The organism is Streptomyces sp. NPDC001068 (assembly GCF_042897315.1).
GTDB lineage: Bacteria > Actinomycetota > Actinomycetes > Streptomycetales > Streptomycetaceae > Streptomyces.
Map to the genome: position 1 here is coordinate 1 of NZ_JBIAYD010000006.1, position 227,835 is coordinate 227,835.

194 protein-coding genes, 2 tRNA genes, 1 rRNA gene, 1 other RNA gene, 3 pseudogenes and 1 riboswitch (1 of these 202 only partly in view) are annotated in these 227,835 nt (G+C 71.0%); of the genes and pseudogenes, 118 read left to right on the forward strand and 83 right to left on the reverse strand.

What is annotated here, in order from left to right:
• Positions 1–95 (forward strand): 5S ribosomal RNA (gene rrf / locus ACFY3I_RS17660); the annotation flags it as partial.
• Positions 96–237: 142 nt separating this feature from the next.
• Here the strand turns inward: rrf and ACFY3I_RS17665 are convergent.
• Genes ACFY3I_RS17665 through ACFY3I_RS17685 form a run of 5 tightly spaced genes read right to left on the reverse strand, consistent with a single transcriptional unit; the run spans position 238 to position 5,923 of the window.
• Entirely contained in the window at positions 238–1,548 is a 1,311-nt protein-coding gene (locus ACFY3I_RS17665; protein WP_390861372.1) for a DUF58 domain-containing protein, read from the reverse strand.
• Positions 1,548–2,537: an AAA family ATPase gene (locus ACFY3I_RS17670; protein WP_390861373.1), complete on the reverse strand. Its 990-nt coding sequence runs from the start codon at positions 2,535–2,537 to the stop codon at positions 1,548–1,550. The genes ACFY3I_RS17665 and ACFY3I_RS17670 overlap by 1 nt, the downstream gene beginning before the upstream one ends.
• Positions 2,537–3,733, reverse strand: coding sequence for a DUF4350 domain-containing protein (locus ACFY3I_RS17675; protein WP_390861374.1), 1,197 nt, complete (start codon positions 3,731–3,733; stop codon positions 2,537–2,539). Before ACFY3I_RS17675 ends, ACFY3I_RS17670 begins: the two co-directional genes overlap by 1 nt.
• Positions 3,730–4,518, reverse strand: a complete 789-nt coding sequence (locus tag ACFY3I_RS17680; RefSeq protein WP_390861375.1) for a DUF4129 domain-containing protein — start codon at positions 4,516–4,518, stop codon at positions 3,730–3,732. The genes ACFY3I_RS17675 and ACFY3I_RS17680 overlap by 4 nt, the downstream gene beginning before the upstream one ends.
• Positions 4,519–4,522: 4 nt before the next feature.
• Positions 4,523–5,923, reverse strand: a complete 1,401-nt coding sequence (locus ACFY3I_RS17685; RefSeq protein WP_390861376.1) for a glycerophosphoryl diester phosphodiesterase membrane domain-containing protein — start codon at positions 5,921–5,923, stop codon at positions 4,523–4,525.
• Between the two features lie 140 nt (positions 5,924–6,063).
• Between ACFY3I_RS17685 and mtnA the strand changes: the two genes are divergently transcribed.
• The 7 genes from mtnA (at position 6,064) to ACFY3I_RS17720 (ending at position 15,318) form a co-directional block, all read left to right on the forward strand.
• Entirely contained in the window at positions 6,064–7,206 is a 1,143-nt protein-coding gene (gene mtnA / locus ACFY3I_RS17690; RefSeq protein ID WP_390861377.1) for an S-methyl-5-thioribose-1-phosphate isomerase, read from the forward strand.
• Between the two features lie 243 nt (positions 7,207–7,449).
• Positions 7,450–8,139, forward strand: coding sequence for a two-component system response regulator MtrA (gene mtrA, locus ACFY3I_RS17695; RefSeq protein ID WP_015659998.1), 690 nt, complete (start codon positions 7,450–7,452; stop codon positions 8,137–8,139).
• A 1-nt stretch (position 8,140) separates the two neighbouring features.
• Positions 8,141–10,210 (forward strand): MtrAB system histidine kinase MtrB, encoded by a 2,070-nt coding sequence (gene mtrB / locus ACFY3I_RS17700; RefSeq protein WP_390861378.1) that lies wholly within the window; start codon positions 8,141–8,143, stop codon positions 10,208–10,210.
• Positions 10,200–12,038, forward strand: a complete 1,839-nt coding sequence (locus ACFY3I_RS17705) for an LpqB family beta-propeller domain-containing protein (protein ID WP_390861379.1) — start codon at positions 10,200–10,202, stop codon at positions 12,036–12,038. The genes mtrB and ACFY3I_RS17705 overlap by 11 nt, the downstream gene beginning before the upstream one ends.
• A gap of 381 nt (positions 12,039–12,419) precedes the next feature.
• Positions 12,420–13,355, forward strand: a complete 936-nt coding sequence (locus ACFY3I_RS17710; protein WP_390861380.1) for a ComF family protein — start codon at positions 12,420–12,422, stop codon at positions 13,353–13,355.
• 316 nt (positions 13,356–13,671) lie between these two features.
• Positions 13,672–14,364 (forward strand): ribosome hibernation-promoting factor, HPF/YfiA family, encoded by a 693-nt coding sequence (gene hpf, locus ACFY3I_RS17715; protein WP_390861381.1) that lies wholly within the window; start codon positions 13,672–13,674, stop codon positions 14,362–14,364.
• A gap of 207 nt (positions 14,365–14,571) precedes the next feature.
• Positions 14,572–15,318 (forward strand): response regulator transcription factor, encoded by a 747-nt coding sequence (locus ACFY3I_RS17720; protein WP_365293428.1) that lies wholly within the window; start codon positions 14,572–14,574, stop codon positions 15,316–15,318.
• A gap of 27 nt (positions 15,319–15,345) precedes the next feature.
• Here the strand turns inward: ACFY3I_RS17720 and ACFY3I_RS17725 are convergent, their stop codons facing one another.
• Together ACFY3I_RS17725 and ACFY3I_RS17730 are read right to left on the reverse strand one after the other, a co-directional pair.
• Positions 15,346–16,536, reverse strand: coding sequence for a winged helix-turn-helix domain-containing protein (locus ACFY3I_RS17725; protein ID WP_390861382.1), 1,191 nt, complete (start codon positions 16,534–16,536; stop codon positions 15,346–15,348).
• 34 nt (positions 16,537–16,570) lie between these two features.
• Positions 16,571–17,161 carry a GNAT family N-acetyltransferase gene (locus ACFY3I_RS17730; protein WP_390861383.1) on the reverse strand — a complete coding sequence of 197 codons (591 nt, stop codon included), beginning with the start codon at positions 17,159–17,161 and terminating at the stop codon, positions 16,571–16,573.
• A gap of 359 nt (positions 17,162–17,520) precedes the next feature.
• On the opposite strand from ACFY3I_RS17730, the gene secA reads away from it, so the two are divergent.
• Entirely contained in the window at positions 17,521–20,364 is a 2,844-nt protein-coding gene (secA, locus tag ACFY3I_RS17735; RefSeq protein ID WP_390861384.1) for a preprotein translocase subunit SecA, read from the forward strand.
• 184 nt (positions 20,365–20,548) lie between these two features.
• Here secA and ACFY3I_RS17740 read toward each other — a convergent pair whose 3' ends face one another.
• Positions 20,549–21,013 (reverse strand): Rv3235 family protein, encoded by a 465-nt coding sequence (locus tag ACFY3I_RS17740; RefSeq protein WP_365293437.1) that lies wholly within the window; start codon positions 21,011–21,013, stop codon positions 20,549–20,551.
• A 325-nt stretch (positions 21,014–21,338) separates the two neighbouring features.
• Between ACFY3I_RS17740 and ACFY3I_RS17745 the strand changes: the two genes are divergently transcribed.
• From ACFY3I_RS17745 to ACFY3I_RS17755, 3 genes are all read left to right on the forward strand, one after another.
• Positions 21,339–21,854: a DUF6912 family protein gene (locus ACFY3I_RS17745; RefSeq protein WP_390861385.1), complete on the forward strand. Its 516-nt coding sequence runs from the start codon at positions 21,339–21,341 to the stop codon at positions 21,852–21,854.
• Positions 21,855–22,013: 159 nt separating this feature from the next.
• Positions 22,014–22,679, forward strand: a complete 666-nt coding sequence (locus ACFY3I_RS17750; RefSeq protein ID WP_390861386.1) for an HAD family hydrolase — start codon at positions 22,014–22,016, stop codon at positions 22,677–22,679.
• Between the two features lie 515 nt (positions 22,680–23,194).
• Complete coding sequence (locus ACFY3I_RS17755; protein WP_390861387.1) at positions 23,195–28,132, forward strand: NAD-glutamate dehydrogenase; 4,938 nt, start codon at positions 23,195–23,197, stop codon at positions 28,130–28,132.
• A gap of 172 nt (positions 28,133–28,304) precedes the next feature.
• Here ACFY3I_RS17755 and ACFY3I_RS17760 read toward each other — a convergent pair whose 3' ends face one another.
• Positions 28,305–29,168 (reverse strand): ABC transporter ATP-binding protein, encoded by an 864-nt coding sequence (locus ACFY3I_RS17760; RefSeq protein WP_390861388.1) that lies wholly within the window; start codon positions 29,166–29,168, stop codon positions 28,305–28,307.
• Complete coding sequence (locus tag ACFY3I_RS17765; RefSeq protein ID WP_365293447.1) at positions 29,161–30,078, reverse strand: ABC transporter permease; 918 nt, start codon at positions 30,076–30,078, stop codon at positions 29,161–29,163. Before ACFY3I_RS17765 ends, ACFY3I_RS17760 begins: the two co-directional genes overlap by 8 nt.
• Positions 30,079–30,436: 358 nt before the next feature.
• Between ACFY3I_RS17765 and ACFY3I_RS17770 the strand changes: the two genes are divergently transcribed.
• The gene (locus ACFY3I_RS17770) at positions 30,437–31,063 is read left to right on the forward strand and encodes a TetR/AcrR family transcriptional regulator (RefSeq protein WP_365293449.1); all 627 of its coding nucleotides are present in this window, start codon (positions 30,437–30,439) and stop codon (positions 31,061–31,063) included.
• Here the strand turns inward: ACFY3I_RS17770 and ACFY3I_RS17775 are convergent.
• Genes ACFY3I_RS17775 through ACFY3I_RS17785 form a run of 3 tightly spaced genes read right to left on the reverse strand, consistent with a single transcriptional unit; the run spans position 31,050 to position 33,589 of the window.
• Positions 31,050–31,313, reverse strand: coding sequence for a hypothetical protein (locus ACFY3I_RS17775; RefSeq protein WP_390861389.1), 264 nt, complete (start codon positions 31,311–31,313; stop codon positions 31,050–31,052). The two genes, ACFY3I_RS17770 and ACFY3I_RS17775, sit on opposite strands and share 14 nt — an antisense overlap.
• A gap of 37 nt (positions 31,314–31,350) precedes the next feature.
• Entirely contained in the window at positions 31,351–32,331 is a 981-nt protein-coding gene (gene galE / locus ACFY3I_RS17780; RefSeq protein WP_390861390.1) for a UDP-glucose 4-epimerase GalE, read from the reverse strand.
• Between the two features lie 40 nt (positions 32,332–32,371).
• Entirely contained in the window at positions 32,372–33,589 is a 1,218-nt protein-coding gene (locus ACFY3I_RS17785) for a glycosyltransferase 87 family protein (protein WP_390861769.1), read from the reverse strand.
• 397 nt (positions 33,590–33,986) lie between these two features.
• Here ACFY3I_RS17785 and ACFY3I_RS17790 point away from each other — a divergent pair, with 397 nt between their 5' ends.
• Entirely contained in the window at positions 33,987–35,513 is a 1,527-nt protein-coding gene (locus ACFY3I_RS17790; RefSeq protein ID WP_390861391.1) for a hypothetical protein, read from the forward strand.
• A 24-nt stretch (positions 35,514–35,537) separates the two neighbouring features.
• Here the strand turns inward: ACFY3I_RS17790 and ACFY3I_RS17795 are convergent, their stop codons facing one another.
• A complete protein-coding gene (locus ACFY3I_RS17795) occupies positions 35,538–36,074 on the reverse strand; it encodes a MarR family winged helix-turn-helix transcriptional regulator (protein ID WP_390861392.1) in 537 nt (178 codons plus the stop codon).
• 124 nt (positions 36,075–36,198) lie between these two features.
• Between ACFY3I_RS17795 and ACFY3I_RS17800 the strand changes: the two genes are divergently transcribed.
• On the forward strand, positions 36,199–36,615 hold the full coding sequence (locus ACFY3I_RS17800; protein ID WP_390861393.1) for an organic hydroperoxide resistance protein: 417 nt from the start codon (positions 36,199–36,201) through the stop codon (positions 36,613–36,615).
• On the opposite strand, the gene ACFY3I_RS17805 is transcribed toward ACFY3I_RS17800, so the two are convergent.
• The 9 genes from ACFY3I_RS17805 to ACFY3I_RS17845 all read right to left on the reverse strand — a co-directional run bounded on the left by ACFY3I_RS17805 (position 36,602) and on the right by ACFY3I_RS17845 (position 54,228).
• Positions 36,602–38,119 (reverse strand): hypothetical protein, encoded by a 1,518-nt coding sequence (locus tag ACFY3I_RS17805; RefSeq protein ID WP_390861394.1) that lies wholly within the window; start codon positions 38,117–38,119, stop codon positions 36,602–36,604. The genes ACFY3I_RS17800 and ACFY3I_RS17805 overlap by 14 nt on opposite strands.
• Positions 38,120–38,365: 246 nt before the next feature.
• Positions 38,366–39,685, reverse strand: a complete 1,320-nt coding sequence (locus ACFY3I_RS17810) for a hypothetical protein (RefSeq protein WP_390861395.1) — start codon at positions 39,683–39,685, stop codon at positions 38,366–38,368.
• Entirely contained in the window at positions 39,682–41,871 is a 2,190-nt protein-coding gene (locus tag ACFY3I_RS17815; protein ID WP_390861396.1) for a CDP-glycerol glycerophosphotransferase family protein, read from the reverse strand. The genes ACFY3I_RS17810 and ACFY3I_RS17815 overlap by 4 nt, the downstream gene beginning before the upstream one ends.
• Before the next feature lie 2 nt (positions 41,872–41,873).
• Positions 41,874–44,075, reverse strand: a complete 2,202-nt coding sequence (locus tag ACFY3I_RS17820; protein WP_390861397.1) for a CDP-glycerol glycerophosphotransferase family protein — start codon at positions 44,073–44,075, stop codon at positions 41,874–41,876.
• Between the two features lie 124 nt (positions 44,076–44,199).
• Positions 44,200–46,461: a CDP-glycerol glycerophosphotransferase family protein gene (locus ACFY3I_RS17825; RefSeq protein ID WP_390861398.1), complete on the reverse strand. Its 2,262-nt coding sequence runs from the start codon at positions 46,459–46,461 to the stop codon at positions 44,200–44,202.
• A gap of 146 nt (positions 46,462–46,607) precedes the next feature.
• Positions 46,608–47,447, reverse strand: a complete 840-nt coding sequence (locus ACFY3I_RS17830; RefSeq protein ID WP_365293466.1) for a carbohydrate ABC transporter permease — start codon at positions 47,445–47,447, stop codon at positions 46,608–46,610.
• Positions 47,444–48,775 (reverse strand): carbohydrate ABC transporter permease, encoded by a 1,332-nt coding sequence (locus ACFY3I_RS17835; RefSeq protein ID WP_390861399.1) that lies wholly within the window; start codon positions 48,773–48,775, stop codon positions 47,444–47,446. The genes ACFY3I_RS17830 and ACFY3I_RS17835 overlap by 4 nt, the downstream gene beginning before the upstream one ends.
• A gap of 7 nt (positions 48,776–48,782) precedes the next feature.
• Complete coding sequence (locus ACFY3I_RS17840) at positions 48,783–50,165, reverse strand: ABC transporter substrate-binding protein (protein WP_390861400.1); 1,383 nt, start codon at positions 50,163–50,165, stop codon at positions 48,783–48,785.
• A 217-nt stretch (positions 50,166–50,382) separates the two neighbouring features.
• Complete coding sequence (locus tag ACFY3I_RS17845) at positions 50,383–54,228, reverse strand: FHA domain-containing protein (RefSeq protein ID WP_390861401.1); 3,846 nt, start codon at positions 54,226–54,228, stop codon at positions 50,383–50,385.
• A gap of 415 nt (positions 54,229–54,643) precedes the next feature.
• Between ACFY3I_RS17845 and ACFY3I_RS17850 the strand changes: the two genes are divergently transcribed.
• From ACFY3I_RS17850 to ACFY3I_RS17865, 4 genes are all read left to right on the forward strand, one after another.
• Positions 54,644–56,353 carry a serine/threonine-protein kinase gene (locus ACFY3I_RS17850; RefSeq protein WP_365293474.1) on the forward strand — a complete coding sequence of 570 codons (1,710 nt, stop codon included), beginning with the start codon at positions 54,644–54,646 and terminating at the stop codon, positions 56,351–56,353.
• A gap of 123 nt (positions 56,354–56,476) precedes the next feature.
• A complete protein-coding gene (locus ACFY3I_RS17855; protein WP_390861402.1) occupies positions 56,477–57,706 on the forward strand; it encodes a serine/threonine-protein kinase in 1,230 nt (409 codons plus the stop codon).
• Between the two features lie 51 nt (positions 57,707–57,757).
• A complete protein-coding gene (prfB, locus tag ACFY3I_RS17860) occupies positions 57,758–58,864 on the forward strand; it encodes a peptide chain release factor 2 (RefSeq protein WP_390861403.1) in 1,107 nt (368 codons plus the stop codon).
• 325 nt (positions 58,865–59,189) lie between these two features.
• Complete coding sequence (locus ACFY3I_RS17865) at positions 59,190–59,822, forward strand: hypothetical protein (RefSeq protein ID WP_390861404.1); 633 nt, start codon at positions 59,190–59,192, stop codon at positions 59,820–59,822.
• Between the two features lie 137 nt (positions 59,823–59,959).
• On the opposite strand, the gene ACFY3I_RS17870 is transcribed toward ACFY3I_RS17865, so the two are convergent.
• Complete coding sequence (locus ACFY3I_RS17870; protein ID WP_362167893.1) at positions 59,960–60,151, reverse strand: hypothetical protein; 192 nt, start codon at positions 60,149–60,151, stop codon at positions 59,960–59,962.
• Positions 60,152–60,398: 247 nt separating this feature from the next.
• On the opposite strand from ACFY3I_RS17870, the gene ftsE reads away from it, so the two are divergent.
• The 7 genes from ftsE to ACFY3I_RS17905 all read left to right on the forward strand — a co-directional run bounded on the left by ftsE (position 60,399) and on the right by ACFY3I_RS17905 (position 66,600).
• Entirely contained in the window at positions 60,399–61,088 is a 690-nt protein-coding gene (gene ftsE, locus ACFY3I_RS17875; protein ID WP_351322897.1) for a cell division ATP-binding protein FtsE, read from the forward strand.
• A gap of 47 nt (positions 61,089–61,135) precedes the next feature.
• The gene (gene ftsX, locus ACFY3I_RS17880; protein WP_390861405.1) at positions 61,136–62,053 is read left to right on the forward strand and encodes a permease-like cell division protein FtsX; all 918 of its coding nucleotides are present in this window, start codon (positions 61,136–61,138) and stop codon (positions 62,051–62,053) included.
• A 67-nt stretch (positions 62,054–62,120) separates the two neighbouring features.
• Positions 62,121–63,290 (forward strand): S41 family peptidase, encoded by a 1,170-nt coding sequence (locus ACFY3I_RS17885; protein WP_390861406.1) that lies wholly within the window; start codon positions 62,121–62,123, stop codon positions 63,288–63,290.
• Positions 63,291–63,353: 63 nt separating this feature from the next.
• Positions 63,354–63,896 carry an SsrA-binding protein SmpB gene (gene smpB, locus ACFY3I_RS17890; protein WP_365293487.1) on the forward strand — a complete coding sequence of 181 codons (543 nt, stop codon included), beginning with the start codon at positions 63,354–63,356 and terminating at the stop codon, positions 63,894–63,896.
• 111 nt (positions 63,897–64,007) lie between these two features.
• Positions 64,008–64,394, forward strand: a transfer-messenger RNA (tmRNA) gene (ssrA, locus tag ACFY3I_RS17895).
• A 317-nt stretch (positions 64,395–64,711) separates the two neighbouring features.
• Positions 64,712–65,191 carry a hypothetical protein gene (locus ACFY3I_RS17900; protein ID WP_390861407.1) on the forward strand — a complete coding sequence of 160 codons (480 nt, stop codon included), beginning with the start codon at positions 64,712–64,714 and terminating at the stop codon, positions 65,189–65,191.
• A 23-nt stretch (positions 65,192–65,214) separates the two neighbouring features.
• A complete protein-coding gene (locus tag ACFY3I_RS17905; protein ID WP_390861408.1) occupies positions 65,215–66,600 on the forward strand; it encodes a hypothetical protein in 1,386 nt (461 codons plus the stop codon).
• A gap of 72 nt (positions 66,601–66,672) precedes the next feature.
• Here the strand turns inward: ACFY3I_RS17905 and yicI are convergent, their stop codons facing one another.
• From yicI to ACFY3I_RS17930, 5 genes are all read right to left on the reverse strand, one after another.
• Positions 66,673–68,925, reverse strand: coding sequence for an alpha-xylosidase (gene yicI, locus ACFY3I_RS17910; RefSeq protein ID WP_390861409.1), 2,253 nt, complete (start codon positions 68,923–68,925; stop codon positions 66,673–66,675).
• 11 nt (positions 68,926–68,936) lie between these two features.
• The gene (locus tag ACFY3I_RS17915; RefSeq protein ID WP_390861410.1) at positions 68,937–69,758 is read right to left on the reverse strand and encodes a carbohydrate ABC transporter permease; all 822 of its coding nucleotides are present in this window, start codon (positions 69,756–69,758) and stop codon (positions 68,937–68,939) included.
• Positions 69,755–70,651, reverse strand: a complete 897-nt coding sequence (locus ACFY3I_RS17920) for a carbohydrate ABC transporter permease (RefSeq protein ID WP_390861411.1) — start codon at positions 70,649–70,651, stop codon at positions 69,755–69,757. Before ACFY3I_RS17920 ends, ACFY3I_RS17915 begins: the two co-directional genes overlap by 4 nt.
• On the reverse strand, positions 70,648–71,934 hold the full coding sequence (locus ACFY3I_RS17925) for an ABC transporter substrate-binding protein (RefSeq protein ID WP_390861412.1): 1,287 nt from the start codon (positions 71,932–71,934) through the stop codon (positions 70,648–70,650). Before ACFY3I_RS17925 ends, ACFY3I_RS17920 begins: the two co-directional genes overlap by 4 nt.
• Before the next feature lie 110 nt (positions 71,935–72,044).
• Complete coding sequence (locus tag ACFY3I_RS17930) at positions 72,045–73,403, reverse strand: MFS transporter (protein WP_390861413.1); 1,359 nt, start codon at positions 73,401–73,403, stop codon at positions 72,045–72,047.
• 84 nt (positions 73,404–73,487) lie between these two features.
• On the opposite strand from ACFY3I_RS17930, the gene ACFY3I_RS17935 reads away from it, so the two are divergent.
• The 4 genes from ACFY3I_RS17935 (at position 73,488) to ACFY3I_RS17950 (ending at position 79,047) form a co-directional block, all read left to right on the forward strand.
• Positions 73,488–74,459, forward strand: a complete 972-nt coding sequence (locus ACFY3I_RS17935) for a LysR family transcriptional regulator (protein WP_390861414.1) — start codon at positions 73,488–73,490, stop codon at positions 74,457–74,459.
• Between the two features lie 159 nt (positions 74,460–74,618).
• Positions 74,619–75,626 carry a hypothetical protein gene (locus ACFY3I_RS17940; protein ID WP_390861415.1) on the forward strand — a complete coding sequence of 336 codons (1,008 nt, stop codon included), beginning with the start codon at positions 74,619–74,621 and terminating at the stop codon, positions 75,624–75,626.
• A 119-nt stretch (positions 75,627–75,745) separates the two neighbouring features.
• Entirely contained in the window at positions 75,746–77,854 is a 2,109-nt protein-coding gene (locus ACFY3I_RS17945) for a glycosyltransferase (protein ID WP_390861416.1), read from the forward strand.
• Positions 77,851–79,047 carry an acyltransferase gene (locus tag ACFY3I_RS17950; protein ID WP_390861418.1) on the forward strand — a complete coding sequence of 399 codons (1,197 nt, stop codon included), beginning with the start codon at positions 77,851–77,853 and terminating at the stop codon, positions 79,045–79,047. Before ACFY3I_RS17945 ends, ACFY3I_RS17950 begins: the two co-directional genes overlap by 4 nt.
• Positions 79,048–79,097: 50 nt before the next feature.
• Here the strand turns inward: ACFY3I_RS17950 and ACFY3I_RS17955 are convergent, their stop codons facing one another.
• Together ACFY3I_RS17955 and ACFY3I_RS17960 are read right to left on the reverse strand one after the other, a co-directional pair.
• Positions 79,098–79,565, reverse strand: coding sequence for a hypothetical protein (locus ACFY3I_RS17955; RefSeq protein ID WP_390861419.1), 468 nt, complete (start codon positions 79,563–79,565; stop codon positions 79,098–79,100).
• Between the two features lie 45 nt (positions 79,566–79,610).
• Positions 79,611–80,150 (reverse strand): barstar family protein, encoded by a 540-nt coding sequence (locus tag ACFY3I_RS17960; RefSeq protein ID WP_390861420.1) that lies wholly within the window; start codon positions 80,148–80,150, stop codon positions 79,611–79,613.
• Positions 80,151–80,814: 664 nt separating this feature from the next.
• Between ACFY3I_RS17960 and ACFY3I_RS17965 the strand changes: the two genes are divergently transcribed.
• From ACFY3I_RS17965 to ACFY3I_RS17990, 6 genes are read left to right on the forward strand one after another with little or no spacing between them, the layout of a single operon-like run.
• Positions 80,815–81,483: a hypothetical protein gene (locus ACFY3I_RS17965; RefSeq protein ID WP_390861421.1), complete on the forward strand. Its 669-nt coding sequence runs from the start codon at positions 80,815–80,817 to the stop codon at positions 81,481–81,483.
• Positions 81,471–82,508, forward strand: a complete 1,038-nt coding sequence (locus ACFY3I_RS17970) for a hypothetical protein (RefSeq protein WP_390861422.1) — start codon at positions 81,471–81,473, stop codon at positions 82,506–82,508. Before ACFY3I_RS17965 ends, ACFY3I_RS17970 begins: the two co-directional genes overlap by 13 nt.
• Before the next feature lie 40 nt (positions 82,509–82,548).
• A complete protein-coding gene (locus ACFY3I_RS17975; RefSeq protein WP_365293515.1) occupies positions 82,549–82,872 on the forward strand; it encodes a hypothetical protein in 324 nt (107 codons plus the stop codon).
• Positions 82,872–84,302: a putative T7SS-secreted protein gene (locus ACFY3I_RS17980; protein WP_390861423.1), complete on the forward strand. Its 1,431-nt coding sequence runs from the start codon at positions 82,872–82,874 to the stop codon at positions 84,300–84,302. Before ACFY3I_RS17975 ends, ACFY3I_RS17980 begins: the two co-directional genes overlap by 1 nt.
• 22 nt (positions 84,303–84,324) lie before the next feature.
• Complete coding sequence (locus ACFY3I_RS17985) at positions 84,325–84,927, forward strand: hypothetical protein (protein WP_390861424.1); 603 nt, start codon at positions 84,325–84,327, stop codon at positions 84,925–84,927.
• Between the two features lie 4 nt (positions 84,928–84,931).
• Entirely contained in the window at positions 84,932–85,525 is a 594-nt protein-coding gene (locus tag ACFY3I_RS17990) for a hypothetical protein (protein WP_390861425.1), read from the forward strand.
• Positions 85,526–85,549: 24 nt separating this feature from the next.
• Here the strand turns inward: ACFY3I_RS17990 and ACFY3I_RS17995 are convergent, their stop codons facing one another.
• Both ACFY3I_RS17995 and ACFY3I_RS18000 read right to left on the reverse strand, forming a co-directional pair.
• Entirely contained in the window at positions 85,550–86,710 is a 1,161-nt protein-coding gene (locus tag ACFY3I_RS17995; RefSeq protein WP_390861426.1) for a uroporphyrinogen-III synthase, read from the reverse strand.
• A gap of 88 nt (positions 86,711–86,798) precedes the next feature.
• Positions 86,799–88,166 (reverse strand): nitrate/nitrite transporter, encoded by a 1,368-nt coding sequence (locus ACFY3I_RS18000; RefSeq protein ID WP_390861427.1) that lies wholly within the window; start codon positions 88,164–88,166, stop codon positions 86,799–86,801.
• A 484-nt stretch (positions 88,167–88,650) separates the two neighbouring features.
• On the opposite strand from ACFY3I_RS18000, the pseudogene ACFY3I_RS18005 reads away from it, so the two are divergent.
• The 7 genes and pseudogenes from ACFY3I_RS18005 to ACFY3I_RS18035 form a co-directional block, all read left to right on the forward strand.
• A pseudogene (locus ACFY3I_RS18005) lies at positions 88,651–88,743 on the forward strand (helix-turn-helix domain-containing protein); the annotation flags it as partial.
• 442 nt (positions 88,744–89,185) lie between these two features.
• Complete coding sequence (locus ACFY3I_RS18010) at positions 89,186–89,806, forward strand: CGNR zinc finger domain-containing protein (protein WP_390861428.1); 621 nt, start codon at positions 89,186–89,188, stop codon at positions 89,804–89,806.
• A gap of 365 nt (positions 89,807–90,171) precedes the next feature.
• Positions 90,172–90,693 (forward strand): sigma-70 family RNA polymerase sigma factor, encoded by a 522-nt coding sequence (locus ACFY3I_RS18015; protein ID WP_010039908.1) that lies wholly within the window; start codon positions 90,172–90,174, stop codon positions 90,691–90,693.
• A complete protein-coding gene (locus ACFY3I_RS18020; protein ID WP_365293532.1) occupies positions 90,693–91,514 on the forward strand; it encodes a zf-HC2 domain-containing protein in 822 nt (273 codons plus the stop codon). Before ACFY3I_RS18015 ends, ACFY3I_RS18020 begins: the two co-directional genes overlap by 1 nt.
• Before the next feature lie 60 nt (positions 91,515–91,574).
• Positions 91,575–93,890, forward strand: a complete 2,316-nt coding sequence (locus ACFY3I_RS18025) for a HelD family protein (RefSeq protein ID WP_390861429.1) — start codon at positions 91,575–91,577, stop codon at positions 93,888–93,890.
• 340 nt (positions 93,891–94,230) lie between these two features.
• On the forward strand, positions 94,231–95,634 hold the full coding sequence (locus tag ACFY3I_RS18030; RefSeq protein WP_365293536.1) for an NAD-dependent malic enzyme: 1,404 nt from the start codon (positions 94,231–94,233) through the stop codon (positions 95,632–95,634).
• Between the two features lie 261 nt (positions 95,635–95,895).
• Positions 95,896–96,177 (forward strand): HU family DNA-binding protein, encoded by a 282-nt coding sequence (locus ACFY3I_RS18035; RefSeq protein ID WP_121893988.1) that lies wholly within the window; start codon positions 95,896–95,898, stop codon positions 96,175–96,177.
• Between the two features lie 111 nt (positions 96,178–96,288).
• Here the strand turns inward: ACFY3I_RS18035 and murA are convergent, their stop codons facing one another.
• Positions 96,289–97,635: a UDP-N-acetylglucosamine 1-carboxyvinyltransferase gene (gene murA, locus ACFY3I_RS18040; RefSeq protein WP_390861430.1), complete on the reverse strand. Its 1,347-nt coding sequence runs from the start codon at positions 97,633–97,635 to the stop codon at positions 96,289–96,291.
• Between the two features lie 251 nt (positions 97,636–97,886).
• Between murA and ACFY3I_RS18045 the strand changes: the two genes are divergently transcribed.
• The 8 genes and pseudogenes from ACFY3I_RS18045 (at position 97,887) to ACFY3I_RS18080 (ending at position 108,581) form a co-directional block, all read left to right on the forward strand.
• On the forward strand, positions 97,887–98,459 hold the full coding sequence (locus ACFY3I_RS18045) for a YqgE/AlgH family protein (protein ID WP_362721809.1): 573 nt from the start codon (positions 97,887–97,889) through the stop codon (positions 98,457–98,459).
• Positions 98,460–98,511: 52 nt separating this feature from the next.
• On the forward strand, positions 98,512–98,790 hold the full coding sequence (locus ACFY3I_RS18050; protein WP_390861431.1) for a DUF3039 domain-containing protein: 279 nt from the start codon (positions 98,512–98,514) through the stop codon (positions 98,788–98,790).
• Positions 98,791–99,142: 352 nt separating this feature from the next.
• Positions 99,143–99,910: pseudogene (locus ACFY3I_RS18055) on the forward strand (ABC transporter permease subunit).
• A 1-nt stretch (position 99,911) separates the two neighbouring features.
• Positions 99,912–101,540, forward strand: coding sequence for a beta-N-acetylhexosaminidase (locus tag ACFY3I_RS18060; protein WP_390861432.1), 1,629 nt, complete (start codon positions 99,912–99,914; stop codon positions 101,538–101,540).
• 261 nt (positions 101,541–101,801) lie between these two features.
• Entirely contained in the window at positions 101,802–102,695 is an 894-nt protein-coding gene (locus tag ACFY3I_RS18065) for an FAD binding domain-containing protein (RefSeq protein ID WP_365293544.1), read from the forward strand.
• Positions 102,692–104,599 carry a 2Fe-2S iron-sulfur cluster-binding protein gene (locus ACFY3I_RS18070; protein ID WP_390861433.1) on the forward strand — a complete coding sequence of 636 codons (1,908 nt, stop codon included), beginning with the start codon at positions 102,692–102,694 and terminating at the stop codon, positions 104,597–104,599. Before ACFY3I_RS18065 ends, ACFY3I_RS18070 begins: the two co-directional genes overlap by 4 nt.
• The gene (locus ACFY3I_RS18075) at positions 104,596–106,908 is read left to right on the forward strand and encodes a xanthine dehydrogenase family protein molybdopterin-binding subunit (protein ID WP_390861434.1); all 2,313 of its coding nucleotides are present in this window, start codon (positions 104,596–104,598) and stop codon (positions 106,906–106,908) included. Before ACFY3I_RS18070 ends, ACFY3I_RS18075 begins: the two co-directional genes overlap by 4 nt.
• A 503-nt stretch (positions 106,909–107,411) precedes the next feature.
• On the forward strand, positions 107,412–108,581 hold the full coding sequence (locus ACFY3I_RS18080; RefSeq protein ID WP_390861435.1) for an SUKH-4 family immunity protein: 1,170 nt from the start codon (positions 107,412–107,414) through the stop codon (positions 108,579–108,581).
• A 16-nt stretch (positions 108,582–108,597) separates the two neighbouring features.
• Here the strand turns inward: ACFY3I_RS18080 and ACFY3I_RS18085 are convergent, their stop codons facing one another.
• The 3 genes from ACFY3I_RS18085 to ACFY3I_RS18095 are packed head-to-tail and all read right to left on the reverse strand — an operon-like array spanning position 108,598 to position 111,373.
• Entirely contained in the window at positions 108,598–109,299 is a 702-nt protein-coding gene (locus ACFY3I_RS18085) for a response regulator (RefSeq protein ID WP_390861436.1), read from the reverse strand.
• Complete coding sequence (locus tag ACFY3I_RS18090) at positions 109,296–110,540, reverse strand: sensor histidine kinase (protein ID WP_390861437.1); 1,245 nt, start codon at positions 110,538–110,540, stop codon at positions 109,296–109,298. Before ACFY3I_RS18090 ends, ACFY3I_RS18085 begins: the two co-directional genes overlap by 4 nt.
• Entirely contained in the window at positions 110,537–111,373 is an 837-nt protein-coding gene (locus ACFY3I_RS18095) for a CPBP family intramembrane glutamic endopeptidase (protein WP_390861438.1), read from the reverse strand. Before ACFY3I_RS18095 ends, ACFY3I_RS18090 begins: the two co-directional genes overlap by 4 nt.
• A gap of 395 nt (positions 111,374–111,768) precedes the next feature.
• Here ACFY3I_RS18095 and ACFY3I_RS18100 point away from each other — a divergent pair, with 395 nt between their 5' ends.
• Complete coding sequence (locus ACFY3I_RS18100; RefSeq protein ID WP_390861439.1) at positions 111,769–113,124, forward strand: beta-1,3-glucanase family protein; 1,356 nt, start codon at positions 111,769–111,771, stop codon at positions 113,122–113,124.
• A 73-nt stretch (positions 113,125–113,197) separates the two neighbouring features.
• On the opposite strand, the gene ACFY3I_RS18105 is transcribed toward ACFY3I_RS18100, so the two are convergent.
• A complete protein-coding gene (locus ACFY3I_RS18105; RefSeq protein ID WP_390861440.1) occupies positions 113,198–113,434 on the reverse strand; it encodes a hypothetical protein in 237 nt (78 codons plus the stop codon).
• Positions 113,435–113,556: 122 nt separating this feature from the next.
• Positions 113,557–113,628: transfer RNA gene (locus ACFY3I_RS18110), tRNA-Cys, on the reverse strand.
• Positions 113,629–113,844: 216 nt separating this feature from the next.
• On the opposite strand from ACFY3I_RS18110, the gene ACFY3I_RS18115 reads away from it, so the two are divergent.
• The 4 genes from ACFY3I_RS18115 (at position 113,845) to ACFY3I_RS18130 (ending at position 119,212) form a co-directional block, all read left to right on the forward strand.
• On the forward strand, positions 113,845–115,284 hold the full coding sequence (locus tag ACFY3I_RS18115; RefSeq protein ID WP_390861441.1) for an MFS transporter: 1,440 nt from the start codon (positions 113,845–113,847) through the stop codon (positions 115,282–115,284).
• Positions 115,285–115,535: 251 nt separating this feature from the next.
• The gene (locus ACFY3I_RS18120) at positions 115,536–117,338 is read left to right on the forward strand and encodes a DEAD/DEAH box helicase (protein ID WP_390861442.1); all 1,803 of its coding nucleotides are present in this window, start codon (positions 115,536–115,538) and stop codon (positions 117,336–117,338) included.
• A gap of 366 nt (positions 117,339–117,704) precedes the next feature.
• Entirely contained in the window at positions 117,705–118,346 is a 642-nt protein-coding gene (locus tag ACFY3I_RS18125) for a helix-turn-helix domain-containing protein (protein ID WP_365296897.1), read from the forward strand.
• Between the two features lie 77 nt (positions 118,347–118,423).
• Positions 118,424–119,212, forward strand: coding sequence for a S16 family serine protease (locus ACFY3I_RS18130; RefSeq protein ID WP_390861443.1), 789 nt, complete (start codon positions 118,424–118,426; stop codon positions 119,210–119,212).
• Between the two features lie 57 nt (positions 119,213–119,269).
• On the opposite strand, the gene ACFY3I_RS18135 is transcribed toward ACFY3I_RS18130, so the two are convergent.
• The 7 genes from ACFY3I_RS18135 to ACFY3I_RS18165 all read right to left on the reverse strand — a co-directional run bounded on the left by ACFY3I_RS18135 (position 119,270) and on the right by ACFY3I_RS18165 (position 124,314).
• The gene (locus ACFY3I_RS18135; protein ID WP_390861444.1) at positions 119,270–119,443 is read right to left on the reverse strand and encodes a hypothetical protein; all 174 of its coding nucleotides are present in this window, start codon (positions 119,441–119,443) and stop codon (positions 119,270–119,272) included.
• Between the two features lie 10 nt (positions 119,444–119,453).
• Positions 119,454–120,038, reverse strand: a complete 585-nt coding sequence (locus ACFY3I_RS18140; RefSeq protein WP_390861445.1) for an ArsR/SmtB family transcription factor — start codon at positions 120,036–120,038, stop codon at positions 119,454–119,456.
• An 81-nt stretch (positions 120,039–120,119) separates the two neighbouring features.
• The gene (locus tag ACFY3I_RS18145) at positions 120,120–121,001 is read right to left on the reverse strand and encodes a glycine betaine ABC transporter substrate-binding protein (RefSeq protein ID WP_390861770.1); all 882 of its coding nucleotides are present in this window, start codon (positions 120,999–121,001) and stop codon (positions 120,120–120,122) included.
• Positions 121,002–121,078: 77 nt separating this feature from the next.
• A complete protein-coding gene (locus ACFY3I_RS18150) occupies positions 121,079–121,933 on the reverse strand; it encodes an ABC transporter permease (protein ID WP_390861446.1) in 855 nt (284 codons plus the stop codon).
• Positions 121,930–123,174, reverse strand: a complete 1,245-nt coding sequence (locus tag ACFY3I_RS18155) for a betaine/proline/choline family ABC transporter ATP-binding protein (RefSeq protein WP_390861447.1) — start codon at positions 123,172–123,174, stop codon at positions 121,930–121,932. Before ACFY3I_RS18155 ends, ACFY3I_RS18150 begins: the two co-directional genes overlap by 4 nt.
• Positions 123,167–123,814 (reverse strand): ABC transporter permease, encoded by a 648-nt coding sequence (locus ACFY3I_RS18160; RefSeq protein WP_390861448.1) that lies wholly within the window; start codon positions 123,812–123,814, stop codon positions 123,167–123,169. Before ACFY3I_RS18160 ends, ACFY3I_RS18155 begins: the two co-directional genes overlap by 8 nt.
• A 20-nt stretch (positions 123,815–123,834) precedes the next feature.
• Entirely contained in the window at positions 123,835–124,314 is a 480-nt protein-coding gene (locus ACFY3I_RS18165) for an Lrp/AsnC family transcriptional regulator (protein ID WP_365296886.1), read from the reverse strand.
• 121 nt (positions 124,315–124,435) lie between these two features.
• Between ACFY3I_RS18165 and hppD the strand changes: the two genes are divergently transcribed.
• A complete protein-coding gene (hppD, locus tag ACFY3I_RS18170; RefSeq protein ID WP_365296884.1) occupies positions 124,436–125,584 on the forward strand; it encodes a 4-hydroxyphenylpyruvate dioxygenase in 1,149 nt (382 codons plus the stop codon).
• A gap of 54 nt (positions 125,585–125,638) precedes the next feature.
• Here hppD and ACFY3I_RS18175 read toward each other — a convergent pair whose 3' ends face one another.
• Positions 125,639–127,153 (reverse strand): tetratricopeptide repeat protein, encoded by a 1,515-nt coding sequence (locus ACFY3I_RS18175; protein ID WP_390861449.1) that lies wholly within the window; start codon positions 127,151–127,153, stop codon positions 125,639–125,641.
• A gap of 92 nt (positions 127,154–127,245) precedes the next feature.
• Here ACFY3I_RS18175 and ACFY3I_RS18180 point away from each other — a divergent pair, with 92 nt between their 5' ends.
• Positions 127,246–128,652 carry an FAD-binding oxidoreductase gene (locus ACFY3I_RS18180; protein ID WP_390861450.1) on the forward strand — a complete coding sequence of 469 codons (1,407 nt, stop codon included), beginning with the start codon at positions 127,246–127,248 and terminating at the stop codon, positions 128,650–128,652.
• A gap of 28 nt (positions 128,653–128,680) precedes the next feature.
• Here the strand turns inward: ACFY3I_RS18180 and ACFY3I_RS18185 are convergent, their stop codons facing one another.
• Positions 128,681–129,094 (reverse strand): SsgA family sporulation/cell division regulator, encoded by a 414-nt coding sequence (locus ACFY3I_RS18185; RefSeq protein ID WP_365296878.1) that lies wholly within the window; start codon positions 129,092–129,094, stop codon positions 128,681–128,683.
• 238 nt (positions 129,095–129,332) lie between these two features.
• Between ACFY3I_RS18185 and ACFY3I_RS18190 the strand changes: the two genes are divergently transcribed.
• Positions 129,333–130,670 (forward strand): RDD family protein, encoded by a 1,338-nt coding sequence (locus ACFY3I_RS18190; protein ID WP_390861451.1) that lies wholly within the window; start codon positions 129,333–129,335, stop codon positions 130,668–130,670.
• Positions 130,671–130,738: 68 nt separating this feature from the next.
• On the forward strand, positions 130,739–131,452 hold the full coding sequence (locus ACFY3I_RS18195) for an RDD family protein (RefSeq protein ID WP_390861452.1): 714 nt from the start codon (positions 130,739–130,741) through the stop codon (positions 131,450–131,452).
• Positions 131,453–131,598: 146 nt separating this feature from the next.
• Here ACFY3I_RS18195 and ACFY3I_RS18200 read toward each other — a convergent pair whose 3' ends face one another.
• Positions 131,599–131,892, reverse strand: a complete 294-nt coding sequence (locus ACFY3I_RS18200) for a hypothetical protein (RefSeq protein WP_365296873.1) — start codon at positions 131,890–131,892, stop codon at positions 131,599–131,601.
• 421 nt (positions 131,893–132,313) lie between these two features.
• Here ACFY3I_RS18200 and ACFY3I_RS18205 point away from each other — a divergent pair, with 421 nt between their 5' ends.
• Positions 132,314–134,674 carry an immune inhibitor A domain-containing protein gene (locus ACFY3I_RS18205; protein WP_390861453.1) on the forward strand — a complete coding sequence of 787 codons (2,361 nt, stop codon included), beginning with the start codon at positions 132,314–132,316 and terminating at the stop codon, positions 134,672–134,674.
• Positions 134,675–134,795: 121 nt separating this feature from the next.
• Positions 134,796–135,125, forward strand: a complete 330-nt coding sequence (locus tag ACFY3I_RS18210) for a hypothetical protein (RefSeq protein WP_390861454.1) — start codon at positions 134,796–134,798, stop codon at positions 135,123–135,125.
• 487 nt (positions 135,126–135,612) lie between these two features.
• On the opposite strand, the gene ACFY3I_RS18215 is transcribed toward ACFY3I_RS18210, so the two are convergent.
• Both ACFY3I_RS18215 and ACFY3I_RS18220 read right to left on the reverse strand, forming a co-directional pair.
• Positions 135,613–136,197, reverse strand: coding sequence for an isochorismatase family protein (locus ACFY3I_RS18215; protein WP_390861455.1), 585 nt, complete (start codon positions 136,195–136,197; stop codon positions 135,613–135,615).
• 169 nt (positions 136,198–136,366) lie between these two features.
• Positions 136,367–137,713, reverse strand: a complete 1,347-nt coding sequence (locus ACFY3I_RS18220) for a nicotinate phosphoribosyltransferase (RefSeq protein WP_390861456.1) — start codon at positions 137,711–137,713, stop codon at positions 136,367–136,369.
• A 57-nt stretch (positions 137,714–137,770) separates the two neighbouring features.
• Between ACFY3I_RS18220 and clpS the strand changes: the two genes are divergently transcribed.
• The 9 genes from clpS to ACFY3I_RS18265 all read left to right on the forward strand — a co-directional run bounded on the left by clpS (position 137,771) and on the right by ACFY3I_RS18265 (position 145,547).
• A complete protein-coding gene (gene clpS / locus ACFY3I_RS18225; RefSeq protein ID WP_365293202.1) occupies positions 137,771–138,088 on the forward strand; it encodes an ATP-dependent Clp protease adapter ClpS in 318 nt (105 codons plus the stop codon).
• Positions 138,089–138,132: 44 nt separating this feature from the next.
• On the forward strand, positions 138,133–138,738 hold the full coding sequence (locus ACFY3I_RS18230) for a DUF2017 domain-containing protein (RefSeq protein WP_365293200.1): 606 nt from the start codon (positions 138,133–138,135) through the stop codon (positions 138,736–138,738).
• Positions 138,739–139,069: 331 nt separating this feature from the next.
• Positions 139,070–140,509, forward strand: a complete 1,440-nt coding sequence (locus ACFY3I_RS18235; RefSeq protein ID WP_365293198.1) for an amino acid permease — start codon at positions 139,070–139,072, stop codon at positions 140,507–140,509.
• Between the two features lie 171 nt (positions 140,510–140,680).
• Complete coding sequence (locus ACFY3I_RS18240; protein WP_390861457.1) at positions 140,681–141,103, forward strand: Mov34/MPN/PAD-1 family protein; 423 nt, start codon at positions 140,681–140,683, stop codon at positions 141,101–141,103.
• Between the two features lie 105 nt (positions 141,104–141,208).
• Positions 141,209–141,304, forward strand: a complete 96-nt coding sequence (locus ACFY3I_RS18245) for a putative leader peptide (RefSeq protein ID WP_350784557.1) — start codon at positions 141,209–141,211, stop codon at positions 141,302–141,304.
• Positions 141,305–141,388: 84 nt separating this feature from the next.
• Positions 141,389–141,667, forward strand: coding sequence for a MoaD/ThiS family protein (locus tag ACFY3I_RS18250; protein ID WP_365293194.1), 279 nt, complete (start codon positions 141,389–141,391; stop codon positions 141,665–141,667).
• A 7-nt stretch (positions 141,668–141,674) separates the two neighbouring features.
• A complete protein-coding gene (locus ACFY3I_RS18255) occupies positions 141,675–142,625 on the forward strand; it encodes a cysteine synthase (protein ID WP_365293192.1) in 951 nt (316 codons plus the stop codon).
• 249 nt (positions 142,626–142,874) lie between these two features.
• The gene (locus tag ACFY3I_RS18260) at positions 142,875–144,935 is read left to right on the forward strand and encodes a putative Ig domain-containing protein (protein ID WP_390861458.1); all 2,061 of its coding nucleotides are present in this window, start codon (positions 142,875–142,877) and stop codon (positions 144,933–144,935) included.
• A gap of 123 nt (positions 144,936–145,058) precedes the next feature.
• On the forward strand, positions 145,059–145,547 hold the full coding sequence (locus ACFY3I_RS18265) for a hypothetical protein (protein ID WP_390861459.1): 489 nt from the start codon (positions 145,059–145,061) through the stop codon (positions 145,545–145,547).
• Positions 145,548–145,550: 3 nt separating this feature from the next.
• Here ACFY3I_RS18265 and ACFY3I_RS18270 read toward each other — a convergent pair whose 3' ends face one another.
• The gene (locus ACFY3I_RS18270; protein ID WP_365293188.1) at positions 145,551–146,009 is read right to left on the reverse strand and encodes a type II toxin-antitoxin system PemK/MazF family toxin; all 459 of its coding nucleotides are present in this window, start codon (positions 146,007–146,009) and stop codon (positions 145,551–145,553) included.
• Between the two features lie 239 nt (positions 146,010–146,248).
• Here ACFY3I_RS18270 and ACFY3I_RS18275 point away from each other — a divergent pair, with 239 nt between their 5' ends.
• Complete coding sequence (locus tag ACFY3I_RS18275; protein WP_365293186.1) at positions 146,249–147,001, forward strand: MBL fold metallo-hydrolase; 753 nt, start codon at positions 146,249–146,251, stop codon at positions 146,999–147,001.
• A gap of 105 nt (positions 147,002–147,106) precedes the next feature.
• On the opposite strand, the gene ACFY3I_RS18280 is transcribed toward ACFY3I_RS18275, so the two are convergent.
• Together ACFY3I_RS18280 and ACFY3I_RS18285 are read right to left on the reverse strand one after the other, a co-directional pair.
• On the reverse strand, positions 147,107–148,357 hold the full coding sequence (locus ACFY3I_RS18280) for a PTS transporter subunit EIIC (RefSeq protein ID WP_390861460.1): 1,251 nt from the start codon (positions 148,355–148,357) through the stop codon (positions 147,107–147,109).
• Between the two features lie 134 nt (positions 148,358–148,491).
• Entirely contained in the window at positions 148,492–149,790 is a 1,299-nt protein-coding gene (locus tag ACFY3I_RS18285) for a PTS transporter subunit EIIC (RefSeq protein WP_390861461.1), read from the reverse strand.
• A gap of 189 nt (positions 149,791–149,979) precedes the next feature.
• Here ACFY3I_RS18285 and ACFY3I_RS18290 point away from each other — a divergent pair, with 189 nt between their 5' ends.
• From ACFY3I_RS18290 to rdgB, 4 genes are all read left to right on the forward strand, one after another.
• A complete protein-coding gene (locus ACFY3I_RS18290) occupies positions 149,980–150,213 on the forward strand; it encodes a glucose PTS transporter subunit EIIB (RefSeq protein ID WP_071372245.1) in 234 nt (77 codons plus the stop codon).
• Positions 150,214–150,289: 76 nt separating this feature from the next.
• The gene (gene rph / locus ACFY3I_RS18295) at positions 150,290–151,027 is read left to right on the forward strand and encodes a ribonuclease PH (RefSeq protein ID WP_365293180.1); all 738 of its coding nucleotides are present in this window, start codon (positions 150,290–150,292) and stop codon (positions 151,025–151,027) included.
• A gap of 143 nt (positions 151,028–151,170) precedes the next feature.
• The gene (locus ACFY3I_RS18300) at positions 151,171–151,572 is read left to right on the forward strand and encodes a hypothetical protein (protein ID WP_365293178.1); all 402 of its coding nucleotides are present in this window, start codon (positions 151,171–151,173) and stop codon (positions 151,570–151,572) included.
• Between the two features lie 33 nt (positions 151,573–151,605).
• On the forward strand, positions 151,606–152,211 hold the full coding sequence (gene rdgB / locus ACFY3I_RS18305; protein ID WP_390861462.1) for an RdgB/HAM1 family non-canonical purine NTP pyrophosphatase: 606 nt from the start codon (positions 151,606–151,608) through the stop codon (positions 152,209–152,211).
• Between the two features lie 44 nt (positions 152,212–152,255).
• On the opposite strand, the gene ACFY3I_RS18310 is transcribed toward rdgB, so the two are convergent.
• The 3 genes from ACFY3I_RS18310 to bcp form a co-directional block, all read right to left on the reverse strand.
• Positions 152,256–152,340: transfer RNA gene (locus ACFY3I_RS18310), tRNA-Leu, on the reverse strand.
• Positions 152,341–152,393: 53 nt separating this feature from the next.
• Positions 152,394–153,395 carry an HNH endonuclease gene (locus tag ACFY3I_RS18315; protein WP_390861463.1) on the reverse strand — a complete coding sequence of 334 codons (1,002 nt, stop codon included), beginning with the start codon at positions 153,393–153,395 and terminating at the stop codon, positions 152,394–152,396.
• Positions 153,396–153,543: 148 nt separating this feature from the next.
• Positions 153,544–154,011, reverse strand: a complete 468-nt coding sequence (gene bcp / locus ACFY3I_RS18320; protein ID WP_390861464.1) for a thioredoxin-dependent thiol peroxidase — start codon at positions 154,009–154,011, stop codon at positions 153,544–153,546.
• A 96-nt stretch (positions 154,012–154,107) separates the two neighbouring features.
• Here bcp and ACFY3I_RS18325 point away from each other — a divergent pair, with 96 nt between their 5' ends.
• From ACFY3I_RS18325 to sugE, 3 genes are all read left to right on the forward strand, one after another.
• The gene (locus tag ACFY3I_RS18325) at positions 154,108–154,437 is read left to right on the forward strand and encodes a DUF3618 domain-containing protein (RefSeq protein WP_365293171.1); all 330 of its coding nucleotides are present in this window, start codon (positions 154,108–154,110) and stop codon (positions 154,435–154,437) included.
• A gap of 72 nt (positions 154,438–154,509) precedes the next feature.
• Complete coding sequence (locus ACFY3I_RS18330) at positions 154,510–154,812, forward strand: co-chaperone GroES (protein WP_076089203.1); 303 nt, start codon at positions 154,510–154,512, stop codon at positions 154,810–154,812.
• A 53-nt stretch (positions 154,813–154,865) separates the two neighbouring features.
• Positions 154,866–154,939, forward strand: a riboswitch (guanidine-III (ykkC-III) riboswitch).
• 32 nt (positions 154,940–154,971) lie between these two features.
• Positions 154,972–155,292: a quaternary ammonium compound efflux SMR transporter SugE gene (sugE, locus tag ACFY3I_RS18335; protein WP_390861465.1), complete on the forward strand. Its 321-nt coding sequence runs from the start codon at positions 154,972–154,974 to the stop codon at positions 155,290–155,292.
• Positions 155,293–155,319: 27 nt separating this feature from the next.
• Here sugE and ACFY3I_RS18340 read toward each other — a convergent pair whose 3' ends face one another.
• On the reverse strand, positions 155,320–157,746 hold the full coding sequence (locus ACFY3I_RS18340; RefSeq protein ID WP_390861466.1) for a transglycosylase domain-containing protein: 2,427 nt from the start codon (positions 157,744–157,746) through the stop codon (positions 155,320–155,322).
• A gap of 278 nt (positions 157,747–158,024) precedes the next feature.
• Here ACFY3I_RS18340 and ACFY3I_RS18345 point away from each other — a divergent pair, with 278 nt between their 5' ends.
• From ACFY3I_RS18345 to ACFY3I_RS18360, 4 genes are all read left to right on the forward strand, one after another.
• Positions 158,025–158,825: an ABC-2 family transporter protein gene (locus ACFY3I_RS18345; RefSeq protein WP_365293165.1), complete on the forward strand. Its 801-nt coding sequence runs from the start codon at positions 158,025–158,027 to the stop codon at positions 158,823–158,825.
• Between the two features lie 79 nt (positions 158,826–158,904).
• Positions 158,905–159,669 carry an ABC transporter permease gene (locus ACFY3I_RS18350; protein ID WP_390861771.1) on the forward strand — a complete coding sequence of 255 codons (765 nt, stop codon included), beginning with the start codon at positions 158,905–158,907 and terminating at the stop codon, positions 159,667–159,669.
• Positions 159,670–159,702: 33 nt separating this feature from the next.
• The gene (locus ACFY3I_RS18355) at positions 159,703–160,719 is read left to right on the forward strand and encodes an ATP-binding cassette domain-containing protein (RefSeq protein WP_390861467.1); all 1,017 of its coding nucleotides are present in this window, start codon (positions 159,703–159,705) and stop codon (positions 160,717–160,719) included.
• A 9-nt stretch (positions 160,720–160,728) separates the two neighbouring features.
• A complete protein-coding gene (locus tag ACFY3I_RS18360; protein WP_390861468.1) occupies positions 160,729–161,478 on the forward strand; it encodes a DUF1707 domain-containing protein in 750 nt (249 codons plus the stop codon).
• A gap of 85 nt (positions 161,479–161,563) precedes the next feature.
• On the opposite strand, the gene ACFY3I_RS18365 is transcribed toward ACFY3I_RS18360, so the two are convergent.
• A complete protein-coding gene (locus tag ACFY3I_RS18365; protein ID WP_390861469.1) occupies positions 161,564–162,901 on the reverse strand; it encodes an SGNH/GDSL hydrolase family protein in 1,338 nt (445 codons plus the stop codon).
• 286 nt (positions 162,902–163,187) lie between these two features.
• Here ACFY3I_RS18365 and ACFY3I_RS18370 point away from each other — a divergent pair, with 286 nt between their 5' ends.
• Positions 163,188–164,450, forward strand: a complete 1,263-nt coding sequence (locus ACFY3I_RS18370) for a DUF445 domain-containing protein (protein ID WP_365293218.1) — start codon at positions 163,188–163,190, stop codon at positions 164,448–164,450.
• A gap of 70 nt (positions 164,451–164,520) precedes the next feature.
• Entirely contained in the window at positions 164,521–166,038 is a 1,518-nt protein-coding gene (locus tag ACFY3I_RS18375; RefSeq protein WP_390861470.1) for an MFS transporter, read from the forward strand.
• On the opposite strand, the gene ACFY3I_RS18380 is transcribed toward ACFY3I_RS18375, so the two are convergent.
• From ACFY3I_RS18380 to ACFY3I_RS18390, 3 genes are all read right to left on the reverse strand, one after another.
• Entirely contained in the window at positions 166,024–166,392 is a 369-nt protein-coding gene (locus ACFY3I_RS18380) for a cytochrome C oxidase subunit I (protein ID WP_390861471.1), read from the reverse strand. The two genes, ACFY3I_RS18375 and ACFY3I_RS18380, sit on opposite strands and share 15 nt — an antisense overlap.
• Complete coding sequence (gene ctaD / locus ACFY3I_RS18385) at positions 166,389–168,083, reverse strand: cytochrome c oxidase subunit I (RefSeq protein ID WP_390861472.1); 1,695 nt, start codon at positions 168,081–168,083, stop codon at positions 166,389–166,391. Before ctaD ends, ACFY3I_RS18380 begins: the two co-directional genes overlap by 4 nt.
• A gap of 177 nt (positions 168,084–168,260) precedes the next feature.
• Positions 168,261–168,713, reverse strand: coding sequence for a hypothetical protein (locus ACFY3I_RS18390; protein ID WP_390861473.1), 453 nt, complete (start codon positions 168,711–168,713; stop codon positions 168,261–168,263).
• A 144-nt stretch (positions 168,714–168,857) separates the two neighbouring features.
• On the opposite strand from ACFY3I_RS18390, the gene ACFY3I_RS18395 reads away from it, so the two are divergent.
• Positions 168,858–169,817: a GlxA family transcriptional regulator gene (locus tag ACFY3I_RS18395; protein ID WP_390861474.1), complete on the forward strand. Its 960-nt coding sequence runs from the start codon at positions 168,858–168,860 to the stop codon at positions 169,815–169,817.
• Between the two features lie 176 nt (positions 169,818–169,993).
• Here the strand turns inward: ACFY3I_RS18395 and ACFY3I_RS18400 are convergent, their stop codons facing one another.
• The 5 genes from ACFY3I_RS18400 to ACFY3I_RS18420 form a co-directional block, all read right to left on the reverse strand.
• Positions 169,994–170,296 carry a hypothetical protein gene (locus ACFY3I_RS18400; protein WP_390861475.1) on the reverse strand — a complete coding sequence of 101 codons (303 nt, stop codon included), beginning with the start codon at positions 170,294–170,296 and terminating at the stop codon, positions 169,994–169,996.
• Positions 170,297–170,391: 95 nt separating this feature from the next.
• Positions 170,392–171,660 carry a hypothetical protein gene (locus ACFY3I_RS18405; protein ID WP_390861476.1) on the reverse strand — a complete coding sequence of 423 codons (1,269 nt, stop codon included), beginning with the start codon at positions 171,658–171,660 and terminating at the stop codon, positions 170,392–170,394.
• A gap of 38 nt (positions 171,661–171,698) precedes the next feature.
• Entirely contained in the window at positions 171,699–172,205 is a 507-nt protein-coding gene (locus tag ACFY3I_RS18410) for a SigE family RNA polymerase sigma factor (RefSeq protein WP_365293145.1), read from the reverse strand.
• Positions 172,206–172,397: 192 nt separating this feature from the next.
• The gene (locus tag ACFY3I_RS18415; protein WP_390861477.1) at positions 172,398–173,573 is read right to left on the reverse strand and encodes a serine hydrolase domain-containing protein; all 1,176 of its coding nucleotides are present in this window, start codon (positions 173,571–173,573) and stop codon (positions 172,398–172,400) included.
• A 142-nt stretch (positions 173,574–173,715) separates the two neighbouring features.
• Positions 173,716–175,599, reverse strand: a complete 1,884-nt coding sequence (locus ACFY3I_RS18420; RefSeq protein WP_390861478.1) for an N-acetylmuramoyl-L-alanine amidase — start codon at positions 175,597–175,599, stop codon at positions 173,716–173,718.
• A gap of 371 nt (positions 175,600–175,970) precedes the next feature.
• Between ACFY3I_RS18420 and ACFY3I_RS18425 the strand changes: the two genes are divergently transcribed.
• Positions 175,971–176,816, forward strand: a complete 846-nt coding sequence (locus ACFY3I_RS18425) for an alpha/beta fold hydrolase (RefSeq protein WP_390861479.1) — start codon at positions 175,971–175,973, stop codon at positions 176,814–176,816.
• Between the two features lie 22 nt (positions 176,817–176,838).
• Positions 176,839–177,372: a WHG domain-containing protein gene (locus ACFY3I_RS18430; protein WP_390861772.1), complete on the forward strand. Its 534-nt coding sequence runs from the start codon at positions 176,839–176,841 to the stop codon at positions 177,370–177,372.
• A gap of 70 nt (positions 177,373–177,442) precedes the next feature.
• Here the strand turns inward: ACFY3I_RS18430 and ACFY3I_RS18435 are convergent, their stop codons facing one another.
• From ACFY3I_RS18435 to ACFY3I_RS18455, 5 genes are all read right to left on the reverse strand, one after another.
• A complete protein-coding gene (locus ACFY3I_RS18435; protein ID WP_390861480.1) occupies positions 177,443–177,955 on the reverse strand; it encodes a nucleoside deaminase in 513 nt (170 codons plus the stop codon).
• A 40-nt stretch (positions 177,956–177,995) separates the two neighbouring features.
• A complete protein-coding gene (locus ACFY3I_RS18440) occupies positions 177,996–178,541 on the reverse strand; it encodes a hypothetical protein (RefSeq protein ID WP_390861481.1) in 546 nt (181 codons plus the stop codon).
• Entirely contained in the window at positions 178,538–180,256 is a 1,719-nt protein-coding gene (locus ACFY3I_RS18445) for a hypothetical protein (RefSeq protein ID WP_390861482.1), read from the reverse strand. The genes ACFY3I_RS18440 and ACFY3I_RS18445 overlap by 4 nt, the downstream gene beginning before the upstream one ends.
• Before the next feature lie 109 nt (positions 180,257–180,365).
• Positions 180,366–180,563, reverse strand: a complete 198-nt coding sequence (locus ACFY3I_RS18450; protein ID WP_390861483.1) for a DUF397 domain-containing protein — start codon at positions 180,561–180,563, stop codon at positions 180,366–180,368.
• Complete coding sequence (locus ACFY3I_RS18455) at positions 180,564–181,409, reverse strand: helix-turn-helix domain-containing protein (RefSeq protein WP_390861484.1); 846 nt, start codon at positions 181,407–181,409, stop codon at positions 180,564–180,566.
• A gap of 216 nt (positions 181,410–181,625) precedes the next feature.
• On the opposite strand from ACFY3I_RS18455, the gene ACFY3I_RS18460 reads away from it, so the two are divergent.
• From ACFY3I_RS18460 to ACFY3I_RS18470, 3 genes are all read left to right on the forward strand, one after another.
• Positions 181,626–182,249 (forward strand): ATP-binding protein, encoded by a 624-nt coding sequence (locus ACFY3I_RS18460; protein WP_390861485.1) that lies wholly within the window; start codon positions 181,626–181,628, stop codon positions 182,247–182,249.
• Between the two features lie 137 nt (positions 182,250–182,386).
• The gene (locus ACFY3I_RS18465) at positions 182,387–183,808 is read left to right on the forward strand and encodes a PIN-like domain-containing protein (protein ID WP_390861486.1); all 1,422 of its coding nucleotides are present in this window, start codon (positions 182,387–182,389) and stop codon (positions 183,806–183,808) included.
• A gap of 123 nt (positions 183,809–183,931) precedes the next feature.
• Entirely contained in the window at positions 183,932–184,528 is a 597-nt protein-coding gene (locus ACFY3I_RS18470; protein WP_390861487.1) for a hypothetical protein, read from the forward strand.
• Between the two features lie 60 nt (positions 184,529–184,588).
• Here the strand turns inward: ACFY3I_RS18470 and ACFY3I_RS18475 are convergent, their stop codons facing one another.
• Both ACFY3I_RS18475 and ACFY3I_RS18480 read right to left on the reverse strand, forming a co-directional pair.
• Positions 184,589–185,956 (reverse strand): DNA cytosine methyltransferase, encoded by a 1,368-nt coding sequence (locus ACFY3I_RS18475; RefSeq protein ID WP_390861488.1) that lies wholly within the window; start codon positions 185,954–185,956, stop codon positions 184,589–184,591.
• Between the two features lie 238 nt (positions 185,957–186,194).
• Positions 186,195–186,884, reverse strand: coding sequence for a hypothetical protein (locus tag ACFY3I_RS18480; RefSeq protein ID WP_390861489.1), 690 nt, complete (start codon positions 186,882–186,884; stop codon positions 186,195–186,197).
• Between the two features lie 120 nt (positions 186,885–187,004).
• Here ACFY3I_RS18480 and ACFY3I_RS18485 point away from each other — a divergent pair, with 120 nt between their 5' ends.
• The 3 genes from ACFY3I_RS18485 to ACFY3I_RS18495 are packed head-to-tail and all read left to right on the forward strand — an operon-like array spanning position 187,005 to position 191,096.
• Complete coding sequence (locus ACFY3I_RS18485; RefSeq protein ID WP_390861490.1) at positions 187,005–188,414, forward strand: transcriptional regulator; 1,410 nt, start codon at positions 187,005–187,007, stop codon at positions 188,412–188,414.
• Positions 188,414–190,258, forward strand: a complete 1,845-nt coding sequence (locus ACFY3I_RS18490; protein ID WP_390861491.1) for a DEAD/DEAH box helicase — start codon at positions 188,414–188,416, stop codon at positions 190,256–190,258. The genes ACFY3I_RS18485 and ACFY3I_RS18490 overlap by 1 nt, the downstream gene beginning before the upstream one ends.
• Positions 190,242–191,096: a protein NO VEIN domain-containing protein gene (locus ACFY3I_RS18495; protein ID WP_390861492.1), complete on the forward strand. Its 855-nt coding sequence runs from the start codon at positions 190,242–190,244 to the stop codon at positions 191,094–191,096. Before ACFY3I_RS18490 ends, ACFY3I_RS18495 begins: the two co-directional genes overlap by 17 nt.
• Here ACFY3I_RS18495 and ACFY3I_RS18500 read toward each other — a convergent pair.
• The 3 genes from ACFY3I_RS18500 to ACFY3I_RS18510 all read right to left on the reverse strand — a co-directional run bounded on the left by ACFY3I_RS18500 (position 191,093) and on the right by ACFY3I_RS18510 (position 195,092).
• On the reverse strand, positions 191,093–193,102 hold the full coding sequence (locus ACFY3I_RS18500) for a DUF262 domain-containing protein (RefSeq protein ID WP_390861493.1): 2,010 nt from the start codon (positions 193,100–193,102) through the stop codon (positions 191,093–191,095). The genes ACFY3I_RS18495 and ACFY3I_RS18500 overlap by 4 nt on opposite strands.
• A 167-nt stretch (positions 193,103–193,269) precedes the next feature.
• The gene (locus ACFY3I_RS18505) at positions 193,270–193,737 is read right to left on the reverse strand and encodes a very short patch repair endonuclease (protein ID WP_390861494.1); all 468 of its coding nucleotides are present in this window, start codon (positions 193,735–193,737) and stop codon (positions 193,270–193,272) included.
• Positions 193,738–194,081: 344 nt separating this feature from the next.
• Positions 194,082–195,092 (reverse strand): hypothetical protein, encoded by a 1,011-nt coding sequence (locus ACFY3I_RS18510; protein ID WP_390861495.1) that lies wholly within the window; start codon positions 195,090–195,092, stop codon positions 194,082–194,084.
• Positions 195,093–195,169: 77 nt separating this feature from the next.
• On the opposite strand from ACFY3I_RS18510, the pseudogene ACFY3I_RS18515 reads away from it, so the two are divergent.
• Positions 195,170–195,461 (forward strand): annotated as a pseudogene (locus tag ACFY3I_RS18515) (DUF1905 domain-containing protein).
• A 46-nt stretch (positions 195,462–195,507) separates the two neighbouring features.
• Here ACFY3I_RS18515 and ACFY3I_RS18520 read toward each other — a convergent pair.
• The gene (locus ACFY3I_RS18520; protein WP_390861496.1) at positions 195,508–196,980 is read right to left on the reverse strand and encodes a beta-1,6-galactanase; all 1,473 of its coding nucleotides are present in this window, start codon (positions 196,978–196,980) and stop codon (positions 195,508–195,510) included.
• A gap of 249 nt (positions 196,981–197,229) precedes the next feature.
• Between ACFY3I_RS18520 and ACFY3I_RS18525 the strand changes: the two genes are divergently transcribed.
• From ACFY3I_RS18525 to ACFY3I_RS18545, 5 genes are all read left to right on the forward strand, one after another.
• Entirely contained in the window at positions 197,230–198,018 is a 789-nt protein-coding gene (locus ACFY3I_RS18525; protein WP_390861497.1) for a class E sortase, read from the forward strand.
• Between the two features lie 111 nt (positions 198,019–198,129).
• The gene (locus ACFY3I_RS18530) at positions 198,130–198,441 is read left to right on the forward strand and encodes a hypothetical protein (protein WP_390861498.1); all 312 of its coding nucleotides are present in this window, start codon (positions 198,130–198,132) and stop codon (positions 198,439–198,441) included.
• Positions 198,442–198,448: 7 nt separating this feature from the next.
• Entirely contained in the window at positions 198,449–202,819 is a 4,371-nt protein-coding gene (locus tag ACFY3I_RS18535; protein ID WP_390861773.1) for an RHS repeat-associated core domain-containing protein, read from the forward strand.
• Positions 202,819–203,277 carry a hypothetical protein gene (locus tag ACFY3I_RS18540; protein WP_390861499.1) on the forward strand — a complete coding sequence of 153 codons (459 nt, stop codon included), beginning with the start codon at positions 202,819–202,821 and terminating at the stop codon, positions 203,275–203,277. Before ACFY3I_RS18535 ends, ACFY3I_RS18540 begins: the two co-directional genes overlap by 1 nt.
• Before the next feature lies 1 nt (position 203,278).
• Positions 203,279–204,178 (forward strand): hypothetical protein, encoded by a 900-nt coding sequence (locus ACFY3I_RS18545; protein WP_390861500.1) that lies wholly within the window; start codon positions 203,279–203,281, stop codon positions 204,176–204,178.
• Between the two features lie 19 nt (positions 204,179–204,197).
• Here ACFY3I_RS18545 and ACFY3I_RS18550 read toward each other — a convergent pair whose 3' ends face one another.
• On the reverse strand, positions 204,198–205,613 hold the full coding sequence (locus ACFY3I_RS18550; protein ID WP_390861501.1) for an MFS transporter: 1,416 nt from the start codon (positions 205,611–205,613) through the stop codon (positions 204,198–204,200).
• Positions 205,614–205,681: 68 nt separating this feature from the next.
• On the opposite strand from ACFY3I_RS18550, the gene ACFY3I_RS18555 reads away from it, so the two are divergent.
• The 4 genes from ACFY3I_RS18555 (at position 205,682) to ACFY3I_RS18570 (ending at position 208,429) form a co-directional block, all read left to right on the forward strand.
• Positions 205,682–206,209 carry a winged helix-turn-helix transcriptional regulator gene (locus ACFY3I_RS18555; RefSeq protein WP_390861502.1) on the forward strand — a complete coding sequence of 176 codons (528 nt, stop codon included), beginning with the start codon at positions 205,682–205,684 and terminating at the stop codon, positions 206,207–206,209.
• 44 nt (positions 206,210–206,253) lie between these two features.
• Complete coding sequence (locus ACFY3I_RS18560; protein WP_390861503.1) at positions 206,254–206,574, forward strand: DUF6412 domain-containing protein; 321 nt, start codon at positions 206,254–206,256, stop codon at positions 206,572–206,574.
• Positions 206,575–206,709: 135 nt separating this feature from the next.
• On the forward strand, positions 206,710–207,438 hold the full coding sequence (locus ACFY3I_RS18565; protein ID WP_390861504.1) for a YidC/Oxa1 family membrane protein insertase: 729 nt from the start codon (positions 206,710–206,712) through the stop codon (positions 207,436–207,438).
• Positions 207,439–207,571: 133 nt separating this feature from the next.
• Positions 207,572–208,429 (forward strand): fumarylacetoacetate hydrolase family protein, encoded by an 858-nt coding sequence (locus ACFY3I_RS18570; RefSeq protein ID WP_390861505.1) that lies wholly within the window; start codon positions 207,572–207,574, stop codon positions 208,427–208,429.
• 97 nt (positions 208,430–208,526) lie between these two features.
• On the opposite strand, the gene ACFY3I_RS18575 is transcribed toward ACFY3I_RS18570, so the two are convergent.
• Together ACFY3I_RS18575 and ACFY3I_RS18580 are read right to left on the reverse strand one after the other, a co-directional pair.
• Positions 208,527–209,027 carry a heme-degrading domain-containing protein gene (locus ACFY3I_RS18575; protein WP_390861506.1) on the reverse strand — a complete coding sequence of 167 codons (501 nt, stop codon included), beginning with the start codon at positions 209,025–209,027 and terminating at the stop codon, positions 208,527–208,529.
• Positions 209,027–210,097, reverse strand: coding sequence for a Gfo/Idh/MocA family oxidoreductase (locus tag ACFY3I_RS18580; RefSeq protein WP_390861507.1), 1,071 nt, complete (start codon positions 210,095–210,097; stop codon positions 209,027–209,029). Before ACFY3I_RS18580 ends, ACFY3I_RS18575 begins: the two co-directional genes overlap by 1 nt.
• Positions 210,098–210,145: 48 nt before the next feature.
• On the opposite strand from ACFY3I_RS18580, the gene ACFY3I_RS18585 reads away from it, so the two are divergent.
• The 14 genes from ACFY3I_RS18585 (at position 210,146) to ACFY3I_RS18650 (ending at position 224,423) form a co-directional block, all read left to right on the forward strand.
• A complete protein-coding gene (locus tag ACFY3I_RS18585; RefSeq protein WP_390861508.1) occupies positions 210,146–211,267 on the forward strand; it encodes an ROK family protein in 1,122 nt (373 codons plus the stop codon).
• Between the two features lie 389 nt (positions 211,268–211,656).
• Positions 211,657–212,619, forward strand: a complete 963-nt coding sequence (locus tag ACFY3I_RS18590; RefSeq protein WP_390861509.1) for a hypothetical protein — start codon at positions 211,657–211,659, stop codon at positions 212,617–212,619.
• Positions 212,620–212,698: 79 nt separating this feature from the next.
• Positions 212,699–213,454: a GntR family transcriptional regulator gene (locus ACFY3I_RS18595; protein WP_390861510.1), complete on the forward strand. Its 756-nt coding sequence runs from the start codon at positions 212,699–212,701 to the stop codon at positions 213,452–213,454.
• 141 nt (positions 213,455–213,595) lie between these two features.
• Positions 213,596–214,720, forward strand: a complete 1,125-nt coding sequence (locus tag ACFY3I_RS18600) for a TIGR03364 family FAD-dependent oxidoreductase (RefSeq protein WP_390861511.1) — start codon at positions 213,596–213,598, stop codon at positions 214,718–214,720.
• 14 nt (positions 214,721–214,734) lie between these two features.
• Entirely contained in the window at positions 214,735–215,409 is a 675-nt protein-coding gene (locus ACFY3I_RS18605) for a phosphonatase-like hydrolase (RefSeq protein ID WP_390861512.1), read from the forward strand.
• Positions 215,406–216,458 carry an ABC transporter ATP-binding protein gene (locus ACFY3I_RS18610; protein ID WP_390861513.1) on the forward strand — a complete coding sequence of 351 codons (1,053 nt, stop codon included), beginning with the start codon at positions 215,406–215,408 and terminating at the stop codon, positions 216,456–216,458. Before ACFY3I_RS18605 ends, ACFY3I_RS18610 begins: the two co-directional genes overlap by 4 nt.
• Positions 216,421–217,317, forward strand: coding sequence for a 2-aminoethylphosphonate ABC transporter permease subunit (locus ACFY3I_RS18615; protein WP_390861514.1), 897 nt, complete (start codon positions 216,421–216,423; stop codon positions 217,315–217,317). Before ACFY3I_RS18610 ends, ACFY3I_RS18615 begins: the two co-directional genes overlap by 38 nt.
• On the forward strand, positions 217,304–218,101 hold the full coding sequence (locus ACFY3I_RS18620; protein ID WP_365293100.1) for an ABC transporter permease subunit: 798 nt from the start codon (positions 217,304–217,306) through the stop codon (positions 218,099–218,101). Before ACFY3I_RS18615 ends, ACFY3I_RS18620 begins: the two co-directional genes overlap by 14 nt.
• A 51-nt stretch (positions 218,102–218,152) precedes the next feature.
• On the forward strand, positions 218,153–219,208 hold the full coding sequence (locus tag ACFY3I_RS18625) for a 2-aminoethylphosphonate ABC transporter substrate-binding protein (protein ID WP_390861515.1): 1,056 nt from the start codon (positions 218,153–218,155) through the stop codon (positions 219,206–219,208).
• A 99-nt stretch (positions 219,209–219,307) separates the two neighbouring features.
• The gene (locus tag ACFY3I_RS18630; RefSeq protein WP_390861516.1) at positions 219,308–220,801 is read left to right on the forward strand and encodes an alkaline phosphatase family protein; all 1,494 of its coding nucleotides are present in this window, start codon (positions 219,308–219,310) and stop codon (positions 220,799–220,801) included.
• A 100-nt stretch (positions 220,802–220,901) separates the two neighbouring features.
• Positions 220,902–221,681 carry an HAD-IIA family hydrolase gene (locus ACFY3I_RS18635; RefSeq protein WP_390861517.1) on the forward strand — a complete coding sequence of 260 codons (780 nt, stop codon included), beginning with the start codon at positions 220,902–220,904 and terminating at the stop codon, positions 221,679–221,681.
• 118 nt (positions 221,682–221,799) lie between these two features.
• Positions 221,800–222,366, forward strand: a complete 567-nt coding sequence (locus tag ACFY3I_RS18640; protein ID WP_390861518.1) for a hypothetical protein — start codon at positions 221,800–221,802, stop codon at positions 222,364–222,366.
• Between the two features lie 15 nt (positions 222,367–222,381).
• Positions 222,382–223,053: a class F sortase gene (locus ACFY3I_RS18645; RefSeq protein ID WP_390861519.1), complete on the forward strand. Its 672-nt coding sequence runs from the start codon at positions 222,382–222,384 to the stop codon at positions 223,051–223,053.
• A gap of 341 nt (positions 223,054–223,394) precedes the next feature.
• Entirely contained in the window at positions 223,395–224,423 is a 1,029-nt protein-coding gene (locus ACFY3I_RS18650; RefSeq protein ID WP_390861520.1) for a glycoside hydrolase family 6 protein, read from the forward strand.
• 120 nt (positions 224,424–224,543) lie between these two features.
• On the opposite strand, the gene ACFY3I_RS18655 is transcribed toward ACFY3I_RS18650, so the two are convergent.
• Positions 224,544–226,481, reverse strand: a complete 1,938-nt coding sequence (locus tag ACFY3I_RS18655; protein ID WP_390861521.1) for a galactose oxidase-like domain-containing protein — start codon at positions 226,479–226,481, stop codon at positions 224,544–224,546.
• Positions 226,478–227,835, reverse strand: partial view of a glycosyltransferase family 2 protein gene (locus ACFY3I_RS18660; protein ID WP_390861522.1) — the 3' portion only. It continues 532 nt past the right edge of the window; 1,358 of the gene's 1,890 nt are visible here — the last part of the coding sequence; its start codon lies beyond the right edge, outside the window; its stop codon occupies positions 226,478–226,480. Before ACFY3I_RS18660 ends, ACFY3I_RS18655 begins: the two co-directional genes overlap by 4 nt.

Sequence of the window (227,835 nt, forward strand, 5' to 3'; positions counted from 1 at the left end):
AAACGCCCGGTTACATTCCGAACCCGGAAGCTAAGCCTTACAGCGCCGATGGTACTGCAGGGGGGACCCTGTGGGAGAGTAGGACACCGCCGAACAATTTTTGGGAAAGGCCCACACCATACGGTGTGGGCCTTTTCGCATTTCCGGGATCTTTTTCCGGGATCCTTTTTGGATTCCCGGAATTCCGCCACCGTGGCAGGCCCGACCGTGAGTCCCGCATGCGGCCTGCCACGGCTTTCAGAGCCGGCCGGCGGCCTTGAGACTCAGGTACGCATCGGCCAAGGCGGGTGCGAGGTCCTCGGGAGTCGCGTCCACAACAGTCACCCCTCGTCGGCGGAGCTGTTCCGCCGTGCGGTGCCGCTCGGTCTGCGCCTGCGCGGCTGCCGCCGCCTCGTACACGGCTTCGGCGTCTCCTCGTGCCGTCGCCATCCGAGCGACGTGCGGGTCGGCCACCGAAGCGAGCAGAACCGTGTGGCGCTGCGTCAGCTGGGAGAGCACGGGAAGCAGTCCCTGCTCGACGGGGGCCGCGTCGAGCGTCGTCAGAAGGACGATCAGCGACCGGCGGGGAGCCGTGCGGAGTGCCATTGCCGTGAGGCCACGCGCGTCCGTTTCGACGAGCGCGGGCTCCAGCGTGGCCATCGCGTTGACCAGGGACGGCAGGACGTCCGCTGCGGCGCGGCCCTGCATGAGTGCGCGGACTCGGCGGTCGTAGGCGAGCAGGTCGACGCGGTCGCCCGCGCGTGCGGCGAGGGCGCCGAGGAGAAGGGCCGCGTCCATCGACGCGTCCAGGCGAGGGGCGTCGCCGACGCGGCCGGCGGAGGTGCGGCCGGTGTCGAGGACCAGGAGGATGTGCCGGTCGCGTTCGGGACGCCAGGTGCGGACGGCGACCGTGGACTGCCGGGCCGTGGCCCGCCAGTCGATGGAACGGGTGTCGTCACCGGGGATGTACTCCCGCAGGCTGTCGAACTCGGTGCCCTCGCCGCGAGTCAGGACGCTGGTGCGGCCGTCGAGTTCACGCAATCGGGCGAGTTTCGACGGCAGGTGCTTGCGGCTGGTGAAGGGGGGCAGGACCCGCACGGTCCACGGCACCTTGTGGCCGCCTTGGCGGGAGAAGAGACCGAGGGGGCCGTAGGAGCGGATCGTGACACGGTCTGCCTGGCGGTCGCCGCGGCGGGTGGGTCGCAGCCGGGTCGTCACGCGTCGGCGTTCACCCGGCGGCACCGTGAGTCGGTGCCGCGAGGCCTCGGTCTCCGTCCCGGACTGCCAGCTGCTGGGCGGCCAGCCGTCTCGGAGCCGGGCCCGCAGGGTGCGTCCGGAAGGGTTGGTCACGGTCAGCGTGACGTCGGCGGACTCGCCGAGGCGCGCCGAGGTGTCGCCGGTACGGTTCAGCACGAGGCGTCGTACCGGAGCGGCCAGCGCGAAGTCGCAGGCACAGGCCAGCGCGATGGGGCCGTCGACGGCGAGGATGCCCGTCCAGCTCGGTTCCCAGATGCCGATGGGCACGGATCCGATGGCCGCGAGGAGCGCGGCGCGTCCGGTGAGCGGCATCAGCGGGGAACCGGGACGTGGGCGAGGATCGCGGTGATGACGGAATCCGCCGTCACCCCCTCCATCTCGGCCTCGGGACGGAGCTGGACGCGGTGGCGCAGGGTGGGCAGGGCGAGGGCTTTGACGTCGTCGGGGATGACGTAGTCGCGGCCGGTGAGCCAGGCCCAGGCGCGTGAGGTGGCCAGGAGGGCGGTGGCGCCGCGCGGGGAGACGCCGAGAGTGAGGGACGGCGACTCGCGGGTGGCACGGCAGATGTCCACGACGTAGGCGGTGATCTCGGGCGAGACGGTCGTCTTGGCGACAGCTGCCCGGGCGGCCTCGAGGTCGGCGGGTCCGGCGACGGGGCGCAGGCCGGCGGCGCGCAGGTCGCGCGGGTTGAAGCCGTCGGCGTGGCGGGTGAGGACGTCGATCTCGTCCTCGCGTGAGGGGAGAGGAATCGTCAGCTTGAGGAGGAAGCGGTCGAGTTGGGCCTCGGGGAGGGGGTACGTGCCCTCGTACTCGACGGGGTTCTGGGTGGCCGCGACCAGGAAGGGGTCGGGGAGCGGGCGGGGTGTGCCGTCGACCGTGACCTGGCGTTCCTCCATGGCTTCGAGGAGGGACGACTGTGTCTTGGGGGGAGTGCGGTTGATCTCGTCGGCGAGGAGGAGGTTGGTGAAGACGGGGCCGGCCTGGAAGGAGAACTCGGCGGTACGGGTGTCGTAGACGAGGGAGCCCGTGATGTCGCTCGGCATGAGGTCGGGGGTGAACTGGACGCGTTTCGTGTCCAGTTCCAGCGCGGAGGCGAGGGCGCGGACGAGCAACGTTTTCGCGACTCCGGGGACTCCTTCGAGTAGTACGTGTCCGCGGCAGAGGAGAGCGACGACGAGGCCGGTCACGGCGGGGTCCTGGCCGACCACGGCTTTGGCGATCTCGGCGCGCAGGGCCTCCAGGGAGGCTCGGGCGTCGGCCGGGTTCCCGGTGTTCCCGGCGTTGTCAGTGGTCGGGTCCATCATGGACGGCGTACCTCTCTTTCGAGGGCGTCGAGTTGGTCGGTGAGTGCGATGAGGGCCGCGTCGTCGCCGGGCGGCGGTCCGAAGAGGAGGGCGTGCAGGGCCTGGCCGTCGCCGTGGAGGTGGGCGGAGAGGGCGGGGAGCAGGGCCTCGGGCGCATCCGCCTGGGAGACGGGGACGCCCACGAGGGGGGCGAGGCGGGTGCGCGCGGTGGAGCGCAGCGCGGTGGCCGCGCGGTCGCGGGCGTTGGCTTTGCGGTAGAGGCGGGCGCGGCCCTCGACGGTCTCGGAGGCGCGGATCGCCACGGGGAGTTTGTCGGGTACCAGGGGGCCGAGCCGGCGCGCCCGCCAGAAGGCGGTGAGAGCCGCGGCGATGAAGAGCTGCAGCGTGCCCCAGAGCCAGCCAGAGGGGAGCAGGTCGAACAGGGTTTTCTGGTCGGACGTGCCGGCGGCCGAGGCGTCGGAGAGCGAGGGGAGGTACCAGACGAGATGGTGACGGGAGCCGAGGAGCTGGAGCGCGAGCGAGGCGTTGCCCTGTTCGCCGAGCCGGTCGTTGAGCAGGATGTCGGGCGCGCCGAGGACGATGGTGTCGCCGCCACCGGCGGCCGCGGGGACGCGGATCAACGTGGCCAGACGCTGGCTGGGGTAGCAGGAGTCGGCGTCGAGGCGGGTGGTGGTGTACCGGATGCCGCCGGTGTCGGCGCTGCCCGCGCGGCGGGCATCGGCGAGGCTGCAGTGGGGGTCGAGCGTGGACCTCGGACTGGTGGCGGGGTCGGCGGTGACGCCGGGGGCGAGACGTTCGACGGAGGCGCTCCCGGCCGCGACCAGGATCGTGCGGCCGCCCGAGGCGGCCGTCGACATCCGCAGCTGGGACTGCTGGGCGGGCGTGAGCAGGTCGGGGACGGCGACGAGCAGGGTGGTGTCGCGGCCGGCCGCGGCGCGGGCGCCGGTGAGAGTGGTGACCACACGGGTGGACACGCCCCGGTCGGCGAGGAGCTCCGCGACGGCTCGGCTGCCTTGGGGGTCGGCGGAACGCGGGTCGAGGTCGCCGTGCCTGCTGTCGGAGCGGACGACGGCGATGGCGACGGCGCCGGCCAGCAGGAGCACCACGGCGAGGACGATGCCCCGCGTCCGGGTCCACACCTGGCGGGTGGTGGGTGCGGTAGTGGTCGGCGCGAGGGTTTCGCCGGTGGTCATTCGGCGGCCCCCTGGCGGGTGCTGTGGGCGGTGCTGAGGGCGCTGGTGCTCGTGAGTACCGGCTTGGTGCGTTCCAGGTCGCGGTCGAGTTCCGCGATGCGCTCGTACGAGGCCTGGGTGGCCCTGCGACCGCCGTACGTCACGTCGTCGAACTCCCGGGCGGCGGCGCGTAGCCGGTCCGTGTGGGTGGGCAGGGCGCGGCCGGCTTCGTCGGCGGCTTCGTCGGCGGTGCGGCCCGGTCGGACGTCGAGGAGGGCGCGTTCCTCCAGGGCGCGGACGACGGCACGCATGCGTTCCTGGAGGGCCTGGTTCCAGTGGCCCTGGGCGGCGTGTGCCTCGGCGGCCGCTCGGTGTTCGGCGGCGCTGCGGGGGCGGTCGTCGAACAGGACGGCGGCGGAGGAGGGGCCGCGGCGCGGCGTGCCCAGTCGCCACCACAGGGCAGCGAGGACGGCGAGGACGGCCAGGACCACGACGATGAGGCCCAGCGTGCCCCCGGGCGTCGCGGAGGCGGCGGCGGACAGCAGGCGGTCGACCCAGTCCAGGAACGCCTTCAGCGCGCGCTGGAACAGCCCGGGGTCGTTCTCGTGGTACATCCGCTTGGCCAGCTCGTGCCGTGCCGCCTCCCGCGCGGGGTCGCGCGGGATGGTCACGGGCGGTTCGCCGTCCGAGCCGGCCGAAGCTGGCAGGGCGGCCTCCCGGGCTCGCAGCAGGCCGTGTACGGCCTTGTCCGCGGCGCGTGGCAGGGCGGCGGGCACCGCTGTGAGCACTCCCCCCGTGGGATTCACCGCATCAGCTCCCCGGGACGGTGCCGGGGGTGCCGGCGCCGTGGTTCTCGACACCGGCGGCGCGGGCCAGTTCGAGGTCGAGGGCCTCGCGGCGGATGCGCTGGTCGATGTAGAGGAGCACGGTGACGCCCGCGTTGATCGGGAAGGTGAGGGTGGAGCCGATCACCGAGCCGATGCCGCTGATGACGAGGAACGTCCAGCCGACGTTGCCGCTGGTGCCCTCCAGGAAGCCGGAGAAGCCGTCGCCGCCGAAGGCGGCGCCGGCCACGGCGAAGGGGATCACGGCGATCGAGGAGACGATGTTGGCGATGATCGTCGCCAGGAGCTGGATACCGAGGACCCGCCACCAGGAGCCGCGGACCAGCTTGGCGGAGCGTCCCAGGGACTTCGTGATGCTCTGCTTCTCCAGCATCAGCGCGGGGGAGGCCAGGGAGAAGCGGATCATCAGCCAGAGGGCGACGACGCCGCCGGCGAGGAGACCGAGGACGAGCAGGGCGGCGATGGCACCGCCGGGGCCGCCGGCGACCGCGACCAGGATGCCGGGCAGCGCGCCGACGACCAGCACGCCGACCACGATGAGTCCCATCAGGACGATCAGGCCGCACAGCTTGACGACCTGCGGGCGGGCGTCGCGCCAGGCCTCGCCGGTGGTCACGGAGCGGCCGAGCACGGCGCGGCTGGTGACCGTGGTCAGCAGGGCCGTCGCGATGATGGTGCCGACGAGCGAGATCAGCAGGACGGCACCCGAGCTGAGCGTGACCTCACCCGCGGCGCGGAACACCTCGCTGATGGAGGCGCCCGGGTCGCTGAGGGTGTCGGTGGTCTCGGTGTCGTTGAGGACGAGGCCCTGGAGGAGGATCACCGCGACCTGGGTGACCACGGCGACCGTCAGCGAGATGCCGAGGACCGTGCGCCAGTAGGTGCGCATGGTGGAGACGGCGCCGTCGAGGATCTCACCGACGCCGAGCGGGCGCAGCGGGATCACGCCGGGCTTGGCGGCGGGCGGGGGACCGCCCCAACCGCCGCCCCAGGCGCCGTATCCGCCGGGCCGGCCGTATCCGCCGGGCGGACCGTAGCCACCGGGGCCGTATCCGCCGGGCCCACCGGGCCCGCCGTAGCCTCCGTAACCGCCGCCGGGGGGCCGGCCGCCCCAGCCGGAGCCAGGAGGCGGGGGCGGTGGTGCCTGGCCCGGCGCGGGGGCGCCGGTGGGCGCGGACCACTGGCCGGGCGGCGGCTGTTCCTTGGACCACTTCGAGTCGGAGCCCTGTGGGTCCGCGCCCGGGTGGTCGGTGGGCTGCTCGGCAGGGCCTGCGGGAACGGGGCGGTCGGCAGGGGCGGACGCGCCGGGTTCCCGCCCGTCGGACGGGGCGGATCCGGGCGAGGCCCAGCCCGGAGTGTCGTTCATCGGAGCTCCTTCACGGTGCCCGTCCGCGGTCGCGGTGGCAGGTTGGCTGCCATCGTGCCATGGGCAGGTCACCCAGTGACCTGCCGCGGTACAGGCTCCACATCTTCAATGGTCCGCCGGATACGGGGCAGACTGACGGCATGGCTGATCAGTACGCGCAACCCGGCGAGGACAAGCGGCCGACAGGAATGCCCGTGATCCGGTGGGAGGAGCCGCCCGAGGGCCCCGTGGTGGTCCTCCTCGACCAGACCAGACTGCCGGCCGAAGAGGTCGAGCTGGTGTGCACGGACGCCTCGGCGCTGGTGGAGGCGATCCGGACGCTCGCGGTGCGCGGGGCGCCGCTGCTCGGGATAGCGGGGGCGTACGGCGTCGCGCTCGCCGCGGTACGCGGTTTCGACGTGGACGAGGCCGCGGTGGCGCTGGAAGGCGCCCGCCCGACGGCCGTGAACCTCTCGGTCGGGGTGCGCAGGGCCGCTTCGGCGTACCGGTCGGCTCTTACGAGGAGTGGTGACACCGGGGCGGCGGCCGTGGCGGCACTGGTCGCGGCGCGGGCGCTGCACCGGGAGGACGCCGAGGGCAGTGCCCGGATGGCCGGACACGGGCTGGCGCTGCTGGACGAGTTGCTGCCGGGGGGAGGGCACCGGATCCTCACGCACTGCAACACCGGATCACTGGTGTCGGGAGGTGAGGGGACGGCGTTCGCCGTGGCCCTGCAGGCGCACCGGGCGGGGCGGCTGCGGCGGCTCTGGGTGGACGAGACGCGTCCGTTGCTGCAGGGAGCTCGGCTGACGGCGTACGAGGCGGCTCGCAGCGGCATGGCGTACACGCTGCTCACCGACAACGCGGCGGGTTCGCTGTTCGCGGCGGGCGAGGTGGACGCGGTGCTGATCGGGGCGGACCGGATCGCGGCCGACGGTTCGGTGGCCAACAAGGTGGGGAGCTATCCGCTCGCGGTGCTCGCGCGCTATCACCATGTGCCGTTCATCGTGGTGGCGCCGTCGACGACGGTGGACCCGGAGACGCCGGACGGGACGGCCATCGAGATCGAGCAGCGTCCCGGATACGAGGTGACCGAGGTCGCGGCGCCGCAGATGCCGGTGACGGGAGCGGGAGGCGGGATGCCGGTGGCACCCCTGGGCACCCAGGCCTACAACCCGGCGTTCGACGTGACGCCGCCCGAGCTGGTGACGGCGATCGTCACCGAGGAAGGCGCCGTGTCACCCGTGACGGCCGATGCTCTCGCCGGGCTGTGCGCCAGGTCACGGCAGGTGGCGCGGGGCTGAGGGCGGCCCCGGCCCGCGGCGGTTCATGAGGCACGGGCGGGCGTCGCACGGCGCCCGGGCCCCGCGTACAGTGGCGCGTTCCGTCCGTACGTCGTGAACCACGTCCCTTCTCCGGAGGAGCGGCGCACCCGTCACCGACATCGACGACGGCGGACGGGGGCAGACAGTGACGGCTCCCTGCGGCTATCGTCACAGGCCGGTGACCCTGGTCACCTGCGCAACCTTCACCGTTATGAGAATGGGATGATGTCGTTTATGAAGGGACGAGTCCTTGTCGTCGACGACGACACCGCACTGGCCGAGATGCTCGGCATCGTGCTGCGTGGTGAAGGTTTTGAGCCGTCTTTCGTAGCCGACGGCGACAAGGCGCTGGCCGCTTTCCGTGAGACCAAGCCCGATCTGGTGCTGCTGGACCTGATGCTGCCCGGTCGCGACGGTATCGAGGTGTGCCGTCTGATCAGGGCGGAGTCCGGGGTGCCGATCGTGATGCTCACGGCGAAGAGCGACACCGTCGACGTGGTCGTGGGCCTGGAGTCGGGCGCGGACGACTACATCGTGAAGCCGTTCAAGCCGAAGGAGCTGGTCGCCCGGATCCGGGCGAGGCTGCGGAGGTCCGAGGAGCCGGCGCCGGAGCAGCTCGCCATAGGTGACCTGGTCATCGACGTGGCCGGGCACTCGGTGAAGCGGGACGGGCAGTCGATCGCGCTGACCCCGCTGGAGTTCGACCTGCTGGTCGCGCTCGCCCGCAAGCCGTGGCAGGTGTTCACGCGTGAGGTGCTCCTGGAGCAGGTCTGGGGCTACCGGCACGCGGCGGACACCCGTCTCGTCAACGTTCACGTCCAGCGGCTGCGGTCCAAGGTCGAGAAGGACCCGGAGCGGCCGGAGATCGTGGTGACGGTCCGTGGCGTCGGATACAAGGCCGGACCGAGCTGACATGCCGGGAGACAGTGCCGCTTCGGCCCCCGGCCGGTCCGGGGACCGTCCGGAGCGGCCTGTCGGCGGAACGAGGCCCCGGTCGCGCTGGGCGCCGCTCATCGAGGGCGGGCTGCTGCAGGGCGGGGTCCAGGGCAGCCCGGTGCTGCGGCTGTTCATGCGCTGGGTGCGCCGGCCGCTGCTGCCGGTCATGCGGCTGTGGCGGCGCAACATCCAGCTCAAGGTCGTCGTCACGACCCTGCTGATGTCGCTGGGCGTCGTTCTGCTGCTCGGGTTCGTCGTCATCGGGCAGGTCCGCAACGGCCTGCTGGACGCCAAGGTGAAGGCCTCGCAGAGCCAGGCCACCGGCGGGTTCGCGGTGGCCAAGCAGAAGGCCGACGAGGCCGCGACCGGCACCGGTGACACGGCCGTGTCACCGGACGGACGCCAGTCGCAGAACCTCATCCCCTGGATGAGCGACCTCGTGGAGTCCCTCTCCAGCGGCGGCCAGGGCGCCTTCGACGTGGTGACGCTGCCCGCGGGCGACAACAGCGGCGGGGGACGCGGTCCGCGCGCCTCCGGGCAGGTCGACCCGACCTCCAGCGTGCCCGACGACCTGCGTACACGGATCAACGGGACCATGACGGCCGCGCAGAGCTACACGCGGATCGTCTACAAGGACAGCGACAAGGAGTCGCAGCCCGCCCTGGTCATCGGCAAGCAGGTCAACGATCCGAACGGCGACCCGTACGAGCTGTACTACCTGTTCCCGCTCACCCAGGAGGAGAAGTCCCTCAGCCTGGTCAAGGGCACCCTCGCGACCGCCGGGCTGTTCGTCGTCGTGCTGCTCGGGGCCATCGCGTGGCTGGTGGTGCGGCAGGTCGTCACCCCGGTGCGGATGGCGGCCGGGATCGCCGAGCGGCTGTCCGCCGGGCGGCTGCAGGAGCGGATGAAGGTCACCGGCGAGGACGACATCGCGCGGCTCGGCGAGGCCTTCAACAAGATGGCGCAGAATCTCCAGCTGAAGATCCAGCAGCTGGAGGACCTGTCCCGGATGCAGCGTCGGTTCGTGTCCGACGTGTCGCACGAGCTGCGTACGCCGCTGACGACCGTCCGGATGGCGGCCGACGTCATCCACGAGGCGCGGGAGGACTTCGATCCGGTGACCGCGCGGTCCGCGGAGCTCCTCGCCGACCAGCTGGACCGTTTCGAGTCGCTCCTCGCCGACCTGCTGGAGATCAGCCGCTTCGACGCGGGCGCCGCGGCGCTGGAGGCCGAGCCGATAGACCTCAGGGAGGTCGTACGGCGGGTGGTCACCGGGGCCGCGCCGCTCGCGGAGCGCAAGGGCACGCACATACGCGTGCTCGGCGATCTGCAGCCGGTGGTGGCCGAGGCGGACGCCCGGCGCGTGGAGCGGGTGCTGCGCAATCTGGTCGTCAACGCCGTGGAGCACGGCGAGGGCAAGGACGTCGTCGTCAAACTGGCCTCGGCCGGCGGGGCGGTCGCCATCGCGGTGCGCGACTACGGCGTCGGACTCAAGCCCGGCGAGGCGACCCGGGTCTTCAGCCGTTTCTGGCGGGCGGACCCGGCACGCGCGCGTACCACCGGTGGCACGGGTCTCGGTCTGTCGATCGCGCTGGAGGACGCGCGGCTGCACGGCGGCTGGCTGCAGGCGTGGGGGGAGGCGGGCGGCGGTTCGCAGTTCCGGCTGACCCTGCCGAGGACCGCCGACGAACCGCTACGGGGCTCGCCCATACCGCTGGAACCCAAGGACTCCCGGCGCAACCGCGGACTCAGTGACGCCGGTCTGCCCGGTGGCGGCGAGGACAAGCGGGCCACGGTGCCGGTGCAGTCGGGCGGCGGGCAGGGGGCGGCGCTCGCTCCCATGGCGCAGCGGATGGCCGGCGTGGCCCCGACCGCCGACCCGACCGCGTTGCCCGGCAACGGCGCGCGGGTGGTGCCCAGACCCAGCGGGCCCGGCGGGGGCGCACGGCGCCAGGAGAGCACGCCGGGGACCGGCCCGGCGGACGACGGGAGCGTCGGCGGGCCGGACGAGTGGAACAAGCCAGGGGAGGCATTTCGTGGTCGCTGACCGCGAGGGGAGCGCACGGCCCGGACCGGTGCGCGCGGTGGCGTACGCCGCCTGCGGGGCGGTGCTGCTGGCGGGCTGTGCCTCCATGCCGGACAGCGGCGACCTGCGGGACGTCGAGTCCACACCGCGGCAGGACACACAGGTGCGGGTGTTCGCGATGCCGCCGCAGCAGGACGCGTCCTCCACCGAGATCGTCCAGGGCTTCCTGGAGGCTCTGACCAGCGACGATCCGCACTACGACACGGCACGCAAGTATCTGAGCACGGCTGCCGCGAAGACCTGGCGGCCGGAGTCGCAGGCGACGGTCCTGGCGAACGGGCCGAGCATCCAGACGGACCCGCGGCCGGCTAGCCGGGACGACACGTACAGCATCACGTACTCGCTGCAGGGCAGCCGGGTGGCCACCGTCGACAGTCAGCAGGCGTACGCGCCCGCCACCGGGACGTACCAGCGGACGGTGCACCTGACCAAGGACACCAAGAGCAGGCAGTGGCGGATCGACTCGCTGCCGCAGGGCGTCGTGATGGGCAAGTCCGACTTCCAGCGCAACTACACGTCCGTCAACAAGTACTACTTCGCCTCGGGTACGTCGGCCGGGGAGACCGGGCAGCCGGTGGCGGTCGCGGATCCGGTCTTCGTACGCAGCCGGGTCGATCCGACGACCCAGCTGGTGCGTTCGCTGATCAACGGCCCCACCACCTGGCTCGGGCCGGTGGTCCGGTCGAGTTTCCCGACCGGCACGGCGCTGAAGAAGGGCGCGTCGGGGCTGGCTCCGGACGACCAGAACCGGGTCACCGTGCCGTTGAACGTCAAGGCGTCCCGGATCGGTTCGGCCAAGTGCACCGAGATGGCCACCCAGGTGCTCTTCACGCTGCGGAACCTGACGCCCACCGTGGACTCGGTCGCGCTGAAGTCCGTCAACGGCGGCCGGATGTGCGACGTCACCGAGGAGCAGGCCGAGGCCGCCGCCTGGCGCCCGTCCGCCAAACGACCCGACTACCTGTACTTCCTCGACAGCAAGCACCGGCTGGTACGGATGACGGCCGGCGCCACCGGCAGCAGCGCGGTCGCCGTGCCGGGCCCCTTCGGGGAGGGCACCAAGTCGCTGCGTTCGGTGGCGGTCGCCCGCGACGAGCGGACCGCGGCCGGGGTCACCGCCGACAGCAGGTCGATGTACGTCACCTCGCTCGCGTCCGCGGGTTCCCTTGGCGACGCCGTGCTGACCAGCCACGGAGCGACCGAGGACGACCGGCTGACGGCGCCGAGCTGGGACGCCCGGGGCGACCTGTGGGTGGCCGACCGGGATCCCGCCAAACCGCAGCTGTACATGTTGGCGCAGGGCGTCGGCCAGCCGACGGCGGTGCAGGTCCCCGAGCTGGACGGCCGTATCAAGGACGTGCGGGTCGCCGCGGACGGGGTGCGGATGGCGCTCGTCGTCGAGAAGGACGGCAAGCAGTCGCTGTTCGTGGGGCGGATCGAGCACACCAAGTCCGACGACCAGCAGGAGGTCTCGGTCCTGGAACTGCGGTCCGCCACCCCCGGATCCGAAGAGGTCACCGCGATGTCCTGGGCCGGGGACAGCAGGCTCGTGGTGGTCGGACGCGAACAGGGCGGAGTGCAGCAGACGAGGTACGTCCAGGTCGACGGCTCCACACCGGACGGCCCGGCGCCCGCGGCGCTCACGGGTGTCCTGGCGATCGCCGCGTCCGAGGACGACCGCGTGCCGCTGGTGGCCCGCTCGCAGGACGACGGCATCGTCCGGCTGCCGTCCGGGGACCAGTGGCAGAAGGTGCTCAAGGACGGCTCGGCGCCGGTCTATCCGGGCTGAACCCGCGAGTGACGTGAGAGCGGCCGTTCCGGTCCGGCACACAGCCGGCGGGACGGCCGCTCTCGGTTCTCCGGCGGAAGACACCGTCCCGCGCCGGCTCCGCCGTGCCTTCCGCCCTCGGCCTCCGGCCCTCCCGTCCCTGCCTTCGGCCCCTCCGTCCCTGCCTTCGGCCCTCCACGCTGGCCCCCGACCCGTCCCACGCCGTCCCCTGACCCGTTCGGGTGACGTGTTGGACGGGCGGCACCGGTCGCACGGCGTCGTGCACCGGCCGTCGTCGTCCACGGACCGTCGTCCACAGGTCGTCGTCGTCCACAGGACGTTGTCCACAGACGGTTGTCCACAGGGGTGGCAGGTGCGGCCGGGCGTGGGCACAGTGGGCACATGCGGGGGTGGTGGCGGGACCTCACCGACCTGGTGCTCCCGGCCGAGTGCGGAGGCTGTGGGACGCCTCGCACGGTGCTCTGTCCCGAGTGCCGTGCCGCCCTGAGCGGGGCCGTACCGCGCCGGGTGCGACCGGTGCCGGAGCCGCACGGGCTACCGGCGGTGTACGCGGCGGCGCCTTACGCGGACGAGGTGCGGGCGGCCCTCCTCGCCCACAAGGAGCGCGGTGCGCTGGCGCTCGCCGGGCCTCTCGGCGCGGCTCTGGCGGGAGCGGTGCGGGCCGGCCTCCGGGAGAGCCGGAGGGCCCGGACCGTCAGGATCGTGGCGTCCTTGAGCGAGGGCGAGGGCGAGGGCGACGGCGCGGTGGGTGGTGCGGACGGGGTGCCGGGCGCCGGGCCCGTGCTTCTCGTGCCGGTCCCCTCCGCCCCGTGGGCCGTGCGGGCGCGGGGACACGATCCGGTGCGCCGGATGGCCCTCGCGGCGGCAGCGGAGCTGCGGCGCACCGGGTCCCCGGCCCGGGTCGTCCCGGTACTGCGGCACGGGCGGGCCGTGGCCGACCAGTCGGGGCTCAACTCCCGGCAGCGGCTGGCGAACCTCGGCGGCGCGCTGGAGGTGACGGCCGGTGGCTCCGGGTTGCTCGGGGGCGGCCGGGTCGTCCTCGTCGACGATCTGGTCACCACCGGTGCCACTCTCGCCGAGGCGGCGCGTGCGGTACGGGAGGCGACGGGACCCGTAAGGGCGGTAGGAGGGACGACGGCTGTGTATCGGCGCGCGCCCTGGGAAGTAAGGGAGGAACGGACGGCCGGATCGAGGGAAGAACGAGCGAAGTGGACACGGGACGCACCGGGAATGACCGCGGGGAACGTCCTCGCGTGGCCGGTCCGCGCGGCTGTGGTCGCGGCCGCACCGGATTCTTTCGAAAAGAACCGGAACTGACTGTAAACGCTCGTCGTTGCAGGTAGTGACCAGGCCAATTCACTTGAATGGAGGTACGCATCAGTAGAGGGTGACGACATCCGTCCGGGCGAGATATGTTCGGTTGTGAGGGAGAAAGCCGCAGGCCGTGCCTCCCGTATCCGAATGCCGTGCCGCGGGTTTTCCGCAATCATCGCGGTGCTGGGGTGCAGATCTTGCCCATGGGGGAGGAGGAGGTGAAGTCGCCGAGTCCGAGGCTCCGGGGATCACCGGAGTCGGGTGCAAAAAGGGAGATGCTCCGCCAGTGGAGCGGAGCGCTCCGGGAACGGAGTTCTGCGTGGACATCGTCGTCAAGGGCCGCAAGACCGAGGTGCCCGAGCGGTTCCGCAAGCACGTGGCCGAGAAGCTGAAGCTGGAGAAGATCCAGAAGCTCGACGGCAAGGTGATCAGCCTCGACGTCGAGGTGTCCAAGGAGCCCAACCCGCGACAGGCCGAGCGGTGCGACCGAGTGGAGATCACGCTCCGCTCCCGCGGTCCGGTGATCCGGGCGGAGGCAGCGGCCAGCGACCCGTACGCGGCACTCGACCTGGCGGCGGAGAAGCTGGACGCGCGGCTGCGCAAGCAGCACGACAAGCGGTTCTCGCGCCGAGGCGCGCAGCGGATCCCGGCCGCCGAGGTAGCCGACCACGTGCCGGACGCGGCGACGCTCAACGGGAACGGCACCCCCGTCCCGGCGGAAGAGCCCGACGGTGTGCCCACCAAGAAGATGGGCTCCCTGGAGGTGAAGGGCGAAGGCCCCCTCATCGTCCGCGAGAAGACCCACGTCGCCTCCCCGATGAGCCTCGACCAGGCCCTCTACGAGATGGAACTGGTCGGACACGACTTCTACCTGTTCGTCGACTCCGAGACGAAGGAGCCGAGCGTCGTCTACCGGCGCCACGCCTATGACTACGGCGTCATCCACCTCAGCACCGACCCGATGATCGCCCAGGCGCAACCCCCGGCGGCGGGTGGCACGCTGGGCGGCTGACCCGCCCGCCCGGTAGCTGAGCCTGTGCCCCCGGGAAGCCTGCGTGCGCCCCTGGGGGCACCGGTGTGCGACCACTTCGCGCACCGCTCTGTCTCCGCGTTGCCGCCCGGGCATGGAATCATGGCCGCAACGGTCCAACCGGTGGGCCGCTGCCTTGGGTTGGCGATGGCGCAGCACCACAGGCCACAGCCTTCAGGGGGAGGAACGATGGCGGACAGCTTCGGACCGCTGCAGGACACCGCCGACGGCGGCGTCGCCGGCCTGGGCCCGGACGCGGCGGACATCGCGCGCAAGGAACCGATCAGAGTCCTTGTCGTCGACGACCACGCCCTCTTCCGCCGTGGGCTGGAGATCGTGCTCGCCGCCGAGGAGGACATCCAGGTCGTCGGCGAGGCGGGTGACGGCGCCGAGGCCGTCGACAAGGCGGCCGACCTGCTGCCGGACATTGTGCTGATGGACGTCCGGATGCCCAAGCGCGGTGGTATCGAGGCCTGTACCTCCATCAAGGAGGTCGCCCCCAGCGCGAAGATCATCATGTTGACGATCAGCGACGAAGAGGCCGATCTCTACGAGGCGATCAAGGCGGGCGCGACCGGATATCTCCTGAAGGAGATCTCGACGGACGAGGTGGCCACCGCCATTCGCGCGGTGGCGGACGGGCAGTCGCAGATCAGCCCGTCCATGGCGTCGAAACTCCTCACCGAGTTCAAGTCGATGATCCAGCGCACCGACGAGCGGCGGCTGGTACCCGCGCCGCGGCTCACCGACCGTGAACTCGAAGTGCTCAAACTCGTCGCCACGGGCATGAACAACCGCGATATCGCGAAGGAGTTGTTCATCTCCGAGAACACCGTGAAGAACCACGTGCGCAACATCCTGGAGAAGCTGCAGCTGCACTCCAGGATGGAGGCCGTGGTCTACGCGATGCGGGAGAAGATCCTGGAGATCCGCTGAGCCGGCCGGCACCGACGCCGGTGCCGGTCAGCGCAGCGCGGCCGTCAGCGCGCGGGTGACTTCGCGGACGAGCGGTTCGCGGAGGTCCGGGGCGTCCACGCGCTCCACCCGCACCGTCGTGCAGTTCACCCAGCTCGCCGCCTCGACGAGCGCCTCGGCGACTGCCGGAACGGCCTTCGGGCCGTCCAGCGTCACCTGGCGTGCCACCAGGACACCGCCCGCCTCACGCGCCGGATCCACCCGGCCCACCAGGCGGCCGCCGGCCAGCACCGGCATCGCGTAGTAGCCGTACACCCGCTTGGGCTTCGGGACGTAGGCCTCCAGGCGGTGGGTGAAGCCGAAGATCCGTTCGGTGCGTGCCCGGTCCCAGATCAGGGAGTCGAAGGGGGAGAGCAGCGTCGTACGGTGCCGGCCGCGCGGGGGCGTGGCCAGGGCCGCCGGGTCCGCCCACGCGGGCTTGGACCAGCCCTCCACCTCCACCGGGACCAGACCCGAGTCGGCGATCACCGCGTCGACCTGCTCACCCTTGAGCCGGTGGTAGTCCGCGATGTCCGCGCGGGTGCCGACGCCCAGGGACCGCCCGGCCAGCCCGACGAGACGGCGCAGGCACTCGGTGTCGTCCAGGTCGTCGTGGAGCAGGGTGCTCGGGATCGCGCGCTCGGCGAGGTCGTACACCCGCTTCCAGCCGCGCCGCTGGACGCAGACCACCTCGCCGTACATCAGCGCACGCTCCACGGCGACCTTGGTGCCGGACCAGTCCCACCACTCGCTGGTCTTCTTCGCGCCGCCCAACTCGGTGGCGGTCAGCGGGCCTTCGGTGCGCAGCTGCTTGATGACCTGGTCGTAGACGCCCTCGGGGAGTTCGTGGCCCCAGTGCGGACGGTCGCGGTAGGCGCGGCGGCGGAATGCGAAGTGCGGCCACTCCTCGACGGGCAGGATGCAGGCCGCGTGCGACCAGTACTCGAACGCGTGCGTGTCGGTCCAGTAGGCGGTGTCGACCGTCCCCCGGCCGACGGCTCCGAGGCGGGCGTACGGGATGAGCTCGTGGGAGCGGGCGAGGACCGAGATGGTGTCGAGCTGGACCGCGCCGAGGTGGCGGAGCACGCCCCGGACGCCCGAACGGCGGTCGGGGGCGCCGAGGAAGCCCTGTGCCCTCAGGGCGATGCGGCGGGCTTCGTCCGCCGAGAGGACGGCGGTGGGGCGCGGGAGGGTCGTCATGGCTCGGACGATAGAGGGTGGCACTGACAGTCCCCTACGACCTGCGGTCCTCATCCTGCGAGGGGGCCGGCAGATAGGGCGCGGCGGAGGGCAGGCCCAGATCCGACGGCAGCAGGGACCCCACCCAGCAGTCGCGTCGCACCCCCTTGTTGTTGAGGGCGGAGCGCAGGACGCCCTCGATGCTGAAACCGGCGCGTTCCGCGACCGCCCGGGAGCCCTGGTTGCCGACCTCGGCCCGCCACTCGACCCGGTCGATCGCCCGCTGCGTGAACCCCCAGCGGGCGGCGGTGAGGGTGGCCTCGGTGATGTAGCCGCGGCCGCGGTGCTCCTTGGCGGCCCAGAAGCCCACCTCGGCCGTTCCCAGGGAGCGCATCGTCAGACCGAGCATCCCGGCCAGCTCCCCGGTCGGCAGGAAGACGCCGAAGGTGAACATCGAACCCTCGGACCAGCCGTCGGGGACCACCTGCTCCGTGAAGCTCCGGGCGTGTTCCGGGAGGTAGGGCGAGGGGATCGTGGTCCAGCGCTGGATGTCCGGATCCTGCACGGCCGCGTACACGGCTTCGGTGTCCTGCGGGTCCACCGTGCGCAGCAGCAGACGGGGAGTGGAGAGCGTGACGGGTTCCATCGGCCGATTCTGCTCGGCCCGGCGTCCGGTGCGCCATCCGTTTCGCGGTCCGTGGCCGGGCGATCACGGTTCGCGCAATTCCTCGCCGGACCGCGGCACCAACCGGGTGCCCCGGCCGTTGTCCCCTGTGAAGCGGTGAAGAATCGGAGAACAACCCGGCGAAGCCACCCGGCACCGCCGAACGCACACCTGGAGGAGTCACACGAAGGGGGCTCGTAGAGTCCTCGGGAAAGCGACGGACGGCCCTCGGGCCGCCAGGCCTCCCGGCGTGGCCGGGTCCTCGCATACGATGGCCGTTGCTCAGTACGTCCAATCGAAACCGACCGTCCCAGGCCCGATCGGCAAGGAGACAAACCCCCGTGTCCGTCCTCTCGAAGATCATGCGTGCAGGCGAAGGCAAGATCCTGCGCAAGCTGCACCGCATCGCGGACCAGGTCAACTCCATCGAAGAGGACTTCGTCGACCTCTCCGACGCCGAGCTGCGGGCCCTCACCGATGAGTACAAGCAGCGTTACGCCGACGGCGAGAGCCTCGACGACCTGCTCCCCGAGGCGTTCGCGACCGTCCGCGAGGCGGCCAAGCGCGCCCTCGGCCAGCGCCACTACGACGTGCAGATCATGGGCGGTGCCGCCCTTCACCTCGGGTACGTGGCCGAGATGAAGACCGGTGAGGGCAAGACCCTCGTCGGCACGCTGCCCGCCTACCTCAACGCACTGTCGGGCAAGGGCGTCCACCTCATCACGGTCAACGACTACCTGGCCGAGCGCGACTCCGAGATGATGGGCCGCGTCCACAAGTTCCTGGGCCTGGACGTCGGCTGCATCCTCGCCAACATGTCGCCGGCCCAGCGCCGCGAGCAGTACGCCGCGGACATCACGTACGGCACGAACAACGAGTTCGGCTTCGACTACCTGCGCGACAACATGGCGTGGGCCCAGGACGAGCTCGTCCAGCGCGGCCACAACTTCGCCATCGTCGACGAGGTCGACTCCATCCTGGTCGACGAGGCCCGTACGCCGCTGATCATCTCCGGTCCGGCCGACCAGGCCACCAAGTGGTACGGCGACTTCGCCAAGCTGGTCCTGCGCCTCAAGAAGGGCGAGGCCGGCAACCCGCTCAAGGGCATCGAGGAGACCGGCGACTACGAGGTCGACGAGAAGAAGCGCACGGTCGCCATCCACGAGTCCGGTGTCTCCAAGGTCGAGGACTGGCTGGGCATCGACAACCTCTACGAGTCGGTGAACACCCCTCTGGTGGGCTACCTGAACAACGCCATCAAGGCGAAGGAGCTCTTCAAGAAGGACAAGGACTACGTCGTCATGGACGGCGAAGTCATGATCGTCGACGAGCACACCGGCCGTATCCTCGCCGGCCGCCGCTACAACGAGGGCATGCACCAGGCGATCGAGGCGAAGGAAGGGGTGGACATCAAGGACGAGAACCAGACGCTCGCCACGATCACCCTGCAGAACTTCTTCCGCCTCTACAAGCGCCACGACCACAACGGCAAGGAGCAGCCCGGCCTCTCCGGCATGACCGGTACGGCCATGACCGAGGCCGCCGAGTTCCACCAGATCTACAAGCTCGGCGTGGTCCCGATCCCGACGAACCGGCCGATGGTCCGCAAGGACCAGTCCGACCTGATCTACCGCACCGAGGTCGCCAAGTTCGAGGCGGTCGTCGACGACATCGCGGAGAAGCACGAGAAGGGCCAGCCGATCCTGGTCGGCACGACCTCCGTCGAGAAGTCGGAGTACCTCTCGCAGCAGCTCTCCAAGCGCGGCATCCAGCACGAGGTGCTCAACGCCAAGCACCACGAGCGGGAGGCGTCGATCGTCGCCCAGGCCGGCCGCAGGGGTGCCGTGACGGTGGCCACCAACATGGCCGGCCGTGGTACCGACATCAAGCTCGGCGGCAACCCGGACGACCTCGCCGAGGCGGAGCTGCGCCAGCGCGGCCTCGACCCGGAGGAGCACATCGAGGAGTGGGCGCAGGCCCTGCCCGCCGCCATGGAGAAGGCCGAGCGGGCGGTGAAGGCAGAGTTCGAGGAGGTCAAGGACCTCGGCGGCCTCTACGTCCTCGGTACCGAGCGGCACGAGTCGCGCCGGATCGACAACCAGCTGCGCGGCCGTTCCGGACGTCAGGGCGACCCCGGTGAGTCCCGCTTCTACCTGTCCCTCGGCGACGACCTGATGCGCCTGTTCAAGGCCCAGATGGTCGAGCGCGTGATGTCCATGGCCAACGTGCCGGACGACGTGCCGATCGAGAACAAGATGGTCACCCGCGCGATCGCGTCGGCGCAGTCGCAGGTCGAGCAGCAGAACTTCGAGACGCGCAAGAACGTCCTGAAGTACGACGAGGTGCTCAACCGCCAGCGTGAGGTCATCTACGGCGAGCGCCGCCGTGTCCTGGAGGGCGAGGACCTGCAGGAGCAGATCCAGCACTTCACGGACGACACGATCGACGCGTACGTCGGCGCGGAGACCGCCGAGGGCTTCCCGGAGGACTGGGACCTCGAGCGGCTGTGGGGCGCCTTCAAGCAGCTCTACCCGGTCAAGGTGACCATCGACGAGCTGGAGGAGGCGGCCGGCGACCGGGCCGGTCTGACGGCCGAGTACATCTCCGAGTCCATCAAGGACGACATCCACGAGCAGTACGCCTCGCGGGAGGCGCAGCTCGGCTCCGAGATCATGCGAGAGCTGGAGCGCCGGGTCGTCCTGTCGGTCCTGGACCGCAAGTGGCGCGAGCACCTCTACGAGATGGACTACCTCCAGGAGGGCATCGGCCTGCGTGCGATGGCCCAGAAGGACCCGCTGGTCGAGTACCAGCGCGAGGGCTTCGACATGTTCACGGCGATGATGGACGGCATCAAGGAGGAGTCCGTCGGCTACCTGTTCAACCTGGAGGTCCAGGTCGAGCAGCAGGTCGAGGAGGTTCCGGTCGAGGACTCCACGGTGGTCGCGGAGGGCGTCCAGGACGCGGTCCCGGCTCAGGCCGGTTCCCGCCCGGAGATCCGCGCGAAGGGCCTGGAGGCTCCGCAGCGGCGGGGCATGCACTTCTCGGCCGCCACCGTGGACGGCGAGGGCGGCATCGTCGAGGGCGAGTTCGACTACGACGACGAGCCGACCCGCTCCGAGGCCGACGGCCTCACCCGCGCCGAGCGTCGCAAGCAGGCGAAGGGCAGCCGTCGCCGCAGGAAGTGACGGCCCCGACGAAGCGGACAGGGCCGGCCGCCCCACGGGGGAGGCCGGCCCTTCGGCTTGTCCGCACGAGGGTTCCGGGGCCCGTCGGCCCGCGCGTACCGGGGGCGGCCGGGCCCTTCGGCTCACGTGCGCCGGGTTCCCGGCGGGCGTCCAGGCTTCCGGCGTGTCGGCCTGTGGCGCCGTCCTAGGGCCGGTCGCCGCGAGGTGTGCGGGGACCACCCAGTTCGACCGCCGTGCAGCGCCAGCGCAGGTCCTGGCCCTGCTCCAGGCGGAAGGCCATGGCACGCAGCTGGTCGCCCGCGGCGATGCGGGCGAAGACCTCCAGCGCGCCGGTCCGGGGGACGAAATAGCCGATGTCGCGGACCACGGGGTCGGTGCCGCGGGTGCGCAGCGGGCCGCGTTCGGCGAGGCGGGCCAGGTCGTCGTAGGCGGGGCCTGCCGTGTGCCGGAGCATCCAGTGGACGGGGCGGCGGCCGCTGAGGACGGCCAGCAGGCGCTCCGCGAAGAGGTCGGTGGGGCGTGGACCCGGCGGGGCCGACGGAGGCGTCACCGGCCTGCGGGAGGAGACGCCGGGGCGGCGGGAGTCGCGGCGGCCGGGCGGGCGGGTACCCGGGCGGAGCTGGACGGTCCTGGTCATGACCTTGTTCATGGGGAACCCCGGTGGGCGGGCCCGGCGAGTACCGGGCGGTAACTTGCGGTCGGGGATCTTGTACGGGGCCCGGGCCGGCGGCGGCAAGGCGGTGACGGCTCGTGTCCGGGTCCTGCGGGATTCACTTATCCGAGTGATCCGAGAGGCGGGAAACCCGTCGCGTGGGCGGCGGCACCGGGTGAATCGCGAGGCCTCGGGTTGACGGTGTCGACGTCACGGCCCGGGACTCGAAAGGGGACGCTCACACGTATCCTTGAGGCCCTCCGGGAGGCGTCGGCCCCCCGGGAGAAGCGAAGTCGAAGAGCCCGGAAGAGAGCGGCCAGCCATGCGCGTCTACGTCCCCCTGACCCTCCCCGGGCTCGCCGAGGCGCACAGGACGGGAGAGCTGGGGAGCGGCCCGTTCGCCGCCTACGCGGTCACGCCCGCGCTGCGTGAGTGGTACGTCTCCGACGACATCGAGGAGCTGGAGTACGCGGCGCTCAACCGGGCCGCGCTCGCCTCGCTGCGGCTGCTGGCGGCCGACCCGGGCGCGCCGCGCCGCCGGGTCGTGGTCGCGGTGGACGTCCCCGACGGGACCGCGGCGGCCGACCCGGACCGAGGACTCGACCCGGCGGCGCTGGGCGAGGTCCGGGTGACCGGGACGGTGGCCCTGGCCAAGGCGGCCGCGGTGCACGTCGACTCCGACGACGCGGAGGAGGACGTCACCGCGGCGGCGACGGCCCTGGCGGCCGCGGACGGCGGGGACGACGACGCGCAGTTCGTCGTGGACGGGGCCGAGGACAACGAGCTGCTCTGGTACGCCACGCAGGAGATCCCGAACCTGGTGGGGCTCGCCGGCTGAGCGCCGGCCCGCGAGCGCGGGGCCGGTCGGGCGAGGGCCGGCCGAGCGGTGCCGGCCGAGCGGTGCCGGCCGACCCGACACGGCTCAGCAGAGCATCTGTGACCTGCGGTGATGCGCCGCCGGACTTGATTGTCAGCGGTGGCGGGTAGCGTTTTCGGCATGGGGAAGCACGAAAGCGCACACATCGTGTGGGACTGGAACGGGACGCTGTTCCACGACAACGACGCGATCATCGGGGCGACGAACGCGGCATCGGCCGAGCTGGGCCTCGCGCCGATCACGCTGGAGCAGTACCGGGCGTTGTACTGCGTGCCGGTGCCCAAGTTCTACGAGCGGCTCATGGGGCGGCTGCCGACCGGTGCCGAGTGGGAGGTCATGGACGAGATCTTCCACCGGTACTACGCCGAGCACCGGGCCCTGTGCGGGCTGACGGACGGGGCGGCCGAGCTGCTGGCGCAGTGGCGTTCTGCGGGCGGCAGCCAGTCGCTGCTGAGCATGTACGTGCATGACGAGCTCGTCCCGCTCGTGCGCGGGTTCGGGATCGAGCCGCACTTCATACGGGTCGAGGGCCGGGTCGGGCCGTCCGGGGGCAGCAAGGCCGAGCACATGGTGCGGCACCTGCGGTCGCTGGGGGAGGTGCGGCCCGGGCGGACCGTGGTGATCGGGGACGCGGCGGACGACGCGGTGGCGGCGCGGGCCGTCGGCGCGAAGGCGGTGCTGTACACCGGGGGGTCGCACGGCAGGCCGAGCCTGGAGGAGGTCGGGGTCCCGGTCGTGGACTCGCTGGCGGAGGCGGTCGAGGAGGCCCAGCGGCTGGTGGCATGACTCGGTCGGGCGGGGTCGGGCGGGGTCGCGCGGGAGACGGCGGCCGGGAGCGCCCTCCCGGGGCGGCGCGGGCACTGCGCGGCCCCCTCGGCCGCGTGAGCGTCGCGTCGCTGTGCAGAACGTCAAAGTTCGCCCCCCTCTTTTGTACACATACGGCTCATGACGGCTCCCGGGTGAGGAGCGATAGCCTGGTGGCGTGATCAGCGCGATAGTTCGCGAGGGCATCGACGCCCTCGCCCTGCGCCCGGTGAGCACGGAACACCTCCGTGACCGGGCGACGCTCGCTGGTCCTCGCGGGCGGAGGGCACCCGAAGCGGCCCTGGTGGCGGCGGTGCCGAGAGGCACGTCACACCCTCGGGCCATGTCGAGAATGGCCGAATACCCCCCGCTCGTCTCACCCTGCGGCATAGCGTCGGAGCAGACCGGAGACCCCGGCCGTGGCGTCGAGCCGCAGGGGGAAGAGCCCGTACTTCCTTCTACGTCACGCAATGGCGCGCGACAGGAGCCAGAGGACAATGCAGACCAAGCTGGACGAAGCCAAGGCCGAGCTGCTCGAACGGGCCGCCCGGGTAGCTGAGAACAGCCCGGCAGGGGGGCACCTACCGACTGGGACGGCGGGGACGGCGGACCAGGAGTCCGTGCTCACGTTCCTTCAGCGCTACTACCTGCACACCGCGCCGGAGGACCTCGCCGACCGTGACCCGGTCGACGTCTTCGGCGCGGCCGTCTCGCACTTCCGTCTCGCCGAGACCCGTCCGCAGGGCACCGCGAACGTCCGGGTCCACACCCCGAGCGTCGAGGAGAACGGCTGGACCTGCAGCCACACCGTGGTGGAGGTCGTCACCGACGACATGCCCTTCCTCGTCGACTCGGTCACCAACGAGCTGACCCGGCAGGGACGCGGCATCCATGTCGTGATCCACCCGCAGTTCACGGTCCGCCGCGACCTCACCGGCAACCTCATCGAGATGCTGCCGAACCCGGTCGCCGGCGAGGAACTGCCGCACGACGGGCACACCGAGTCCTGGATCCACGTCGAGATCGACCGCGAGACCGACCGGGCCGACCTCAAGCAGATCACCGCCGATCTGCTGCGGGTGCTGTCCGACGTCCGCGAGGCCGTCGAGGACTGGGAGAAGATGCGGGACGCGGCGGTCCGCATCGCCGAGGACCTCGGCGCCGAGCCGGTCCCCGGCGACCTGCCCCGTCCCGAGGTGGAGGAGGCCCGCGAGCTGCTGCGCTGGCTCGCCGACGACCACTTCACCTTCCTCGGCTTCCGCGAGTACCAGCTGCGCAAGGACGACTCGCTGGGCGCGGTGCCCGGTACCGGACTCGGCATCCTGCGTTCCGACCCGCCGCACGCCGGCGAGGAGGGCCACCCGGTGAGCCCCTCCTTCGAGCGGCTCCCGGCGGACGCGCGCGCCAAGGCCCGCGAGCACAAGCTCCTCGTCCTGACCAAGGCGAACAGCCGGGCGACCGTGCACCGCCCGTCGTACCTGGACTACGTCGGCGTCAAGAAGTTCGACGCGGACGGCAACGTGGTCGGCGAGCGCCGCTTCCTCGGCCTGTTCTCGTCCGCCGCGTACACCGAGTCGGTGCGCCGGGTGCCGGTCATCCGCCGCAAGGTCGACGCGGTCCTGGAGCGGGCCGGCTTCTCGCCCAACAGTCACGACGGCCGCGACCTGCTCCAGATCATGGAGACCTTCCCGCGCGACGAGCTGTTCCAGACCCCGGTCCCCGAGCTCGAGTCGATCGTCACGAGCGTCCTGTACCTGCAGGAGCGCCGACGGCTCCGCCTCTACCTGCGCCAGGACGAGTACGGCCGCTACTACTCGGCCATCGTCTACCTCCCCCGCGACCGCTACACCACCGGCGTCCGGCTGCGGATCATCGACATCCTGAAGGAGGAGCTCGGCGGCACCAGTGTCGACTTCACCGCCTGGAACACCGAGTCGATCCTCTCCCGGCTGCACTTCGTGGTCCGGGTGCCGCAGGGCACCGAGCTGTCCGAGCTGTCCGACGCCGACAAGGAGCGCATCGAGGCCCGTCTGGTCGAGGCGGCCCGGTCCTGGGCCGACAGCTTCGCCGAGGCGCTGAACGCCGAGTGCGGCGAGGAGCGCGCGGCCGAACTGCAGCGCCGCTACACCAACTCCTTCCCCGAGGGCTACAAGGCCGACCACACCCCGCGCGCGGCGGTCGCCGACCTGGTCCACCTGGAGCGCCTCACCGAGGAGGCGGGCAACGACTTCGCGCTCAGCCTCTACGAGCCGGTGGGCGCCGCTCCCGACGAGCGCCGCTTCAAGATCTACCGCAAGGGTGCGGCGATCTCCCTGTCGGCGGTGCTGCCGGTCCTGAACCGGCTGGGCGTCGAGGTGATCGACGAGCGGCCGTACGAACTGCGCTGCTCGGACCGGACGACCGCGTGGATCTACGACTTCGGGCTCCGGCTGCCGAAGACCGCGGGCGGCGGCAACGGCGACTACCTGGGCGACGACGGACGTGAGCGGTTCCAGGAGGCCTTCGCGGCGACCTGGACCGGTCTGGCGGAGAACGACGGCTTCAACGCGCTGGTGCTGAGCGCCGGGCTGAGCTGGCGGCAGGCGATGGTGCTGCGGGCGTACGCAAAGTACCTGCGGCAGGCCGGTTCCACGTTCAGCCAGGACTACATGGAGACCACGCTCCGCCACAACGTCCACACCACCCGGCTGCTCGTCTCCCTGTTCGAGGCGCGGATGTCCCCGGACCGGCAGAAGGCCGGCCTGGAGCTCACCGACGCCCTCCACGAGGAGCTGGACGCGGCGCTCGACCAGGTGGCGAGCCTGGACGAGGACCGCATCCTGCGTTCCTTCCTGACCGTCATCAACGCGACGCTGCGCACCAACTTCTTCCAGGAGTCGGCGGAGGGCACCCCGCACGCCTACGTCTCCATGAAGTTCGACCCGCAGGCCATCCCGGACCTGCCGGCGCCGCGTCCCGCGTTCGAGATCTGGGTCTACTCGCCCCGGGTCGAGGGCGTGCACCTGCGCTTCGGCAAGGTCGCGCGCGGCGGTCTGCGCTGGTCCGACCGGCGTGAGGACTTCCGGACCGAGATCCTCGGCCTGGTCAAGGCGCAGATGGTCAAGAACACCGTCATCGTGCCGGTCGGCGCCAAGGGCGGCTTCGTCGCCAAGCAGCTGCCCGACCCGGGCGTGGACCGGGACGCGTGGCTGGCCGAGGGCATCGCCAGCTACAAGACGTTCATCTCGGCGCTGCTCGACATCACCGACAACATGGTTGCCGGCGACGTCGTGCCCCCGCAGGACGTGGTCCGGCACGACGAGGACGACACCTACCTGGTGGTCGCGGCCGACAAGGGCACGGCGACGTTCTCCGACATCGCCAACGAGGTCGCGGGCAGCTACAACTTCTGGCTCGGCGACGCGTTCGCCTCCGGCGGCAGCGCGGGCTACGACCACAAGGGCATGGGCATCACCGCGCGCGGCGCCTGGGAGTCCGTGAAGCGGCACTTCCGTGAGCTGGGCGTCGACACGCAGACCGAGGACTTCACCGTCGTCGGCATCGGTGACATGTCGGGTGACGTGTTCGGCAACGGCATGCTGCTCAGCGAGCACATCCGCCTGGTCGCCGCCTTCGACCACCGGCACATCTTCATCGACCCGGTCCCGGACGCGGCCACCTCCTACGCCGAGCGCCGCCGCCTGTTCGAGCTGCCCCGCTCCAGCTGGGCCGACTACAACACCGAACTGCTCTCCACGGGCGGCGGGATCTTCCCGCGCAGCGCCAAGGCGATCCAGGTCAACGGCCACATCCGCGAGGCCCTCGGCATCGAGGAGAAGGTCACCAAGCTGACCCCGGCCGAGCTGATGAAGGCGATCCTGGAGGCGCCGGTCGACCTGCTCTGGAACGGCGGCATCGGCACCTACGTCAAGGCCTCGACCGAGTCGAACGCGGACGTCGGCGACAAGGCCAACGACGCCATCCGCGTCGACGGCGCCGACCTGCGCGCCAAGGTGGTCGGCGAGGGCGGCAACCTGGGTCTGACCCAGCTCGGCCGGATCGAGTTCGCCCGCCAGGGCGGCAAGATCAACACCGATGCCATCGACAACAGCGCCGGCGTGGACACCTCCGACCACGAGGTGAACATCAAGATCCTGCTCAACGGCGTGGTCGCGGACGGCGACATGACGGTCAAGCAGCGCAACAAGCTGCTCGCCGAGATGACCGACGAGGTCGGTTCCCTGGTGCTGCGCAACAACTACGCGCAGAACGTGGCGATCGCCAACGCGCTGGCCCAGTCCAAGGACATGCTCCACGCCCAGCAGCGGTTCATCCGCCACCTGGTCAGGGCGGGCCACCTGGACCGGGCGCTGGAGTTCCTGCCCACCGACCGGCAGATCCGCGAGCGGCTCGGCTCCGGACAGGGCCTGACCAGCCCGGAGACGGCCGTCCTGCTGGCGTACACGAAGATCACGGTCGCCGACGAACTGCTGGCGACCACGCTGCCGGACGACCCGTACCTGAGCGGTCTGCTGCACGCCTACTTCCCGACGGCCCTGCGCGACCGGTTCGCCGCCGCGCTCGCCACCCACCCGCTGCGCCGTGAGATCACGACCACGGTCCTGGTCAACGACACGGTCAACACCGGTGGCACGACCTACCTGCACCGGCTGCGCGAGGAGACCGGGGCCTCCCTGGAGGAGATCGTCCGGGCGCAGACCGCGGCGCGTGCGATCTTCCGTTCCGCCCCGGTCTGGGACGCGGTCGAGGAGCTGGACAACAAGGTCGACGCGGCCGTCCAGACCCGGATCCGGCTGCACTCCCGCCGTCTGGTGGAGCGCGGCACCCGCTGGCTGCTCAACAACCGGCCGCAGCCGCTCCAGCTGCTGGAGAACGTCGACTTCTTCTCCGAGCGGGTGGAGCAGGTCTGGCAGCAGCTGCCCAAGCTGCTGCGCGGCGCGGACCTGGAGTGGTACCAGCACGTGTACGACGAGCTGTCCGCGGCCGGTGTCCCGGACGAGCTGGCGACCCGGGTGGCGGGCTTCTCGTCGGCCTTCCCGGCGCTGGACATCGTCTCGGTGGCCGACCGCATGGGCAAGGAGCCGCTGGACGTCGCCGAGGTCTACTACGACCTCGCCGACCGTCTCGGGGTGTCCCAGCTGATGGACCGGATCATCGAGCTCCCGCGGGACGACCGCTGGCAGTCGATGGCCCGCGCCTCCATCCGCGAGGACCTGTTCGCTGCCCACGCGATGCTCACCGCCGACGTGCTCGCGGCCGGCGACGGCACGGCCACGCCGGAGCAGCGCTACCAGGCCTGGGAGGAGAAGAACGCCGCCATCCTCGGGCGGGCCCGGGCCACGCTGGAGGAGATCCGCGGTTCGGACTCCTTCGACCTGGCCAACCTGTCGGTGGCCATGCGGACGATGCGGACGCTGCTGCGCACGCACGCGTAGTAGTACGGCAAGTAGTACGACATGAAGGCGCCCCGAGCCGGTGACGGCTCGGGGCGCCTTTCGCTTGTTCCGGAGGGACGTCAGCGGGAGGGACCACAGCGGGACGGGCAGGAGCGGGACAGACGCGAGCCGCGCCGTGTGGTGACGGCGCGGCTCACGGTCGTACGGCTGTTCAGGAGGGCTGGTCGGCCTTCGGCGCGTCGGCCTGCTTCGGCGGCGCGGCCTTGGGCTTGGGCTTCGGCTTCGCCTTGTCGCCGGTGAAGGCCTCGTACTCGGCGAGGACCTCCTCGGTCGGCCCGTCCATGCGCAGCACGCCGCGCTCCAGCCACAGCGCCCGCTCGCAGGTGTCGCGGATGGACTTGTTGTTGTGGCTGACCAGGAACACCGTTCCGGCGTGCTGGCGCAGCTCCCGGATGCGCTCCTCGGAACGCTTGCGGAAGGACGCGTCACCGGTGGCGAGGGCCTCGTCGATGAGCAGCACGTCGTGGTCCTTGGCGGCGGCGATGGAGAACCGCAGGCGGGCGCCCATGCCGGAGGAGTAGGTGCGCATCGGGAGGGTGATGAAGTCGCCCTTCTCGTTGATGCCGGAGAAGTCGACGATCTCCTGGTAGCGCTCCTTGATCTCCTCGCGGGACATGCCCATGGCGAGCCCGCCGAGGTAGACGTTCTTCTCGCCGGTCAGGTCGCCCATCAGGGCCGCGTTGACGCCGAGGAGGGAGGGCTGGCCGTCGGTGTAGATGGCGCCGTTCTCCACCGGGAGCAGACCGGCGACGGCCTTGAGCAGGGTGGACTTGCCGGAGCCGTTGCTGCCGATGAGGCCGATCGCCTCGCCCTTGTAGGCGACGAAGGAGACGTCCTTGACGGCATGCACCTTGCGGACGCCTGACGCCTTCTCGGCCTGCTTGCGACGCAGCATGCGGTTGAGCGCGGCGGTCGCGGAGCCGCGGCCGGCACCGGTGCCGTTGACCCGGTAGACGATGTCGACGTGGTCGGCGACGACGGTGGGGATCGGGGTGTCGTTGATGTTCTCAGCCACGGCCGTACGTCTCCTCAGCCTTCCAGAAGTAGATGAAGCCGCCGACGCCGACGACGAGGGCCCAGCCGGTGGCGATGATCCACACGTGTGCCGGCAGCTGGTTGGAGTGGAAGCTGTCGATCAGCGAGTAGCGCATCAGGTCGATGTAGACGGCGGACGGGTTGGACTTGAGTACGGGGGCGACCCAGCTGGGCAGGCCCTCGTGCTGGCTGGTCAGCCTGTCGATGCTCCACATGACGCCGGAGATGTACATCCAGGTGCGCAGCACGAACGGCATCAGCTGCGAGATGTCCGGGGTCTTGGCGCCCATGCGGGCCATGATCAGCGACATGCCGGTGTTGAAGGTGAACTGCAGGATCAGCGCCGGGACGGCCAGCAGCCAGGAGGCGGCGACCGGCACGCCGAAGCAGAGCAGGATGACGACCAGCGCGCACATCGAGAACAGCAGCTGCTGGAGCTGCTGGAGGCAGAAGGAGATGGGGAGCGCGGCCCGCGGGAAGTGCAGGGCGCGCACCAGGCCGAGGTTGCCGGCGATCGCCCGGGTGCCGGTCATGATCGAGCTGGACGTGAACGTCCAGATGAAGACGCCCGTGACGAGGAACGGGATGTAGTCCGGCACGTTCCTCTTGGTGCCCAGCAGTACGCCGAAGATGAAGTAGTACACCGCGGCGTTCAGCAGCGGGGTCATGATCTGCCAGACCTGGCCGAGCTTCGCCTGGGCGTACTGGGCGGTGAGCTTGGCGGTGGCGAACGCGGTGATGAAGTGCCGTCGTGCCCACAGCTGACCGACGTACTGCGGCAGGGTGGGCCGGGCGCCGCTGACCGAGAGTCCGTACCGGGCGGCGAGCGCCGCGAGGTCGTCCTCGGCCGTGACCGGGGTCGGGGGCGGTGTGTGGAGAACCTGGGTCACATCCGCTGCTTTCACTCAGGGGGTGGGGGTGCGGCGTCCGGCTGGGCACCGGTCCGTCATCCGGCGTTCGCCTGTACTTCTCTTTGCGTTTTCTTACGTCGGAACGGGACCGTATCGTCGCAACGGGAGCGTAGGCCGAGTTGGCGTCGGAACGCAACCGTTTCGTCGTCACGGACTGGTGTGTGCCGTGACACTTTCGAGTTCGGGGCGCGACCGGTTCGTTGCGGGGCGCGGAGTCGGGTCCGTGTTCGGTACGTCGGTGAGCTGGAAGGCGTTCAGCGTGGGGCGGTTGCGGCGATCGGGTGGTGGGCTTCGTCGGGACGCAACCGTTTCGTCGTTACGCCCCTATGCTGGGGGCATGACGACGAACGCCGAGGAGTCCCAGACGCGTCCGCGCCGACGAGCCCCCGCCGGGGCGGCCGTCCTCCGCGAGGACGTGACCGAGGCCATCCGGGCCGCCGTCTTCGAGGAGCTCGCGGCGGTCGGGTATGCCCGGATGTCCATCGAGGGCATCGCGCGCCGCGCGGGCGTCGGCAAGACCGCCGTCTACCGCCGCTGGCGTTCCAAGCTGCACCTCGTCCTCGACGTCGTCTCGGCCCTCGCGGTACTGGGCCTGCCGGTGCCCGACACCGGCTCCCTGGAGGGCGACCTGCGACTCCTGTACGAGGTCACCTCCCGTGCGCTGCGCCATCCGGTCGCCTCGCAGATCATTCCGGACCTCCAGGCCGAGGCGGCCCGGAACCCGGAGATCGCCGAGGCCATGCAGAAGACGCTGCGCGAAGGCCAGGAGGGCGTCGCCAGCAAGATCATCGCGGCCGCCCAGGGGCGCGGTGAACTGGGCCCGGGCATCGACGACGACCTCGCCATGGATCTGATCTCCGGCCCGCTGTACTGGCGCTCGGTGGTGATCCGCACCCCGAAGCTGCCGAAGGGGTATCTGGCGGCGCTGGCCAGGGGGACCACGGAGGCGCTCAAAGCGCTGTGAACCGCCGCGCGGTTCCTGGCGCCTCCGCGTGGCCCGCCTGCTCGTCGCCGTCGTCCTGCTGCTGTTCCGGATCGAGGTGGGGCGGCTGGGCCCTGTCGGAGTAGCTCAGGCGGGCCCGACGGCCGGTGGACCGGCCGCCCGCCCCGCCCCGGTCGGCCGCCCCGCTCCGGCCGCCCGCCCCGCCCCGGTCGGCCGCCCCGCTTCGGCCGACCGCCCTGCCCCGGTCGGCCGCCCAGCCCCGGTCGGTCACTCGTCCCCGGTCGGCCGGTGCCCCGTGAACGGCCGGGTCAGGTGCGGGCCGCTTCCGGGTGGAGGCGGAGCCAGCCCTGCCAGGCCGAAGTGATCATGTCCTGCACGTCGTGCCTGGCCTTCCAGTCCAGCTCCCTGGCGATGCGCTCGGCGGAGGCGACCACGCGGGCCGGGTCGCCGGCGCGGCGCGGGGCGACGGTCGGGGGGCGGTCGTAGCCGGTGACCGTGTTGATGCGGTCGATCATCTCGCGGACCGAGACGCCCTGCCCGCTCCCGATGTTGAGGGTCAGTTCGCGGCCCGGCCCGGCCGCCAGGGCACGGGCCGTCGCCACATGGGCCTCGGCCAGGTCCACCACATGGATGTAGTCGCGGACGCAGGTGCCGTCGGGCGTCGGGTAGTCGTCGCCGAAGACGCGCGGCGGCAGGCCCTCGGTGAGCTTCTCGAAGACCATCGGGACGAGGTTGAAGACGCCCGTGTCGGCGAGTTCGGGGCGGGCCGCGCCGGCCACGTTGAAGTAGCGGAGCGAGGCCGTGGAGAGACCGCCGGCCCGGCCCGCCGCGCGGACCAGCCACTCACCCGCCAGCTTCGTCTCGCCGTACGGCGACATCGGCGCGCACGGCGTCTCCTCCGTCACCAGCTCGACGTCCGGCATGCCGTAGACCGCAGCGGAGGACGAGAAGACGAAGGAGGTGACCCCGGCCTCCGTCACCGCCTGCAGCAGGACGCGCAGGCCTTCCACGTTCTCCCGGTAGTAGAGCAGGGGGCGCTCCACCGACTCGCCCACCTGCTTCTTCGCCGCCAGGTGCACGACCCCGGTGACCTCGTGCTCGGCCAGGACGCGCGCCAGCCTCTCGCCGTCCAGCGTGGAGCCCACCACCAGCGGGACCTCCCGCGGCACGCGCTCGGCGATGCCGGCGGACAGGTCGTCGTACACGACCGTCCGCTCGCCCGCCTCGGTCATCGCGCGTACGACATGCGCCCCGATGTAACCGGCGCCGCCGGTGATGAGCCAGGTCATCTGCTGCCCGTCCCCTCCGTCTGTCGGCCCGCGGTGTTCCTCAGCCGCGGTCACCGTTCAGTGAAGCAGGTGAGGCGGACGCGAGCGGACGTCGGAGGGGGCTCCCGGGGTTCGGGGACACGCGAGTGGCGGTCGCCGGGCGGCGCGTGCTGCGCCACAGGCGCAGGAGGGAGAGGACGGCGGCGGTGGCCAGCAGGCCGTTGCGGGCGAGCATCAGCAGGCAGCCGGTCCAGGTGCCGTGGACGACCTCGGCGTAGAACGTGGGATAGGCGACGGCGCTGAGCGCGGTCGCCGTCACGATCAGCACGGCGACCGGGCGCTGGGTGGTGTGCCGGGAGGTCAGGCAGACGGCCGCCAGGCCGAGCAGCCAGATCAGGTACTGGGGGCTGATGACGCGGCTGGTGACGGTGAACAGGAGCACCGCGCAGAGCGCCGCGTCGTACGGGGTGGCCTCGGTCCAGTGCCTGGCCCGCACCCGCCACAGCAGCAGCAGCGCGAAGGCCGCGGCGGTGAGCGCGAGGGAGGCGGTCGCGACCGCGTGCACGTGCGGGCCGACCAGTTCCATCGCGCCGTACCGGTAGCGGGTCGTGCCCGGCCAGCCGGCGTGCCGGGCGAGGCTGAGCGCGGTGCCGCCGAGGGACTCGACCTGCACACCCCGGCCGCCCTGCTGGCGGAGGAAGGCGAGCGGGTTGCGGAAGGAGAGCAGGAACGCGGTGAGGGCCACGGCCCCGGTCACGGTCGCCCAGGCCCACGTCCTGCGCGTGGTACGGCCGCGCTCGACGCCCAGCAGCACCAGCGCCGGCCAGATCTTCACCAGGGCGCCCAGCGCCGCCAGCGCGCCGCACGCGCGCGTGGCGCGCCCCACCGCCAGCAGGGAGAGCACCGCGAAGGCGGTGACCGCCACGTCGTAGCGGGCGAGGGGGAGGTGCAGCAGGAGGGGGAGCGCGCCGGTCCACACGCCCGCGCCCAGCAGGCTGCGCCCGGGGCGGGTGCCCGCGCGCACGAGTGCCGCCGTGATCAGCGCGTCGGTCGCCAGGGTGAGTGCCACGAACGCCTGGAAGTAGCTCAGCCCGGGCACCAGCCCGGGCGCGAGCAGCACGGCGCCGGCGCCCGGCGGGTACTGCCACAGCGTGTCGTGCGCCGGGAACGCGCCCTGCGTCAGGACGCCGTACCAGTGGAAGTAGAGCCGCCACACTTCGCGCGCGACCGCTCCGTGTCCCAGGAGTCGCTCGTTGTTGTGAGCGAGGAGCCACAGCATCACCGCGCGCGTGGCGAACCAGGCACCGGCGAGGCACAGGGGGCGCACGAGGCTCCGCGAGCGCGGGGGTCGCGCGGTGCGCGCGGTGCGCAGCAGGCGCGCGAGTCGAACAGACGGGGCGAACGGGACGCGGGGGAGCGGAAAGTACGAGCGGTGGTTCATCAACCGTGAGCGTAAGCCGCGCGGATGGTGTATCCATGCCGATACGCCGTCAATACCCGGCAAAGGTTGGCTAATCGCAAAAGATCGGGCCGTGGTGAGTATCGGGCCTCTCGCAAAAGCGCATCCGCGGACACCGCGAACGACGGCGACCGGCGGGCCTGCTCCGTCGAGTCCGCCGAAGCCGTCGGGGGGACCTCCGCACGGTCCGCCGGGCCGTGCGCGCCGCGCCGTCGCCGTGGCCGTCCCGGCCGCGGTGATGCTCGCGGTCGGCCTCTGGGGCCTGCACCGCGGCGGGATGTGGCGCGACGAGGCCGTCACCTTCCAGGTCGCCCGGCGCACGGTGCCGCAGATCTGGCGGCTGCTGCACGGGGTGGACGCGGTGCACGGCCTGTACTACCTGCTGATGCACGTCGTCCTCGCCGTCGCCCCCGGCCGGCCGGGGGAGGTCGACCTCCGGCTGCCCTCGGTGTGCGCGGCGGCCGTCACCGCGGGTCTGGTGGCGGCCCTCGGCACCCGGCTGGCCCGGCCGCGCGTCGGTCTGTGGGCCGGACTGATGTACGCCGTCACCCCGTTGGCCGGGCACTACGCGCAGGAGGGCCGCTCCTACGCCCTGGTCGCCGCGGGTGCCACCGGCGCGACCCTGCTGTTCGTGCGGGCGGCGGCCGAGGGGGAGGCCGGGACGGCGGCCGGGGGACGGACGGCCGTGACCGGGCGGCGGACCTGGTGGTGGTACGCCGCCGTCCTCACGGTCACCTGCTGGCTGCACGAGTTCGCGGTGCTGCTGCTGCTCGCGCACGCCGGGACGCTGGCGCTGGCCCGGTCGTCGGGGCGCGTGTGGCGGCGGTGGGGATGCGCGGCCGGGGGCGTGGCGCTGCTGCTGGCCCCGATGGCCGTCGTCTCGCACGCGCAGTCGGCCCAGCTGGCGTGGTTGTGGGAGCCGGACCTGGAGACCGCGCAGTACCTGCTGCGCGAGTACCTCGGACCGACCGACGGCGTCTACTGGGTGTGCCTGGCGCTCGGTCTGCTGGGCCTGACCCGGCTGGTGGGCCGGCGCGGGGAGGTGACCCTGGCGGCGGTCGCGCTGCCGCTCGCGGTGCTGCCGCCGGTGGCGCTGATGCTGGCGTCCCAGTTCACGCCCCTGTACGTCGACCGGTACGTGCTGTACGCGCTCGCCGGGGCGCCCCTGCTGGTGGCGCTCGGCGCGGACCGGGCGGCCGCGGGACTCGGCCGGCTCTGGTCGCACGCGCCGGCGAGCGCGCCCAGGCCGCCCGCGCTCACCCTGGCCGGGGTCCTGGCCCTCGTCCTCGCCTTCACCCACCAGGTGCCGCTGTTGCGGCAGGACCGGATGCCGGGCACCCGGCCCGACGACCTCGGCGCGGTCGCGGAGGCGGCGGCACGCGTGCTGCGACCGGGCGATCCCGTGCTGTACCTGCCGGCCCACGCCCGGGGGACGGAGCTGGCCTACCCCGCCGACTTCAGGGGCACGCGGGACCTCGCACTGGCCGAACCGGCCCCGGAGTCGGGGACGTTGTACGGGGGCGAGGTCGGGGCGGCGACGCTGCGGCGGCGGCTGGCCGGCGTGGACGAGGTGTGGGCGGTCATGGAGAAGTACGCGCTGGTGAGCGGGTACCGGCCGCGGCTGGCCACGGAGCGCGCCAAACTCACCGTGCTGAACCAGCAGTTCGTGCTGCGCGAGGAGATGGTGATCGACCGGGTCGCGCTGCGGTTGTACGTGCGGCCGATTCGGAACGGGACGGGCTGAGACCGGGATCGGAGCGGGGGCGCCTCAGCGCGCTCCCACCTCCGAAGCCGTGGCTTCCTCCGAAGCCGCCGCTCCCCCCGAAGCCGCCGCTTCCTCCGAAGCCGCCGCGTCCAGCGCCCCCGTCAGCGTGTCCAGGCGGGCCTTGAGGTCCCGGATCCCGTCCACGTCGAAGCCGGTCGCGGACATGATCCTGCGCGGCACCTCGAGGGCCTGCTCCCGCAGCCCGGTGCCCCGCTCCGTCAGCCGTACCTCCACCGAACGTTCGTCGCGGGTGCTGCGCTCCCGGTGGACCAGACCCGCCGCCTCCAGGCGTTTGAGCAGCGGGGACAGTGTGCCGGAGTCCAGGCGCAGGTGTTCGCCGAGCTTCTTGACCGGCAGGTCGCCCCGCTCCCACAGCACCAGCATCACCAGGTACTGGGGATAGGTGAGTCCGAGGTCCTTGAGGATCACCCGGTAGACGCCGTTGAAGGCGCGGGACGCGGCATGCAGGGAGAAGCAGATCTGGCGGTCCAGGCGGAGCCACTCTGCTTCGGGAGCGGGGGTCGGGGTCGTCGCGGTCATGCGTCCAGAGTACCTCTCGCGAGTCATTTAGTTGTGCACAACTGAGTTGTGTGCTCTACTTGTCGTCGTGAGGGCGGCCGGAACGGAGCCGCCCGACACGGAAACTCGAGAGGGATGGTCTTCCATGGACGCGCTCTACACCGCAGCCGCCACCGCCACCGGCCGGGAGGGACGGGCGGTCAGCTCGGACGGGCAGCTGGACCTCACGCTGGCGTTCCCGCCGGCACTCGGCGGCAACGGCCAGGGCACCAACCCCGAGCAGCTCTTCGCCGCCGGTTACGCCGCCTGTTTCGCCAGCGCGCTCGGCGCCGTCGGCCGCCAGGCCAAGGTCGACACCGGCGAGATCTCCGTGACCGCCGAGGTCGGCATCGGCAAGGACGAGTCCGACGGCGGCTTCGCGCTCAAGGTCACCCTGCGTGTCGAGCTTCCCGCGGAGCTCGCCAACGAGACCGGCGAGAAGCTGGTCCACCAGGCCCACGCGTTCTGCCCCTACTCCAAGGCCACCCGCGGCAACATCCCGGTCGAGCTCATCGTCGAGTAGTCGGCGGGGCGGCGGGCCGGGCGGCCACCGGCAGGTCCCCCGTCCGGGTGAGCCGCGCGAGCACCTCCCCGGTCCGCCGGCTCCAGTCCACGACCACCGCGTCCCCGGGCAGCCGCTCCTGCCGCGTCAGCAGCAGCCAGCGCACCGGGGAGCGGTGGTCGTCCGTGTCGGCCGGCTCGATGCCGTATCCCGGGAGCAGGCGTTCGGCGAAGTAGTCGTCCGTGACCACCGGCTCCCCGGGACCGATGTGCCGGGCCGCCCAGTCGTACGACGGCCAGCGCGGCGGCTGGACGAAACCGACCGGGTCCAGCGAGCGCGGTACGACCGCGCCGGCCTGCGCGGTCAGGAACCCCAGGCAGCCCCCGGCGGCCGCGGCCCAGCCGAGCGCCCGGCGGCGGACCGGCCAGGGCCGCTCCGCCGCCAGCTCCACCGCGAGCGCGCACTGCGGCGCGAGGAGGGCGGTGCCCAGCAGCTCGCCGGAGCCGTGGCGGACGCCGGGAGCGGCCACCAGGACCTCCACCGCGAACAGCAGCACCAGCGGATCCCTCCAGCCGGAGCGTGCCCCCGTCCACCGCCGCGCGCCCGGCCCCGCGCCCCGGCCCGCCGGCGGAGCCTGCCCGGGTGGTACCCGTGTGCGCAGCCACAGGGCGGGGAGTGCGAGCAGGGCCAGCCAGCACTGTGCGGCCAGGTCGGCGTGGGTTCCGTAGGCGGCGTCGGTGCCGGGGAGCACGCGCGCGGGCGCTCCGCAGACGATCACGCCCACCGCCACCGCGCCCATCAGCCCCCACCGTCCCCACACCGCGCCCCGCCACCCCCGCTGCCACCCCGCCACGAACGCCACCGCCCCGGCCGCCGCCGCCACGCCGAGCACGGGGTCGACCAGGGCGACCAGCCCGTACAGCACGCCGAGCGCCGCGTATCCGGAGAGGCTGCGCAGGCCGCTCGGGCCGACGTAGCGGACCCGGCGCGGATCGCGGGCCCGGGTGCCGGTCAGGGCCCAGGCCCAGAGGGTGAGGCCGAGGGCGAACGCGGACGGGTAGCCGAGGCTGCCGGTCAGCGGCAGCAGGGCCACCGAGCCGGCGTCCGGGGCCGGCCGGGTGCCCCACAGCACCGACATGAAGAGCAGCGCCAGCACCGGTGCCCAGGGGCGCGGGGTGAGCACGCGGACCAGCCGGCCGAGGCCGGTCAGCACTACCAGCAGGTTCAGCGGGCCGCACACCCGCAGCAGCTGCCACCCGCCGAGCCCGGTCAGCCGCGCCGTCGCGTACTGGGCGAGCACGTACGGGGACGCGGTGGTGTCCGCGTAGCCCGCCCGCAGCAGCCGTTCCACCGCCGCCGCGTGCTGTCCGGCCTCGCAGCACGGTGGCACCCGCCAGTACGCCAGGGTCATCACCAGCCAGAACAGCAGGCCGAAGACCTGGTACGGGGTGAGTCGCCGGGCGCGGCCGCCGCACAGGGCGGTGGAGCCGCGCGTGGCGCGCCGGACCAGGGCGCCGGCGCTCACCGGAGGGAACGGACAGGGCGGACCATTTGCCGAGTGTTCCCGCGCGCCCCCGCGGCGTCCCGGCCGTTTCGCCCTCCGTCACCACATCGAGTGAGACGCCGACGAGATCCGGCAGCTGGTCCGATCGGGTGACGCGGTCTCAGCGGGACCCGCGACCTCAGCTGGACCCGCGACCTCAGCTGGACCCGCGACCTCAGTGGGTGACGCGGTCTCAGCGGTCCCGCGGTCTCGTCGAGTCACGCGGTCTCATCGGCTGACGCCGGCCGTCCGGGGAGCCCCCTGCGTCGGCACCGCCGCCAACCGGGGCACCAGCGGCTCCAGGAGCAGCGGTACCCCCAGCACCGGCAGCAGCCAGGCCAGCACGATGAGCCGGCCGCCGCCGATCGCGATGTCCGGATGCCCGGCCTGGGTCAGGAACCCGGTGCCCGCGGCCGCCAGCAGGAAGACCCCGAAGGCCGGCCGCCGTCGTGCCCCCCACGCGCCCGCCGCCAGCGCCGCCGGGAACAGGGGGGCGGGGGCCTGCCGGCGCAGCCACTCCACCCAGAAGTCCCACTCCAGATGGAGGAACTCCGGCCAGGGCCGGACCCGGTCGGGGCGGGCGTAGTGGTCGGTGAGCAGGTCCTGCATGCTCTCCGCCTCGGAGGGATAGTGCAGCAGCCGGGCCAGCAGCAGCGTCCCGGCGACCGCCGCGCAGCCCGCCGCGGTGATCGCCACCACCCCACGCCCGGCCGCCTGCCCACGCCGTCGCCGCACGACGGCGACCGCCGTGCCGGCCCCGGCCAGGCACGCCCCGAGGAACAGCGCCTGAGCGTGCTTCACGGCGAACAGCGCGAGCAGCGCCCCCGCCACCAGCGCCACCCCGGCCCGCTCCCCGGCCCAGGCCTTCCCCGCCCGCCCCGCGTCCCCACGCCCCGCGTCCGTCCGGCCGGTGAGGGCCAGTGCGCAGCCCCACACCGCCGTCAGGGTGAGCGCCAGCAACAGGCCCTCGGTCATCGGCCGCATCGCCGTCGTGCCCACCGGGAGGACGTAGTACAGGGCCTGGCCGGTCAGCGCGAGCGGCACCGGTACCGACAGCGTCCGCAGCACCAGGAAGGCCAGCACCCCGCCCGCGACCGTGACAAGCACGCTCGCCAGCCACACTCCCCAGGTCACCCCGAACACGGTGACGAACGGCAGCAGGAACACCGGATAGCCGGGCCGCACCTCGAAGATCGCCCGCAGCCGGGGCCCCACGAACGGCACGACGTGCCCGTCCGTCCGCTCCGCCGACCGGCGTGCCACGTGCCGCAGTTCGTCCGCCCGGCACTGCGCGAAGACCCGCCGGGCCGGGCTCGGCGCGTGGAAGCGCACCACGTTCACGCTCTGCGCGCGAGCCGCCCCCGACGCCCTGCCCGCGCAGACCCAGTCGACCGTCCGGGCCGCCGCGGCCCGCCGGTCCGCCCCGCCCAGCGCCAGCGCGTAGGAGACGTAGTTCTTGGAGTCGGGGCTGTCCCGGCCGGTGACCTGGGCCAGTTGCAGCACCGCGAACAGGGCGGCCAGGACCAGCACCCAGGTGCGCGGCCTCATGTGGAGGCCAGGAGGTCGGGGCCCGGGGCCGGTTCCGGTACCCGCCCGGCGGCGGCCGGCATCGGCTCCCCGAGCAGCAGCGTGCGTACGACCCGTTCGGCGGCCCGTCCGTCGTCGAACTCGCAGAACCGCGCCCGGAAGCCGGCCCGCAACCGCGCCGACTCCTCGTCGCACCAGCCGCCCGAGGCGAACAGCCCTGCCAACTCCTCTTGGGAGCGGGTCACATGGCCCGGCGCGTCGGCGGCGATGTCCAGGTAGGCACCCCGGCTCGCGGTGTACGTGGCCCAGTCGTCGGCGTGCACGACGATCGGCCGGTCCAGGTTGGCGTAGTCGAACATGACGGAGGAGTAGTCGGTGACCAGTACGTCCGCCGCCAGCAGTACCTGTTCCGTGTGTGGTTCGCCGGTCGCGTCGACCACGATCCGGCGCCGGTGCAGCTCGGCCAGGCCCGCCCCGCGCGCCGGACCGGCCGCCAGCGCCGGATGCAGCCGCACCACCAGGGTGTGGCCCGCACCGAGGCCGGCGGCGAACCGGGCCAGGTCGATCTGCTCGACGTGACCGCCGCGCACGTAGTCCCGGCGGGTCGGCGCGTAGAGCACGACCGTGTGGTCGGCGGGAATGCCGTACCGGGCACGGAAGCCGGAGTCGCCGCCCGCGACCAGGACGTCGTTGCGCGGGCTGCCCGTGCGGGCCGAGGCGAAGTGGCAGGGATAGGCCCGTTCCCACACCAGCTCGGAGTGGCGGTTGGCGACCAGGCTGTGGTCCCAGCGGTCGGCCCGGCGCAGCATCTGCGGCACGTCCAGGCCGAGCCGTGCGCCCGGCTTGTCCAGCAGGTCGGCGCCCAGGTACTTCAGCGGGGTGCCCCGGTGGGTGTGGACGTGCACGCTGCCGGGCCGTTTGACCAGTGCGCCGGGCCAGTTGACGTCGTTCACGAAGAACTTCGCGCGGGCCGTGAGCCGCCGGTACTCCGGGGAATCCAGCAGCACGTGCTCCACGTCGGCCGGCAGCGCCGCCGCCACCTCCGCGTCCCTCACCACCCAGACGCCCCGCAGCTCCGGCGCGATCTGCCGGGCCTTGCGGTAGACGGCCGCCGGGTCGCCCAGCAGGCCCTGGTGGGAGGAGGCCGAGTACAGGACCAGCCGTTCGTCCAGCGCACGGTGGCCGTCCGCCCAGGTCAGCGGGCGGCGGGCGCGCGCACCCGCGGCCCGCCCGGCCCGCAGCGCCAGCCGGCCGCCCTCCCGGCCGATCCGCCCGGCCTGCCGCCGCAGCAGGTACGACGCGTACGAGCCGCCGAGCACTCCGAGGCCGGCGCCCGGCGGCCGGTACTCGCGGTACAGCTCCGCCGTACGCCGGAAGAACTCGCCCCGGGCGGCGGGCGGCAGCCGGTCCGGCTTGGCCAGGATGTCCAGGCAGTGTTCGCCCATCTTCCGGTGCAGGTACGGCCGCCAGCCGGCCAGCTCGGGGCGGGAGTCGACGTATCCGAAGACCCTGCGGTACTGGTCGTGGACGTCGAAGTGCTTGCGGCTGGTGGTGGAGAGGATGTTGCCCTGGCGGCGCTGCCGGTAGTTCAGGCAGATCCGGTCGAGGGTGGCGATCGTCCCGGCGGTCATCAGGACCGGGAAGGTCCACGGGGTGTCCTCGTAGTAGCCGGGCGGGAAGAGGAAGCCGTGTTCCGCCACGAACTCCCGCCGGTACGCCTTGTTCCACACCACCATCAACAGGTCGAGGATCTCCGGGCGTTCGGCCGCCGTGAAGACACCGTCGGTCGCGCTCAGCAGTTCGGCGCGGGCGTTGCGCCGGGTGCCGCCCCACCAGTAGGTGCGGGCGTAGTCGAAGACCAGCACGTCCGGGTCGCCGGACTCCGCGAGCCGGTCGGCGATCGCGCGCAGCGCACCCGGGGCGAGGGTGTCGTCGCTGTCCAGGAAGAGCAGGAAGTCGCCGGTCGCGTGCGGGAGTCCGGCGTTGCGGGCCCGGCCGAGGCCGGCGTTCTCGGGCAGGTGCAGGACCCGTACCCGCGGGTCGCGGACCGCGTACTCGTCGAGGATCGCGCCGCTGCCGTCCGGGGAGCGGTCGTCGACGGCGATCACCTCGATGTCGTCGAAGGACTGCTCCAGGACCGAGTCGAGGCACTCGCGCAGAAAGCCCTGCACCCGGTAGCAGGGCACGATCAGACTGAATCGGGGCACGGTCAGCTCCTCACGAAGGCGGTGGCGGCCGGGGCGGGCAGGCGTTCCGCGAGGGGGATCAGCGGCGGGAGCGACTGCGGCGGCTGGCCGAGGAACACCCGGCGCACCACCCGTTCGGCGGCCAGGCCGTCGTCGAACTCGCAGAACCGGGACCGGAATCGGGCTCGCAGCCGTTTGGCCTCCGGGCTCCGGTGGGCGCCCTCGCGAAAGATCCGGGCCAGTTCCTCCGGGGTGCGGGCGACCGGGCCGGGCGGCTCGGCCGGCAGGTCGAAGTAGACGCCCCGGGTCTCCCGGTAGACCTCCCAGTCGTCGGCGTAGACGACGATCGGGCGGTCCAGGTTGGCGTAGTCGAACATGATGGAGGAGTAGTCGGTGACCAGCGCGTCCGCCGCGAGGCACACGTCCTCGACGGAGCGGTGCGCGGTGACGTCGATGACCCGGCCGCTGCCCGCGAGGACTCCCCGGTCGTAGAAGTAGTGGGCGCGCAGCAGGACGACGACGTTCTCGCCGGCCGCCTCGCAGAACGCCTCCAGATCGAGGCCGGGTTCGAAGCCGGTGTGGTGGTCGCGGTGGGTGGGGGCGTACAGCACGGCCGTACTGCCGTCCGGGACGCCCAGGCCGCGGCGGGCGCGGACCACGTCGTGCGCGGACGCCGTGTAGTAGACGTCGTTGCGCGGATAGCCGTACTCCAGCGCCTCGTACGAGCCGGGGAAGGCACGCTCCCAGGTCTGGGTGGAGTGACGGTTGGCCGAGAGGTTGAAGTCCCAGCGGTCGACGCGGCCGAGCAGTTTGGTGAAGCTGCCGGTCCGCGCGGCGACCACCGGGTACGTCGACTGGTCGACGCCCATCTTCTTCAGCGGGGTGCCGTGCTGGGTCTGCAGGTGCACACTGCCGCGCCGCTTGACGACCCCCTCGGCGAAGTTGGCGTTGTTGACGAGGTACTTGGCGCGGGCCAGCACCTGCCAGTAGCGGCGGCTGCCGATCACCGCGTGCTCCACGTCCCCGGGCACGGTGTGTTCCTGGCCGGGCGCGACCAGGAACACCGAGCGCAGCCAGGGGGCGAGTTGACGGGCGGTGGCGTGGATCGCGGCCGGGTTGCAGCTGTAACCGCGCCCCCAGTAGGCGCAGTACACGGCGAGGTTCTCGTCGAGCGGGCGGCGCAGGTCGAGGGCGTACCGCAGCCGGGTGAGCGCGGGCCGGGGTCGGGGCAGCCGCCCGGCCGCCCGGGCCGCCGTCCGGTTGGCCCCGCGCAGCGCCCGGAACGCGGTGTACGCGCCCGCCGCGAGGAGCCGGTGCTGCACCCCGAGGCTCCCGCCCGGCATCCGGAACCCGGCCGGCCGGTAGGTCCGGTGCAGCCACCCCGCCCGCCGGAAGAAGGCCCGGTGCCCGGACGGCAGCCGCCGTGGCCGGGCGGCCGTCCTCAGTACCGCCTCGAAGACCTGCTCGAACAGCGGCCGCGCCCGTTCGGCCGGGAGCCCGGCCGCCAGTGCCCGAACCAGCACCAGCTCGGCCTGGTCGAGGAGTTCGTGGTGGTGCGCGCCAGGCAGGTTGAGCCGGCCGCCCTGCCGGCGCAGCCGGTGCCGTACGACGACCGACCGCAGGACCGCGATCCGTTCGGCGGCGATGCCGGCCAGCCCGCTCCAGCCGAGGTCCGTGAAGTGGCCGTCGGGGAACCTCAGCCGGGCCTCCGTGACGAAGGCGCGGCGCCAGGCCGCACTCCACGCCGGCAGGGCCACCCCGGTCAGCGCGGGTGCCTCGGTCGGGGCGAACGCACCGCGCGGGGTACCCCTGAGCCGCGCCGCAGCCGGGTTGGCCGCCCGGCCCTCCCACCAGGGCACCCGCTCGTGCTCGAAGTACAGCACGTCCACGTCGCCGGTCCCGGCCAGCCGTGCCGCCAGCCGTGCCAGCGCGCCCGGCACCAGGACGTCGTCGCCGTCGAGGAAGAGCAGGTAGGCGCCCGTCGCCGCCCGCATCCCGCTGTTGCGGGCCCCGCTCAGCCCGCCGGCCGGCGGCGAGTGCACCGGGGTCACCCGGGAGTCCCGTTCGGCGTAGCCGGCGGCGACGGCCGCGGCCGGGGTGTCGGGCGCGTCGCAGACCGGGATCAGCTCCAGGTCGCCGAAGGACTGGGCGAGGACCGAGTCCAGCGCCTGGGACAGCCGGCCGGCGACTCCGTGCGAGGGGACGATGATGGTGAAGCGGGGCATGGTGCTCTTCCTCAGGTGTCCATGCGGCCCGGCCTCCCCGCGGGTCGCCAGGTGGACGGCCGCGACGGGGTGGGCCGCGAGGTGTTGGGGGGCATGAGGGAACTCCCTGTGAGGCAAACGGCGGTCAGTGGGTTTCGGTGACGGGCGGGTGGCCGGAAGGTTGCGGAACGGTGGCCAACGGGGGGTGTGCGCGTGCCGAGGCCGCCGAGGGAACGGGGTGCCGCTCGGCGAGCGGGACGACCTCAGGCAGCCCGGGCGTCTCGCCCAGCACCACGTGCCGTACCACCCGCTCGGCGGCGTGCCCGTCGTCGTACCGGCAGAACCGCTCGCGGAACGCGGCGCGCAGCTGCGCGGAACGGGAGCCCTGCCAGTGGCCGTCGGCGAAGATGCCGATCAGTTCGTCCTCGCTGCGGGCGACCGCGCCCGGCGGGGCCGAGCGCAGGTCGAAGTAGGTGCCGCGGGCCGCGTGGTAGGCGTCCCAGTCCTCGGTGTGCACGACGATCGGGCGGTCCAGGTTGGCGTAGTCGAACATGATGGACGAGTAGTCGGTGATCAGCGCGTCCGAGGCGAGACAGAGGGACTCCACGTTCGGGTGGCCGCTGACGTCGATCACCCGTGCCCCGGCCGCGAGCGGACCGCCGTGCCAGTAGTGGGCGCGGGCCAGGACCACGAATCGAGGGCCGAGCCGGCGCACGATCCGCTCCAGGTCGAGCACCGGGCGCTGGGTGCGCCGGTAGTCGCGGTGGGTGGGCGCGTACAGCAGCGCCACCGAGCCCTCGGGGACGCCGAGCGACTCGCGGATCCGCGTCACGTCGGCCGAAGTGGCGTGCTGGAACACGTCGTTGCGGGGATATCCGTACTCGAGGGTGGTGTAGCCGCCCGGGTAGACGCGCTCCCAGACCGACGTGGTGTGCCGGTTGGCGGACAGGAGGTAGTCCCACTTGTCGACGCCCCGCAGGAGTTCCTCGAAGTCCATGCCGGCACCGGCCGCCGGGTGCTCCTGGAGATCGAGACCCATGTGCTTGAGCGGGGTGCCGTGCTGGGTCTGCACGAACACCTGGCCGGGTCGCTTGCGCAGCCGCCGGTCGAAGTTGACGTTGTTGACCAGGTACTTGGAACGGGCCAGCGCGGTCCAGTAGCCGAAGGTGCCCGGACGGATCCGGCGCGGGCCCGGCGGGACGGTGTCCTGGTGCTCGGGGCGGGCGATCCAGGCGGTGCGGATGTGCGGGGCGTGGCTGCGGAACGCCTCCTCCAGCGCGCCCGGGTTGCAGCCGTGGCCGCGGTTCCAGTAGGCGGCGAAGACCGCCCGGTCGGCGCGCAGCGGCAGCCGCAGCTGCACCCGGTAGTGCAGTTGGAGGAGGGCCGAACGCAGAGCCCGCGCGGACTTGACGGCGGCCTTGACCGTGCGGCGGCCCGCGGACCGGGTCAGCTGGAGCGCGCCGTAGGTGCGGTGCAGACCGTGGTGGACGAGACCGTGGCGCAGCCGGGTGCGCCACCGGACCGGAGCGCCCTCGGCCCGGTACCTGCGGGAGTGGGCGCGCGCCCTGCGCAGGAAGTCGGCGCGGCTGCCCCGGGGCAGCCGTCCCCGCCGGGTGAACACCGTCGACAGGTGGTCGGTCATCCGCCGGAACAGCACCGGCCGCCAGCGGTCCAGTTCGGGCCGCTCGGCCAGGAACGCGAAGACCCGGTCGTACTGGTCGAAGATGTCGAAGTGCGCGCGGCCGGTGGTGGTGAGGATGCTGCCCTGCCGCCGCTGCCGGTAGTGCACGCAGACCCGGTCGAGGGTGGCGATCGTCCCGGCGGTCATCAGGACCGGGTAGGTCCACGGGGTGTCCTCGTAGTAGCCGGGCGGGAAGGCGAAACCGTGCTCCGCGACGAACTCCCGCCGGTACGCCTTGTTCCAGGCCACCATGAGGACCCGGAGGAGGTCCGGCCGGTCCGCCAGGCGGAAGGGCGCCGGGCCGTCCTCGGCGAGGTACCGCGCGACCTTGTTGCGTTCCGCGCGGCCCGTCCAGAAGGTCCGCGCGTAGTCGTACACCAGCACGTCCGGTTCGCCGGTCGCCTTGATCCGGTCGGCGACCGCCCGCAGCGCGTCCGGGGTGAGCGTGTCGTCGCTGTCCAGGAAGACCAGGTAGTCGCCGCGCGCCAGCTCCATCCCCGCGTTGCGGGCGCCGCCCAGCCCCTGGTTCTCCGGCAGGTGCACCGGCCGCACCCGTGCGTCGCGGGCCGCGTACTCGTCGAGGATCGCGCCGCAGGCGTCCGGGGAGCGGTCGTCCACCGCGATCAGTTCCAGGTCGGTGTACGACTGCGAGAGCACCGAGTCCAGGCATTCGGCCAGGTACGCCTGGACCCTGTACACGGGGACGATGACACTGAACCTGGGCAAGGGGCATCCATGGGTCGGTCGGCGCGGGCGTTATGCCCGGGAACGGCCAATGGAGTGATGTGGTTACGGTTCTCTACGGCAAGTGGGGGATGCCCCGTGTCCTGTTCACCGGGGACACCCCCCCAACACACACGCACCATGTGCGTTTATTTGACCGCGCCCGCCATCACCCCCGTGACGAACTGCCGCTGGAACGCGAAGAACACCGCCAGCGGGATCACCATCGAGATGAAGGCACCGGGCGCGAGGACGTCCACGTTGTTGCCGAACTGGCGGACCTGGGTCTGGAGCGCCACCGTGATCGGCTGGGTGCCGGACTTGGTGAACACCAGCGCGACCAGCATGTCGTTCCACACCCACAGGAACTGGAAGATGCCCAGGCTCGCGATGGCCGGCCCGCCCAGCGGCATCACCACGCGTGTGAACAGGCGCAGTTCACCGGCGCCGTCGAGCCGGGCCGCCTCCAGCAGTTCCCGCGGGATCTCCGCGAAGAAGTTCCGCAGCAGGAACACCGCGAACGGCAGACCGAAGCCGACATGGAACAGGACCACCCCGAGGATCGTCCCGAACAGGCCTATCTTGCCGAAGAGTTCGGCGATCGGGATCAGCGCGACCTGGACCGGCACGACCAGCAGGCTGACCACGATCAGGAACCACCAGTCCCGGCCGGGGAACTCCATCCACGCGAACGCGTACCCGGCCAGCGACCCGATGACCACGACCAGGACCGTCGCCGGGACCGTGATCAGAACCGTGTTCCACAGCGAGTTGGTGATGTCGCCGTTCTCGAGGAGGTTCCGGTAGCTGTCGAACGTCAACTGGGACGGCTTGGCGAACACCTGCCACCAGCCGCTCGCGCTCATGTCCTCCGGGGACCGCAGCGAGGAGGCGAGCAGCCCGATCGTCGGCACCAGCCAGAACAGGCCGACGACGATCAGGAAGACCCGGACCAGACCGCCGTTGATCTTCTCCAGCAGCCAGCTCATCGCCGCTCCTCCCGCCGCAGCCGACGCACGTTGAACCACATCACCGGGATGACGAGCAGCAGCAGGAACACCGCGATCGCGCTCGCGATGCCCGGCTGGCCCTCCGAGAAGCCCTTGCGGTACAGCTCCAGGGCGAGCACGTTCGCGTCGTCCTGCGAGGAGCCCGGCGCGATGATGTACACCAGGTCGAAGACCTTCAGCACGTTGATCATCAGGGTGACGGTGACCACCGCGAGGACCGGTGCCAGGAGCGGCACGGTGACCTTGCGGAACACCTGCCACTCGGTCGCCCCGTCGACGCGCGCCGCCTCCAGCAGTTCCCGGGGGACGCCCGCGAGCCCCGCCGCGATCAGCACCATCGCGAAGCCCGCCCACATCCAGATGTACGACCCGATGATGGCGGGCGTGACCAGGGACGGGCCGAGCCAGTCGACCCCGTCGTAGGGCTGCCTGAAGTTGCTCGCGGGCAGCCGCAGCACGGCCCCGTCGGCGGCGGCGGGCAGGGTGAAGGTGCCGTCGGCCGCCGCCTCGGCGGACGCCACCACCGTGCCGTCCTTCACCGCCTCGACGCGCATCCCGTCGTAACCGAGCTCGGACGGGTCGGGGGCGCCGAGCCGCCCGACGCCCTTGCCGCGGGTGAAGTCCTGCCAGGTGCTGCCCGTGATCTTCCCGGGCTCGGCCTTCGCGGCCAGGGCCTTCCTCGCACCGTCCGGCAGCTGGTCGGGGGCGACGCCCACCAGGGGGAGGGCGACGGTCTGTCCGGTGTGGACGGCCTCCCTGGTGACGAAGCCGCCCCGGTCCGGCTTCAGGGGAGACTCCCGGCCCGGGTGGGCGTTCGGGAACGCCGAGGACCGGGCGAAGGTGTCGTGGACGCCGACCCAGACGGCGTTGGCGACGCCCTTGTCCGGGTCCTGGTCGTAGACGAGCCGGAAGATGATCCCGGCGGCCAGCATCGAGATGGCCATCGGCATGAAGACGACCAGCTTGAACGCCGTTCCCCAGCGCACCCGTTCGGTCAGGACGGCGAAGACCAGACCGAGGGCGGTGGAGATCGTCGGCGCGAACACCACCCAGATGATGTTGTTCTTCAGGGCGGTCCTGATGCCGTCGTCCGTGAAGATCGCCTTGTAGTTGTCGAAGCCGGCGAAGCCGTCACCGGAGGCGTTGTAGAAGCTGCGGATCAGCGAGTACCCGATCGGGTAGACCACGAGCGCGCCGAGCAGCACCAGGGCGGGCAGCAGGAAGAGGAACGCCACCGTCCGGCGGGTGCCGGTCACGCTCTTGCGGCGGCCCGGTGGAGCGGGGGCCGTCGTCGCGGGTGCGGCCATCGCCGGGTCAGCTTCCGCTGCCGTAGGCGGCCGCCGCGTCCTTCTCCAGCCTGGCCTGGGTGCCCGCGACGTCCGCCGGGTTCTGCAGGAAGTCCTGGAGGTCCTTCCACTCACCCTTGCCGGGGGTGCCGCCGAACGCCTGCGGGGCCTGGTCGGACATGTCGAAGCGGAAGTCGTCGCCGGAGGCGATCAGGGACTTGGCGATGGTGCGCTGCACCTCGTTCGGGTAGGCCGAGTTCGGCACGCTCTTGTTCGGCGAGAGGTAGCCGCCGAGCTTCGCCTGGATCGTCGCCGCGTCCGGCGAGGCCAGGAACTTCGCCAGCGCCTGGGCGCCCTTGGAGTCCTTGAAGACGACCGCCGCGTCACCGCCGGAGACCACGGGGGCGGCGGAGCCGACCGCCGGGAACGGGAACACCTTGGCGTCCGTCCCCACCTTCGCCTTGGTCTCGCCGATGTTGACCTGCACGAAGTCGCCCTCGTAGACCATCCCCGCCTTCGGCTGGTCGCCGCCGGTGAAGGTCTGGGTGACCGAGGCCGGGAACTCCGTCTGCAGCGCCCCCTTCGCGCCGCCCGCCACATACCCCTTCTTGCCCCAGACCTGGGCGAGCGTGGTCAGCGCCTGCTTCACCGACGGGTCGGTCCACTTGATCTTGTGCTGGGCGAGCTGGTCGTACTTCTCCGGGCCCGCCTGGGACAGGTAGACGTTCTCGAACCAGTCGGTCAGCGTCCAGCCGTCGGCACCGCCGACCGAGAACGGGGTGACGCCCGAGTCGTACACCGTCTGCGCGGCCGTCTGCAGGTCCTGCCAGGTCTTGGGTTCCTTGGCGCCCGCGTTCTCGAAGACCGTGGCGTTGTACCAGATCAGCGACTTGTTGGCGGCCTTGTAGTAGACGCCGTACTGCTTCCCGCCGACCTTGCCGATGTCCTGCCAGCCCGGCGAGTAGTTCTTCTGCACCTCGCTGAGCGTGTCCGCGTCCAGCGGCTTCGCCCAGCCCTTCTGCACGGCCTGCTTGATCGCACCGGGCTGCGGCAGCAGCGCGATGTCCGGCGGCTGGCCGCCCGCGATCTTCGAGCCGAGGAAGTTGATGATCGGGTCCTGGGCGGGCACGAAGGTGACCTTCGCGCCGGTGCGCTTCTCGAACTCCGCGAGCACCTGCTTGAAGTTCTTCTGCTCCTGCCCGGTCCAGACGGCGGCCACCTCCAGCGTGGTGCCGTCCAGTTTCGGGAGGGCGAGGGTGGAACTGGACGGACTGGCGCTGTCCTGTGCGCCGTTGTCGTCCTTCTTGTCGTCGCCACCACCGCACGCGGTGAGCACGAGGGCTCCCGCGGCAAGTGCGGTGAGCGTGGTGAGGGCCCTGCGGCTCCGGATGGTGTTGCTCATGGCGCGCATCACTTCCCCGTTCGTCGTTCCTCGTTGAACGTCAGAACTCTGTCCCGTGCGCTCCGGTGTACGCGGGGGCCGCCGGTGCGGCAAGAGTGCCTACAGGTGACGGCCGGGGATCGTGATCGCCTCGTGATCAGCCGCCCCCGCGGACGACGGGGATACCCGCCGGCGGAGGGGGGATGCCCACCGCCGAAGGAAGATGCCTGCCGACGACGGGGGATGCCTAAAGAAGCGAGGGCACTTCCGCCGCCGAGACCTCGCGGGCCGCCCGCTCCACGGCGCTGGCGAGCAGGGCCAGGTCCGTCGGGCCGTTGCCCAGCTCCCGGACCGGGCGGCGGGTCGGCGGGTCGCCCATGCGGGGCCAGTCGAGCGGGACGACCGTGGGGCGCTGGGTCGCGGTACGGGGGATGCGGCCGGTGACCCGGCCCGCCTGGAACGCGGTGACCCGGCCGTCCGGTGTGGTCAGACGGCCGCGCCCCGGGGCCGGTTCGTCGGGTCCCGCGGCGGGCGGTTCCAGGGTGACGCGCAGAGTGGCCCGCCGGGCCGGCTCCGTCTCCGCCGTACGGCCGCCCGCCCCGGCCGCCGCGATCAGGTGCACGCCCAGCCGGTCGCCCTCCTTGGCCACCGCCTCCAGCGCCCGCATCACGGAACCGGCGGCCGGCCGGCCCGGTGAGCCGAGGGCGGGGGAGACCAGGGCGTCCAGGTCGTCCACCACGACGACCAGGCGCGGCAACGGCGGCGGCGCCTCGGCGCGGCGGCGGGCGGCGGCCGCCCCGGCCGACGGGCGCAGCCTGAGGGTGGAACTCGGCGGCGCCTCGATGTCGGCGGCGCCCGGGGTGGCGGTGCGGCCGCGCTGGGCGACGATACGGCCCGAGGTCTCCCGCTGGCCGTGCCAGTCGGCGAAGTCGCCGCGGCCCAGCAGCTCCGCCCGCCGCTTCAGCTCGGCGCTGAGCGACTGCGCCAACTCCCGCATCCGGACCGGGTCGTTGACCGAGAGATGGGTCGTCACGTGCGGTATGTCGGTGCACACCCGCAGGCCTTCGCCGAGGCCCGAGCCGGCGCCGGTGCCCACGCCGTCGCGGCCGTCGATCAGGATGATCCCGAGCCGGTCGGGACGCTCCGCGGCGGCCAGCGAGGCGACCATCGCCCGCAGCAGTTCCGTACGGCCGCTGCCGGGCGGGCCCTCGACCAGCAGATGCGGCCCCTCGACCACCAGGTCGGCGCCGAGCGGACCGCGCGGACCCGCGCCGAGCACAGCCCGGGCCCGGCCGCCCAGGGACTCCGTGTCGTCGGCCGCGTCTGCCCAACGGGCCATCAGCGAGGACGGGGTGGCCCGCGCCAGCCCCAGCTCGTCCAGCAGCCGCGCGGACTGGGGGAGCGGGGCGGTCACGTGCGCGTGCCGGTCACCGGCCGGGCCGTCCGGGCGGAGCGGGGCCAGCGCCCTGGCGAACCGCTCGGCCCAGGCGGGGGAGACCGCGTCCACCGCCGCCAGGGTGCCGGGGCCGAGCGGGGCAGCCGCGTCGGTGCGGGCCACCCGCAGCAGATGCAGTGCCGTCGCCACGTCCCCGCTGAGCAGGGCCACGGCCCCGCACTCCCGGAACGTCGGTGTCACCGCGCACGCCGCCTCGTAGGTCCGGGCGACCGGGGAGGCGGCCGAGGTGGGTGCCGTCTCCGCCAGGCAGATCACGTGCACTCCGGCGCGCGGCCCGGCGACGGTCAGCCGTGCCACCGCGTCCCGCAGCGCGGAGCCGCCGGGATCGCCGTCCACGACGACGACCGTGTACGGCCCCGGGAAGCCGCCGTCGCCCGTGCCGGAGCCGAGGCCGGCACGGGCCCAGGAGGGGCGGTGCGCGGTCTCGGCGGGCGCGGTGTCCGCGGTCCCGCCGGTCAGGTCCGGGCGGTCGGACGGGGTGGCCGGGCGGCGCGGCGCGGAGAGGTCCTCGACCCGGCGCAGCAGTTCCTCCACGCGGGCGGCGGCCTGCTCCCGGTCGTAGGCGAGCAGCAGGCGGCAGTCCTGGCCGTGCCCGGGCCGCACGTGCGGGAGCCAGCCGAGCCAGGCCCACTCGGCGGTGCGCTCCTCCAGGGGGCGGGCCCGGTCCGCGCTCAGCAGCACGATCTCCAGCAGGTCGGGGGAGTGCAGCGCGGCGAGCTGGGCCAGTACCGCGCGGGCGAGACCGGCCAGGCGGGCGCGCGGTCCCGCGAGACCGAGGGCGCCGGCCTCCCGGAGGTCGGCGGTGACCGGCACGGCGGGGAGCAGCCCCGCGCCCTCGGGTGCGGTGCGGTCCGCGGTGCCGAGCCGGACCGTGAGCGTCTCGGGATGGCCGGGGTCGCGCTCCCAGAGCCGGGCGCCGGGGCCCAGCGCGGTCAGCAGCAGCGCGGCGGGATCCGGCCAGGTGTCCGGTTGGGCGGGGCCGTGGGCCGCCGGTGTGCCGTCCGCCTCGGTCGCGGGCTCGCCGTCGGCGTCCGGCAGGTTCTCACCGCGCCCGCCGGCCAGCCGCCGGGCCCAGGCCCCGAGCCCGCCGCGCCTGCGGCCGCCGGGCAGGGCGGGGGCGTCGGTGCCCCGCAGAGGGGTGCCTTTGCGTCCCTCGGCGGGATCGCCCGCCGGGGCGGGGCGGCGATCCGCCGTCGGACGGCCGAGGCCGGCGGGCCCGGCCTGGCCGTCGCCCCGGGCGGGCCCGGGGCCGGACGCCGCTCCGGCGGGGTCGCCGCTCCGGTCGCGGGGCCCGCCGAGGGCTCCGGAGTGGCCGGCGTGGGTGTCCGCGGAGCGCTGCACGGGGGCCCGGCGGCCGATGCCCGCCGGGCGGTCCGTGTCGGACAGCAGGCCGTCCGTGGTGGTGGCCCGCGGGTCGGTGGCGGCCCGCGCGGTGGCGGAACCGCCGCGTGGACCGGGCAGCCCGCCGTGGCCTCCGGCCGCGGGGGGCTCGTACCCGCGTCCGGCTGCCGGGGTCCTGAACCCGGGTCCGGCCGAGGGAGTCCCGTACCCGCGTCCGGCGGACGAGGAGGGGTCGTGCCCGGATCCGGCCGGTGCGGCCGGCTCGTGCCGGCTCGTGGCCGCCCGGGAGGCGTCGTCGCGCCCGGCCGGGGACCCGGCGCCCGGTGCGGTCCCGGCCGCCCGGAGTCCACCGCCCCGCTCGGCCCGCGCTGAGCCGTCGTCGCGGCCGGTCGCCATCGGCCGGCCCCGGCTCTCGATCCCCGGCGCCTCGCCCTGCGCGGGTACCACCGGTGACTCCACCGGCCCGTGCTCCTGACCTCCGGTCGCCCCGCCCGCGGCGCCCCAGCCCGCCGTGCCGTAGGTGTGGTGGGTGCGGCCGGCCGGGCCGGGCGTGGAGCCCGTCGTCCCGCCCGCCGCCGGGAAGCCGCTGCCGCTGCCGCCGTCGTCCACGGGCGCGCCCGTGCGCAGCACCCGCACGCAGCCCTCCCCGTCGGGTGCCGTGACCACCCGGGCTCCAGGTCCCCCCGACGGCGTAAGCCGCAGTGCCGATTCGCCGATGCGCAGGAGCGCTCCCGGAGCGAGCCGCACCGGGCGCTCGGTGACGCGGACGCCGTCCAGGGCGGTGCCGTTCGTGGAGTGCAGGTCGGCGACGGAGACGTGGCCGTCGGCGGCGACCGTGACCGCGCAGTGCAACCGGGAGACGTCCGGGTCGTCGAGCGGGACGTCGGCGTCGGCGGAGCGGCCGACGGTGATCTGGCCGCCGTGCAGGAGGTGCACCCCGCCCGCGTCCGGGCCGGCGATCACGTGCAGCTGGGCCGGGGCGTCGTCCAGCTCGGGATGCGGTTCGGGGGCGGCGGGCGCGCCCAGGGACAGCACGGCGCCGTCGACCAGCGGGGGCTCGCCCAGGATCCGGCGGCGGGCGTCGAGCCGCTCCGTGCCCGCGTACAGCACGACCGGGGCGCCGCTCGTCTCGCGGCCGCCCGGGCCGCCGTCACCGGTGACCGCCGAGGCCAGTGCGGAGGCCACCGCCGCCAGATCCGTGCCCGCCGGCGCCGTCACCAGCACGTCCCGGCTCACGGTCCGGCCCCGCAGCGCGGCAGGGCCCAGCGGGTCTACGACGGTCAGCCGGATCTGCATCGCCGTCAGCGGTCCCTTCTGCGCGGGCGCGGAATTCCCCCCACCGCCACGAGCACGTCGGCCAGTTCTGCTGTCGCACGCATCCTCGCACCTGCCACTGACAACACGCCCACGCCCCGGTGGTAAGTGATCTTGATTGGTCAGCTCTGCCCCCAAAAGTGCCTGACCGATACCGCGCGGACGATCACTTGAGATCGGTCACGTCCGGACCCGGCAACCGTGGGACCGAAGCGAGCGTCTTTCCATCGAACAACTGCGGGAACGCCTACGTATGGGGATACGTCCGGAACACTCGCCGGCCGCCCGCCGAGTAGGGGAAAGCACAGCCGGACGGCAGCCCGGTACCAGGGGCCACGGCACTACAGTGGGTCGGACACAAGAATCCGGACACACCAGCAAGCAGGGAGCGGATGACGTGCGGCCGGTAGGCAGCAAGTACCTCCTGGAGGAGCCGCTCGGACGCGGCGCCACCGGTACCGTCTGGCGTGCCCGCCAGCGGGAGACCGCCGGTGCCGAGGCCGCCGTGCCCGGCCAGCCCGGTGAGACCGTCGCGATCAAGGTCCTCAAGGAAGAGCTCGCGAGCGACCCCGACATCGTGATGCGCTTCCTGCGGGAGCGCTCCGTCCTGCTCCGGCTGACGCACCCGAACATCGTCCGGGTCCGCGACCTGGTCGTCGAGGGCGATCTGCTGGCCCTGGTCATGGACCTCGTCGAGGGCCCCGACCTGCACCGTTACCTCCGGGAGAACGGCCCCTTCTCGCCGGTGGCCGCCGCGCTGCTGACCGCCCAGATCGCCGACGCGCTCGCCGCCAGCCACGCCGACGGCGTCGTGCACCGCGACCTCAAGCCCGCCAACGTGCTGCTCCGGCAGTACAACGGCCAGATGCACCCGCTGCTGACCGACTTCGGCATCGCCCGGCTCGCGGACTCTCCCGGCCTGACCCGCACCCACGAGTTCGTCGGCACGCCCGCGTACGTGGCGCCGGAGTCGGCCGAGGGCCGCCCGCAGACCTCCGCCGTGGACATCTACGGCGCCGGCATCCTGCTGTACGAGCTGGTCACCGGCCACCCGCCGTTCTCCGGCGGCAGCGCCCTCGAGGTCCTCCACCAGCACCTCAGCGCCGAGCCGCGCCGTCCGTCCACGGTGCCCGACCCGCTGTGGACGGTCATAGAGCGCTGCCTGCGCAAGAACCCCGACGACCGGCCCAGTGCCGAGAACCTCGCCCGCGGCCTGCGGGTCGTCGCCGAGGGCGTCGGCGTGCACGCGAACTCCGCGCAGATCGCCGCCGCCGAGGGAGTGGGCGCGCTCCTGGCCCCCGACCCCGCGCCGGCCGCCGTTCCGGGGTCGGCCGACCCCACGCAGGTGCTGCCGAACACCGGCGGGCCCGCCGGGTCGTACGACCCGAACGCGGTGACCAGCTTCCTTCCGCACACCGGCGGCCCGGCGGGCGCCGCCGACCCGACCTCCGTACTGCCCAGCACCGGCGCCGCCGACCCCACGGCCGTCATGCCCCCGATGCCCCAGGGGCAGCCGGGCCAGCAGCAGCCGGAGCAGCCGCACCCCTGGCAGACCCAGCTCCGCGCGGCCCGCGACCGCAACGAGCAGACGCAGGTCCAGTACCTCGACCCGAACGAGGACCCGCTGCGCCGCCGCCCGCAGCGCCAGGTGGCCCGGCCGCAGCAGCAGCCCCGCCAGGCCCCGCAGCAGCAGCCGGTGCGCCGCCCGCAGCCGCGCGGCCAGCAGGGCGGCGGCTACGGCCAGCAGCAGGGCGGGTACGGCCAGCAGCAGCCCGCCGGATACGGCCACCAGCCGCAGCAGTACGCGCCGCAGCAGCAGCCCCAGCGGCCGCAGCAGCCCCAGCAGCGCTACGCGCCCCCGGCCGAGCCGCAGCGGGCCTCGCGCGAGCCGCGCCAGCGCAGCGCCAACCCGATGAAGATCCCCGGCCTCGGCTGCCTCAAGGGCTGCCTGTTCATGGTGGTCATCCTGTTCGTCGCGGGCTGGCTGGTCTGGGACCTGACGCCGCTGCACACCTGGGTCGGCGAGGGCAAGGGCTACTGGCACCAGCTCAAGGACTGGACGAAGGCGGTCGGCGACCTCTTCGACAGCGTGGGCGGCGGCAACTGACGCGGTGACCGACCGCGAGTTTGGGTACTTGTCGACATCTGGCGGGTGATTTCCGCCTCCTGGGTGAAGGTTGGCTCTTCGGACGCGTACTTTTGTCGGCAACACGCGTCTGTAGGAGCAGTCTTGGCACGGAAGATCGGCAGCCGGTACACCGCCAACCAGATCCTGGGGCGGGGCAGCGCCGGCACGGTGTGGCTGGGCGAGGGGCCGGAGGGCCCCGTCGCCATCAAGCTGCTGCGCGAGGACCTCGCGTCCGACGAGGAGCTGGTCGGCCGCTTCGTCCAGGAGCGCACGGCCCTGCTGGGCCTCGACCACCCGCACGTGGTGTCCGTCCGCGACCTCGTGGTCGACGGCAACGACCTCGCCCTCGTCATGGACCTGGTCCGCGGCACCGACCTGCGCACCCGCCTGGAGCGGGAGCGGCGCCTGGCGCCCGAGGCGGCGGTGGCGATCGTCGCGGACGTCGCCGACGGGCTGGCGGCGGCGCACGCTGCGGGCGTGGTCCACCGGGACGTGAAGCCGGAGAACGTCCTGCTCGACATGCAGGGCCCGCTCGGCCCCGGCGGCGCCCACCCCGCCCTGCTGACCGACTTCGGCGTGGCCAAGCTGATCGACTCCCCGAAGCGGACCCGGGCCACGAAGATCATCGGCACCCCGGACTACCTGGCGCCGGAGATCGTCGAGGGCCTGCCGCCGCGGGCCTCGGTGGACATCTACGCCCTGGCCACGGTCCTGTACGAGCTGCTCGCGGGCTTCACCCCGTTCGGTGGCGGCCACCCCGGGGCGGTCCTGCGCCGGCACGTGACCGAGACCGTCGTACCCCTGCCCGGCATCCCCGAGGAGCTCTGGCAGCTGCTCGTGCAGTGCCTGGCGAAGGCGCCGGCCTCGCGGCTGCGGGCGTCGGAGCTGGCCGCGCGGCTGCGGGAGCAGCTGCCGACGCTGGCCGGGATGCCGCCGCTGGACGTCGACGAGCCGGAGAGCGAGGCGTCGGAGGAGGCCCCAGAGGAGACGGCCGCCACCCCGGCCGCCGAGGAGCAGCGGGTACGGCGGCGGGGCGCGGTCTCGCTGGTGCCCGGCGCCAAGCCGGACTCCAACCGGGACACCCACACGTCGATGCGGGTGCCCGGCCCCGACGAGCTGGCCGGCGGGGCGCGGGGCACCGCCAGGGTCCCCAGGGCCTCCGGGGCGCCCCGGCCGGGCTCGGCCAGGCACCGGGCGGCGCAGCGGCGGCGCAGGGTGACGCTGGGCGTGGCCGGGGTCGTCCTGGCTGCCGCGGTGGGCGTCGGCACCTGGCTCGCCACCTCCGGCGACGACGCCCCGCCCCAGGAGACCCACAGCACGTCGGCGCCCTGACGCCGGGCGGCCGGGCGCTGCCCGCCTGGCGGAGCCGTTACGCTGGGAGGCGTGGCAGTCGTCGATGTATCCGAAGAGCTCAAGTCCCTCTCCTCGACCATGGAGTCGATCGAGGCCGTTCTGGACCTCGACAAGCTGAGGGCAGACATCGCCGTGCTCGAGGAGCAGGCGGCCGCGCCGTCCCTGTGGGACAACCCGGACGAGGCGCAGAAGATCACCAGCAAGCTCTCCCACCTCCAGGCCGAGGTCAGGAAGGCGGAGGCGCTGCGCGGGCGGATCGACGATCTCTCGGTGCTGTTCGAGATGGCCGAGGAGGAGGACGACCCGGACACCCGTGCCGAGGCCGACTCCGAGCTCGCCGCCGTCAAGAAGGCGCTGGACGAGATGGAGGTGCGGACGCTGCTCAGCGGTGAGTACGACTCCCGTGAGGCGCTCGTCAACATCAGGGCCGAGGCGGGCGGTGTCGACGCCGCCGACTTCGCCGAGAAGCTGCAGCGGATGTACCTGCGCTGGGCGGAGCAGAAGGGCTACAAGACCGAGGTCTACGAGACGTCGTACGCGGAAGAGGCCGGCATCAAGTCGACCACCTTCGCCGTGCAGGTCCCGTACGCCTACGGCACGCTCTCGGTCGAGCAGGGCACCCACCGCCTGGTGCGGATCTCGCCCTACGACAACCAGGGGCGCCGCCAGACCTCCTTCGCGGGCGTCGAGGTCCTGCCCGTGGTGGAGACGACCGACCACATCGAGATCGACGAGTCCGAGCTGCGGGTGGACGTGTACCGGTCCTCCGGGCCCGGCGGGCAGGGCGTCAACACCACCGACTCGGCGGTGCGCCTCACCCACATCCCCACCGGCATCGTCGTCTCCTGCCAGAACGAGCGGTCGCAGATCCAGAACAAGGCGACCGCGATGAACGTCCTGCAGGCCAAGCTCCTGGAGCGGCGCCGGCAGGAGGAGCAGGCCAAGATGGACGCCCTCAAGGGCGACGGCGGCAACTCCTGGGGCAACCAGATGCGTTCGTACGTCCTGCACCCGTACCAGATGGTCAAGGACCTGCGTACGGAGTTCGAGGTCGGTAACCCCGAGGCCGTCTTCAACGGCGAGATCGACGGCTTCCTGGAGGCCGGAATTCGCTGGCGCAAGCAGCGCGAGAAGTAACTTTGTCGACTTGCCCATGGCGAGTCGGCCGATACGCGAACTGCCGCCCCTGTGGCGGCAGTTCGCCTATATCCGGGCCGTGCCAAGGGTTCCGCCCAGGATTTACATCACACTCACAGGCTTCAACTCCCGGCATTCCGCGCGCAACTGGACATCGCGCCCGCAACGGCCTTGACGTTGCTTTGAAAAATGGGAAGGGTGAAGCGTGGCATGCGTATCTCTGGGGCGCATGAGAACCGGGGGGCTCGCACATCCGTAGCTACCTCCGTAGAGCACAGCCCCAGCGCCGCCAACCTGACATTCAGCTACTGGGGGTAGCAACCAGATGACCAAGAAGACACGGATCCGGGTCGCGCGGATAGCCGCCTGCGCCGTGATCGCCGCCGGTGCGTCCCTGACCGCCGCCGGTGCGGCCTCCGCCCTCTCCATCGGCGTCGAGGCCAACGAGGACGGCCTGACCGCCACCGTCAACACCGCCGACGACGACCCGACCGACGGACCCACCGAGATCCCGACCGGCCCGGCCACCAGCGAGCCGCCCACGAGCGAGCCGCCCTCCAGCGAGCCGCCCACGAGCGAGCCGCCGGCCTCCTCCACGCCCTCGGACGAGCCGACCCAGCCCACCGACGAGCCCACCGAGCCGACTGAGGAGCCGAGCGACAACCCGACCGACGGCGGCGGCACGGGCGGTAACGGTGGCAACGGCGGTGGCAACGGTGGCGGCAACAACACCGGCACCGACGGCAACTCCGGCACCTCCGCGCAGGAGGAGGGCTCCTCCGCCCTCACCGACACCGGTTCCAACACCCAGACCCAGGGTGGCGGCGACGAGCTCGCCGAGACCGGTGCCGCGCAGACCGGCTTCCTGATCGTCGGTGCCGCCACGATGATCGCCGGTGGTATCGGCTTCCGCGTCCTGCCGCGCCTGATGAGCGGTCGCGGCGGCGCCGCGGCCTGACGGTAGCCGCCCGCTCGCCGAGCGTGCGCGTCACCTACGTCGAAGGGCCCGGAGCATCGGCTCCGGGCCCTTCGGTCGTCCTGTGTGCGCCGCGGCGCGCTGCGGGCGCGTTCTCGCCCGCCCGTCTGTGACGTTCGTTACGCGGTCTGGTGGGCCAGCAGGGCCACCGCGGCGATCAGAACCGCGAGCAGCCCGATCAGCGCCATCGGGTTCAGCCCGCCCAGGAAGCTCTCCTGCTGCAGACGCTCGCGGTTGGCGCGGCACACGGGGCACCGGCCCTCGCTCACGGGCGCCGCGCAGTTCGCGCACACCAACCGGTCGTACGTCATGCGCTCGCCCTCCTTGCACCGGCCATTACCTACACAACGCTCAGCGGAACGAGAACGTTCCCCCTCCACTGTGCCAGGTTCCCCCGGAAAGGGCGCGGCCGTCCGCGGACCCCGTACCGGCGTTCCGGAAAGACTGCCCCGGAACAAAACCGCACAAGCATCACCCAACCGTGACCGGCGCCTGCGCTTCCTCACCCGACTCGCGTATGGTCACGCTCATCTACCCCCGGCGACCCGTGGTGCATCCGTGATCCGATTCGACAATGTCTCCAAGGTCTACCCCAAGCAGACCCGCCCCGCACTCAGGGAAGTGTCCCTGGAAGTGGAGAAGGGCGAGTTCGTGTTCCTCGTGGGATCCTCCGGCTCCGGAAAGTCCACCTTCCTCCGGCTGATCCTCCGCGAGGAGCGGTGCAGCCACGGTCAGGTGCACGTCCTGGGCAAGGACCTCGCCCGTCTCTCCAACTGGAAGGTGCCGCAGATGCGCCGCCAGCTCGGGACGGTCTTCCAGGACTTCCGACTGCTGCCCAACAAGACGGTCGCCGAGAACGTGGCCTTCGCCCAGGAGGTCATCGGCAAGTCCAAGGGCGAGATCCGCAAGTCCGTGCCGCAGGTGCTCGACCTCGTCGGGCTCGGCGGCAAGGAGGACCGGATGCCCGGCGAGCTGTCCGGCGGTGAGCAGCAGCGCGTGGCCATCGCGCGCGCCTTCGTGAACCGTCCCAAACTGCTGATCGCCGACGAGCCCACGGGTAACCTCGACCCGCAGACCTCGGTCGGCATCATGAAGCTGCTCGACCGCATCAACCGCACCGGCACCACCGTGGTGATGGCCACCCACGACCAGAACATCGTGGACCAGATGCGCAAGCGCGTCATCGAGCTGGAGAAGGGCCTCCTCGTCCGCGACCAGGCCCGCGGCGTCTACGGCTACCAGCACTGACCGCCCACGACCCCGCAGACGTCCACGGAAAGGCATAACCCGACGCCATGCGCGCCCAGTTCGTACTGTCGGAGATCGGAGTCGGTCTCCGCCGCAATCTGACGATGACCTTCGCGGTCGTCGTCTCGGTCGCCCTGTCCCTGGCGCTCTTCGGTGGCTCACTCCTCATGAGCGACCAGGTCACCACCATGAAGGGCTACTGGTACGACAAGGTCAACGTCTCGATCTTCCTCTGCAACAAGAGCGACGCCGAGTCGGACCCGCACTGCGCCAAGGGCGCGGTCACCGAGGACCAGAAGAAGCAGATCCAGTCGGACCTCGGCAAGATGACGGTGGTCGAGAAGGTCACGTACGAGTCGCAGGACGACGCGTACAAGCACTACAAGGAGCAGTTCGGCGACTCGCCGCTGGCCGACTCCCTCACCCCGGACCAGATGCAGGAGTCGTACCGGATCAAGCTGAAGGACCCGCAGAAGTACCAGGTGGTCGCGACGGCCTTCGACGGCCGTGGCGGCGTCCAGTCCGTGCAGGACCAGAAGGGCATCCTGGACAACCTCTTCGGGCTGCTGAACGGCATGAACTGGGCGGCCCGCGCGGTCATGGCGATGATGCTGGTGGTCGCCCTGATGCTGATCGTCAACACGGTGCGCGTCTCCGCGTTCAGCCGTCGGCGCGAGACCGGCATCATGCGCCTGGTCGGCGCCTCCGGCTTCTACATCCAGGCCCCGTTCATCGCGGAGGCCGCCGTCGCCGGCCTGATCGGCGGCACGGTCGCCTGCGGATTCCTGGTGATCGCCCGGTACTTCATCATCGATCACGGCCTGGACCTGTCCCACAAGCTGAACCTGATCAACTTCATCGGCTGGGACGCGGTGCTGACCAAGCTCCCGCTCATCCTCGCGACGAGCCTGCTGATGCCCGCGCTGGCAGCGTTCTTCGCGCTGCGCAAGTACCTCAAGGTGTGACACATGCCAAGAGGGCCGTACGGGCAACCGCCCGTGCGGCCCTTTTCGTTGTCCTAGACTCACCGGCATGTCAGGCCGTGAGCTGTTCTGTCAGCCCCGCCGGGTTCGCCGGGCGGCGGCTCTGACGTTGGTGTTCGCAGGGCTGTTGGTGACCGGCGCGGCCACCGGGGCGTTTCCCGACCCCGGCCGGCCCGACCGGAAGACGCCCACCGGAGCCGCCCGTACGGCCGAGGGACACGACGGTGTCGCCAGGGCGGCCGCCGACGCGCTCGCCGACGGCAAGTCCCCCATGGAGGCCGCCGAACGGGCCGTGAGCCGCAGCGGGGACCGGTGGGCGGCGGTCTACTCCGAGGGCGAGTACCAGGAGTTCGAGGAAGCGCTCGACGGGCAGTACACCGGCGTCGGGCTGTGGGCCCGGCGGGAGCGGGACGGGCGGATCGAGGTCACCAGGGTGCAGGCCGGGTCGCCCGCGGCCACCGCCGGCATCCGCAAGGGCGACCGCCTGCGCAGGATCGACGGAGCGGACGTCGACGGGCGGCCGGTCACCGACGTCGTCTCCTTACTGCGCGGCGACGCCACCGACGCCCGGGCCGGCACGACCGTCACCCTCGGTCTGGAACGCGGCACGCGCGCGTGGAACGAGACCCTGCGCCGGGCGCGGCTGTCCACCGACTCGGTGACCGTGCGCAAACTGGCGGCCGGTATCACCGTCATCAAGATCTCCGCCTTCACCAGGGGCTCCGGGGAACTGGTCCGCGCCGCCGTCCGGCAGGCCCCCGCCGACGCCGGGATCGTCCTCGACCTGCGGGGCAACTCCGGCGGTCTGGTAAGCGAGGCCGTCACCGCCGCCTCCGCCTTCCTCGACGGCGGCCTGGTCGCCACCTACGACGTGGACGGCGCCCAGCGCGCCCTGCACGCGGACGCCGGCGGCGACACCGCCAGACCCCTGGTCGCGCTCGTCGACGGCGGCACCATGAGCGCGGCCGAGATGCTCACCGGCGCACTCCAGGACCGCGGCCGTGCGGTGGTGCTCGGCTCCCGCACCTTCGGCAAGGGCTCCGTCCAGATGCCCACCCGGCTCCCCGACGGCTCGGTCGCCGAACTCACCGTCGGCCACTACCGGACCCCCTCGGGCCACACCGTCGACGGGCGGGGCATCACCCCCGACCTGGAGGCGGGCACCGGGGTGCTGGAGCGGGCCGAGACGGTACTCAGCGGCCTCGGCGACCCGTCGTAGCCAAATCCGCTTCCCTCGCACCCCCTCCGTAGTGCGAAAATGGAGAGCACTATGGCCAAGGGAATGTACGTACCGAAAGAGTCCCAGCAGAAGCAGCAGGGGACGGCCGCCAAAGCCAGGGACGGCGAGAAGGGCGGCAAGCGCAAGATCGTCGCGCAGAACAAGAAGGCGCGGCACGACTACGCGATCATCGACACCTACGAGGCCGGCATCGTGCTGTCCGGCACCGAGGTGAAGTCGCTGCGTCAGGGCCGCACCTCGCTGACCGACGGCTTCGTGCAGATCGACGGGAACGAGGCGTGGCTGCACAACGCCCACATCCCCGAGTACAGCCAGGGCACCTGGACCAACCACTCGGTGCGCCGCAAGCGCAAGCTGCTGCTGCACCGGGAGGAGATCGACAAGCTGGAGAGCAAGTCGCAGGAGACGGGGCACACGATCGTGCCGCTCGCCATCTACTTCAAGGACGGCCGGGCCAAGGCGGAGATCGCCCTCGCGCGCGGCAAGAAGGAGTACGACAAGCGGCAGACGCTGCGCGAGCAGCAGGACCGGCGGGAGTCGGACCGGGCGATCGCGGCGGCGAAGCGGAAGCAGCGGGGCGCGTAGGGCGGGACACCGCCGGAATACGGTGGCCACGTCGCTCGTTGTTCACGTACGATGGCACTGCACCTCACGGCAGGTGCGCACCCTCCTCGGAGGGGTTTGAAAACACAACATGGGGATGATCGGTTTCGACAGCGGCTGTCGAAGCAGGGGAAGCGTGTCGAGGAAGCGACAATGATCTCGTTAACCATATGTCGCAACCAATAATCGCCAATTCCAAGAGCGATTCCCGCGCCTTCGCCCTCGCTGCCTAATAAGCAGTGAGTGAAGGCCCTAACGGGTGTCAGACCGGGGATGTTCCCGACCCGGACCCTGGCATAATCTAGGGGACTAAACCATTCGGCCCGGTCACGGGGTCGAATGGGAAATCAAACAGTGACTGGGCCCGTCGGCGACTTGTTCGCGTGATTGCCGGGGCCGAGAAAATCACAGCGAACTGCACACGGAGAAGCCCTGATTCTGCACCGTTGGACGCGGGTTCGATTCCCGCCATCTCCACGGTCAGGAGGTCCCCGGACCTCCACATCCCATGTGGGCGAAGGCCCCGACGCTTCCGAGCGGCGGGGCCTTCGTCATGCCGTCACCGGGTAGCCCGCGAGACCGGTCCGCCCGGAAGGTCACCTACCGGGGACTGGCCAACGGCGGCCTGTCCACGATGACCTGCCGGACCTGGCAGGGCGAAGCGGAGTCGTAGACGCGGAAATGGGCGGCGCGCACCCGGTCGCAGGCCTTACCTTGTCCCAGCACCGGCACGGACCCGTGGTCCGGTGGCGATCCCCCTGCCCCGATGACCGACTCCTCGAAGGACCCGCCGGCCCATGTTCCTGCTCCGCTTCCTGCCCCCGCTGCCCCGCGAGATATCCCTCGGGCTCGTCGGGCTCGTCTTCGGACTGTTCCTGACCGTGCACGGTGTCCAGCAGGCCTATGCCGAGTCGACCGGAGTCCCCGGCACGGTCGCCGTCACCGACTGCACGCCCGCGACCGGCGGCCTGAGTGACCTGTGGCAGGACGGCTGGGCCTGCGAGGGCTCGTTTGCGGCCACCGACCGCAGCGTCAGCGTCAGCGACGTCACCGTCGACGGGGTCGTCGACACCCGCCCCGCCGACATGACGCTGCCCGCCCTCGTCGACGGCCCCGGCGACCACACCGCCACCCGTGACGGGTCCGGCAGTTGGAAGATCCCGACCCTCACCGGAGTCGTCATCCTCGGCTTCACCGCGTGGCGGGTACGCACCGTCAGGAACCTGCTGCGCGAGCGCCGGGCGCGCGCCGTGCCGGCCCCGGCGCCGGCGGTCTGACCGGAGCGGGGGCGCGACCTCACATGACGGGACGTCAGGAGCCCTACTACGTGGACTACGAAGGGGACTTCGGGCTCAGCGGGCTGACCGAGGCGTTCGCCCTCGCGTCCGCCCCGCGGGACACCGGCGCGGCACTCGGTCTCGTCACGGCGACGCTCGACGCCTACGACCTCGCCCGTCCGCTGTACGACATCGGCGACCTCGGCGCGGAACAGCGCACCAGGTTCGGCTACGACACCTGCCATGACGAATGGGGGTACGCCGACGATCTGCGCGAGGACGTGCGTGCTCTCGTCGCCTCGCCGCTGGCGGACGAGACGATCCGGACGGTGTGGCGAGCGGCGTCCGGGGACCGCTGGGATCCGGCGGCGCACGGCCTGAGCGCACGTGACTGGCTGCGGCACGTCGAGGAGACCTGTGCCGCCCGTCCGCACCGGAAGATCCCCGGGCCGCGCCCGGAGTTCTGTCCGATCTTCGGCGCCCGGCCGCCGAGGCCCGACGAGGTGCGAGACGACGTCCTCGCGGAGATACGGTTCTGCCGCGAGCGGACGGCCGCCGCCCCGCCGTCCGCCGACACCCTCACGGCCCTCGAAGAGGTGGCCGCCACCGCCAGTCCCGCAGTCGCGTTCCGGCTCCTCCTGCGGGCCCTGAAGGTCCACTCCGTACGGATCGACAAGCCCTGGTACGACCGGCTCGAGGCGCTCTCCAGCAGGTTCGAGCACTGCACCGGGCTCGTCGAACACGGCCTGGACATCGCGTGGCCGCCGATCGACACCGCCCGGCGCGACTCCACCTGGGACTTCGGCTTCTCCGGCCTCGCCAGGTCGGCCCACCAGGACTGGTCCGGAAGCCGGGAGGAGATCCACGACGTCGCCGCCGGCGACTCCGTCGGACAGACCCGGGGCTCCGCGGCGGCCGTCCTCCTGGAGGACACGCTCCGCCTGCTGGGGTCCGCCCTGTCCGACACCGCGCTCGCCACGCTGTGGGACGGGGCCTCGGGCGAACCGCGGCGCGTCGGCGGACGGGACTGGCTGCGGCTGGTCGCGGACGTGTGCCGGGAGCGGCTGGCGGAGGCCGCCCCCGCGTACACCCCTGTCGTGGCACCCGCGCGGACCGAACTCGCCGACGTGGTGCTGCGGGAGATCAGGGAGACAGTGCCCGCCGTGGCCGACAGGGTCGTCTGCCCCTACCGGTGCCCCGTGCCTGCCGGCGACGTCATGGACCTGCTGGAACAGGTGGTCACCCGCATCGATCCCGACCTCGGGTTCCGGCTGTTCCTGCGCGTCCTGAGCACGCTGGCCGTACCGCTCACCCGGGAGCGGTACGACCGTTACCGGGCGATCGGCGAGCGCATCGGGTACGGCGAGTTCCACGTGTCCGACGTGGAGTACCTGGTCGACGCCGGCTGACCGCCCCGGCGTCTGGCACTCGCCGCCGACCGCGTACGGGGCCGTGCCGGGCCCCGTCGGTGACCTTCGCCGTCAGTCCAGTTGCAGGGAGAGGAACCCGGTGCCGGCCGCGGCCCGCGCCGTCCGTTCCCCGGCCGCCAGGCCCCACTCCGCCGTCGGGGTGTCGCACGAGGCCCGCAGCGTGTCCCCCTCGCGTTCGACGGTGAAGGTGACGTCCCCGATCGGGACCGTGACCCGGGCGCCGTGCCGCAGTCCGTACGCCCGCAGCGTGACCCCGTCCGCGTGGTCGTAGTCCGGACGGTCGGTCACCGCGCCGACCGGGACGACCGCACCCGGCCGCACCAGCAGCGGCACGCTCAGGAAGCCGTGCCGCTCGCGGACCCAGCGCGGTCCGGTGACGGTCGCCCCGGTCGGGAAGCACGTCCAGTCCCCCTCGGGGACGTAGTAGGAGACCTCGCCCTCGTCGCTGAACACCGGCGCCACCAGCAGATCGGGGCCGAGCATGTACTGCCGTTCCAGGTGCGCGCAGCCGGGGTCGTCCGGGAACTCCAGGACCATCGCCCGCATCATCGGCACCCCCTCGGCGGCGGCGGTGCGCGCGACCCCGTACAGGTACGGCATCAGGCTCAGCTTCAGCCGGGTGAAGTGCCGCAGCACGTCCACCGACTCCTCGTCGAAGAGCCAGGGCACGCGGTAGGAGGAGCTGCCGTGCAGCCGGCTGTGCGAGGAGAGCAGTCCGAAGGCCAGCCAGCGCTTGAACAGCGCCGGGGTGGGCGTGCCCTCGAAGCCGCCGATGTCATGGCTCCAGTAGCCGAAGCCGGACAGGCCGAGCGAGAGCCCGCCGCGCAGCGACTCGGCCATCGACTCGTAGGTGGCCTCGCAGTCGCCGCCCCAGTGCACCGGGAACTGCTGGCTCCCGGCCGTGGCCGACCGGGCGAAGACCACCGCCTCGCCCTCGCCCCGGTGTTTGCGCAGCACCTCGAAGACGGTGCGGTTGTAGAGGTGGGTGTAGTAGTTGTGCATCCGCTCCGGGTCCGAACCGTCGGACCAGGCCACGTCCACCGGGACCCGCTCCCCGAAGTCGGTCTTGAAGCAGTCGACGCCCTGGTCGAGCACCGCCTCCAGCTTGGCCGCGTACCAGTCGCGGGCCGCCGCCGAGGTGAAGTCGACCAGCGCCATCCCCGGCTGCCACAGGTCCCACTGCCACACGCCCCCGTCCGGCCGCCGCAGCAGGTGCCCCAGCTCCCGGCCCTCGGCGAACAGCGGCGACCGCTGCGCGATGTACGGGTTGATCCACACGCTCACCCGCAGCCCCCGCTCGTGCAGCCGGGTCAGCATCCCCTCCGGGTCCGGGAAGACCCGGGGATCCCACCGGAAGTCGCACCAGTTGAACTCCCGCATCCAGAAGCAGTCGAAGTGGAAGACGGAGAGCGGGAGTTCACGCTCCCGCATGCCCTCGATGAAGGACGTGACCGTCTTCTCGTCGTACGACGTCGTGAAGGAGGTGGAGAGCCACAGGCCGAAGGACCAGGCGGGCGGCAGCGCCGGGCGGCCGGTGAGGGCGGTGTACTTGCGCAGGATGTCCCTCGGGCTGGGGCCGTGGATGACGTAGTACGTCAACTGCTGCGACTCCACGCTGAACTGGACCCGGGACACGGCCTCCGAACCGACCTCGAAGGACACCTTTCCCGGGTGGTCGACGAAGACCCCGTAGCCCGCGTCCGTCAGGTAGAAGGGCGTGTTCTTGTAGGCCTGTTCGGTGGCGGTGCCGCCGTCGGCGTTCCAGACGTCGACGACCTGGCCGTTCTTGACCAGCGGGCCGAAGCGTTCGCCGAGGCCGTAGACGGAGGTCCCGACACCGAGGCGGAGCTGCTCGCGCAGGTAGTGGGCGCCGGTCGCGGTGTCCCGCATGATGCCCATGCCCTTGGGGCCGCTGGAGGTGAGCACGCGGCCGCCGGAGAGGAAGTCGAGCCGCCAGGGCGAGGTGCGGCTCAGCCGCAGTGTCAGCGACCCGGACGTCAGGGTCGCGTACTCGTCGTCGTACGACACCTGGGACGCGGTGTCGCTCCGGTGGAGCTCGAACCGGGGGCCGCGGGGCCGCTCGCCCTCGAAGTGGGTGAAGGTGACGCCGATGACGTCGGGCATCGGGGTGTGCGCGCCGATGGTGACGACCGGTCCCTTCAGCAGGTCGCCGCGGTGCCGGATGGGCTGGGTCGGCGCGTGGATCTCCAGGGCGTCGTCCGTGGCCGTGACGTCGAGGACCTCGACCGGGTGGGCCGCGGTGACGCCCTCCCGGAGCAGCCAGTAGCCGTCGGTGAACTTCACTCACGTACCTCCTACTTGACGGCGCCCACGGCGATGCCCCGGGTGAGCGTGCGCTGGAAGACGAGGAAGAAGACGATGGCCGGCAGCACGCCGAGCAGGGCGGCCGCGTTGGTCATCGTGGCGTCCATCAGGCGCTGGCCCTGGAGGACCCCGAGGGCGACGGACACCGTCTGGTTGTCGTTGGAGATCAGCATGACCAGCGGGAGCAGGAACTCGTTCCAGGTCCAGATGAAGAAGAAGACCAGGAGCACGCCGAGGGTCGGGCGGCTGACCGGGACGACGATCCGGACCAGGATCTGCCACTTGTCCGCGCCGTCGATCCGGGCCGCCTCCACGATCTCGCGCGGGAACCGGCCGAGGACCGAGGAGAGCAGATACGTCCCGAACGCCGACTGGATCACCGTGAACACGATGATCACGCTGAGCCGGGTGTCGTACAGGCCCGCCTGCTTGCTCAGGTAGTAGAGCGGGTAGACCAGCGCCTCCTGCGGCAGCATGTTGGCGAGGACGAAGAAGGCCAGCACCCAGGTGCGGCCCCGGATCCGGCCGATGCCGATCGCGTACGCGTTCAGGACGGAGAGCGCGGTGGCGAGCACGGCCACCGAACCGCTGATGACGACCGAGTTGAGCAGCTTCCGGCTGTAGTCGACGCGCTGCCAGAAGTCCTCGAGTCCGTCCAGGTAGAGGCCGTGGGGGAGGCTCAGGGGGCCGTTCTGCGAGTACTCCGCCGGGGACTTGACCGCGTTGACCGCCACGATCAGGAACGGGACGACCATGAAGAGGGCGGCGAGGCAGAGGGCGAGGAGCACGGGGTAGCGGCGCAGGGCGGTCATGCGTCCTCCGTACGGCTCTGCAGCCTCAGGCCGATCAGGGACAGGGCGAGGATGACGGCCGTGAGGACCGTGGAGATCGCCGAGCCGTATCCGACCTGGGTCTTCTCGAAGAACGTGGTGAAGGAGAAGTAGGAGGGCACGTCGGTGGCGCCGCCCGGTCCGCCCTTGGTCAGGACGTACACCGCGCCGAAGACCTTGAGCGCGGCGATCGTGCACCAGGTCAGGACGACGTACACCTCGGGGCGCAGCTGTGGCAGCGTGACGTGCCGGAAGCGGCGCCACCAGCCGGCGCCGTCCAGCTCGGCCGCCTCGTACAGCTGCGGGTCGACGCGGCCGAGCCCGGCCATGAAGACGACCAGCGGGAAGCCGATTTGGACCCAGACCAGGACGCCCATGACCGTGTAGAGGGCGAGGCCGGGGTCGCCGAGCCAGTCCTGCTGCCACCCGCTCAGCCCGACCGCCTTCAGCAGGGCGTTGAGGGAGCCGTCGTCCGGGGCCAGGATCCAGCTCCAGACGATGCCGGCGACCGCGACCGGCAGCACCTGGGGGAGGTAGAAGCAGGCGCGCAGCACGGCGGCGATCCGGGTGCCGAAGTGCTTGCCGACGAAGTCGAACAGGGCGGCCGCCAGGACGAGGCCGAGGGCCGTGGGGATCGCGGCCATCGCGAGCACCATGAAGAGGCTGTGCCGGAAGGACGCCCAGAACTCGGAATCGTGCAGCAGCTCACGGTAGTTGGCCAGCCCCGACCAGCGCGGGCCGCCCACGCCCTGCCAGTCGGTGAAGCTCACGCCGGTGTTCATCAGGAACGGGACGACCACCACGGCGAGGAAGGCCAGGGCGCCCGGGAGGAGGAAGAGGGTGTAGGAGTCGCGGGGGCGGACCGGCACGCTCACTTCGTGCCCTTGTCGTACGCCGTCTGGAGGTTGCTCAGGTAGGCGTCCGGTTTCTCGCTCCCGGTGATCAGTTTCTGGGTCTCGGAGACGAGGGTGTCGTAGAAGCCGGCGACCGGCCAGTCGGGGTAGAAGGCGAGGCCGTCCCGTGACGACAGGGTGTTGAAGTCGGTGATGAGCTGCTTCGACTTGGGGTCGGTGACGGCGTCCGGGTCGGCGGCCACCGGGACTCCGCCCTTGTTGCCGAGCAGGTTCTGGATCTTCTTCGACATGGTGATGTCGATGAAGTCGTAGGCGAGGTCCTTGTTCCCGGAGTTCTTCGGTACCACCCAGAGGTTTCCGCCGGAGCCGAGGGTGAGGTCCGAGCCGGGCCACAGGAAGCTGCCCCAGTCGAACTCGGCCTCGGACTGGAAGCGGCCGTACCACCAGCTGCCGGAGAACAGGATCGGCGCCTTGCCCTGGATGAAGGAGACCCCGGCCTGTTCGGCGGTCGTCCCGGAGGACGTCTTGGCGATGTACCCCTTCCTCACCCAGTCGGCGAAGGTGTCGGCCGCGTAGGTCCAGGCGCTGTCGTGGAAGTCGGTCTTTCCCTTGTACAGCTCGTAGCTGTCGACCCACGAGCGGTCGGCCTTCGACAGCGCCAGCTGGTAGAGGTACTGCTGGGCCATGTACTCGGAGCCCGCGTTCGCCAGCGGTGTGACCTTGTGCCGCGTGAACTCGTCCATCGCGGCCGTCAGGTCGTCGAACGTCTTCGGTTCGGCGATCCCGTACTTCTTGAACAGCTCCTTGTTGTAGTAAACCATCGTGTACTCGGCATAGTTGGGCACTCCGTACCACTTGCCGGAGCCCATCACGCCCTCGGCGTCGTACTGGCTGGTGGTGCGCACGCCCGCGCTCAGCTTCTTGTCCCAGCCGCGCGCGGTCGCCTCGGCGGTCAGGTCGGTGAGGAGCCCCTGCCTGGAGAGGAGTCCCGCCGTCGCGTTGCCCTTGTTGTACTCCATGATGTCGGGCGCGTCGGAGGAGTTGAGGACCATCGGCGCGGTCTTCTGGATCTGCTCGAAGCTCTTCTCCTCGTACTTCACCTTGACGCCCGGGTGGGAGGCCTCGAACTCCTTGATGGCCTCGTTCCAGGCGACGCCCATCGCGCTGGTCGGGCCCTCGTAGTGCCACAGCCGCAGGGTCTTGCCGTCGGACGCGCCGCCGCCCGAGCCGCCGCAGGAGGTCAGCAGCAGCGATCCGGCGAGGATCGCCGCCGCGGTCGTCGTCCGCCGTCGTGTCGTCAGCATCCAATGCCTCCGGGGAGTCGGATGGATGGAGCTCGTCCCGCGCCGAATCGGTTCGATGCGAAACGTCGAAGCGCTTCGACGCAGGAAGGTAGGTGCGGGCCGGGTGGCCGTCAATGGGTGCGGCGGGAATTGTGGGAAGCGATTCGACTCATCGCCCTACCGGCCGCCCGGCCGGCCGTGTTGACCAGGAGGGCCGTGACGGCCGCGGCGGCCGGAACGGCGAACGCATCCGCCGGCCGGACGTGCTCCGCCGCCCAGCCGCCCGCCGCGGAGCCGGCCGCGACACCGGTCAGCAGGGCGGTCACCACCAGGCTCATCCCCTCGTTGAGACGGCCCTCGGGGGTGCGCTCCTGCACCAGGGTCATCGCCGTCACCATGGTCGGCGCGGTCGCCATGCCCGCCACGAGCAGAGCGGCGGCCAGCGCCCAGAGGCCGCCGGCGGCGCGGGCCGCGAGCAGGGGCAGGAACATCAGGACCGCCATCGACAGCAGGCAGACCGGCAGCCGCCGTTCGGCGGGCGCCGTCGGCCTGAGCGCCCCGAACACGAGCCCCGCGGCGCAGGAGCCGGCCGCCTGGAGGGCGAGGACCGCACCGGCCGCCGCACGGTGGCCCTGGGCGTCGGCGTAGGCGATGGTGACCACCTCCATCGACCCGAACACCGCACCGGTCGCGACGAAGCAGGCGAGGAGGACGACGAGGGAGGGGGCGAAGAGGGTGCCCTCCGCGGTACGGCCGGGCCGGGGCGGTGGCTCGGTGGCCCGCTGGGCGGCGAACAGCAGCATGCCGGCCAGCAGCAGGACCGCGCCGGCCAGCGTGCCGGCCTCCGGGAAGAACGTGCCGGTCAGGAAGGCCGCCAGTACCGGGCCGAGCATGAAGCACACCTCGTCCGCGGCCTGCTCGAAGGAGTTCGCGGTGTGCAGGGCGTCCGGGTCCGCGCGCAGCAGGTGGGCCCAGCGGGCGCGGGACATGCCGCCGAGGTTGGGGGTGGTGGCGGTGGCCGCGTAGGCGGCGAACAGGGTCCAGTCCGGGGTGCCGAAGCGGACGCAGAGCACCAGGGCGAGGCTGCCGAGCACCGCGGTGACGGTGGCGGGCACGGCGACCCGTGCCTGGCCGTACCGGTCGACCAGCCGTGCCACCCAGGGACCGGCCACCCCGGTCGCGGCGAGGCCGGTCGCGGTGACGGTACCGGCCAGGGCGTACGAGCCGCGGGCGCCGGCGATCATCACGACCGCGCTGACGCTGAACATGCCCATGGGCAGCCGCGCCAGCAGGTTCCCGGCGGTGAAGGCACGGGTGCCGGGCCGGGCGAAGAGGCGGCGGTAGGGGCCGGGCGGGCGGGAGTCGGGGCGGTGGCCGGTACGGGGTGCGAAGTCGACGGCGACGAGGGTGTCGGCGGTGACGGTGTACAGGGGGCGCGGGTGTGCCGGGGGGCGGGGCCCCGGCGGGGTCGGTGCGGTCGGGTGTGGCATGTGCATCACCGTCGCCCGGGGGCGGTCGAGGGGTCCAACACCTGCTCGGCGCCGATTCACGCACCCGTGTTGTAAGTTCGCCCGATGCCAGCGCCCGCCCACATCGATCCCCGGCTGCTGCGGGTCTTCGTGACCGTCGCCGAGGAACTGCACTTCACCCGCGCCGCCGCCCGGCTGTACGTCGCCCAGCAGGCCCTCAGTCGTGACGTGCGGCGGCTGGAACGGGAGCTGGGTGCCGAACTGTTCCTGCGCACCACCCGGCAGGTGACGCTGACCGTCGACGGTGTCCGGCTGCTGCCGTACGCCCGCCGGCTGCTGGCCGCCCAGGACGCGCTGCTCGCCGCCTTCGGGCAGGCCCGGCCGCTGCTGGTGGACCTCAACTCGCCCGGCCTGGAGACCGGCCGCCGGGTGCTGCGCCGGGCGCGCGAACTCGCCCCCGACGGCGAGCTGATGGCCCGCTACGAGAGCGGGCTCACCGGAGCGGCGGCCGAACTCCTCGCCGGGCGGCTCGACGCGTCCTTCGGCCGGTTCGCGGGACTGGATCCGGCGCTGCGCTCCGGTCTCGAACAACAGCCCGTACGGTTCGAACGGATGGCCGTAATTCTTCCCTCCGATCACCGGCTGGCGGAGCTGGCGGAGGTCCCGTTGGCCGCGCTGGCGGGCGAGACGGTGTACGCCGGCGCGGGCAACGAGCGCACTCTGGAATGGACTGACCTGGCGTTCTGCCTCTTCGAGGGGCGCGATGTCGCGGTCGCGCCGCCGCTGCCGCTGGCCGTCGGGGAGGAGGAGTTCGAGCGCATCATGGCCAAGAACCGGAACCCGATCCTCGCGGTAGTGGGATTTCCGGCCATACCTGGGACGGTCGCGCGGCCCCTCGTCGATCCCGTGCCCCTGTCGCCGGTGTCGCTCGTATGGCGAAAGGGGCTGGTCCATCCCGGAGTGGACGCCCTGCGGCGGGCGGCGGCCGAACTCGCGCGGGCGGAGGGATGGCTTCGGCGACCGTCCGACGGGTGGATTCCAGCCATTGATCAAGATGTGATGGACGACCACAAATGACACATCGGAAACACGGCATCCCCCCGTGCGCTAGCTTCGTGGCCCCGAGCGCGGAGAGCTAGAAGGGGGCGTTCGGAGACGGGTGGGGGCCCGGATCCGATGACGTGTGCTCGGGTTCGTCAGCGCGCCCGGAACAGTCCCGTGGGGGGATGCGTGCGCGTGAAGAACTGGCGAGAAGAAACCCAGCCCGAATTGCCGCAACTGGCACTGGACGCCCGTGATGTGCCACTGGCCGGAGGAGACCGACCGGAGTCGGCCTCGCAGGGCGCCGACGGCCTGGGTCCGTCCGGAACGGTCGCCATGAGCGCGGTCGCCGAGGCGGGCGAGGCGGCCGGGGCCAGTGGTCCGGCGGGGGCGAGTGCTCCGGGCGGGGCGAGTGGTCCGGGTGGGGCCGCCGAGGTGACCGGGGCGACCGAGGTGCTGCCGGTCGGCGCGGTGCGGGATCCGTGGGGCGCGGTCCTCGTCGATCCGATCCGCGGGGTCCCGGCCGGCGCGCGGCGCCCCCACCCGTTCCCCGCCCGGAACCCGGACCGGGCGCCGCACCCGGACGACGTCGGACAGGTCCGGATACGGCCGACCGGCGCGCCGGAGGTCTCCGACGCGCCGGTCTTCGTCGACGAGTCGGGACGCCGCAGCCGCCGGTTCCGCCGGATCGGGACGGCCGTCGGCCTCGCCTGCGCGGTCTACGCGGTGGTCATCGTCGTCACCCTGCTGTCGGGCAGTTCGGACGCGCCCTGGCTGCCGGTGCCCGGGCAGAACCACGACCGGCCGGCCGGCCGGGTCGACGGCCCGCCGCGGCCCGCGCGGTCATCGGACTCCTCCGGGGACGACGGCCCGGTGGCCGGTCCGGCCGTGAGCGGCGACGGCGCGACCCCGTCGGCCCGCTCCTCCTCCGGGACACCCGGGGCGAGGACGGCGGACGGCGGGCCGAGCGCCTCGGCGTCCGCGCGGCCGACGTCCTCCGTCCGGGCCACGGGCGCCCCGCCCGAGCCCGGTTCGTCGTCGGGGGCGCCCTCGCCGTCCGTGTCGGCCCCCGTGTCGGAGAGCCCGCCGCCGCCCGCCTCGTCGCCGCCGGCCTCGCCCAGCGAGTCGGCCGCACCGACCGGCTCAGGCCCGGTGGCGGAGCACGCGGCCCGCCGTGGCGGCACCCGCGCCCCCGTCCTGTAATGGGGTCCCGCACCCGTCCCGGCCCCGCCCCGCGAACCCGGACGCGGCCGCGGACCGGGACCCGTCGTCGCCGGGCCGCCCCCGCACCGCCCACCACCGGTCTCCGCCGCCGGCTGCCCATGCGCCTGACACTGCCCGTGCTCGTCCTCGTCGCCGTGATGGCGATGCTGATGCTGCGCGGCTACGTCCACAGCGAGATCCTCGCCGACCACCGGATCCGCCCCGAGGCCGCCTCCGACAGGGTCCCGGAGAAGATCCTGGACGGCGGCCCGGTCATCGACACCCGCGGCGGCCGTACGACGTCCCTGCGCATCCCCGACCACCGCCTGGTCCTCACCTTCGACGACGGCCCCGACCCGACCTGGACCCCGAAGGTCCTGGACGTGCTGAAGAAGCACCACGCGCACGCCGTCTTCTTCGTCACCGGCACCATGACCTCCCGCTCCCCGCGGCTGGTCCGGCGCATGGTGGCCGAGGGCCACGAGGTGGGCGTGCACACCTTCAGCCACCCCGACCTGTCGTACCAGTCGAAGAAGCGCATCGACTGGGAACTGTCCCAGACCCAGCTGGCGATCACCGGCGCCGCCGGTATCCGGACCTCCCTGTTCCGGCCGCCGTACTCCTCGTTCGCCGACGCCATGGACAACCGGTCCTGGCCGGTGACCCGGTACATCGGCAGCCGCGGCTACATCACGGTCGTCAACAACACCGACAGCGAGGACTGGCGCAAGCCGGGCGTCGACGCCATCGTCCGCAACGCGACCCCGCACGACGGCAGGGGCGCCATCGTGCTCATGCACGACTCGGGCGGCGACCGCCACCAGACGGTCCAGGCCCTGGACCGCCTCATCCCGCAACTCCAGCGCCGCGGCTACACGTTCGGCAACCTCACCGAGGTCCTGAACGCGCCCAGCGCCCACACCCCGGTCACCGGCCCCGACCTCTGGCAGGGCCGGGCCTGGATCTCCCTGGTCCAGGCCGCGGACGGGGCCACCGACGTACTGGTCGCCGGCCTCGCGGTGGTCGGCGCGGCGGTACTGGCCCGGTTCGCCCTGATGCTCTGGCTCTCCTTCGTGCACGCCCGCAGGGTCCGCCGCGGCAGCTTCAGCTGGGGCCCGCCGGTGACGGAACCGGTCTCCGTCCTGGTCCCCGCCTACAACGAGGCCAAGTGCATCGAGAACACGGTCCGTTCACTGACCGCGAGCGAGCACCCGGTCGAGATCCTCGTCGTCGACGACGGTTCCTCGGACGGCACCGCGCGGATCGTGGAGGACCTGGCGCTGCCGGACGTCCGGGTGATCCGCCAGACGAACGCGGGCAAGCCCGCCGCCCTCAACCGAGGCCTGGCCCACGCCCGGCACGACATCGTCGTGATGATGGACGGCGACACGGTCTTCGAACCCGCCACGGTAGGGGAACTGGTCCAGCCCTTCGGCGATCCACGGGTCGGCGCCGTCGCCGGCAACGCGAAGGTCGGCAACCGGGACTCGCTGATCGGCGCCTGGCAGCACATCGAGTACGTGATGGGCTTCAACCTGGACCGCCGGATGTACGACGTCCTGCGCTGCATGCCGACGATCCCCGGCGCGGTCGGCGCCTTCCGCCGTACCGCCCTGGAACGGGTCGGCGGCATGAGCGACGACACCCTCGCCGAGGACACCGACATCACGATGGCCATCCACCGGGACGGCTGGCGGGTGGTCTACGCCGAGCGGGCACGGGCCTGGACCGAGGCCCCGGAGTCCGTCTCCCAGCTCTGGTCCCAGCGCTACCGCTGGTCGTACGGCACCATGCAGGCGATCTGGAAGCACCGCGGGGCGCTCCTCGACCGGGGCCCGTCGGGCCGCTTCGGCCGCGTCGGCCTGCCCCTGGTGTCCCTCTTCATGGTCGTGGCCCCGCTCCTCGCCCCGCTGATCGACGCGTTCCTCCTCTACGGCATCGTCTTCGGCCCGACGCAGAAGACGATCGGCGCCTGGCTGGGCGTCCTGGCCGTGCAGGCGGTCTGCGCGGCCTACGCCTTCCGCCTGGACCGCGAACGCATGACCCACCTCGTCTCGCTGCCGCTCCAGCAGATCCTCTACCGACAGCTGATGTACGTCGTACTCCTGCAGTCCTGGATCACGGCCCTCACCGGCGGCCGGCTGCGCTGGCAGAAGCTGCGGCGCACGGGCGTGGTGGAGGCGCCGGGCGGCGGCGTCGACCAGGCGAAGGGGAGGCAGCCGGCATGACACAGTCCGAGACCGTCCCGGTCGAGACGCGGACGCCCGGACACGCCCGGGACCGCTACCTGGACCTGCTCCGCTCCCTCGCCCTGTTCCGCGTGGTGGTCTACCACCTGTTCGGCTGGCCCTGGCTGACCATCCTGTTCCCCTCCATGGGCGTGATGTTCGCGCTGGCGGGCTCGCTGATGGCCCGCAGCCTGAGCCGTCCGGCGGCGAACGTGATCCGCGGCAGGCTCCGCCGCCTCCTCCCGCCGCTGTGGCTGTTCAGCGCGGTCCTGCTGACGCTGCTGCTGACGGCCGGCTGGCACCCGCTGAAGGACCCCGACGTCGGCGGCGGCTGGGCCGGCCTGGCCCGACTGACCTCCTACGTCCTGCCGATCGGCGCCCCGCCCTACCCCGAACACCTGGGCTCGGCATCGGGGCTGCTGGACGACACCTGGGCGGAACAGGCGGCGGGCCCGCTGTGGTACCTGCGCGCGTACCTGTGGTTCGTGCTGCTGTCGCCCCTGCTGTTGCGGGCGTTCCGCAGGTGGCCCCTGCCGACGGTCCTGGCCCCCCTGGCGCTGACCGCGGTGGTCGGCACGGGCCTGGTCGCGATCCCCGGCGAGACGGGCAACGCGGTCACGGACTTCGCGGTGTACGGCGGCTGCTGGATCCTGGGCTTCGCGCACCAGGTGGGCGTACTGGCACGCGTCCCGCGCTACGCGGCGGTCTCCCTGTCCTGCCTGGTGATGGCGGTGGGCCTGTGGTGGGCGTCGGGCCACCCGGGCCCCGAGGGCTGGGACCTCAACGACATTCCCCTCGCACAGGCCTGCTGGTCGTTCGGCGCCGTGGTGCTGCTGCTGCAGTACTCCCCGTCCTGGCGGGAGCTGCCGGGCCGCCTGCGCCGCTGGGACAGGCCGATCACCCTCGCCAACAACCGCGCGGTGACGATCTACCTCTGGCACAACGCCCTGATCATGGCGACGTTCCCGCTCCTCGACGCGGCGTACGACCTGCCCTTCATGTCCTCCGACCGGGCGGCCTCCCTGCTGGACTCGACGTACGGCCTCTGGACGTTCGTGATGGTGTGGCCCCTGCTCGCGCTGGCGGTGCTTGCCTTCGGGTGGGTGGAGGACGTGGCGGCCGGCCGGAGTCCGCGGCTGTGGCCGGACGGTCCGGGAAGGCGGCACGGAACGTCGCGCCGGAGGCGGCCCTGAGGCGCCGCCTGTCGCCTGTCGCTTCCGGGCCCGGGCTCGGGCCCGGGCCCTCAGCGGCGCCGGTAGCGCAGACTGCGCCGGCCGTCTTCGAACGCGTCCACGGCGAGCGCCCACCAGTACTCCAGCTTGTCGCCGACCGTCACGTACACCCACCGGCGCTTGAACCACGGCGGCAGATCCCGGAACGGCACGAAGGCCAACGTGTCCCGGACGGGATGCTCCGCGGCACCGCCGGGGCCCTCGGCACGCAGGGCCGCGAACAGCTCCGGGGTCAGAGCCCCGTTCAGCCGCGCCGCGTGTCCCACCGCGGTGAAGGCGTAGCCACGCTGCTCGCGGTCCGGCAGCCGAGTCGCCCGGAGGATCCGGGGAGACGCCTCCTCCAACGGGCAGTTGAATGCCAGCCCGATCGCCGCGGTACCGATACGGCGTTCCCCGCGCTCGAACGCCGCGTCCCACTCGGCGGGATCGTCAAGACCCAGCAGACCCTCGCCGCTCGCCCAGTTCCCCTCGGACACCATGCCCGGTCCTCGCCCTCCGTCCGTCCCTTGGACCTGTACTCCGGCTCAGTGCCATACCCCGGGATGAAGCGCCGCCCCTACGCACCCGTCCCTCGTGGTGACGATCAGGTCGGACTGCCGGACGCGGCCCGCGATCTTCGCGTGGTCGAAATCACGGAACCCGAGGATGAAGCTCAGGGAGACGGCGGGCCGGTCCAGGGGATCGCCGTCGAGGTCCACGGCCGAGTTCGCACGGTCGGCGCCTTGGCAGAGGACCGATACGAACGTGGGGAAGTGTTCCGTCCGCAGCAGGAGATCGGCGTCGTGCACCACACACACGATCCCCGCGCCTCCTCCCGTGACCTCGCCGCAGAGGTCGTCCAGGCAGTCGACCAGGGCGTCCCAGTTCCGGCCGAAGTAGCCGGGGAAGCGCAGGGTTTCCGCGAAGGCGCGGAACACGCCCTGTTCGGTGGACAGTTCGCGGGCGTCGAAGTGATGGATCCGCCCACCCCTCGCCGTGATCCCGGCCGACCGCCGCCGGACTTCGGCGGACTCCTCCGGCACAAGGATCACCCACGGTTCGGCGGGGCCCACGTGCTGCGTCATGACGGTCTCTCCTTCCCCTGGCGGTCCTGTGCAGGGAATCCCATGTCAATGATCCAGTACTCGGATCCCTCGGTGCCGGCCGCACAGACCCGGTGACCGCTCGAGGAACGGGAGATGAGAAGGAGATCTCCTTCCCGGTCCGCCAACGCCGGAATATCGGTCGCCGGAGTCAGCCCGACCTGAACCCACCCGTGGCTCATACTGCCGATCGCGAGAGATGCTCCGTCGTCGACGACCACTCATCCCGCCCGTGCGCAGGCCTTCCAGACGTCGTTGATCAGGCGCTTCCGTATCCTCGATCTCCGCATCCACGGCAACTCCCGAGCTCCGTCGCGCACGTCCCCTCAATAAACCTGTGCACGCGTGAAGTTACAGGTCAGATCTGTTCGCGGAGAAGGCGATTCCGTGGCCGACGCGTGGAGCCGCCATTGCCTCCGGGAAGCCCGACCCGTCCGGCAGTCCTTCGTGCGGGCCGACCGGGCGTCGTGGCGATGTCACGAGACGGCACCAAAGCGGAGGCGGGGGTGCTGATTTGGGTGACTATGATGAGCGATACGCGTTTCGTGCGGCCCGGTCGCAGCAAATCGCTCTGGTGCGTTCCGGATGGACCTCGATACCGTATTCGCTGCTTCGCAGACCCCAATCGCCCCACCAGGAGCCCACCGTGACCCGCCGTTCCCGCCGCCTGTTCACGACAGCCACCGCCGGTGTGACGGCCGCGCTCCTGCTCGCCGGCTGCGGCGGAGGCGGCGGAGACAAGTCCGACGCGAACGACAAGATCGCGGGCGCGGACACGGGGGCGTCGGGTTCGGCTACGCCGAGTGCGTCGGCTTCGGCGGCCGACGACGGGGGGCGGCCGAAGATCACGTTTCCTTCCTCCGCCTCGAATGTTTTCGAGGACCAGAAATCCGGCGATGCCACCAAGGACGCGGTCCTCGCGGACAGTGCCCTGAGTGTGAATTCCATGGATGACGCGATCTTCCAGGGAAGCACGAGTGCGAAGGCCCTCGGTTTCTACAACGCGGACAAGGCACTGGGTGCGGCGATCACCTACGTGCAGGGCTACATCGACAAGGGCGACACGTGGATCGGCAGGACCCGGTATTTCGACCGCCAGGTGACACTGTCCGGGGCTAAGAGCGCATACGTCACCTACTGTTCCGACGAGAGCAAGTCGTTCCTGAAGAACAGGAAGACCGGCAAGGTCAAGAACACGCCGACGACCGCGGACAGTTACGTCTTGTACCACACCAAGCTTGCGAAGAACGCCAAGGGTATTTGGCAGACTACGGACATTGTGTCGAATCGGGGGGACAAGGCATGCCAGCCGTAGGGAAGTTGGCAAAGGGGGCAGCGGTCCTCTCGCTCGCGTGGGTTACGGTCTGTGTCTCACAGACCGCTTACGCGGGTGGACGCGGAGACGACGGGACAGCGACCACCGAGACGCAGGAGCACGGGAATTCCTCCGATGATGGCAAGCTCTCCTCGACCGTCGGAGTGATCCGGTACGACCGTTCCAAGAACGGTTCGGGCGGCTCCGTCGGCCCTGTCAGTTCCGTCACGTCCTGGACCCCACCGGCCTGCTGGTATGCCCCGAAGTACTCCCCGGCGGACTTCCAGGCGTACGTGGAGCCGATCTGGGAGGCCGGTTCGACAGGTGACGCGTGGGACGCGAGTCAGCGTGACCGCTATGTCGACGGTCACCCCTACAAGGACTTCAACAAGGACAAGGCCGGCAAGGGCTACTGGTGGGACTCGTACGTCAACAAGTCCTTCCCGCCCGGCTGGGACAAGTGCGACCAGCCCTATTTCTGGGTGGACACCGGCGACGCACCGCCCGCTGACATCCCTAACACCGTGACACCCGAGATCCTCGCCAAACTCGCGTACAACGAGATCCGCGTGCCCTCCAAGGACGTGAGTCTGGCTCCCGCGAACACGACCAAGGTCAACCTGCCCACCTGGGCATGGCTGGACGGGGCAACGTTCAAGCCGGTGTCGGTCACCGCACGCATCGACGTCCTCGGCATGTGGGCGACGACGACTGCTGAACCCGTCGCTCTCAAGATCGACCCGGGTACGTCCGACGCGGTCACCTACCCGGCGTCGGGTGTCTGCCAGATCCACAACCACACGGTGGGGGAGAAGTACGGCGCCGGCGACGCGGACAGGACGCCCCCCTGCGGAGTGAGGTACCTGCACTCGTCCGGCGACGGCACCTACCAGCTGAAGGCCACGGTCACCTGGCACATCAGCTGGACCGGCAGCGACGGCGGCGCCCCCCACGACCTGCCCGACGGCACCTTCGGCCGGTCCCAGGACGTCACCGTGCAGGAGATCCAGTCCGTCAACAGGTGAACGAAGAGCCGGTCTGAGCTCTCCGGTGGGGGAAGGTGTCGTGGGCGACAGGACCAGGATCGACGATCTCGACGTGCTCAAGAGCGTCTCCACGGGCATCGAGAAGATCGTCGGGGAGCTGCAGGGACTGGACGACAAGGGCGAGTACGGCTGGAGCCGGGAGGTCGTCGGTCATGAGGAACTCACCGACCGGCTCGACGACTTCGCCGACAACTGGGACTACAAGCGGGGCAAGCTCGAAGGGGAGCTGGCCAAGCTCGCGGGAATCACGAAGGCGGCCGCCCAGGCGTACGAGCAGATCGACACCGACCTAGCCGACGCGGTCCGTGACCAGGAGAAGAAGCCCCGACGGCAGGGGGGATGATGTCCCGTCCGAAGGACTGGTCACCGGTCGAGCTGGACTCCGACCCGGTGCCCGGGGACCCGGAGGCAGTGGCGAAGCTGGGCCGGCGATTCCGCTCGGTGGCCGACGCCATCAGGAGACAGACGGGCAACATCGAGGCCCTGTGCGGAGTGGACGGCTGGCAGAGCGACGCCGCCGACGAGTTCCGCAAGACGGCCGAGGGGACCGTCGGTCGGCTGAAGAAGGTCCTGGACCGTTTCGAGACGGCTGCCGACCTCCTGGGCGAGCAGACGGACCGGCCCGACGAGAAGTACGCCTCCGTCCTGGCGTCCTCCCAGCAGGCCGCGGACAGGGCCCGTGGCGACGCCGAACGCGACCGCGACGAGCGGGACCGCCTCGGCAGGTCACTCGATGCCCTCGACAAGTCCGCGAGTGACTACGCGCAGAAGAAGCACGACCTGGTCACCAGGCGGGACGAGGCCGACAGCCGCGTGAAGGACGCCGTCACCCGGGTGCACGCGGCCAGGAACGCCCGCGACCGGGCCGGGGAGAAGGCGGCCCGGGCCCTTGAGGCGCTCGTCGACCACGACGGCCTGAAGGACTCCACCTGGGAGAACGTCAAGGGCGCGCTCAAGAGCGTCGCGGACATCGCCGGCTGGGTGGCGACGGCCTGCGCCCTCGCCTCGCTGCTGGTGGGCTGGATCCCGGTGATCGGCTGGGCCCTGGCGGGCGTGCTGGACGCGATCGCCCTGCTCGCGACCGTGGTGTCCCTCGCCTGCCACCTGGTGCTGGTCTTCTCGGGAGACGCGAGCATCGCCGACCTGGTCCTGGACGGCGTGGCCTTGCTCACGCTCGGTCTGGGCCGTGCCGCACTGAGCGCGGGCAGGGCCGCCGCGACGGGCGTACGCGGGGTGCAGACGGCGAGCCGCTCCGCCCGGGCGGACTTCCTCGCGGCCAACTCGCTGTCCGGCAGATCGGCGAAGGCGGCCAACACCCTGAAGGGGAAGGCTGCGAAGGCCGCGAACCAAGCTGCCCAAGCGGCGTCACGGAGACTGGCGGGCGATCTGCCGGGGGTCTTCGGGAAGCTGGGGGAGTTCAAGCATGTCCTGAACCCCAAGGTGCTCTACCGGGACACGGCGGACGCCGTGAAGGGCCTCAAGGACTTCAAAGACGTGGGGAGGCTCTTCGGAAAGGATGCCTGGCGGGGAGCCCGGCCCTTCGGAAATCCGGAGTGGGTCGAGTCCAGCAAGGCGCTCCAGGAGGTCCCGATTCTCGGCAAGTTCGAGAGCATGGGTGGTGTGAAGTTCACCGACTACGTGCGGTCCGCCGGGCAGAGATGGCTCGGTTACACCGCCGCGGCGACCGCCGTCGACGGGAACGACAAGCTCCACGGCCTGACGGAATGGGATGATCCGTACAACAAGTGGAAGTCCGCTTGGACAGCGGGTTAGTGGCGTTCAGGAGGAATTCCGAGTGGGTGACGACGTGACGTGGCAGTGTCTGATCTCCGAACCCGACGGCAGTATCAGGCTTCCCGTGGGAGAGGGCGCGGAGTTCGGGGAGTGGGCCAGGCGGGCCGCCCGAAAGCACCTGGGAGCAGATGCTCCCCGAGGCGAGATCCGTGAACTCGCGGCGGTGCTGGCCCGAGTGGCGGCCACGGCCGATCTGGGCGATCCCACGTTCGCCTACGCCTATGTGATCGACGCGGCGAAGGCGTTGACCGCGGTCTACGAGGTACACGACTACGACGGCGAGGGGTACCGGTCCACGGACCGTCTTCCCGGACTCCTGGACATGGTCCTTCCCTCCTCGCCCGAGCGGCGGAGCATGACCGAGGTGAACCTTCCGGCGGGGCCCGGTGTACGGGTCCAGGAACTCCTCTCGGTCGAGACCGGTTCGCTCTTCAAAAAGAAGACGATGATGGAGACGGTCACCTATGCGGTGCTGCCACCGCAGGTCGACAACGTCCTCGCCTTCCGGATGTCGTGGACCAATCTGGTCTTCAGCGAGCCGCTCCTGGAGTTGGCGCAGACGCTGGCCGAGTCGCTGGAACTGGCCGAGGCGAAGGAAGGCTGACGGAATGCCGGACCTCGTCGCCGACGGTCCAAGGGACGGAGGGACGCTCCCTCCGAGCGACTACGGACTGCTCGTTCCGGACGGCTGGTTCAGGATTCCGCTCGAACCCGGCAGCTGGAAATCGCCCATCCGCGCACTGGCCGACCGGGTCTTCGACGGCCAGGACGACGCGGTGCTCCTCAAGCGGGAATTCGCCAAGGCCGTGGGTGCGCGCGCGGAGGAGGGCTACGAGAACGGCGGCGTCGAGCTCTACATCTCGACGGCTTCCATCGGCCCGGTACCTCTCTCCTGCTCGCTCCTGGTGACAGTGGCTCCGGCCGGGGAGGACCTCCGCCTCGAAGCCAGGGGCCGGTTGCAGGAGATCACCGACGTCGTCCTTCCCTTCGCGGGACCCGCGACGACACGGCGTACCCGGAAGGTCCCGGACGCCGAGGACCCGACCGGCAACCGACTGCCCGTCACCGTCGTGGACTACGCGGTCAGGGTGCCCAACACCGGGGCGGTCCTGCTGCTCACGTTCTCGACTTCCTTGGACATGTTCGCCGACGCCATGACCGACTTGTTCGACGCGGTCGCCAAGTCGTTGCACTGGAAGTGACCACCACCGGTCGCACCCCCGGGCTCACGCGTCCGCGTACTTCGTGTCCGCCGCCGGGTCCAGTGCCAGCCGGTAGCCCCGTTTGACCACGGTCTGGATCAGCTTCGGCGCGCCCAGGGCCGTACGGAGGCGGGCCATCGCCGTCTCCACCGCGTGCTCGTCGCGGCCCGCGCCCGGCAGGGCCCGCAGGAGTTCGGCGCGGGCCACCACCCAGCCCGGCCGGCGGGAGAGCGCCCGCAGCAGGGAGATCCCGGTCGGCGGCACCGGCCGCAGCACGCCGTCGACGAGGACCGCGTGCCCGCGGATCTCCACGCGGTGCCCGGCGACGGGCAACGTCCGCGCCCGGGAGGGGAGTTCCCGGCAGAGAAGCTGTACGAGGGGACCGAGCCGGAAGCGTTCCGGCTGGACCGTGTCGACGCCGAGGGCCTGGAGCGGCAGCGCGGTGACCGGGCCGACGCACGCGGGGACGACGTCGTGGCCGAGGGCGGCGAGCAGTTCGGCGAGCAGCCCGCGGTGCTCGGCGCGGGAGAGGAGCGAGGCGGCGGCCGGCGCGCTGGTGAAGGTGAGCGCGTCGACCGAACGGGAGACGACCGCGTCCAGCAGCCGGTCCACCGGCCCGAGGTCCTCCGGCGGCATCCACCGGTACACCGGCACCGGAAGCACCTCCGCGCCCGCCGCCCGCAGCGACTCCACGAACCCCGGCAGCGGCTCCCCGTGCAGCTGGACGGCGATCCGGCGGCCGTCGACGCCCTCCTCCAGGAGCCGGTCCAGCACCTCGGCCATGGACTCGGATGACGGCGACCACTTCTCGGTCAGCCCGGCGGCCCGGATCGCCCCCTTGACCTTGGGTCCCCGGGCCAGCAGCTCCACGTCCCGCAGCCGGCCGAGCAGTTGGTCGCCGAAGCCCCACCCGTCGGCGGCCTCGACCCATCCCCGGAACCCGATCGCGGTGGTCGCCACGACCACGTCCGGCGCCCGGTCGATGATCTCCTCGGTGGCGGTGAGCAGTTCGCCGTCGTCGGCCAGCGGCACGATGCGCAGGGCGGGGGCGTGCAGCACGGCGGCACCGCGCCTTTGCAGCAGCGCCCCGAGTTCGTCGGCGCGGCGCGCGGCCGTGACCCCCACGGTGAATCCCGCGAGAGGCCCGGGCGGACCGGGTTCCGGCCGCTGCTGTTCCTCGTCCATGGCTGTTCTCCTAGCTGACCCGCATGCCGGACGAGCCTGTCAACGACGCGTGACGGGTTCGGTTCGGCCCCATGTCACCAGTGTTACGTCACACCTCGGCGTAGCCGAGCCGGGTCTTCGGCTCCGTGGCGGTCGCGGTCCGCCTTTGCCCGTCCGGCCGGCGAAGGTATACGGCCCAGGTCACGGCGAAGCACAGGCCGTAGAAGACCAGGAAGGCGACGAAGGCGCCGGTGCCGCTGCCGTAGGAGAGGTACGACTGCCGGAAGGCGAGGTTGATGCCGACGCCGCCGAGCGCGCCGACCGCGCCGATCAGGCCCATGGAGGCCCCGGACAGCCGTCGCCCGTAGGACGCGGCCTCCTCCCCGGTGAGCCCCCTGGCGAGGGCCTTGGCCCGGAAGATGCCGGGGATCATCTTGTACGTCGATCCGTTGCCGAGCCCGCTGAGCGCGAACAGCACGACGAACACGGTCACGAACAGGGGCAGGGACTTCTGCGGGGCGGATATGACGAGGAGGCCGGTGGCGGCGGCCATGCCGACGTAGTTCCAGAGCGTGATCCGCGCCCCGCCGTACCGGTCGGCGAGCCGTCCGCCGACGGGCCGGAGCAGGGAGCCGAGCAGCGGGCCGATGAAGGTGAGACCGGCGGCCTGCAGGGGCGTACGGCCGAACTGGACCTGGAGGACCTGCCCGAACGCGAAGGCGTACCCGATGAACGACCCGAACGTCCCGACGTAGAGGAAGGACATGACCCAGGTGTGTCCGTCCTTCGCCGCGTCGATCGCCGCGCCGGTGTCGTTCCTCACGGTCGCGAGGTTGTCCATGAAGAGCGCGGCGAGGACGGCGGCGACGACGATCAGCGGGATGTAGATCCCGAGCAGCACCCGGGGCCCGCCGCCGGCCCCGATGATCACGAGGGCGGCCAGCTGGATGACGGGGACACCGATGTTCCCGCCTCCCGCGTTGAGTCCGAGCGCCCAGCCCTTCTTCTCCATCGGGAAGAAGGCGTTGATGTTGGTCATGCTGCTGGCGAAGTTCCCGCCGCCGACACCGGCCAGCAGGCCGACGAGCAGGAAGGTGCCGAAGGAGGTGCCCGGCTTCGTCACGGCGAACGCGGCGACTGTGGGGACGAGGAGGAGGGCCGCGGAGACGACCGTCCAGTTCCGGCCGCCGAACAGCGCGACGGCGAAGGTGTACGGCACCCGGACGACCGCGCCGACCAGCGTGACCATCGAGGTCAGCAGGAACTTGTCGGCGGGGCTCAGGCCGTACTCCGGGCCCATGAACAGCACCAGCACGGACCACATGGTCCAGACCGAGAACCCGATGTGCTCGGAGAGGACCGAGAAGGCCAGGTTCCGCCGGGCGACCTTCTCACCGGTCGCGTTCCAGAACGTCTCGTCCTCCGGATCCCATTCCTTGATCCAGCGACTGCGTGGGTCGGGGGCTGGGGCTGTCATGACGCCTCCACGGTGCTCCGCGTGCTCGGCCTGCTACGACTGACTGGGCCACGAAGGTAGGGAGGCGGCGTTTCCGCCCTGTGGCTGTGGGTGACCGGAAGGGAACGTTGCTCTCACCCCGGGGCGAGGGCGCGTGAGAGGTGCGGGACGGTCCGGATCCGGCGCGGCGGGCGACCGGCGGGGCGGCCGGGCGTCGTACGACGTTGTGGGGACCGGTCCGCGGCGACCCGCCGTAACCGGCGGCTCGCGGGCCGCCACTCGGGTCCGTTCCCTCCCCGCCCGGCCGGGCCGTCCCGCGCGGGGACGTGCGCGCGACCGTGCGTGCCCCGGATCGGCGGGCGTGCGCTCTGCCGGACCGGGCCGGCCGGGCGGCACCCTGTCGCCGGGCCGAGGCACACGGGGGGATCGGGAGATGACACGCTGGCGGCCGCTGCCGCCCACGCTGCCGGGAGCGGCCCGGCAACTGGTCGAGCACCTGCGGGTCATGAAGGGCCGTACCGGACTCAGTCTCGCCGGTCTGGCCCGGCGCACCGCGTACAGCAAGTCGTCCTGGCAGCGCTATCTGAGCGGGGACCGGCTGCCGCCGAGGAGCGCCGCCCAGGTGCTGTGCCGGCTCGGCGGCGGCGACCAGACGCGGCTGCTGGCGCTGTGGGAACTGGCCGAACAGGCCTGGCCGCAGGGCGCGGTGGAGCCACCGGTACCGGCGCCACCAGCGTCGGCGCCACCGGCGTGGCGACCGCCGTCCGCACGGACACCGGCGCTGGAAACGGAGCCGGCCACCGAGCCGGCTGTCGAATCGGCGTTCGCAGGACACAGCGTCCCGGCGGCGGGCGGCCGGGGCGAGGGCCGCCGGGGGATCCGGACCGAACGGGGACGGCCCGCGCCGCACGCACCGGTGTCCCCGCCGGGCGCGGGTCGGACGGGAACCTCGCGGAAGACGGGTACGAGGGGTTCCGGCCGCCCGCCGGGCCGGGCACTGTGTGAGGACACGGTTCCCTGTCCTAGGCGGTGGCGGGCACATGGCACTGGGTACGGAGACGGCCCCGTACGAGCTGCGCTTCGACGCCGGGCGGATCTGCCTGGATCTGCTGGCGACCACGCATCCCGGCGAACGGCTGGACGCGCTCGAACCGTTGCGGGCCTGGATAAGGGGCTCCGGCCTCGTCCCGCCGGGCACCCCGCTGGCGCACGCGGACCCCGGCTGGCTGGGAGCGTTCCGCGAACTGAGAGGCTATGTCGGGCAATTGGTGCGCGAGCGGAGCAACGGCCGCGGCGGTGTCCGGAACGTCCCGCGTCCCGGCTCCTACGACCTCGCGCTCGCCGGCGTCAACGACTTCGCCCGCGCCGCCGCGCCCCCGGCCCCGCGTGCCGTGCCCGGCGCGGACGGTTTCCTGGTGCGGGAGTTGACGGGTCCGCCCGAGTGCGCCGCGCTGCTCGCGGCCGTCGCCCGGGACGCCGTGGAGCTGCTCACCGACCCCGTGGCGCGGGCCGCGGTCAGGGAGTGCGAGGGTGACAACTGCCCGATCGTGTACCTCGACACCTCCCGGGGACGCAGACGCCGCTGGTGCTCCAGCGAGGTGTGCGGCAACCGTGAGCGGGTGGCGCGCCACCGCCGCCGCGCGGCCCTCGCCCGCGCCTGACGGCGGCCTCCCGGGCATTCCGCTTCTCCTCAACGGACGTCCCATTTACGGCATCTGCCGGATCTTCGGCCAAGTTCGGCGAACGTGATTTCGACAACATTCAGTTTGTCGGCGGTAACCTCCGGGCACCGCCGGGGCGTTCGGTGATGTGTCGGAAATGTAAAGATCAAGCGGTGGGAATGTGTGGTCATGTCCCGCTCGTCATGTCACTTCGCGGAAAATTGTGGGCTCTTGTTGAACACACCGCGAGCCACTTCCGTACCGGTGGGGGAGCGACCGACTGGGGGAACCCCCGGACACCGGAGGTGGGCGTGCGCAAGGATGCGGCCGTGGCCAATGAACGTGGATCGAGGGCCCGACATCGCATGTCCCAGCCCTCGGAGCCTGATGAGGAGCTGATGCGTGCCCTCTACCGAGAGCACGCCGGACCTCTCCTTGCGTATGTCCTTCGGCTGGTCGCCGGTGACCGGCAACGCGCCGAGGACGTCGTGCAAGAGACACTCATCCGTGCCTGGAAGAACGCCGGTCAGCTCAATCGGGCGACCGGATCGGTACGCCCCTGGCTGGTGACGGTCGCTCGCCGCATCGTCATCGACGGTCACCGCAGCCGGCAGGCCCGGCCGCAGGAGGTCGACCCGTCGCCGCTGGAGGTCATCCCCGCGGAGGACGAGATCGACAAGGCGCTGTGGCTGATGACGCTGTCCGACGCGCTCGACGACCTGACCCCGGCCCACCGGGAGGTGCTCGTCGAGACGTACTTCAAGGGGCGTACCGTCAACGAGGCGGCCGAAACGCTGGGTATACCCAGCGGCACCGTGCGCTCACGGGTTTTCTATGCCCTGCGGTCGATGAAGCTGGCACTGGAGGAGCGGGGGGTGACGGCGTGATGAGTGTGTACGGGGGACACGGCGGGTTCGGCACAGGTGGTTCGGGTATGTCTGGTGCTATGCAGGAATCTCCGGTGCCCAATGAGCACGAGACGGTCGGGGCGTACGCGCTGGGGATTCTCGACGATGCCGAGGCGACCGCTTTCGAGGCCCATCTGGCCGGGTGCGAATGGTGCGCCCAGCAGCTCGACGAGCTGGCCGGAATGGAACCCATGCTGGCGGCCCTGGCGGATCTTCCGGGTTCCGGTTCCACACCGTCCATCGGCGAGTCGCTGTCCGCGAGGCCCAGCCCGCGGATGGTCGAGAAGCTGGTCGTGGAGGTCGCCGACAAGCGCAAGGTCCGTACCCGGCGCAGCCTCTTCGGTCTGGCGGCCTCGGTCGTGCTGATCGCGGGCGGCACGGCGGCCGGCGTGGCGCTGAGCGGCACGGACAGCGGCGCCGGCACGGACATGGCGATGGGTCCCGCCCAGACGGCCTTCCAGACGATGTCCGACAAGACGACGGCCACGGACCCGACGACCCACGTCACCGCGACCGTCGCCGTCGAGAAGAAGGACTGGGGCACCCACGCGGTCCTCCAGCTCAAGAACGTCACCGGCCCGAAGAAGTGCTCGCTGATCGCCGTCGGCAAGAACGGCGAGCGCGAGACGGTGACCTCCTGGTCCGTCCCGACCTGGGGATACGGCATCACGGACGCCAAGTCGGAGAAGGCCAAGACGCCTCTCTACGTGCACGGCGGCGCCGCCTTCACCCCCACGCAGATCGACCACTTCGAAGTCATGACGTTCGACGGGAAGAAGCTGGTCTCGGTGAGCGCGTAGCTTCAGCGGGCCCCCTTCGCGTACGGTTGACGGCTGCCCAGCACGTCAGAAGGGGGCCCGGTGGCCGCTCAGGCTCAACAATCCGCGGTCGGCCCTCACGGCCCGGAACAGGACTCCGCCCAGGATTCCGTCCGGGACCGTGAGATCAGCGTCGAACAGGAACACCTCGACCGGGTGTACCAGCGCCTCGAGGAGAAGATCCACGAGGCGGAATTCCTCATGAACGACGCGGCCAAGCGCGGCCAGGTGGGCACGCCCGGCGCGCTCGCCGAGCGGGACGCCCAGGTGTTCCGCGCGGGCGTCCACCTCAACCGGCTCAACAACGAGTTCGAGGACTTCCTCTTCGGCCGCATCGACCTGCTCCTCGGCAAGGACGGCAAGAAGGGCCCGGACGGCGCCTACACGGCCGTCGAGCCCGCCGAGGGCGCGGTCCGCGCCGACAACACCGCCGACATCGCCGAGACCCTGCACATCGGCCGGATCGGCGTCCTCGACCAGGACTACGCGCCCCTGGTCATCGACTGGCGGGCTCCGGCCGCCGCGCCGTTCTACAGGTCCACTCCGGTGGATCCCGGGCGTGTCGTACGCCGCCGGGTGATCCGCTCCAAGGGCCGCCGGGTCCTCGGCGTCGAGGACGACCTGATGCGCCCGGAGCTGACCGCCCGCCTGGACGGCGACACCCTGCCCGTCATCGGCGACGGCGCCCTGATGGCCGCCCTCGGCCAGGCCCGCACCCACTCCATGCGGGACATCGTCGCCTCCATCCAGGCCGAGCAGGACATGGTCATCCGGGCCCCCGCCGCCTCCGTCACCTACGTCGAGGGCGGCCCCGGCACGGGCAAGACGGCCGTGGCCCTGCACCGCGCCGCCTACCTGCTCTACCAGGACCGGCGCCGGTACGCGGGCGGCATCCTGATCGTCTCCCCGACCCCGCTGCTGGTCGCGTACACCGAGGGCGTCCTGCCGTCCCTCGGCGAGGAGGGCCAGGTGGCCATCCGCGCCATCGGCTCGCTCGTCGACGGCGCCGAGGCCACCCTCTACGACACGCCCGCCACCGCCCGGGCCAAGGGCTCCTCCCGGATGCTCCGGGTGCTGCGCAAGGCGGCCCGCGGCGCCCTGGAGGGGAACGACGCGCCGGCCCGGCTCCGAGTCGTCGCCTTCGGCCGCCGCCTGGAGCTGGAGGCCGAGGAACTCGACCGCGTCAGACACAACGCGCTCGGCGGCACGGCCCCCGTCAACCTGCTGCGGCCGCGCGCCCGCAAGCTGCTGCTGGACGCCCTGTGGGCCCGCTCCGGCGCGGCCGGCCGGCACAGCGACCCCGAGCTCGCCGCCGAACTGCGCTCCTCCTTCGACGAGGACATCGTCACGGAGGACTCCTTCATCGAGTTCCTCGACGCCTGGTGGCCCGAGCTGACCCCGCAGGCCGTCCTCGCCGCGATGGCCGACGAGCGCCGCCTCGGCCGCTGGGCCCGGCGGATCCTCAACCCCGGCGAGATCCGCAGGGTCGCCCGCTCGCTGCGCCGGGACGGCCGCACCGTGCACGACATCGCCATGCTCGACGAACTCCAGGCCGTCCTCGGTGCCCCGGTCCGCCCCCGCAAGAAGCGCGAACTGGACCCGCTGGACCAGCTCACCGGCCTGGAGGAGCTGATGCCGACGCGCGAGGAGTCCCAGCGCGAGCGCGCCGAACGGCTCGCCCAGGAACGCGTCGAGTACGCGCACGTCATCGTCGACGAGGCGCAGGACCTCACCCCCATGCAGTGGCGGATGGTCGGCCGCCGCGGCCGGCACGCCACCTGGACGGTGGTCGGCGACCCCGCCCAGTCCTCCTGGTCCGACCCGGACGAGGCCGCAGAGGCGCGGGACGAGGCGCTCGGCAGCCGCCCGCGCCGCCGCTTCGAGCTGACCGTGAACTACCGGAACCCGGCGGAGATCGCCGAGCTCGCCGCGAAGGTGCTGGCCCTGGCCATGCCCGGCTCGAAGTCGCCCTCAGCGGTCCGCTCCACCGGCGTCGAGCCGCGTTTCGTGGTCGTCCGGGACTCCCTGGAGAAGACCGTGCGCGCGGCGGCCGAACAGCTCCTCGACCTGGTCGACGGCACGGTCGGCGTGGTCGTCGCCATGGACCGGCGCGCCGAGGCCGCCCGCTGGCTCGCCGGGCTCGGCGACCGGGTGGTGGCGCTCGGCAGCCTGGAGGCCAAGGGCCTGGAGTACGACGCGACGGTCGTCGTGTCGCCCGCGGAGATCGCCGACGAGTCCCCGGCCGGGCTGCGCGTGCTGTACGTGGCCCTCACCCGGGCGACGCAACAGCTGACGGTGGTCTCCGGGGAGCGTGACGAACCCGACGCGGCGGGGGTTCCCGACCTGCTCAGGGAGTGATCGGGGCGATGGGCACAGGGCCGTTCGGCCGAAGGTTTCCTGTGAAGTACGCCGACGGGAATGGCCGTACGGGATCTGTTTGTTAGCCTTGTCGTGACACCGGCTCGATCCAAGCCCCCGGGCCCAACCTTCGTCGCCACGAGCGACCACTTGCCGCGAGGCGAGCATGGCGGGTCGGTGTCATGAACGTAGGAGAGGCCCACGTCACCGTGTGACGTGGGCCTCTTTTTTGCGCGAACAATACGTACGCAACCAGGCCCGGCTAACGCCTACCCGGCGGTAGGTGCGACGATCGGACGGCAAAACCAGCGACACGGTGAAACAACGAAGGAAGTCGGCCATGGCAACGGCGCCCAGCGTCTCCTACTCGATGACCATCCGGCTGGAGGTGCCCGCGAGCGGAACCGCCGTCTCGCAGCTCACCACCGCCGTGGAGTCCTCCGGAGGCTCGGTGACCGGCCTCGACGTCACCGCGTCGGGCCACGAGAAGCTCCGTATCGACGTCACCATCGCCGCCAGCTCCACCGCCCACGCCGACCAGATCGTCGAGCAGCTGCGCGGCATCGACGGCGTCGTCCTCGGCAAGGTCTCCGACCGTACGTTCCTCATGCACCTCGGCGGCAAGATCGAGATGCAGTCCAAGCACCCCATCCGCAACCGTGACGACCTCTCCATGATCTACACCCCGGGCGTGGCCCGCGTGTGCATGGCGATCGCGGAGAACCCCGAGGACGCGCGCCGCCTCACCATCAAGCGCAACTCCGTTGCGGTCGTGACGGACGGCTCCGCGGTGCTGGGCCTCGGCAACATCGGCCCGAAGGCCGCGCTGCCCGTCATGGAGGGCAAGGCGGCCCTCTTCAAGCGGTTCGCGGGCATCGACGCCTGGCCGCTGTGCCTGGACACCCAGGACACCGACGCGATCGTCGAGATCGTCAAGGCGATCGCCCCCGGCTTCGCCGGCATCAACCTCGAGGACATCTCCGCCCCCCGCTGCTTCGAGATCGAGGCGCGGCTGCGTGAGGCCCTGGACATCCCCGTCTTCCACGACGACCAGCACGGCACCGCGATCGTCGTCCTCGCCGCCCTCACCAACGCGCTCCGCTGCACCGGCAAGGCGATCGAGAACATCCGGGTGGTCATGTCCGGCGCCGGCGCGGCCGGTACGGCCATCCTCAAGCTGCTGCTCGCGGCCGGCGTGAAGAACGCCGTCGTCGCCGACATCCGCGGTGTCGTGCACTCCGCCCGCGAGGACCTGGTGGACGCGCCCGCCGACTCGCCGCTGCGGTGGATCGCCGACAACACCAACCCCGAGGACCTCACGGGAACGCTGAAGGAGGCCGTGCGCGGCGCGGACGTCTTCATCGGCGTCTCGGCCCCGAACGTCCTCGACGGCGACGACGTGGCCGCCATGGCCGACGACGCGATCGTGTTCGCACTCGCGAACCCCGACCCCGAGGTCGACCCGGCGATCGCCCGCCAGACGGCCGCCGTGGTCGCCACCGGCCGCTCCGACTTCCCCAACCAGATCAACAACGTGCTGGTCTTCCCGGGTGTCTTCCGCGGCCTCCTGGACGCCCAGTCCCGTACCGTCAACACGGACATGATGCTCGCGGCCGCGAAGGCCCTCGCCGACGTGGTCGGCCAGGACGAGCTGAACCCGAACTACATCATTCCGAGCGTCTTCAACGAGCGGGTCGCCGGAGCGGTGGCGGGCGCGGTCCGCGAGGCCGCCAAGGGCGCGTAGGCGGCCCCTTCACGCGGCCGGGAGTGCGACGCGCCCGGCCCGGCGGCGGCCTGGGGACGGCGGTCCCCAGTAAACGTCTGTGAAACTTGCCACGCCATCCAATCGGCGCGTCGTGAAACCCGCCCTTCGGGCCCCCCGTAGGGTATGGGCGGCAACGGATTGGCGTTCCCGCCGCAGGTGGGGGCAGGATGCGTCCCGGCCCAACATGCGGCTCCGCCGCGTGGCACGCCTCAATGGCAAGAAGAACACGGGAGTAACAACATGAACCGCAGTGAGCTGGTGGCCGCGCTGGCCGACCGTGCCGAGGTGACTCGCAAGGACGCCGACGCCGTGCTGGCCGCGTTCGCCGAGGTCGTCGGCGACATCGTCTCCAAGGGCGACGAGAAGGTCACGATCCCCGGCTTCCTGACCTTCGAGCGCACCCACCGTGCCGCTCGCACCGCGCGCAACCCGCAGACCGGCGAGCCGATCAACATCCCCGCCGGCTACAGCGTGAAGGTCTCCGCGGGCTCGAAGCTGAAGGAATCCGCGAAGGGCAAGTGACCTTGCCTTCCGTAGGCCGCGGGACGACGGCGTACGGCGTGTAACACCACGACGGGGCGGCCCCTCCACCAGGGGCCGCCCCGTCGTCGTACGGTGATCCGGGCGCGGGACCTACCCGAGCGCCTTGCCCGGCAGTTCCACCTTCGCGCCGAGCTCCACGAGCTTCTCCATGAAGTTCTCGTAGCCGCGGTTGATGAGGTCGATGCCGTGCACCCGGGAGGTGCCCTGGGCCGCGAGGGCGGCGATCAGGTAGGAGAAGCCGCCGCGCAGGTCGGGGATGACCAGGTCGGCGCCCTGCAGCCGGGTCGGGCCGGAGACGACCGCCGAGTGCAGGAAGTTGCGCTGGCCGAAGCGGCAGGCCGAGCCGCCCAGGCACTCGCGGTAGAGCTGGATGTGCGCACCCATCTGGTTGAGCGCGGAGGTGAAACCGAGCCGCGACTCGTACACCGTCTCGTGCACGATCGACAGGCCCGTCGCCTGGGTCAGCGCCACCACCAGCGGCTGCTGCCAGTCGGTCTGGAAGCCGGGGTGCACGTCCGTCTCCAGCGCGATCGACTTCAGCTGGCCGCCCGGGTGCCAGAAGCGGATGCCCTCGTCGTCGATCTCGAAGGCGCCGCCCACCTTGCGGTAGGTGTTCAGGAACGTCATCATCGAGCGCTGCTGGGCGCCCCGGACGTAGATGTTGCCCTCGGTCGCCAGCGCCGCCGACGCCCAGGAGGCGGCCTCCAGCCGGTCCGACAGGGCGCGGTGGGTGTAGCCGCCGAGCTTGTCCACACCGGTGATGCTGATGGTCCGGTCGGTGTCCATCGCGATGATCGCGCCCATCTTCTGCAGCACGCAGATGAGGTCCTCGATCTCCGGCTCGACGGCCGCGTTGGACAACTCCGTGACGCCCTCGGCGAGTACGGCCGTCAGCAGTACCTGCTCGGTCGCGCCGACGGACGGGTACGGCAGCCGGATCTTGGTGCCGCGCAGCCCCTTCGGCGCCTCCAGGTACTGGCCGTCCGCGCGCTTCTCGATGGTCGCGCCGAACTGCCGCAGCACGTCGAAGTGGAAGTCGATGGGCCGGCCGCCGATGTCGCAGCCGCCCAGGCCCGGGATGAAGGCGTGGCCGAGCCGGTGCAGCAGCGGGCCGCAGAACAGGATCGGGATGCGGCTGGAGCCCGCGTGGGCATCGATGTCAGCGACGTTCGCGCTCTCCACGTACGTCGGATCCAGCACCAGCTCGCCGGGCTCCTCACCCGGACGGACCGTCACCCCGTGCAGTTGCAGCAGGCCGCGTACGACACGCACGTCGCGGATGTCCGGAACGTTGCGCAGCCGGCTCGGCGCACTGCCCAGCAGCGCGGCGACCATGGCCTTGGGTACGAGGTTCTTCGCACCGCGGACACGGATCTCGCCCTCCAGCGGGGTGCCGCCGTGGACAAGCAGTACGTCGTCAGAGCCGTTGACGGTCATGAATCTCGCGTTCCGTGGAGTGGGGCAGGGCCGGAGTGACAGAGTAATCGCCCATCGGCCCCCTGCCGTAAGCCCAAGGAGCACCCAGCTACGTCATAGCTGTGTCACAACACGAACGGTTCCCCGCCGGGCACATGGGGTCACCGCCCGTCACCGTGCGCCGGGCCCGCTTCCTTCCGCCCTGAGCTGCATTCACTCGCACACCCCCATTGGCTCCCCATGCGGACGGAAGATGCGGGATCATGTCAGGCATGACCGAGGTGTCCTCGCTCACAGGGCGGCTGCTCGTGGCCACGCCCGCCCTGGCGGACCCGAACTTCGACCGCGCGGTGGTGCTCCTTCTCGACCACGACGAGGAGGGCTCCCTCGGTGTCGTCCTCAACCGGCCCACCCCGGTGGACGTCCGGGACATCCTGGAGGGCTGGGCCGCGCTGGCCGGCGAGCCCGGGGTGGTCTTCCAGGGCGGCCCGGTCTCGCTGGACTCCGCGCTCGGTGTCGCGGTCATCCCGGGCGGCGGCAACGGCGACCGGACCCCGCTCGGCTGGCGCCGGGTGCACGGTGCGATCGGCCTGGTCGACCTGGAGGCCCCGCCGGAGCTGCTCGCCTCCGCCCTCGGTTCCCTGCGGATCTTCGCCGGTTACGCCGGCTGGGGCCCGGGCCAGCTGGAGGACGAACTGGTCGAGGGCGCCTGGTACGTCGTCGAGTCGGAACCCGGCGACGTGTCCTCGCCGTCCCCCGAACGGCTCTGGCGCGAGGTGCTGCGCCGCCAGCGCAACGAACTGGCGATGGTCGCCACGTACCCGGACGACGCCTCGCTCAACTGACGGAGGAACGTCTCTCAACCGTTGCCCGGGCGCGCCAGTACCCTTGGCAGTCATGAGCACTCTTGAGCCCGAGCGCGGGACTGGTACGGGGACCCTCGTAGAGCCGACGCCGCAGGTGTCCCACGGTGACGGCGACCACGAGCGCTTCGCCCACTACGTCCAGAAGGACAAGATCACGGCGAGCGCCCTCGACGGCACCCCCGTCGTGGCGCTGTGCGGCAAGGTGTGGGTGCCGGGCCGTGACCCGAAGAAGTACCCCGTGTGCCCCATGTGCAAGGAGATCTACGACTCCATGGGCAGCGGCGACGACGAGGGCGGCAAGGACAAGTAGCTCTCCCTCCGGATTCCTTCGGGCCCCGGGCGCGCTTCGGCGTGCTCCGGGGCCTTTTGGCGTGCCCGTGCGTCGCACCGGGTGCGCCGGCCGGGCACAGAGTGGTCGAGACCTCTTGTCTGCGTGTTCATGTTGTCCCTACCCTTCATGGTGTTGTGCAGAGCGAAATCGTCGTTGCGCATGTTGCAACGAAAGCGGTGTTCGCGGTCGCCTCGAACACCTACGCCTCAGCGCGCCCCGGGGGTCACCCGATGAACTTCCCGGCGCGGTGCCGTCACGTTGTCGGTCCTGCTCGCCGTGAGCCTCGGCCCCCGCGGGTGCCGCGCCGGCAGGGGGAGGAGCTGTGACCGTCGTGAATCTTGTGCGCGGGTCGGTCCGGCGTCCGGGGCGGTCGGCCGCCGGGGCGGCGGCGCCGGCGGTCGCCGCCGCCGTCGCGTCCCCCCTGCACCGGATGGTCCCGGGAGCCTTCGAAACGGCCGGTGAGACCGAGTCCGACCGGCCCCGGCCGCGGACTCCCGCGCCCTCCCCGGACTTCTTCCGGCGGCTCCTCGGGCAGCGGGAATTCGGCCGCCACTTCGTCAACGGACTTGTCGTCGCGGGCGGTGTGGTCGTCGTTCCCGCGCTGATCGCCTTTCTCGCCGCGGCCGCCGCGACACGATTCCGGTTCCGCTTCCGGACCACCCCGCCGATCATGTTTCCGGCGGCCCGGACGGTGCCCGTGGAGGCCCTCGCCATCCCCCTGTTCTTCCAGGCGCGGGACTTCGGTCCGCTGAACACGCCGGGGTCGCCGATCCCGCCCCGACGCCTTCTCGCCGCCCTCCGTGATCCGGATGCCGCGGGGGTTCGTGAAAGGGGTGCCGCACCCGCCGGAGGAGGCCGCATCGCCGACGGCGCGAGCCGGTCGCGCATTCTCCGGCGGATCCTTTTCCCGCCCGTGCCGCCGGGCCTGATCGCCACGAGCGTGCTTTCCCCCATCCGCGCCCTCGACGACTTCCTCTTCGCCAAGTCCCTCGTCATCAAGAACACTTCGCAGTCGACGATGACGATGGCGCTGCCGGTGTTCTTCGTACTCGTACAGCGACGGCCGGTCTGCGGGCCGGGCGGAGCGGTTAAGGACTGACATGGCGGACGTGATCCCCGAGCCCCGGAGCATGGCCTCCCACGGGGACGGATTCTTCGAACTGGGCCCGGACACCGCGCTGGTGGCGCGGGCGGGCGCGGAGCCCGCCGAACGCTGGCTGCGCGCCACCCTGGGGACGGCCTGCGGCCTGCCGCTGCCGCCTCGGGCGAGTGCGGACGACAACGCCGTACGGCTGTCCGTCGACCGGACGGTCACCGGGGACCTCGGTGCGGAGGGCTACCGCCTCGCGGTCACGCCCGCCGGCGTGCACCTCGCGGGCGGCGGCCCCGCCGGACTCTTCTGGGGCGCCCAGACGCTGCGCCAGCTGCTCGGGCCCGACGCCTTCCGGCGCGCCCCGCTGCCCGGCCGTTCCTGGCGTCTGCCGCTGTGCCACATCCAGGACTCACCGCGATTCCGCTGGCGCGGCCTCATGCTGGACGTCGCCCGGCACTTCATGCCCAAGGAAGGCGTTCTGCGCTACCTGGATCTCATGGCCGCGCACAAACTCAACGTCTTCCACTTCCATCTGACGGACGACCAGGGCTGGCGTATCCAGATCGAGCGTCACCCCCGGCTCACCGAGGTCGGCTCCTGGCGGGCCCGCACCAAATTCGGCCACCGGGCCTCACCGCTGTGGGAGGAGAAGCCGCACGGCGGCTACTACACCCGGGACGACATCCGGGAGATCGTCGCCTACGCGGCCGAGCGGCATATCACGGTCGTCCCCGAAATCGACGTGCCCGGCCACTCGCAGGCCGCCATCGCCGCGTATCCGGAACTCGGCAACACCGACGTCATCGACACCGCCTCCCTGACCGTCTGGGACTCCTGGGGGATCTCTCCGAACGTACTCGCCCCCACTGACAACACCCTTCGTTTCTACGAGGGGGTGTTCGAGGAAGTGCTCGAACTCTTCCCCTCGGAGTTCATCCACGTCGGCGGCGACGAATGCCTCAAGGACCAGTGGCGGGCGTCACCGGCCGCGCAGGCCCGCATCAAGGAACTCGGGCTCGCCGACGAGGACGGGTTGCAGGCGTGGTTCGTCGGCCACTTCGCGAAATGGCTTTCCGCGCGGGGCCGCAGGCTGATCGGCTGGGACGAGATCCTGGAGGGCGGCATCGCCGAGGGCGCGGCCGTGGCCTCCTGGCGCGGCTACGGCGGCGGGATCGCGGCCGCGCGGGCCGGCCACGACGTCGTCATGTGCCCCGAGCAGCACGTGTACCTGGACCACCGGCAGGCGGACGGCGCGGACGAGCCCGTACCGATCGGACATGTGCGCACCCTGGAGGACGTGTACCGGTTCGAGCCCGTTCCGCCGGGGCTCGACGAATCCCGTGCGGACCGGGTCCTGGGCACCCAGGCCAACCTGTGGACCGAGGTGATGGAGGACAGCGCGCGCGTGGACTACCAGGCCTTTCCCCGGCTCGCCGCGTTCGCCGAGGTCGCCTGGAGCGATCTTCCGGCCCCGGCGGAACGGGACTTCGCCGACTTCGAACGCCGTATGGCGGCCCACTACCGCCGGCTCGACGCCCTGGGGGTCGCCTACCGGCCACCGGCCGGTCCGCTGCCCTGGCAACGCCGCCCCGGGGTGCTGGGCCGCCCCCTCGGCGGGCCGCCGCCGAACCGTTAGCCGCCTCCGCGTCACCCTCCCGTCCCGAACGCGTAATGGAAAAAGACCTCAAGGGTCACCGAAGAGTGTCAATCGGCATGCACTGGCGATGGTGTACGAAAACGGACCAAGTCGCCGTTGAGGTGGGCGAATGCCTCCTAGCGGACCCGTGCGTTCGAGGCTTGCGAAGATGTGCCAGAGTTGCCACGTCCGCCCTGTGAGCACGTACCGTACGGCCACACAGGTGGGACCAGGTGGGGCAGCGGGAAGGGGCAGCCGGTTTTGACCACGCACGCACCGCAGGCGGGGCAGTCCGTCACGCTGCCCACGACGCTGAACGAAGCCGTGGCGGCCCTCGCCGCCATGCCCGCCGCGGTTCCCGTGGCGGGCGGCACCGACCTGATGGCCGCCGTCAACTCCGGACAGCTCCGGCCCGCCGCCCTGGTCGGGCTCGGCCGGATCAGCGAGATCCGCGGCTGGCAGTACCAGGACGGCAACGCACTGCTCGGCGCCGGACTCACGCACGCGCGCATGGGCCGTCCCGACTTCGCGGCCCTGATCCCGGCGCTCGCCGCCGCCGCGCGGTCCGCCGGTCCGCCGCACATCCGCAACGCGGGCACCCTGGGCGGCAACATCGCCACCGCCGCGCCCACCGGCGACGCGCTGCCGGTGCTGGCCGCCCTGGAGGCGACACTGATCATCGCGGGCCCGGGCGGGTCCCGCCGCGAGATCCCGGTGTCGCACCTGCTGGCCGGGGTGGAGATGCTGCGCGGGGGCGAGTTGATCGCCTTCGTCCGGGTGCCGCTGCTGCACGCCCCGCAGGTCTTCCTGAAGGCCACGGGCCGCACCGGCCCCGGCCGCTCGGTGGCCTCCGTGGCGCTCGTCCTCGATCCCGCGCGGCGCGGCGTCAGGTGTGCCGTCGGAGCCATAGCGCCGATGCCGCTGCGGCCGCTGGAGGCCGAGCAGTGGGTGGCCCGGCTGATCGACTGGGACAACGACCGCGCGCTCGTCCCGGAGGCGCTGCACGCCTTCGGCGAGTACGTCGCCGCCGCCTGCATCCCCGACCCGGCACCCGAGCCGGACGGCTCGGTGCCCCCGCTTCCGCCTGCCGTACTGCACCTGCGGCGCACCGTCGCCGCGCTGGCCCGACGAGCACTGGGGAGGGCGCTGTCATGACCGACGAGCAGCACGGAGAGGGCGCCCCCTCGGGTGGCGGCCGCTGGGACCCGCTGCCCCAGGGCGACTACGACGACGGCGCGACCGCCTTCGTCAAACTCCCCGAGGGCGGCATCGAGGCCCTGCTGGCCGGTGACAGCCCCCTGGCGGCCCCCGGTCACGGCTACGTGCCGCCGCAGATAGCGGTCGCCCCCGGCACCGAGGCCTGGGGGGCGCCGGCCGACGGCGCGCGATGGCCCGACCCGAACGCGGTGCCCCAGGAGCGGCCCGCCGACGACCGGTTCACCTACCAGCCCGCCGCGACCCAGCAGTGGACGTACGAGGAGCCGCCGCGAGCGCCCGGTCACGACGTGACCGGGCAGTGGTCCATCCCGGTCGCGAGCGGTGATGTTCCCGACGAATCGGGCGAGTTCACCACATCCGCACTCGTGGAGCAGTGGGGTGGCACGCCACCGGCGACCCTGCCGGGCGGCGCGGCGGCACCCTGGGCCACCGAGGCCCGGGCCTGGGAGCATCCCGCGGAGGCCCCTGAGGGCCCCTCAGGCGCCCCGGCGGGCCCTGGTGGCACTCCGGTCCCGACCTCGCCGTCCGGGGCCGCCGGTGCGGCGCCTGCGGCGGGCCCGATCATGCCGGACGAAGCGGGCGAACGGGAAGATACGGGCGAACTGTACGCGCTCGGCGAGTCCACCGCCCCGCCCGCCCACCCCAGGTCCGGCGAGTCGCGGGACGGCGGCGCCCCGCACGTCCCCGGCGGCTCCCGTGCCGGCGCCTCTCACGACACCGGCGCCGGACGGCCGGTTCCGGTCCCGGGCGAGTCCGCGCTCGACCGTGCGGTCGCGGGCGCCGCTGCTTCCGTCGCCGAGCCGGCCGCGGCCCCCGCCGGTCCGGCCGGGACCGGTGGCGCAGAGGGGCCGCACGCCCCCCACGACACGCCCTCCGGGGACTTCGGCCCACGGCTCGCCGACGGCGCCGCGTCCCCACCGGGAGCGCCCGTTCCCGACGCCGAAGGCCGCGCGCCCGACGCGGACGGCACGGAGAACGCCGACGGCGAGACCGAGACGGTCGACGACCACCCCCTCGCCTCCTACGTGCTGCGGGTCAACAGCACCGACCGCCCCGTCACCGACGCCTGGATCGGCGAGTCGCTGCTCTACGTCCTGCGGGAGCGTCTCGGCCTGGCGGGTGCCAAGGACGGCTGCTCCCAGGGCGAGTGCGGCGCCTGCAACGTCCAGGTCGACGGCCGCCTGGTCGCCTCCTGCCTGGTCCCCGCGGTCACCGCCGCCGGGAGCGAGGTCCGCACGGTCGAGGGCCTGGCCCAGGACGGCCGGCCCTCCGACGTCCAGCGCGCGCTCGCCCTCCGCGGAGCCGTCCAGTGCGGCTTCTGCGTCCCGGGCATGGCCATGACCGTCCACGACCTGCTGGAGGGCAACCCGGCCCCGACCGAGATGGAGGCCCGCCAGGCACTGTGCGGCAACCTCTGCCGCTGCTCGGGCTACCGGGGCGTGCTGGACGCCGTCCAGGAGGTCGTCGCCGAACGCGAGGCGCACGCCGACGCCGAGACGGACGGCGACGAGGCCCGTATCCCGCACCAGGCGGGACCCGGCGCCGGCGGTGTCAACGCCTCCGCCTTCGACTCCCCGGGCACGTTCGCGACGCCGGCCCAGCGCGACCAGTCGTCGTACGACGCGCGGCGCGAGCAGGCGTACGACCGGACGTTCGGCGGTGACCAGTCGTTCGGTGGCGATCAGTCGTTCGGCGGTGACCAGTCGTTCGGTGGCGATCAGTCGTTCGGTGGCGATCAGACCTTCGGCGGTGACCGGACGTTCGGCGGCGATCAGACGTTCGGCGACCAGAGTCAGAGCTACGGCGACCAGCCCTTCGGGTCGGACGGAGGCCAGGCGTGACCAACGAGACCGTCACCACGACCGCCGCCGCGGAGAGCATCGACCCCGCCCCCGAGCCGCTGCCGCACGGCCTCGGCGTGTCGCTGCCGGCCGCCGACGCGCGAGCCAAGACCGAGGGCACCTTCCCCTACGCGGCCGACCTGTGGGCCGAGGGCCTGCTGTGGGCGGCCGTCCTGCGCTCCCCGCACCCGCACGCGCGCATCGTGTCGATCGACACCACCCACGCGCGCGAGATGCCAGGCGTACGGGCCGTCGTCACCCACGAGGACGTGCCGGGCACCCCCCTGCACGGCCGGGGCACGGCCGACCGCCCGGTGTTCGCCGCCGACGTCGTCCGCCACCACGGCGAGCCCATCGCCGCCGTCGCCGCCGACCACCCCGACACGGCCCGGATGGCCGCCGCCGCCGTCATCGTCGAGTACGAGGTCCTCGACCCGGTCATCGACCCCGAGCAGTCCTTCGAGGCCGAGCCGCTGCACCCCGACGGCAACCTGATCCGGCACATCCCGCTCCACCACGGCGACCCCGACGCGGTCGGCGAGATCGTCGTCGAGGGCCAGTACCGCATCGGCCGCGCCGACCCGGCGCCCATCGGAGCCGAGGCCGGGCTCGCCGTGCCCCGCCCCGACGGCGGGGTCGAGCTGTACCTGGCCTCCACCGACCCGCACACCGACCGCAACACGGCCGCCGCCTGCTTCGGCCTGTCGCTGGAACAGGTCAAGATCGTCGTCACCGGTGTGCCGGGCGCCACCGCCGACCGCGAGGACCAGGGCTTCCAACTGCCGCTCGGCCTGCTCGCCCTGAAGACCGGCTGCCCGGTCAAACTCACCGCCACGCGCGAGGAGTCCTTCCTCGGCCACGCCCACCGCCACCCCACCCTGCTCCGCTACCGGCACCACGCCGACGCCGAGGGCAAGCTGGTCAAGGTCGAGGCGCAGATCCTGCTCGACGCGGGCGCCTACGCCGACACCTCCGCCGAATCCCTCGCCGCCGCCGTCTCCTTCGCCTGCGGCCCCTACGTCGTCCCGAACGCCTTCATCGAGGGCTGGGCGGTGCGCACCAACAACCCGACCTCCGGCCACGTCCGCGGCGAGGGAGCCATGCAGGTCTGCGCCGCCTACGAGGCACAGATGGACAAGCTGGCGAAGAAGCTCGGCATCGACCCGGCCGAGATCCGCCTGCGCAACGCCCTCGCCACCGGTGACGTGCTGCCCATCGGCCAGACGGTGACCTGTCCCGCGCCCGTCGCCGAGCTGCTCCAGGCGGTACGGGACTTCCCGCTTCCCGCGCTCCCCAAGGACACCCCCGAGGACGAGTGGCTGCTGCCCGGCGGCCCCGAGGGCGCGGGCGAGCCGGGCGCGGTACGCCGGGGCGTCGGCTACGGCCTCGGCATGGTCCACATGCTGGGCATCGAGGGCGCCGACGAGGTCTCGACGGCCACCGTCAAGGTTCACGACGGCATCGCGACCGTGCTCTGCGCGGCCGTGGAGACCGGCCAGGGCTTCACCACCCTCGCCCGCCAGATCGTCCAGGAGACCCTCGGTATCGACGAGGTCCACGTGGCCCCCGTCGACACCGACCAGCCGCCGGCCGGCGCGGGCTGCCGCGGCCGACACACCTGGGTCTCCGGCGGCGCCGTCGAACGCGCCGCCAAGATGGTCCGCACCCAGCTCCTCCAGCCCCTCGCCCACAAGTTCGGCATGTCCACCGAACTGCTCCAGATCACCGACGGCAAGATCACGTCGTACGACGGCGTCCTGTCGACCACGGTCACCGAGGCGATGGACGGCAAGGAACTGTGGGCAACGGCACAGTGCCGCCCCCACCCGACCGAGCCGCTGGACGCACAGGGCCAGGGCGACGCCTTCGTCGGCCTCGCCTTCTGCGCGATCCGCGCGGTCGTCGACGTGGACATCGAGCTCGGTTCGGTACGGGTCGTGGAGCTGGCCGTCGCCCAGGACGTGGGCCGGGTCCTCAACCCGGCGCAGCTCAACGCGCGGATCGAGGCCGGTGTCACCCAGGGCGTCGGCATCGCGCTCACCGAGAACCTGCGCACCCCGCGCGGGCTGATCCGCCACCCCGACCTCACCGGCTACGCCCTCCCGACCGCCCTGGACGCGCCGGACATCCGGATCGTCAAGCTCGTCGAGGAACGGGACGTGGTCGCCCCCTTCGGCGCCAAGTCGGTCAGCGCGGTGCCGGTCGTGACGTCCCCGGCGGCCATCGCCTCCGCCGTCCGCGCGGCCACCGGCCGCCCGGTCAACCGCCTCCCGATCCGCCCGCAGGCGGCGGTGGTCACCGGGCAGTGAGCCGCCCGTCCGTGGCCACCGTGGCGGCCTGAGCGGCGGCGGAGGGCGGCGGACAGGCCTTCGGGCGTCCGGGTCCCGGGCGAGCCGCAGGCCCTGCGACGGCCGCACCGGCGGGCCGCGCGACTGGCTGTCCGGCAGGCCGAGCGGCAGGCTGTTCGGTGGGCAGGGCGGCAGGGACCGGGTGCGGACCCACGTGGACCATCACCGGCCCGGACGCGGAACCACCGCCCCGTACCCCGCCGTTGCACCTGTGGCCGGACACCTCGAAGTCGGCCGTGGGACGGGCGGGAAGGCTGATTCCCGCCGGGACGGAACGGACGAGGGGCGTCTGACGTCTCTTATCCACGGGGCGTTGTCAGTGGTGCGGCGTAGTGTTCTGGGCAGTGGGGACGGCCGTTTCGGAGGGGAAGCCCGGACGGCACACCATGCCCTGCTCAGGACGGCCTACGGCACACACTCCGACCCACCTGCATTACCTGAACTCTTTGATCGCGGGGGCAGCGATGAGCACGACCAGCACGACCGGCAGCGGTGCGGCGGCCATCACGCTGACCGAGGCAGAACTGGACCGATACATCACGCACGAACCGACCCGCATGTGGCTCACCGGCCCCGGACTCCCCGACACCGGTGGCCTGTTGACGTTCGAACCGCTCCGCACGGCCGGTCTGCGCACGCTCGCCGACCTTGCGGCCGGCCCGTCCCGGCTCGCCGAGGAGCTCCGGGACCGGCTGGTGATAGGCGAGTTGCTGGCCCCGGCGGGGCTGGACACCGAGTCGATCCTCCTCGACGGCGGCACCGGCGAGATCAGCACGGCATACCTGCTCGACCCGGCCGACCAGCGCCCGCTGGCGCCCTCGCTGGAGACCCTGCTCCGCTTCGCCGCGGTCACCGAGGAACTGACGGGCCTGCGCGGCCGCTTCGCCTCCCTCGCCGGCACCTACGGCACCAAGGCGGCCACCGAGGCCTCCCGCAAACTGCTGCAGCTCTTCGAGGAGGGCACGGCGGGCCGGATCCCCGCGTACTGGAAGGCGACGGCGCTGATCCGCCCCCTCGGTCTGGTCGCGGGCCCGGGCACGAACTCCGGGCTCGCCGTCGACCTGCCGGCCCGGCTCCTTGACCAGGAGTTCGGGCAGGGCCGCGTGGCCCGCTTCGAGGAGGTCGACTTCCCGCCCACGCTCACCCACGAGCCGACCCGCCGCTTCCTGCGCGAGACCGGCCTCCCGGAGGACGCGGTCCTCTTCCACCTCGACCCGGACGCCCCGCTCCCCACCCTCCGGGAGTACTTCACCGACGTCCGCCCCGGTGACTTCCCGCTGGACGCCCTGCCTCCCCACGCCGACCAGCTCATACGTCTCGGCTACCTGGTCGAGGAGAACAGCCTGGTCGTGGACGGCGTCACGGGCGCCATCCTCAACTTCTCCGAGCCCGAGGCGAGCCTGCACCCTCTCAACACGGACATCTCCACGCTCGCCTTCACCCTGTGGCTCCTCCACCACGAGCGCACCATCGACGAGCACCTGGGCCACGAACTCACCACGGAGGCCTACGACCAGCTCGCCGCGACCATGCTCCACACCCTCGCGACGATCGACCCCACCGGCATGACCACGGACGCCGACTGGCACTACTGGACGGAGCTGTTCCAGGACGAGGCGGGCGGGGTGCTCTGAGCGCGCGCGGCCGGGGTCAGAGCACCAGGCCCCGGCGGTAGGCGTAGACGACCGCCTGGACCCGGTCGCGCAGGCCCAGTTTGGCGAGGATGCGGGAGACGAAGGTCTTCACGGTCTCCGGGCTGATCACCAGGGCCCCGGCGATCTCGCTGTTGGAGAGGCCGTCCGCGATCAGCCGCAGGACCTCCAGTTCGCGAGGCGTCAGCGGGATGTCGTCGGCGGCAGCGCCGTCGGCGGGCCGGATCCGGGCGGCGTACCGGCCGACCAGGCGACGGGTCACGTCCGGGTCCAGCAGGGCCGCGCCGGTGGCCACGGTCCGGATGCCGTGCAGCAGGCGGTCCGGCGGCGCGTCCTTGAGCAGAAAGCCGCTCGCGCCCGCGCGCAGGGCCTTGTAGACGTACTCGTCCAGGTTGAACGTGGTCACCACGAGGACCTTCACGGGATGCGGCACCCCCGCGCCGGCCAGCCGCCGGGTGGCCTCGATCCCGTCGAGCACCGGCATACGGACGTCCATGACGACGACGTCCGGGCACAGCCGGCCGGCGAGGTCGACCGCGGCCTGCCCGTCCCCGCACTCACCGGCCACCGCCAGGTCGGGCTGGGCGTCGATGATCGTCGCCAGCCCGGTGCGGATCAGCACCTGGTCGTCGCAGACCAGGACCCGGACCGGTGCTCCGCCCGGGGCGGCGGCCACGGGCTCCCCCTCGGCCGCGGTCACGACGGGTTCCCGGCGGGTATCCGGGCCCGCACGACGAACCCGCCGTCGGCCGTGTGCCCGGCGCTGAACTCGCCGCCCAGGACGGCCACCCGCTCCCGGAGACCGGCCAGCCCCCGTCCGCTCCCGCCCAGGGACGCGCCGTCCGTGCCGGTGCCGTCCGTGGCAGAGCCGTCCGTACCGGCGTCGTCCGTGCCGGTGCCGTTCGTGGCAAAGCCGTCCGCGCCGGAGCCGTCCGTGCCGACCTCCACGGTGATCTCCTTCTCACCATGGCGCACCCGCACCGAGGTGCGGCTGCCATGGGCGTACTTGAGGGTGTTCGTCAGGGCCTCCTGCACCACCCGGTAGGCCACCAGGTCGGCGCTGCCCGCCGACTGCGACGGTGTGCCCTCCTCGGTGAACTCCACCGGCTGCCCGGCCCGCCGCGTCTGCTCCACGAGGGTCAGCAGCCGCCCCGCGGGCGGTGTCCGGTCCTCCGTGCCGCGGCCGTCGCCATGCCCGGGGTCGAGCAGGTCGAGCAGATGGCGCAGGTCGGAGATGGCCCGCCGGCCGGTGTCGCTGACGGCGGTCAGGGTCCCGTCGAGCCGGTCGGGTGCGGCGGTCAGATACCGGGCCGCTTCGGCCTGCACGACCATCGCGGTCACATGGTGGGTCACCACGTCGTGCAACTCCCAAGCGATCCGCGTGCGTTCGGCCGCGCGGGTGTCCTCGGCGACCCGCCGCCGGTGCTCCGCCTCCGCGATCCGGTTGGTGCGCAGCCAGGCACCGGCACCCCAGGCGAGGACCAGCACCAGGTAGAACGTCACGAACCCGCCGACCGTCTCGCCCCCCGACCCGAGCCGGTACAGCCCGGCCGCCACCGGCACGTAGGCCGCGGAGAACACGAGTGCGGCGGCCCGCCGACGCCGTTCCAGATGGGCGCCGGTGCTGATCAGCGCAAGGGGGAGCGCGGTGCCCGCGACCGAGTGGTAGCCGCGCAGCTGGTCGACGGCGAAGCCGGCCGACACCAGGGCGAGGCAGACGGCCGGCCACCGCCGGCGCACGGCCAGGGGCAGGCACTCCAGACCCAGCGCCAGCAGCGCGAGCGCGTCGAACGGACGGGTCGGTAAATCCCCGACCTGCGTTCCCTTGCCGTGCAGGACCGGCAGGAACGACCCGGCCAGGACCAGCAGCCCGAGCGGCAGGTCCCTGACCGTGACGTCCAGCCGCTGCCACCGTCCGGACAGCTGCCGAGGACTGATCACCGGGGCAGTGTAGCGACGGTGCCGGACGCGGCGCCCGGGCGGCGACGGGGCATCAGACGGCCGCGCCGCCGGGCCAGTCGCAGGAACGCCACCGTCACCAGCAGCCCGAGCAGTACCGCGTAGATGCTCGCCTCCGGCCCGAACTCGCCGCCGGTGATCAGCTGCGCCCCCGAGGTCGAGGCGTCCAGCAGGCCCTTCTGCGACCCGCTGCCCGAGACCTCGGTGCCGAAGATGCCGGACTCGGCGAAGTTCCAGCCGAAGTGCAGGCCGATGGGCAGCCACAGGGTGCGGGTGGCGACGTAGGCGGCGCCCAGCATGCCGCCGGCCTCGATCGCGATGGCGAGGGCGCCCCAGACGGTGGCGTCCTTGTTGAGCAGATGCATCATCCCGAACAGCGCACCGGTCGAGATGAGCGCGACCCACGTCCCGAAGCGCCCCTCGACGATCCGCAACAGCACTCCGCGGAAGAGCAGTTCCTCCGTGACCGCGGCGGCGGCCATGAACCCGACCAGTCCCACCGCGCTCGAGACCGACCCGAGGCCGTGCGCCGAGTAGTCGCCGAGGAGGGCGATGTTCCCGATGACCCCGGTGAACGCCGCCACGCCGGTCAGCGTCCCGCGCCCGAACGCCGCCCGGGCGCCGTCGCGCCCCACCTCGGTGACCGGCCGGTGCTCGGTCCGCCGTACCACCCACCGGTAGACCGGTACCGCGACCACGGCCGTCAGCAGGCCGACGGCCAGCGTGAGGAACCAGTTCCCGTCCACCGCCGCGAGCGCCTGTCCGCCGGCGAAGGAGACGGCCGCGACGGCCAGGAGCTGCCAGACCACCCTCATGATGACTTCCTCCCAGGGATGTGCGGCCGAAGCGCCGCGACTGGTCCGAACGCTATGGACCGGCCGCCCCTAAATCGTCACCTCCCGGAGGACACCTGCGCGTAGCTCGCGCGGGGGACAAGGACCGCCGGGAACGGGCCACGGCCGGTCGGCGGCTTCCGCAGCAGGTCCGTACCGGACGCGTCAAGGCTTGTAGAAGCGGCCGGACTTCGGGCCGCCCGCGTGGTCGAGAGCTGAAGGCGACGCCTGTCCTGTCACCCCCTGGTTCTCAACTGCAGTCATTTCAGCTTCAGTTGTTGACGGCAGGCACCGGTGGGTCTACAACCCGAGGGAGCGCTCTCACGTCTGCTGTTGCTCCATCCCCACACACGCCGAACCGGCTTGAGGAGACCCGCATGCAGAGTTCCGTCAGCGTGCCCACCCGCAGACCACCGTCCGGTGCCCTCCGTCCACGTACGGCTCTCGGTCTGGTCGTCGTCCTGATCGCCGCCTTCTTCGCGGCCCTCGCACCCTCGCCCGCGCACGCCGCCGACCAGCTGCTGTCCCAGGGCCGGCCGGCCACCGCCTCCTCGACCGAGAACGTGTCCTTCCCCGCGAGCGCGGCGGTCGACGGCAACACCGGCACCCGCTGGTCCTCGGCCTTCTCCGACCCGCAGTGGCTCCAGGTCGACCTGGGCTCGGTCCAGCAGCTCACCCGCGTGAGCCTGAACTGGGAGGCCGCCTACGCGAAGGCCTTCCAGATCCAGACCTCCACCGATGCCGCCAACTGGACCACCGTCTACTCCACCACCACCGCCACCGGCGGAACCCAGAACCTGACGGTCACCGGCAGCGGCCGCTACGTCCGCCTGTCCGGCACCGTCCGGGCCACCCCCTACGGCTACTCGCTCTGGGAGTTCCAGGTCTACGGCCCCGGGTCCACCACCCCGCCGGACGACTTCTGGGGGAGCACGAGCGACATCCCCGCCGCGCACAACGCCGTCGAGGTGAAGATCCTCAACCGGACCAACGGCAAGTACCCGGACAGCCAGGTGTACTGGAGCTTCAACGGCCAGACGCACTCCATCGCCGAACAGCCCTACCTCGACATGCCGGCCAACTCCGCGGGCCGCATGTACTTCTACCTGGGCTCACCCACCAGCCCGTACTTCGACTTCATCGAGTTCACGGTCGGCAACAACGTCTTCAACGGCAACACCACCCGGGTCGACGCCTTCGGGCTGAAGCTGGCGATGCGCCTGCACAGCAAGGACGGCTACGACACCGAGGTCGGCGAGAACCGGCAGACCTTCGCCGAGGACCGCGCGACCACCTTCCAGCGGTTCACCGACGCCGTTCCGAGCCAGTTCAAGGTGCTGGCGCAGACCCAGGCCCCGTACCGGATCATCGCGCCCGGCAGTGACCCGAGCTTCCGCTCGGGCGGTGCCAACGCGAACTACTTCACCTCCTACGCCCAGTCGGTCGGCGTGAACGCGGCAACCTCCGACATCTTCGGCTGCGCGGCCTCCCTGGCGGGCGACCCCAACATGTGCGCCGCCCTCAACCGCCACGTCGCCACCCTGCCGGCCGCCCAGCAGTCCGACCCGACCCGCTTCTACACGGCGGCCCCGGCGAACTACTACGCCAGGTTCTGGCACGACAACGCCATCAACCACCTCGCGTACGGCTTCCCCTACGACGACGTGGCAGGCCAGTCCTCCTTCATCTCCCACGCCGACCCCCAATGGCTCCTGGTGGCGGTCGGCTGGTAGCCCCCGGCCCGACCGCAGCGAGGGCGGCACCCCTCGGGGGGCGCCGCCCTCACAACCGCAGGTACGTACGTACTCAGCCCAGAAGTCCCGCCCAGTTCAACGCCTGCACCACGAACTGCACCGCGTCCACGACGAACCCGAAGTGATGCAGCCCGAACCGGCCGACGGCCACGGCACCCACGGCCACCACCCCGGCCGCCTGCACCGCACGCCGCCGCCAGGCAGCCCCGTCCCGCGGCGGCTCGTCCCCCTTCGACAACGAGACCCGCTGACCTTCGACGAGGCCATGAGCCTCCAACTCCCCACCCATGCGCGGACCTTATCGCCCCCGCGAACACGACGACACCACCCGCCTCACACCGACCCCGCCTCACACCGACCCGGCGCGCACCGAGCCCCTGATCCACTCGAGCGCGTCTGATGCGCATTCGGAGGCCATGGCGGGATTCGAACCCACGTAACTCGCTTTGCAGGCGAGCCCCTGAACCACTCGGGCACACGGCCGGGAACAACTGTCCGTCACGGGCTCGGGCGGGTGGCCCGAACCGTGTCGGTGGTTCGAAGGTAGGGCGGGGCGGGGGAGGGGCTCAAGGGGATCGGGGCCCGTGCAATGGGACTGCCATACCGCGTTCATGAACGGGGGGCGTACGACCAAGGTCCGATGCCGGGTACGGCTCGCGACAGGGGCCAAGGGGGCGCTTGGGCCTTACCGTGGTCAGCATGACCGCCCTTGAGCCCAGCGACGCCGTCGTCGCAGATGAGACCGCAGACAGAGTCGACGAGGACGGGGTGCTGGGGCGGTCGTATCGGGCGCTGAGCGTCGGCATCGTGTCCGTGGTGCTGCTGATCGCCTTCGAGGCGACCGCCGTCGGCACGGCGATGCCCGTGGCCGCCCGGGAGCTGGACGGTGTGTCGCTGTACGCTTTCGCCTTCTCCGGGTACTTCACGACCAGTCTGCTCGGGATGGTGCTCGCCGGGCAGTGGTCGGACCGCAAGGGGCCGCTCGCGGCGCTGACGACCGGGATCGGGGCGTTCGCCGCGGGGCTCGTCGTCGCCGGGACCGCGCAGGTCATGTGGGTGTTCATCGTGGGCCGGGCCGTGCAGGGGTTCGGTGGCGGCCTGGTCATCGTCGCGCTGTACGTCGTGGTGGGCCGGGCCTACCCGGAACGGCTGCGCCCCGCGATCATGGCCGCCTTCGCCGCCGGCTGGGTGGTGCCGTCCATCGTCGGGCCGCTGGCCGCCGGCACCGTCACCGAGCGGCTCGGATGGCGGTGGGTGTTCCTCGGCATACCGGTGCTCGTGCTCCTCCCGGTGGCACTCGCCCTCCCGCAGATACGGCGCCGGGCGGGCGGACCGGTCGCGGAGCAGGCGCGGGAGCCCGTCGAGCGGCGGCGGATCCGGCTGGCCTTCGGCATCTCGGCCGGTGCCGGGCTGCTCCAGTACGCGGCCCAGGACCTGCGGTGGGTCTCCCTGCTGCCCGGAGCCGCCGGGGCCGCGCTGCTCGTTCCGTCCGTCCTCGGGCTGCTGCCGCGCGGGACCTACCGTGCGGCCCGCGGGCTGCCGTCGGTGGTCCTGCTGCGCGGGGTCGCGGCCGGCGCCTTCGTGTCCGCCGAGTCCTTCGTGCCGCTGATGCTGGTCACCCAGCGCGGGCTCACGCCCACCCTCGCCGGGCTCTCGCTGGCCGCGGGCGGGGTGACCTGGGCGCTGGGTTCGTGGGTGCAGGCCCGGCCGCGCGTGGCGCCGTACCGGGAGCGGCTGATGACGCTCGGGATGGTGCTGGTCGCCGCGGCGATCGCGGCCGCGCCCAGTGTGCTGGTGCCCGCCGTGCCGGTGTGGACCGTCGCCGTCGCCTGGAGCTTCGGCTGCTTCGGGATGGGCCTGGTGATCGCCTCCTCCAGCGTGCTGATGCTCCGGCTCTCCGCCCCGCGGGAGGCCGGCGCGAACTCGGCCGCCCTGCAGATCTCCGACGGCCTCTCGAACGTCGTCCTGCTCGCCGCGGCCGGCGCCGCCTTCGCCGCGCTGGGCGGCGGCAGCATGACGGGGACGGCCGGTTCCGGTTCGCACCCGGCCGCGTTCGCCTTCGTGTTCCTGCCGATGGCCGCAGTGGCGCTCGCCGGGGTCTGGGTGACGACCCGCCTTCGTGACGACCAGGCTTCCTGACACCCCGGCCAGGTGACGACCCGGCTAGGTGACGACCCGCTTCGTGACCACCCGGCTCGTGACGACCAGGCTTCGTAACGCCCCGCTTCGTGACGCCCCGCTTCGTGACCACCCGCCTTCGTGATCTGTGACGTGGGTCCCACCCGGGGCCGGGGCGGCCTCGTCCACGCGTTGGCGGCCATGGGGCGCCGGTAGGGTGGCCCGGTTGTCATACGCATACGTAGCCGCTCGAACCCCTTACTACGGAGACCGTGACTACCACCGCCGCTTCTGCCTCCTCGTCCTCCCACCACCTCTCGCCGGCCTTCCCCGGCCGGGCGCCCTGGGGTACCGCCAGCAAGCTGCGGGCCTGGCAGCAGGGGGCCATGGAGAAGTACGTCCAGGAGCAGCCGCGTGACTTCCTCGCCGTGGCCACGCCCGGCGCCGGCAAGACGACGTTCGCGCTGACCCTCGCGTCCTGGCTGCTGCACCACCATGTGGTGCAGCAGATCACCGTCGTCGCCCCGACGGAGCATCTGAAGAAGCAGTGGGCGGAGGCCGCGGCGCGGATAGGGATCAAGCTCGACCCCGAGTACAGCGCCGGACCGCTGAGCCGGGAGTACGACGGGGTCGCTGTCACCTACGCGGGTGTCGGGGTGCGGCCGATGCTGCACCGCAACCGGTCCGAGCAGCGCAAGACGCTCGTCATCCTCGACGAGATCCATCACGCGGGCGACTCGAAGTCCTGGGGCGAGGCCTGCCTGGAGGCGTTCGAGCCGGCGACCCGGCGGCTGGCGCTGACCGGTACGCCGTTCCGGTCCGACACCAACCCCATCCCCTTCGTGACGTACGAGGAGGGGCAGGACGGGATCCGGCGGTCCGCCGCCGACTACACCTACGGGTACGGCAACGCGCTCGCCGACCACGTCGTGCGGCCGGTCATCTTCCTCTCCTACAGCGGCAACATGCGCTGGCGCACCAAGGCCGGTGACGAGATCGCGGCCCGGCTCGGCGAGCCCATGACCAAGGACGCCGTGAGCCAGGCCTGGCGTACCGCGCTCGATGCGCGCGGTGAGTGGATGCCGGCCGTGCTGCGCGCCGCCGACCAGCGGCTGACGGAGGTGCGGAAGGGGATCCCGGACGCCGGTGCCCTGGTCATCGCCTCGGACCAGGAGTCCGCGCGCGCCTACGCCAAGCTGATCCGTGAGATCACGGGGACCAGGGCGACCGTGGTGCTCTCCGACGACACCGGCGCGTCCAAGCGGATCGACGACTTCAGCGGCAGTGACGACCGGTGGATGGTCGCGGTGCGGATGGTGTCCGAGGGCGTCGACGTGCCCCGGCTGGCGGTGGGGGTCTACGCCACCACCATCTCGACCCCCCTCTTCTTCGCCCAGGCCGTCGGGCGTTTCGTGCGGTCCCGGCGGCGCGGCGAGACCGCCTCCGTGTTCCTGCCGACCGTTCCCGACCTGCTGACCTTCGCCAACGAGATGGAGGTCGAGCGCGACCACGCCCTCGACAAGCCGAAGAAGGACGGCGAGGAGGACCCGTACGCCGAGTCCGAGAAGGAGATGGAGGAGGCGAACAATGAGCAGGACGAGGACACCGGGGAGCAGGAGCAGTTCTCCTTCGAGGCCCTGGAGTCCGAGGCCGTCTTCGACCGGGTGCTCTACGACGGCGCCGAGTTCGGCATGCAGGCGCACCCGGGGAGCGAGGAGGAGCAGGACTACCTCGGTATCCCGGGACTGCTGGAGCCCGACCAGGTGCAGCTGCTGCTGCAGAAGCGGCAGGCCCGGCAGATCGCGCACAGCCGCAGGAAGCCGGACGACGAGGCCGACCTGCTGGAACTGCCCGCGGAACGACGGCCCGTCGTCTCCCACAAGGAGATGATGGAGCTGCGGAAGCAGCTGAACACGATGGTCAGCGCCTATGTGCACCAGAGCGGCAAGCCGCACGGGGTGATCCACACCGAGCTGCGCCGGGTGTGCGGGGGGCCGCCGAGCGCGGAGGCCACGGCGGGACAGCTCCGGCAGCGGATCGCCAAGGTCCAGGAGTGGGCCACGCGCATGAGGTAGCGGCCGGCCGTGAGGCCGTGCCGATGCGCGGCTCCGCCGCCGGTCGGCGTGCCCGACCGCCCGCCGGACCGCCCCTGGTGGGTGGGGGTACCGAAACGCATACCATCACATAACGAAGCAGTCCGTACCGCAGCGTGACCGGATTCTGGACGGAGCCTTCCGCTCAGCGAACCCCCTTCGCTACTGTCCGCCTACGCACACGCCCCGTGGCAGCGCCGCCGCGGAGCGCAGCCGTGAAGCGACTGGGTCCGGAGCCGCCGGGCCCTCCTGCCGATCGGCGGCCTCTGAAGCGCGTCGCTGACGGGACTCGGTGACGCATCCGCCGCGTCGGAGGCCGCCGACCTCACCACTTAAGGAGTGGGCGTCGTGACCGCGGAGACTTCTCAGACGCTCGACCGGGGCCTCAGGGTGCTGAAGCTGCTGGCCGACACGGACCACGGGCTGACCGTCACCGAGCTTTCCACGAAACTGGGCGTGAACCGGACCGTCGTGTACCGGTTGCTCGCCACGCTTGAGCAGCATGCACTGGTACGGCGTGACCTGGGCGGGCGAGCCCGGGTCGGCCTCGGGGTACTGCGGCTGGGACGGCAGGTGCATCCGCTCGTACGGGAGGCGGCCCTGCCGGCCCTGCGGTCGCTCGCCGAGGACATCGGGGCGACCGCGCACCTGACACTGGTCGACGGGACCGAGGCGCTCGCCGTCGCGGTCGTGGAGCCGACCTGGACCGACTACCACGTGGCCTACCGGGCCGGGTTCCGGCACCCGCTGGACCGCGGGGCCGCAGGGAAGGCGATCCTGTCCGCCCGGCTCTCGCCGAAGGGCGATCCCGGGTACACGCTGACCCACGGTGAACTGGAGGCCGGCGCGAGCGGCGCGGCCGCCCCCCTGCTCGGGGTCACCGGGGTCGAGGGGAGCGTCGGGGTCGTGATGCTGGCGGACGCCGTGCCCGAGCGGGTGGGGACGCGGGTCATGGACGCGGCGCGGGAGGTCGCCGAGGCGCTGCGCTGAGGGGCCGGCGGGATCGGGCGGGGCGGGCGAGGGGCCGGGGCGGTGGTCCGAAGTGGTTGCCGCGTTAGATTGACTCCGTGCTCTCACGTCTCACGCGTCTCCAGGCCGCCGCCGTCTGCGCGGTTCCCGTCGTGGCTCTGATCGGTACGGCCGTCCTCGCGCCGCTGCCGTTCTCGGTGGCCCAGCCCGGGTTGACGGCGAACGTGCTCGGCGACAACCAGGGCACCCCGGTGATCACCATCGCCGGGGCGCCCACCCGGACGACCGGCGGTCAGCTGCGGATGACGACGATCGAGGCGACCGGGCCGGACGCCCGGGTGTCGCTGGGCGACGTCATCGGCAACTGGTTCCGCACGGACCGGGCGGTGCTGCCGCGCGACTCGGTGTATCCGAGCGGCGACAACGTCAAGGAGATCGAGCAGCACAACACCGAGCAGATGGAGCAGTCGCAGGACGCGGCGACGCAGGCCGCGCTGAAGTACCTGAACCTCGGCGCCGACAAGGTCAAGGTGACCCTGAAGCTGGCGGACGTGGGCGGGCCCAGCGCCGGTCTGCTGTTCTCGCTCGGGATCGTCGACAAGCTGGACGGGAACGGGAGCGGGGGCGACCTCACCGGCGGGAAGAACATCGCCGGTACGGGAACGATCGGTGTCGACGGCACCGTCGGGGCGGTCGGCGGGGTCGCGCTGAAGACGCAGGCCGCCCGGCGGGACGGGGCGACGGTCTTCCTGGTGCCGAGGGACGAGTGCGCCGACGCGAAGGCCGAGCTGCCCAAGGGGCTGCGGCTGGTGCCGGTGACCAGTCTCAAGGGGGCCGTCGCGGCGCTGGTCGCGCTGGAGAAGGGGAAGAACGTTCCCGCTTGTTGAGTCTCGGCCGACAGGCCGGTGGGGGGTGAGGGGTGCTCGCGCGGTTCCCCTCGCCGCTCAGGGAGTCGCCGGCACCGGAGTCGCGATGCGCAGGCCGACCTCGACCAACGCCCAGCCCAGACGGGTACGCAGCTCCCGCTCCGGCCTGCTCTCCTTCGCCAGGCGGTGTGCCTCCGCCTGATGGTGCAGTTCCGTCATCCGGTACCGGGCGAGCTGTGTCTGCGTGTGCATGTCGTGCCTCTCAGTCCGTCTCGATGGGGAAGAGGTGCGTGTGGATGCGTACCTGCTCGGCGTCAGGGGTGTCCTTGTCGGGGACCAGGTCCCGGTAGCCGTCGATCAGGGCGTGCATCTCGCGGACCAGTGCGACGGCGAGCTCCGGTGTGAGCCGCAGGCTCATGTCGCTCATCTCGCTGGAGCGGGCCCAGGCCTGCGGCCACCGGTCACGGGTGCCCAGCCAGGCGGACAGCTCGCGGGCGTGACGTGCGGCGCCCTCCTGGAGGAACACCTCCGTCAGCCCCCGTACCTCGGGGCTCGCGTCCTCGAAGTCCGCGCTGTCGAAGCGGATGCCCTGGTCGATCGCCTGCCACCAGCGCTCCCGGCCCTTGCCGCGCTCCGGGGCGTCCTCGACGAAGCCGTGTTCGGCCAGCTGGCGCAGGTGGTAGCTGGTCGCACCGCTGGACTCGCCCAGCCGCTCGGCCAGTTGGGACGCGGTGGCGGCACCGTGCTGCCGCAGTGCGTCCAGCAGCTGCATCCGCAGCGGGTGGGCGAGCCCGCGCAGCGAACGTGCGTCCAGGCGGCGCTGTTTCCGGTTCTCGTGCTCCGTCATGCGTACGAAGGTAGCCGTGCAACCACTCCTTTGCAACCACTCCTTTGCATCGACTTCTTTGGAACTCCGGTCCATACGCGCCTACTTGACGAACCCCTCCGCCTTCATCCAGTCCAGCGCCACCTGGTGCGGGTCCTCCCCGGCCACGTCCACCTTCGCGTTCAGCGTCTGGGCCACCGTGTTGTCCAGCTTCGCCGTCACCGGCGCGAGGAGCGTGGCGATCGCCGGCCACCTCTTCAGGGCCTTGGTGTTGATGACCGGCGCCGCGTTGTAGTTGGGGAAGAAGTGCCGGTCGTCCTGCATCACCACCAGGTTCATGGACCTGATCCGGCCGTCGGTGGTGAAGACCTCGCCGTAGGTGCAACTGCCCTTCGCCACCTGGGTGTAGATGATCCCGGTGTCCATCTGTGTGATGTTCCCGGCCGGCACGCTCATGCCGTACGCCTTCTCCATGCCGGGCAGGCCGTCCGCACGGTTGGCGAACTCGCTCTCCACGCACAGGGTCACCGCGCCCGGGTCCGACCTGGACAGCGCGGCCACCTCCGACAGCGTCCTGGTGCCGTACTTCTTGAATCCGTTCTGGTTCATGGCCAGCGCGTAGGTGTTGTCGAGCCTGGAGGGCGGCAGCCAGGTCAGGCCGTTGCGGAGGTCCGCGTCGTGCACCGCCTGCCACTGCCGCTGCGGGTCGGGGATGGGGTGGCCGTTGCCCAGATAGGTGATCCACGCGGTGCCCGTGTACTCGTACATCCCGTCGGCCTGACCGGACTTGACCGCCTCGCGGGCGCCGATCGACCCCTGGATGCCGGTGCGGTCCAGGACCTCCGCGCCCGCCGCCTCGAAGGCGATGCCCATGATCGCGCCGAGGATCAGCTGCTCCGTGAACTCCTTGGAGGAGACGGTGAGACGGGCGCCCTTCAGTGGCTCACCCGCCCCGATCGAGCCCGGTGCCACGTCGTCGACCATGGGGGAGCCGCTGGTCAGACCGCAGCCGGCGGCCGGCAGCAGGGCCAGCAGCAGCGCCAGCGGCACACGGAGCCCTCTCACCGGCCCACCTCCAGACCGCGCGGCCGCAGCAGGACCTCCGCCAGCGAGGCCAGCCAGTCCACCAGCAGGGCCAGGGACACCGTGAGGACCGAGCCGAGGACCAGGACCGGCATCCGCTGGTTGGTGATGCCGGTGGTGATCAGGACGCCCAGGCCGCCGCCTCCGCCGAAGGTGGCCAGCGTCGCCGTACCCACGTTGAGGACCAGGGCCGTACGGACGCCCGCGAGGATCAGCGGGACGGCCAGCGGCAGCTCCACCTTGCGCAGCACGCCCAGCGGGGACATGCCGATGCCGCGCGCCGCCTCCAGGAGCGTCGGGTCGTTCGCCTTCAGGCCCGCGACGGTGTTGGACAGGACCGGCAGGATCGCGTACGCGATGATGCCGATCAGGGCCGCCCTCTCGCCGACGCCCAGCCAGATGACCAGCAGGGCCAGCAGGCCGATCGCCGGGGTCGCCTGGCCCGTGTTGGCGAGGGCCATCACCACCGGGGTGGCCCGGCGGAAGGCCCCGCGGGTCAGCAGGATGCCCAGCGGGATCGCGATGACCAGCACGAAGAACGTCGAGATCGCGGTCAGCTGCACGTGCTGCCACAGACACTTGGGGACCTCTCCGTGGGAGAGGGCGTTCGCCGAGATCGTGTCCAGCCGGGCCTGCTGGAACCACAGCCAGGTGGCCAGCAGCAGCGCCGCCAGGAACGCCGGCAGGAAGGTCAGCTTCCGCCAGGTGACCCGGCGGGCCGGCGGCCCCTGCCGCGGCGGCGGGGCCTCCAGTTCCGCCTCGCCCTCGTCACGGAAGGCCAGGCCCCTGACCTCGTGCTCGCCGTCGGGGCGGGTGTCGGGGGAGGTACTCACGCCTTCTGCTCCCCTCCCTCGCCCTCCTGCTCGGCATGGGTCCGGTCGGCCCGCGCCTCCAGGAGCTCGTGCTGGTGCTCCATCGCCTCCAGCCGGTCGGCCTCCAGCAGCTCGTGCACCGAGTTCATCAGGGTCTCCATGTCGACCACCCCGATGAACTCACCGCGCCGCCCGGTCACCGCGACCCGGCCCGCGTTGTCGGTGAGCACCGCCTCCAGCGCGTCCCGCAGCGTCGCGTCCCGGGTGACCGTGTCGTGCACCAGGGTGCCGGCGCGGGCCAGCGAGCCCCTGGCCCGCATCAGGTCCCCGCGCCGCAGCCACTTGTAGGGGCGGCCGCGCTTGTCGAGCAGCAGGATCTCGTTCGTCCCGCTGCCCCGGAGCTTGTTGAAGATCTCCTGGAGCGGGGTGTCCAGCGTGACCGTCGGATAGTCGCCCATCTCGACGTCCCGGACCCGGGTCAGGTTCAGCCGCTTCAGGGCCGCGCCCGCGCCGACGAACCCGGAGACGAAGTCGTCCGCCGGGTTGGTGAGGATCGCCTCCGGGGTGTCGAACTGGGCGATGTGCGAGCGTTCCCGCAGCACGGCGATCCGGTCGCCGAGCTTGATCGCCTCGTCGAAGTCGTGGGTGACGAAGACGATCGTCTTGTGCAGCTCGCGCTGGAGCCGGATCAGCTCGTCCTGGAGGTGGTCGCGGGTGATCGGGTCCACGGCGCCGAACGGCTCGTCCATCAGCAGCACCGGCGGGTCGGCGGCCAGCGCCCGGGCCACGCCCACCCGCTGCTGCTGACCGCCGGACAGGGCGCGCGGATAGCGGCCGTGGAACTCGCCGGGGTCCAGGCCGACCAGGTCGAGCAGTTCCTCCACCCGGGCGCGGATCCGGGCCTTGGGCCAGCCGAGCATCTTCGGGACCAGGGCGATGTTCTGGGCGACCGTCATGTGCGGGAACAGCCCGGCGGACTGGATGGCGTACCCGACCTTGCGGCGCAGCTTCACCGGGTCGATGCCGGTGACGTCCTCGCCGCCGATCCGGATCCGGCCGCCGGTCGGCTCGATCAGCCGGTTGATCATCTTCAGGGTGGTGGACTTCCCGCACCCGGACGGCCCGACGAAGATCACCGTCTCGCCCGCCCTGATCTCCATGTTCACGTCGTCGACGGCCGGCTGGGCGGTCCCCGGGTAGCGCTTGGAGAGGTTCTCCAGCTCGATGGCGGCCCCATGGGACCCGGACTCGGAGTCAGACACGGATCCCCCTCGGAATGGTCAGCCACCCGATCAGGACGTAGGCGGCGTCGAACAGCAGGGCGAGGATGACGATCCCGACGGTGCCCGCGAGCACCTGGTTCAGCGCGTTCCTGCTGCCCAGGGAGGCCAGTCCGCGGAAGATCTCGTTGCCGAGGCCGGGACCGGAGGCGTACGCGGCGATCGCGGCGATGCCCATCAGCATCTGCGTGGAGACCCGGATCCCGGTCAGGATCGGCGGCCAGGCCAGCGGCAGCTCCACCCGGACCAGCCGCATCAGCCGGGACATGCCGATCCCGCGGGCCGCGTCCACCAGCATCGGGTCGACCCCGCGCAGGCCCACGATCGAGTTCCGCACGATCGGCAGCAGCCCGTACAGCGTCAGGGAGATCACCGTCGGCGGGACGCCGAGGCCCACCACCGGGATCAGCAGACCGATCATGGCCAGGGAGGGGACGGTGAGAACGGTGGCGGTCGCGGTGGTGGCGAGGTTGCCGGCCCACTCGCTGCGGTAGGTGACGACCCCGATCAGCACCCCGGCGGCGGTCGCCACGACCATGCACTGGAAGACCACGCTGGCGTGCTGGTAGGCGTCCATGAGCAGCGTCTGGTGCCGGTTGCCCAGGTACTCCCAGAAGCTCACACGCGCTCACCCCGAACTGGCTAGGACCCTTCCTCGTCCGCCGCTGCCTGCTCCACCAGCGGGATGATCCGCAGCGGAACGGGGTTCTCCATGACGATCGCCGTGGAGGCCCGGACAATGCCATCAAAACCGACGACGCGGTCGATCACCCGCTGGAGATCGGCGTTGGAGCGGGCCACCAGCCGGCACAGCATGTCCCCGGTGCCGGTGGTGGTGAGCAGTTCCAGCACCTCCGGCACACCCGCCAAGTGCGCCCGCACGTCAGGGCCTTGGCCCTGCCGGATCTGGAGGGTGGCGAACGCGGTGACCGGGTAGCCGAGGGCCGCCGGGTCCACCTGCGGGCCGAACCCCTGGATCACTCCATTCGACTGAAGCCGGTCCAGCCGCGCCTGCACGGTCCCGCGCGCCACCCCCAGCCGGCGGGACATCTCCAGCACGCCGATCCGCGGCTCCCGGGCCAGCAGCACCAGGATCCGCCCGTCCAGATGATCGATCGCCACGCCCGCCTCCGGATGGTCATCCTGTACAGAAAGTCCGGCGATACGGCCGTACCGCTGAACATATTGCCCACTCGAAACCGGAACTATTGCGCACCTTGTGTGCCGGGGCCACCCTTCGACCATGACGCAGACCACAGAGCACACTCCCGACGCGACCACCCGGCAGGCCGACCCCTTCCCGGTCAAGGGAATGGACGCGGTCGTCTTCGCCGTCGGCAACGCCAAGCAGGCGGCGCACTACTACTCCAGCGCCTTCGGCATGCGGCTGGTCGCCTACTCCGGACCGGAGAACGGCAGCCGGGAGACCGCGAGCTACGTCCTGGAGAACGGCTCGGCGCGGTTCGTCCTCACCTCCGTCGTCCGGCCGGAGACCGAGTGGGGCACCTTCCTGTCCCGGCACGTCTCCGAGCACGGCGACGGCGTCGTCGACCTGGCCATCGAGGTGCCGGACGCGCGGGCCGCGTTCGCGTACGCCGTCGAGCACGGCGCCCGGCCGCTGGCCGAGCCGTACGAACTCAAGGACGAACACGGCACCGTCGTGCTCGCCGCGATCGCCACGTACGGCGAGACCCGGCACACCCTCGTCGAGCGCACCGGCTACGACGGCCCGTACCTGCCGGGTTACGTCGCCGCGTCCCCGATCGTCGAGCCGCCCGCCCGCCGTACCTTCCAGGCCGTGGACCACTGCGTCGGCAACGTCGAACTCGGCCGCATGAACGAGTGGGTCGGCTTCTACAACAAGGTCATGGGCTTCACGAACATGAAGGAGTTCGTGGGCGACGACATCGCCACCGAGTACAGCGCGCTGATGTCCAAGGTCGTCGCCGACGGCACCCTCAAGGTCAAGTTCCCGATCAACGAACCCGCCGTCGCCAAGAAGAAGTCCCAGATCGACGAGTACCTGGAGTTCTACGGCGGGGCGGGCGTCCAGCACATCGCGCTCAACACCAACGACATCGTCGAGACCGTACGGACCATGAGCGCGGCCGGCGTCGAGTTCCTCGACACCCCCGACTCCTACTACGACACCCTCGGCGAGTGGGTCGGCGACACCCGGGTGCCCCTCGACACCCTGCGCGAGCTGAAGATCCTCGCCGACCGGGACGAGGACGGATACCTGCTGCAGATCTTCACCAAGCCGGTCCAGGACCGCCCGACGGTCTTCTTCGAGATCATCGAACGCCACGGCTCCATGGGCTTCGGCAAGGGCAACTTCAAGGCCCTCTTCGAGGCGATCGAGCGGGAACAGGAGCGCCGCGGCAACCTGTGAACCGACCGCCCGCCGGGCCGGTGGCCGACCACGCGGGTCGCCACCGGCCGCGGATCACTGCGGAGCGTCCTCGTTCGGCGGCTGGTCGCCCAGGGTGCTCAGGGTCGCCCGGGCCACCGGCGCCTGCAACGGCGAGAAGTACGGGTTGATGCGCAGCGCGTCCTGGAGGTGGCGGCGGGCCGAGGCGTCCAGCTCCAGGTCGCGCTCGATCATGCCCCGGTGGAAGGCGTACGACGCGCTGCGGACCCCGCCGCCCTTCGTGGAGTCCGTCGCGATCGAGGCGTAGACCAGCGCCTCCTTGTCGTCGCCGGCCCGGTGCAGCGCCCACCCGAGCGCGTCCGCGACCTCGATGCCCGGCTGCCGCTCCCACTCCGCCGACAGCCGCTGCACCGCCTCCTGGGCGTCCCCGTGGTCCGCCTCGTACCGCCCGACCAGCAGCTCCTCGTCGACGCCGGCGTCCGCCTCCCGACGGGCCCGCGTCTGCACCGACGCGTACTGCGCCTCCGCCTGCTGCCCCATCCCCAGCGACTCGTACAGCTCGGCGAGCTCCAGGGTGACGTCCGGGGACGGCCGGTGTCCGAGGGCGCCCTCGTACGCGGTCAGCGCCTCCTGCGTGCGGCCCAGCGCGGCCAGCGCCCGGCCCTGTCCGGCCAGTGCCGCCGCCTGGCCGGGGTCCAGCCGCGCCGCCGCCGTGAAGTGCCGCAGCGCGTCGTCGCGGTCCCCCCGCTCGAAGGCCAGCTCCCCGGCCTGGGTCAGATACGCGGCCTGCTCGGCGGGGGTCCCGGCGGCCGCCGCCGCGTCCGTGACCTGCGCCGCCGCGTCCTCCCGCCAGCCCCGGTCCCGGTACACGGCCGAGGCCCGCGCCATCACGGCCGGCCGCGCGGCCCCCCCGGCCTTCAGCGCCATCAGCTTGTCCAGCGCCGACCTGGCCGCCTTGTAGTCGCCGAGCCCGTCGTAGGCGTCGATCAGCGCCGGATACGTCGACCACCGCTTCGGCGCCGCCTTGAGCGCCTCCTCGCCGAACCGCCTGGCGGCCGGGAAGTCCCGGCGCGCGTTCGCCAGCGCGGCGAGAGCGGCCGGCGCCTCGGGGCCGCCCTTGTTCCCGGCGGTCCGGACCGAGGTCTGCAACGCCCGCTCGGCCCGCGGATAGTCGGCGGTGTCGGCGGTCCGGCGGCCCCGTTCCACGTACGCCGCCCCGAGCACCGCCCAGGCCCGCGCGTCCTTGGGGTGCGCCCGTACCTGGCTCTCGCGCGCGCCGATCAGTGAGACGAGGTCGGGCAGCGCGGCGGGAAGGCCGTCGAGGACGGCCGCCTGCGTCGCCGCCTGGGCCACGGCCCGCGCCTGCGCCCGCGCCCGTTCCTCCGCGGCCCGGGGCCCGGCCGCCGGGGGCGCGGCGGCGCGGTGCGGCGCCGGCTGCTGCGGCCACAGCATCAGCGCCGCGCCGGCCGCGGCCCCGCCCGCCAGCGCGACGACCAGGAGCCGCCGCAGCACCCGGCGCCGGGGCGGCGGACCCGGCTCCGTGAACAGCGAGGTGGTGGGCCCTGACGGTCGGTTATCGAGCGCGCACATGCCCGACACTGTGCGTCAACACGACGACCGCGCCCCGGCGGCCCAAGGAGGGCGCTGGTGGGGTTCACACCGATGGCCCCGGGTGCGACGCTGTGATCATGAGCCGTATCGAAGCCCCTCGGGACGAGACCACCGGCAACCTCACCGACCGGCTCCTTTCGGGTCTGCCGGCCGACGCGGTCCTCGTCGACCCCGACGTGACCAGCTCCTACGCCAACGACATGGCGAGCTTCTGCCCGGCCGGCGCCCCGGCCGTCGTCGTCCTGCCGCGCACGGTGGAACAGGTGCAGCACGTCCTGCGCACCGCCACCGACCTGCGGGTGCCGGTCGTCCCACAGGGCGCCCGTACCGGTCTGTCCGGCGGCGCCAACGCCACCGACGGCTGCATCGTGCTGTCCCTGACCCGGATGGACCGCATCCTGGAGATCTCGCCGGTAGACCGCATCGCCGTGGTCGAGCCCGGCGTCGTCAACGCCACCCTCTCCCGGGCGGTCGAGGAACACGGCCTGTCCTACCCGCCGGACCCCTCCAGCTGGGAGATGTGCACGATCGGCGGCAACATCGGTACGGCCTCGGGCGGGCTGTGCTGCGTGAAGTACGGGGTGACCGCCGAGTACGTCCTCGGCCTGGACGTCGTCCTCGCCGACGGACGGCTGCTGTCCACCGGCCGGCGGACCGCGAAGGGGGTGGCCGGGTACGACCTGACCCGGCTGTTCGTGGGCTCCGAGGGCTCGCTGGGTGTCGTCGTACGGGCCGTCCTGGCCCTGAAGCCCAAGCCGCCCCGGCAGCTGGTGCTGGCCGCCGAGTTCGGCTCCGCGGCCGCCGCCTGCGACGCGGTCTGCCGGATCATGGCGGGCGGGCACGTACCGTCCCTCCTCGAACTGATGGACCGTACGACCGTGAAAGCGGTCAACGACCTCACGCACATGGGCCTGCCCGAGTCGACCGAGGCGCTGCTGCTGGCCGCCTTCGACACCCCGGACCCGGCCGCCGACCTGGCCGCGGTCGGCGCGCTGTGCGAGCAGGCGGGCGCCACCCAGGTGGTCCCGGCCGACGACGCGGCCGAGTCCGAACTCCTCCTCCAGGCCCGCCGGTCGTCCCTGGTCGCCCTGGAGGCCGTCAGGGGCACCACGATGATCGACGACGTGTGCGTGCCCCGTTCCCGGCTCGGCGACCTCGTCGAAGGCGTCGAGCGCATCGCGGAGAAGCACCGGCTGACCATCGGGGTGGTCGCCCACGCGGGTGACGGCAACACGCATCCCACGGTCTGCTTCGACGCCCGGGACCCCGACGAGTGCCGCCGCGCCCGCGAGTCCTTCGACGAGATCATGGCCCTCGGGCTGGAGCTCGGCGGCACCATCACCGGCGAACACGGCGTCGGCGTCCTGAAGAAGGAGTGGCTGGCCCGGGAGATCGGGCCGGTGGGCGTGGAGATGCAGCGGGCCGTGAAGGACGCCTTCGACCCACTGGGCATCCTCAACCCCGGCAAGCTGTTCTAGGTCCGTCATCCGTCATCCGTCACCGCGTTCACCGGGCGAGCAGTTGGTCGAGCGCGTCGTCGAGCCCGAGCCGTGCGCTCTCGGTCCCCGGGGGCACCACCCGCAGCGTCCGCTCCAGCCAGGCGGACACCTGGGGGACCGGCGCCTCGAGCAGGGCGTCTCCGTCGGGTGAACTCAGCGCCATCAGCACGACGCTGCGGCCCTCCACCTTCGTCGGCCACACCCGTACGTCCCCGTGCCCGCACGGCCGGAACACCCCCTCCACCAACAGGTCCCGGGCGAACGTCCAGTTGACCGGGGTCTCCGAGGTGACGTGGAAGCCGACGTGGACGGCGTACGGGTCGTCGGAGCGGTAACGGAGCCGGGCCGGGACCGGGATGCTCCGCTCGGGGGACAGGACGAGCCGCAGCTCCAGTTCGCGCTCCACCACGGTGTGCTGCATGACGTTCGTTCCTCTCGGTCGGTCGTCCGGGCGCCGGTGAGCGGCCCGTACGGGGGAGAGGGACCGGGGCCGCGGGCATTACGCGGGTTCCGGGAAATCTTTTTCCACCGCGTCCCGGGAACGTGTACGGGGATGCCCGGAAAGGGGCGGGTCCTGCGGGACTGGCGGTGGCGGGCACGCGGGTCTGATAGATGTGGAGCCTCCCACACGACCCCCGAGCAGATACGGGACGACGGACATGACCGCCCCTACCCCGGCACCCGGTGACGAACGGCCCCGCGAGGGCTACTACCCGGACCCGTCCATCCCCGGCTACGTCCGTTACTGGAACGGCTCCGCGTGGGTACCGGGCACCAGCCGCCCGGCTCCGTCGGGCGGTGAACAGCTCGCCCCGCCGCCCGGTTCCCGGCCCGCCACCCCCGTGGTGGAGGAGACCGGACCGCACTTCTTCGACGAGGACCCGCGCCAGGGTGCCGCCGGCTGGACGGCCGAGGGGAGCCCCTGGGGCACCGACCCGCGCGCGGCCGCCGGTTCACCCCCCGGGCCCGACGGCCGGTCGTCCCACACGGACGGCTCGGCGACGATCTCGCCGGTGGACCAGGGGGACGTCGACTCCGGCGGCACGTTCATCTTCCGCAGGCCGACGCTGGGCCCCGCGGGCACCCCGCCGGCCGCGCAGCAGCCCCTGGACGACGGCACGCTGACCTTCCGTACGATCCGCGCCGAGAACCCCCCGACCCCGGGGACCGCGACGGCCGGCACGGGTTCCGGCGGGGCCGGCTCCGGCGGCCGGGACGCGGGACAGGGCGCCGCCGGGCAGGGGGCGGCCGCCGCTCCCGCTGCCGGCCGCCCAGGCTTCGGCGCCGGGAAGGCCGCCGCCGAACGCGCCGCCGCCCCGCAGGCCGTCGCGCCCGCCGTGCCCCCGCAGTCCGCCGGGTCCCCGCCCGGCTCCGGCACCCCCATGTCCGCCGGGCCCGGCGGCGGCCAGTCCTCCTGGGCGCAGCAGGTCCACCGGCTCGCCGGCGATCAGCAGGTCGCGCCCTGGAAGCCGCCGGTGGAGGACGTCTTCCAGGCGGCCGCCCGGCGGCAGGCGGCGGCCCGGCCCGCCGGGCTCGGCAAGCGGTTCGCCGCGCGGCTCGTCGACAGCCTGATCGTCGGCGTGCTGACCGCCTTCGCCGCCGTACCGCTGGGCACCCGGGCGGCCGGACACGTTGAGGACAAGATCGACGCGGCCAAGCTCTCCGGCCGTACCGAGACCGTCTGGCTGCTCGACGGCACCACCGGCCTCTACCTCGGCATCGTGCTCGCCGTCCTGGTCGTCGTGGGCGTCCTCTACGAGGTGCTGCCCACCGCCAGGTGGGGCCGCACCCTCGGCAAGAAGCTGTTCGGCCTGGAGGTGCGGGACATCGAGGGCCACGAGCCCCCGGCCTTCGGCGTCGCGTTGCGCCGCTGGCTGGTGTACACCGTGCCCGGTCTGCTGGGCATCGGCGTCGTCGGTGTCGCCTGGTGCCTGTTCGACCGGCCCTGGCACCAGTGCTGGCACGACAAGGCGGCCCACACCTTCGTGGCCGGCTGACGGGCCGTCGTACTCCGTACGGCCCCGCGCCGGATGCGGCCGGGTCCGGTTCGCGGTCCACTCGGGCCATGAGCACCGAACCGCCCCCGGGCTCCGGACAGCCGCCGGAGGACGACCCGTTCAGGAAACAGCCCCCGTCCGGCCCGCCGGACCAGGGACAGGGTCCGGGGCCGGGCTCGCCGTACGACACCCCGTACGGCGGCGCGCAGCCCCCGCCGCCCTCCTACGGCGGCGGTCCCCACGGAGCGGCAGGGGAGGGCCCCTACGGCTCGGCGGGAGGCGGCCCGTACGGCGGGGAGGCCGGCGGCTATCCCGCCGACCCGCTGGCCGGGATGCCGCCGCTGGCCGACAGCGGCCGGCGCACCCTCGCCCGGATCATCGACATGATCCTGGTGCTCATCGTGGTCTGGCTGCTCACCTGGGCCTTCGGAGTGCGCGAGTACGAGGTGAACGGCGACCGGATGGAGGTCGGCAAGTCCTTCGCCCAGTCGCTGGTCGCGGCCGTCCTGTTCGTCGGGTACGACACCCTGATGACCGTCAAGGGGGGACGGACCCTCGGCAAGAAGTGGCTCGGCATGCGGGTCGCCGACCTGTCCGACGGCGCCACGCCCTCGGTCCAGACCTCGCTGGTGCGGGCCCTGGTGCTGTGGCTGCCGTTCGCGTTCTGCTGCGCCTGCGTGTGGACGGCGATCTGCGGTGGCTGGAGCTTCTTCGACAAGCCGTACAAACAGGGGCTGCACGACAAGGCGGCGAAGACGGTCGTGGTCAGCACGAGGAACTGACACCGGGGGGGCGCACAGGCAGCCGGCGGGTCCGTCAGTCTCACGGACCCGCCGGCTTCGCGGTGCCTGTGGCACTCGTGGTGCCTGTGGCGCTCGTGGTGCCTGTGGCACTTGTGGTGTCTGTGGTGTTCCCGGGCGTACGTGCGTCAGGGGGCGGTGTGCTCCCGGACGGAATCGGACGTGGCGGCGGCCACGGTCTCCCGCTGCCGGGGGACCCGTTCCCGGGGTGTTTCGACGGGGGCGGGTTCGGACCGGGCGACCGTGCGCGGCCGCGGGAGCGGAACCGTCATGGCGACCAGCAGTCCCAGACCGAGCGCCGCGAGCGCGATGACCGCGATCCCGATGCCCGAACTCGTCTGTGACAGCAGCAGCATGGCGAGCGTCGAGCAGATCACGGTGCACGAACCGTAGACGAGCTGTGCCGGGGTCGGACGAGGCATGGCAATCGTGTCCTCGGGAGATGTGGGGGTGAGACGGGGAGCCGGCCTTGCTTTCCACCGGCTTCCGGGCGTTCCACCGTTCGACTCTATTCGCGTGCATGCCCGAGAGGAACGTCCGGTAAGCGTGACCTAACCCACGGTACCGGTGCACAGGGGGCGCACGGTCGCATGGCATACCGCGCTCGGCGGCATATGCGCGCCGGTTGAGCGAGGTCCGTCGGGTCTCTCCCTATCACGGTGTCCGTAAAGCGAACTTCGGCTCCGCATAGTGCAGTTGAACTGTCCAAGTCAAGGTCTGTCTTTTCTCGTAAACCAGTAGTCAAATGACGTCACTTGAATCGACGCGTTGAACGTGCGCGCACGGATCCTTCCATGAATCCGGACCCCCCTTCCGTGTGCGCGGCGCAGGGGAGGACCTCAAGTGACAAGAAGATCTTGGACGTTGAGAGCGGCCGCCATCGGGGTGACCCTCGCGACGGCATCCGCGGGCTTCGCCACCTTCGCGACCGCCCAGGCGGCGACGAAGCCGACGAGTTCCACCGTCGACCGCAAGGACCCGTCGACGAAGCAGGACGAGCACGACCTCGACGGGCCCCTGAGCAAGACCCAGGACGCCCAGCGTCAGGAAGCCCTCGACCAGGTCATATCCGGCAAGGCCCAGGTCAAGGACCGGGACGGCTCCAAGGTCGTCCAGCTCAAGGGCAAGAAGGGCGACAGCAAGTACGTCGAGCTCGGCCGGGAGAAGACCGACAAGATCTTCACCATCCTGGTGGAGTTCGGCGACCAGACCGACCCCCGCTACGGCGGTACCGTCGGCCCGCTGCACAACCAGATAGCCAAGCCGGACCGCACCAAGGACAACTCCACGGCCTGGCAGAAGGACTACAACCAGGCCCACTTCCAGGACCTGTACTTCGGCACCGGCAAGAAGACCGAGTCGCTCAAGAAGTACTACGAGAAGCAGTCCTCGGGCCGCTACTCGGTCCAGGGTGAGGTCACCGACTGGGTCAAGGTCCCCTACAACGAGGCCCGTTACGGCAACAACGCCTGCGGCTCCACCACCTGCTCCAGCGTCTGGAACCTGGTCCGCGACGGCCTGAACTCCTGGGTCGCCGGCCAGAAGGCGGCCGGTGAGTCCGACGCGGCGATCAAGGCCGACCTCGCCCAGTACGACCAGTGGGACCGCTACGACTACGACGGCGACGGCAACTTCAACGAGCCCGACGGCTACGTCGACCACTTCCAGATCGTGCACGCCGGTGAGGACGAGTCCGCGGGCGGCGGCGCCCAGGGCACGGACGCCATCTGGGCGCACCGCTGGTACGCCTTCGGCACCGACGCCGGCGCGACCGGCCCGGCGAACAACAAGCTCGGCGGCACCCAGGTCGGCGACACCGGCGTCTGGGTCGGCGACTACACCATGCAGCCGGAGAACGGCGGACTCGGCGTCTACGCGCACGAGTACGGCCACGACCTCGGCCTGCCGGACGAGTACGACACCGACGGCGGCGAGAACTCCACCGGTTTCTGGACCCTGATGTCCTCCGGTTCCTGGCTCGGCACCGGCAAGGAAGCCATCGGCGACCTGCCCGGCGACATGAACGCCTGGGACAAGCTCCAGCTCGGCTGGCTCAACTACGACGTGGCCAAGGCCGGCAAGAAGTCCAGCCACAAGCTCGGCGTGGCCGAGTACAACACCAAGGACAAGCAGGCCCTGGTGGTCTCGCTGCCCGACAAGGCGGTCACCACGACCGTCGTCACCCCCGCCCAGGGCGCGACCCAGTGGTGGAGCGGCAGCGGCGACAACCTCAAGAACACGCTGACCCGTGACGTCGACCTGACCGGCAAGTCCTCGGCGGCGCTGAGCCTGGACGGCTGGTACGACATCGAGGCCGGCTACGACTACCTCTACGCCGAGGTGTCCACCGACGGCGGCGCCAACTGGACCGCCCTGGACGGCACGGCCGACGGCCAGGCCATCCCGCGCGACGGCAGCGACAAGCCGGCGCTCACCGGTTCGGTCGCCGCGTACACCAAGCTGTCGTACCCGCTGAACGCCTACGCGGGCCAGAAGATCCAGCTGCGCTTCCGCTACCAGACCGACGGCGGGGTCGCCCTCAAGGGCTTCGCGGCCGACGAGATCGCGGTGACCGCGGACGGCTCGGCGCTCTTCTCCGACAACGCGGAGTCGGCGGACCCGGCGTGGACGGCGTCCGGCTTCTCCCGCATCGGCGCGTCCTTCACGAAGGACTACGCGCAGTACTACATCGCGGAGAACCGCCAGTACGTGTCGTACGACACGACCCTGAAGACCGGTCCGTACAACTTCGGCTTCTCGACGACCCGTCCGGACTGGGTGGAGCACTACGCCTACCAGAACGGCCTGTTGATCTGGAAGTGGGACACCTCCCAGGCGGACAACAACACGCACCTGGGCGACGGCGGCCACCCGGGCACCGGTCTGATCCTCCCGATCGACTCCCACCCGACGGCGCTGAAGTGGTCCAACGGCACGCTGATGCGCAACCGCGTGCAGGCCTACGACTCGCCGTTCAGCCTCTACGCGAGCGACGGGATGACCCTGCACAACGCGGACGTGGCGACCAAGATCAGGCAGTCCTCCGGGGTGTCGGTCTTCAACGACCACAAGAGCGACTACTACGACGCCTCGAACCCGACCGGCGGTGTCAAGATCACTGACACCAACACGAAGATCAACATCGTCACGGAGGCCAAGGACGGCTCCACGATGTCCCTCCAGGTCGGCCCCGCGGTGAAGTAACGCACATATCCGCAGGTCAGAGACGTATCGGCGGCGACCCCCTGGCGGGTCGCCGCCGATCGTGTTTAGGTGCGTCCTGTGGCTTTCTTATTGACACCGACTCGTACGGGGGTATGACCGCATGGCCGCAGGAGGGTTCTGCAAGCTGCCGAACGGCAGCGTGGTGGTGGCACTGAACCTGCCCAGCCCCGCCCCCGCCGGGGGTACCTCGGGGGTCCGGGTACTGGTCCTCGCCCAGAACCGCGCCCGCGCCCTGACCAGGCTCAGGAACCTCGGCATGCGAGCGGTCTACCTGCGGGGCAACGCGGCCCCGCCGACCCCGGACGAGATCACGGCCGTCCTGCACCACCCCGACGGCCTCATATGGCGGACCGCCCCTGACAACGGTGTCACCGTCACCGAACTGTGGCACCCGATCAGAGCCCTGCTACGAAGATCGGCAGCGGCCTGACCACTCCGCGCCGGACAGAAGCCGGGACCGCCGATCGCCGGGTGCCGCACCCGACCTCAGGGGCGCGGGGAACTGCGCGACAAGCCCCCACCGGCCCGCAGGCGCGCACCGGCCGGCTGTGGCGCCGAAAAGCTGCCGGGACCGCCGATCGCCGGGTGCCGCACCCGACCTCAGGGGCGCGGGGAACTGCGCGACAAGCCCCCGCCGGCCGGCAGGCGCGCACCGGCCGGCTGTGGCGCCGAAAAGCTGGCGGGACCGCCGATCGCCGGGTGCCGCACCCGACCTCAGGGGCGCGGGGAACTGCGCGACAAGCCCCCACCGGCCCGCAGGCGCGCACCGGCCGGCTGTGGCGCCGAAAAGCTGGCGGGACCGCCGATCGCCGGGGCCGCACCCGACCTCAGGGGCGCGGGGAACTGCGCGACAAGCCCCCGCAGGCGCGCAGGCGCGCACCGGCCGGCCGTGGCACCCCCGGGGGCGTACGCGGCGGTCACACCACCGGCTTGCCCGTCAGCTCCACGCCCGCCTCGCGCATCTCCTCCAGCGCCCGCTCCGTCGTCTCCTCCGAGACACCCGCCGTCAGGTCCAGCAGGACCTGGGTGCGAAAGCCCCTGCGGACGGCGTCCAGCGCGGTGGCCCGCACGCAGTGGTCCGTGGCGATCCCGACGACGTCCACCTCGGTGATCTCCCGGGCGCGCAGCCAGTCGCCCAGCGGCACCCCGTTCTCGTCGGCGCCCTCGAAGCCGCTGTAGGCCCCGGCGTACGCGCCCTTGCTGAAGACCGCGTCCACCGCGCCGGAGGCGACCGCGGGGGCGAAGTTCGGATGGAAGCCGACGCCCTCGGTGCCGGCCACGCAGTGCGCCGGCCAGCTGTGCACGTAGTCGGGGTTGTCCGCGAAGTGGCCGCCCGGCGCGACGTGGTTGTCGCGGGTCGCCACCACGTGGCGGTAGCCGGCGGGAGCCTGCCCGATCAGCTCGGTGACCGCGGCGGCCACGTCGGCACCGCCCGCCACCGCGAGGCTGCCCCCCTCGCAGAAGTCGTTCTGCACATCGACGACGATCAAGGCGCGGCGCATGGTCGGTGTCCTTCGCATTCGGTATGGGGGACTGTCGAGGACGGTTCGGGCACGGTCGAGGGGGAGACGCGGAAAACGGGGGTGCGGGTCCGGCCTGAACCTCCGAGCGTAGAGACTTACGGGGGCGTAGGGGAGGGGGCTTTGCGGGGCGCGTACGCGGGCACCCGCTCTAGCTACCCGAGCGCCCCTGGACGTACTCCGTCGGCAGGACCGCTTCCCCGCGGGAGAGCTGGGTCGCGGACAGCGGGAGATTGGCCCGGGACGCCGCGTGGCGGGCACGGGACGCGTCCAGCGGTTCACGGGCGACCACCTGCCCGGACTTCACCAGTTCGACCAGCAGCTGCTGGTCGACCAGGTCGGCCGGCACCTCCCCGGTCCCGACGACCTCCGCCTCCGCGACCCCCTCCGCGTCCAGCCGCCGTGCCGCCCACTTGCGCCCGCCGACGGACGTCTTGCCGCCGGTCGACTTCTTGGCGACCGGCACCAGCGGAGCCTTCGGATCGGCGGACCCGGCGCGGGCGACCAGCTTGTAGACCATGGAGCAGGTGGGGTGCCCGGAGCCGGTCACCAGCTGGGTGCCGACGCCGTACGCGTCCACGGGCGCCGCGGCCAGCGAGGCGATGGCGTACTCGTCGAGGTCGGAGGTGACGACGATCTTCGTGTCCCGGGCGCCCAGCTCGTCCAGCTGCTGCCGGACCCGGTGGGCGACCAGCAGCAGGTCGCCGGAGTCGATCCGGACGGCGCCCAGCTCGGGCCCGGCCACCTCGACGGCCGTACGGACCGCCTCGGCGACGTCGTAGGTGTCGACCAGCAGGGTGGTGCCCCGGCCGAGCGAGTCGACCTGGGCCCGGAAGGCGTCGCGCTCGTGGTCGTGGAGCAGGGTGAAGGCGTGGGCGGAGGTGCCCACCGTCGGGATGCCGTAGCGGAAGCCGGCGGCCAGGTCGGAGGTGGTCGCGAAGCCGCCCACGTAGGCGGCGCGGGAGGCGGCCACGGCGGCCAGCTCGTGGGTGCGGCGGGCACCCATCTCGATCAGCGGGCGGCCGCCGGCGGCCGAGGCCATCCGGGAGGCGGCGGCCGCGATCGCCGAGTCGTGGTTGAGGATCGAGAGGATCACGGTCTCCAGGAGCACGCACTCGGCGAAGGAGCCCTCCACCCGCATGACCGGCGAGCCCGGGAAGTAGACCTCGCCCTCCGGGTAGCCCCAGACGTCACCGCTGAAGCGGTAGCCGGCGAGCCACTCCAGGGTGGGCTCGTCGACGATCCGGCGTTCGGCCAGGAAGCGGATGACGTCCGGGTCGAACCGGAAGTTCTCCACGGCGTCCAGGACCCGCCCGGTGCCCGCCACGACGCCGTACCGGCGTCCTTCCGGCAGCCGCCGGGTGAAGACCTCGAAGACGCTGTGCCGCTCGGCCGTACCGGCCCTGAGTGCGGCCTGCACCATCGTCAGCTCGTACTGGTCCGTGAAGAGCGCCGTCGACGGAACATCCACCGGCAGCCCAAGGTCCGCTGTGTTCATGGGCAAGCATGCTACCCCCATCTCGTCAGTGTGACGATTTGTGGGGCGCGTGGCAGCATGGGGCCTGTGACGTCACCCGCTCCCGTAGAGATCGAACGCACCGAGTCGGCGGAGGAGACCTTCGCCGTACCCGAGCCCGACGTCCCGTGGATCACGCTCGTCCACAACGACCCCGTCAACCTCATGAGCTACGTGACGTACGTCTTCCAGACGTACTTCGGCTATCCCAAGGACAAGGCCACCAAGCTCATGCTGGACGTCCATCACAAGGGCCGGGCGGTCGTCTCCAGCGGCAGCCGCGAGGAGATGGAGCGCGACGTGCAGGCGATGCACGGCTACGGCCTGTGGGCGACCCTCCAGCAGGACCGGAAGTAGCCACCCCTCCTCCTCGACCAGGACCGGAAGCAGCGACCCTCTCCATGCCAGGAATCTTCGAACCGCTCCCCGGCGGCGGCGCGGCCGTCGCGCTCGACGACGTCGAGATCTCGATCATCCGGACGCTGGCCGTCCAGCTTCTGGAGCTCATCGGTCCCGGTCCCGCCGAGGACGCCCCCGACGACCCGCTCGCCGAACTGTTCGCCGAGGGTCCGAGCGAGGCGCCGACCGATCCGGTGCTGCGCCGGCTCTTCCCGGACGCCTACTGCGACCCGGAGCGGCTGCCCGGCTCCTCGCGGGAGGCCGAGGAGCAGCAGGCCCACTCGGCGGAGTTCCGCCGCTACACCGAGAACGACCTCCGGGCGGGCAAGCGGGAGAGCGCGCTCGCGGTGATCCGGTCCCTGGACGCGCTTTCCCCGGTGGGCGAGGGCGGCGCGGTCCTGAAGCTGGCGCCCGAGGAGTCCCGGCAGTGGCTCGGCGCCCTGAACGACCTGCGCCTGGCCATCGGCTCCCGGCTCGACATCACCGACGAGGACGACACCGACCTGCTGTACCAGCTCCCCGACGAGGACGCGCGCAAGCCGATGGTGATGGCCTATCTGTGGCTCGGCGGCCTCCAGGAGACCCTGGTCGCCACCCTTATGCCGTAATCCGTCCCGCTTTTGCGTTCGCTCAGAGGACGCTCAAATCCGGATAACGATCCAGTCACCGTTGCGGCCTGGTATGGGCGTTCAGATGTGGTTTTGTCCGGTTCTTCCCGTGGTGTGCGCCACACTCCCTCCCGGCGGAACCCTGTGATCGGCATTGCGGTCGTGATAAATCTTCACGACCGCCCGGCGACACCACCCACGTGTCCGTCCGGGTGCGCCACCGAACCGGCAACAGCCGGTCAGGCACCACTCCAGCAATCCGGGGGGATCGAAACCCGATCCGCGGCCGACGAGAGGCCCGGGTCGGCATGGAGAAAGGCGCACACCACACATGACCTCCGCTCAGGTCGACACGTCGGAGCAGTCCTCCGAAGCCTCGGGAGAGGGGTACGAGCGCGGACTCGGCAGCCGTCAGGTCCAGATGATCGCCATCGGCGGCGCCATCGGCGTCGGCCTCTTCCTGGGTGCCGGGGCGAACATCGCCAAGGCCGGTCCCAGCCTCATCCTGATGTACGCCCTCGCCGGCGGCATCATCTTCTTCATCATGAGGGCCCTCGGCGAGCTCCTGCTCTACCGCCCCGTCTCCGGCTCCTTCGCCGAGTACTCCCGGGAGTTCCTCGGCCCGTTCTTCGGCTACTTCACCGGCTGGACGTACTGGCTGATGTGGGTCGTCACCGGCATGGCCGAACTGACAGCCGCCGCGATCTACGTCAACTACTGGTTCCCCGCCGTCCCCCAGTGGGTGACCGCGCTGGTCTTCCTGGTGATCCTCTTCGGGGTCAACCTGATCTCCGTGAAGGTCTTCGGAGAGCTGGAGTTCTGGTTCTCCATGGTCAAGGTCACCGCCCTGATCGGCATGATCGTGATCGGTCTCGGCGTCCTCACCTTCGGCTTCAGCGCCGCCGGTGACACCGCGTCGGTCTCGAACCTCTACCAGTTCGACGGCTTCTTCCCCAAGGGCGTCGGCTCCTCCCTGATGACCCTCCAGGGCGTCATGTTCGCCTACCTCGCGGTCGAGCTGGTCGGCGTCACCGCCGGCGAGTCCGAGAACCCCGAGAAGACCCTCCCCAAGGCGATCAACACCCTTCCCTGGCGGATCGCCCTCTTCTACGTCGGCGCGCTCACCGTCATCCTCTGCGTCGTGAAGTGGACCGAGTTCGCCCCGGGCGTCTCGCCGTTCGTCGCGGCCTTCGCGAAGATCGGCATCCCCGCCGGCGCCGGCATCGTCAACTTCGTCGTCCTGACCGCCGCGCTGTCCTCCTGCAACTCCGGCATGTACTCCACCGGCCGGATGCTGCGGAACCTGGCCGACAGCCGCGAGGCCCCGGCCGTCTTCAGCAGGCTCTCCGCGTCCAAGACCCCGGCGCTCGGCATCACCGTCTCCGTGCTCTTCATGGGCATCGGCGTGATCCTCAACTACGTCGTCCCGGAGAAGGCGTTCGGATACGTCACCTCGGTGGCCACCGCGGCCGGCATCTGGACCTGGCTGATGATCCTGATCAGCCACGTCCTGTACCGCCGCGCGGTCGACGCGGGCCGGCTGCCCGCCTCCGCCTTCCCGGCGCCGGGCGGCGCGGTGTGCAGCTGGATCGCCATCGTCTTCCTGCTCTTCGTGACCGGCCTGATCGCCTACGACGGCGACTCCCGGGTCTGCCTGTACGTCATGGCAGGCTGGGCGGCCGCGCTCGGCGTCGGCTGGCTGGTCCTGAAGTCCCGGAACCCGGAGATCACCGAGCGGCACGACCGGGCGTCGCTGGAGAAGGCGGGCTGACCCCCGCACCCCTCCCGGCCCCTCCCGGCCCCTCCCGGCCACCCCCCTCGGACGTCCCGTCGCAGGGAGCACTCGTGGCGCCCCCTGCGGCAGCCGCTCAGGACGTCCGGCATATGGGCCGTCCCGTACCAGCCTTCGGTACGGGGCGGCCCTCTGCTTATCCTGGCGGACATGCTGACCATCACCCAGGCACTCGTCGACCGGATCGTCGCCCACGCGCGCAAGGACCACCCCGACGAGGCGTGCGGCGTCGTGGCGGGAGCGGCCGGCTCGGACCGCCCCGAGCGGTTCGTCCCGATGCTGAACGCGGCGATGTCCCCGACGTTCTACGAGTTCGACTCCGGCGACCTCCTCAAGCTCTACCGCGAGATGGACGACCGCGACGAGGAGCCGGTGGTCATCTACCACTCCCACACGGCGACCGAGGCGTACCCGTCCCGGACGGACATCAGCTACGCGAACGAGCCCGGCGCCCACTACGTCCTGGTCTCGACGGCCGACACCGACGGCGGCGGCGACTTCCAGTTCCGGTCCTTCCGCATCGTCGACGGCGAGGTCGCGGAGGAGGAGATCACCACGGTGGACGCCTACTGACCACGCGTCCCGCCCCTGACAGGTCATCTCATCCTGTGGTCGAAAAGTGTCCGTACTCCGAGATCACACTCCAGAACCCGCACCGGGAATCGATACGATGACCCCATGGTTCTGAACGACGTGGGCGACAAGGCGCGGGGCACCCTGCTCGTGGCGCGGCTGCACGTCGACCTGTGCAGGCTGAACAGCGCCATCTGTTGACGTCCGCTGCCGCCGCACCGCCGTGAGCCGCGGCGTGCCGCCGTGCGCCCACCCACCCAGACTTTCCGACAGGAGCCCTGAGCCATGGCCATCGAGGTCCGCATCCCGACCATCCTCCGCCAGTACACCGACGGCCAGAAGGCGGTGGAGGGCAGCGGTGAGACCCTCGCCGACCTCCTGAACGACCTGGAGACCCGGCACACCGGCATCCACGCCCGCATCGTGGACGACGGCAAGCTGCGCCGCTTCGTCAACGTGTACCTGAACGACGAGGACGTCCGCTTCGTCGACGGCATCGAGACCAAGCTGACCGACGGCGACACCGTCACCATCCTGCCGGCGGTCGCCGGCGGCATGGCCTGAGATCGGCATGCGCTACGACTCCCCGTCGGCCGCGGTCGGCAACACCCCCCTGGTGCGTCTGCCGCGGCTCTCGCCGTCCGCCGACGTCCGGGTCTGGGCCAAGCTGGAGGACCGCAACCCGACCGGCTCGGTCAAGGACCGTCCCGCCCTGCACATGATCGAGCAGGCGGAGAAGGACGGGAGGCTCACCCCCGGCTGCACCATCCTGGAGCCGACCTCGGGCAACACCGGCATCTCGCTGGCGATGGCGGCGAAGCTCAAGGGCTACCGCATGGTCTGCGTGATGCCCGAGAACACCTCGCGGGAGCGCCGGGACCTGCTGGGCATGTGGGGCGCGGAGATCATCTCTAGCCCGGCGGCCGGCGGTTCCAACACCGCCGTGCGGGTGGCCAAGGAGATCGCCGCCGAGCACCCGGACTGGGTGATGCTCTACCAGTACGGCAACCCGGACAACGCGGGGGCGCACTACGCGACGACCGGTCCGGAGATCCTCGCCGACCTCCCCTCCGTCACGCACTTCGTCGCCGGTCTCGGCACCACGGGCACGCTGATGGGCGTCGGCCGTTACCTGCGCGAGCAGAAGCCGGACGTGCGGATCGTCGCCGCCGAACCCCGGTACGACGACCTCGTGTACGGGCTCAGGAACCTCGACGAGGGGTTCGTGCCCGAGCTCTACGACGCCTCCGTCCTCACCACCCGCTACTCGGTGGGCTCGGCGGACGCCGTCACCCGGACCCGTGAACTCCTGCAGCAGGAGGGCATCTTTGCGGGCATCTCCACCGGCGCCGCGCTGCACGCCGCGATCGGTGTCGGGAAGAAGGCCGTCCAGGCGGGCGAGAGCGCGGACATCGTGTTCGTCGTCGCCGACGGCGGCTGGAAGTACCTGTCGACCGGGGTCTACACGGCCGCCACCACCGAGGAAGCCATCGCGACCCTCCAGGGTCAGCTCTGGGCATAGCAGTCATCATGCACGCGCCAACCCCCTCCTATGAGGGGGCTAAGCGCTGTCCATGCCGGAGCAAAGATCTTCCTCCGGGGGTGACCGGCCCGCGCCGAACCCGGCTAGCTTCTCCTCCGTCCTGTTCATGCCATGCATGTCGGCATCCCAGGGTGTTCGAAGTGTCATGCTCATGACTGCGCGCACTCTGCCGCCGCTACGCGCGTCACGGGCCTGCCTTGTAACCCCACCGATGGAGGCAGTACCCCCATGCGTGAATCACGACGGAGCCTGCGAAGACTCCTGGCCGTAGCCTTCCCCGCCCTCGCCCTCGCCGTCTCCGGATTCGTCGCGGCACCAGGCGCCGGGGCCGCCCAGCCCACGGCCGCGGCACCCCACGCCACCACCAAGGCCACCCAGAACGCCAAGGCCCTCACCGACCCCGCCCGCCAGGCCGTGCACGGCACCGGCAAGGCCGGCCAGAGGGTGCCCACCCAGCACCTGTGCGCCACCGCCACCAAGGCCGGCCAGGCCTCCTGCTTCGCGCAGCGCCGGACCGACATCAAGCAGCAGCTGGCCTCCGCGCTCGCCGCCGCCCCCTCCGGCCTGAGCCCCTCGAACCTGCACAGCGCCTACAACCTGCCCTCGACGGGCGGCTCCGGCCTGACGGTCGCGGTGGTCGACGCCTACAACGACCCCAACGCCGCCTCGGACCTGGCCACTTACCGCTCGCAGTTCGGCCTGTCGGCCTGCACCAAGGCCAACGGCTGCTTCAAGCAGGTCAGTCAGACCGGTTCGACCACCTCGCTGCCCACGAACGACTCCGGCTGGGCCGGCGAGGAAGCGCTCGACATCGACATGGTCAGCGCGGTCTGCCCGAACTGCAACATCATCCTCGTCGAGGCCAACTCGGCCAACGACACCGACCTCGGCACCGCCGAGAACGAGGCCGTCGCCCTCGGCGCCAAGTTCGTCTCCAACAGCTGGGGCGGCTCCGAGTCCTCCTCCCAGACCGGCGAGGACACCTCGTACTTCAAGCACCCCGGCGTGGCGATCACCGTCTCCGCCGGTGACGAGGACTACGGCGCCGAGTACCCGGCGACCTCCCAGTACGTGACCGCGGTCGGCGGCACCGCGCTGTCCACCTCGTCCAACTCCCGCGGCTGGACCGAGTCCGTGTGGAAGACCAGCTCCTCCGAGGGCACCGGCTCCGGCTGCTCCGCCTACGACGCCAAGCCGAGCTGGCAGACCGACACCGGCTGCACCAAGCGCATGGAGTCCGACGTCTCCGCGGTCGCCGACCCGGCCACCGGCGTGGCGGTCTACGACACCTACGGCGGCTCCGGCTGGGCCGTCTACGGCGGCACCAGCGCCTCCTCGCCGATCATCGCCGGCGTCTACGCCCTCGCGGGCACCCCGGGCTCCGCCGACTACCCGGCGAAGTACCCGTACTCCCACACCGGCAACCTGTACGACGTCACCAGCGGCAACAACGGCTCCTGCTCGACGTCGTACTTCTGCACCGCCCGGGCGGGCTACGACGGCCCGACCGGCTGGGGAACCCCCAACGGCACCACGGCCTTCACCGCCGGCACCAGCACCGGCAACACGGTGACCGTCACCAACCCCGGCAGCCAGTCCACCGCCACCGGTGGCTCGGTCAGCCTCCAGATCTCGGCGACCGACAGCGCGGGCGCGGCCCTCACCTACAGCGCGACCGGTCTGCCCACCGGCCTGTCGATCAGCGGCTCCGGCCTGATCTCCGGCACGGCGTCCACCGCGGGCACCTACCAGGTCACCGTGACGGCCCAGGACTCCACCGGCGCCACCGGTTCGGCGTCGTTCGGCTGGACCGTCAGCACCGGCGGGGGCGGCACCTGCACCTCGGCCCAGCTGCTCGGCAACCCGGGCTTCGAGTCGGGCAACACCACCTGGACCGCCTCCAGCGGCGTCATCACCAACGACACCGGCGAGGCGGCGCACGCCGGCTCCTACAAGGCCTGGCTCGACGGCTACGGCTCCACCCACACCGACACGCTCTCCCAGTCGGTGACGATCCCGGCCGGCTGCAAGGCCACCTTCACCTTCTACCTGCACGTCGACACCGCCGAGACCACCACCAGCAGCCAGTACGACAAGCTGACGGTCACCGCCGGTTCGACCACCCTGGCCACCTACTCGAACCTCAACAAGGCCACCGGGTACGCCCAGAAGTCCTTCGACCTCTCCTCGTACGCGGGCTCCACCGTCACCCTGAAGTTCAGCGGCGCGGAGGACTCCTCCCTGCAGACCAGCTTCGTCGTCGACGACACCGCCGTCACGACCGGCTGACCCCGCCTCCCGCGTGACCGGATCCCGCCCCCGGAAGCCGTCCGGGTGCGGGATCCGTATGTCCCGGGGATACGTCACACCGGGGACAAGGGTTCCGTTCCCCGACGGAAAGGCGGACACCCCATGCGCCGTACGACGGTCCACCGCACCTCGCTCGCCGCGGCCACCCTCCTCCTGCTGGCGGGCTGCGGCTCGCAGAGCGGGAACACCGACCGGGGCAGCGGCGCGCTGTCCCCCTCACCGTCCCCCTCCGCACCGGCCGGCAGCCCCGGCCCGAGCGGCCCCTCGGGCAGCTGCACCCCCCTGACCTCGGAACTCACCGCCGCCGACCACGGCACGGTCTGTGTGGCGGTCGGCGGTCAGGTCCGGCTCACCCTCGACGGCACCCGGCAACGCCCCTGGAAGGCGGTCACCGCGAGCGGCGACGCGCTGCGGGCGGGCAACGCCGGGATCGTGCTCCAGCCCGGGGACGCCTCCGCCGCCTACACCGCCGTGGCACCGGGCACCGTCACCCTCACCTCGTCCCGTCCGCTGTGCGCCGAGCCCACGACCCCGGGCGGGGTCTCCTGCAAGGCCGTCCAGGAGTGGCAGGTCACCGTCAGGGTGAAGTGACCCTCAGGGGGCCAGATGCCGGACCTGGTCCCACAGCACCGGGTCGACCACGCCCACCCGGCGCCGGAACTCCCACACCGAGACCTCGCGCAGCTCGTCCGTCTCCAGGAAACTCGGCCGGCCCCGGGCGTCCCCGACCGAGCCCGGCGGCAGCGGGATCACACCGGCCCGCTCGTCGTGGTACTTGCTGGTGATCTTGGCGACGGTCGCCCGGTCGCCGCGCACCGCCAGCACCAGGCAGGGCCGGTCCTTGGCGCCAGGGCCGTCCTCGTAGGGCACGTTGGCCCACCAGATGTCCCCCGGACGGGGCCGGCCGGTCTGCGTCCGGGTGTCCCCGGGATGCCCCGGCGGGCGGGTGCGGTGCCCGCGAGGACGGTGGCCCCGGCCCCATCCGTCCACGAGCGTGGCGACCAGCGCCAGCAGGACGACTGCCGCGAGCGCGAGCCACCATGACGTGTCCATACGACGACGTTACCGGCGCGAGATATTCAATGCGCGCCCTTACGCGATCCTTGTGCGCCCCTAGTCCAGCCGAACCGGTGACAGCACAGGTGAGTTCGCCCACAACGGCCCCTGGCGGAGGAGCGACCCGCCCTTTTGCGCCTTACGCTCGACAAACCGCACGACCCTGCTCACCTCTCTGTTCTCCGACTCCAGTTCCCGGTTGTTCCGGGTGTTCCGCCCACGGAGGTTTCTGCTTCATGAAGCTCACCGTCGTCGGCTGCTCGGGGTCGTTCCCGTCCGCGGAATCGGCCTGCTCGAGCTACCTCGTCGAGGCCGACGGCTACCGGCTGCTCCTCGACATGGGCAACGGCGCCCTTGGCGAGTTGCAGCGCCACTGCGGTCTCTACGACCTCGACGCGATCTTCCTGAGCCATCTGCACGCCGACCACTGCATCGACATGTGCGCCTACTTCGTGGCGCGCTACTACCGCCACGACGGCGGCCCGTGCCCCCCGATCCCGGTCTACGGTCCCGAGGGCACCGAGCACCGTCTCACCACGGCGTACGCCGACACCCCCACCGCCTCCTCGATGAGCGAGGTCTTCGACTTCCACACGGTCAAGCCGTCCACGTTCGAACTCGGCCCGTTCACGGTCCACGTCGAGCGGGTCCGGCATCCGGTGGAGGCGTACGGCGTCCGCGTCGAGCACGAGGGCAAGTCCCTGACGTACTCGGGCGACACGGGTGTCACGGAGGCGCTCGAATCGCTGGCCCGGGACACCGACCTCTTCCTGTGCGAGGCGGCCTTCACGCACGGCAAGGAGAACATCCCGGACCTCCACCTCAACGGCCGCGAGGCCGGCGAGACCGCCGCCCGCGCCGGTGCGCGCCGGCTGGTCCTCACGCACATCCCGCCGTGGACCGATCCCGACGTGAACCTCGCGCACGCCCGCGAGGTGTTCGACGGGCCGGTGGACCTGGCGGCGCCGCGCGTCGTCTACGAGATCTGACCCGCCGTACGACGTCGCACCACGGAGTTCAGGGCCGTTGGTACGACAAAGGCCCCCCGCAGCCGCCGGGCTGCGGGGGGCCTCGTCATGACAAGGCCGGACGACTCACGCCTTCGTGAGGTCCTCGACCTCCTCCTCGGGCTCGCGGCCCGGGGTGGGGAGGTTGAACTTGATGATCGCGAACCGGAAGACGAAGTAGTAGATCGCTCCGAAGACCAGGCCGATCGGAATGATCAGCCAGGGCTTGGTCGCCAGGTTCCAGTTGAGCCCGTAGTCGATCACACCTGCGGAGAAGGTGAAGCCCGCATGTACCCCGAGCGCCCAGGTGATCGCCATGGACAGGGCCGTCAGCACCGCGTGGATCACGTACAGCAGCGGGGCGATGAACATGAAGGTGAACTCGATCGGCTCGGTGACACCGGTCACGAACGAGGTCAGTGCCATCGACATCATCATGCCCATCACGGCCGCGCGGCGCTCCGGGCGGGCGGTGTGCGCGATGGCGAGGGCGGCGGCCGGCAGGCCGAACATCATGATGGGGAAGAAGCCGGACATGAACTGTCCGGCCGTCGGGTCACCGGCGAAGAAGCGGGTGAGGTCACCGTGGACGATCTGGCCCGAGGCGTCCTTGAAGTCACCGATCTGGAACCAGGAGACGGTGTTCACGAACTGGTGCATGCCGACCGGGATCAGCGCGCGGTTGATCAGACCGAACAGACCGGCACCGAAGGCGCCGAGGCCGGTGATCCACTCGCCGAAGTCGGAGATGCCGTCACCGATCGGCTTCCAGATCAGGCCGAAGAAGACACCCATGACGGTGCCGACGAAGGCCATGATGATCGGGACGAGTCGGCGGCCGTTGAAGAAGCCGAGCCAGTCGACCAGCTTGGTCCGATGGAAGCGCTGCCAGACCACCGCACCGAGCAGACCCATGATCAGGCCGCCGAGCACACCGGGGTTGTTGTAGGTAGCCGCTATGTCGGCACCGGCCTGGACCTTCGCCTCGGTGACCGGGAACGCCTTCAGGACGTTGGCGTAGACGAGGAAGCCGACGAGGGCTGCCAGCGCGGTGGAGCCGTCCGACTTCTTGGCGAAGCCGATCGCGACACCGATGCAGAACAGCATCGGGAGATTGTCGAAGATCGCGCCACCCGCCGTTGCGAACACCGCGGTGACCTTGTCGGGCAGGTGCAGCTTGTCGTGGATGTCCTGCTGACCGAAACGGAGCAGCAGGCCAGCCGCCGGGAGCACGGCGATCGGGAGCTGAAGGCTGCGGCCGACTTTCTGCAGGCCTTGGAACAGCCCGGATCCCCGCTTCTTTGCGGGGGCCGCCGCGGGCACGGTGGCGGTGCTCATAGACTTCCTCCATCGGTGGTGGTCTACACCACTGAGTGGTGTAGACCTGTTGTACACGATGGGGGCGTTATAAGGAACCCGTCAATTCCGCAACAGAAGAATCACGCTTTGTACGCCGTCCGGTGACCCCGCGGCTAACCCTTGGTGACGTCCTCCACCTCGTCCTCCGGCTCCCGGCCCGGCGTCTTCAGATCGAACCGCGTGATGGCGAACCGGAAGACCACGTAGTAGACCACCGCGAAGCACAGCCCGATCGGCACGATCGCCCACGGCCTCGTCGCCAGGTTCCAGTTGATGACGTAGTCGATCAGCCCCGCCGAGAAGCTGAACCCGTCGTGCACCCCGAGCCCCCACGTCACCGCCATCGACACCCCCGTCAGCAGCGCGTGCACCGCGTACAGCAGCGGGGCGATGAAAAGGAACGAGTACTCCAGCGGCTCCGTGATCCCCGTGACGAACGACGTCAGCGCCACCGACAGCATCAGACCGCCGATCTCCTTGCGCCGGTGCGGCTTCGCACAGTGCGTGATCGCCAGCGCCGCCGCCGGCAGCGCGAACATCATGATCGGGAAGAACCCCGACGTGAACTGACCCGCGTCCGGATCACCCGCCAGGAACATGTTGATGTCACCGTGCACCGTCAGGCCGTCCGGCGTCGTGTAACTGCCGAACTGGAACCAGATGGGCACGTTCAGGAACTGGTGCAGCCCGATCACCAGCAACGCCCGGTTCGCGACCCCGAACACCCCCGCGCCCCAGGCACCCGCCTCCCGCAGCCAGTGGCTGAAACTCTCCAGCCCGTCACCGACCGGCGGCCACACCCACAGACACACCACCGCGAAGACGATCGCCACGAACGACATGATGATCGGCACCAGCCGCCGCCCGTTGAAGAAACCCAGCCAGTCCACCAGCCTCGTACGGTGGAAACGGGCCCAGAAATACGCGGTCAGCAGCCCCATCGCGATCCCCCCGAACACCCCGGGGTTCTGGAAGGTGAACGTCGACACCGAACCGTCGCGCACCTGGCAGCCGACCCCCGGCAGCAACCTCGAACCGCCCGGACAGTCCTCCGGGAACTGGTGCAGCACCCCGTAATAGACGAGGAACCCCGCCACCGCCGCCAGCGCCGTCGACCCGTCCGCCTTCTTCGCCATCCCGATCGCGACGCCCACGCAGAACAGCAACGGCAGCCCGGTCGACCCGTCGAGCAACGCGCCGCCCGCGCCCTGCATCACCTTGGAGACATCCGTCCAGCCAAGACCCTGGTCCCCGAAGACGTCCGGCTGCCCCAGCCGGTTGAGGATCCCCGCCGCCGGCAGCACCGCGATCGGCAACTGCAGACTCCGGCCCATCTTCTGCAGCCCCTGGAAGAGAGCGTTCCACCGCTCCCGCCCGGGACTGACCGTGCTCTCGGCGCTCTCGGCACTCATGGGCGCGTCCTCCGGGCCGCTCGGCTCCACCGCAGGGGTTTGGCGACCGCCCGTCCGCTGGTGTAGACCAGTTGGCGACGGTTCCGCCGCAGTGCTCGCCATCATTCGGCAGGCGCGGCACGGCCGCTCGAAAAGTTGGGCCAACTGTGGGTTACTGCGACAAAGCGGTTCGGATCAGGGAGAAGGAACATGGCCAGCAAGGCTGAGAAGATCGTCGCCGGCCTCGGCGGAATCGACAACATCGACGAGATCGAAGGCTGCATCACCCGCCTGCGCACCGAGGTCCACGACGCCTCGAAGGTCGACGACGCCGCCCTGAAGGCCGCCGGAGCCCACGGCGTCGTCAAGATGGGCACCGCCATCCAGGTCGTCATCGGCACCGACGCCGACCCGATCGCCGCGGAGATCGAAGACATGATGTGAGCCTCCCGGCTCACCCGAAGGGGCTCCTCCCTCCTGGGGACGAGCCCCTTCTGCCACTCCCGATAGGCTCACGGCCATGTCTCGAATCGACGGCCGCACCCCCGAACAACTCCGCCCGGTCACCATCGAACGCGGCTGGAGCAAGCACGCCGAGGGCTCCGTCCTCGTCTCCTTCGGCGACACCAAGGTCTTCTGCACCGCCTCCGTCACCGAAGGCGTCCCCCGCTGGCGCAAGGGCAGCGGCGAGGGCTGGGTCACCGCCGAGTACGCCATGCTGCCCCGCGCCACCAACACCCGCGGCGACCGCGAGTCCGTCAAGGGCAAGATCGGCGGCCGCACCCACGAGATCTCCCGCCTCATCGGCCGCTCCCTGCGCGCGGTCATCGACTACAAGGCCCTCGGCGAGAACACCGTCGTCCTCGACTGCGACGTCCTCCAGGCCGACGGCGGCACCCGCACCGCCGCGATCACCGGGGCGTACGTCGCCCTCGCCGACGCCGTCACCTGGGCGAAGGAACGCAAACTCGTCAAGGCCGGCCGCCAGCCCCTGACCGGCACCGTCTCCGCCGTCTCCGTCGGCATCGTCGGCAAGGTCCCGCTCCTCGACCTCTGCTACGAGGAGGACGTCCGGGCCGAGACCGATATGAACGTCGTCTGCACCGGCGACGGCCGCTTCGTCGAGGTCCAGGGCACCGCCGAGGCCGAACCCTTCGCCCGCGACGAACTCGACGCCCTCCTCGACCTCGCCGTCGCCGGCTGCAACGACCTCGCCACCATCCAGCGTGCCGCCCTCGAAGCGACCCTCACCCGCTAGAACCGCAAAGTAAAGGGAACCCAAAAAGCCGAGGTACGGCAGGGCAACCAGAGCGGGCGGCCCCGCGTCCCCATAGGTACGGGCGCACGGCGTGAAAAACCGTGCGCCCGGCCAGTCGTATCCAACGGGAGGGGAACACCGTCATGGCCGCCAGCCGACGCCGAGGCCGCAGCACCGCCATCGCCGCCGTGGCCGCGACCACCGCACTCGCCGCCGCCCTGCTCACCGGCTGCGACGCCGTGGACAAGGCACTGGACTGCGTCCAGACCGCCGACTCCATCGCCGACAGCGTCACCGACCTCCAGCAGGCCGTGGAGAACGCGGCGGACGACCCCACCCGCGCCGACACCTCCCTCGACGCCATCCAGAGCAACCTGCGCAAGATCGGCGACAGGACGGACGACACCGACGTCAACAAGGCGGTCGACGACCTCGACAAGGCCGTCGACAACGTCCGCACCGCCATCAGGAACGGCGACTCCACCCCCGACGTCGCCCCGGTCACCGACGCCGCCGGCGAACTGACCAAGGTCTGCACGCCGTAACCGCCGCACCCGGGCCTTGGGATACTTCCTCACATGACGACCCGCCTGATCCTCGCCACCCGCAACGCCGGGAAAATCACCGAACTCCACGCGATCCTCGCCGAGGCGGGCCTGCCCCACGAACTCGTGGGCGCCGACGCCTACCCCGACATCCCCGACGTCAAGGAGACGGGCGTCACCTTCGCCGAGAACGCGCTCCTCAAGGCCCACGCCCTGGCCCAGGCGACGGGCCTCCCGGCCGTCGCCGACGACTCCGGCCTGTGCGTCGACGTCCTCAACGGCGCCCCCGGCATCTTCTCCGCCCGCTGGTCCGGCCGCCACGGCGACGACAAGGCCAACCTCGACCTCCTCCTCGCCCAGCTCTCCGACATCGCCGACGAACACCGCGCCGCCCACTTCGCCTGCGCGGCGGCCCTGGCGCTGCCGGACGGCACGGAACGCGTGGTCGAGGGCCACCTGAAGGGCACCCTCCGCCACACCCCGTCCGGCACGAACGGCTTCGGCTACGACCCGATCCTCCAGCCGGAGGGGGAGACGAGGACATGCGCCGAGCTGAGCCCCGAGGAGAAGAACGCGATCAGCCACCGGGGGAAGGCGTTCCGGGGGTTGGTGCCGGTGGTGCGGGAGTTGTTGGGCTGAGAGGCAGCTGAGGGGCCCCCACATTGGGCGCCCCTCGGTGCACGTACGGCCGGTGGGACTCGAACCCACACGGGCTTTCGCCCACTGCGCCCTAAACGCAGCATGTCTGACCAATTCCATCACGGCCGCCCAAAACGGTCATCGTGCTCGACCGGCGGCACTCAGTGTACGGGGCTGTCGGGTCACCCGGCGAGTGGGACTCTGCTCTTCTGGCGACACCACGTCTCCGTCAACGCATGGCAATTGGGGCACAGATATCGAAGGTTCTCCTGGCGGTTGTCCCGCCAGTTGCCGTTGACATGGTCGATCTGCAAGGTGATCGGACGCCCGCGCCATTCACCGGTGTTGCCGCACTCCACACACGCATACGGCACCCCGATCTCGGTCAGAGCTTGGTGAAGTCGGGATCTGTTGGTCCGTCCGGCCTGCTGGGGCAGGATCACCAGCACTCGATGCGCTGTCGTCGGAGGTGTCGGCCGCTCGGGCCGTCCCCAGGATCGGCGAGTGAAGTGGCCGGTGTCGAGACCGAGGCGGGATGCGGCGCGCCGTACGTGTCGGTGGTTGGTGTCGTTGACGTCCATCCCGAGTCCGCGCATGACCTCGGCGTAGCTGGTACAGGTCCGTACCAGTCTGCATAGTTCACCCTCGGGAATCACCGCACGTCGATGTGAGAAGTGGCTGGTGTCGATGAGTTGGGCCGCCAACATGCGACTTAGTGTCGCCCGGGACCGGCTGTCATCGGGAACGCCCAACACGCGAGCCACACCGCGCACACTGATGGCTGTGGCTGCGGCCGCCCGGAGTTCTTCCGAAGTGAATGGCAGATCCAGTTCGGGGCGATCCATACCGGGGAAGTGGCTGATGTCGATGCCTGCGGCGTCAAGGCGACGCCGGATGTGCGAGAGGGTCCCCGTGGCCGGTGTGGCACCCAGCTTTAGCGCCACTTCCCTCAGGGAGGACGAGGATGTGGCGGCTTCCGCGATGGCGGCGTCGGGGTACTTGCGCCATGGGCTGCGCTTGGCGAAGTGGCTTGTATCGAGTTCGTGACGCGTCACGTGCTCCTGCAGCACCCGCCTTTGACCGCCACTCGGATTGAGGCCCAGTCGCCGCATCAGATCGGTCCAGTTGCGTGCTTCGGCGACTTCCGGCGCCAGCCGCTCCCTGGTGTACGCACTCGCTCCCATCGAGCCTCCTCTGTTCCGGCCGCACGTTCGCGGCTCGTACGGAGTAACGAACCGGTTATCGGACAGTCACGCCCGGAGGCCGGAGAGGGGAAAACGGCTCGCACCAGGGTGGATCCCGGTGCGAGCCGTCAGTAGCGGAATGAGGTGCTCAGATGCCCAGGTCCTTGATGATCTTGGCGACGTGGCCGGTGGCGCGGACGTTGTAGAGGGCGCGTTCCACCTTGCCCTGCTCGTCCACGACGACCGTGGAGCGGATGACGCCCATGTACGTCTTGCCGTAGTTCATCTTCTCGCCGTAGGCGCCGTACGCGTCCAGGACCTTCTTGTCGGGGTCGGCGACGAGGGTGACCTTGAGGTTCTCCTTGTCGCGGAATTTGCCGAGTTTCTCCGGCTGGTCGGGGGAGACCCCGATGACGTCGTAGCCGGCGCCGGTCAGCAGGTCGAGGTTGTCCGTGAAGTCGCAGGCCTGCTTCGTGCAGCCGGGCGTCAGTGCCGCCGGGTAGAAGTAGACGATGACCTTGCGGCCCCGGTGGGCGGAGAGGGACACCTCGTTGCCGTCGGCGTCGGGGAGGGTGAAGTCGGGGGCTACGTCCCCGGGCTGGAGTCGCTCGCTCATCGGTCCAGCGTAACGGGGGGTCCTGACAGTGCGGCGGCGGCGGGAACTGACAGACTGTCCAGAACATGCAGCACGGCAGACTTCGGAGGGCCTACGGTGGCGGAGACGTCGGACACCAGAACCCCGGCGCAGATCGAGGCGGACATCAAGCGACGCCGCGATGTGCTGGCCGAGACGCTGGACGAGATCGGGGTGCGGGTGCACCCCGCGACCATCGTCGGCGATGCGAAGGCCAAGGTCGCGGCCAACGTCGATCACACGCTCGGGCGGGCCTACGTCCAGGTCAACCGGGCCGTGAGCGAGGTGCGGGCGCAGTTCGTGGACGAGGACGGCGCGCCGCGTCTGGAGCGTGTGGTGCCTGTCGCGCTGGTCGCCGTGGGCGTGGTCGGTCTGCTCGTGTTCAGTGGCCGGCGGCGCAGGCGCTGAGCGGAAGCGGGTAGGTTCAGAGGCGTGAGCACGAACAGGAACGACACCCATCACGACAAGCTGCCCATCCGGATGCTGCACGACCGGGTGCTGGTCAAGCAGGACACCGGCGAGGGTGAGCGGCGGTCCGGCGGCGGGATCCTGATCCCGGCCACGGCGGCCGTCGGACGCCGGCTGGCCTGGGCCGAGGTGGTCGCGGTGGGGCAGAACGTGCGCACGGTGGAGCCCGGTGACCGGGTGCTGTACGACCCGGAGGACCGTGCCGAGGTCGAGGTGCGCGGGGTGGCCTACGTGCTGATGCGGGAGCGCGATCTGCACGCGGTGGCGGCCGACCGGTTCGAGGGCTCGGAGGATTCGACCGGCCTGTATCTGTGATTCGGTGATCGAAAGGGGCCTGGTGACTGCGGTCACCAGGCCCCTTTGTCGTTCCTTTGCTATGTTCGAAGGTGCCAGCCCGACGAGACGCGCCGTACCGGGACCGTGAAGGCAAAGACGACGCACCCCGTGCAGTGAAACGTCTCGGAGGTGCCTGTCATGGCCTGGGTTCTGCTTGTCGTCGCCGGTCTTCTCGAGGTCGGGTGGTCCGTCGGCATGAAGTACACCGACGGGTTCACGCGTCTCGTTCCCAGCCTGTTCACCGGCGGCGGGATCGTCGCCAGCATGGTGTTGCTCTCGTACGCCGCCCGGACCCTGCCCATCGGTACCGCCTACGGCGTGTGGGTGGGGATCGGGGCGGCCGGGGCGGCGGTGTTCGGGATGCTGGTGCTGGGGGAGTCGGCGACCGCGGCGCGGATCTTCTTCGTGTGCCTGCTGCTGGTCGCGGTGGTGGGGCTCAAGGCGACCGGCGGCCACTGACCGGCCGCCGGTCCCCCTGCCGGTCCGCTACTGGAATCCGAAGCCGCCGCCGTCGCCGCCCAGGGTCGTCCCGGCCGAGGTGGAGCCGTCGGTGGCGCCGTCCGTCGTACCCGTACTGGTGCCGCCGTCGGTGGTGCCGGTGGACGTGCCGGAGTCGGTGCCCGAGGTGGTCGTACCGGAGTCCGTGCCGGAGGTCGTGTCACCGGAGGTGGTGGAGCCGTCGGTGGTGCCCGCGGTGGTGGAGCCGTCCGTGGTGCCGCCGTTGTCCTGGTCGCCGCCGGTGGTGCCGCCGTTGTCCTGGTCGCCGCCCGTGGTGCCGCCGTTGTCCTCGTCGCCGCCGGTGGTGCCCCCGTTGTCCTGGCCGCCGGTGCCCGGGGTGGCCGGGTTCTGGGTGGCGGGGGCGACGGTCTCGGCGCCGGGCTGGAGGTCGAGGTCGAAGGAGGAGGTCGCGACGCCCTTGAGGGCGGCCTTGGTGTACTGCGCCCAGATCTCGGTGGGGGCCCCGCCGCCGTTGATCCGCTGCAGGCCGAGCGCGCCGTACAGCGGCTTGTGGGCCGCGGTGACGGGGTCCTGGCCCATCACGGAGACGACGGTGGCGAGGTCGGGGGTGTAGCCCGCGAACCAGGCGGCGGTGTCCTCCTCGGCGGTGCCGGTCTTGCCGGCGGCCGGGCGGCCTGCGGCCTGGGCGGCGGTGGCGGTGCCGTTGTCGACCACGCTCCGCAGGACGGAGGTGGTGGTGTCGGCGGCCTGCCGGCTGATGGCCTGCCTGGTCGTGGACTTCGGCAGTTCGATCTCCTGCGTGCTGTCCTTGGTGATCTTCTCGACCATCGTGTAGGCGCCGTGTTTGCCGTGGTTGGCGAGCGTGGCGTAGGCCTCCGCCATGTCCAGGACGCTGGCGGTGGCGGTGCCCAGCGCGATGGACGGGTACGGCTGGAGGTCCTTGGTGTCGGAGGGGATGCCCAGGTCGACGGCGGTCTGCTTGACCTTGGAGGGGCCGACGTCGACGGCCATCTGCGCGTACACCGCGTTCACCGACAGGTCGGTGGCCTTGCGGACGGTGATGTCGCCGTAGGACTTCTCGTCCTCGTTCTCCGGGGCGTAGCTGCCGCCGGGCCAGCCCTGGACGGGCCGCTTGTTGGTGCCGTCGTAGTAGGTGTTCGGGCTGATGGTCTGGCCGGACTGGGTGGTGGAGTCGTTGTCGACGGCGGAGGCGAACACGAAGGGCTTGAAGGTGGAGCCGACCTGGAAGTCACCGCGGGTGGCGCCGTTGGTGTACTGCTTCACGTAGTCGATGCCGCCGTAGAGGGCGACGACCTTGCCGGTCTTCGGGTCGACCGAGGCGCCGCCGGCGCGCACGTAGGTGTCGGCCTTGCGGTTCTTCTTGTCCAGCTGGGAGATCAGCTTGTCGTCGACCGCCTTGACGAAGGCGTTCTGCTTGCTCTTCTCGATGGTGGTGGTGATGCGGTAGCCGCCGGCCTCCAGGGAGTCGGCGTCGACGATCTTGTTCTTGATCAGGTAGCTCTTGACGGCCTCGACGAGGTAGCCGCGCTGTCCGGACATGCCGGTGGAGGCGGTCTGCTCCTTGGGCATCGGGAACTTCATGCCGGCCCGGTCGGAGGCGCTGAGCCAGCCCTTCTTGACCATGCCGTCCAGGACGTAGTTCCAGCGGGCGACGGCCGCCGCCTTGTTCTCGGGGTGGGCGACGACGTCGTACTCGCTGGGCGCGTTGACCAGGGCCGCGAGGTAGGCGGCGCGGGCCGGGTCGAGGTCGGTGGCGTCCTTGCCGTAGTAGGCCTGGGCGGCTGCCTGGATGCCGTAGGCGTTGCGGCCGAAGTAGCTGGTGTTGAGGTAGCCCTCGAGGATCTCGTCCTTGGACTCGGAGCGGTCCAGCTTGATCGAGATGAAGAATTCCTTCACCTTTCGGGTGACGGTCTGTTCCTGCGCGAGGTAGTAGTTCTTCACGTACTGCTGGGTGATCGTGGACCCGGACTGGGTGCCCTTGCCGGTCGCGGTGTTCCAGGCGGCGCGCAGCATCGCCTTGGGGTCGACGGCGGACTCGGTGTAGAAGTCGCGGTCCTCGGCGGCGAGCACGGCGTGCTGGGCGTCCTTGGAGACCTGGGCGAGGGTCACGTTCTCCCGGTTGACCTCGCCGTCCCGGGCCAGCTGGGAGCCGTCGGCGTACAGGTACACGTTGGACTGCTTGGTGGCGAACGCGTTGGCCGTCGGGATCTTCACCATCGAGTAGCCGAGGAAGAACAGGCCGATCAGCAGGAGTATGCCGATCACGAAGGTGCCGAGCAGCATGCGCCAGGTGGGGACGATCCGCCGCCATCCGGTCCGCTTGGGCCGCTTCATCTTCTTCTCGCCCCCCTTCGTCTCCTGGACCGCCGCGGGCGGTGCTGTCGGGCCTTCGCCGCTCTGGTTCGGCTGCTGCGGCTGCGGCTCGTCACTCATGGTGTGCGCGGACTCCTGTGCTGCGGTGCGTCGTACGTCCCTGCGGGCGGTACGTCTTCGGCGCAAACGGCGCCTTCGTTACGGGAGGCTACTCATGCCTCCTTTGATGAAGACTGTCCCATCCGTCGTTCAGTTCCCCGGACACGGCACGCGTCGGGTGACGTCGCGCACTACCCTCCCGGGTTCCGGTGCGGGGGCCGGAAAAGGGAAGGCGCGTCGACCCCGGCTCCGCATAGGCTTCGGCGCTTCGGTGTCGACAGGCCGAGGAGGGCTGTGGCGTGGGTACGGGACGGCTGTACGCCGCCGTCGCGGCGGGGGGTTTCCGGCGGTACGCGACCTACCGGGCGGCCACCGCCGCCGGGGTGTTCACCAACACCGCCTTCGGGATCATCCTCGTCTACACGTATCTGGCGCTGTGGGACGAGAAACCGCATCTCGGAGGCTACGACCAGGCGCAGGCGGTCACCTATGTGTGGCTCGGGCAGTGCCTGTACGCGACGCTCGCCATCCAGGGCGGGGGCGTCGAGAAGGACCTGATGGAGCGGATCCGTACGGGTGAGATCGCGATCGACCTGTACCGTCCGGCCGATCTCCAGCTGTGGTGGCTGGCGACGGACCTCGGGCGGTCGATGTTCCAGCTGCTGGGCCGGGGGGTGATCCCGTTCGCCTTCGGCGCGCTGTTCTTCCCGATGGCCCTGCCAAGGGACGCGGCGACCTGGGCGGCCTTCGCGGTCTCCCTGTTCCTCGCCATGCTCGTCAGCTTCGGCATCCGCTACCTGGCCGCGCTCAGCGCGTTCTGGCTGATGGACGGCATGGGCGTCAACCAGGCGCTGATGGTGCTGGGGATCTTCTGCTCGGGGATGACCCTGCCGCTGAACGTCTTCCCGGGCGCCCTCGGCGACGTCGTACGGACCCTGCCGTGGGCGGCGCAGCTGCAGACGCCGGCGGACGTCCTGCTGGGCGAGACCGCTCCGGCGGGCGCGTACGCCTTCCAGGCGGCGTGGGCGGTGGCGCTGCTGGCGGCGGGGCGGCTGATCCAGACGGCGGCGACCCGCCGGGTGGTGGTGCAGGGTGGCTGAGCGGGTCCTGGAGAGCACCGGCCGGCCGCGGGCGTCCCGGCCGGTGGAGGGGGTGCGGGCGTACCGGCTGATCGCCGCGATGTGGATCCGGTCCTCGCTGGCCTACCGCACGTCCTTCGTGCTGACGCTGCTCGGCAACCTGACGGTGACCGGCCTGGACTTCGCCACGATCCTGCTGATGTTCACGCAGGTCGACCGGCTCGGTGGCTGGACCATGCCCGAGGTGGCCTTCCTGTACGGCCTGTCCACGACCGCGTTCGGTCTCGCCGATCTCGCCTTCGGCTCGATGGACGTGCTCGGCGCGCGGATCCGCGACGGCTCCTTCGACACCCTGCTGGTGCGGCCGGCCCCGGTGCTCGCCCAGCTCGGCGCGGACCGCTTCGCGCTGCGCCGCCTCGGCCGGGTGATCCAGGGCGGCCTGGTGCTGGGGTACGCGCTGACCGCCGTGCACGTGGAGTGGACGGCGGCGAAGGTGCTGCTGGTGCCGGTGACCGTGATCAGCGGCGCGGTGATCTTCTGCGCGCTGTTCCTGTTCGGCGCGACCTTCCAGTTCGTGGCGCAGGACGCGGCCGAGGTGCAGAACGCGTTCACCTACGGCGGTACGACGCTGCTCCAGTACCCGCCGACGGTGTTCGGGCGGGACTTCGTGCGCGGGGTGACCTTCCTGCTGCCGCTCGCCTTCGTCAACTGGGTGCCGGCGGCGTACGTGCTGGGGCGGCCGTTTCCGCTGCGGCTGCCGGAGTGGACGGCGTGGGCACCGCCGCTGGTGGCGGTGGTGTGCTGCGCGCTGGCGGGCCTGGCGTGGCGGGTGGGGCTCAGGTCGTATCGGAGCACCGGAAGTTGAACGGGACGCGCGGAGCGGGACGGAGCACGGGAGTTGACGGTGTTCATTGAGGTGGACCGGGTGGAGAAGGTCTTCGACGTGCGGCGCAGGACCGGGTTCCTGAAGCGGGAGCGCCGTCGGGTACGGGCGGTGGACTCGCTCTCCTTCACGGTGGAGCGCGGTGAGATGGTCGGCTACATCGGTCCGAACGGTGCCGGGAAGTCGACGACGATCAAGATGCTGACGGGGATCCTGACGCCGAGCGGAGGCCGGCTGCGGGTCGCGGGCATCGACCCGTCGCGCGAGCGCACGAGGCTGGCCCACCGCATCGGTGTCGTCTTCGGCCAGCGCACCACGCTGTGGTGGGACCTCCCGCTCGTCGACTCCTACCGTCTGATGCACCGCATGTACCGCATCCCCGACGCGCGGTACCGGGAGAACCTGGACCGGCTGGTGGAACTCCTGTCCCTGGAGGACCTGTTGGACGTGCCGGTGCGGCAGCTCTCGCTCGGGCAGCGGATGCGCGGCGACATCGTGGCGGCGCTGCTGCACGACCCGGAGGTGCTGTACCTGGACGAGCCGACGATCGGCCTCGACGTCATCTCCAAGGCCAAGGTCCGGGAGTTCCTGCGGGAGTTGAACACCGAGCGCGGCACCACGGTCCTGCTGACCACCCATGATCTCCAGGACATCGAGCAGTTGTGCTCGCGCGTGATGGTCATCGACCACGGGCGGCTGGTGTACGACGGTCCGCTCACGGGGCTGCACGAGGCGGGGGAGAGCGAACGGACCCTGGTGGTGGACCTGGAGCGGGAGCTGCCGCCGGTCGAGACGGGCGGGGCGGCGCGGGTGGTGAAGGTGGAGGGGCCGCGGCAGTGGCTGGCGTTCCCGGCGTCGGAGTCGGCGGCGCCGCTGGTGGCCCGGATCGCGGCCGAGTACCCCCTGGCCGACCTCTCCGTGCGGGAACCGGACATCGAGACGGTGATCGCGAAGATGCTGCGCACTCCCGAGGCGTCCCGAACCCCGCTGGGGGCGCCCGACGGCATAGTGCCCGGCGACCGGAACTCGTAGTCTGCACTCATGACCGACGATGCCCCGGAGCTGCGCGCCTCCGACGCCGATCGCGAACGAGTCGCCGAGATCCTCAGGGACGCCCTCGCGGAAGGGCGGCTCGACATGGAGGAGTTCGAGGAGCGGCTGGAGGCGACGTACAAGGCCCGTACGTACGGCGAGCTGACGCCGATCACGAGGGACCTGCCGGCCGCCGCGCCGCCCGCGGTGTCCCTGCGCAAGCCCCCGGTGGACAGCGGCGGTTGGGGTGCCCGGATGGTGGGCGGCGACGGCTCGTCCTCCTGGGCGGTGGCCGTGATGTCCGGCTTCCAGCGCAAGGGCCGCTGGACCGCGCCCAAGCGCTTCAACTGCCTCGCGTTCTGGGGCGGCGGCGACATCGACCTGCGCGAGGCGAACTTCGCGGACCACGAGATCGAGATCAACTGCGTGGCGATCATGGGCGGGGTGAGCGTGACCGTACCGCCGGGCGTCGAGGTCGTGATGCGCGGCATCGGCATCATGGGCGGCTTCGACCACCGCGAGGAGGGCACCCCGCCGGACCCGGCCGCGCCGCGGGTCGTCGTGACGGGCTTCGCCTTCTGGGGCGGCGTCCAGGTGGAACACAAGGTCACCAAGGCGGAACGCGAGCGCCTCAAGGAGGCGCGCCGCCAGGAGAAACTGGACCGGCGCTCCGCCCGCCACGAACTCCACGCGGCCCGCCACGAGTGGCGGGAACAACGCCGCGAGGAACGCGACCGCCGACGGCACGGCCACCACTGAACCCCGGCTGGCACACCCCGCCCGGGGGCGCGGGGAACCGCGCGAGCGGCTCCCGTCGGCCCGCGGAGGACCACAGGGCCGTGGATCACAGTTCCGTCGTGCCGGCGCCCTCGAGGTCGGTCAGGGTGAACGTGTCGGCCATGTGCGCGAAGCCGCTGTCGTTCGGGTGGAGGTGGTCGCCGGAGTCGTAGTAGGGGCGGAGGCGGTCCGGTGCGTACGGGTCCCGCAACGCCCTGTCGAAGTCGGCCACCGCGTCGTACACCCGCCCTGCCCGGATCCGCGCGTTGATCTCCTGGCGAACCGTTTCCTTGGCCGGTGACCAGCCCATGTGGCCCTGGAACGGCATCAGTGTCGCCCCCACCACCCTCAGCCCGCGCGCGTGCGCCGCGCGGACCAGCGTGCGCAGCCCCGCGACGACCGCGTCCGGGTCGGCGAGCCGCCGGTTGCGCAGGATGTCGTTTATCCCGAGGTCGATGACGACGACCCGGACGTTCGGACGGGACAGCACGTCACGGTCGAAGCGCCCGACCCCGCTCTCGTTCTCCGCCGGTCGCCCCAGCCCGTCCGCGAGGACCTGGTTGCCGCTGATCCCCTCGTTGACGACGCTGTAGCGCGGCACCCCGGAGCCCCCCGCCACGGCCCGCCGCAGGCGCCCCGCGAGCACGTCCGGCCAGCGCCGGTTCGCCCCCACCGTCGAGGTGATCCCGTCGGTCAGCGAGTCCCCGAACACCACCACCGTGCCGGCGGAGTCGTCGCTCAGCACGTCCAGCGCGGTCAGATACCGCCAGTACGGGGTCTGCCCGGTGTACGCGTCCGCGCCCGCGTCCTGCGTACGGTCGCCGTCCGCGACGTAGGACACCTGACGGGCCCGCGGGTGGTAGGTCACCGGCCCGGACGGCGTCGGGGAGTACGTCGTGACCAGCACGTCCGTGTCCCGCCGCACCCGGATCGCCACCGCGTCGCTGACCGCCTGCCCGCCCGCCGGGATCACGACCGACCCGGAGCCGCCGAAGGTGAGCGGCCGCAGCGTCCCGGCGTCGGCCGCCGCCGTGCCGTGGCCCGCCGCGAGGGCGATGGACGCGTGGGTGACGGTGAGCGCCGACTGGCCGTACAGGTTGGAGAGCGTGATCCGGGCACCGGTGCCGGACGCGGTGGTGTGCACCACGTTGCGCACCGAGCGGCCCGCCAGCCCCCGCGTCTCGGTGCCCGGTTCACCGCCCACCGGTGACGCCGACCAGGCGCCGACCCAGGTGCCGGCGGAGACGGGTGCCGCCGAGACACCGTGGTGGCGGCCGCCGCCGGTGACGGCGGCGCTCCGGGACGTTCCGCCGGCGGCGACGCCGGCGTAGAGGGCGGCGGACAGGGCCACGATCAGCGCGACGACCGCGCTGAGCAGGGCGTAACCGTGGTGACGCCGGGACATGCGTGTTCAGTTCTCCTCGAATGACGGGCAGTGTCCCGCCGCGCGGGCCTGCCGGACTTTTCCGAAGAGCAAGACGGTGGGAACTCCTGTTCCGTTCCAGGAGTAGGTCGGGCAGGGACAATATGTGCGGGATCACCATGAGGGTGGGACCGGCTGCGAACGGGTGGAGCAGATGGCGGAACGTACGCAAACGCCGGACGGCGGCGGTCGGGCCGACGGCCGGGCGGGCGACCGGGCGGGCGGAGGCGCGGACGACGCGGCGGGTGGCACCCCGTCGTACAAGTCCATGAACGCCTTCACGCCCGCCGACGAGGAGCGTCAGCGCGGGGTGCGGCGCATGAAGACCACGGCGACCGGCCTGCTGCTGCTCGTCGCCCTGGTGTACGCCCTGGCCAAGTGGGCGTCCGGCGCGGGCGCCGGCTCCTGGGCGGACTACGTGGCCGCGGCCGCCGAGGCGGGCATGGTCGGCGCGCTCGCCGACTGGTTCGCGGTGACCGCCCTGTTCCGGCACCCGCTCGGCCTGCCCATCCCGCACACCGCGATCATCCCGACGAAGAAGGACCAGCTGGGCGTCTCGCTGGGCGAGTTCGTCGGCGAGAACTTCCTCTCCCGGGACGTCGTACGGCAGCGGCTGCGCGCCGTCGGTATCGCCGGCCGGCTCGGCGCGTGGCTGGCGGAGCCGAAGAACGCCGACCGGGTGACGGCGGAGCTGGCGACCGCCCTGCGCGGCGCCCTGACCGTGCTGCGCGACTCCGACGTGCAGGCCGTGGTCGGCGAGGCGATCACCCGCCGGGCCGACGCCCAGGAGATCGCCCCCGGCATCGGCAAGATGCTGGACCGGGTCGTCGCCGACGGCGGCCACCGCAGGGTCGTGGACCTGGTCGTCGGCAAGGCGCACGACTGGCTGGAACTGCACGCGGACTCCGTGATGGACGCCGTGCAGGGCGGGGCGCCCGGCTGGACACCCCGGTTCGTGGACCGCAAGGTCGGCGAGCGCGTCTACAAGGAGCTGCTGCGCTTCTGCACCGAGATGCGGGACATGCCCTCGCACCCGGCGCGCGGCGCCCTCGACCGCTTCCTGGCCGACTTCGCGAACGACCTCCAGTCCGACACCGACACCCGGGCCCGGGTCGAGCGGCTCAAGGGCGAGGTGCTCGGCCGGGGCGAGGTGCAGGACCTGATCGCGTCCGCCTGGACGGCCGTACGGTCCATGATCGTGTCGGCGGCCGAGGACGAGCGCAGCGAGCTGCGGCTGCGCGTGCGCGCCTCCCTGATCTCCCTGGGCGCCCGGATGGCGAGCGAGACCAGGATCCAGGACAAGGTCGACAGCTGGGTCGAGGGCGCGGCGGTGCACGTCGTGTCCACCTACCGCAAGGAGATCACCTCCCTGATCACCGACACCGTGGCGGGCTGGGACGCCGAGCACACCACCCGGAAGATCGAGGCGCACATCGGGCGTGATCTGCAGTTCATCCGGATCAATGGCACGGTGGTGGGGTCGCTGGCCGGAGTGCTGATCTTCACGGTGTCGCGGGCGCTGGGCGCGTAGGGCGCTTCGACCGCCCGGGGCGGGGCACTCGGCCGTGGTTTCGGTTCCCTTCCCGGTCGAGGAGGCGCGGATGACTACGGGTGCGGACGTGGGCGTGCACGGGGCGGACGGCGGCGCCGGCGGCGGCCGGACGATCACCACCCGGATCCCGGCCCGCCTGGACCGGCTGCCCTGGTCGCGCTGGCACTGGACGATCGTCATCGGCCTCGGCACGGTCTGGATCCTGGACGGCCTGGAGGTCACGGTCGTCGGCAACATCGCGAGCCGCCTGTCCGAACCGGGCAGCGGCCTGGCGATCTCGTCGTCCCAGGTGACCGGTCTGGCGGCCGCGCTGTACGTGGCCGGTGCCTGTGTCGGAGCGCTCTTCTGGGGCCGCCTGACCGACCGCCACGGCCGCAAGAAGCTCTTCATGATCACTCTGGTGGTCTACCTGGCCGCCACCGCCCTGACGTCGGTCTCCTTCGCCCCCTGGTGGTTCTTCGTCTTCCGCTTCCTGACCGGCTTCGGGATCGGCGGCGAGTACGCGGCGATCAACTCCGCGATCGACGAACTCATCCCGGCCTCCTACCGCGGCCGCGTGGACCTGGCCATCAACGGCAGCTTCTGGGTGGGCGCGGTCGGCGGCTCGCTGCTCTCGATCGTCGCGCTGAACACGGACTTCCTGGCCAAGGACGTGGGCTGGCGCCTGACCTTCGCGCTTGGCGTGGTCCTCGGCCTGGTCATCCTCCTGGTACGGCGCAACGTCCCGGAGAGCCCGCGCTGGCTGCTGATCCACGGCAGGGAGCGGGAGGCGGAGGAGATCCTCTCCTCGATCGAGCGCCGGGTGGAGGCCGAGAAGGGGGAGCCGCTCGCCGACCCGGAGACCGAACTGGTCATCCACCAGCGCTCCGCCGTCACGTTCGCCGAGATCGCCCGTACGGTCTTCCGGGACTACCGGCGCCGGGCCGTCCTCGGGTTCTCCCTCTTCATCGGCCAGGCGTTCCTCTACAACGCGATCACCTTCGGTTTCGGGACGATCCTCACGACCTTCTTCGACGTGCCGACGGGCGACACGGGCTACTACTTCGTGGTCATCGCGGTCGGCAACTTCCTCGGCCCGCTGCTGCTGGGCAAGCTCTTCGACACGGTGGGCCGGAGGGTGATGATCTCCTCGACCTACCTGCTGTCGGGCGTGCTGCTGTTCGCCACGGCGTGGCTGTTCGACCGGGGTGTGCTGTCGGCGGGGACGCTGACCGCGTGCTGGTGCGTGGTGCTGTTCTTCGCGTCGGCGGGAGCGTCCAGCGCCTATCTCACGGTGTCCGAGATCTTCCCGATGGAGACGAGGGCCATGTCGATCGCGTTCTTCTACGCGCTGGGCACGGCGGCCGGCGGCATCAGCGGCCCGCTCCTGTTCGCCGACCTGACCGGGACGGGGAAGGTGGCCGACACGGTGCTGGCCTTCCAGATCGGCGCGGGCCTGATGTGCGCGGCGGGGCTGGTGGCGGCGGTGTGCGCGGTGAACGCGGAGCGGCGGTCCCTGGAGGACATCGCCACCCCGCTGACGGCCGCCCCGCGGGCCGGCGCGAAGGGGCCCTCAGCGGCCCAGTGACACCGCCGCCGCCAGGAAGGCGGCGCCCCCGCACGCGGCCAGCGCCCAGCCCGCGCAGCGGGCCCGCAGCACGCGGTACCGGCGCTCGTACTCGCCCCGCAGGGACACCGACCGGGCGGCGATCCGCTCCAGGTCCTGCCGGGCGCGCCGCAGGCTGTCGCCGACGTAGTGGCGTTCGATCTCGTCCCGTTGGGACGTGGTCAGCCAGTCCATGGGGCGGGTGAACTCCCGCGCCCGCTGCTCGGCCTCCGCGATCCGGGCCCGCCACAGCAGGTATCCCTCCACCTCGTTGCCGAGGTCCTGGCCGGATCCCCGCCGCGGCATGCCGCCCACTCGGTGTCCCGAGTCCGTCATGAGTGGGCGCCGTGGGCCTCGGCCTCGGCGAGGGCGACGTCGGGGTGGTGCAGGTCGAACGCCGGGGACTCGCTGCGGATCCGCGGCAGGGTGACGAAGTTGTGCCGCGGCGGCGGGCAGGAGGTCGCCCACTCCAGTGAACGGCCGTACCCCCACGGGTCGTCGACGCCGACCGGCTTGCCGTACCTGGCCGTCTTCCACACGTTGTACAGGAACGGCAGGATCGACAGGCCGAGCAGGAACGAACCGATGGACGAGACCGTGTTCAGCATGGTGAAGCCGTCGGCCGCCAGGTAGTCGGCGTAACGGCGAGGCATGCCCTCGGCGCCCAGCCAGTGCTGCACCAGGAACGTGCCGTGGAAGCCGATGAACAGCGTCCAGAAGGTGAGCTTGCCGAGCCGCTCGTCGAGCATCTTGCCCGTCATCTTCGGCCACCAGAAGTGGAAACCGGAGAACATCGCGAAGACGACCGTGCCGAAGACCACGTAGTGGAAGTGGGCCACCACGAAGTACGAGTCGGAGACGTGGAAGTCCATCGGCGGCGAGGCCAGGATGACACCGGTCAGACCACCGAACAGGAACGTCACGAGGAAGCCGGTCGCCCACAGCATGGGCGTCTCGAACGACACCGAGCCCTTCCACATGGTGCCGATCCAGTTGAAGAACTTCACGCCGGTCGGGACCGCGATGAGGAACGTCATGAAGGAGAAGAACGGCAGCAGGACGCCTCCCGTGACGTACATGTGGTGCGCCCACACCGTCACCGACAGGCCCGCGATCGCGATGGTCGCGGCGACCAGACCCATGTAGCCGAAGACCGGCTTGCGGGAGAAGACCGGCAGGACCTCCGTCACGATGCCGAAGAACGGCAGTGCGATGATGTACACCTCCGGGTGGCCGAAGAACCAGAAGAGGTGCTGCCACAGCAGTGCTCCGCCGTTGGCCGCGTCGAAGACGTGCGCGCCGAACTTGCGGTCCGCCTCCAGCGCGAACAGCGCGGCCGCGAGGACCGGGAAGGCGAAGAGGACCAGGACCGCGGTCAGCAGCACGTTCCACACGAAGATCGGCATCCGGAACATCGTCATGCCGGGTGCGCGCATGCAGATGATCGTGGTGATGAAGTTGACCGCGCCGAGGATGGTGCCGAAGCCGGAGAAGGCCAGCCCCATGATCCACATGTCGGCGCCGAGACCCGGCGAGCGGACCACGTCGGACAGCGGCGAGTAGGCGAACCAGCCGAAGTCGGCCGCGCCCTGCGGGGTGATGAAGCCGGCCACCGCGATGGACGAGCCGAACAGGTAGAGCCAGTAGGCGAACATGTTCAGCCGCGGGAACGCGACGTCCGGCGCGCCGATCTGGAGCGGCATGATCCAGTTCGTGAAGCCGGCGAACAACGGCGTCGCGAACATCAGCAGCATCACCGTGCCGTGCATCGTGAACGCCTGGTTGAACTGCTCGTTCGAGACGATCTGCAGACCCGGGCGGGCGAGCTCGGCGCGCATGATCAGCGCCATCACGCCGCCGATCAGGAAGAAAGCGAACGACGTGACCAGATAGAGCGTTCCGATGGTCTTGTGGTCGGTGGTCGTCAGCCACTTCACCACGACGTTGCCGGGCTGCCGGCCTCGCAGCGGCACCTCGCTGTCGTAATGGGGGACGGCGGAGGGCTCGGGGTCGTTGAGAACGGTCACCGGTGTGTGTCTCCAGACGCTCGCGGTTCGCCCGCACCATGGCGTGATCCTCCGGCCATCCTGTCGGCTCCGGCCGAGGAGAGAAGCCCCGAGCGGCCCGCATACGGCCGAACGCGTGATCAGGACCCACGAGTGGAGCAAACCCGCCACTCTCCCGGGGGAGGGGGAGACGGCGGATCAGGCGCCGGTCGTCGACCCCGGTCGTACGATCATCAGAATCGTCACGGCGGCCCAGAGCAGGTTGAACATCCCCGTGAACATGGCGAGCCGGACGGTCGCCTCCCGGGTCCCGCCACCGCTCTCCACCAGCGCGCTCTGCCGGGGCAGCACCAGCACGGCGAGGACGACGGCCGCGAGCGCGGTGAGCGCCATCGACGTGATCAGCCAGGCGCTGCCCAGCACGTGCATGCTGCTCGCGGTGGCGACCCCGAACACCGGGACGACGACGCCGACGAGGGCGTACACCTGGCATATCCGGTGCAGCAGCCGGAGGGTCCCGGCGGCCCGGACGTCGTCGGGCGCCTCGACGGCGCGCCGGGCGGCCGGCGGGAACATGCTGGCGGCGACGGTCACGGGGCCGATCGCGACGATCGCCGCGAGGACATGGACGGCGAGGAGGAACTTGGTCACGGCCTCGACCGTAGGCGGCCGGTCGATCTTGCGGAAGCGGCGATACTGCCATGGGTCGACGGATTCTCGCCAGCGTGTGCGTCGCCCGCCCAGGAAGCGGGCCCGCACCTTGGCCGCAACCCGTCGAAGGGTTACGTTCCTGCCATGCACACCGTCGCCGTTCTCGTCCTGGACCAGGTCATCCCGTCCGACTTCACCATCCCGATCGACACCTTCGGCTGGGCCCGGCTGCCCGACGGCCGGGACGCGTACCGGGTCCGGGTGTGCGGGCAGGCGGACGAGGTGACCGCGGCCGGGGGCGCGTTCACGGTGCGGGCGCCGTACGGGCTGGACGCGCTGGCGGAGGCGGACACGATCATCGTGCCGGGCGTCGCGGACACCGCGTACGTCCTGCCGGGCGAGGTCGATGACGCCCTGTGCGCGGCGGCCGCGAACGGCACGCGCATCGCGTCCGTGTGCGTCGGGGCCTTCGTCCTCGCGGCCACCGGCCTCCTGGACGGCCTGCGCGCCACCACGCACTGGGCCGCGGCCGACGGCCTGGCCGCGCGGCACCCGCGCGTCGACGTCGACCCGAACGTCCTGTACGTCGACAACGGCCAGTTCCTGACGTCGGCCGGCGCGGCCGCGGCCATGGACATGTGCCTGCACATGGTCCGCAGGGACTACGGTTCGGCGGTCGCCGCGCACACCGCCCGGATGTCGGTCATGCCGCTGGAACGGGAGGGCGGTCAGGCCCAGTTCATCGTCCACGACCAGCCGCCGGCCCCCGCGGGTGCCGTCCTGGAGCCGCTGCTGGCCTGGCTGGAGGACAACTGCGACCGCGACCTGACCCTGGAGGAGGTGGCGGCCCGGGCCGGGATGAGCACCCGCACCCTCAACCGGCGCTTCCGCGACCAGACCGGCACGACACCGCTGCAGTGGCTGCACCGCGCACGGGTACGCAGGGCGCAGCACCTGCTGGAGACCACCGCGCACCCCGTCGAACGCATCGCGGCCCAGTCCGGCTTCGGCTCCCCTACGGCCTTCCGGGAACGCTTCCGCAGGGTCGTCGGCACCAGCCCCCAGGCCTACCGCCGCGCCTTCCGGGGCGCGGACGCCACCTAGCGGCTCACCGCCACCGCCGGCACCTGCGCCTCCCGGCGATGGCCTGCCGGTTTCTCGGCGGTGTCCGGCGGTCCTGCCGGTCTACCGGCGGTCCCTGGCAGTCCCTGGCGGTCCCTGGCGGTTCCTCGTGGTTCCGGCGGGGGTGCCGGCGGGGGTGCCGGCGGGGGTGGTGCCGGTCAGGCGTGCCGGTCGGCGACCGCCCAGGACGCCAGGGCCACCGCGCCCGCCACGCCGAGGACGGACGGCCAGGCGCCGACCTTCTTGGCCAGCGGATGCGACCCCGCGAACGCGGCGACGTACGCGACGGACAGCGCCCCGGCGGCCTTCCCGCCCGCCCGCCGGTTCCACTGCTGCGCGGCGGCGGCCCCCGCGACGGCCAGGACGGCTCCGCCCAGCGGCCGCTTCCTCGTCCACCGGGCCACGCCGTACCCTCCGACGAGCCCGCCCGCGGCGATCACCGAACTGGGAACCCTGGCCATGCCTGTCTCCTTCTGTCACCTTCTGCCTGGTTTCCCGAGGCTAGCGCGGTGGCGGCAGCACCCATCGAACCTGAGCCGACCCGTGTCAACCCCGGTCACGACCTCCACTTGGGGCTGAGCGCGACGGCGCGCAGCTGCTTGATGGTCAGCGCCGGTGCGGTGCGGGTCGCGGCGGTCTGCTGGGACCCGGAGTTGAAGGCGCTGATCACCACCCGGAACCCGTCGGCGCGCATGGTGTCGACGGTCCACATGACCACACCGTCACCGCCCTTCTCCCCGGGTCCCTTGTGCTCGGCGACCCGGGTCCCGTCGGGGAGCGTCTCGGACCCGGCCCCGAACAGCTCCCCCGCGACATCGGACATGTCCGGCTGCACGTTGATCTGGACGAGGCTCCTGCCCCTGCCGTCGTTCACGACGAGGTAGGTGAACTGGCTGTCGTCGTCGGCTCCGTACGCCACGATCTTCAGCCCCTTCGGCATCAGCGAGACGAGTGTCCGCCGGAGCGCCTTGCCGTCACCCTGGGGGATGGGCGGTTCCTGGGTCTGCCGGGGATCCGCCGGGATCGTGTCCACCACCCCGCGCCACTCCCTCGCCGCCGCCAGCGTCTTCAACTGCGCTGCCGACAGCGGAGGTTGGTCCCGGCTGACGGGTGAGTCCTTCTCCGAGGCGGCGTTCCACTCGCTCAGCGCGACGTGATGGCCGTCCGGCGTGACGAGGTTGGCGGTCCAGAGCTTGGTGTCCACCCGCCGGTCCGGATACTCGTACCCCTTGACGACGGTCACGACGGAGGCGTCCGGCAGGTGGCTGGTGACGCAACTGTCGTACGGGATGTAGACCTTGTCGGGGCACCGGAGGGCCTGCTGGGCGTCGTACCCGCCCGGTGCCACCCGGTTCACCGTGACACTGACGGCGGCGGCACCGTGCCCGTCGTCGTACACGACCTGCGCGTACGGCGCCACGAGCGGCTCCTTCCTGTCCACCCCCCGCCCCACCGCGTTGCTGAACCTGCCCTTCGGCAGCAGCCTTTCGAGGGTGCGGATCATCTGGTCCGCGGTGACGGGCGCGGCGGCGGCGGAGGACGCGACGCCGGACGGCTTCGCCACCCCGGCGGCCGAGGCGGGGTAGCGGCCGGACGAGGCGCCGTCCGGCAGGGCCAGCGCACCCGCCACCCCCACCAGCGCGACGCCGGCCGCGCCCCCCAGTACCGCGGCCCGCCGTCGGCGCCGCAGCCGCCGCCCCCGGACGGTACCGGCGGCGGCCAGGACGCCCCGGTCCGTGTCGAAGGTGCCGCCGGTGTCGTGCAGGGCGTCGGAGAGCCGGCGTTCGAAGTCCGTTTGTTCCGTGTTCTGTCGGTCGATGGGCATGACGAATCACCGCTTCCACGAGGTTGATGCGCTTGGTGTCAGGAACGTGCGTACTCGGCGAGGTCCTCGCCCAGCAGCTCCCGCAACCGGGCGAGCGCGCGTACGCACCGCGTACGGACGGCGGCCGAACTCACGTTGAGCGCGTCCGCGGTCTCGTGCACCGACCGGTCCTCCCAGTACCGCAGCACGACGACGGCCCGGTCCTTGGCGGGCAGCCGCGCGAGCGCGTCGAGGAGGGTCAGCCGCAGCGAGGGGTCCGCACCGGTGTCGGCGAGTTCGGGAAAGGAGTCCCTGGCCCGCTCACTGCTGCTGAACCGCCGCCGGTGCGCGAGGAAGGTCCGGGTGAGGACCGTCTGCGCGTATCCGGCCGGGTTCCCGACGCGGGAGACACGCCCCCAGCGGAGGTAGATCCGCCCGAGGGCCTCCTGCACCAGATCCTCCGCGAGATGGGTGTCCCCGGCGGTGAGCAGACAGGCGGACCGGTACAGGTGTCCGGCCCGCCCCGCGGCGAACTCGGCGAAGTCCTCGCCGCCTCCCTGACCCATCCGCAGACCTCCCCCGTTCCCGGCGCACCGCCGTTCCACCTCACTGATGCGGTGGGCCCGGGAAAATGTTTCAAACAATTCTCAGGCGAGCTCCCGGGGCGGCCCACAGCCTCCCGCGCCGGCGACCGTCACCGGGCCGGCGCCTCCCACGCCCGGACCGCTACCTGGCCCGCGCCCCCCACGCCCGGACCGTCACCGGGCCAGCGCCTCCCGCACCGCGTCGACGAGCGCCGCCGCGCGCGGATCCTCCGCCCCTTCCACGATGCTGTTCATGACGTAGCCGAAGGCGATGCCGTGCTCCGGGTCGGCGAAGGCCAGCGATCCGCCGCGGCCGGGATGACCGAACGCGCGCGGACCGGTCAGCGGGGCCGTCTCCACCGGCAGCATGTACCCGGAGCCGAACCGGACCGGGAACATGATCACCCTGTCCACCCCGGCGGACTGCTCCGCGGTCGCCGAGGCGAGCGTCCCGGGCGTGAACAGCCGTACCCCGTCCACCTCCCCGATCAGCGCGGCGTACATCCGCGCCAGCGCCCGCGCCGTGCCGATCCCGCCCGACGCGGGCAGCTCGGCGGCCTGCACCTCGGCGGAGTTGAAGTCGATGTCGGCCGGATCGGTGACGGCGAACGCCCGGTTGCTCAGCGAGTCCGGATCCTGCAGCGCGGCCACGAACTCCCGAACCTCGGGCGGGACCGCCGCGAGCGGTACGGTGCTCAGGTCGAACGCGGGCTTCGGGTACACCATCCGGCTGACCCGTCCACGCTCGGCGGCCGGCAGCCCGATGTAGAAGTCCAGGCCCAGCGGTCCGGCGACCTCCTCGGCGAAGTACCGTCCGGGCGTGCGCCCGGAGACCCGCCGTACGACCTCCCCGACCAGCCATCCGAAGGTCCGCCCGTGATAGCCGTGCGCGGTCCCCGGCTCCCACCGCGGCCGCTGGACGGCGAGCGCGTCCACCATCGGCCCCCACGCCAGCGCGTCCCGCAACGGCACCGGCGGGTCCACCGTGACCACCCCGGCCCGGTGGGACAGCAGCCACCGCACCGGGATCCCGGCCTTGCCGTTCACCCCGAACTCGGGCCAGTAGTCGGCCACGGGCGCGTCCAGGTCCAACTCCCCGCGCTGCGCGAGCAGATGCGCGACGGTCGCGGTGGCCCCCTTGGTCGCGGAGTACACCAGCTGCAGGGTGTCCCGCTGCCACGCCCGCCCGGTCCCCGGATCCGCGATCCCGCCCCACAGATCCACCACGGGCCGCCCGTCCCGGTACACGCACACGGCCGCGCCGACGTCCCCCCGCCGCTCGAACCCGGCACGGAACGCGTCCCGCACACCCTCGAACCCCGCCGCGACTTCCCCGTCGATCGTCGTCATGAACTCATCCTGGCACCGCGGCCCAGCATGTGCATGCCTCACCGGAAACGGGCGGTGCCCAGGAGCCGTCGGCCCCTGGGCACCACGTGCGGTTCGGGACGCGCTCGGCGCACCGTCCCCCGTCTCGGTCCTTCTGCGCGCCTCAGCCGTCCGTGGCCGTGACGTCCGACGCGTACACGAGGCCGACCCGGTGGTTGTACTGGATGGTGTACATCGCCTTGGCGCCGGTGACGACCGCGCCGCTGGACGGGAAGAAGTCGTCCGTGGGCGACGGCGCCACGGTGGCCACGTAGGCCTGGCCGGCCGGCACCGTGTACATGCTCAGCGGGGCCTGCGTGGACGGCGACAGGCCCGCCGGGTACTCGGCGGCGTCCGGGTAGCTGGAGCCGTACACCGCCACCGGCGAGGTGCCGGCCGCCGTGATCACCTTCACCCCGTGGGCGGGCGCGGTGTTGCAGCCGTGCGGGTTGTGGAACCACACCTTCGAGCCGCCGTACCAGACGGCGGTCCAGTCGCCGTCCTTGTCGGCGACCACGAACTGCTGCCCGGCCGCCGCCATGGCGCCCCAGTCGTTGATCCGGTCGGTGCCGGCCGCACCCGGGTGCAGCGCCTGGTCGCCGAAGAGGGGAGCGGTGTCGCTGGGCGCGGTGCGCAGGTAGAGGAAGTCCGACGGCTGCTGAGTCTCCGTGCACGCGGTGGTCGCGCCGGTCGGGTCGTCGGAGGGGCAGATCTGCACGGTCTGCAGGTTCGTCTCGAACCGCGGGGCGATGGTGACCACCGAGCCGACCGGGCCGACGCCGTGCCGCCGGGTGTGCGCGCCGACCAGGCTCATCAGGCGGTTCCAGTCCCAGGACGGGCCCGGATCCCAGTGCATCCCGCTGACGAGCGACGAGTTCGGCCCGGCGACGTTGTCGTGGCCGACGATGTGCTCGCGGTCCAGGGGTATGCCGAAGCGCGCGGCGAGGTACTTCACCAGGTCGGCCGTGGCCTCGTACTGCGCCTCGGTGTACCAGGTGCCGCCGTGCGCGGCGTAGCCCTCGTGCTCGATGCCGATCGAGTGCATGTTGGTGGAGTAGTTGCCCGCGTGGAAGGCGAGGTCCTTCGTGGGCACCATCTGGGTCACCGCGCCGTCGGAGGACCGCATGACGTAGTGCGCGGCCGAACCGCCCGCCTTCTGGAAGAGGCTGACGGCCGCGTCGTACGAGGTCTCGGTGTCGTGGATGACGATGCTGTCGATCCGGATGCCGTTGGCGGGACGGTCGGAGACCTGCCCGTTGGACGGCGCCGCCGGAACGAAGGTGCAGGCGACGGTGGCCGGGCACTCCGTGTCGGCGGTGACCGCGGCCTTCAGGTGCAGGTCCGCCAACTGGCCGGTGTCCGGGGTGACATCGCTGTCGGCCGCCAGGCGCACGCGTGCGCCGTCGGCCGTGGTGCGGGCGGCGCCCTTGCGGACGGTGGCGAAGACGCGGTCGGCGAAGGCCGAGGCGCCCTGTCGCTGCCCGGCCTGGCTGTAACGGGCCACGGCCGCGTACCAGTCGCCGGGATCGGCGGACACGGATCCGGTGGCGGCCTTCTGGTAGGAGGCGAGCAGCGCCGCGCCGCCGCGGATGTTGGCGGCCGGGTCGGTGCGCAGTCGCGCCACCGGCAGCCCGGTCAGCTTCGCGGCGGCCTGGAGGGTGTGCAGCGCCGGATCGGCGGCCATCCGCTTCAGATCACCGCGGCCGGCCGCGCCCGCGTCGCCGCCGGCCATCATCGCCGGGGTGACGTCCGTCAGGTGCATCGGCCCGTAGCCGCCGTCCGTGCTGTACCGCCCGCCGTGCGTGTCCCAGGCCGACTCCTGGTATCCCACGGCCAGCAGCACCTGACGCGGTACGTGGTAGGCGTCGGCGGCGGTGGTGAAGTCGGCCTGCAGACCGGCCGGGCCGCCGGTGGCGGTGCCGCTGGCGAGGGCCGGCGCCGGCAGCGCCGCCCCGCCCGCGACGGCGAGCGCGGCGACGGCGGTCAGCAGGACCGGACGGCGGCGCATCGGCACGTCGTTCCCACGTCTGGGATCGCTTCGTCTGGGATTGCTTGTGCTCATGGAAAGTCCCCGGACCTCGGAAGATCAAATGGCAATGGCGGAATGGGAGATGCGCGCGACGGGACATCGGTTCATCGACCGGCCGGTATGCGCTCGGCTCCGCGACCTGCGCGGGGTTCACCGTCGCCGCCATGGAGGCCGATGATTGCGCCCCGCACGAAGCCGAGTCAACTCCGGCTCGGTGTAGAGAGTTTGGAGATTCCGGGACAACTGGGGGTGGGCGATGGAACCCGCGTGCGCTCCCGTCGTTGACAAGTTCGGCTAATGACATTAGCTTCTAGCTAACGACATTAGCCAAGCGGGACGGGAGTCAGGACATGACCGAGTACCTCGACGTCGACGGCGGAACGATCGCCTACGAGGTGACGGGGAGCGGCCCGTTGGTCGTGCTCGCCCACGGCATGGGCGACAGCCGGGCCGCCTACCGCGCCGTGATCCCCCGACTGGTCGCCGCGGGCCACCGGGTCGCCGCGGTCGACCTGCGCGGCTGCGGCGAGTCCGGCACCGACTGGTCCGACTGGAGCCGCACCGCCATCGCCGGCGACCTGCTCGCCGTGATCCGCCGGCTGGGCGGCCCGGCCGTGCTCGTCGGTCACTCGATCTCCGGCGGCGCCGCCACCATCGCCGCGGCGCAGGAGCCTTCGCTCGTCACCGCCGTCGTCGAACTGGCCCCGTTCACCCGCAAGCAGTCGATACGCCTCGGCGACCTGCGGGTCAGGCGCTTCCGGCAGGGCATGCTGCGGCTGATCGGCGTCGGCGCGTTCGGCAGCGCGCGGCTGTGGCGCTCCTACCTCGAGGTGGCCTACCCCGGCGTCCGGCCCGCCGACTGGACCGAGCGCCTCGCCCGCGTCGACGCCCTGCTGGACGAACCGGGCCGCATGAAGGCCCTGCGGGCCATGGGCCGCACCACCCCCGCCGACGCCGGCGCACGCCTCGGCGACGTCCGCTGCCCGACCCTGGTCGTGATGGGCACGCTCGACCCGGACTGGACCGACCCGCACGCCGAGGGATCCGCGATCGTCGACGCCCTGCCGTCCGGACTCGGCCGCCTTGAGATGATCGAGGGCGCCGGGCACTACCCGCACGACCAGTTCCCCGACCAGGTGGTATCCCTCATGCTCTCCTTCCTCCGGTCCCTCCCCTCGGACGCCGCCCGTGGCTAGGGCCGGCCTGGACCCGGCGACCGTGGTCGCGGCCGGCGCCGCCCTCGCCGACGAGGTGGGCCTCGCCAACCTGACGATGGGCCTGCTGGCCGAACGGGTCGGCGTGCGCACCCCGTCCCTCTACAAGCACGTCGGCGGCCTGGAAGACCTCACCCGGCGCATCGCGATCCTCGCGCTGAACGAGGCGGCCGACGCGGTCGGCGGCGCGATCCAGGGCTACGCGGGCCGCGACGCGCTGGCGGCCTCGGCGCGCGCCTTCCGTACCTTCGTCCGGCAACACCCCGGCCGCTACGCGGCGACGATCGGCGCGCAACCGTCGGGCCCCGACGACCCGTTGGCCACGGCGGGCGGCCGCCTGCTCGACTCCTTCAAGGCGGTCCTGCGCGGCTACGACATCCCGGAAGCCGACACCGACCACGCCCTGCGCACCCTCCGCAGCCTCGTCCACGGCTTCGCGACGCTCCAGGCGGGCAACGGCTTCCAGTGGCCCGCGGACATCGACGAGAGCTTCGAGTGGCTGATCGGCTTCGGGGATCGGGGGTTGCGGGGGAGGTGAGTGTGTCGGCGGCTGTGCACTGGCTCGGTCCTCGCCGCTCCGGATCCAACAGCCCCGGCCAGCCGGTACTTCAGAGCTTGGGTTCCACGGGGAAGGGCAGCTTGTCGGCCCAACTGGCCAGAGCCGCAGAGGCGATCTCCCGCGTCTCACCGCCGACCGAAGTCTCCTGAAGCAGGGTCCGCTCCGCGTTCGGGACGCTGAGTTCCCGGTAGTACTGGAGGTCCTCGAACCCGCTGACCGCGACGTCATGGCTGGTCGCGGCATAGACGAGGCGCGGGACGCGCGCCCAGTAGCAGGCGACCAGGCACATGGGGCACGGCTCGCTGCTGGAGTACATCACGGCGTCCTCCATGAGGTGCCGGCCGAGCTTGCTGCCGGCGGCACGGAGGGCCATCACCTCGGCGTGCGCCGTCGGGTCACGGAGTTCGACGACCGAACTGGTGCCGGTGGCAACGACCTCGCCGTCGATGACGACGAGGGCACCGAACGGAGTCTTGCCCTCGTCCTCCAGGGCATGGCGGGAGATTTCGATGGCCTGCGAGAGAAAGACGTGGTCCTCGGGGGTCTCGGGGGAGAAGGGCACCTGGTCTCCAAGTTTCTGGCGGGGCGGCTCGCGACCTCGCTCACATGTAGACGGAGGGATCGGCGTCGCCGAAGGGGCCGTCCAGATCCATGTCATAGCCAGTGAGGGGTGTGGTCGCGCCGACGGTACGGATGATGTCCAGCGCCAGCCCGGCCCGCTGGCGGTCGGTCCAGTCGCCGTTGTCCAGCACTTCGACCATATCCGGGATGGGAGCGGACGACTGGCTGCCGTTCAGGATCAGCCGGTGGATCCTGGGTGCCGGACTGCCAGGCGGGCGGACCAGAAGGCTGGCGGCGGCCAGCCGGTGGTGCCACTCATCGAACGCCCGGTCGACGGAGGAGGCCCTGGCGGCGGCCCCGGACACGGCGGGCAGGTTGTGCAGGATCACACGGTCGACAGTGAGGCCGGTGCCTCGACGTAACTGGGCCCCCAGGACTGCCTGATCGACTTCGTTGCGGAGGTCTGTGAGATCCGGCCGGAGCCACGCCAGACCGCACTGCACGACCACGACGGCCGTCACCTCGCGAGACGAGAGCGCGGCGATGCGTTCGCGCCAGACGGCCACGTCTATGACCGGGTCCGTCATGCGCCCTCCCTGGTGTGCGCCCCGACCAGGGTCAGGACCTTCAGCCCCACGACGATGGCTTCGACCGGCTCGCTCTCCCCGGCCGCGCCAGGAAGCACACGCGTGGCCAGACCAGCGGTCGCCTTCAGGCCGGCCGGAGGGAGCGCGGCGAGGAAGTCACGCAACTCCGTGTCGTCCTCACCTGGCGCGAGTGGAGCCAGGCGGCATGCTACGGCGAGGATGACCGCCGCGGGCCGCTGATGCGGCTCGACGTGAGGCGCGGGAACACGGTAGGCGCGGCCGACCCGGCCGTGGTGTACGCGTTCACTCGCCGACCCGGCCGGAGCCGTACGGGAGAGAAGCGTGAGCAGGGCCGTACGCGCCTGCGCGGCTGTGGCGAAGTAGCGGTGAGTGGCGAACGTACGCAGGTAGGCGCCCAGCAGTTGGTGGTCGGGCGTGAATTCGGGACGGACCAGCTCCGGGGGGTGGGGGATGCGGCAGTCCCGCAGGGTGGCGAGCGCGGTCACCGAAGCGAGGGCCCAGAAGTGGTCGTACTCGCCCACGCAGCCGAACACCGCACGAGTCGCGTCCGCCGCCTCGCTGGCCACGGCATCCTCCCCACCGAACAGCGACAGACGCAGTTGGGTGAGGATGGACGCGCCGTCCCAGTAGTTCCCCATGAACTTGGTTCCGGTCAGGATCTCGTACACGCCGTACAGGGCGCCAGCCTGATGTGCACCGTGAAACTCGCAGAACTCGCTGGACCAGTGCAGGGCTTGGAGGGGTTTCGGAAGCAGCGTGCCGAGTTCGTCCGGGCCTGTGGCCGACTTCGGGTCCGGGTCGACGCACCGCAGGATCTTCAGCCGGGCGTCGGTGCTCAGGGCGACCAACTCGCGGGCGGACCGATTGGAGGCGACGCCCCGAACCGACATCAGGAGCGAGGTGTTGGCCAGCCAGGCCAGATAGCGGCTGAGTGATCCGAGTGCCGGAGCGGGCTCTGGCAGGGTCCGGCACAGCCGCACGACGGAGTCGACCAGGTCGTGGGCGCAGGTGGTCGCCTGGATGGGATCGGCTCCGCTGACCAGGGCGGCCCGGGCGAGCCGGTGCAGAACGTCGATATGGAGCGCGATCGCTGTCTCGGCCGCCCCTGCCGCGACCTCGGCGTCGACCAACTGGTCCACGAGGTTTCCGACAGCGGTCGGATCGTTGCTGGTCACGGCCTGACTGATGGCGCTGAGGTAGGCGTCGACGACCGGACCGTTCTGGAATTCATGAGCGGAACGCCCGGTGCCCGCTCCCGCGTGACCGAGCGCTTCACCGAGCGTCCGGCACAGCAACCGGTTACGGCCGCCGACGCTGGCCAGCCCGAAGAGCTGTATGAAGGAGAAGATCCCGAAGATGTTGGCGAGCAGGAACAGCAACGCGCCATAGGTGGCGCTCACCCTGTTGCCGCCCAGTAACCCGCAGGCGGTGAAGAGGGCGGCGACCCAGCCGATGAGCACCCACTCTCGGAAGGCGATATGGCCGTCTATCGCCCGTAACGAAGGCCACGAACTTGCCGCGGAGAAGGTGAGCGCGAAGATCACGGCCTCGCCGGTGAGCAACGTGGCGAAGAAGGCGATGCTGAACTGAGTGGCTGCTATGACGTCGTCGGCGCTGCGTGGATACAGGACTGCTACGACCGCGAGTACGACGGCACACACGCACAGCACGACCTGCCGACGTCTCTGCACCACGCCCGCTCGCTCCCCCCGGCGCCTCAGCTGACGCAGCCAACTCTCGCACCTGGCAGGTCAGTTGCCAACAGAACTGATGAGTGATCACTGGGCTGGAGCTGTAGGGCGGTCATGTCACGACGTCGGTCACAAACCTGCCCCACGTCTGGGCCGAAATCCTCAGGCGGGGGCCGGCGGGCCGCTTGGAATCTCGTATGAGCACCGCGGCCGGACCAAACGCAGCCTCTAGGCACTCGGTTGCGTTTCCCCCGCTGTAGGACGACTTGAACCATCTGGGCTCTTCGGCGACTCCACGGACTGCGGACATCTACAGCTCCTTGCGAATGCGTTCGATCATGGACGAGGAAGCTTCCATGTCCAACGCTTGGGCGCGAAGGTACTCGAACGCAAGTCTGTACCGGTGAAGCTCCTCGTCCTTCTCAAGGAACAGCGAGCCCGTATGGAAGTCGACGTACACCACGTCGAGGGTCGGCTCGGCGCCGCCCACCATGACGAAGCTGCCCAGGGCGGCGGCGTGGGCTCCCTTGGAGAAGGGCAGCACCTGGAGCGTGATGTGGGGCGACTCGTTCGCTTCGAGGAGCCGGCCAAGCTGCTCCTTCATGATCTGCGGTGACCCGACGATGCGGCGGATCACGGACTCGTCCAGGATCGCCCAGAGCCGAGGCGGCCTGGATCGGTTGAGGATGTCCTGCCGCTTCATGCGGATGTCGACCAGCCGCTCGATCTCTCCGGACTCCAGGGGGACCTCGTTGGCGCGCTGCAATGCCGTGCAGTATGCGCGGGTCTGCAGAAGACCGGGAACGTAGACGCAGGAGAAGTGGCTCTCGCTCACCGCTTCGTCCTCAAGGGTGAGCAGCAGGTTCATGCTCTCCGGGATGGAGTCGGCGAAGGAACTCCACCAGCCTTGCTGCTTGGCGTCTTTCGCCAGCGCGACAACGGCTAGTCGCTCGGAATCAGTTGCCCCGTACTCTCGGCAGAGGGCATCGACAACGATCCACTTGACGGGGCCCGCCTGCGTCTCATAGCGGCTGACCGTGGCCTTGGAAACGCCGACCAGCCCGCCTGCCTCCTCAAGCGTCAGCCCCTTGCGTGCCCGCAACTTGCGCATCGTCGACCCCAATTGGCGGCGACGGGTGGTGGTCCGCTCGGCCATACGACTCCTTCATCTGCGCCCAGGCGTTGCCCGATGATCGTCCTCAGGCTAGGTAGTCGGGGAACTGGGTGACCATCAGATTCACTCGATGGGTTCCGGTGAGAAGTTACACAGTGAGAGTTCTCTGTGTCATGCTCGCTCACAGAACCGCTACGCAATGCAGTCGTACGTATACGACAGGCGCAGCAGGTGCGTGGCTGGGAGGGAGGAGCCGACATGTCTGGCTGCGAGTTCACCGAACCCCGACTTCGCTGTGTCCTACCGTTCGAGGCAGCACCAGCTGAGGTGCAACTGCTCAGGAAAGCAGTCGGACAGCAGCTGAGCCGGTGGGGCATGCCAGTCGCTACCGACGATGCCGAGCTGCTGGTTACGGAGTTGGCGACGAACGTCCTCAAGCACGTTGGAGAAGGGGCCTCGGCGACCTTGGTCCTTGAGTGGAGAGACGAACGGCTCCGCGTGGAAGTCCACGACAAGAGCCGCGCGATTCCGGCCCTCAAGTCGGCGCAGTGCGATGAGGAATGTGGCCGAGGCCTGCACCTCCTTGCCACCCTCGCGGTGGACTGGGGCGCGGTCCTGACCGCAGCCGGGAAAGCGGTCTGGTGCGAGATCCCGCTCAACGTGGGGAAAAGCTGCCGACGCATCGAGCGGGCGGTCGAAGCGCTGGAGATCTACCAGGGCGGTGGCGAGCGGCAGGGCAGAAGTCGAGAAGCCGCCCTCGACCAGTCGGCGATCGAACTGATCGCGGACCTGCTCCATTGGACCGTGGCCCGAGGGCATGACCCGGACGACATCCTCGACTTGGCGCAGATGCACTACGAGGCGGAAGCAGAAGCGGCCTAGCCATCCGCATAATGCTTGGCTGCAATGCCGTATAGGGCACCCCGTTGTCGGTCCGTCCTATACGGCTTCCGCCCTCACCGCGATCCTGTGCCAGGATGATCTCATCTGAGACCGCGTGAGTTCAGGGGGATGTACACATGGAGGACCCAGCACTGCTCCGGCGGTTCCACGCCTGGCTCCAGCCCGTGCCGTCGCCGCAGGACACTGCCCGCCTCGCCTTCTTTCAGGACGCTGTGATCGTTCTGGACACCAACGTACTTCTCAGCCTTTACGAGTACACGGCGGAGTCCCGAGAGGAGGTCCTCGCTGCGTTGGGACAAGTCTCCGGCCGTCTGTGGATGCCATACCAGGTGGGGCTCGAATTTGTCCGCGGGCGACGCAGCGTTTTGGAGTCGCGTAAACGAGTCCTCGGTGACGCCTCGAAGTCTGTGAATGCCAAGCTCGCAGCGGCGCGTAACGCGATTATCGAAGCGAAGGACACTGTGCGGGCTCAGCTGCAGAAGTACGCGCGTGTGCCGGCTGACATAGCTGCGCTCGACCAACTAGTCAGCGTAGCTGCAGTCGATGAGCACCTTGGTCTGTACCGCGACGTCTTCAAGGCCCACTTGGACATGCTGAAGAGTGGGCATGACCTGACCCCCGTCAACGTCGACACGGCAGACCCGATTCTCCCTCGTGTAGCAGACCTCTACGAGGACCGTGTCGGTCTTCAGCCAGATGACCAATTGCTCCAACGGCGGCTGGACGAGGCGGTGGCGTTCCGGTTCCCGAACCAGATACCACCGGGCTTCAAGGACTTTGACAAAGGAACTCCGCTAAAGGCGGCCGGCGACTTCCTGATTTGGGAGGAAGTGATTGAGCAGGCCGCCCTGCTCCCGGAAGGGAGCCGTCGGGTTCTCTTCGTGTCCAATGATGTCAAAGAGGACTGGTACGACGTCAGTAATGGTAAGCAACGCCCGTGGCCGGCGCTGCTGGATGAGATTCAACGCCGCGCCGGGGCTGAATTGCGTCTTGAGACTCCGCCGGACTTCTACGCGGGCGTAAGGATGTACCTGAACGCCAATCTTGCAGACGACACTTACGAAGAAATTCGGCGTGTGTCTGAGACGTTCACTCCTCCGACGCTGGACGACGACGGCACAGTAGTCACAACGAGGACGGCCGGGAATCTTGTGCCGCCTGGCGACTTGCCGGTTGTGGCCTATCGATCTGCCGGACTGACGTCGCCGGCCGTACGCGGCACTATGGAGTCGCCGACGCCCGCGGAACGCCTCGTCCAGTGGTGGCTTATCGGGGTCACGGCACAGTTGCATCGCCGGGAAGCCACCGAAAGGGAACCTCGGGTGGATATTGTTGCTGCTGTGCGGGGTGGCGACGCGCCTGCGCCCGATTGGAAACGTGGCACGGCGCTGCCCTCCGGAGAGTGGATTCACCGGGAGTCCTCCTGGATCGCACCATGGTTCCTGGATCTCCTTGGTTCTGCGCCGCCAGTTGACCGCGGGATCCTGAGCGCCCTGGCCTCGCAGCAGGCAGCTGAGAATCAACGCCCCACTAGCTGACAGAGCCTGAGACAGAAGGATGCGCGTGAGGCGTTTCGGCGGATGAGAAATCGCCACGCGATCCCATCTTGCCCCGAGCTACTGTCGCAACCTCCGCTCTCTCTCCGAGAAAGGGATAACGCTGTGCCTGCAGAGAACGAAGAGCAGACCGAGGCATGGGCGAGCCTTAGGCCGACATCCGCCTACGCGGTCCGCGAGCTGAGCTCCGCCTTCGAGCGAGAGAGCACTCCGCCAGACGATCTCATCGACGCTTACCTCTTTGCCAAGCGCAACCTGGCCCAGTCGATGCAGGCGTTGTTGTTGTCCCAGCTTCCCTCTGAATGCCCTGATTTCGCAGAGCTGAGGGCCAGCATCCAGGCGGAGATGGAGAACCGTTACGCCGATCGGATCCCGGAGCGGTTCCTCAAAGTTCCCTATGGCAGTAAGGTGCACGAACTCCTGTTCATGATCCTCTTGCGTAACCTCGGAAATCGGGTCGACAGCGACAGGCTCCGCCTTGCGACCCGAGACAACGTCCACACGGAGCGCCGCACGAGGGAGCTGCGAGAGCTGGGGTTCAACATCGCAACGTCTGAGTCGGATGGCGGCCAGTACTACACCCTGGTCGACCTGGGAATCGACTTCTCGAAAGTGCCCGAGCTCATAGCCAAGACGATCAATAAGTCGGAGTCGCTCACTACGGCTGAGAAAAGCAACCTGATGGACAAACTTGCTGACTAGCATGGCGAATTGCAGGGGCGGCGCCGTTGCCGAACGCCGCCCCGCTGTTCTCTTGCCTTATCAGCTGATCTTAGCCCGGAGCTGGGTGAACAAATCGTGCCGCTGATGGTCGTCCTGGCCAGTGAATGCCTTGAATTCGCCGAGGCTGTAGGCGATGACACCGCTAGATCGATTTGTCATTGTCACCGCGAAGTCGTGGCCAAGGTGGTTCAATCGCCGCTCGACGTCCGGCTGCTCAAGGAGAGTGCCCTTCTTGCCGAGCCTGTCAATGATCTGGTCGACAGTCAGAGGACGGTCGGAACCTCGAAGCAGCTTGTACACCGGATCCAGGACCCGATCGGTGTTCTCCACGAGGACCTGACGCTCACCCTCCTGGTGGATGGCCTTCCGGATGGCTACTCCCAGTGCCTTGGCGACCGGCGGAGGGAAGGCGTTGCCGATCTGCCGGTAGACAGAAGTCTTACGCCCGTGAAACTTCCAGCGGAACTCGCCGTCTACGGCTGAGTCACTGCCCTTAGCTGACTCAAAGTCATGCCAACCCTGGATCCGGGCAACCATGGCGGTAGTGAGCTTGGGGCCGGGGGCGCTTTCCGGAACTCGCCACCCCTTCTTTGGGGCTTCGTTGGCCACGCCCATTGCGTCCACGCCTAGGTCCGCCCATGCCCGCTTGGCCCGTGTAGGACCTAGGTCCGCCCCGCCGTGCTTCTTGGAACCGCCGACGATCGTCGGCGCGATGGCATCAGCCCGCTTCACCCACTCGGTAACTTGCTCTTCCTCCCAGCCATTGCTCGCCATCAGGTCTCTGAGGAGCTCTCCCACCGTGGGTGGTTTTTCCTCGTTGGGCGTCGGCCACTGAAAGTACTCTGCGTACTCTCGCTTGAGGGCGACTAGTACAAAGCGAGGTCTGAGCTGTGAGACACCAAATTCGTTGGCGTGGAGAAGCTTCCAGTCACCGATGTAGCCGTACTCGTGAAGCCGGTCCAGGACATGCTGCCTGTAGGCCGTGAAGCGGTTGGCGCTAAGCCCCCGCACGTTCTCCAGGAGCAACGCCTTCGGCTGGATGTCGCCGCAGAGTTCGACCGCCCAGGCAAAGAGGTCACGTTCGTCGTTGGCGCCCAACTGCTTGCCCGCGATACTGAAGGGCGGACACGGCACACCGCCCGCGAGCAAGTCGATGCCTTTGTGCTCTGCGGGCTGCCAAGTGCTGGGGTCGGCGACGTCTCCGATTGCTACGGAGCCCGCAGCCTCCTCCGCGCTGTACCCGAGAACGTCCTGCAAGTTACAACGCAGTGTGTGCGCAGCGCTTTCGTCGAGTTCTACCGCCACACGGTGGCGAAATCCCGCCCGCTCCAGCCCGAGGGTCTGGCCTCCCGCGCCCGCGCAGATCTCGACGACCTCGAGCTGTCTGTCATGCTCTGGCGTCACCATTCGATCTCCTTTCAGGCGCGCTGGCTGGGCCGGCGCGGGGCCGAGGTTTTGCGCTCGGCTCACTATCACAGCGGGCACCTGTTTGAACACAGATCCCAAAGCAGCACCCTAGTCGTCGATCTTCGACGGCGTCACCCAGTTGTAAGGGCGAGCCGTGCGCGATTTGAGAGTCTACGGTGGCCTGCTAGCGTCCATGAAACGCGCACGGATGAAACGTGGCATAGCGGGCACGTAATGATCACCCCTCAAGGATTGCCCGTACTTCGTCGCGAGCATCGGCCGGAAGCCGACGGTAAGCGTTCCATGCCCGGTCCAGGGCGGTGGAGCCTCGCCGTCCGCGCTCGATCCACCGCAGGAGCCGACGCTGGTCGCTCGGATCGAGCGTCTTGATATCAGCCACCGCTTCATCGGCCCGAGCGAGGCTGCCGTCACTCCCCGCCCTGCAACGCTTGCACTCCGTAACAAGTAGCGTTCGCTCCCGGCCGTCCGGGAGTACCGTCTCGCGGCGGGCGACGGATAGCACGGCGGTCTGGTTTGAGTCGTCTAGATACGGCTCGCCCCCGGAGATGCCGCAAATGGTGCACATGTAGTTATCGCGGGCCATGACTGCCTGCTTCTCCTTGTTGGAGATGGCCTTCTGCGGGGCCGCAGCGCGGCGGGCCGCAGGGTCCCAGACAGGGACACCCTCCGTGATGAACCGCTGGTCTTCAGCCGTCAGCGTGGCATCCTCGGAGTTGGTGAGGAGGACCCACCCGTAGTCGCGGAGATCGCGTATGCGTCGGTCTGCCTGCGAGATCCCCGGAAAGGCGTCGCGAATCTGCTCCTTGGTGAAGGTGTTCCCCTCGCCGATCACCTGGACGAGCCAGAGTGCCCCGCGGACCATGGTTCCTGCCTTGAGCTCGGGGTCGTTCCAGGTGGGCGCTGTCACTGCGTGCTCCGCTCTCCAAGTGATCGAGACGTTGATTGTGGAACATCGGCATACCCTGTGTCAGCGGGGCCTGCAATGATGCTGCTGCACGCTGCGTCTGGCTCGTTGGAGGCTTTGGTTATGGCTGTGAAGTTCGGCGTCCCTCCCGAGGGTGAGAAGATTCGCTCGCTGGTGGACGAGCGGCTGAAGCAGGCCATGGCCGAGGACGGTGCGAAGATCACCGTGGAGTGGCGCGGTGAACAGAAGCACCTGCATGTGATTTCCATGCCAGTCGACATGCTGTACTTCAACCCCGACACCCACCGCATTCGGGCACAGCGGACCCTCAACCCTGAGCGCAACCGGGTCCTGGAGGAAGAACCGTGGAGTGAATCCGCGCAAACGTATCTGCATGACCTGCTGCGTTGTCGGCCCTCGAACCCGAGTCAGACGGACCCGGACTATCTGGCGCTGCAGGACGAGCTGGACGACGTGGGCCAGAGGGAGCCCGGCATCATCAGCCCGGATGGCATCCTCGTTGACGGCAACACCCGTTGTGCTGCGTTGAAGGACCTGGGCATCAAGAACATCCGTGTGGGAGTTCTTCCCGCGGACACCTCGCGCCGGGACATCAACAGTGTCGAGCTGGCTCTGCAGTTGCGCCGTGACAAGCGCCGGGAGTACTCGTACATCAACCGCCTCATCGCGATCGAAGATGAACTCGCTGACGGCCGCCGTGAGGAGGACGTCGCGCGTGACTTCAACATTAAAAGGACCACGCTCCAGCAGGACCGCTGGGTGTACCAGCTGATCAAGGACGCGATTGACCGAAGCCAGACTGCCAACGGTGCTGTTCTGCGGCTGGTCGACTTCGAGGACCACCAGGAGAAGCTTCGCGAGCTTCACCGCGACTACACCAAGCTGGCCAAAACCGATCCGGACGCCGCAGAACAGCTCAAGGAGTCGCGTCTGGCTATGGTGGTGCTGAACTACGCGAAGACCACTGTGCGTCTGGCAGAGGCTGACTTCCACAGCCGGTACCTCGAAGAGCGACTGCCCAGTGAACTGCGGCCTGCCACCCAAGAATCAGCTGCTGTGGCGATTCCTGGTCTGATGGGTGTATCGATCCCGGATGCCACAGCCGCAGTCAAGACCACTCGCGCTCTTACGGATGTCCTGTTGCAGGCGAAGGCCACGGCGCAGGCCGGCGACACTCTGAATGGCGCGACCGTGACCCAGGCTGATGCGTTGATCAAGTCGGCACGCAAGACCTTTGACGCCGCTGTGAAACTGGCCGGAGCAAACGCGGAGCTGCAGAAGCGTCAGGTAGCTGTCCCCGAACGCCTCACGGATGCCGCTGACTACGTCAACCAATGTGCCGCCGAGTTCGCCGAAGCGAAGGCGAAACGGGCACTTGACGAGGACGCCTTCGACGATGCCCTGCTCACCTTGAAGACTAGTCTCGCCAGGCTGGCAAAGCAGGCGGGACGGACCTTCAGCTCTCCCGGTAACGGAGTTGCCTGGTTGCTCGATTCCACTCGGGAGAACTGATGGCGGGGCAGTCCGTTGCGCCTAGCCTGGAGATCGGTTTCGGTGACGGCGTTACCCGAGCGCGGCTTCGGGCCGGGACGGGGCATGAGAGCGACCTGCGCCGCTTGGCCCTTCGGTTCCAGAGTAGCGTGCAGCGCTCACCTGGAACCATGGAAGTCGAGATCGATGACCTCCTGACGAACCTCGTCGCGCTCGCCACGTGGCCTGAGCCAAGCAGTGTCGCCTGGGACCCTCAACTGGCGGCACTGGCTACAGATTCCGCTGTAGACGCCCAGACGGTCGCCAAGCGTCTGGACCCGACAGCTGGCAGAGACGAGGAAGTAAAACCGGACGATCTGGAGACTCTGCTCGGTTCAGAGTGGGTAGCGGATCTCACGGTGTTCCAGCGCCGGGATATCGCGAAACTGCTCTCTCTGCGACACGGGGCTAACTTCTCCGTCCCTGGAGCTGGCAAGACACGCGTGGGTCTCGCGGTATTCCACTCTCTGCGAAGAAGCAAGGGGATTGAGCGTCTGCTGATTGTGGGGCCGAAGTCATGCCACGAGTCCTGGCAGTACGAGAATCAGAAGTGCCTGAGTGAGCCCCTCGGCATGGATGTGTTCTCCAGGACCGCCGATCCGGGTGCAGACGCGCTCATTGTTAACTATGAGCGTCTGCGCCAGGACGGGATCGTGAATGAGCTTGGCCAATGGCTGGCCGCGAGGCCGTCGATGCTCCTGCTTGACGAGGCCCACCGGATGAAGCGCGGGGCCGATGGTACGGATGGGGCTGCCTGCCTCGCTCTCGGGCCGCGAAGCACACACCGGCTCATCCTCACGGGGACGCCGGCCCCTAACGGCGTGAAGGATCTGGAGAATCTGTTCGGCTTCGTATGGCCTGGACACGGACGGCAGAAGGTGATCCAGGCAGTGGCTGGCGGTGATCTTGCCGAGGCGAGCCAGGTTCTGCGTCCGCTGTTTACTCGCACCACCAAGGGTGAGCTTGGTCTGCCACCTGTGTCTACCAGTCTGACGACTGTGCCACTGCCGCCCTTGCACCAGGAGGTGTACGAGGCACTCGTTGGACGGTTCTCTGCCCGTGCAGCTGGTTCGGAAGGTGACTTCCTCGCTCTGGGCAAGGTCATCGTCTACATGCTGATGGCGGCGACCAGCCCCGCGTTGCTCGCGGTCGGCACTACACGATATGAACCGTTGTCTTATCAGGTACCACCTCTCACCGTGCCTGAGGGAACGCCCCTCTTCGAGCTGATGCGGGACCTGCCGAGTTACGAGATGTCGCCTAAATACCGTGAAGTACTTGCGATCATCAGCCGGAACGCTGCTCAGGGGCGGAAGACCCTCGTCTGGTCGACCTTCGTTCGGAGCCTCAACACGCTGGAGCGCATGCTCAGCGAATTTTCGCCTGCTCTGGTCTATGGCGCACTGGGCGACGCTGACCGCGAAGCGGCAATCAAGCGGTTCCGGTTCGATCCCGATTGCATGGTTCTCCTGTCTAATCCCGGCACCCTGGGTGAGGGAATTAGCCTTCACCACCACTGTCATGACGCGGTCTACGTGGACCGAGACTTCGCGGCAGGTCGCTTCCTTCAGAGTCTCGACCGAATTCACCGGCTTGGCCTCGCTCCAGAGACGGAGACACGGATTACGGTGCTCGCCTCCGAGGGGACGATTGACGAAGTCGTTGATCAACGGCTCAGTGACAAGCTTCACTTCATGGGAAGCATCCTTGACGATCCAGCCGTCCAGCAGCTCGCCGACCTTGAGGAAGAGCCGGCTATCGGCGGTGGCCTGGACCACCGAGATCTTCGGGCACTGATGGGCCATTTCCGTGCCTACGCCGCCTGAACCGATTCTGCGTGCGGCGCTCCGCTGGCTGGAGAAACTCCCAGCCAGCGGAGCCGCTCGGGTACGTGCGCTGTTCACTACGCACACTGATTTCAGCGACATCACACCGACCCAGTACGACGCGGCTTACGCCTGGCTCCGGGAAGTAGGGCTGCTGGGCGGGGCAAACAGCGACGCACCTGTGAACTTCAGAGTATTCGAAGCCGCAGTCGCCCAGACCCGAGTGCCATGGTTCAGAGACGCTGACCTGCTCATTCGCGGGCCTGGCGAACTCCCTGAAGACGCTCTACGTGCGGCCGAGGCCCTCGGTATCAGTCCAGATGAGGCCTACGCGCAAGTAAATACCGCTTGGGGGAAGGTGGATACCGAGGAGCGCGCCCGGATCGGGTCGGCAGGCGAACTGGCGCTTCTTGAGATGCTGTCCGAATCGGCGGAAGGCCGGGTGGAGCATGTCGCTGCGTGGTCCGATGGCTATGGCTACGACATCTTTGTGGACGCCCGCCACCACTCCGCGCACCTGGAAGTGAAGACTACGGTGCGTATGGGGCGGCTTACGGTATACATCTCGCGCAACGAATACGAGACCATGTTGCGTGACCCCGCCTGGGAACTGGTAACGGTCCGTCTCACGCCCGAGTTGAAGCTGAGAGCAGTGGCCGCGGTGCCCAAGGATTGGATCGCGGATCATGTCCCCTCGGACCGGACTGCTCGCGGGCGCTGGCAATCGTGTCGGCTTGACATTCCCCCTGAGGTGCCCGTGCCGGGCATTCCGAGTGTCGCGCCGATGCTCGTCGCAGCCGCGCCAGAAGTACTCAGGGGGGTTCCGGTGCGGTGCTAGGTCGCCTTCCGCAGACCAATGTCCGAGAGCAGGAACTCCCATGGCTCCGCAAGCCATTGATCATCGTTCGGCTCTGGACACTCGGCCAGGGGCTGAGCGTCTTCGAACGCATCCTTGGCCGCGGTACGCCATTGGTCGAGTGAGCCCCGGATGATGAAGGGGCCGAGGCCAAAGGTCACGCTGCCTTCGTCGTCGATGCGCAGCGGAGCTGTCTCGTCTCCGACTGGAACATCGCTGGCCAGACCAGTCGCTGCAGCGTCGAGCGCGCCTTCGAGGTCCGAAGGATCAATCCACCCGATCCAGCTCTGACCATCGGCCTCGGCCACTGCGGCCAATACGCTTCGGCCGGCTCCGACGTAGCCCGTGAGCACGAGCGACCGGGGCGCAGGAGCGTCCAGGGCCTCAACGCGTTGAGTCAGGAAACCGGGGCGGAACTGGTCGAGGAGCTTGGTGATCCGTTCAGCCAGAAGAGTCCTGCGGGCAGCCAGGAAATTCCGGTATCCCTCGGAATCAAGCACAGCAGGATCGTTCGGAATCGCATGTGCGGCTCGGTCGCTCGCGCCAACACTTTGGAGGTAGGCGGCGGGAGAACGGTTACCGATAATGTTCTTCGCCGTTTGCTCGGAAACGAACACGATATTAGCGAGTTCGTTGATCTCGGCAGATGAGTACGTACTACCGTAGCTGCGCAGCTTCGTGGCCGGGTGTACAAGGCTGTACTGCGGCTTACCGGATCTGTCGATACCTCCGGAGATAGGCCCTCCGTCCCACCAGTCGGTGGCATTGGCGTGGGCTGCAGCGAGGTAGCAGAACATCAAGTAGGGGCTCTGATGGTTTCGCCCAGCCAGGTCGCTGGCTGTCACGGAGATCCCGCCTTCGTGGATGCCCAGATTGGCGAGCAAGGCTGCCACAGGGTCCTCAGTGTCGAGCATTCTGATGTCTTGGGTCAGTGCCGTGTCCGAGGCGCCGCCGTACCTGTTGCGAGCGGTAGCGGCCAGGAACCAGTACAGAAGGCCGTTTTCTACATCATTAGTGATCGCTCGGTCCTCTGCGTGCTGCCCGTAGTAGAGAATCAGGGGGTAGAGGGCGGCGAGTGATGGAACCAGGGCTGTCGTTGGGATGAGGAGCTTCTCTTCAAGGAGAGGCACGACACGGGCGAGCCCCTGTTGGACCTGCTCCCACCCTGCTTCGACCGTTTCCCTGCTCGCTGCCGTCAGCTTGGCAACGGATGCCAGGCGCTTCCCCGTGGTAGACAGACTCAAGGTCAGTGCCTTGATGAGGAAGTTGACGTCAAGGGCTCCGTAGCCATGGTCGGCCCAGCGAGCTGATTCTGCTTCCAACTGCCCCAGGAAGCCGGGCGTGCGTGCAGAAAGTGTTGCGAGCGCGAGATCGGTGGTCTTAAGGGCGCGTCCACCGCTATTAACGCGGACGAAGATGTCGGCGACTTCCTCGTATTCGAAGTCGTGCAGCACTTCCATGTGGAAGTCTCGTTGAGTGATCTTCTGAAGTGCGCTCAGGCGGCGCCCAATCTCAGGATCTGGGATGGCGAGTCCGGCGCCCTTGAGTTCGCCATGGATCACGAAGACATCGGCATCGGGACCGACGACGTCGTACACCTTGATCCATTTTTTGTTTCGCCGAGTGGCGGCGCTTTGATTCTGGAAGGCCTCTGTCTCGATGTTGAAGACGACCTGGGCCTCTGGGTGATCGGTGAGGACACGGAAGAGTGATGTGAGCCTCTGCTGTCCGTCCAGCAGGTAGAGGGGCATGACGCTCGGCAGGGCTTGAGACATCCCGATTGCCGCACCCCGAGTCTCAGCAGGCTGGCCGGTCTTCCAGAAGAGGAGAGAGCCTGCGGGGTATCCGCGATAGAGAGACTCGATGAGTCTGGCAACCTGCGATGCCTTCCACACGTACCCCCGCTGGATCTCGGGGAGCATGATCTCCCCGGCCGCAATCTGCGTGATGAGCGTCCGGACGTCGCGGTTTGTGCGCTCGACCGCCACCTAGCCCCCAGTGTTCCCCGCGGCCGCGGCTGAATGGCCCGCACCCGCTGCTCTACGCGAGCCCAGCCAGACGGCCTCCCCCACAGAAGCCGCCGATGCCACTGAACTCGTTGGAGACAGATTAGGGGAGGCAGACGAACCTGTGGTGTGGCTGAGGCATCACAGTTTCAACGCGAGGCCTTGCCGGCCTGTGCCTTTCTGTCCGCTACGGCCTTGCAGACCACGAGCGAGCACACCTCCGCCGACTCGTGCTCCCAGAAGCGGAGTACTAGCCACCCTGCATCCCTGAGCCGCCGATCCGTGTCGCGGTCGCGCTCCATGTTGCGCAGGACCTTCCCTGACCAGTAGCCGGAATTCGTCTTCGGCGGAACGTAGTGCTCAGGGCATCCGTGCCAGTAGCAACCGTCGATGAAGACCGCTACCTTCGCTGGACGGAAGACCATGTCCGCAGTCCTGCGGAGGTTTGGCAGAGGGCGGGCCGCTACGCGATACCGAAGGCCCTGGGCGTGCACGAGGCGGCGGATCAGCTTTTCTGGCTTTGTGTCGCGGCTGCGGATCGCCTGCATGTTGCGACGCCGGGCTGCGGACGAAGCCCAGGAACCTGCCGGCGCTTCCCATTGCGGATCATCGGGCACGCGAATGAGCCTAGTCCCAAGTCCGCTGTCGCGAGGCCGCAGGCAAGCATCGAGCAGTGTCCAAAACGGCACCGTTGGGCCGTCCGCTTCCGTGCCAGTGTCGTGCCTCCCCGCCCCGCCTCAAGGGCGCTGCCGCTACACGTGCGCGTCGGCTGCGCCGATGGCACTGCGGGCCACCCTTGACCCGGGCCGCTCATGCACGGGGTGGAAGCGAGCGGGCGGCCCGGGGGAAGTGGGCGGCTTGCCGGAGTATGCCGTGGGGGTCGGCTGCGTTCCGGGGCGGCGTTGGGGCATGTTGCGCGCGTGGGGGCACGCCGGGCCGTCTCAGCGGGTGCGGAGGTGGTCTACGAGCCGTGGCAAACGTCGTACTGCTCGCTCTCGCCGCACCAGCACTCAGACGCCCGCTGCGGCGGCCAGGCCACCGCACGCCCCCGTGCCGCCAGTGTCGTCGCGTACTGGGGGAGGAGGGTCATGTCGGACGGGGACGAGCCCTCCGATGCCGCGAACGCCTCGTACGACGGGACCGTCGCCGTGACGATGCCCAGGTTGGCCGTGCCGGAGGCGGAGAGTTCGCGTAGCGAGGACTCTATGGTCGAGAGGTGCTCCGGGTGGGAGGGGTACTCGGTGGAGAGGTCCGGGTACGCCGTCAGCAACTCGCGCAGTTCCTCCGCCGGCCAGTGCAGGACCGCCACCGGGAAGGGGCGGGACAGGGCCTCGCGGTAGGTGCCCAGCTCCGCGCGGAGGCGGGAGATCTCCGCTGCCAGTTCCGCCGGGTTGTCGGAGCCGAGCGACCACACCCGCTTGGGGTCGTGGAGCTCGTCCAGGGAGACCGAGGACGAGTGGAGGGTGTCGGCGCGGGTGTCCCAGTCGTCGTGGGGCAGGCCCAGCATGCGGCGGACCCGGTGGCGGCCGAACAGCACGGGGTGCGTGGCGCGCGGGGGCTCCGTCACGTTCGCCAGGAGCAGCGTCGCCGCCTCCGTGAACGTGTCGTGCGCCGCCTCCAGCTCGTCGTGGGCCTCCAGGGACTCGGCGACGATCACCCAGGGGGCCGGGTCCCGGGGAGCGGTGACACGGATGCCGTCGATGATCGCGCGCGCCTCGGCCTCGTGGTCGTACTCCCACAGGTTCGAGGCCTTGAGGGCCCGGACCAGCGGCGCGTTCTCCAGGCTGTCCGGCGTGGACAGCAGGCGGTCGTAGAGCGCGGTCGCGGCGGGGCGGTCGTCGGACAGCTCCAGGTGGGCCGCGGCCTGGAGCAGCAGGGCCTCGGCGTCCTCGGGGTAGAGGCCGGCGGTCCGCTCCAGGCGTGCCGCTTCGGCGGTGTGGTCGACGTTCTCGGCAGGCGTGTCGGGGCGCATGAACGACACGGTACTGCCCGGCGGTGACAAAGAAGAGATAGAGATGGGGGGTAGACCGTCGTGAGGGGAGTCGTTCTGTGGAGTTGGCGTTCGGCGGGCGTGTCGTGGAGTGGCGGGGGCCCGCTCCCTACTACTTCGTTCCGGTGCCCGAGGAGGAGTCCGAGGAGATCCGGGAGGTGGCGGCGATGGCCTCGTACGGGTGGGGGGGTGATTCCCGTCGAGGCGGAGATCGGCGGGGTGGTCTTCGAGACCTCTCTGTTTCCGCGGGACGGCGGGTATCTGCTGCCGCTCAAGAACGCGGTGCGCGCACCGCGGGGGCTGGGCGCGGGTGACGAGGTGCGTGTGGAGTTGCGCGTCCGGTTGCCGTAGCGGTGCCGGGGACACGGCGGGGAGGCGGGCCCCGGCACCGCTGCGTTCAGATCGTCACGCCGTCGATCTGCAGCGTCTGCACCGCCTTCGCCGGGACCGACACGGCCACCGATCTGCCGGAGACGTGCGTGTCCGCGTACGCCTTGTACGCGTCCCCGCCCGTCGTCACCGTGTTCCAGCGGGGGACCAGGCCGCCCGTGCCGCCGGTCACCGTGGTGAAGCCGGAGAGGTCGAAGGTGAGGGTCTGGGCGGAGGTGGCGGTGTTCAGCGCCACGATCACCAGGCGCTTCGCTGACGCGTCGTAGGCGGCCATCGCGTTGCTCACGCCCGTGTCCAGGATCTTCATGCCGGGGCGGATGTGCCGGCTGAACTGCGCCATCACGTAGTACTTGGTGGTGACCGCGCCGGCCGCCAGCGTGTCCGCGTCGTACGCGATCATCGCCCAGTTCGTGGACGGGTCCATGACCTGCCAGTAGACCCAGGCGGTGGGGTGCAGCCAGCGGAAGTCGTAGAGGAGGTTGAAGGCGAGGGTGTAGCCGGTGCCGTCGTCGTCGCCGGTCTCGGAGTTCCACAGGGCCTTGCGGGCGGTGGTGACGACGTCCGTGTAGAGCAGGTCGCGGCGGCCGCCGGAGCCCTGGTAGCCGTGCACGTTGACGCGGTCCACGTAGCCCTTGGTGGTGGACGAGAAGGAGTTCCAGGTGGCGCGGGCCAGGTCGTAGTTCGTCTCGTCCGAGGCCGAGATCTTCGTGCCTGTCAGGCCCCGGCTGTTCAACTCGCTGCGCAGGTGGGGGAGTACGGCCGACTGGACCGTCGCGTCGATGTGGCAGCCCTCCTGGGTGCCGGTCGCCGTCCACCAGGAGGACGAGGGCTCGTTGAAGGCCTCCACCGTCGCGAAGTCCACGCCCCAGTGGTTCCTTGCGTACAGGGCGACGGCGGCCAGGTGGGAGGCGTGCTGGCGGTAGTTCCAGGACTGGAGGTTGTTGCCACCGCCGGCGGCGCCGGACGGGTTGTGGTTCAGGCACATCCACCACATGGGGGAGTTGGCGAACAGCTCGGCCGTCGCTCCCCGGTCGACGGCCTTGACGAGCATCGCCCGCTGCGTCGCGTCCGCGGTCCAGTCCCAGGCCGCGGAGGCGGGGTCCTCGTTGTTCCAGTCCTGCCAGTAGCCCTCGATCTGCTTGAACGCGGGGATGTTCGCGGAGGCGACCATCGACTCGCCGTTCACGCTGTTCCAGCTGCACGCGCCCAGGTTGTATCGGGCGATGTTCAGGCCGAGGCCGGGGAGCGAGGTGTTGTCGTACGTCGTCGACCTGGTGGTGAAGAAGATGTCGGCGAAGTCGTCGCGGGCGCCGAAGACGTTCGCCCACCAGGCCAGGGAGGTGCCCCAGCCCTCCCAGGTGCCGTACGAGGTGGACGGGCTGACGGCGATGGTGGCGTCGGCGCGGGCCGTGCCGGTGGCCAGGGCGCTGCCCAGCAGACCGCCGCCCGCCGCGGCCAGGAGTGTTCTGCGTCGGATCATGGCTGTCTCTCGACCTCTCCGTGCGGGTCAAATGCCTTTCCCCGTAAAGGGGTTGACTCGTCCCCCTCGCATGCCAACAGGAAGCATCGGGTGTGGCGTGTGAGGTTGTCGAGGGTTGTGGCGGTGCTTTCTAAAACCCATGGAGAAAGGGGAGGTGGGGAGGTGCTGTGGCCGGGGGCTCACGCCTCTGGCGACTTGGGCGCGGTCGATCTATCGTGCGGGCCCAACCGGTGCGGCGGGAGGTGTGCGGTGCGGCGGGTCGTGGGGCACGTGGACCGGCGGTGGCGGGCTCGGCGACGGCGGGTGCTGTGGAGCGGGGGCGAACTCCTCGTCACGGTGGGCGTGGTGCTCATGCTGCTCGTCGTGCATCAGCTGTGGTGGACCAACCGGGAGGCGAGGCAGGGGGCCGAACGGAAGGTGGAGGCGCTGGAGCGGGAGTGGGGCGACTCCGGGGGTTCGGGGGGTTCTGCGGGTCAGGGGGCCTCGGGAGCTTCGGGTGGCGGGGCGGCGGCCGGGTCCTCGCCGTCCGCCGAGGGCTCCGGCTCCGGTCGGCGGCAGACGTCGTACACCACCCGGGTCGTCGCCTCCCAGGCGTACGCGATCCTCGTCATCCCCCGGCTCGGCCTCCGCGTCCCGGTCGCGGAGGGCGTCAGCAAGCCGAACGTGCTCAACCACGGGTACGTCGGCCACTATCCCGGAACCCAACAACCGGGTCAGGAGGGGAACTTCGCGCTCGCCGGGCACCGGAACACGCACGGTGAGCCGTTCCGGTACCTGCCACGCCTGCGGCGCGGGGACACGGTCGGGGTCGAGACGAAGGCGGCCACCTACACCTACTCGGTGGACCAGATCCTGCCGCAGACCTCGGCGCGGGACTCGGGGGTCATCAAGGCCGTACCGCGGTCGGTCGTGAAGGCGTCGTACGGCTACGAGGAGCCGGGGTACTACATCACTCTCACCACGTGCACGCCCGAGTTCACCTCGCGGTACCGGATGGCGGTGTGGGGGACGTTGGTGTCGGTGCGGCCGCGAAGGTAGCGGGTCCGCGGACTTTGCCGTCCCTTGGCCCCGGCCATACCTTCCGCATAACCGCTCTCCATAGTGTCTTGGCTTGGCATGTGCACAGAGCGAAGTACGGGGGTGGGCGGCATGTCGGACCTGAAGAAGGAAGCCGCGTCCATGCACAAGGCGGCCTCGGGGCTGCGGGGCGTGGGGCAGCACGCGGCGAAGCCGTTGCAGCAGTTCGAGGCGCAGATCCATGACCTGGGCGCGCTCGGGGCGTTGGGGTCGCTGCTCGGGGCGAAGGGCGAGATAGAGCAGGGCATGACCACTCTGGCCAAGCTCACCAGGCAGCTGGGCGAGGAGTGGGACGCGGAGGCGAAGCTGATCGGTGAGGTGTCCGACGCCTTCGACCTGCTGGACGTGCTGATCGCGGCCGCTGCCCAGGGTGAGAAGGGCTGAGGCGGGCGTGGTCGACCTCAACCCCCTGCACTACGTCAGCAAGTTCAACCACATGTTCGGCGACTCGGTCGCCAGCGGCCTCGAGTTCCTGGGTATCTCGGATCCGGCGGTGGACCCGGACGGGGTCCGGGAGATCGCGAAGAAGTGGCGGAGTCTGGCCACGGGGCTGGACGACGAGGCGACCGCGGCTGAGCGGTCGCTGCGGGGCGTGGAGTGGGAGGGCAAGACCGCCAAGGAGTTCGGCAAGCGCTCCAAGGCGGCCCGCAAGCAGGCCACGGAGATGGCGCACGCGCTGCGCGAGGGCGCCAAGGCGCTGGACGACTTCGCCGACAAGGCACACGAGTTGCTGTCCGAGATCGGCGTGATGCTCGCGGAGATCGTCGAGTTCGAGATCGCGGGTCTGGCGCTGTCGGTGCTGACCGCGGGTGCCTCGGACGTGGCCGCCACCCTGATGGCCGGCGAGCGGGCGCTGAAGGTGGTGGCGCTGGTAGGGCGGATCGAGGAGGAGGGCACCGCCCTCGGCACCGCCGTGCGCGGGATCATGGAGGTCATCCGGGGCGTGGAGCGGGCGCTGAAGGCGCTGAAGGAGATCCGCGGGGTCGCGGCGGTGGCCAAGATGGCCAAGGAAGGCGTCACGTTCACCGCGTTCAGCACCCTGCTGGAGGATCCGGGTGCGTTCAAGGACCCGGAGAAACTGGCCGGCATCCTTGCCGAGGGCGCGGCGATGGGCGTCGGGTTCGGGGTGCTGGGGAAGGCGCTGGGGAAGGGGCTGAAGGCGCTGGGACCGGCTGCGCTGGCCAGGCTCAGCAAGTCTATGGGGCTGGACTGCGCCGCTTTCGAGCGGTTGAAGCTGAACCCGGGGTTCGACAGGCTGCCCGCCTCGATCCGCAACATGGTCAAGACGTTCGTGCGGGACCCGATCGACGTGGCCACCGGTGACATGGTGCTTCCGCTCGTCGACGTGCAGCTCCCCGGTGTGCTGCCCCTGGTTCTGGAACGCACTCATGTCTCGTCCTATCGGTGGGGCGGCTGGTTCGGACCGTCCTGGACCTCCACCCTCGACGAGCGGGTGCAGGCGGACGCGGAGGGGTTCGTGTTCGCGGCGGCGGACGGCACCCGTCTGTGTTTCCCGCCGCCCGATCCGGAGAGCGGCGAACCGGTCCTCCCGGACACCCCCGGCTCCCGGCTGACCCTGTCCTGGGACGAGGAGACCGACGGTGCCGTCCGCGTCAGCGACCCGGACAGCGGCCTGGCCCGCGTCTTCCACTCACCTGTGGCCGCAGCCGGGGACACGGCGGTCGACCTGCCCCTCCAGTACATCCAGGACCGCAACGGCAACCGCGTCACCGTCTCCTATTCCCAGGGCGACGTGCCGGCCGCGGTCGTTCACTCCGGCGGCTACCGCATAGCCCTCGACCACGACCCGGCCCGCTCGCGCATCACCGGACTGCGTCTGCTCGACCCCGCTCACCCGGATCGACCGGGCACCGCTCTTGTCGCCTTCGGCTACGACGATCGGGGCCACCTCGTCGAGGAGACCAACTCCTCGGGGCTGCCGATGCGGTACACCTACGACGCCGAGGGCCGCATCACCTCCTGGACCGACCGCAACGCCAACACCTACTGGTACGAGTACGACGGTCAGGGGCGCGTGATCGCCACGGGCGGAGCGGGCGATGCCCTGGCCTCCGTCCTGACCTACGACGATGTCACGAGGACCACCGCTGTGACCGACTCCCTCGGTCACAGGCGCACGTACGAACACAACGAGTCTCTGCGGCTGGTGCGCGAGACGGATCCGCTGGGCAATGTCACGGCACAGACCTGGGACGAGCGTTCGCGGCTCGTCACGGTCACTGATCCCCTCGGCAACGTCACACGCTATGGCTACGACGAGCAGGGCCGGGTGGCGGCGGTCGTACGCCCGGACGGCCGGGCCACCCGAGCCGGGTACAACGAGATCGGACTGCCGACGTCGGTCGTCGAGACGGACGGGACGGAGTGGCGCAGGGAATACGACGGACACGGCAACCTGATCCGGGTCTGTGATCCGTCGGGAGCTGTGACCAGTGCCAGATACAACGCGCTGGGTCATGTCACCGCGTTCGTGGACGCACTCGGTCACACCACGAAGGTGCACTGCAACGCCGCCGGGCTTCCCGAGCGCATCACGGACCCGCTCGGGGCGACGGTCCACTACGAACGGAACGCGCTGGGGCAGCCCGTCGCCTTCGTCGATCCGACAGGACATGTGACGAGGCTGGAGTGGACGGTGGAGGGAAGACCAGCACGCCGTGTCACGCCTGACGGGGCCATCGAATCGTGGACCTATGACGGTGAGGGCAACTGCACACAGCACGCCGATGCCCTGGGTGCCGTGTCGTACTTCGAGTACACGTACTTCGACCTGCTGGCCGCGCGGACCGGGCCGGACGGTGTCCGTCACGAATTCACCCACGACACCGAGCTGCGATTGGTGAAGGTCACCAACCCGCACAATCTGACCTGGACGTATCACTACGACGCGGCCGGCAACCTGGAGCACGAGACCGACTTCGACGGCCGTACGCTGAATTATGACCACGACCGGGGCGGCCGTCTGAGAGGCCGCACCGATGCTCTGGGCCACACGATCCGACTTGAGCGTGACCCGCTGGGCAAGGTGACCCGCAAGGACGTCGAGGGGCGGATCACGACCTATGCCTACGACCCGACGGGCCGACTCCTCGGAGCCGCAGACCCGGACACGACGCTTTCCCTGGACCGGGACGACTCGGGGCGGGTGCGCTCGGAGACCGTCAACGGCCGAACGGTGGCTTACACCTACGACGAGCGAGGCCGTCGCCTCGACCGCACCACGCCCGGGGGCGCCCGGAGCACCTGGACGTACGACTCGGCCGGCAACCGCACCCGGCTCCTGACGTCCGGCAGGATCCTGGACTTCGGCTACGACCTGGCAGGCCGTGAAATCGTCTGCCAGGCAGGCGAATCGGTCTCACTGTCCCGGGCCTACGACTCCTCGGGACGCCTGACAGACCAGTCGGTGACCGCCGGGAACGGTCGCTTCACCCAGCGACGGACCTACACCTACCGGGCCGACGGTGCTCTGGCCGCCGTCGACGACCTGCTCGCCGGTCCGCGTCGCTTCGACCTCGAAACGGCGGGGCGGGTCACCGCGGTCCGCGCGGCCAACTGGACGGAGACGTACGCCTACGACACGGCGGGCAATCAGGTTTCGGCATCCTGGCCCGCGACCCACCCCGGAGGCGAGGCGACCGGTCGGCGTGAGTACGTGGGTACCCGCATCGCACGCGCGGGGAACGTCCGCTACGAACACGATGCCCTCGGCCGCGTCGTACTACGGCAGATACCCCGTCTCTCCCGCAAGCCGGACACCTGGCGTTACGAGTGGGACCCGGAGGACCGTCTGACCTCGGTGGTCACCCCGGACGGTACGCGGTGGCGCTACACCTACGACCCGCTGGGCCGTCGCACGGCGAAACTACGACTGGCCGACGACGGTGAAACGGTCGTCGAACGCGTCGACTTCACCTGGGACGGCACGACGCTGTGCGAACAGACCAGCACGGCGTCGAACCTTCCCAACGCCGTCACGCTCACCTGGGACCACCAAGGCCTGCAGCCGATAACCCAGACCGAGCGCATCTTTTCGTCCGACGCGCCACAGGCCGAGATCGACTCGCGGTTCTTCTCCGTCGTCACCGACCTCGTCGGTACGCCAAGTGAACTCGTCGACGAGCGGGGGGAAATCGCCTGGCGGACACGGAGCACGCTGTGGGGCGCCACGGCCTGGGCCTCGGACAGCACCGCCTACACGCCCCTGCGGTTTCCGGGCCAGTACTACGACCCAGAGACCGGGCTGCACTACAACTACTTCAGGCACTACGATCCCGAGACCGCCCGGTACCTCAGCGTTGACCCGCTCGGACTTGAGCCGGCGCTCAATCCGGTCAGCTATGTCGGCAACCCTCATATCTGGGTCGACCCGCTGGGCCTTGCCCCGGAGTACGATGCGGCGAAACGGATCCCCGAGATCACGGTGGGCAAGGACCCTCAGGGGAAAGTTCCTTTTGATTCCTATGAGCAGGCCAGAAACAAGGCGCTGGAAATTCTCGGTGACATCGATCCGCATACCCGAGAGCCCTACGAGGGGCGAATGGGGAAGTCGGCTGCCTTCGGGCGTGTCGTCGGTTTCGAAACCCGCGTGAACGGCGAATGGAAGCAGTTCAGAATAGACTACGATCCGGTGAAGGGGCCGCACATCAATGTGGCCGTGGGGAGAGGCGGGCAGCGGTACGCGGTCCGCTGGAACGGGAGTGAGGCCGACATGCTGCGCATTCTGAAGGGAAACACCTAGTGGTCACGTCCAAGGCGTATGGGAGCGCCAGGGGCCGCCTGGATGACCTCATAGGGGTTCTGGAACCGGATGAGCGCAGCCAGTTGATGATCCTTGACGCGGCGGAGAACGAGAAATTCGAGGCGGTGAGCCTGAACCGGTTTCCGCACTCCGAATGGACCGGCATCGACTGGGATCACTCCGCTTTTTCCGAACAGGTTTTCACCTCCGGTGAGCCGGAAGCCGCACAGTTGATAAGCGGTTGGCTTTCCCTGGTGCCCGCCGACGGTCTGGCCGTCGTTTTCTGGGGAAATGTCAGAGTGCCCGCCGTGGCGATGCCGGTTGGGTGTGCGGCCAGAAATGCGGAAGAAATCCTCTACACGAGCGACGATGTATGGCTGTTCGTGGTGGATGAGGGATTCCTGATCGAGTACCTGCATGACGGACGCCTGACCGCGGCACACGTGCCGGGTGTGTGAGGTGTTTACTCCTCCCCGCCCCCTGGACATCGAGGCCGAGTTTCCCGAACTGGCCCGTCACCGGAAGACCGCTACACGGCTGCATCCCCGTCCCGGTACTCCCGGGCCCGACCGGAGTTCCGTCGGCGGTCCCCTTCTGTGGCCGGCCGGTGAGGCGTGGCCGGTCTGCCGGGAGCCGCACCGCCGTGACCGGGGCCGACGGACCGGCGAGACGGGTGAGGAACCGGTCCCCCTCCTGCCCGTCGCCCAGCTGTTCGCCCGGGACGTTCCCGGGCTCGTGGTCCCCGACGGGTGCGACCTGCTTCAGGTCCTGTGGTGTCCGTTCGACGCCCACGGAGAGCAGGCGAGCCCCGGTGTTCACCTGCGCTGGCGCACCGCCGCCGCATGCGTGCCGTTCCCCGATCCGCCGCGGCCGACGGTGGTGGGCGACGAGGGATACGTGCCCGGACCCTGTGTGCTCGACCCGGAGCAGGTCACGGAGCACCAATGGGCCGAGCTGCTGCCGGAGGACCTGCGGCGGCGCATCGAGGAGTGGGAGGAGGCGCTGTGGGAGGAGGCGGAGGAGAACGGCGACGACGTGGACGACGCCTTGTCCTACGACGCCGACTTCGCGGTGGCTCCCGGCTGGAAGGTGGGCGGGTTCGCGCGCTGGGGCGTGACGGGCCCCCAGGAGCAGGTCTGTTCCTGCGGCCGCCCCATGGAACTGCTTCTCGCCATCGGCTCGGCGGAGTGGGAAGGGGTGCGTGGCAGCTGGAGGCCGGTCGAGGAGGTCGCCTCGACCGGTGGCGATGGGGCCGCCGCGAGGACTCCCACGCGGGTGGTGGTCGGCAGGGGCGGCCCGCTCCTCGTCTTCGTCTGTTCGGCGGACCCCGCACACGAACACCGCGTCAGTCTTCAATGAGGCGCGTCGGCGGGACCGGTCAGCTCCGTTCCCGCAGCCCCAGCACCACCCCCGCCGCCAGCAGCGCCAGCCCCGCCGACACCGCCAGCGCGATGTTCGCGCCGTGGCCCGGGCCGGTGGTCGACGAGGTGACGATGGCGATGGTCAGGGCGACGCCCGCGCAGGAGCCGATGTAGCGGAAGGTCTGCTGGGCGCCGGAGCCCATGGCGGCGCGGGCGGCCGGGACCGATTCGACCGAGAGCAGGGGCAGGGCGGCGTTGAGCAGGCCGCTGCCGATGCCGCCCAGGATCAGGCCCGGCAGCAGGCGCTGCCAGTTGCCCGAGCCGATGGCGCCGAGCATGGTCAGGACGCCGATCGCGTGGAGGGTGAAGCCGACCGCCAGTTGCCGGCGGGGCGGGACGCGGCCCGCCAGCCGCTTGGCCTGGAGCGCGACCACGAAGGACAGGCCCGACCAGAGCAGGAACAGCCACGCGGTGTCCAGCGGGGTCAGGCCGAGCACCTGCTGGAAGAGGACCGGCAGGAAGCTGAAGAGGCCGATCACCGCGAAGCCGGTGAACAGGCCGCCGGCGGAGGAGGCCAGGAAGCTCGGGCGGCGCAGCAGGCTCAGGTCGATCATGGGGGTCGGGGTCCTGCGCTCCACCAGGACGAAGACGGCCAGGAGGACCACCGCGGCCAGGAACAGCAGGCCGACCTCGGGCCGCAGCCAGCCGTCCCGGCCCAGGGTGAGCGCGGCCACCAGGGAGACCAGCGCCAGGCCGAAGGTGAGGGCGCCCAGCAGGTCGGGACGGCCGCCGCGCGGGGATCGGGACTCGGTGAGCGCCCGCGGTGACAGGGCCGCCACCACCAGCGTCGCCGCGGCGAGGACGGCGTAGGCCACCCGCCAGTCGGGCAGTGCAGCCGCAAGGAGCGGGCCCGCCGCGATACCGCCGCTGACGAAGGCGCCCCACACGCCCGTGGCGTGCAGTCGCCCGCGGGGGCTCGGGAAGGCGTGCACCAGCAGGCCGAGGCTGCTCGCGAGGATGGCCGCGCTGGCCGCGCCCTGGGCTGTCCGGGCCAGCGTGAACAGCCAGGTGGAGTCGGTCAGCGCGCCGAGGGCGGTGGTGACGCCGAGCGTCAGCGTGCCGAGCAGGAAGATCCGGCGGCGGCCGAAGTCGTCGGCCAGGCTGCCGGCCACCAGGAGGAGGGCGGCCAGGCCGAGCGGGGTGCCGTTGATCAGCCAGGCCTGGGCGGAGAGCGGGGTGTGCAGGTCGGCCGCGGTGTCCCGGAGGGTGACCACCGGGGCGGTGTACGTCATCAGGCTCACGGCGGTGGCGGCGCTGGTCAGGGCCAGGGTGGCGCGGGCGCGGGGCGTCGCCTCGGGGCGTGGCGCCGCGGGCTCGTGCGGGGGGCCCGGCGCTTCGGCCTCAGTGAGGGTTCGTTCATTGAACTCAGCCATGGGAGTACCGTAGCACCGTAGGTTCGTTCATTGAACCTACTTCGGACGGGCTGGCTAAGGTGGTCTCCATGGCACTGGGCAAGGACTACGCGACGCAGGAGTGCTCGATCGCCGCCGCGCTTGAGGTCGTCGGCGAGCGCTGGACGCTGCTCGTCATCCGCGACGCCCTCTACGGCGTGCGGCGCTACAACGACTTCCTCGTGCACCTCGGCATCCCCCGCGCGGTCCTGTCGGCCCGCCTGAAGGCGCTCACCGAGCAGGGGATCCTGGAGAAGTGCCGCTACCAGGAGTCGCCGCCCCGCGACGAGTACGTCCTCACGCGGCGCGGCACCGAGCTGTGGCCGGTGCTGCGCGCCCTCGCCGTCTGGGGGCGCGACCACCGCATGGACCGGCGGCTGCGCTACTTCCGGCACGTGGCGTGCGGCACCGAACTCGGTTCCTACGGCGAATGTCCCGCGTGCGGAACTGTCGTACCCGTCTCGGACGTTGTCGTCACACCGGGCCCGGGACTCGACCCGGACCCGGCGGACCCGGTCAGCCGGGCGCTCCTGAAGCCCAAGCGGCTCCTGGAGCCGCTGGAAACCGATAACGTATGAACTGATCATGTGCGACCGGCGGTAGCCGACAGGGGGGAGCGGGAATGCGCGCGCACGACCGCTGGGTGCTGTCGCCCCGGCCCGTCGCCCTCCTGCTGCTCGTCCTGTTCGGCCTGCTGCTGATCGACTCCGGCAGCCTCTTCACCACCGTCGCCCTCGCCGCGACCGCCGCCGTCGGCTCGGCCCTCGCGGTCGCCGCCTTCCGCGCCGCGCGTTCCGCGCCCGCCGTGCCCCCCACCCGGATCCGCACGGCGATACGCGACCGGGCCCGGCGCACGGCCTTCCTGCCGCAGCGGGACCCCGACGCGAAGGGCCGCAGCCGCCCGCGAGCCCCCGGGCACGCCCTCCCGGCGACCGCCGCGTAGACCACCACACCCGAAACCGGCACCGGCACCGGCATCCGACGGACCCGTCGGACCCGTCGGGGTGGGCTCGCGCGCGTCGTCATGCCGTTCCGCCTCCTCAACCACGGCACGACGAGACCCCCGGAGGGCTCACCCATGTCCGTTTTCGCTTCCCTGGTCGAGCAACTCGCCGACCTGCTGCGGCCGTTCTTCCACGCCTCCGCCGCCGCGGCCGCGATCGTCCTGTTCACCGCGCTGGTACGACTGCTCGTGCACCCCCTGTCCCGTGCCGCCGCCCGTGGCCAGCGGGCCCGGGCCGCGCTCCAGCCGAGAATCGCGGAGTTGCGGAAGAAGCACGGCGGGAACCAGGAGGCGCTGCAGAAGGCCGTACTGGAACTGCACGCGGAGGAGAAGGTCTCCCCGCTCTCCGGCTGCCTGCCCGGGCTGCTGCAACTGCCCGCGTTCTTCCTGCTGTACCACCTCTTCTCCAACTCCACGATCGGCGGCCACGACAACGCCCTGCTCGGCCACTCGCTGCTCGGCGCACCGCTCGGCGGGCGCGGCGTCGAGGCCCTCGGCGACGGGTTCGGGAGCGCCGGCCCGGTCTACCTCGTCCTGTTCGTCCTGGTCGCCGCCGTCGCCACCGTCACCTTCCTGCGCACCAGGAGGGCCGCCGCGGAGGCGGGAACGGGAACGGGAGCGGGAGCGACGGCCGGGGGCGGCGCAGGCGAGCAGTTGCCGGGTCTGGGCGCGGTCACCAGGGTCACGCCCTACCTCTCCTACTTCACGCTGGTCACCGTGGCCGTGGTGCCGCTGGCCGCCGCGCTCTACGTGGTGACCAGTACGACCTGGAGCGCGGTGGAGCGGGCGGTGCTGTACCGATGAGACCCCCACTGTTTACGGTCCAGTACGTGAACAAGGTATTGCCCGCTGCATCCGGATCTTGGAGGATCGACCAGTCCTCCGATGGCTGCACCCATCGGCCGGGCGACTGCTGTCAAGGGAGATGGTGACGACCATGAAGCTGCTGCGAGTCGGTACGGCGGGAGCGGAGCGGCCCGCTCTGCTCGACGCCGAGGGCGTCCTGCGGGACCTGTCGGGAATCGTCGACGACATCGACGGAGCCCTGCTCGCCGACGAGGCCGCCCTCGGACGGATCCGGGCCGCGGCCGGGTCCGGCGAACTGCCCGCGCTCGACGCGGAAGGGCTGCGGATCGGCCCCCCGCTCGGACGCATCGGCAAGATCGTGTGCATCGGGCTCAACTACCACGACCACGCCCGCGAGACCGGGGCCGAACCCCCGGCCGAGCCGGTCGTCTTCTTCAAGGCCCCGGACACGGTCGTCGGGCCGGACGACACCGTGCTGATCCCCCGCGGGTCGGTCAAGACCGACTGGGAGGTCGAACTCGCCGTGGTCATCGGGCGCACGGCCCGGTACCTCACGGACGACGAGGACCCGCTGGCGTACGTCGCCGGGTACGCCGTCGCGCACGACGTGTCGGAGCGGGAGTTCCAGATCGAGCGGGGCGGTACCTGGGACAAGGGGAAGAACTGCGAGACGTTCAACCCGCTCGGGCCGTGGCTGGTCACGGCGGACGAGGTCGGGGACCCGCAGGACCTGTCCCTGCGGCTCTGGGTCAACGGCGAGCTGAAGCAGGACGGGAGGACCGCGGAGCAGATCTTCCCGGTCGCCGAGGTCGTGCGCTACGTGAGCCAGTTCATGGTGCTCCGCCCCGGGGACGTCATCAACACCGGGACTCCGGCGGGGGTCGCGCAGGGAGCGCCCGAGCCGAAGCCGTTCCTGCGGGGCGGGGACGTGGTGGAGCTGGAGGTCACGGGGCTCGGTCGGCAGCGGCAGGAGCTCAAAGACGCCTGAGGGGCAGAGGGGTTGCTCTGCGCGGGCGGGTGCGGGTGGTCCGTGCTCGCCCGCGCAGTTCCCCGCGCCCCTTACGGGGCGCTGTCCCTGGCCGGCGTCACAGGTCCAGGAAACGCTCCAGGGCCTCCACCACCATGCGGTGGTCCTGGAGCTGGGGCAGGCCGGAGACCGTCACGGAACCGATCACGCCGACGTTCTCCACGGTGATCGGGAAGGATCCGCCGTGCGCGGCGTAGGTGTCGGGGTCCAGGCGGGAGGACTCCTCGAACGTCGTGCCCTTGGCCCGGAAGCGGGCCCCCACCAGGTAGGACGCGGAGCCGTAGCGTTCCACCACCCGGCGCTTGCGGGCGATCCAGGCGTCGTTGTCGGGGGTGGAGCCGGGCAGGGCAGCGTGGAAGAGCTGCTGGCCGCCGCGGTGGATGTCGATGGCCACCGGAGCCTGGCGCTCCCGTGCCGTCTCCACCAGCAGGGAACCGAGCGCCCACGCGTCGTCGTACGTGAACTGCCGGAAGACCAGCCGACGTTCCTGCTTCTCCAGCTCCTCCACCGACGGGGTGAGTTCCGGAGTGGACCTGGGGGTGATCTGCGGGTGGTGCATCAGAGGGTCACCGTCACCTTGCCTCGCGCCGAGCGGCGGGCTGCTTCCAGTACGTCCAGGGCGGCGGCCGCCTCCAGGGCGGTCACCGGATTGGGGCCCTCGCCCCGCAGTGCCGCGGCGACGGCCGCGTAGTACGCGGGGTAGTCGCCGGGCAGGGTCGCGACGGCGCGTCCGCCACCGGTCACCGGGGACTCCCCGGCGCCGATCGTGCCGTACAGGGACTCGGGTTCGGCGCCCCAGCCGGGGCCCGGGCGCTCGCCCTCGCGCAGCGCCGCCTCCTGCGGGTCCAGGCCGTACTTCACGTAGCCGGCCTTCGAACCCAGCACCCGGAAGCGCGGGCCGAGCTGGGCCGCCGTCGCCGAGGCGTAGAGGTGGGAGCGGACGCCGTTCGCGTGCGTGACGGCGATGAAGGTGTCGTCGTCGGTCTCGGCGCCGGCGCGGCGGATCACCGACTCGGCGTACACCTCGGTGGCGGGGCCGAAGAGGACCAGGGCCTGGTCGACGACGTGGCTGCCCAGGTCGTAGAGGAGACCTCCGATCTCTGCCGGGTCGCCGGACTCGCGCCAGCCGCCCTTGGGCTGCGGCCGCCAGCGCTCGAAGCGGGACTCGAAGCGCCAGGGGTCGCCGAGTTCGCCGTCCGTCAGGAGCTTGCGCAGGGTCAGGAAGTCGTTGTCCCAGCGGCGGTTCTGGAAGACCGAGAGCAGCAGACCGCGGGCCTCGGCCAGGGCGGCCAGCTCGCGGGCCTCGGCCGCGGTGCCGGCGACCGGCTTGTCGACCACCACCGGCAGCCCCGCCTCCAGCGCGGTCGTCGCCAGCGGGACGTGCGTCCTGTTCGGGGAGGCGATGACGACCAGATCGAGATCGCCGGCCCGCGCGAACAGCTCGTCAGGGGCGGCGACGGTGCGGACCTCGGGGAACTCGGCCTTCGCCTGTGCCTGCCGCTCGGGGTTCGAGGTGACCAGCGTGTCCAGGGCGAGGCCCTCGGTGGCGGCGATCAGGGGGGCGTGGAAGACGGATCCGGCGAGGCCGTAGCCGATGAGGCCGACGCGGAGGGGAGAGGCAGCTGTCATGGCTCCCACTTTGGCAACGCTGTTGCCAAAGTGCAAGCGGCAGGGAGAATGAGTGGCGTGAACAGGACGACGAGGAGCGGACGCCCGGGCGCGGCCGGCGCGAATCTGCTCGCCGTGCGCAGTCACAACACCGCACTGGTGCTGGACCTGCTGCGCACGGCGGGGGAGGACGGCATCAGCCGGCTCGAACTGGCCGGGCGCACCGGGCTCACCCCGCAGGCGGTCAGCAAGATCACCGCCCGGCTCCGCGAGGAGGGCCTCGCCGCGGAGGCCGGGCGGCGCGCGTCCACGGGAGGCAAGCCGGCCACCGTGCTGCGGCTGGTGCCGGAGGCCGGGCACGCGATCGGGCTGCAACTTGACCGGGACGAGCTGCGGGCGGTGCTGGTCGACCTCGACGGCACGGTCGTCGGCGAACGGCAGGGGGAACTGGACCTCGGCGCGGGCGCGGCGGCCGTGCTGGGCGCCGCCGCGGAGCTGGTCGGCGAGTTGCGCGAGGAGGTGCCCGACGAGGTCCTCGGGGTCGGGGTCGCGGCTCCCGGGCCGCTCGACCACACCCACGGGGTGCTGCACCGGGTCACCGGGTTCCCCGAGTGGGACGGATTCCCGCTGCGGGACGAGCTCGCCGGGCGGCTCGGTCTGCCGGTCGTCGTCGACAAGGACAGCAACGCGGCCGCCCTCGGGCTCGCCGTCGGCGGCGAGGGCGGCTCCTTCGCCTACCTGCATCTCGGCACGGGCCTGGGCGCCGGACTGGTGATCGGCGACAGCGTGCACCGGGGGGCGCGGACCGGGGCGGGGGAGTTCGGACACCAGGTCGTCCAGCTGGACGGGCCCCCGTGCCACTGCGGCAACCGGGGCTGCATCGAGGCGCTGTGCCTGGCGGCGGTGGTCGGCGACGACCCGGAGGAAGCGGCCCGGGTGCTGGGCACGGGGGCCGCCAACCTGGCCGCCCTGCTCGACATCGACCTCGTGCTGCTCGGCGGCCGGACGATCGCGGCCGCCCCGGAGACCTTCGTCCGCGGGGTCGCGGCGGTCGTCGACGCCCGCGCCCGCCGGGAGGGCGGCCTCGGCACCACCGTCCCCGTCCGGCTGGCCCCCGGCAGCGACCGGCGGGTCGCCGAGGGCGCGGCCCAACTCCTGCTCGCCCCATTGTTCGGCCGCGCGGACGGGTGACGCGGCTGTCCCGCCGTCCGGACGCCTGACGCCACCGTTCGGCCGCGCGGCCGGCTGACCCCGCCGTTCGACCGCGCGGACCGCTGACGCCGGGCTGCGGCCGCCGGTGCCGTGCGGGGACGGAGGGTGGCGGGCGGCGGCGCCCGTGCCGCGCGGGGACGGAGGGTGGCGGGCGGCGGCGCCCGTGTGCGCGGGCGGTGGCTGGTTGGCGGCGGCCGCCCGTGCCGTGCGGGGGCGGTTGGCTGCGGGCGGTGGCGGTTGGCGCGGGGCTCCGGCGTGGGCCGGGGCCCCGCCGGGCGGTGCGGAGGGGGCCGATCGGGCGGTGTCGGTGTGTGCTCGCGGAGTGGCACCGGTGCGGTCCGGCCGGGGCCCGGCATGATCACATGATCATGCGACTGAGCACGTCACTGTCCCCCTGCCTGGCCGCAGCCGCCGTTCTCGCCCTCGTGCCGCCGGCGACGGCCGCGCCTTCGTCGTCGGCGACCGCCGCACCCGTGCCGTCGGAGACCACCGCGCCCGCCGGCACCTCCTGCGCGGGCGCCGACGAGCAGGGCTTCCCCCTGGCCACCCGCATCCACGACGGCCCCTCGACCTACGAGGCCGGCGGCGGTTACGGCACCTGGTACCTGGACCTCACCAACACCACCGGCCTCACCTGCACCGACGTCCACCCGGTCGTCGTCCTCGTCGACGACAAACGGGCCCTCAAGCCGTCCCAGGCCGAGCTCGAGTTCTACGACGGCCCGCGCAACACCCGTCCGGTGGCCCTGAAGGAGACCGACGAGTCCGAACTGGTCGGTGTGTTCGACGGGAACGACTTCCCGGGGTTCACCGTGGCACCCGGGGCGACCGTCTCGGTGAAGGTCAGACTCGCCGTCGCCTCCGACGCCGTGGCGAACGCGGTCACGGTGAACGCGGCCGTCGTGCAGCGGCGGGGGTCGGACGGGGACTGGGTGGGGGAGTCGAACGACTACCGCTTCGGCATCGGCGGCGAGCCGCCGCCCGCGAGTCTCGCCCCCGCCGTGCCCTCCATCGGCGCGGAGCCCGCCCCGCGGACCGACGTCCCGCAGACCGCCCCGGCCTCCTCCGCCGGGAGCAGCCGGGAGAGCGGCCGCGGTGACGGTTCGGGGACCGGCCCGGCGGCGACCCCCGGGACCCCGGACGCCTCCCCGAACGGCGCTTCGCCCTCCGCCACCGAGGCCGCCGAGGCCGCGGAGGCCGCGGAGGCCGCCGAGCGCGCCCGTGAACTGGCCGGCACCGGCTTCGGTACGGTCCACGGCCTGCTCACGGCCGGCGTCGCCCTGATCGCCGTGGGGAGCGCCGTGTTCGTGCTGGCCCGCAGACGGCGGTGAGCCGCGGCGCGGACGTCCGGCGGGCCCCGGCCGACGCCCCGTATCCGCGCAGGCGGGCGCGGTCTGCGAACATCCCTCCGTGGACTACCCGAACGACCAGGCCCCCGGCGCCCCCGTCCGCTCCGGCATCCCGGAGCACGGCCGCATCCCGAAGTACTACGCGGTGAAGGCGCAGATCGACCGTCTGGTCGGTGATCTCGGGGAGGGCAACGTCATCCCCACCGAGCGCGATCTGTCGGAGGAGTACGGCGTCGCCCGCGAGACCGTACGGCAGGCGCTGCGCGAACTGGTGCTGGAGGGCAAGCTGCGCCGGCAGGGGCGCGGCACGGTCGTCGCCGGGCCCAAGCTGGAGCAGCCGCTCTCCCTCGCCAGCTACACCGAGGGCGTTCGGCGCCAGGGGCGCACCCCCGGCCGTGGCCTGGTCACCCTCGACCGCTTCCCCTGCCCGGCCGCCCTCGCCGCCGAGACCGGTCTGGAGCGCGGCGAGCCCGTCTGGCACCTGGAGCGCGTGCTGCTCGCCGACGACGAGCGGGTCGGCCTGGAGAGCACCTACGTCGCCGTGTCCCGGGTGCCGAACCTCGACGCCGACTTCGAGCCCGACTCCTCCTTCTACGCCTACCTGCACGGGCAGGGCATCGCTTTCGGGGACGCCGACGAGCGCATCGAGACCGTGCTGGCCACCCCGCGCGAGGCCCTGCTCATCGGCACCCCGCCGGCGCTGCCGATGCTGCTGATCCACCGGGTGTCGCGGGACACCGGAGGGCGGCCGCTGGAGCGGGTGCGGTCGCTGTACCGGGGGGACCGGTTCTCCTTCACGGCCCACCTGCGCGGCTGAAAAGTACCGATTTGGAACGTTACCAATGAACTCCGAGTATCACGAAGAGATAACGGGTCTAGCCCAAACGTGACGACCAGTTCACGCTCTCGTTGTCAGCCGGTCCATTCCGGTTCCCCCGTCGCGAGGAGCGTTGCGGTCGTGAGAGTGACAGTCGTCGGAGCAGGCGTGGTGGGCACCATGCACGCCTGGCAAGCAGTGGAACGCGGCCACGAGGTCGTGCAGATCGAGCGCGAGGCCGAGGCCCGCGGCGCCTCGCTGCGCAACTTCGGGCAGATCTGGGTGAGCGGGCGCGCGGGCGGTGAGGAACTCGACACCGCCCTGCGGGCCCGCGAGCTGTGGGAGGAGATCGGCGACCGGGTGCCCGCGCTGGGCTTCCGCGCCAACGGGTCGCTGACCCCGGTGCGCGGCGCCCGCGAACTCGCCGTCGCCGAGGCCGCCGTGGCCCGCGCGGACGCGGCCGCCCGCGGCCACAAGCTGCTCACGGCCGCCGAGGCCCGCGTCCTGAACCCCGCCCTGCGCGGGGACTTCGACGCCGCCCTCTACTGCGAGCGGGACGCGGCCGTCGAGCCCCGCACCGCCCAGCTCGCCCTCCGGGCCGAGCTGCTGAAGTCCCCGAACTACACGTTCCTGCCGGGCCGCGAGGTCCGCGAGGTGACGGGCCCGGGGACGGTCCGCGACGACCACGGCGACGTCCACCACGCCGACGCCGTCCTCCTGTGCACCGGCGCCTGGCTGGGCGGCCTGGTCCGCGAACTGGCCGGGCCCGGGCTGCCGGTGCGCCGGGTCCGGCTGCAGATGATGCAGACCGACCCGCTCGGCGAGCCCCTCCCAACCTCGGTCGCCGACGCCGACAGTTTCCGCTACTACCCGGCGTACGCCTCCCCGGCGCTGGACGAGCTCAACGCCGGGCAGCCGCAGCCGGAGACCGCGGCCGAACACCGCATGCAGCTGCTGATGGTGCAGCGCGCCGACGGCGGCCTGACCATCGGCGACACCCACGAGTACGAGCACCCCTTCGCCTTCGACACCGTCGAGGAGCCCTACGAGCACCTCGCCGCCGTCGTCGAGTCCCTCCTCGGCCGGCCGCTGCCGCGCGTGCGCCGCCGCTGGGCCGGGGTGTACGCGCAGTGCACCGACACCACCCGGGTCGTGCACCGGCAGGAGCTGGCCGACGGGGTGTGGCTGGTCACCGGGCCCGGCGGGCGCGGCATGACCTGCTCGCCCGCGATAGCCGAGACAACCGCGAACGAACTGGGCTGGTGAGAGAGATGACCGACATGGCACAGCAGACCGAAGACATCCGACTCGTCGTGCTCGACATGGCCGGGACGACCGTCGCGGACGGCGGTCTGGTCGAGCAGGCGTTCACGGCGGCCGCCCGCCACCTGGGCGCCGACCCCGACCAGATGATCGACTACGTCCGCGCCACCATGGGCGAGTCCAAGATCTCCGTCTTCCGGCACCTGTTCGGGGAGGAGGCCAGGGCGCAGGAGGCCAACCGGGCCTTCGAGGCGGCCTACGCCGAACTCGTCGACGGCGGCCTGGTGCGCGCTCTGCCCGGCGCCCGCGAGACCGTCGAGAAGCTGCGGGCGGACGGCCGTACCGTCGTCCTCACCACCGGATTCGCCCGCGCCACCCAGGACGCGATCCTCGCCGCCCTCGGCTGGCAGGACCTGGTGCCGCTCACCCTGTGCCCCGCCGACGCCGGGGGCCGCGGGCGGCCGTACCCGGACATGGTCCTCACCGCGCTGCTGCGCACGGCCGCCGCCGACGACGTCCGCCAGGTCGCCGTCGTCGGCGACACCTCGTACGACATGCTCACCGGCGTCCGCGCCGGCGCCGGCCTGGTCGCCGGGGTGCTGACCGGCGCGCACGACGCGTCGGCGCTGCGGGCGGCCGGGGCGACCCATGTGCTGGAGTCGGTCGCGGACCTGCCGGGAGTCCTCGGATGACCAGCGGGATCCGCTTCGACTCGGTGAGCGTCGCCTACGACGGGAACGTGGTTCTCGACGCGCTCGACCTCACCGTCGGACCCGGCGAGGTGATGGCCCTGCTCGGGCCGTCGGGCTCCGGCAAGACCACCGCGCTGCGGGCGGTCGCCGGGTTCGTACGGCCCGTCTCCGGGCGGGTGTTCCTCGGCGACCGCGACGTCACCGACCTGCCGCCGTACCGGCGCGGGATCGGGATGGTCGTCCAGCAGTACGCGCTGTTCCCGCACATGCGGGTCGCCGACAACGTGGCCTTCGGGCTCAAGGCCCGCAGGACGCCCAAGGGCGAGACCCGTGAACGGGTCGCCGAGGCGCTGGAGATGACCGGGATGGCGGCGTACGCGCGCCGCTATCCGCGGGAGCTGTCCGGCGGCCAGCAGCAGCGGGTCGCCATCGCCCGGGCGCTGGCCATCCGGCCCGGGGTGCTGCTCCTCGACGAGCCGCTGTCCGCGCTCGACGCGCAGCTGCGCTCCGGGATGCTCGCCGAACTGGCGCGACTGCACCGCGAGTTGCCCGACGTGTCGATCCTGTACATCACCCACGACCAGGTCGAGGCGCTGACGCTGGCGGACCGGATCGCCGTGATGGACAAGGCCCGCCTGCGGGCCTGCGGGACACCCACGGAGCTCTACCGGGCGCCCGCCGACGAGTTCACCGCGTCCTTCGTCGGCGGGGCGAACCTGCTGCCGGTGACCGTCGCGGCCGGCGGCGTCGACTTCGCGGGGGCCGCGGTGAAGGTGGCCACGCAGGGCGCCGTCGCCGGGGCCAGGGCCACCCTGTGCGTGCGGCCGCATCTGGTCGGGCTGGGCGAGGGACCCAACCAGCTCACCGGTGTCGTCCGGGAGATCCAGTGGCGGGGGGCCACGCATCGGCTCTACGTCGACGTGGACGGGCACGAGGTGATGGCCGATCTGCGCGAGTTGAGGGATCCGCCCGGGTTCGGGGACGCCGTGAGCCTGCATTTCGCGCCGGAGGATGCGGTGCTGCTGCCCGCGGGGGTCGGCCGTGACTGAGGTCGTCTCCCGGGCGCGGGTGCGTGGGGGCCCTTCGCGCCCACGCGGCGGCAGCCGCAGATCCAGTACAGCCCCGCGTCCCTTTCGGGGCGCGCTGGTCCTGCCGCCCGTCGCCCTGCTGGCCCTCTTCTTCCTCTACCCGCTCGCCCTCGTCGTCCGGCAGTCCCTGACGCCGGACACGGGCGGCGCCTCCTTGCAGCCCTACGCCGACGTCTTCGCCTCCGAGTCGTTCCGCGACGCGCTGTGGACGACCGTGTGGATCGCCGTCTCCTCCACCGCCGGATGCATGGTCCTCGGCTTCGTGCTCGCGCTGGTCATCGCCTTCGTCCCGTTCCCCGGCGCGAACGCCGTCGCCCGCTTCGTCGACGTCTACCTCTCCTTCCCCTCCTTCCTCATCACCCTCGCCCTGCTCTTCATCTACGGCACGACCGGGATCGTCGGGTCGTTCCAGTTCCTGACCACCCCCTGGGGCGTGCTGCTGGCCGAGGTCACCTACTTCACGCCGTTCGTCATGCGGCCGCTGCTCGCCGCGTTCTCGCAGCTCGACACCGCGCAGCTGGAGGCGGCGTCCAGCCTGGGGGCGCGGGCCCCCCGGATCGTGCGGCGGGTGATCCTCCCCGAGGCGCTGCCCGCGCTCGCGGCCGGCGGAAGCCTGGTGCTGGTGCTGTGCCTGAACGAGTTCGGAATCGTGCTCTTCACCGGCGCCAAGGGGGTCACCACCCTGCCGATGCTCGTCTACAGCAAGGCGATCCTGGAGTCCGACTACCCGGGCGCCTGCGTCGTCGCCGTCGTCAACATCCTGATCTCCGTGGGCCTCTACGGCCTCTACCGGGTGGTGAGCCGTCGTGCTGGTGCATAGCCGTGGGGCCAGGTGGGTGGTGTGGGCGGTGTTCCTCGTCCTCTTCCTGCCGCTCTTCGCCCTCCCGCTCCTCGTCGTCCTCGGCGCCTCCTTCGCCACCCACTGGTCCGGCGCCCTGCCGTCGGGCATGACCGTCGGCAACTTCCGTTCCGCCACCCGCGGCGACGCCCTGCAGGCGCTCACCACCAGCCTCGTCACCGCCGTCACCGCGAGCCTGCTCGCGCTGGCCGCCGGGACCTGGGCCGCACTCGCCGCCCATGCCCTCGGCCGCCGCCGCAAGGCCCTGGTCGACGCCCTGTTCGTGCTGCCCGTCGCGGTGCCGTCGGTGGTGGTCGGGCTGTCGCTCCTGGTGGCCTTCTCCCAGCCGCCGATGCTGCTCAACGGCACCCGGTGGATCGTGATCATCGCCCACACCGTGCTGGTGACCGCCTTCGCCTACCAGTCGGTGTCGGCCGCCGCCACCCGCCTCGACCCGGCGTACGAACAGGCCGCCGCCTCCCTCGGCGCCCGGCCCGCCCATGTGCTCTGGCGGGTCCGGCTGCCGCTCCTGCTGCCCTCCCTGACCGCCGCGGCCGGCCTCTGCTTCGCCCTCTCCATGGGCGAGCTGAGCGCCACGATGATGCTCTATCCGCCCGACTGGACCCCGCTTCCGGTCCTGATCTACTCGGCCACCGACCGCGGCGCCCTGTTCGCCGGCTCCGCGATCGCGGTGGTCCTCATGGCGGCGACGCTGATCGCCCTGTTCGCCGTCTCCCGCGTCCGCAACCGAGCTTCCTACCGCTGATCACCGATCGCTGATCCAAAGCCCTCACCGATGCAAGGAGTTGGCCTCGCCATGCCCAGAAACACGCTCAAGATCGCCGTAGTCGTCTGTCTCCTCGCCACCCCGCTGCTCTCCGCCTGCGGTGGCTCCTCGGCCGCCGCCGACGAGAAGGTCGTCACCGTCTACAGCGCGGACGGCCTCAAGGGCGAGAACAACGACGGCTGGTACGACAAGGTCTTCGCCGACTTCCAGAAGCAGACCGGCATCAAGGTCAAGTACGTCGAGGGCGGCTCCGGCGAGGTCGTGCAGCGCGCCCTGCGGGAGAAGAGCAACACGCAGGCGGACGTCCTGGTCACCCTCCCGCCCTTCGTCCAGCAGGCCGACGGCAAGGGCCTGCTGCAGAAGTACGCGCCGAAGGGCTCGGAGCTGGTCAGCGGCGGCGACAAGGCCGCCGACGGCACCTGGACCTCCGTCGTCAACAACTACTTCGGCTTCGTCTACGACAAGAAGGAGCTGAAGCAGGCCCCGACGACCTGGGAGCAGCTCCTCGACGGCTCGTACAAGAACAAGCTCCAGTACTCCACACCCGGTGTCGCCGGCGACGGAACCGCCGTCCTGATCAAGGCGATGCACGACTTCGGCGGGCAGCAGCAGGCGCTGGACTACCTGAAGAAGCTCCAGGCCAACAACGTCGGCCCGTCCGCCTCCACCGGCAAGCTCGCCCCCAAGGTCGACAAGGGCGAACTGCTGGTCGCCAACGGCGACGTGCAGATGAACTACGCCCAGTCCAAGACCATGCCGAACCTCGGCATCTGGTTCCCGGCCGCCCAGGGCGGCAAGCCCACCACCTTCGCGCTGCCCTACGCGGCCGGGCTGCTCAGCGGCGCCCCGCACACCGAGAACGGCAAGAAGCTCCTCGACTTCATGCTCGCGCAGAAGCAGCAGCAGGAGGTCAGCTCCGTCGGCGGCGGCTTCAGCGCCCGCACCGACGTCAAGGCCGTCGACGCCAACGCCATCGCGCTGACCAAGCTGATGGACGGCGTCGAGGTCTTCTCGCCGGACTGGAACGACATCGACAAGAACCTCACCTCCTACGTCGACGCCTGGAAGTCCGCCACCGGCAGCTGAGCCCCCGGAACACCGCGCACGACCGCAACGCCCCTGGAACCACCGGGGGCGTTGCCATGCCCGCACCCGCCCGAGCCCCTGCTCTCCACGGAGGTCCCCGTGTCGTACCGCGTGTCCCGCCGCACCTTCCTCGTCTCCGCCGCCGCGGTCGCCGCCACCGCCGGCCCGCTCGCCGCCGTCGCCCGGGCCGCCGCCCGCACCCCCAAGGTGCTGGTCGTCGGCCTCGACGGCTGCCTGCTCACCCGGATCAAGGACGCCGACGCCCCGAACCTCGACGCCCTGATGGCGGCCGGTGTCACCGCGCCCAGCAGCATCTACGCGAACCCGCTCGCCCCGACCCTGTCCGGCCCCGGCTGGTCCACGATCATCACCGGCGTCTGGCCCGACAAGCACAACGTCAAGGACAACAGCCTCGGCGGCAACAGGTTCGCCCAGTACCCGGACTTCCTGACCCGGATCGAGACCGCGAAGCCCGCCCTGTCGACGTACGCGGTCTCCTCCTGGGCGCCGATCACGGACACCGTGTTCTCGGCGAAGGTCGACACCCGGGTCTCCACGCCGAGCGCGGAGTACGACACCGGGACCGCCGCGCGCGCCGTCGCCGTGCTCAAGGACGGCGACCCGGACGCCGTCTTCGTCCAGCTCGACAACGTCGACCACGCCGGGCACAGCTACGGCGCCGCCTCCCAGCAGTACCTGGACGCGATCCACGGCGTCGACGCCCAGGTGGGCCAGATGGTGGCCGCGCTCAGGGCCCGCGCGACCTACGCGAGCGAGGACTGGCTGGTGATGGTCACCGCCGACCACGGGCACACCGACCCCGGCGGCCACGGCGGCTCCACCCTCCAGGAACGCCAGACCTTCATGATCGCCACCGGCTCGGCACTCGCCGCCGGTTCCGTCCGGTACGACGTCAAGATGCCGGACGTCGCCGTCTCCGCCCTCGCCCACCTCGGCGTCGCGATCGACCCGGCCTGGGGCCTGGACGGACGCCCGGTCCAGCAGCCCGCCCCGGACGCCTTCGACGGCCTGCGCGGCCAGTTGCAGTCCCGCGTCGACGAGACCGGCATCGCCGCCTCGGTCCTCGGCTTCACCCACACCCCGCCCGCCGGCTGGTCCGTCGACAACTCCGCGATGGGCACCGGCGGGGTCACCGAGTGGCGCGGCTGGTCCTTCACCACCGACGAGTTCTGGACCCAGGCCCAGCGCGACCAGAACCGCGAGTGCAACGTCCGCGCCCGGAACGTGTTCGCCGTCGCCGACGGCGACGAGTGGAACGACAAGAGCCTCACCGGCACCTTCGACTCCACCCTGGTCAGCCCGGCCTACCCGGTCACCGGCGGGCGCACCGCCACCCTCACCTACACCACCTTCTACCGGCAGGAGTCCCCGCAGAAGGGCGAGGTCCTCGTCTCCTACGACGGCGCCGCCCCCGTCTCCGTGCGCACCTACACCGCCGACGTGCCCTCCCGCACCGAGACCGTCACCCTCCAGGTCCCCGCCGGAGCCACCACGGCCAGGGTCCGGTTCCGCTACACCGGCGGCAACAACTGGTACTGGGTCGTCGACGGGGTCCGGCTCACGCAGTCCTGACTAGGCTGGGGGCGTCGGTACGCCGTGGTTCCGACGCCCCCGGTTCACGCATGACCGCACGACGGCAGATACGCCGTCCGCCCGCCAGGAGACGCACCACATGGCAGACCGCAAGCCCATCGAGTCATGGCTCACCGACATGGACGGCGTCCTCATCCACGAGGGCGTCCCGATCCCCGGAGCGGACGCCTTCCTGAAGAAGCTGCGGGACTCCGAGAAGCCCTTCCTGGTCCTCACCAACAACTCCATCTACACCGCCCGCGACCTGCACGCGCGGCTGCGCCGGATGGGCCTGGACGTGCCGGTGGACAACATCTGGACCTCCGCCCTGGCCACCGCCCAGTTCCTGGACGACCAGCGGCCCGGCGGCAGCGCCTACGTCATCGGCGAGGCCGGCCTGACCACCGCCCTGCACGACATCGGCTACATCCTCACCGACCACGAACCCGACTTCGTGATCCTCGGCGAGACCCGCACCTACTCCTTCGAGGCGCTCACCAAGGCGGTGCGGCTGATCAACGACGGAGCCCGGTTCATCGCCACCAACCCCGACAACGTCGGCCCGTCCGCCGAGGGCGACCTGCCCGCCACCGGCTCGGTGGCCGCGCTGATCACCGCGGCCACCGGCAAGGAGCCGTACTTCGTCGGCAAGCCCAACCCGCTGATGATGCGGGCCGGGCTCAACGCGATCGGCGCCCACTCGGAGAACTCCGCGATGATCGGCGACCGGATGGACACCGACGTCCTCGCGGGCCTGGAGGCCGGGATGCGCACCTTCCTGGTGCTGTCCGGTGTCACCCAGCCCGACGACGTCGACCGCTACCCGTTCCGCCCCTCCGAGGTCGTGGACTCGATCGCGGACCTCGTCGACCGGATCTGACCCCCCGGGCACCAAACCTCACCTCACGGGTATCTCACCCGTACGGAGCAACAAGGCGCCCCCCGAGGATGCGGGGGCGCCGGGTGCGGGGGAGCCTCCAGATATCTGGAGGTTCACGATGGGCTCAATTCGCCTCACTCTCTGTACCGGAATCCTGGCCTGCGCGGCCGGCCTGAACCCGGCGGCCGCCCACGCGGCGGACGGCGGGCAGGTCACCGTGACCCCGGCCGCCCCGGCCTCGGGCTCGGTGGTGGCGCTGCGGGTGAGCGGCTGCCCGGGCACGACCGGCGCCGCCTCCTCGACGGCCTTCGTCTCGGACGCCCGCCTCAGCGGTGACGGCGGCGCCCTGACAGGAGAGAGCCAGGTCCGCTCCACCGTCGGCGCCGGCACCTACGACGTGCGGGTGACCTGTGGCGGCGCCGTCGTCCCCGGCACCGTCACGGTCGTGGGGCAGCCGGCCCTCGCGCAGTCGCAGGCCGGCCAGCCGGACGGCTCCGGCGGGCTGCCCGCCACACCGGTCGCGCCCGTGCACGCGGGCGGCGGCGGCACCGCCCCGTTCGCCTCGGTCGAGCCCCGCTCGACCGGTCCCGACACCGCGCAGGCGGTCACCGGTCTCGTTCTCGCCGCGTTCGCGGCGGCCGCCGTCGGGCTGCTGGGCGCGCGACGGAGCCAGGGCTCACGCTGAGGAGACAGCACGACCATGTCCGACGACGACACCGAACGATCCGCCGGTACCGGCAGGCTGCTGACCGGCGTGGCCTGGGCGATCCTGCTGCTCGGGCTCTGGCTGTGGGGCCGCGGGGTGACCGAGGTGCCCGACGGCATGTCCGGCCCCACCACGGGCGACGTGGCCGCGGTCGGCCGCCCCATGGGCGGCGAACTGCCCCCGGCGGCGAAGCCTTTGGGCTCATCCATGCCCGAGCGCATCGACATCCCGGACCTGGGCGTGCAGGCCCCCGTGGTCGCCCGCGGCCTCGACGGCAAGGGCGGCATAGACCCCCCGCCCTTCGACCAGCCCGGCGTGGTCGGCTGGTACGGCTCCGGGACCGTACCCGGCGCCGCCGGCACCGCCATACTGGTCGGGCACGTCGACACCGAGACCCGGCCCGCGGTCTTCTACAAGATCAGCGCCCTGCGCCCCGGCGAGACGATCCGCGTGGTCCGCGCCGACGGTACGGTCGCCCGGTTCACCGTCGACGACGTACGGGTCCTGCCCCGCGACCACTTCGACGCACAACAGGCCTACGGAGCACGCGAGTCGGGCCGCGCCGAACTCCGGCTGATCACCTGCGGCGGCACCTTCGACCGGACCAGCCACAGCTACACGGGGAACGTGGTCGTCTCCGCCTATCTGACCGGGACCTCCGTCTAGAGGGCGGAGGAACCCCGGGGCGGACACACCTGGCCCGGTCGACGGTCCGCTCCCCTGAGACCGCCGGCCGGGCCGGTCCTCGACCGCGCGCGCCCGGGTCGCGGGAGTGACCCGGGCGCGGGCGCGGGAGGCCGAAAGGCACGACGGGGGCCGGGCCCGCCCGCAGGCGACTCCAGAGGGGGACGGACCGGCATCCGGGCCTGGTTCCGCGATTACCCGGTCCGCCGCCCGCCGTCAACCCGGCCTGTAACAGCCGGTCGACAAGACCGGGTGATCTCGTGACGAGTACAGCGGGTATGTCACGATTGGGGCCTGGTCAAGTGCACCCAGGGGGGAATTGGATGTACGACAGCAGGGGGGCCCGGCCGCCTGCCTGGACGTGGGCACTGGGAGCGGCGCTGCTGCTCGCCGGCTGCTCCTCGGGCGCAGGGGGCGACGACCGGCCGGACACCGCGGATCCGGGCGTGGCGATCACCCAGCGGGGCGGGGAGGCGGACCCGTTCTGGGTCAACCCGGACTCCAACGCGGCCCGTCAGGTGAAGGCCTACGCCAAGGCCGGCAAGGACGCCGACGCGGAACGGATCCGCAGGATCGCGCGGCAGCCGACCGGCGAGTGGATCGGACCGGAGAACCCCGAGCAGGAGGCACGCGGATTCACCGAGGCGGCCCGGCGGTCCGGCCGTACGGCCCTGCTGGTCCTCTACAACATCCCGCACCGCGACTGCGGCCAGTACAGCCAGGGCGGCGCGGCGGACGGCGACGCGTACCGGGCGTGGACCGACGGGGTCGCCCGGGGCATCGGGGACCGCCCCGCGATCGTCGTCCTCGAACCCGACGCCGTCCTGCACCTCGTCGACGGCTGCACCCGGGCACGGTTCGCCGAGGAGCGCTACGACCTGCTGCGCGACGCGATCACCAGGCTCAAGGCCCTGAGGAACACGAAGGTCTACCTGGACGCCGGCAACGCCGGATGGGGCCACCCCGACGAGATCTACCGGTCCCTGCGACGGGCGGGCGTCGCCGAGGCCGACGGCTTCGCGGTCAACGTCTCCAACTTCTACTCGACCCGGGACTCCCTCGCCTACGGCAGGCGGCTCTCGGCGAAGGTGGGCGGCAAGCACTTCGTCATCGACACCAGCAGGAACGGCAACGGCCCCTACACGGGCGGGAATCCGGCGGAACGCTGGTGCAACCCGCCGGGCCGGGCACTGGGGGAGGCCCCGACCGAGAGGACGGCGGACCCCCTGGCCGACGCCTACCTGTGGGTCAAGCGCCCCGGAGAGTCCGACGGCACCTGCAAGGGCGGCCCCCAGGCCGGAACTTGGTGGCCGGCCTATGCCTTGAAACTGGCCCAGGGCTCCACCCCCTAGGGGCGCGGGGAACTGCGCGACAAGCCACGGCGCTCCCGCAGCCAAAGAACGGCCTGCGGGAGCGCCACGACGGAAATGCCACGGCGGAAATGCCACGGCGGGAAAGCCACGCCGGAAAAGCTACGGCACCTTCACCCACCGCGCCGTGCTCGGCGTCCCCCGGCCGTCGACCGCGAACACCATGTACCACCCGGAGGGCACCAGGTTCCGGTTCTCCGGTACCGTCACCGTGATCCGGTCCCCGGACGTCGTGAAGTCCAGCGCGACGGAGCGCTGGTCGACGTCCGTCACATGGGTCGTCGCGCTCGGCCGGACCAGGCGTACCTTCCTGACGGCCGACGCGCGGCGCGCGGTGAACGTGCCCGTCCCGCCCCGGGCGATGGTCCGCGGCCCGTCGCTCAGCGACGGCCGGGAGTCCCGGTACAGGTACGGCGGGGTGTAGATCTCGATCCGCTGCTCGAAGACGCCCGGTCTGCTGTCGGCCTTGTCCGCGAACAGCGGGTTGGACCCGAAGAACATGACCCGCCCGTCGGGCAGCAGGATCGACCCGGCGTGGTAGTCCCGTCCGACCAGCGGATCGGCGACCCGCCGGAAGGAGTTCGAGGCGGGGTCGTAGATCCGCGCCTGGTGGATGTCGGAGTCGCCGCGCCCCCGGTAGTCCTCGGAGCCGCCCGACACCAGCACGGAGTCGTCCGGCAGCACCGAGATCTGCGGGTACCGCGTGCCCTTCGCGAGCCTCGGCCCGTCCACGAACCTTGGCTCGGCGGCCTTCAGGTCGATCAGCCGCGTCCGGTTCGTGGACAGCCTGGACTCGCCGACCCCGCCGCCGCCGACGACCAGGAACCTCTCGTCCTGGGCGGGCGGCAGCAGCACGGTCCCGGACGTCTCCATCCGGTCCGGGTCGCGGAGCCCGGCGAGCCTGGTGAACCGGTTGGTCGCCACGTCCCAGATCCCGGGGTCGCGCCCGACGTCGTCCGGTCCGTACCCGGCGTTGGAGCCCGAGTAGAAGAGCTTGCCGTTCTGCAGCAGGAACAGCGCGGGGTAGGTCGGGAACTGGCGCTTGTGCCGGGTGTACGTCCAGGTCTTCGTCGCCGGGTCGAAGACCTCGTTCCGGCCCGGTACCAACTGCCCGATGTCGTCGAGGCCGGAGACGCCGAGAACCCTGCCGTCCGACAGCGTGGTGAGCGTCGGATACCAGCGGGCCTCGTTCATCGGGTCGACCTTGATGTACCGCTCGGCGACCGGATCGAACTCGTAGGCGTCCCTGATGCCTTCGAAGTCCCGCTTGTCCATGCCGAGTTTGTTGGCGATGCCGTAGGTGTTGCGTGCGTCGGCGCCGGTCAGCCCCCCGATGCGGTAGCCGTCCTGGGTGCCGGTCTCGTAGCGGGTGCCCTCCTTCGGAGCCTCGACGACGACCCGCGCGTAACCGGGGTTGTTCCGCAGGAACCTGCCGGTCTTCCGGTCGAAGACCTTCGTCGCGCGCGGGATCAGTACCGAGTCGTCGGAGAGGAACACCTTGCCGTTCCCCTTGCCGGTGAACCGGGTGCCCTCGGGCAGGGTCATCGGTTTGTCGGGGTTCTCGTTGTAGAGGATCATGACGCCGCCGGCCTTCTTGACGTCGCCCTTGAGTCTTTCGTACCGCTTGGTGCCGCCGGCGATCAGGATGTCGCCGTCGGCGAGCTGGGTGTGCCCGGTGCAGAACAGGTCCGCCGGGGTGGGCACCTTCTTGACGGTGCCCTTGACCGGGTCCCAGATCCGGCTGTCGAACCGCTTGGCGTCGAAGTTGTCCTGGTTGTTGCCCGAGCCCGCGACCAGCAGCACCTTCCCGGTGTGCAGGAGCACCGCGTGGATGGTGTCCTGGCGGTACTCCTTCGGGAACTCGACGACGTCCCAGTGCCCGTTGACGGCCTTGTACCCCGGTCTGTTGATCTTGTACTCGTGGTATCGCTCGGTCCCGAAGCGGTACAGCCACGGCCCGTTCGTCCCGGCCAGGACGAGCATCACCGCCGTACCGATCGCGAGACGACGTGCCCGGCGGCCGCCGGCGCTGTCGGTCATCGCGCGTGTCCTTCCGGTCCGCCGAGCGCGATCCGCACGGTGTCCTCCGGTTTCCCGCCGGTGCCCGCGGGCGTCCGGCCCTCGCCGCGCAGCGAGTACCGCCAGGCGAGGATCGGGGTCGCCGTGATGAGCAGCGCCAGGGTCGCCCAGGTGATCATCGCCGGATGCGAGTGGCCGCCCGCGAAGCCGGCGGCGAGCGAGCCGCCGAACACCAGGATGAAGAACCAGTGGATCCGGAAGGTGCCGAACAGCGTGTCGGGGCTGGCCGACTCGCCCTTGGGCGTGACCACGAACCTGCTCCTGCGGCGCAGCACGGTGTCCAGCAGCGAGCGGGCGTAGACCGGCGCGGACAGCGCCGACATCACCATGCCGGCCACCCCGCCGGAGCCCTCGGGTTCGTGCGGGGAGACGTTGTGCCGCCGGTTCCAGACGTACAGGCCGATCTGGAGCGCGGAGGCGTTGCCGTAGAGCATCAGCCACACGGTGGGGTCGATGTTCACGCCCGAGGCGCCCAGGCCCAGGAACAGCGCGCAGCTCAGGGCCGCGAGGATCCAGTTCAGGGCGGACATCGGATAGAAGATGATCATCATCGTGTAGTTGAGGAGCTTGCCCGGGGACAGCGTGAACAGGCCCTTCCCGTACTGCTTGAGGATCGTCTCGTAGGTGCCCCGGGACCAGCGCAGCTGCTGGGTGAAGAAGTCGGTCCAGGCGCTCGGGCCCTCACCGACCGCGAGTACGTCCGGGGTGTACACCGAGCGCCACTTCCGGCCCGTCACCGGGTTCCTGGCGCGGTGCATCTCGAAGCCGGTGGCCATGTCCTCGGTGATCGAGTCGTACAGGCCGCCGATCTGCCGGAGCGCCCTGATCCGTACGGCGTTGGAGGTGCCGACGAACATCGGCGCGCCGTAGCGGTTGCCGGCGCGCTGGATCAGGGCGTGGAAGAGGAACTGCTGGGACTCGGCGGCCTTGGTGACGAACGTGTCGTAGTTGCCGTACACCTGCGGGCCGATGACGAAGCCGATGTCCGGGTCGCGGAAGTAGCCCAGCATCCGCTCCAGGTAGTTGGGCAGCGGGACGTGGTCGGTGTCGACGGAGGCGAAGAAGTCGTAGTCGTCGCCGTGCGCCTCCAGCCACGCGTTGTAGTTGCCGTGCTTGGTCCTCGCGCGGTGCGGGCCCTTGGGCAGGTTCCACTTCTCGACGCCCTTGCGGGTGAAGTGGCGCACGCCCAGGCGCGCGCAGACCCGCCGCACCTCCGGGTCGTCGCCCTCGTCGAGCAGCCAGATGTGCAGCAGCCCCCGGTGGCGCAGCCGCACCGCCGCCTCCAGGGTCCGGGTGACCATGTCCAGCGGTTCCT

What these genes read in the sequence shown, in the direction of transcription:
- ACFY3I_RS18330 (WP_076089203.1), top strand. Translation starts at nt 154,510, where the DNA reads ATGCTGCACGACCGGGTGCTGGTCAAGCAGGACACCGGCGAGGGTGAG.
- ACFY3I_RS18530 (WP_390861498.1), top strand. Translation starts at nt 198,130, where the DNA reads ATGTCGGACCTGAAGAAGGAAGCCGCGTCCATGCACAAGGCGGCCTCG.
- ACFY3I_RS18190 (WP_390861451.1), top strand. Translation starts at nt 129,333, where the DNA reads ATGACCGCCCCTACCCCGGCACCCGGTGACGAACGGCCCCGCGAGGGC.
- ACFY3I_RS18240 (WP_390861457.1), top strand. Translation starts at nt 140,681, where the DNA reads ATGCTGACCATCACCCAGGCACTCGTCGACCGGATCGTCGCCCACGCG.
- ACFY3I_RS18395 (WP_390861474.1), top strand. Translation starts at nt 168,858, where the DNA reads ATGCACACCGTCGCCGTTCTCGTCCTGGACCAGGTCATCCCGTCCGAC.
- ACFY3I_RS17745 (WP_390861385.1), top strand. Translation starts at nt 21,339, where the DNA reads ATGCGCGTCTACGTCCCCCTGACCCTCCCCGGGCTCGCCGAGGCGCAC.
- ACFY3I_RS18070 (WP_390861433.1), top strand. Translation starts at nt 102,692, where the DNA reads ATGACCGACGAGCAGCACGGAGAGGGCGCCCCCTCGGGTGGCGGCCGC.
- ACFY3I_RS18410 (WP_365293145.1), bottom strand. Translation starts at nt 172,205, where the DNA reads ATGGGTCAGGGAGGCGGCGAGGACTTCGCCGAGTTCGCCGCGGGGCGG.
- ACFY3I_RS17845 (WP_390861401.1), bottom strand. Translation starts at nt 54,228, where the DNA reads ATGCAGATCCGGCTGACCGTCGTAGACCCGCTGGGCCCTGCCGCGCTG.
- rdgB (WP_390861462.1), top strand. Translation starts at nt 151,606, where the DNA reads ATGACGACCCGCCTGATCCTCGCCACCCGCAACGCCGGGAAAATCACC.
- ACFY3I_RS18000 (WP_390861427.1), bottom strand. Translation starts at nt 88,166, where the DNA reads ATGACAGCCCCAGCCCCCGACCCACGCAGTCGCTGGATCAAGGAATGG.
- ACFY3I_RS18465 (WP_390861486.1), top strand. Translation starts at nt 182,387, where the DNA reads ATGGAGGACCCAGCACTGCTCCGGCGGTTCCACGCCTGGCTCCAGCCC.
- ACFY3I_RS18455 (WP_390861484.1), bottom strand. Translation starts at nt 181,409, where the DNA reads ATGGCCGAGCGGACCACCACCCGTCGCCGCCAATTGGGGTCGACGATG.
- ACFY3I_RS18420 (WP_390861478.1), bottom strand. Translation starts at nt 175,599, where the DNA reads ATGCGCCGCCGTCCGGTCCTGCTGACCGCCGTCGCCGCGCTCGCCGTC.
- ACFY3I_RS18625 (WP_390861515.1), top strand. Translation starts at nt 218,153, where the DNA reads ATGCCCAGAAACACGCTCAAGATCGCCGTAGTCGTCTGTCTCCTCGCC.
- ACFY3I_RS18610 (WP_390861513.1), top strand. Translation starts at nt 215,406, where the DNA reads ATGACCAGCGGGATCCGCTTCGACTCGGTGAGCGTCGCCTACGACGGG.
- ACFY3I_RS17865 (WP_390861404.1), top strand. Translation starts at nt 59,190, where the DNA reads ATGACCAAGAAGACACGGATCCGGGTCGCGCGGATAGCCGCCTGCGCC.
- ACFY3I_RS18015 (WP_010039908.1), top strand. Translation starts at nt 90,172, where the DNA reads ATGTCCCAGCCCTCGGAGCCTGATGAGGAGCTGATGCGTGCCCTCTAC.
- ACFY3I_RS18035 (WP_121893988.1), top strand. Translation starts at nt 95,896, where the DNA reads ATGAACCGCAGTGAGCTGGTGGCCGCGCTGGCCGACCGTGCCGAGGTG.
- ACFY3I_RS18280 (WP_390861460.1), bottom strand. Translation starts at nt 148,357, where the DNA reads ATGAGCACCGCCACCGTGCCCGCGGCGGCCCCCGCAAAGAAGCGGGGA.
- ACFY3I_RS18365 (WP_390861469.1), bottom strand. Translation starts at nt 162,901, where the DNA reads ATGTCCCGGCGTCACCACGGTTACGCCCTGCTCAGCGCGGTCGTCGCG.
- ACFY3I_RS18350 (WP_390861771.1), top strand. Translation starts at nt 158,905, where the DNA reads ATGTGGATCCGGTCCTCGCTGGCCTACCGCACGTCCTTCGTGCTGACG.
- ACFY3I_RS18185 (WP_365296878.1), bottom strand. Translation starts at nt 129,094, where the DNA reads ATGCAGCACACCGTGGTGGAGCGCGAACTGGAGCTGCGGCTCGTCCTG.
- ACFY3I_RS17900 (WP_390861407.1), top strand. Translation starts at nt 64,712, where the DNA reads ATGTTCCTGCTCCGCTTCCTGCCCCCGCTGCCCCGCGAGATATCCCTC.
- ACFY3I_RS17675 (WP_390861374.1), bottom strand. Translation starts at nt 3,733, where the DNA reads ATGACCACCGGCGAAACCCTCGCGCCGACCACTACCGCACCCACCACC.
- ACFY3I_RS18285 (WP_390861461.1), bottom strand. Translation starts at nt 149,790, where the DNA reads ATGAGTGCCGAGAGCGCCGAGAGCACGGTCAGTCCCGGGCGGGAGCGG.
- ACFY3I_RS18250 (WP_365293194.1), top strand. Translation starts at nt 141,389, where the DNA reads ATGGCCATCGAGGTCCGCATCCCGACCATCCTCCGCCAGTACACCGAC.
- ACFY3I_RS17980 (WP_390861423.1), top strand. Translation starts at nt 82,872, where the DNA reads ATGTCCCGTCCGAAGGACTGGTCACCGGTCGAGCTGGACTCCGACCCG.
- ACFY3I_RS17870 (WP_362167893.1), bottom strand. Translation starts at nt 60,151, where the DNA reads ATGACGTACGACCGGTTGGTGTGCGCGAACTGCGCGGCGCCCGTGAGC.
- ACFY3I_RS17925 (WP_390861412.1), bottom strand. Translation starts at nt 71,934, where the DNA reads ATGCTGACGACACGACGGCGGACGACGACCGCGGCGGCGATCCTCGCC.
- ACFY3I_RS18575 (WP_390861506.1), bottom strand. Translation starts at nt 209,027, where the DNA reads ATGCACCACCCGCAGATCACCCCCAGGTCCACTCCGGAACTCACCCCG.
- ACFY3I_RS17950 (WP_390861418.1), top strand. Translation starts at nt 77,851, where the DNA reads ATGACACAGTCCGAGACCGTCCCGGTCGAGACGCGGACGCCCGGACAC.
- ACFY3I_RS18460 (WP_390861485.1), top strand. Translation starts at nt 181,626, where the DNA reads ATGTCTGGCTGCGAGTTCACCGAACCCCGACTTCGCTGTGTCCTACCG.
- ACFY3I_RS17725 (WP_390861382.1), bottom strand. Translation starts at nt 16,536, where the DNA reads ATGACGACCCTCCCGCGCCCCACCGCCGTCCTCTCGGCGGACGAAGCC.
- ACFY3I_RS18080 (WP_390861435.1), top strand. Translation starts at nt 107,412, where the DNA reads ATGAGCACGACCAGCACGACCGGCAGCGGTGCGGCGGCCATCACGCTG.
- bcp (WP_390861464.1), bottom strand. Translation starts at nt 154,011, where the DNA reads ATGAGCGAGCGACTCCAGCCCGGGGACGTAGCCCCCGACTTCACCCTC.
- ACFY3I_RS18605 (WP_390861512.1), top strand. Translation starts at nt 214,735, where the DNA reads ATGGCACAGCAGACCGAAGACATCCGACTCGTCGTGCTCGACATGGCC.
- ACFY3I_RS18200 (WP_365296873.1), bottom strand. Translation starts at nt 131,892, where the DNA reads ATGCCTCGTCCGACCCCGGCACAGCTCGTCTACGGTTCGTGCACCGTG.
- ACFY3I_RS18570 (WP_390861505.1), top strand. Translation starts at nt 207,572, where the DNA reads ATGAAGCTGCTGCGAGTCGGTACGGCGGGAGCGGAGCGGCCCGCTCTG.
- ACFY3I_RS17885 (WP_390861406.1), top strand. Translation starts at nt 62,121, where the DNA reads ATGTCAGGCCGTGAGCTGTTCTGTCAGCCCCGCCGGGTTCGCCGGGCG.
- ACFY3I_RS18045 (WP_362721809.1), top strand. Translation starts at nt 97,887, where the DNA reads ATGACCGAGGTGTCCTCGCTCACAGGGCGGCTGCTCGTGGCCACGCCC.
- smpB (WP_365293487.1), top strand. Translation starts at nt 63,354, where the DNA reads ATGTACGTACCGAAAGAGTCCCAGCAGAAGCAGCAGGGGACGGCCGCC.
- ACFY3I_RS17995 (WP_390861426.1), bottom strand. Translation starts at nt 86,710, where the DNA reads ATGGACGAGGAACAGCAGCGGCCGGAACCCGGTCCGCCCGGGCCTCTC.
- ACFY3I_RS17930 (WP_390861413.1), bottom strand. Translation starts at nt 73,403, where the DNA reads ATGCCACACCCGACCGCACCGACCCCGCCGGGGCCCCGCCCCCCGGCA.
- ACFY3I_RS17785 (WP_390861769.1), bottom strand. Translation starts at nt 33,589, where the DNA reads ATGCTGTGGCTCCTCGCTCACAACAACGAGCGACTCCTGGGACACGGA.
- ACFY3I_RS18615 (WP_390861514.1), top strand. Translation starts at nt 216,421, where the DNA reads ATGCGGTGCTGCTGCCCGCGGGGGTCGGCCGTGACTGAGGTCGTCTCC.
- ACFY3I_RS18415 (WP_390861477.1), bottom strand. Translation starts at nt 173,573, where the DNA reads ATGACGACGATCGACGGGGAAGTCGCGGCGGGGTTCGAGGGTGTGCGG.
- ACFY3I_RS18230 (WP_365293200.1), top strand. Translation starts at nt 138,133, where the DNA reads ATGCCAGGAATCTTCGAACCGCTCCCCGGCGGCGGCGCGGCCGTCGCG.
- ACFY3I_RS18580 (WP_390861507.1), bottom strand. Translation starts at nt 210,097, where the DNA reads ATGACAGCTGCCTCTCCCCTCCGCGTCGGCCTCATCGGCTACGGCCTC.
- ACFY3I_RS18650 (WP_390861520.1), top strand. Translation starts at nt 223,395, where the DNA reads ATGTACGACAGCAGGGGGGCCCGGCCGCCTGCCTGGACGTGGGCACTG.
- ACFY3I_RS18275 (WP_365293186.1), top strand. Translation starts at nt 146,249, where the DNA reads ATGAAGCTCACCGTCGTCGGCTGCTCGGGGTCGTTCCCGTCCGCGGAA.
- ACFY3I_RS17665 (WP_390861372.1), bottom strand. Translation starts at nt 1,548, where the DNA reads ATGCCGCTCACCGGACGCGCCGCGCTCCTCGCGGCCATCGGATCCGTG.
- ACFY3I_RS18475 (WP_390861488.1), bottom strand. Translation starts at nt 185,956, where the DNA reads ATGGTGACGCCAGAGCATGACAGACAGCTCGAGGTCGTCGAGATCTGC.
- ACFY3I_RS17740 (WP_365293437.1), bottom strand. Translation starts at nt 21,013, where the DNA reads ATGAACAAGGTCATGACCAGGACCGTCCAGCTCCGCCCGGGTACCCGC.
- ACFY3I_RS17750 (WP_390861386.1), top strand. Translation starts at nt 22,014, where the DNA reads ATGGGGAAGCACGAAAGCGCACACATCGTGTGGGACTGGAACGGGACG.
- ACFY3I_RS18220 (WP_390861456.1), bottom strand. Translation starts at nt 137,713, where the DNA reads ATGAACACAGCGGACCTTGGGCTGCCGGTGGATGTTCCGTCGACGGCG.
- ACFY3I_RS18010 (WP_390861428.1), top strand. Translation starts at nt 89,186, where the DNA reads ATGGCACTGGGTACGGAGACGGCCCCGTACGAGCTGCGCTTCGACGCC.
- ACFY3I_RS18265 (WP_390861459.1), top strand. Translation starts at nt 145,059, where the DNA reads ATGCGCCGTACGACGGTCCACCGCACCTCGCTCGCCGCGGCCACCCTC.
- ACFY3I_RS18645 (WP_390861519.1), top strand. Translation starts at nt 222,382, where the DNA reads ATGTCCGACGACGACACCGAACGATCCGCCGGTACCGGCAGGCTGCTG.
- ACFY3I_RS18555 (WP_390861502.1), top strand. Translation starts at nt 205,682, where the DNA reads ATGGCACTGGGCAAGGACTACGCGACGCAGGAGTGCTCGATCGCCGCC.
- mtrB (WP_390861378.1), top strand. Translation starts at nt 8,141, where the DNA reads ATGCCGGGAGACAGTGCCGCTTCGGCCCCCGGCCGGTCCGGGGACCGT.
- ACFY3I_RS18095 (WP_390861438.1), bottom strand. Translation starts at nt 111,373, where the DNA reads ATGAGGGTGGTCTGGCAGCTCCTGGCCGTCGCGGCCGTCTCCTTCGCC.
- ACFY3I_RS17795 (WP_390861392.1), bottom strand. Translation starts at nt 36,074, where the DNA reads ATGACCGCGACGACCCCGACCCCCGCTCCCGAAGCAGAGTGGCTCCGC.
- ACFY3I_RS18270 (WP_365293188.1), bottom strand. Translation starts at nt 146,009, where the DNA reads ATGGACACGTCATGGTGGCTCGCGCTCGCGGCAGTCGTCCTGCTGGCG.
- ACFY3I_RS17730 (WP_390861383.1), bottom strand. Translation starts at nt 17,161, where the DNA reads ATGGAACCCGTCACGCTCTCCACTCCCCGTCTGCTGCTGCGCACGGTG.
- ACFY3I_RS17835 (WP_390861399.1), bottom strand. Translation starts at nt 48,775, where the DNA reads ATGGCCGCACCCGCGACGACGGCCCCCGCTCCACCGGGCCGCCGCAAG.
- ACFY3I_RS18550 (WP_390861501.1), bottom strand. Translation starts at nt 205,613, where the DNA reads ATGGCTGAGTTCAATGAACGAACCCTCACTGAGGCCGAAGCGCCGGGC.
- ACFY3I_RS18590 (WP_390861509.1), top strand. Translation starts at nt 211,657, where the DNA reads ATGCGACTGAGCACGTCACTGTCCCCCTGCCTGGCCGCAGCCGCCGTT.
- ACFY3I_RS18640 (WP_390861518.1), top strand. Translation starts at nt 221,800, where the DNA reads ATGGGCTCAATTCGCCTCACTCTCTGTACCGGAATCCTGGCCTGCGCG.
- ACFY3I_RS18450 (WP_390861483.1), bottom strand. Translation starts at nt 180,563, where the DNA reads ATGTCCGCAGTCCGTGGAGTCGCCGAAGAGCCCAGATGGTTCAAGTCG.
- ACFY3I_RS17770 (WP_365293449.1), top strand. Translation starts at nt 30,437, where the DNA reads ATGACGACGAACGCCGAGGAGTCCCAGACGCGTCCGCGCCGACGAGCC.
- ACFY3I_RS17810 (WP_390861395.1), bottom strand. Translation starts at nt 39,685, where the DNA reads ATGAGGCCGCGCACCTGGGTGCTGGTCCTGGCCGCCCTGTTCGCGGTG.
- rph (WP_365293180.1), top strand. Translation starts at nt 150,290, where the DNA reads ATGTCTCGAATCGACGGCCGCACCCCCGAACAACTCCGCCCGGTCACC.
- ACFY3I_RS17990 (WP_390861425.1), top strand. Translation starts at nt 84,932, where the DNA reads ATGCCGGACCTCGTCGCCGACGGTCCAAGGGACGGAGGGACGCTCCCT.
- ACFY3I_RS18235 (WP_365293198.1), top strand. Translation starts at nt 139,070, where the DNA reads ATGACCTCCGCTCAGGTCGACACGTCGGAGCAGTCCTCCGAAGCCTCG.
- ACFY3I_RS18405 (WP_390861476.1), bottom strand. Translation starts at nt 171,660, where the DNA reads ATGCCCATCGACCGACAGAACACGGAACAAACGGACTTCGAACGCCGG.
- galE (WP_390861390.1), bottom strand. Translation starts at nt 32,331, where the DNA reads ATGACCTGGCTCATCACCGGCGGCGCCGGTTACATCGGGGCGCATGTC.
- ACFY3I_RS18655 (WP_390861521.1), bottom strand. Translation starts at nt 226,481, where the DNA reads ATGACCGACAGCGCCGGCGGCCGCCGGGCACGTCGTCTCGCGATCGGT.
- ACFY3I_RS18360 (WP_390861468.1), top strand. Translation starts at nt 160,729, where the DNA reads ATGACCGACGATGCCCCGGAGCTGCGCGCCTCCGACGCCGATCGCGAA.
- sugE (WP_390861465.1), top strand. Translation starts at nt 154,972, where the DNA reads ATGGCCTGGGTTCTGCTTGTCGTCGCCGGTCTTCTCGAGGTCGGGTGG.
- ACFY3I_RS18050 (WP_390861431.1), top strand. Translation starts at nt 98,512, where the DNA reads ATGAGCACTCTTGAGCCCGAGCGCGGGACTGGTACGGGGACCCTCGTA.
- ACFY3I_RS18340 (WP_390861466.1), bottom strand. Translation starts at nt 157,746, where the DNA reads ATGAGTGACGAGCCGCAGCCGCAGCAGCCGAACCAGAGCGGCGAAGGC.
- ACFY3I_RS18060 (WP_390861432.1), top strand. Translation starts at nt 99,912, where the DNA reads ATGGCGGACGTGATCCCCGAGCCCCGGAGCATGGCCTCCCACGGGGAC.
- ACFY3I_RS17935 (WP_390861414.1), top strand. Translation starts at nt 73,488, where the DNA reads ATGCCAGCGCCCGCCCACATCGATCCCCGGCTGCTGCGGGTCTTCGTG.
- ftsX (WP_390861405.1), top strand. Translation starts at nt 61,136, where the DNA reads ATGCGCGCCCAGTTCGTACTGTCGGAGATCGGAGTCGGTCTCCGCCGC.
- ACFY3I_RS18635 (WP_390861517.1), top strand. Translation starts at nt 220,902, where the DNA reads ATGGCAGACCGCAAGCCCATCGAGTCATGGCTCACCGACATGGACGGC.
- ACFY3I_RS18400 (WP_390861475.1), bottom strand. Translation starts at nt 170,296, where the DNA reads ATGGCCAGGGTTCCCAGTTCGGTGATCGCCGCGGGCGGGCTCGTCGGA.
- ACFY3I_RS18290 (WP_071372245.1), top strand. Translation starts at nt 149,980, where the DNA reads ATGGCCAGCAAGGCTGAGAAGATCGTCGCCGGCCTCGGCGGAATCGAC.
- ACFY3I_RS17820 (WP_390861397.1), bottom strand. Translation starts at nt 44,075, where the DNA reads ATGCCCCGCTTCACCATCATCGTCCCCTCGCACGGAGTCGCCGGCCGG.
- ACFY3I_RS17710 (WP_390861380.1), top strand. Translation starts at nt 12,420, where the DNA reads ATGCGGGGGTGGTGGCGGGACCTCACCGACCTGGTGCTCCCGGCCGAG.
- ACFY3I_RS17905 (WP_390861408.1), top strand. Translation starts at nt 65,215, where the DNA reads ATGACGGGACGTCAGGAGCCCTACTACGTGGACTACGAAGGGGACTTC.
- ACFY3I_RS17955 (WP_390861419.1), bottom strand. Translation starts at nt 79,565, where the DNA reads ATGGTGTCCGAGGGGAACTGGGCGAGCGGCGAGGGTCTGCTGGGTCTT.
- ACFY3I_RS18215 (WP_390861455.1), bottom strand. Translation starts at nt 136,197, where the DNA reads ATGCGCCGCGCCTTGATCGTCGTCGATGTGCAGAACGACTTCTGCGAG.
- ACFY3I_RS17945 (WP_390861416.1), top strand. Translation starts at nt 75,746, where the DNA reads ATGCGCCTGACACTGCCCGTGCTCGTCCTCGTCGCCGTGATGGCGATG.
- ACFY3I_RS17670 (WP_390861373.1), bottom strand. Translation starts at nt 2,537, where the DNA reads ATGGACCCGACCACTGACAACGCCGGGAACACCGGGAACCCGGCCGAC.
- ACFY3I_RS18315 (WP_390861463.1), bottom strand. Translation starts at nt 153,395, where the DNA reads ATGGGAGCGAGTGCGTACACCAGGGAGCGGCTGGCGCCGGAAGTCGCC.
- ACFY3I_RS17960 (WP_390861420.1), bottom strand. Translation starts at nt 80,150, where the DNA reads ATGACGCAGCACGTGGGCCCCGCCGAACCGTGGGTGATCCTTGTGCCG.
- ACFY3I_RS18210 (WP_390861454.1), top strand. Translation starts at nt 134,796, where the DNA reads ATGGCCGCAGGAGGGTTCTGCAAGCTGCCGAACGGCAGCGTGGTGGTG.
- ACFY3I_RS18140 (WP_390861445.1), bottom strand. Translation starts at nt 120,038, where the DNA reads ATGACGGAGCACGAGAACCGGAAACAGCGCCGCCTGGACGCACGTTCG.
- ACFY3I_RS17840 (WP_390861400.1), bottom strand. Translation starts at nt 50,165, where the DNA reads ATGCGCGCCATGAGCAACACCATCCGGAGCCGCAGGGCCCTCACCACG.
- ACFY3I_RS18370 (WP_365293218.1), top strand. Translation starts at nt 163,188, where the DNA reads ATGAACGCCTTCACGCCCGCCGACGAGGAGCGTCAGCGCGGGGTGCGG.
- ACFY3I_RS18380 (WP_390861471.1), bottom strand. Translation starts at nt 166,392, where the DNA reads ATGACGGACTCGGGACACCGAGTGGGCGGCATGCCGCGGCGGGGATCC.
- ACFY3I_RS18145 (WP_390861770.1), bottom strand. Translation starts at nt 121,001, where the DNA reads ATGGTCGACGACGTGGCACCGGGCTCGATCGGGGCGGGTGAGCCACTG.
- ACFY3I_RS17800 (WP_390861393.1), top strand. Translation starts at nt 36,199, where the DNA reads ATGGACGCGCTCTACACCGCAGCCGCCACCGCCACCGGCCGGGAGGGA.
- ACFY3I_RS18245 (WP_350784557.1), top strand. Translation starts at nt 141,209, where the DNA reads ATGGTTCTGAACGACGTGGGCGACAAGGCGCGGGGCACCCTGCTCGTG.
- clpS (WP_365293202.1), top strand. Translation starts at nt 137,771, where the DNA reads ATGGGGCCTGTGACGTCACCCGCTCCCGTAGAGATCGAACGCACCGAG.
- ACFY3I_RS17685 (WP_390861376.1), bottom strand. Translation starts at nt 5,923, where the DNA reads ATGAACGACACTCCGGGCTGGGCCTCGCCCGGATCCGCCCCGTCCGAC.
- ACFY3I_RS18175 (WP_390861449.1), bottom strand. Translation starts at nt 127,153, where the DNA reads ATGTGCGCGCTCGATAACCGACCGTCAGGGCCCACCACCTCGCTGTTC.
- ACFY3I_RS18030 (WP_365293536.1), top strand. Translation starts at nt 94,231, where the DNA reads ATGGCAACGGCGCCCAGCGTCTCCTACTCGATGACCATCCGGCTGGAG.
- ACFY3I_RS18425 (WP_390861479.1), top strand. Translation starts at nt 175,971, where the DNA reads ATGACCGAGTACCTCGACGTCGACGGCGGAACGATCGCCTACGAGGTG.
- ACFY3I_RS17970 (WP_390861422.1), top strand. Translation starts at nt 81,471, where the DNA reads ATGCCAGCCGTAGGGAAGTTGGCAAAGGGGGCAGCGGTCCTCTCGCTC.
- ACFY3I_RS17915 (WP_390861410.1), bottom strand. Translation starts at nt 69,758, where the DNA reads ATGACCGCCCTGCGCCGCTACCCCGTGCTCCTCGCCCTCTGCCTCGCC.
- ACFY3I_RS18485 (WP_390861490.1), top strand. Translation starts at nt 187,005, where the DNA reads ATGGCTGTGAAGTTCGGCGTCCCTCCCGAGGGTGAGAAGATTCGCTCG.
- ACFY3I_RS17830 (WP_365293466.1), bottom strand. Translation starts at nt 47,447, where the DNA reads ATGAGCTGGCTGCTGGAGAAGATCAACGGCGGTCTGGTCCGGGTCTTC.
- ACFY3I_RS17720 (WP_365293428.1), top strand. Translation starts at nt 14,572, where the DNA reads ATGGCGGACAGCTTCGGACCGCTGCAGGACACCGCCGACGGCGGCGTC.
- ACFY3I_RS18490 (WP_390861491.1), top strand. Translation starts at nt 188,414, where the DNA reads ATGGCGGGGCAGTCCGTTGCGCCTAGCCTGGAGATCGGTTTCGGTGAC.
- ACFY3I_RS18020 (WP_365293532.1), top strand. Translation starts at nt 90,693, where the DNA reads ATGAGTGTGTACGGGGGACACGGCGGGTTCGGCACAGGTGGTTCGGGT.
- ACFY3I_RS18560 (WP_390861503.1), top strand. Translation starts at nt 206,254, where the DNA reads ATGCGCGCGCACGACCGCTGGGTGCTGTCGCCCCGGCCCGTCGCCCTC.
- ACFY3I_RS18135 (WP_390861444.1), bottom strand. Translation starts at nt 119,443, where the DNA reads ATGCACACGCAGACACAGCTCGCCCGGTACCGGATGACGGAACTGCAC.
- ACFY3I_RS18440 (WP_390861481.1), bottom strand. Translation starts at nt 178,541, where the DNA reads ATGACGGACCCGGTCATAGACGTGGCCGTCTGGCGCGAACGCATCGCC.
- ACFY3I_RS18510 (WP_390861495.1), bottom strand. Translation starts at nt 195,092, where the DNA reads ATGCGCCCCGACACGCCTGCCGAGAACGTCGACCACACCGCCGAAGCG.
- hppD (WP_365296884.1), top strand. Translation starts at nt 124,436, where the DNA reads ATGACGCAGACCACAGAGCACACTCCCGACGCGACCACCCGGCAGGCC.
- ACFY3I_RS18105 (WP_390861440.1), bottom strand. Translation starts at nt 113,434, where the DNA reads ATGGGTGGGGAGTTGGAGGCTCATGGCCTCGTCGAAGGTCAGCGGGTC.
- ACFY3I_RS18300 (WP_365293178.1), top strand. Translation starts at nt 151,171, where the DNA reads ATGGCCGCCAGCCGACGCCGAGGCCGCAGCACCGCCATCGCCGCCGTG.
- ACFY3I_RS18100 (WP_390861439.1), top strand. Translation starts at nt 111,769, where the DNA reads ATGCAGAGTTCCGTCAGCGTGCCCACCCGCAGACCACCGTCCGGTGCC.
- murA (WP_390861430.1), bottom strand. Translation starts at nt 97,635, where the DNA reads ATGACCGTCAACGGCTCTGACGACGTACTGCTTGTCCACGGCGGCACC.
- ACFY3I_RS18255 (WP_365293192.1), top strand. Translation starts at nt 141,675, where the DNA reads ATGCGCTACGACTCCCCGTCGGCCGCGGTCGGCAACACCCCCCTGGTG.
- ACFY3I_RS18195 (WP_390861452.1), top strand. Translation starts at nt 130,739, where the DNA reads ATGAGCACCGAACCGCCCCCGGGCTCCGGACAGCCGCCGGAGGACGAC.
- ACFY3I_RS18565 (WP_390861504.1), top strand. Translation starts at nt 206,710, where the DNA reads ATGTCCGTTTTCGCTTCCCTGGTCGAGCAACTCGCCGACCTGCTGCGG.
- mtnA (WP_390861377.1), top strand. Translation starts at nt 6,064, where the DNA reads ATGGCTGATCAGTACGCGCAACCCGGCGAGGACAAGCGGCCGACAGGA.
- mtrA (WP_015659998.1), top strand. Translation starts at nt 7,450, where the DNA reads ATGATGTCGTTTATGAAGGGACGAGTCCTTGTCGTCGACGACGACACC.
- ACFY3I_RS18375 (WP_390861470.1), top strand. Translation starts at nt 164,521, where the DNA reads ATGACTACGGGTGCGGACGTGGGCGTGCACGGGGCGGACGGCGGCGCC.
- ACFY3I_RS18260 (WP_390861458.1), top strand. Translation starts at nt 142,875, where the DNA reads ATGCGTGAATCACGACGGAGCCTGCGAAGACTCCTGGCCGTAGCCTTC.
- ACFY3I_RS18585 (WP_390861508.1), top strand. Translation starts at nt 210,146, where the DNA reads ATGAGTGGCGTGAACAGGACGACGAGGAGCGGACGCCCGGGCGCGGCC.
- ACFY3I_RS18520 (WP_390861496.1), bottom strand. Translation starts at nt 196,980, where the DNA reads ATGATCCGACGCAGAACACTCCTGGCCGCGGCGGGCGGCGGTCTGCTG.
- ACFY3I_RS17755 (WP_390861387.1), top strand. Translation starts at nt 23,195, where the DNA reads ATGCAGACCAAGCTGGACGAAGCCAAGGCCGAGCTGCTCGAACGGGCC.
- ACFY3I_RS18115 (WP_390861441.1), top strand. Translation starts at nt 113,845, where the DNA reads ATGACCGCCCTTGAGCCCAGCGACGCCGTCGTCGCAGATGAGACCGCA.